Origin of the sequence: Streptomyces lunaelactis (assembly GCF_003054555.1) — a bacterium.
Taxonomy (GTDB): Bacteria; Actinomycetota; Actinomycetes; order Streptomycetales; family Streptomycetaceae; genus Streptomyces; species Streptomyces lunaelactis.
In genome coordinates this window covers 4497817-4721899 of record NZ_CP026304.1, presented here as the reverse complement: position 1 = coordinate 4721899, position 224083 = coordinate 4497817, and the positions used below count along the sequence as shown (strand labels likewise).

General features: G+C 70.0%; 216 protein-coding genes, 1 tRNA gene and 13 pseudogenes (2 of these 230 running past the window's edge). 98 read left to right on the top strand and 132 right to left on the bottom strand.

The genetic code is table 11. The features are described 5' to 3' along the window. Both SLUN_RS21795 and SLUN_RS21790 read right to left on the bottom strand, forming a co-directional pair. Window positions 1–193, bottom strand: partial view of a heavy metal translocating P-type ATPase gene (locus SLUN_RS21795; protein WP_108150813.1) — the 5' portion only. The gene continues 2138 nt to the left of window position 1, outside the view; only the first 193 of its 2331 coding nucleotides appear in the window; its start codon is at window positions 191–193; the stop codon falls past the left edge of the window. Further along, entirely contained in the window at window positions 190–468 is a 279-nt protein-coding gene (locus SLUN_RS21790) for a hypothetical protein (RefSeq protein WP_108150811.1), read from the bottom strand. Before SLUN_RS21790 ends, SLUN_RS21795 begins: the two co-directional genes overlap by 4 nt. Before the next feature lie 288 nt (window positions 469–756). Here SLUN_RS21790 and SLUN_RS21785 point away from each other — a divergent pair, with 288 nt between their 5' ends. From SLUN_RS21785 to SLUN_RS21770, 4 genes are all read left to right on the top strand, one after another. Beyond that, window positions 757–2178: an MFS transporter gene (locus tag SLUN_RS21785; protein WP_108150809.1), complete on the top strand. Its 1422-nt coding sequence runs from the start codon at window positions 757–759 to the stop codon at window positions 2176–2178. Window positions 2179–2195: 17 nt separating this feature from the next. After that, window positions 2196–4046, top strand: a complete 1851-nt coding sequence (gene asnB, locus SLUN_RS21780) for an asparagine synthase (glutamine-hydrolyzing) (RefSeq protein WP_108150806.1) — start codon at window positions 2196–2198, stop codon at window positions 4044–4046. Window positions 4047–4063: 17 nt separating this feature from the next. Beyond that, window positions 4064–5344, top strand: a complete 1281-nt coding sequence (locus SLUN_RS21775) for a cytochrome P450 family protein (RefSeq protein ID WP_108150804.1) — start codon at window positions 4064–4066, stop codon at window positions 5342–5344. Window positions 5345–5454: 110 nt separating this feature from the next. Then, on the top strand, window positions 5455–6426 hold the full coding sequence (locus tag SLUN_RS21770) for an L-tyrosine/L-tryptophan isonitrile synthase family protein (RefSeq protein WP_108150802.1): 972 nt from the start codon (window positions 5455–5457) through the stop codon (window positions 6424–6426). A gap of 43 nt (window positions 6427–6469) precedes the next feature. On the opposite strand, the gene SLUN_RS21765 is transcribed toward SLUN_RS21770, so the two are convergent. The 3 genes from SLUN_RS21765 to SLUN_RS21755 are packed head-to-tail and all read right to left on the bottom strand — an operon-like array spanning window position 6470 to window position 9606. Further along, the gene (locus SLUN_RS21765) at window positions 6470–7321 is read right to left on the bottom strand and encodes an ABC transporter ATP-binding protein (protein WP_108150800.1); all 852 of its coding nucleotides are present in this window, start codon (window positions 7319–7321) and stop codon (window positions 6470–6472) included. A gap of 38 nt (window positions 7322–7359) precedes the next feature. Further along, complete coding sequence (locus SLUN_RS21760) at window positions 7360–8511, bottom strand: FecCD family ABC transporter permease (RefSeq protein ID WP_108150798.1); 1152 nt, start codon at window positions 8509–8511, stop codon at window positions 7360–7362. Continuing rightward, window positions 8512–9606, bottom strand: coding sequence for an ABC transporter substrate-binding protein (locus tag SLUN_RS21755; protein WP_254710320.1), 1095 nt, complete (start codon window positions 9604–9606; stop codon window positions 8512–8514). 581 nt (window positions 9607–10187) lie between these two features. Between SLUN_RS21755 and SLUN_RS21750 the strand changes: the two genes are divergently transcribed. Both SLUN_RS21750 and SLUN_RS21745 read left to right on the top strand, forming a co-directional pair. Further along, window positions 10188–10763 (top strand): TerD family protein, encoded by a 576-nt coding sequence (locus tag SLUN_RS21750; RefSeq protein ID WP_108150797.1) that lies wholly within the window; start codon window positions 10188–10190, stop codon window positions 10761–10763. 216 nt (window positions 10764–10979) lie between these two features. Continuing rightward, window positions 10980–11726 (top strand): 4'-phosphopantetheinyl transferase family protein, encoded by a 747-nt coding sequence (locus SLUN_RS21745; protein ID WP_254708749.1) that lies wholly within the window; start codon window positions 10980–10982, stop codon window positions 11724–11726. Between the two features lie 10 nt (window positions 11727–11736). On the opposite strand, the gene SLUN_RS21740 is transcribed toward SLUN_RS21745, so the two are convergent. Then, window positions 11737–12129, bottom strand: coding sequence for a nuclear transport factor 2 family protein (locus tag SLUN_RS21740; RefSeq protein ID WP_108150795.1), 393 nt, complete (start codon window positions 12127–12129; stop codon window positions 11737–11739). 199 nt (window positions 12130–12328) lie between these two features. Here SLUN_RS21740 and SLUN_RS21735 point away from each other — a divergent pair, with 199 nt between their 5' ends. Then, entirely contained in the window at window positions 12329–14113 is a 1785-nt protein-coding gene (locus SLUN_RS21735) for a S9 family peptidase (protein ID WP_254710321.1), read from the top strand. 58 nt (window positions 14114–14171) lie between these two features. Next, window positions 14172–14921: an SURF1 family protein gene (locus tag SLUN_RS21730; RefSeq protein ID WP_108150791.1), complete on the top strand. Its 750-nt coding sequence runs from the start codon at window positions 14172–14174 to the stop codon at window positions 14919–14921. A 172-nt stretch (window positions 14922–15093) separates the two neighbouring features. Here the strand turns inward: SLUN_RS21730 and SLUN_RS21725 are convergent, their stop codons facing one another. From SLUN_RS21725 to SLUN_RS21680, 10 genes are all read right to left on the bottom strand, one after another. Further along, window positions 15094–16197, bottom strand: a complete 1104-nt coding sequence (locus SLUN_RS21725; RefSeq protein ID WP_306610708.1) for a hypothetical protein — start codon at window positions 16195–16197, stop codon at window positions 15094–15096. 71 nt (window positions 16198–16268) lie between these two features. After that, complete coding sequence (locus tag SLUN_RS21720) at window positions 16269–16844, bottom strand: SigE family RNA polymerase sigma factor (protein WP_108150788.1); 576 nt, start codon at window positions 16842–16844, stop codon at window positions 16269–16271. Window positions 16845–17214: 370 nt separating this feature from the next. Further along, on the bottom strand, window positions 17215–18321 hold the full coding sequence (locus SLUN_RS21715; RefSeq protein WP_108150786.1) for an aspartate-semialdehyde dehydrogenase: 1107 nt from the start codon (window positions 18319–18321) through the stop codon (window positions 17215–17217). Continuing rightward, the gene (locus tag SLUN_RS21710) at window positions 18318–19589 is read right to left on the bottom strand and encodes an aspartate kinase (protein ID WP_108150784.1); all 1272 of its coding nucleotides are present in this window, start codon (window positions 19587–19589) and stop codon (window positions 18318–18320) included. Before SLUN_RS21710 ends, SLUN_RS21715 begins: the two co-directional genes overlap by 4 nt. Before the next feature lie 106 nt (window positions 19590–19695). Then, window positions 19696–19926, bottom strand: a complete 231-nt coding sequence (locus SLUN_RS21705; protein ID WP_108150782.1) for a hypothetical protein — start codon at window positions 19924–19926, stop codon at window positions 19696–19698. A gap of 1 nt (window position 19927) precedes the next feature. After that, window positions 19928–20866: a hypothetical protein gene (locus tag SLUN_RS40060; protein WP_170146597.1), complete on the bottom strand. Its 939-nt coding sequence runs from the start codon at window positions 20864–20866 to the stop codon at window positions 19928–19930. A gap of 379 nt (window positions 20867–21245) precedes the next feature. After that, window positions 21246–21488 carry a type II toxin-antitoxin system Phd/YefM family antitoxin gene (locus SLUN_RS21695; RefSeq protein ID WP_108150779.1) on the bottom strand — a complete coding sequence of 81 codons (243 nt, stop codon included), beginning with the start codon at window positions 21486–21488 and terminating at the stop codon, window positions 21246–21248. Window positions 21489–21625: 137 nt separating this feature from the next. After that, window positions 21626–22285 carry a DUF5063 domain-containing protein gene (locus tag SLUN_RS21690; protein ID WP_108150777.1) on the bottom strand — a complete coding sequence of 220 codons (660 nt, stop codon included), beginning with the start codon at window positions 22283–22285 and terminating at the stop codon, window positions 21626–21628. Next, window positions 22278–22877, bottom strand: a complete 600-nt coding sequence (recR, locus tag SLUN_RS21685) for a recombination mediator RecR (protein WP_108150775.1) — start codon at window positions 22875–22877, stop codon at window positions 22278–22280. The genes SLUN_RS21690 and recR overlap by 8 nt, the downstream gene beginning before the upstream one ends. A gap of 55 nt (window positions 22878–22932) precedes the next feature. Continuing rightward, a complete protein-coding gene (locus SLUN_RS21680; protein ID WP_108150773.1) occupies window positions 22933–23268 on the bottom strand; it encodes a YbaB/EbfC family nucleoid-associated protein in 336 nt (111 codons plus the stop codon). A gap of 348 nt (window positions 23269–23616) precedes the next feature. Between SLUN_RS21680 and SLUN_RS21675 the strand changes: the two genes are divergently transcribed. Beyond that, complete coding sequence (locus SLUN_RS21675) at window positions 23617–24360, top strand: SLATT domain-containing protein (protein ID WP_179955296.1); 744 nt, start codon at window positions 23617–23619, stop codon at window positions 24358–24360. A gap of 80 nt (window positions 24361–24440) precedes the next feature. Here SLUN_RS21675 and SLUN_RS21670 read toward each other — a convergent pair whose 3' ends face one another. The 4 genes from SLUN_RS21670 to SLUN_RS21655 form a co-directional block, all read right to left on the bottom strand. Further along, window positions 24441–25415 (bottom strand): class I SAM-dependent methyltransferase, encoded by a 975-nt coding sequence (locus SLUN_RS21670; RefSeq protein ID WP_108150771.1) that lies wholly within the window; start codon window positions 25413–25415, stop codon window positions 24441–24443. Between the two features lie 62 nt (window positions 25416–25477). Next, the gene (locus SLUN_RS21665; protein ID WP_108150769.1) at window positions 25478–26128 is read right to left on the bottom strand and encodes a putative DNA-mimic protein; all 651 of its coding nucleotides are present in this window, start codon (window positions 26126–26128) and stop codon (window positions 25478–25480) included. Between the two features lie 183 nt (window positions 26129–26311). Next, complete coding sequence (locus tag SLUN_RS21660; RefSeq protein WP_108150767.1) at window positions 26312–28798, bottom strand: dolichyl-phosphate beta-glucosyltransferase; 2487 nt, start codon at window positions 28796–28798, stop codon at window positions 26312–26314. Continuing rightward, window positions 28795–29484, bottom strand: a complete 690-nt coding sequence (locus SLUN_RS21655; RefSeq protein WP_108150766.1) for a GntR family transcriptional regulator — start codon at window positions 29482–29484, stop codon at window positions 28795–28797. The genes SLUN_RS21660 and SLUN_RS21655 overlap by 4 nt, the downstream gene beginning before the upstream one ends. 114 nt (window positions 29485–29598) lie before the next feature. Here SLUN_RS21655 and SLUN_RS21650 point away from each other — a divergent pair, with 114 nt between their 5' ends. Continuing rightward, window positions 29599–30072 (top strand): hypothetical protein, encoded by a 474-nt coding sequence (locus SLUN_RS21650; RefSeq protein ID WP_108150764.1) that lies wholly within the window; start codon window positions 29599–29601, stop codon window positions 30070–30072. 91 nt (window positions 30073–30163) lie between these two features. Here SLUN_RS21650 and SLUN_RS21645 read toward each other — a convergent pair whose 3' ends face one another. After that, entirely contained in the window at window positions 30164–31519 is a 1356-nt protein-coding gene (locus tag SLUN_RS21645; RefSeq protein WP_108150762.1) for an aspartate aminotransferase family protein, read from the bottom strand. 231 nt (window positions 31520–31750) lie between these two features. Between SLUN_RS21645 and SLUN_RS21640 the strand changes: the two genes are divergently transcribed. The 3 genes and pseudogenes from SLUN_RS21640 (at window position 31751) to SLUN_RS21630 (ending at window position 34622) form a co-directional block, all read left to right on the top strand. Beyond that, window positions 31751–32344, top strand: a complete 594-nt coding sequence (locus SLUN_RS21640; RefSeq protein ID WP_108150760.1) for a type 1 glutamine amidotransferase family protein — start codon at window positions 31751–31753, stop codon at window positions 32342–32344. Further along, window positions 32341–32832, top strand: a complete 492-nt coding sequence (locus SLUN_RS21635; RefSeq protein ID WP_108150758.1) for a MarR family winged helix-turn-helix transcriptional regulator — start codon at window positions 32341–32343, stop codon at window positions 32830–32832. Before SLUN_RS21640 ends, SLUN_RS21635 begins: the two co-directional genes overlap by 4 nt. Window positions 32833–32974: 142 nt before the next feature. Further along, window positions 32975–34622: pseudogene (locus SLUN_RS21630) on the top strand (serine/threonine-protein kinase). A 34-nt stretch (window positions 34623–34656) separates the two neighbouring features. Here SLUN_RS21630 and SLUN_RS21625 read toward each other — a convergent pair. Both SLUN_RS21625 and SLUN_RS21620 read right to left on the bottom strand, forming a co-directional pair. Next, window positions 34657–36018 (bottom strand): S1 family peptidase, encoded by a 1362-nt coding sequence (locus tag SLUN_RS21625; protein WP_108150757.1) that lies wholly within the window; start codon window positions 36016–36018, stop codon window positions 34657–34659. Between the two features lie 32 nt (window positions 36019–36050). Beyond that, entirely contained in the window at window positions 36051–36458 is a 408-nt protein-coding gene (locus tag SLUN_RS21620; RefSeq protein ID WP_108150755.1) for a hypothetical protein, read from the bottom strand. Window positions 36459–36616: 158 nt separating this feature from the next. On the opposite strand from SLUN_RS21620, the gene SLUN_RS21615 reads away from it, so the two are divergent. Then, window positions 36617–37453 carry a helix-turn-helix domain-containing protein gene (locus tag SLUN_RS21615; protein WP_108150753.1) on the top strand — a complete coding sequence of 279 codons (837 nt, stop codon included), beginning with the start codon at window positions 36617–36619 and terminating at the stop codon, window positions 37451–37453. Further along, window positions 37450–37704, top strand: a complete 255-nt coding sequence (locus SLUN_RS21610; protein WP_108150752.1) for a DUF397 domain-containing protein — start codon at window positions 37450–37452, stop codon at window positions 37702–37704. The genes SLUN_RS21615 and SLUN_RS21610 overlap by 4 nt, the downstream gene beginning before the upstream one ends. A gap of 937 nt (window positions 37705–38641) precedes the next feature. On the opposite strand, the gene SLUN_RS21605 is transcribed toward SLUN_RS21610, so the two are convergent. Both SLUN_RS21605 and SLUN_RS21600 read right to left on the bottom strand, forming a co-directional pair. Next, a complete protein-coding gene (locus tag SLUN_RS21605; protein WP_108150750.1) occupies window positions 38642–39079 on the bottom strand; it encodes a PIN domain-containing protein in 438 nt (145 codons plus the stop codon). Beyond that, window positions 39076–39342: a hypothetical protein gene (locus SLUN_RS21600; protein WP_175335338.1), complete on the bottom strand. Its 267-nt coding sequence runs from the start codon at window positions 39340–39342 to the stop codon at window positions 39076–39078. Before SLUN_RS21600 ends, SLUN_RS21605 begins: the two co-directional genes overlap by 4 nt. 278 nt (window positions 39343–39620) lie before the next feature. Here SLUN_RS21600 and SLUN_RS21595 point away from each other — a divergent pair, with 278 nt between their 5' ends. Beyond that, complete coding sequence (locus SLUN_RS21595; RefSeq protein WP_108150745.1) at window positions 39621–41147, top strand: substrate-binding domain-containing protein; 1527 nt, start codon at window positions 39621–39623, stop codon at window positions 41145–41147. A gap of 15 nt (window positions 41148–41162) precedes the next feature. Here the strand turns inward: SLUN_RS21595 and SLUN_RS21590 are convergent, their stop codons facing one another. Both SLUN_RS21590 and SLUN_RS21585 read right to left on the bottom strand, forming a co-directional pair. Then, complete coding sequence (locus tag SLUN_RS21590) at window positions 41163–42887, bottom strand: serine/threonine-protein kinase (protein WP_108150743.1); 1725 nt, start codon at window positions 42885–42887, stop codon at window positions 41163–41165. Between the two features lie 208 nt (window positions 42888–43095). Beyond that, the gene (locus SLUN_RS21585; RefSeq protein WP_108150742.1) at window positions 43096–44379 is read right to left on the bottom strand and encodes an adenylosuccinate synthase; all 1284 of its coding nucleotides are present in this window, start codon (window positions 44377–44379) and stop codon (window positions 43096–43098) included. A 120-nt stretch (window positions 44380–44499) separates the two neighbouring features. Between SLUN_RS21585 and SLUN_RS21580 the strand changes: the two are divergent. Beyond that, window positions 44500–45371, top strand: a pseudogene (locus SLUN_RS21580) (diacylglycerol kinase family protein). A gap of 51 nt (window positions 45372–45422) precedes the next feature. Here the strand turns inward: SLUN_RS21580 and SLUN_RS21575 are convergent. From SLUN_RS21575 to SLUN_RS21490, 18 genes are all read right to left on the bottom strand, one after another. After that, a complete protein-coding gene (locus SLUN_RS21575; RefSeq protein ID WP_108150740.1) occupies window positions 45423–46628 on the bottom strand; it encodes a cytochrome P450 in 1206 nt (401 codons plus the stop codon). Window positions 46629–46689: 61 nt separating this feature from the next. Then, entirely contained in the window at window positions 46690–47349 is a 660-nt protein-coding gene (locus SLUN_RS21570; RefSeq protein ID WP_108150739.1) for a response regulator, read from the bottom strand. Then, a complete protein-coding gene (locus SLUN_RS21565) occupies window positions 47346–48695 on the bottom strand; it encodes a sensor histidine kinase (RefSeq protein ID WP_108150737.1) in 1350 nt (449 codons plus the stop codon). The genes SLUN_RS21570 and SLUN_RS21565 overlap by 4 nt, the downstream gene beginning before the upstream one ends. Before the next feature lie 79 nt (window positions 48696–48774). Beyond that, window positions 48775–49596 (bottom strand): NAD(P)H-binding protein, encoded by an 822-nt coding sequence (locus SLUN_RS21560; RefSeq protein ID WP_108150736.1) that lies wholly within the window; start codon window positions 49594–49596, stop codon window positions 48775–48777. 54 nt (window positions 49597–49650) lie between these two features. Continuing rightward, window positions 49651–50520, bottom strand: coding sequence for an alpha/beta hydrolase family protein (locus SLUN_RS21555; RefSeq protein ID WP_108150735.1), 870 nt, complete (start codon window positions 50518–50520; stop codon window positions 49651–49653). Between the two features lie 326 nt (window positions 50521–50846). Further along, window positions 50847–52040 carry a kynureninase gene (gene kynU, locus SLUN_RS21550; protein WP_108150734.1) on the bottom strand — a complete coding sequence of 398 codons (1194 nt, stop codon included), beginning with the start codon at window positions 52038–52040 and terminating at the stop codon, window positions 50847–50849. Then, entirely contained in the window at window positions 52033–52872 is an 840-nt protein-coding gene (locus SLUN_RS21545; protein WP_108150732.1) for a tryptophan 2,3-dioxygenase family protein, read from the bottom strand. The genes kynU and SLUN_RS21545 overlap by 8 nt, the downstream gene beginning before the upstream one ends. 100 nt (window positions 52873–52972) lie before the next feature. After that, window positions 52973–53932 carry a DUF3152 domain-containing protein gene (locus SLUN_RS21540; RefSeq protein ID WP_257153774.1) on the bottom strand — a complete coding sequence of 320 codons (960 nt, stop codon included), beginning with the start codon at window positions 53930–53932 and terminating at the stop codon, window positions 52973–52975. 148 nt (window positions 53933–54080) lie between these two features. Then, on the bottom strand, window positions 54081–54494 hold the full coding sequence (locus SLUN_RS21535) for a DUF3151 domain-containing protein (protein ID WP_108154871.1): 414 nt from the start codon (window positions 54492–54494) through the stop codon (window positions 54081–54083). A gap of 156 nt (window positions 54495–54650) precedes the next feature. Then, complete coding sequence (locus tag SLUN_RS21530) at window positions 54651–56150, bottom strand: MFS transporter (RefSeq protein WP_108150729.1); 1500 nt, start codon at window positions 56148–56150, stop codon at window positions 54651–54653. Between the two features lie 27 nt (window positions 56151–56177). After that, window positions 56178–57338: a MalY/PatB family protein gene (locus tag SLUN_RS21525; protein WP_175314177.1), complete on the bottom strand. Its 1161-nt coding sequence runs from the start codon at window positions 57336–57338 to the stop codon at window positions 56178–56180. Between the two features lie 74 nt (window positions 57339–57412). Further along, window positions 57413–58435: a class II fructose-bisphosphate aldolase gene (fbaA, locus tag SLUN_RS21520; RefSeq protein WP_108150727.1), complete on the bottom strand. Its 1023-nt coding sequence runs from the start codon at window positions 58433–58435 to the stop codon at window positions 57413–57415. A 226-nt stretch (window positions 58436–58661) separates the two neighbouring features. Further along, a complete protein-coding gene (gene pyrE / locus SLUN_RS21515; RefSeq protein WP_108154870.1) occupies window positions 58662–59201 on the bottom strand; it encodes an orotate phosphoribosyltransferase in 540 nt (179 codons plus the stop codon). Window positions 59202–59225: 24 nt separating this feature from the next. Further along, on the bottom strand, window positions 59226–60023 hold the full coding sequence (locus SLUN_RS21510; RefSeq protein WP_108150725.1) for an aldose epimerase family protein: 798 nt from the start codon (window positions 60021–60023) through the stop codon (window positions 59226–59228). Between the two features lie 23 nt (window positions 60024–60046). Then, the gene (locus SLUN_RS21505) at window positions 60047–60985 is read right to left on the bottom strand and encodes an SRPBCC domain-containing protein (protein WP_108150723.1); all 939 of its coding nucleotides are present in this window, start codon (window positions 60983–60985) and stop codon (window positions 60047–60049) included. Between the two features lie 111 nt (window positions 60986–61096). Continuing rightward, complete coding sequence (locus SLUN_RS21500; protein WP_108150721.1) at window positions 61097–62671, bottom strand: polyamine aminopropyltransferase; 1575 nt, start codon at window positions 62669–62671, stop codon at window positions 61097–61099. A gap of 10 nt (window positions 62672–62681) precedes the next feature. Then, window positions 62682–63248, bottom strand: a complete 567-nt coding sequence (locus SLUN_RS21495; protein WP_108150720.1) for a DUF2617 family protein — start codon at window positions 63246–63248, stop codon at window positions 62682–62684. A gap of 363 nt (window positions 63249–63611) precedes the next feature. Continuing rightward, window positions 63612–63854 (bottom strand): hypothetical protein, encoded by a 243-nt coding sequence (locus SLUN_RS21490; protein WP_108150718.1) that lies wholly within the window; start codon window positions 63852–63854, stop codon window positions 63612–63614. A gap of 307 nt (window positions 63855–64161) precedes the next feature. Here SLUN_RS21490 and SLUN_RS21485 point away from each other — a divergent pair, with 307 nt between their 5' ends. Then, window positions 64162–64611 carry an SRPBCC family protein gene (locus SLUN_RS21485; RefSeq protein WP_108150716.1) on the top strand — a complete coding sequence of 150 codons (450 nt, stop codon included), beginning with the start codon at window positions 64162–64164 and terminating at the stop codon, window positions 64609–64611. A 296-nt stretch (window positions 64612–64907) separates the two neighbouring features. Further along, entirely contained in the window at window positions 64908–65240 is a 333-nt protein-coding gene (locus SLUN_RS21480; RefSeq protein ID WP_108150714.1) for a carboxymuconolactone decarboxylase family protein, read from the top strand. A 102-nt stretch (window positions 65241–65342) separates the two neighbouring features. Here SLUN_RS21480 and bagY read toward each other — a convergent pair whose 3' ends face one another. From bagY to bagB, 4 genes are all read right to left on the bottom strand, one after another. Beyond that, window positions 65343–66446, bottom strand: a complete 1104-nt coding sequence (bagY, locus tag SLUN_RS21475; protein ID WP_108150712.1) for a LuxR family transcriptional regulator BagY/FevT — start codon at window positions 66444–66446, stop codon at window positions 65343–65345. Between the two features lie 134 nt (window positions 66447–66580). Continuing rightward, window positions 66581–66916, bottom strand: a complete 336-nt coding sequence (locus SLUN_RS21470; protein WP_108150710.1) for an SAV_915 family protein — start codon at window positions 66914–66916, stop codon at window positions 66581–66583. A gap of 4 nt (window positions 66917–66920) precedes the next feature. Further along, window positions 66921–68027 carry a bagremycin/ferroverdin biosynthesis 3,4-AHBA synthase BagC/FevH gene (gene bagC / locus SLUN_RS21465; RefSeq protein ID WP_108150708.1) on the bottom strand — a complete coding sequence of 369 codons (1107 nt, stop codon included), beginning with the start codon at window positions 68025–68027 and terminating at the stop codon, window positions 66921–66923. 19 nt (window positions 68028–68046) lie between these two features. Beyond that, window positions 68047–68820 (bottom strand): bagremycin/ferroverdin biosynthesis DhnA-type aldolase BagB/FevI, encoded by a 774-nt coding sequence (gene bagB / locus SLUN_RS21460; protein ID WP_108150706.1) that lies wholly within the window; start codon window positions 68818–68820, stop codon window positions 68047–68049. 180 nt (window positions 68821–69000) lie between these two features. On the opposite strand from bagB, the gene bagA reads away from it, so the two are divergent. From bagA to bagI, 7 genes are all read left to right on the top strand, one after another. Then, the gene (bagA, locus tag SLUN_RS21455; protein WP_108154869.1) at window positions 69001–70590 is read left to right on the top strand and encodes a bagremycin/ferroverdin biosynthesis tyrosine ammonia-lyase BagA/FevW; all 1590 of its coding nucleotides are present in this window, start codon (window positions 69001–69003) and stop codon (window positions 70588–70590) included. Continuing rightward, window positions 70587–71915, top strand: coding sequence for a bagremycin/ferroverdin synthetase BagE/FevW (gene bagE / locus SLUN_RS21450; protein ID WP_108150704.1), 1329 nt, complete (start codon window positions 70587–70589; stop codon window positions 71913–71915). The genes bagA and bagE overlap by 4 nt, the downstream gene beginning before the upstream one ends. Window positions 71916–71930: 15 nt before the next feature. Continuing rightward, window positions 71931–72953 carry a phospho-2-dehydro-3-deoxyheptonate aldolase BagF/FevY gene (bagF, locus tag SLUN_RS21445; protein WP_254709999.1) on the top strand — a complete coding sequence of 341 codons (1023 nt, stop codon included), beginning with the start codon at window positions 71931–71933 and terminating at the stop codon, window positions 72951–72953. A 222-nt stretch (window positions 72954–73175) separates the two neighbouring features. Next, a complete protein-coding gene (gene bagG, locus SLUN_RS21440) occupies window positions 73176–74552 on the top strand; it encodes a bagremycin/ferroverdin biosynthesis FAD-dependent oxygenase BagG/FevA2 (protein ID WP_108150701.1) in 1377 nt (458 codons plus the stop codon). Window positions 74553–75081: 529 nt separating this feature from the next. Then, entirely contained in the window at window positions 75082–75459 is a 378-nt protein-coding gene (gene bagZ / locus SLUN_RS21435; protein WP_246340247.1) for a bagremycin/ferroverdin biosynthesis copper chaperon BagZ/FevE, read from the top strand. Between the two features lie 35 nt (window positions 75460–75494). Further along, on the top strand, window positions 75495–76418 hold the full coding sequence (bagH, locus tag SLUN_RS21430) for a bagremycin/ferroverdin biosynthesis o-aminophenol oxidase BagH/FevF (RefSeq protein ID WP_108150699.1): 924 nt from the start codon (window positions 75495–75497) through the stop codon (window positions 76416–76418). A 159-nt stretch (window positions 76419–76577) separates the two neighbouring features. Next, complete coding sequence (gene bagI, locus SLUN_RS21425) at window positions 76578–77570, top strand: AfsR/SARP family transcriptional regulator BagI/FevR (RefSeq protein ID WP_108150697.1); 993 nt, start codon at window positions 76578–76580, stop codon at window positions 77568–77570. A gap of 406 nt (window positions 77571–77976) precedes the next feature. Here bagI and bagJ read toward each other — a convergent pair whose 3' ends face one another. From bagJ to bagL, 3 genes are all read right to left on the bottom strand, one after another. Next, window positions 77977–79338 carry a bagremycin/ferroverdin transporter BagJ/FevB gene (gene bagJ / locus SLUN_RS21420; RefSeq protein WP_108150695.1) on the bottom strand — a complete coding sequence of 454 codons (1362 nt, stop codon included), beginning with the start codon at window positions 79336–79338 and terminating at the stop codon, window positions 77977–77979. Window positions 79339–79392: 54 nt separating this feature from the next. Beyond that, window positions 79393–80757 (bottom strand): bagremycin/ferroverdin biosynthesis FAD-dependent oxygenase BagK/FevA1, encoded by a 1365-nt coding sequence (bagK, locus tag SLUN_RS21415; protein ID WP_108150693.1) that lies wholly within the window; start codon window positions 80755–80757, stop codon window positions 79393–79395. Between the two features lie 94 nt (window positions 80758–80851). Continuing rightward, a complete protein-coding gene (gene bagL, locus SLUN_RS21410) occupies window positions 80852–81349 on the bottom strand; it encodes a MarR family transcriptional regulator BagL/FevM (protein ID WP_108150691.1) in 498 nt (165 codons plus the stop codon). A 53-nt stretch (window positions 81350–81402) separates the two neighbouring features. On the opposite strand from bagL, the gene bagM reads away from it, so the two are divergent. From bagM to SLUN_RS21395, 3 genes are all read left to right on the top strand, one after another. Next, window positions 81403–82050: a bagremycin/ferroverdin biosynthesis UbiX family decarboxylase BagM/FevK gene (bagM, locus tag SLUN_RS21405; protein ID WP_108150689.1), complete on the top strand. Its 648-nt coding sequence runs from the start codon at window positions 81403–81405 to the stop codon at window positions 82048–82050. Continuing rightward, the gene (gene bagN, locus SLUN_RS21400) at window positions 82047–83528 is read left to right on the top strand and encodes a bagremycin/ferroverdin biosynthesis UbiD family decarboxylase BagN/FevL (RefSeq protein WP_217505297.1); all 1482 of its coding nucleotides are present in this window, start codon (window positions 82047–82049) and stop codon (window positions 83526–83528) included. Before bagM ends, bagN begins: the two co-directional genes overlap by 4 nt. 248 nt (window positions 83529–83776) lie before the next feature. After that, the gene (locus SLUN_RS21395) at window positions 83777–84862 is read left to right on the top strand and encodes a prephenate dehydrogenase (RefSeq protein WP_108150687.1); all 1086 of its coding nucleotides are present in this window, start codon (window positions 83777–83779) and stop codon (window positions 84860–84862) included. Window positions 84863–85111: 249 nt separating this feature from the next. On the opposite strand, the gene SLUN_RS21390 is transcribed toward SLUN_RS21395, so the two are convergent. Further along, on the bottom strand, window positions 85112–86245 hold the full coding sequence (locus SLUN_RS21390; RefSeq protein WP_175299055.1) for an aminotransferase class I/II-fold pyridoxal phosphate-dependent enzyme: 1134 nt from the start codon (window positions 86243–86245) through the stop codon (window positions 85112–85114). Between the two features lie 389 nt (window positions 86246–86634). On the opposite strand from SLUN_RS21390, the gene SLUN_RS21385 reads away from it, so the two are divergent. Continuing rightward, window positions 86635–87837: a glycosyltransferase family 39 protein gene (locus SLUN_RS21385; RefSeq protein ID WP_108150683.1), complete on the top strand. Its 1203-nt coding sequence runs from the start codon at window positions 86635–86637 to the stop codon at window positions 87835–87837. A gap of 30 nt (window positions 87838–87867) precedes the next feature. Here SLUN_RS21385 and SLUN_RS21380 read toward each other — a convergent pair whose 3' ends face one another. Together SLUN_RS21380 and clpB are read right to left on the bottom strand one after the other, a co-directional pair. After that, window positions 87868–88407, bottom strand: coding sequence for a YbjN domain-containing protein (locus SLUN_RS21380; RefSeq protein ID WP_108150681.1), 540 nt, complete (start codon window positions 88405–88407; stop codon window positions 87868–87870). 142 nt (window positions 88408–88549) lie between these two features. Beyond that, a complete protein-coding gene (clpB, locus tag SLUN_RS21375; RefSeq protein WP_108150679.1) occupies window positions 88550–91135 on the bottom strand; it encodes an ATP-dependent chaperone ClpB in 2586 nt (861 codons plus the stop codon). A gap of 179 nt (window positions 91136–91314) precedes the next feature. Between clpB and SLUN_RS21370 the strand changes: the two genes are divergently transcribed. Beyond that, the gene (locus SLUN_RS21370; protein ID WP_108150677.1) at window positions 91315–91722 is read left to right on the top strand and encodes a pyridoxamine 5'-phosphate oxidase family protein; all 408 of its coding nucleotides are present in this window, start codon (window positions 91315–91317) and stop codon (window positions 91720–91722) included. Between the two features lie 175 nt (window positions 91723–91897). Here the strand turns inward: SLUN_RS21370 and SLUN_RS21365 are convergent, their stop codons facing one another. Then, the gene (locus SLUN_RS21365) at window positions 91898–92218 is read right to left on the bottom strand and encodes a Rieske (2Fe-2S) protein (RefSeq protein ID WP_108150675.1); all 321 of its coding nucleotides are present in this window, start codon (window positions 92216–92218) and stop codon (window positions 91898–91900) included. 389 nt (window positions 92219–92607) lie between these two features. On the opposite strand from SLUN_RS21365, the gene SLUN_RS21360 reads away from it, so the two are divergent. Next, window positions 92608–93591 (top strand): helix-turn-helix transcriptional regulator, encoded by a 984-nt coding sequence (locus tag SLUN_RS21360; RefSeq protein ID WP_108150673.1) that lies wholly within the window; start codon window positions 92608–92610, stop codon window positions 93589–93591. Between the two features lie 257 nt (window positions 93592–93848). Here the strand turns inward: SLUN_RS21360 and SLUN_RS21355 are convergent, their stop codons facing one another. Genes SLUN_RS21355 through dnaK form a run of 4 tightly spaced genes read right to left on the bottom strand, consistent with a single transcriptional unit; the run spans window position 93849 to window position 98009 of the window. Then, the gene (locus SLUN_RS21355) at window positions 93849–94292 is read right to left on the bottom strand and encodes a heat shock protein transcriptional repressor HspR (protein WP_108150671.1); all 444 of its coding nucleotides are present in this window, start codon (window positions 94290–94292) and stop codon (window positions 93849–93851) included. Between the two features lies 1 nt (window position 94293). Next, window positions 94294–95481, bottom strand: a complete 1188-nt coding sequence (gene dnaJ / locus SLUN_RS21350) for a molecular chaperone DnaJ (RefSeq protein WP_108150669.1) — start codon at window positions 95479–95481, stop codon at window positions 94294–94296. Window positions 95482–95511: 30 nt separating this feature from the next. Then, the gene (gene grpE / locus SLUN_RS21345) at window positions 95512–96159 is read right to left on the bottom strand and encodes a nucleotide exchange factor GrpE (protein WP_108150667.1); all 648 of its coding nucleotides are present in this window, start codon (window positions 96157–96159) and stop codon (window positions 95512–95514) included. Continuing rightward, entirely contained in the window at window positions 96156–98009 is a 1854-nt protein-coding gene (gene dnaK, locus SLUN_RS21340; protein WP_108150665.1) for a molecular chaperone DnaK, read from the bottom strand. The genes grpE and dnaK overlap by 4 nt, the downstream gene beginning before the upstream one ends. A gap of 260 nt (window positions 98010–98269) precedes the next feature. On the opposite strand from dnaK, the gene SLUN_RS21335 reads away from it, so the two are divergent. The 3 genes from SLUN_RS21335 (at window position 98270) to SLUN_RS21325 (ending at window position 102379) form a co-directional block, all read left to right on the top strand. After that, window positions 98270–98830 carry a sugar transferase gene (locus SLUN_RS21335; protein ID WP_108150664.1) on the top strand — a complete coding sequence of 187 codons (561 nt, stop codon included), beginning with the start codon at window positions 98270–98272 and terminating at the stop codon, window positions 98828–98830. A gap of 128 nt (window positions 98831–98958) precedes the next feature. Continuing rightward, the gene (locus SLUN_RS21330) at window positions 98959–101229 is read left to right on the top strand and encodes a (Fe-S)-binding protein (RefSeq protein WP_108150662.1); all 2271 of its coding nucleotides are present in this window, start codon (window positions 98959–98961) and stop codon (window positions 101227–101229) included. Between the two features lie 259 nt (window positions 101230–101488). Continuing rightward, window positions 101489–102379 (top strand): Yip1 family protein, encoded by an 891-nt coding sequence (locus tag SLUN_RS21325; protein WP_108150661.1) that lies wholly within the window; start codon window positions 101489–101491, stop codon window positions 102377–102379. 70 nt (window positions 102380–102449) lie between these two features. On the opposite strand, the gene SLUN_RS21320 is transcribed toward SLUN_RS21325, so the two are convergent. From SLUN_RS21320 to SLUN_RS41410, 3 genes are all read right to left on the bottom strand, one after another. Then, window positions 102450–102947, bottom strand: a complete 498-nt coding sequence (locus tag SLUN_RS21320; RefSeq protein WP_108150659.1) for a phosphoribosyltransferase — start codon at window positions 102945–102947, stop codon at window positions 102450–102452. Between the two features lie 4 nt (window positions 102948–102951). Further along, the gene (dcd, locus tag SLUN_RS21315; RefSeq protein ID WP_108150657.1) at window positions 102952–103527 is read right to left on the bottom strand and encodes a dCTP deaminase; all 576 of its coding nucleotides are present in this window, start codon (window positions 103525–103527) and stop codon (window positions 102952–102954) included. 82 nt (window positions 103528–103609) lie between these two features. Beyond that, window positions 103610–103792 (bottom strand): hypothetical protein, encoded by a 183-nt coding sequence (locus SLUN_RS41410; protein WP_108150655.1) that lies wholly within the window; start codon window positions 103790–103792, stop codon window positions 103610–103612. 222 nt (window positions 103793–104014) lie between these two features. Between SLUN_RS41410 and SLUN_RS21305 the strand changes: the two genes are divergently transcribed. Continuing rightward, window positions 104015–104088, top strand: a tRNA-Gly gene (locus SLUN_RS21305). Between the two features lie 63 nt (window positions 104089–104151). Here the strand turns inward: SLUN_RS21305 and SLUN_RS21300 are convergent. From SLUN_RS21300 to SLUN_RS21245, 12 genes and pseudogenes are all read right to left on the bottom strand, one after another. After that, the gene (locus tag SLUN_RS21300) at window positions 104152–105333 is read right to left on the bottom strand and encodes a tyrosine-type recombinase/integrase (RefSeq protein WP_108150653.1); all 1182 of its coding nucleotides are present in this window, start codon (window positions 105331–105333) and stop codon (window positions 104152–104154) included. Further along, window positions 105334–105540 carry a helix-turn-helix domain-containing protein gene (locus tag SLUN_RS21295; RefSeq protein WP_108150651.1) on the bottom strand — a complete coding sequence of 69 codons (207 nt, stop codon included), beginning with the start codon at window positions 105538–105540 and terminating at the stop codon, window positions 105334–105336. It lies immediately after the preceding gene. Then, a complete protein-coding gene (locus SLUN_RS21290; RefSeq protein WP_108150649.1) occupies window positions 105533–106702 on the bottom strand; it encodes an AAA family ATPase in 1170 nt (389 codons plus the stop codon). The genes SLUN_RS21295 and SLUN_RS21290 overlap by 8 nt, the downstream gene beginning before the upstream one ends. Next, window positions 106699–107598 carry a bifunctional DNA primase/polymerase gene (locus SLUN_RS21285; protein WP_108150647.1) on the bottom strand — a complete coding sequence of 300 codons (900 nt, stop codon included), beginning with the start codon at window positions 107596–107598 and terminating at the stop codon, window positions 106699–106701. The genes SLUN_RS21290 and SLUN_RS21285 overlap by 4 nt, the downstream gene beginning before the upstream one ends. A gap of 90 nt (window positions 107599–107688) precedes the next feature. Further along, window positions 107689–108159: a hypothetical protein gene (locus SLUN_RS21280; protein WP_108150645.1), complete on the bottom strand. Its 471-nt coding sequence runs from the start codon at window positions 108157–108159 to the stop codon at window positions 107689–107691. Between the two features lies 1 nt (window position 108160). Then, a complete protein-coding gene (locus SLUN_RS21275; RefSeq protein WP_108150643.1) occupies window positions 108161–108772 on the bottom strand; it encodes a hypothetical protein in 612 nt (203 codons plus the stop codon). Between the two features lie 10 nt (window positions 108773–108782). Further along, entirely contained in the window at window positions 108783–108971 is a 189-nt protein-coding gene (locus tag SLUN_RS21270; RefSeq protein ID WP_108150641.1) for a hypothetical protein, read from the bottom strand. A 36-nt stretch (window positions 108972–109007) separates the two neighbouring features. Continuing rightward, a complete protein-coding gene (locus SLUN_RS21265; protein WP_108150640.1) occupies window positions 109008–109259 on the bottom strand; it encodes a hypothetical protein in 252 nt (83 codons plus the stop codon). Window positions 109260–109399: 140 nt separating this feature from the next. After that, window positions 109400–111643 (bottom strand): FtsK/SpoIIIE domain-containing protein, encoded by a 2244-nt coding sequence (locus tag SLUN_RS21260; protein WP_108150638.1) that lies wholly within the window; start codon window positions 111641–111643, stop codon window positions 109400–109402. 82 nt (window positions 111644–111725) lie between these two features. Beyond that, a pseudogene (locus SLUN_RS21255) lies at window positions 111726–112109 on the bottom strand (RRQRL motif-containing zinc-binding protein); the annotation flags it as partial. Continuing rightward, window positions 112109–113080 carry a DUF2637 domain-containing protein gene (locus SLUN_RS21250; RefSeq protein WP_108150636.1) on the bottom strand — a complete coding sequence of 324 codons (972 nt, stop codon included), beginning with the start codon at window positions 113078–113080 and terminating at the stop codon, window positions 112109–112111. The pseudogene SLUN_RS21255 and the gene SLUN_RS21250, both read right to left, overlap by 1 nt. Further along, window positions 113077–113373, bottom strand: a complete 297-nt coding sequence (locus tag SLUN_RS21245; RefSeq protein ID WP_108150635.1) for a hypothetical protein — start codon at window positions 113371–113373, stop codon at window positions 113077–113079. The genes SLUN_RS21250 and SLUN_RS21245 overlap by 4 nt, the downstream gene beginning before the upstream one ends. Window positions 113374–113827: 454 nt before the next feature. Between SLUN_RS21245 and SLUN_RS21240 the strand changes: the two genes are divergently transcribed. Together SLUN_RS21240 and SLUN_RS21235 are read left to right on the top strand one after the other, a co-directional pair. Further along, window positions 113828–114586, top strand: coding sequence for a helix-turn-helix domain-containing protein (locus tag SLUN_RS21240; protein WP_108150633.1), 759 nt, complete (start codon window positions 113828–113830; stop codon window positions 114584–114586). A 2-nt stretch (window positions 114587–114588) separates the two neighbouring features. Next, window positions 114589–115062, top strand: coding sequence for an NUDIX domain-containing protein (locus SLUN_RS21235; protein ID WP_108150632.1), 474 nt, complete (start codon window positions 114589–114591; stop codon window positions 115060–115062). On the opposite strand, the pseudogene SLUN_RS21230 reads toward SLUN_RS21235, so the two are convergent. From SLUN_RS21230 to SLUN_RS21200, 7 genes and pseudogenes are all read right to left on the bottom strand, one after another. Then, window positions 115050–115623 (bottom strand): annotated as a pseudogene (locus SLUN_RS21230) (HD domain-containing protein). The gene SLUN_RS21235 and the pseudogene SLUN_RS21230 overlap by 13 nt on opposite strands. Next, entirely contained in the window at window positions 115624–116115 is a 492-nt protein-coding gene (locus SLUN_RS21225) for a GntR family transcriptional regulator (RefSeq protein ID WP_254710004.1), read from the bottom strand. A 255-nt stretch (window positions 116116–116370) separates the two neighbouring features. Continuing rightward, window positions 116371–116592: a hypothetical protein gene (locus SLUN_RS21220; protein WP_108150626.1), complete on the bottom strand. Its 222-nt coding sequence runs from the start codon at window positions 116590–116592 to the stop codon at window positions 116371–116373. A gap of 43 nt (window positions 116593–116635) precedes the next feature. After that, entirely contained in the window at window positions 116636–116884 is a 249-nt protein-coding gene (locus tag SLUN_RS21215; protein WP_108154866.1) for a hypothetical protein, read from the bottom strand. Window positions 116885–116910: 26 nt separating this feature from the next. Then, window positions 116911–117246, bottom strand: coding sequence for a DUF6233 domain-containing protein (locus SLUN_RS21210; RefSeq protein WP_108150624.1), 336 nt, complete (start codon window positions 117244–117246; stop codon window positions 116911–116913). A 76-nt stretch (window positions 117247–117322) separates the two neighbouring features. After that, on the bottom strand, window positions 117323–117718 hold the full coding sequence (locus SLUN_RS21205) for a hypothetical protein (RefSeq protein ID WP_108150622.1): 396 nt from the start codon (window positions 117716–117718) through the stop codon (window positions 117323–117325). Beyond that, window positions 117684–117866 (bottom strand): annotated as a pseudogene (locus SLUN_RS21200) (transposase); the annotation flags it as partial. The pseudogene SLUN_RS21200 and the gene SLUN_RS21205, both read right to left, overlap by 35 nt. Before the next feature lie 136 nt (window positions 117867–118002). Between SLUN_RS21200 and SLUN_RS39530 the strand changes: the two are divergent. Together SLUN_RS39530 and SLUN_RS21195 are read left to right on the top strand one after the other, a co-directional pair. Next, window positions 118003–118512 carry a hypothetical protein gene (locus tag SLUN_RS39530; RefSeq protein ID WP_159100298.1) on the top strand — a complete coding sequence of 170 codons (510 nt, stop codon included), beginning with the start codon at window positions 118003–118005 and terminating at the stop codon, window positions 118510–118512. A 662-nt stretch (window positions 118513–119174) separates the two neighbouring features. Continuing rightward, entirely contained in the window at window positions 119175–119405 is a 231-nt protein-coding gene (locus SLUN_RS21195; protein ID WP_108150620.1) for a hypothetical protein, read from the top strand. Window positions 119406–120018: 613 nt separating this feature from the next. On the opposite strand, the gene SLUN_RS21190 is transcribed toward SLUN_RS21195, so the two are convergent. Next, window positions 120019–120996, bottom strand: a complete 978-nt coding sequence (locus SLUN_RS21190; protein WP_108150618.1) for a GlxA family transcriptional regulator — start codon at window positions 120994–120996, stop codon at window positions 120019–120021. A gap of 126 nt (window positions 120997–121122) precedes the next feature. On the opposite strand from SLUN_RS21190, the gene SLUN_RS21185 reads away from it, so the two are divergent. From SLUN_RS21185 to SLUN_RS40055, 4 genes are all read left to right on the top strand, one after another. Further along, on the top strand, window positions 121123–122085 hold the full coding sequence (locus SLUN_RS21185; RefSeq protein ID WP_108154865.1) for an NADP-dependent oxidoreductase: 963 nt from the start codon (window positions 121123–121125) through the stop codon (window positions 122083–122085). Window positions 122086–122175: 90 nt separating this feature from the next. Then, entirely contained in the window at window positions 122176–122595 is a 420-nt protein-coding gene (locus SLUN_RS21180; RefSeq protein ID WP_108150616.1) for a nuclear transport factor 2 family protein, read from the top strand. A gap of 227 nt (window positions 122596–122822) precedes the next feature. Further along, window positions 122823–123710 carry an NmrA family NAD(P)-binding protein gene (locus SLUN_RS21175; protein WP_217505314.1) on the top strand — a complete coding sequence of 296 codons (888 nt, stop codon included), beginning with the start codon at window positions 122823–122825 and terminating at the stop codon, window positions 123708–123710. After that, the gene (locus SLUN_RS40055) at window positions 123676–123876 is read left to right on the top strand and encodes a hypothetical protein (protein ID WP_170146524.1); all 201 of its coding nucleotides are present in this window, start codon (window positions 123676–123678) and stop codon (window positions 123874–123876) included. Before SLUN_RS21175 ends, SLUN_RS40055 begins: the two co-directional genes overlap by 35 nt. A gap of 178 nt (window positions 123877–124054) precedes the next feature. On the opposite strand, the gene acs is transcribed toward SLUN_RS40055, so the two are convergent. Both acs and SLUN_RS21165 read right to left on the bottom strand, forming a co-directional pair. After that, window positions 124055–126169, bottom strand: coding sequence for an acetate--CoA ligase (acs, locus tag SLUN_RS21170; protein WP_108150614.1), 2115 nt, complete (start codon window positions 126167–126169; stop codon window positions 124055–124057). 52 nt (window positions 126170–126221) lie between these two features. Continuing rightward, on the bottom strand, window positions 126222–126509 hold the full coding sequence (locus tag SLUN_RS21165; RefSeq protein WP_159100297.1) for a hypothetical protein: 288 nt from the start codon (window positions 126507–126509) through the stop codon (window positions 126222–126224). Between the two features lie 229 nt (window positions 126510–126738). Here SLUN_RS21165 and SLUN_RS21160 point away from each other — a divergent pair, with 229 nt between their 5' ends. From SLUN_RS21160 to SLUN_RS21130, 7 genes are all read left to right on the top strand, one after another. Further along, window positions 126739–126972, top strand: coding sequence for an Lrp/AsnC family transcriptional regulator (locus tag SLUN_RS21160; protein WP_108150610.1), 234 nt, complete (start codon window positions 126739–126741; stop codon window positions 126970–126972). A 438-nt stretch (window positions 126973–127410) separates the two neighbouring features. Then, entirely contained in the window at window positions 127411–127752 is a 342-nt protein-coding gene (locus SLUN_RS21155; protein WP_108150609.1) for an ArsR/SmtB family transcription factor, read from the top strand. A gap of 68 nt (window positions 127753–127820) precedes the next feature. Continuing rightward, window positions 127821–129482: a SulP family inorganic anion transporter gene (locus tag SLUN_RS21150; RefSeq protein ID WP_254710007.1), complete on the top strand. Its 1662-nt coding sequence runs from the start codon at window positions 127821–127823 to the stop codon at window positions 129480–129482. Continuing rightward, window positions 129479–129889, top strand: a complete 411-nt coding sequence (locus SLUN_RS21145) for a pyridoxamine 5'-phosphate oxidase family protein (RefSeq protein WP_254708566.1) — start codon at window positions 129479–129481, stop codon at window positions 129887–129889. The genes SLUN_RS21150 and SLUN_RS21145 overlap by 4 nt, the downstream gene beginning before the upstream one ends. Then, window positions 129889–130314 carry an ATP-binding protein gene (locus SLUN_RS21140; RefSeq protein ID WP_108150606.1) on the top strand — a complete coding sequence of 142 codons (426 nt, stop codon included), beginning with the start codon at window positions 129889–129891 and terminating at the stop codon, window positions 130312–130314. The genes SLUN_RS21145 and SLUN_RS21140 overlap by 1 nt, the downstream gene beginning before the upstream one ends. 16 nt (window positions 130315–130330) lie before the next feature. After that, entirely contained in the window at window positions 130331–130744 is a 414-nt protein-coding gene (locus SLUN_RS21135) for an STAS domain-containing protein (protein WP_108150604.1), read from the top strand. Window positions 130745–130779: 35 nt separating this feature from the next. Then, entirely contained in the window at window positions 130780–131001 is a 222-nt protein-coding gene (locus tag SLUN_RS21130; RefSeq protein WP_108150602.1) for an alkylphosphonate utilization protein, read from the top strand. 98 nt (window positions 131002–131099) lie between these two features. Here SLUN_RS21130 and SLUN_RS21125 read toward each other — a convergent pair whose 3' ends face one another. Beyond that, on the bottom strand, window positions 131100–131450 hold the full coding sequence (locus SLUN_RS21125) for a hypothetical protein (protein WP_108150601.1): 351 nt from the start codon (window positions 131448–131450) through the stop codon (window positions 131100–131102). Between the two features lie 404 nt (window positions 131451–131854). Here SLUN_RS21125 and SLUN_RS21115 point away from each other — a divergent pair, with 404 nt between their 5' ends. From SLUN_RS21115 to SLUN_RS21085, 7 genes are all read left to right on the top strand, one after another. Continuing rightward, entirely contained in the window at window positions 131855–132205 is a 351-nt protein-coding gene (locus SLUN_RS21115) for an ArsR/SmtB family transcription factor (protein ID WP_108154863.1), read from the top strand. Window positions 132206–132414: 209 nt separating this feature from the next. Next, entirely contained in the window at window positions 132415–132897 is a 483-nt protein-coding gene (locus SLUN_RS21110; RefSeq protein ID WP_108150597.1) for an NADH-quinone oxidoreductase subunit B family protein, read from the top strand. A gap of 206 nt (window positions 132898–133103) precedes the next feature. Beyond that, window positions 133104–134930 carry a proton-conducting transporter transmembrane domain-containing protein gene (locus SLUN_RS21105; protein ID WP_257153773.1) on the top strand — a complete coding sequence of 609 codons (1827 nt, stop codon included), beginning with the start codon at window positions 133104–133106 and terminating at the stop codon, window positions 134928–134930. Then, a complete protein-coding gene (locus tag SLUN_RS21100) occupies window positions 134927–135880 on the top strand; it encodes a respiratory chain complex I subunit 1 family protein (protein ID WP_108150595.1) in 954 nt (317 codons plus the stop codon). Before SLUN_RS21105 ends, SLUN_RS21100 begins: the two co-directional genes overlap by 4 nt. 7 nt (window positions 135881–135887) lie before the next feature. Next, window positions 135888–136580, top strand: coding sequence for a hypothetical protein (locus SLUN_RS21095; RefSeq protein WP_108150593.1), 693 nt, complete (start codon window positions 135888–135890; stop codon window positions 136578–136580). Then, window positions 136580–138184 (top strand): proton-conducting transporter transmembrane domain-containing protein, encoded by a 1605-nt coding sequence (locus SLUN_RS21090; protein ID WP_108150591.1) that lies wholly within the window; start codon window positions 136580–136582, stop codon window positions 138182–138184. Before SLUN_RS21095 ends, SLUN_RS21090 begins: the two co-directional genes overlap by 1 nt. 4 nt (window positions 138185–138188) lie before the next feature. Next, a complete protein-coding gene (locus SLUN_RS21085; RefSeq protein WP_108150589.1) occupies window positions 138189–139670 on the top strand; it encodes a hydrogenase large subunit in 1482 nt (493 codons plus the stop codon). A 9-nt stretch (window positions 139671–139679) separates the two neighbouring features. On the opposite strand, the gene SLUN_RS40050 is transcribed toward SLUN_RS21085, so the two are convergent. Genes SLUN_RS40050 through SLUN_RS21075 form a run of 3 tightly spaced genes read right to left on the bottom strand, consistent with a single transcriptional unit; the run spans window position 139680 to window position 140679 of the window. Continuing rightward, complete coding sequence (locus SLUN_RS40050; RefSeq protein ID WP_170146596.1) at window positions 139680–139832, bottom strand: DUF6126 family protein; 153 nt, start codon at window positions 139830–139832, stop codon at window positions 139680–139682. Window positions 139833–139840: 8 nt separating this feature from the next. Beyond that, the gene (locus SLUN_RS21080; protein ID WP_254710283.1) at window positions 139841–140338 is read right to left on the bottom strand and encodes an ATP-binding protein; all 498 of its coding nucleotides are present in this window, start codon (window positions 140336–140338) and stop codon (window positions 139841–139843) included. Further along, window positions 140335–140679 (bottom strand): ArsR/SmtB family transcription factor, encoded by a 345-nt coding sequence (locus SLUN_RS21075; RefSeq protein ID WP_108150587.1) that lies wholly within the window; start codon window positions 140677–140679, stop codon window positions 140335–140337. Before SLUN_RS21075 ends, SLUN_RS21080 begins: the two co-directional genes overlap by 4 nt. A 34-nt stretch (window positions 140680–140713) precedes the next feature. On the opposite strand from SLUN_RS21075, the gene SLUN_RS42635 reads away from it, so the two are divergent. After that, on the top strand, window positions 140714–140902 hold the full coding sequence (locus SLUN_RS42635; protein ID WP_442759040.1) for a hypothetical protein: 189 nt from the start codon (window positions 140714–140716) through the stop codon (window positions 140900–140902). A gap of 264 nt (window positions 140903–141166) precedes the next feature. Continuing rightward, complete coding sequence (locus tag SLUN_RS42630) at window positions 141167–141514, top strand: zinc finger domain-containing protein (RefSeq protein ID WP_442759039.1); 348 nt, start codon at window positions 141167–141169, stop codon at window positions 141512–141514. Window positions 141515–141604: 90 nt separating this feature from the next. Here SLUN_RS42630 and SLUN_RS21060 read toward each other — a convergent pair. Beyond that, window positions 141605–142188, bottom strand: a pseudogene (locus tag SLUN_RS21060) (tyrosine-type recombinase/integrase); the annotation flags it as partial. Window positions 142189–142250: 62 nt separating this feature from the next. Beyond that, entirely contained in the window at window positions 142251–142469 is a 219-nt protein-coding gene (locus SLUN_RS21055; protein ID WP_257153772.1) for an excisionase family DNA-binding protein, read from the bottom strand. A gap of 24 nt (window positions 142470–142493) precedes the next feature. Between SLUN_RS21055 and SLUN_RS21050 the strand changes: the two are divergent. Then, window positions 142494–143159 (top strand): annotated as a pseudogene (locus SLUN_RS21050) (ISL3 family transposase); the annotation flags it as partial. A 488-nt stretch (window positions 143160–143647) separates the two neighbouring features. On the opposite strand, the gene SLUN_RS21040 reads toward SLUN_RS21050, so the two are convergent. Next, window positions 143648–144622, bottom strand: coding sequence for an aldo/keto reductase (locus SLUN_RS21040; RefSeq protein WP_108150583.1), 975 nt, complete (start codon window positions 144620–144622; stop codon window positions 143648–143650). Window positions 144623–145111: 489 nt separating this feature from the next. On the opposite strand from SLUN_RS21040, the gene SLUN_RS21035 reads away from it, so the two are divergent. Continuing rightward, window positions 145112–145459 carry a diaminopimelate epimerase gene (locus SLUN_RS21035; protein WP_175314198.1) on the top strand — a complete coding sequence of 116 codons (348 nt, stop codon included), beginning with the start codon at window positions 145112–145114 and terminating at the stop codon, window positions 145457–145459. Window positions 145460–145530: 71 nt separating this feature from the next. Here the strand turns inward: SLUN_RS21035 and SLUN_RS21030 are convergent, their stop codons facing one another. From SLUN_RS21030 to dhaM, 3 genes are all read right to left on the bottom strand, one after another. Continuing rightward, a complete protein-coding gene (locus SLUN_RS21030) occupies window positions 145531–146019 on the bottom strand; it encodes an ATP-binding protein (RefSeq protein ID WP_254708779.1) in 489 nt (162 codons plus the stop codon). Window positions 146020–146095: 76 nt separating this feature from the next. Next, window positions 146096–146389, bottom strand: coding sequence for an HPr family phosphocarrier protein (locus SLUN_RS21025; protein WP_108150580.1), 294 nt, complete (start codon window positions 146387–146389; stop codon window positions 146096–146098). Next, on the bottom strand, window positions 146373–146765 hold the full coding sequence (gene dhaM, locus SLUN_RS21020; protein ID WP_108150578.1) for a dihydroxyacetone kinase phosphoryl donor subunit DhaM: 393 nt from the start codon (window positions 146763–146765) through the stop codon (window positions 146373–146375). Before dhaM ends, SLUN_RS21025 begins: the two co-directional genes overlap by 17 nt. Before the next feature lie 60 nt (window positions 146766–146825). Between dhaM and SLUN_RS21015 the strand changes: the two genes are divergently transcribed. The 14 genes from SLUN_RS21015 to SLUN_RS20950 all read left to right on the top strand — a co-directional run bounded on the left by SLUN_RS21015 (window position 146826) and on the right by SLUN_RS20950 (window position 160447). Then, window positions 146826–147602, top strand: a complete 777-nt coding sequence (locus tag SLUN_RS21015; RefSeq protein ID WP_108150576.1) for an IclR family transcriptional regulator — start codon at window positions 146826–146828, stop codon at window positions 147600–147602. Between the two features lie 380 nt (window positions 147603–147982). Further along, window positions 147983–148759: an MIP/aquaporin family protein gene (locus tag SLUN_RS21010; protein ID WP_108150574.1), complete on the top strand. Its 777-nt coding sequence runs from the start codon at window positions 147983–147985 to the stop codon at window positions 148757–148759. Then, window positions 148756–149754, top strand: coding sequence for a dihydroxyacetone kinase subunit DhaK (dhaK, locus tag SLUN_RS21005; RefSeq protein WP_108150572.1), 999 nt, complete (start codon window positions 148756–148758; stop codon window positions 149752–149754). The genes SLUN_RS21010 and dhaK (SLUN_RS21005) overlap by 4 nt, the downstream gene beginning before the upstream one ends. A 134-nt stretch (window positions 149755–149888) precedes the next feature. Continuing rightward, a complete protein-coding gene (dhaL, locus tag SLUN_RS21000; protein WP_175314196.1) occupies window positions 149889–150530 on the top strand; it encodes a dihydroxyacetone kinase subunit DhaL in 642 nt (213 codons plus the stop codon). After that, window positions 150527–152377 carry a putative PEP-binding protein gene (locus SLUN_RS20995; protein ID WP_108150568.1) on the top strand — a complete coding sequence of 617 codons (1851 nt, stop codon included), beginning with the start codon at window positions 150527–150529 and terminating at the stop codon, window positions 152375–152377. The genes dhaL (SLUN_RS21000) and SLUN_RS20995 overlap by 4 nt, the downstream gene beginning before the upstream one ends. 3 nt (window positions 152378–152380) lie before the next feature. Beyond that, on the top strand, window positions 152381–153373 hold the full coding sequence (gene dhaK / locus SLUN_RS20990; RefSeq protein ID WP_108150566.1) for a dihydroxyacetone kinase subunit DhaK: 993 nt from the start codon (window positions 152381–152383) through the stop codon (window positions 153371–153373). Between the two features lie 47 nt (window positions 153374–153420). Then, window positions 153421–154089 (top strand): dihydroxyacetone kinase subunit DhaL, encoded by a 669-nt coding sequence (gene dhaL, locus SLUN_RS20985; RefSeq protein ID WP_108150564.1) that lies wholly within the window; start codon window positions 153421–153423, stop codon window positions 154087–154089. 441 nt (window positions 154090–154530) lie between these two features. Further along, complete coding sequence (locus SLUN_RS20980; protein WP_159100296.1) at window positions 154531–156564, top strand: sensor histidine kinase; 2034 nt, start codon at window positions 154531–154533, stop codon at window positions 156562–156564. Between the two features lie 1006 nt (window positions 156565–157570). Then, window positions 157571–157843, top strand: a complete 273-nt coding sequence (locus tag SLUN_RS20970; protein ID WP_108150560.1) for a hypothetical protein — start codon at window positions 157571–157573, stop codon at window positions 157841–157843. A gap of 474 nt (window positions 157844–158317) precedes the next feature. After that, a complete protein-coding gene (locus SLUN_RS20965) occupies window positions 158318–158674 on the top strand; it encodes a PRC-barrel domain-containing protein (protein WP_108150558.1) in 357 nt (118 codons plus the stop codon). Between the two features lie 42 nt (window positions 158675–158716). Further along, window positions 158717–158890 (top strand): hypothetical protein, encoded by a 174-nt coding sequence (locus tag SLUN_RS39525; RefSeq protein WP_159100295.1) that lies wholly within the window; start codon window positions 158717–158719, stop codon window positions 158888–158890. Between the two features lie 173 nt (window positions 158891–159063). Beyond that, window positions 159064–159660, top strand: coding sequence for a DUF5994 family protein (locus SLUN_RS20960; RefSeq protein ID WP_108150556.1), 597 nt, complete (start codon window positions 159064–159066; stop codon window positions 159658–159660). Between the two features lie 5 nt (window positions 159661–159665). After that, window positions 159666–159926, top strand: a complete 261-nt coding sequence (locus SLUN_RS20955; protein ID WP_108154857.1) for a hypothetical protein — start codon at window positions 159666–159668, stop codon at window positions 159924–159926. Between the two features lie 53 nt (window positions 159927–159979). Beyond that, window positions 159980–160447, top strand: a complete 468-nt coding sequence (locus SLUN_RS20950) for a DUF5994 family protein (protein ID WP_108150554.1) — start codon at window positions 159980–159982, stop codon at window positions 160445–160447. A gap of 680 nt (window positions 160448–161127) precedes the next feature. Here the strand turns inward: SLUN_RS20950 and SLUN_RS20945 are convergent. After that, window positions 161128–162081 carry a cysteine--tRNA ligase gene (locus SLUN_RS20945; protein ID WP_108150552.1) on the bottom strand — a complete coding sequence of 318 codons (954 nt, stop codon included), beginning with the start codon at window positions 162079–162081 and terminating at the stop codon, window positions 161128–161130. 88 nt (window positions 162082–162169) lie between these two features. Beyond that, a pseudogene (locus tag SLUN_RS20940) lies at window positions 162170–162837 on the bottom strand (NAD-dependent epimerase/dehydratase family protein). A gap of 71 nt (window positions 162838–162908) precedes the next feature. On the opposite strand from SLUN_RS20940, the pseudogene SLUN_RS20935 reads away from it, so the two are divergent. Further along, a pseudogene (locus tag SLUN_RS20935) lies at window positions 162909–163217 on the top strand (DUF1152 domain-containing protein); the annotation flags it as partial. A 453-nt stretch (window positions 163218–163670) separates the two neighbouring features. Here the strand turns inward: SLUN_RS20935 and SLUN_RS20930 are convergent. The 10 genes and pseudogenes from SLUN_RS20930 to pgfA all read right to left on the bottom strand — a co-directional run bounded on the left by SLUN_RS20930 (window position 163671) and on the right by pgfA (window position 177143). Further along, the gene (locus tag SLUN_RS20930) at window positions 163671–164888 is read right to left on the bottom strand and encodes an ice-binding family protein (protein ID WP_254710314.1); all 1218 of its coding nucleotides are present in this window, start codon (window positions 164886–164888) and stop codon (window positions 163671–163673) included. Window positions 164889–165834: 946 nt separating this feature from the next. Then, window positions 165835–166637, bottom strand: a pseudogene (locus tag SLUN_RS20925) (FkbM family methyltransferase). Further along, window positions 166634–166843: a Trm112 family protein gene (locus SLUN_RS20920; protein ID WP_108150550.1), complete on the bottom strand. Its 210-nt coding sequence runs from the start codon at window positions 166841–166843 to the stop codon at window positions 166634–166636. The pseudogene SLUN_RS20925 and the gene SLUN_RS20920 overlap by 4 nt, the downstream one beginning before the upstream one ends. Continuing rightward, entirely contained in the window at window positions 166833–167741 is a 909-nt protein-coding gene (locus SLUN_RS20915) for a DMT family protein (RefSeq protein ID WP_175314331.1), read from the bottom strand. The genes SLUN_RS20920 and SLUN_RS20915 overlap by 11 nt, the downstream gene beginning before the upstream one ends. A 4-nt stretch (window positions 167742–167745) precedes the next feature. Continuing rightward, on the bottom strand, window positions 167746–168465 hold the full coding sequence (locus SLUN_RS20910) for a class I SAM-dependent methyltransferase (RefSeq protein ID WP_108150546.1): 720 nt from the start codon (window positions 168463–168465) through the stop codon (window positions 167746–167748). Continuing rightward, window positions 168462–169817, bottom strand: a complete 1356-nt coding sequence (locus SLUN_RS20905; protein ID WP_108150544.1) for a condensation domain-containing protein — start codon at window positions 169815–169817, stop codon at window positions 168462–168464. The genes SLUN_RS20910 and SLUN_RS20905 overlap by 4 nt, the downstream gene beginning before the upstream one ends. Next, window positions 169814–174100 (bottom strand): alpha-(1->3)-arabinofuranosyltransferase domain-containing protein, encoded by a 4287-nt coding sequence (locus SLUN_RS20900; RefSeq protein WP_108150542.1) that lies wholly within the window; start codon window positions 174098–174100, stop codon window positions 169814–169816. The genes SLUN_RS20905 and SLUN_RS20900 overlap by 4 nt, the downstream gene beginning before the upstream one ends. Further along, entirely contained in the window at window positions 174093–174863 is a 771-nt protein-coding gene (locus SLUN_RS20895) for a class I SAM-dependent methyltransferase (protein WP_108150540.1), read from the bottom strand. The genes SLUN_RS20900 and SLUN_RS20895 overlap by 8 nt, the downstream gene beginning before the upstream one ends. Next, window positions 174860–176026, bottom strand: coding sequence for a glycosyltransferase family 4 protein (locus tag SLUN_RS20890; RefSeq protein ID WP_108150538.1), 1167 nt, complete (start codon window positions 176024–176026; stop codon window positions 174860–174862). The genes SLUN_RS20895 and SLUN_RS20890 overlap by 4 nt, the downstream gene beginning before the upstream one ends. 166 nt (window positions 176027–176192) lie before the next feature. Then, window positions 176193–177143, bottom strand: coding sequence for a cell envelope lipid trafficking protein PgfA (pgfA, locus tag SLUN_RS20885; RefSeq protein WP_108150536.1), 951 nt, complete (start codon window positions 177141–177143; stop codon window positions 176193–176195). Window positions 177144–177309: 166 nt separating this feature from the next. On the opposite strand from pgfA, the gene SLUN_RS40040 reads away from it, so the two are divergent. Together SLUN_RS40040 and SLUN_RS20880 are read left to right on the top strand one after the other, a co-directional pair. After that, window positions 177310–177474 carry a hypothetical protein gene (locus SLUN_RS40040; protein WP_170146595.1) on the top strand — a complete coding sequence of 55 codons (165 nt, stop codon included), beginning with the start codon at window positions 177310–177312 and terminating at the stop codon, window positions 177472–177474. 32 nt (window positions 177475–177506) lie between these two features. Beyond that, complete coding sequence (locus tag SLUN_RS20880; RefSeq protein WP_108150534.1) at window positions 177507–178733, top strand: PucR family transcriptional regulator; 1227 nt, start codon at window positions 177507–177509, stop codon at window positions 178731–178733. A 484-nt stretch (window positions 178734–179217) separates the two neighbouring features. Here SLUN_RS20880 and SLUN_RS20875 read toward each other — a convergent pair whose 3' ends face one another. The 4 genes from SLUN_RS20875 to SLUN_RS20860 all read right to left on the bottom strand — a co-directional run bounded on the left by SLUN_RS20875 (window position 179218) and on the right by SLUN_RS20860 (window position 186348). Beyond that, complete coding sequence (locus SLUN_RS20875) at window positions 179218–179853, bottom strand: hypothetical protein (protein ID WP_108150532.1); 636 nt, start codon at window positions 179851–179853, stop codon at window positions 179218–179220. Between the two features lie 191 nt (window positions 179854–180044). Next, the gene (locus SLUN_RS20870; RefSeq protein WP_108150529.1) at window positions 180045–181025 is read right to left on the bottom strand and encodes a tetratricopeptide repeat protein; all 981 of its coding nucleotides are present in this window, start codon (window positions 181023–181025) and stop codon (window positions 180045–180047) included. Next, window positions 181022–185371 (bottom strand): P-loop NTPase family protein, encoded by a 4350-nt coding sequence (locus SLUN_RS20865; RefSeq protein ID WP_159100294.1) that lies wholly within the window; start codon window positions 185369–185371, stop codon window positions 181022–181024. Before SLUN_RS20865 ends, SLUN_RS20870 begins: the two co-directional genes overlap by 4 nt. Window positions 185372–185409: 38 nt before the next feature. Continuing rightward, the gene (locus tag SLUN_RS20860) at window positions 185410–186348 is read right to left on the bottom strand and encodes a hypothetical protein (RefSeq protein WP_175313412.1); all 939 of its coding nucleotides are present in this window, start codon (window positions 186346–186348) and stop codon (window positions 185410–185412) included. Between the two features lie 329 nt (window positions 186349–186677). Between SLUN_RS20860 and SLUN_RS20855 the strand changes: the two genes are divergently transcribed. Beyond that, a complete protein-coding gene (locus SLUN_RS20855) occupies window positions 186678–187196 on the top strand; it encodes a Pycsar system effector family protein (RefSeq protein WP_108150525.1) in 519 nt (172 codons plus the stop codon). An 11-nt stretch (window positions 187197–187207) separates the two neighbouring features. Here the strand turns inward: SLUN_RS20855 and SLUN_RS20850 are convergent, their stop codons facing one another. The 5 genes from SLUN_RS20850 to SLUN_RS20830 form a co-directional block, all read right to left on the bottom strand. Continuing rightward, window positions 187208–187915, bottom strand: a complete 708-nt coding sequence (locus SLUN_RS20850; protein ID WP_108150523.1) for a Crp/Fnr family transcriptional regulator — start codon at window positions 187913–187915, stop codon at window positions 187208–187210. 292 nt (window positions 187916–188207) lie between these two features. After that, a complete protein-coding gene (locus SLUN_RS20845; protein ID WP_108150521.1) occupies window positions 188208–189266 on the bottom strand; it encodes a hypothetical protein in 1059 nt (352 codons plus the stop codon). A 118-nt stretch (window positions 189267–189384) separates the two neighbouring features. Beyond that, a complete protein-coding gene (locus tag SLUN_RS20840; protein ID WP_108150519.1) occupies window positions 189385–189969 on the bottom strand; it encodes a TIGR03086 family metal-binding protein in 585 nt (194 codons plus the stop codon). A 320-nt stretch (window positions 189970–190289) separates the two neighbouring features. Further along, the gene (locus SLUN_RS20835) at window positions 190290–191210 is read right to left on the bottom strand and encodes a helix-turn-helix transcriptional regulator (protein ID WP_108150517.1); all 921 of its coding nucleotides are present in this window, start codon (window positions 191208–191210) and stop codon (window positions 190290–190292) included. Window positions 191211–191390: 180 nt separating this feature from the next. Beyond that, on the bottom strand, window positions 191391–191888 hold the full coding sequence (locus SLUN_RS20830; RefSeq protein WP_108150514.1) for a hypothetical protein: 498 nt from the start codon (window positions 191886–191888) through the stop codon (window positions 191391–191393). Between the two features lie 335 nt (window positions 191889–192223). Between SLUN_RS20830 and SLUN_RS20825 the strand changes: the two genes are divergently transcribed. From SLUN_RS20825 to SLUN_RS20800, 5 genes are all read left to right on the top strand, one after another. Then, window positions 192224–192577, top strand: a complete 354-nt coding sequence (locus SLUN_RS20825) for a PadR family transcriptional regulator (protein WP_108150512.1) — start codon at window positions 192224–192226, stop codon at window positions 192575–192577. A gap of 12 nt (window positions 192578–192589) precedes the next feature. Further along, entirely contained in the window at window positions 192590–193153 is a 564-nt protein-coding gene (locus tag SLUN_RS20820; protein WP_108150510.1) for an HAAS signaling domain-containing protein, read from the top strand. A 547-nt stretch (window positions 193154–193700) separates the two neighbouring features. Then, window positions 193701–194186 (top strand): sortase, encoded by a 486-nt coding sequence (locus tag SLUN_RS20810; protein WP_108150508.1) that lies wholly within the window; start codon window positions 193701–193703, stop codon window positions 194184–194186. A 97-nt stretch (window positions 194187–194283) separates the two neighbouring features. Further along, window positions 194284–194955: a class F sortase gene (locus SLUN_RS20805; protein WP_108150506.1), complete on the top strand. Its 672-nt coding sequence runs from the start codon at window positions 194284–194286 to the stop codon at window positions 194953–194955. 135 nt (window positions 194956–195090) lie between these two features. After that, the gene (locus tag SLUN_RS20800) at window positions 195091–195876 is read left to right on the top strand and encodes a DUF72 domain-containing protein (protein ID WP_108150504.1); all 786 of its coding nucleotides are present in this window, start codon (window positions 195091–195093) and stop codon (window positions 195874–195876) included. Window positions 195877–195946: 70 nt separating this feature from the next. Here the strand turns inward: SLUN_RS20800 and SLUN_RS20795 are convergent, their stop codons facing one another. The 5 genes from SLUN_RS20795 to SLUN_RS20775 form a co-directional block, all read right to left on the bottom strand. Then, a complete protein-coding gene (locus SLUN_RS20795) occupies window positions 195947–196687 on the bottom strand; it encodes a hypothetical protein (RefSeq protein ID WP_108150502.1) in 741 nt (246 codons plus the stop codon). Beyond that, window positions 196684–197283, bottom strand: a complete 600-nt coding sequence (locus tag SLUN_RS20790; protein ID WP_108150500.1) for an RNA polymerase sigma factor — start codon at window positions 197281–197283, stop codon at window positions 196684–196686. The genes SLUN_RS20795 and SLUN_RS20790 overlap by 4 nt, the downstream gene beginning before the upstream one ends. Window positions 197284–197369: 86 nt before the next feature. Beyond that, window positions 197370–197840 (bottom strand): hypothetical protein, encoded by a 471-nt coding sequence (locus SLUN_RS20785; protein ID WP_108150498.1) that lies wholly within the window; start codon window positions 197838–197840, stop codon window positions 197370–197372. A gap of 217 nt (window positions 197841–198057) precedes the next feature. Next, complete coding sequence (locus SLUN_RS20780; RefSeq protein ID WP_257153771.1) at window positions 198058–198840, bottom strand: hypothetical protein; 783 nt, start codon at window positions 198838–198840, stop codon at window positions 198058–198060. 113 nt (window positions 198841–198953) lie between these two features. Then, a complete protein-coding gene (locus tag SLUN_RS20775) occupies window positions 198954–199532 on the bottom strand; it encodes a L,D-transpeptidase family protein (protein ID WP_257153770.1) in 579 nt (192 codons plus the stop codon). Between the two features lie 67 nt (window positions 199533–199599). On the opposite strand from SLUN_RS20775, the gene SLUN_RS41400 reads away from it, so the two are divergent. From SLUN_RS41400 to SLUN_RS20750, 6 genes are all read left to right on the top strand, one after another. Further along, on the top strand, window positions 199600–199866 hold the full coding sequence (locus SLUN_RS41400; RefSeq protein WP_254709963.1) for a hypothetical protein: 267 nt from the start codon (window positions 199600–199602) through the stop codon (window positions 199864–199866). 257 nt (window positions 199867–200123) lie between these two features. Continuing rightward, the gene (locus tag SLUN_RS20770; RefSeq protein ID WP_108150494.1) at window positions 200124–200531 is read left to right on the top strand and encodes a YciI family protein; all 408 of its coding nucleotides are present in this window, start codon (window positions 200124–200126) and stop codon (window positions 200529–200531) included. 8 nt (window positions 200532–200539) lie between these two features. Then, window positions 200540–201685 (top strand): RNA polymerase sigma factor, encoded by a 1146-nt coding sequence (locus SLUN_RS20765; protein WP_108150492.1) that lies wholly within the window; start codon window positions 200540–200542, stop codon window positions 201683–201685. 312 nt (window positions 201686–201997) lie between these two features. Beyond that, window positions 201998–204718 carry an FG-GAP-like repeat-containing protein gene (locus SLUN_RS20760; protein ID WP_254709962.1) on the top strand — a complete coding sequence of 907 codons (2721 nt, stop codon included), beginning with the start codon at window positions 201998–202000 and terminating at the stop codon, window positions 204716–204718. 173 nt (window positions 204719–204891) lie between these two features. Further along, a complete protein-coding gene (locus SLUN_RS20755) occupies window positions 204892–205713 on the top strand; it encodes a maleylpyruvate isomerase family mycothiol-dependent enzyme (protein ID WP_257153769.1) in 822 nt (273 codons plus the stop codon). 302 nt (window positions 205714–206015) lie between these two features. Then, complete coding sequence (locus tag SLUN_RS20750; protein WP_108150486.1) at window positions 206016–206558, top strand: GNAT family N-acetyltransferase; 543 nt, start codon at window positions 206016–206018, stop codon at window positions 206556–206558. A gap of 143 nt (window positions 206559–206701) precedes the next feature. Here the strand turns inward: SLUN_RS20750 and SLUN_RS20745 are convergent, their stop codons facing one another. After that, window positions 206702–207043 (bottom strand): HD domain-containing protein, encoded by a 342-nt coding sequence (locus SLUN_RS20745; protein ID WP_108150484.1) that lies wholly within the window; start codon window positions 207041–207043, stop codon window positions 206702–206704. Window positions 207044–207080: 37 nt separating this feature from the next. On the opposite strand from SLUN_RS20745, the gene SLUN_RS20740 reads away from it, so the two are divergent. Then, window positions 207081–207416, top strand: a complete 336-nt coding sequence (locus tag SLUN_RS20740) for a DUF8825 domain-containing protein (RefSeq protein WP_108150482.1) — start codon at window positions 207081–207083, stop codon at window positions 207414–207416. A 41-nt stretch (window positions 207417–207457) separates the two neighbouring features. Here SLUN_RS20740 and SLUN_RS20735 read toward each other — a convergent pair whose 3' ends face one another. Continuing rightward, window positions 207458–208654 carry an aminotransferase class V-fold PLP-dependent enzyme gene (locus SLUN_RS20735; protein WP_108150480.1) on the bottom strand — a complete coding sequence of 399 codons (1197 nt, stop codon included), beginning with the start codon at window positions 208652–208654 and terminating at the stop codon, window positions 207458–207460. 154 nt (window positions 208655–208808) lie between these two features. On the opposite strand from SLUN_RS20735, the gene SLUN_RS20730 reads away from it, so the two are divergent. Further along, on the top strand, window positions 208809–209549 hold the full coding sequence (locus SLUN_RS20730; protein WP_108150479.1) for a PP2C family protein-serine/threonine phosphatase: 741 nt from the start codon (window positions 208809–208811) through the stop codon (window positions 209547–209549). 249 nt (window positions 209550–209798) lie between these two features. On the opposite strand, the gene SLUN_RS41395 is transcribed toward SLUN_RS20730, so the two are convergent. Beyond that, complete coding sequence (locus tag SLUN_RS41395; RefSeq protein WP_257153768.1) at window positions 209799–209933, bottom strand: hypothetical protein; 135 nt, start codon at window positions 209931–209933, stop codon at window positions 209799–209801. A gap of 186 nt (window positions 209934–210119) precedes the next feature. Between SLUN_RS41395 and SLUN_RS20725 the strand changes: the two genes are divergently transcribed. Next, complete coding sequence (locus tag SLUN_RS20725) at window positions 210120–212039, top strand: protein-arginine deiminase domain-containing protein (RefSeq protein ID WP_254709961.1); 1920 nt, start codon at window positions 210120–210122, stop codon at window positions 212037–212039. Between the two features lie 106 nt (window positions 212040–212145). Here the strand turns inward: SLUN_RS20725 and SLUN_RS20720 are convergent, their stop codons facing one another. Further along, window positions 212146–214575, bottom strand: a complete 2430-nt coding sequence (locus tag SLUN_RS20720) for a SpoIIE family protein phosphatase (protein WP_257153767.1) — start codon at window positions 214573–214575, stop codon at window positions 212146–212148. A gap of 415 nt (window positions 214576–214990) precedes the next feature. Then, window positions 214991–215488, bottom strand: a complete 498-nt coding sequence (locus SLUN_RS20715; protein WP_108150473.1) for a phospholipase — start codon at window positions 215486–215488, stop codon at window positions 214991–214993. Window positions 215489–215880: 392 nt separating this feature from the next. Between SLUN_RS20715 and SLUN_RS20710 the strand changes: the two genes are divergently transcribed. From SLUN_RS20710 to SLUN_RS42395, 3 genes and pseudogenes are all read left to right on the top strand, one after another. After that, window positions 215881–216798, top strand: coding sequence for a hypothetical protein (locus SLUN_RS20710; protein ID WP_254709960.1), 918 nt, complete (start codon window positions 215881–215883; stop codon window positions 216796–216798). Between the two features lie 241 nt (window positions 216799–217039). Next, window positions 217040–218740: pseudogene (locus tag SLUN_RS20705) on the top strand (NPCBM/NEW2 domain-containing protein); the annotation flags it as partial. A gap of 33 nt (window positions 218741–218773) precedes the next feature. Beyond that, window positions 218774–219199 (top strand): annotated as a pseudogene (locus tag SLUN_RS42395) (NPCBM/NEW2 domain-containing protein); the annotation flags it as partial. 24 nt (window positions 219200–219223) lie between these two features. On the opposite strand, the gene SLUN_RS20700 reads toward SLUN_RS42395, so the two are convergent. Further along, window positions 219224–220126, bottom strand: a complete 903-nt coding sequence (locus SLUN_RS20700; RefSeq protein WP_257153933.1) for an HAD-IIA family hydrolase — start codon at window positions 220124–220126, stop codon at window positions 219224–219226. Between the two features lie 63 nt (window positions 220127–220189). Here SLUN_RS20700 and SLUN_RS20695 point away from each other — a divergent pair. Then, window positions 220190–220816 (top strand): annotated as a pseudogene (locus SLUN_RS20695) (phosphoribosyltransferase); the annotation flags it as partial. 12 nt (window positions 220817–220828) lie between these two features. Here SLUN_RS20695 and SLUN_RS20690 read toward each other — a convergent pair. The 5 genes from SLUN_RS20690 to SLUN_RS20670 form a co-directional block, all read right to left on the bottom strand. Further along, on the bottom strand, window positions 220829–221011 hold the full coding sequence (locus SLUN_RS20690) for a hypothetical protein (protein ID WP_108150464.1): 183 nt from the start codon (window positions 221009–221011) through the stop codon (window positions 220829–220831). A gap of 112 nt (window positions 221012–221123) precedes the next feature. Beyond that, the gene (locus SLUN_RS20685) at window positions 221124–221852 is read right to left on the bottom strand and encodes a cation efflux transmembrane domain-containing protein (RefSeq protein ID WP_108150462.1); all 729 of its coding nucleotides are present in this window, start codon (window positions 221850–221852) and stop codon (window positions 221124–221126) included. Continuing rightward, window positions 221852–222187 carry an ArsR/SmtB family transcription factor gene (locus tag SLUN_RS20680; RefSeq protein WP_108150460.1) on the bottom strand — a complete coding sequence of 112 codons (336 nt, stop codon included), beginning with the start codon at window positions 222185–222187 and terminating at the stop codon, window positions 221852–221854. Before SLUN_RS20680 ends, SLUN_RS20685 begins: the two co-directional genes overlap by 1 nt. A 50-nt stretch (window positions 222188–222237) precedes the next feature. Next, window positions 222238–222777, bottom strand: coding sequence for a PadR family transcriptional regulator (locus SLUN_RS20675; RefSeq protein WP_108150458.1), 540 nt, complete (start codon window positions 222775–222777; stop codon window positions 222238–222240). Between the two features lie 64 nt (window positions 222778–222841). Then, window positions 222842–224083, bottom strand: the 3' portion of a protein-coding gene (locus SLUN_RS20670; RefSeq protein WP_108150456.1) for an NADPH-dependent 2,4-dienoyl-CoA reductase. 810 nt of this gene lie beyond the right edge of the window; only the last 1242 of its 2052 coding nucleotides appear in the window; its start codon lies beyond the right edge, outside the window; it ends in the stop codon at window positions 222842–222844.

The following is a 224083-nucleotide window of genomic DNA, read 5'->3' as shown; positions in this document are numbered from 1 at the left end:
CCGCGACGAGATCCGAGGGGTCGAGCTCCGGCGGATGGCTCACCCGCGCCCGTCCGGTGGCCAGGTTGACCGTCGCGCTCACCCCGTCGAGCCTGGCGAGCCGCTTCTCGACCCGGTTCACGCAGGCTCCGCAGGTCATGCCGCCGACGATCAGGTCGGTCGTGGCCACGGCACCGGCCGGTCCGGCGGTCATCGTCCACCGCCCGCGCGGCGCTGCGTGAACGTCATGGAGTGCATGTCGTCCCCCATGCCGTCCCTGCCGTCCTCCGTGCCGCCTTCCGTCCCGCCGTCACCGCCGGTCGGCACGGTCGGCCCGGTCCGCCCGGGATGCATCCCCGGCGCGACAGGACCGGCCGCCGACCCCACGGCGTACGCCGCCGCGAAGAGCACCACGAGCAGGACCAGAAAGCCGGCCGGGCCGGAGAAGGAAGCGGCCGGACTGGGGGGTCGCTGGTGATGGTCCGTCATCGTCGCTCCTGCACATGAGGCCGCCGGGGGCGCCATGCTGGCACGCCGGTGCGTCCCTGTACCCCCGTACCGCAGGGTTACGAGATGTGAGGTTTCTCCCGGTCCGGTACGGGAACCACCGGGCTCCGCCACCCGACTCATCGGCAGAGCACCGCGTCCTTCCGGCCCGTCTCCGGTCGCTCAATTCGCCTGCACTCCGCGGGAACTCACCCCCCTGCCCGGCCGACTCATGGGACGGAGGCTGCCGTCCGGCACGCCCGCACCCGGACGGCTTCGGAGGGACGAACGATGCCGCAGCACAAACAGGAACCCCCGGGTCGAATACCGGCCGGAGGCGGCCGCCGGCTTCTGCTGGCCGTCTCCGGTGTGCTCTCTTTCGTGGCCATGCTCGACATGAGCATCGTCAACATCGCGCTGGCGGACATCGCGCGGGACCTGGACGTGTCCGCCTCGACAGCGCAGTGGGCCGTACTCGGCTACCAGCTTCCGGTGGTGGCCCTGCTGCTGCCCGCCGGGCGCTGGCTGGACGGCGCCGGGCTGCGGTCGGCCGTACTCGTGTCGACCGCCGGATTCGCCGTGTGCGGGGTCGTGGCCGCTCTGGCGCCCTGGGCGGCCTGGCTGATCGGCGCACGGATCGCCCAAGGAGCCTTCGGCGCGGCGCTGTTCGTCCTGATGCCGGTGCTGGCCTTCCGCGCCGTGCCGCCGGAGCTGCGCGCCAGGGCGATGAGCGTGCCCGCGACCCTGGGGCCGCTCGGAGCGGTGACCGGACCCGCCGTGGGCGGCGTACTGCTGGACCAGTTCGGCTGGCGCGCGGTCTTCCTCGTCAAACTCCCGTTGTGTGTCGCGGCGTTCGTCGTCGCCTACCGGGTCATGCCACGGGACGGCCGGCTGCCCGCCCCCGACCGCCGTTCCCTCTCCGACGCGGGACTCGTCGGCACCGCGGTCGCCTTCCTGTTGCTGGCCCTGACCTTCGCACCCGGCGCCCCGGCCTGGCTGCTGCTCGGTCTCGCGGCACCCCCGCTGCTGGTGTGGTGGCTGCGCGGCCCGGGAGGCAGGCCGGTCGCCGCCGTACTGCGCGCATCCGGGACGTACGCCGTGAACGCGGCGGTGCTCGCGCTCGCGGCGGGCTTCGCCGCCATGCACTACGTCGTGGCCCTGCGTCTCCAGCGGGACAACGGATTCAGCGCCACGGCGACCGGGCTGACCGTGCTGGCCTTCCCGCTCGCCATGGGGCTCATGGGCCCGCTGGGCGGCCGGCTCGCCGACCGTTACGGAGCCAGGGTCACCGCCGTCGCGGGCGCCGCGCTCACCACGGCCGGCCTGTCGCTGCTCGTCCCCCTCGGCGCGGGTGACGGCTGGTCGACGGCCGATGTCGCCTGGCGGCTCGCCCTCGCCGGGGCGGGGATGGGCCTGTACGGAGGGCCCGCACAGGCCCTCGTCATGGGCGCGGCCCCGCCCGGCGCGACGGCGACCGCGGGCTCCGTGGTGCAGCTGGCCCGCAGCCTCGGCTTCGCACTCGGACCGGCTCTCGCCTCCGCCACCTGGGGCTTCGCGGGTCCGGCCGCGGACGGCGCCGGCGCGGGGGCCGCGCTCACGCTCGCCGCCACGGCCGCCGGTCTGGCCGTGGTCCTGCTCGCCCTTCGACGCACCCCGCCTGTGCCCGCACCGCCCGGCACCACCGCCGATACGGCCCCGGCCGCCCGCAACTGACCCCCAGGAGAGTCCGTATGTGCGGAATCACCGGCTGGGTGTCCTTCCACCAGGACGCCCGCGCCAACACCCCCGTCATCGAAGCGATGACCGCCACCCTCACCCGGCGCGGCCCCGACGCCTCCGGGATCTGGCTCGGCGCACATGCCGCCATCGGCCACCGCCGCCTCGCCGTCATCGACCTCGACGGCGGCACCCAGCCCATGACCGACCGGTCGCAGCAGACCGTCCTCAGCTACAGCGGCGAGATCTACAACCACCACGAGCTGCGCGCCGAACTCCGCGGCCGGGGCCATGAGTTCCGCACCCGGAGCGACACCGAGGTGGTGCTGCGCGCCTACGCCGAGTGGGGCCGGGACATGGCCACGCACCTGGACGGCATGTTCGCCTTCGCCGTCTGGGACGAGCACGAGCAGCGGCTGCTGCTGGTCCGCGACCGGCTCGGCGTCAAGCCGCTGTACTGGGCGGCCGTCGACGGCGGCCTCGCCTTCGGCTCCGAGCCCAAGGCACTCTTCGCCCACCCGGAGATCACCCCGCGTGTGGACGCCGACGGGCTGCGCGAGGCGTACAGCCTGCTGTTCAACACCGGGCCGACGGTGTGGTCCGGCATCCACGAGATCCCGCCCGGTGGTCTGCTGACGCTCGGCAGGGAAGGCATCACCGAGCGCCTGTACTGGGAGCTGGAGGCCCGCCCGTCGTACGACGACCAGGAGTCGTACAACGACCGGGACGCCGCCATCGAGCGGGTCCGCGCACTGGTCGACCGGGCCGCGCGCACCCAGCTGGAGGCCGACGTCCCCCGCTGCTCACTGCTGTCCGGCGGCCTCGACTCGACCGTGCTCACGGCCCTCCTCGCGGACGAACTCCGGCTGCGCGAAGGCTCGGACGCCCGCATCCGTTCGTACGCGGTCGACTACAGCGACCAGGCCGAACAGTTCACCGGCGACGTACTGCGAACCGGCCACGACACCCCTTTCGCCGCCGAGGCGGGAGCCTTCATCGGCACCGACCACAGCACCGTCGTACTCGATCCGCACACGCTGCTCGACCCCGGACACCGGCAGGCCGTGGTCGTCGCCCGCGACTCGCCCATCGGCGTCGGCGACATGGACACCTCGCTCTACCTCCTCTTCGGGGAGATACGGCGGCACTCCACCGTCGCCCTGTCCGGGGAGGCGGCCGACGAGGTCTTCGGCGGCTACCCCTGGTTCCACAACCCCAAGGCACTGGCCGCGTCCACGTTCCCCTGGCTGCTGGTCACGGGCGACGAGGCGGCCATGCCGCTGCATCCGGACCTCGCCGCGAGGCTCCGCATCGGTGAGTTCCGCGACGATACGTACCGGGACGCGCTCGCCGCCGTACCGCACGCGGACGGCGAGGACGTCGTCGAGCACCGGCAGCGGGAGATGCAGCACCTGTCCCTGACCCGCTGGCTGCGCCAGCTGCTGCACCGCAAGGACCGTCTCAGCATGGCGCAGGGGCTCGAGGTGCGAGTGCCGTACTGCGACCACCGCCTGGTCGAGTACGCCTTCAACACACCCTGGGCGCTGAAGAGTTACGACGGGCGCGAGAAGAGTCTGCTGCGTGCTGTCGGTACGGGCCTCGCGCCCGAATCCGTCCTGTGGCGGCCCAAGAACCACTACCCCGCCACACACCACCCGGACTACAACCGGGGGCTCCAGGAGATGGCCCGCGACGCCCTCGCCGCCCATGGCGGACAGGTGCGCGACCTGGCCGACGAGACCCGGATCAAGCCCTGCCTCGACACCCCGCCCGAAGAGCTGGAGTGGGGCCACCGGCTGCGCCTGGAACGCGTCGTCGACCTCGCCCTGTGGCTCGACCACTACCGGCCCGCGCTCACCCTCTGACCACCCAAGGACCTGATATGACGCCGCAGGAACCGCTCCCCGACCCCGTCCCCCTCCACGGCCAGGACTACAAACGCTGCCCGTACCCCCTGTACGAGAAGCTCCGCGACGAAGGGCCCGTCCACCGGGTGCGCTTCCCCAGCGGCGTGGCCGCCTGGCTCATCACCGGGTACCAGGCCGCCCACGAGGCGCTGAACGACTCCCGCCTGGGCAAGAACCACGCCCTGGGCAATGACACCTGGCGGGCCCGCGCCTCGATCATGCCCGAGCCGCAGCACTCCCAGCTCCAGGTCCACCTGCTGCACCAGGACCCGCCCAAGCACACGGCCATGCGCAAGCTGGTCCTGGACGCCTTCGCCCCGCGCCGCGTCGAGGAACTGCGGCCGCGCTTCCAGAAGCTCGCCGACACACTCGTCGACGCGATGCCGTCGGGCGTGGGCACGGGCGCCGGTGCCGGTCCCGATGTCGATGTCGATGTCGATGTCGATGTCGTGTCCTGCTTCGCCGCCCGCTTTCCCTTCCAGGTCCTCGCCGAGGTCATCGGACTGCCGGCCGAACTCGCCGACCGCTTCGACCGCGACTGGGGCAAGGTCGTCCAGCCGGTCGGCCCGACGGACCCCGGACGGCCGCGGTACGAGGCCCGGTTGCGCGGCCTCCAGACGTACATCGCCGAAGTCGTCACCCACAAACGGCAGCACCCGCAGGACGACCTCCTCGGCCGACTCGTCACCGCCCGCGACACCGGTGAACTCGGCCAGGAGGAGCTGGACTCCATGATCTTCCAGCTCCTCGTCGCCGGGCAGGAGCCGGTCACCAACCAGATCACCACCGCCCTGATGGCCCTGGTGCGCCACCCCGGACACCTCGAACGGCTCCGCGCCGAGCCGGAATTGCTTCCACAGGCTGTGGAGGAACTCCTCCGCTACGACGGCGCCTTCGAGCTCACCACCTGGCGGTTCTTCGCCGAGGACACCGAGCTGCACGGCACCCGCATCCCGGCCGGCGACTCGGTGATCGTCTCGCTGTGCGCCGCCAACCGCGACCCCGAACGCTTCGACGACCCGGACGCCCTCGACTTCGACCGCAGCCCCAATCCGCACCTCTCCTTCGGCCACGGCATCCACTTCTGCCCGGGTGCGGCGCTGGCACGCGCGGAACTCCAGGTCGCACTCGGGACCTTGATCTCCCGGCTGCCGGGCCTGCGCCTCGCCGTACCCGACGAGGAGATCGAGTGGATCCCCGCGGTCCTCGCGCGGGGCGTCAACCAACTGCCCGTCGCCTACGACAGGCGCGACTGACCGAAGACCACCCCGTGGGCGCCCGGCGTCAACCGCCACGGCGCCATGCCGCCACGCCGTCATGCCGCCACGCCGTCATGCCTTGCCGCCTTGCCTCAGTGGAGAACCGTATGCCGACCGCCGACGCCCGGATCACTGCCCCATCCCCTGCCCCGACGCCGTCCGTGGCCCGCACCTGCGGTGCGATCCTGGAACTCCTGCTTCCCCACCGCCGTGCCTCCGAACCGAACGCGGCCGCCCCCGCCTCCGCCTTCCCCCACCAACTGCGCCGGCTCGCCGCCTTCGTGGCCCACGACGAACCCATCGTCCTCACGCTGCCCGGCTTCCCGTGCAAGTCACCCAACCCCGCCAAGGTTCTCGGCCACCTCCCCGACGAGGGCGAACGCCTCTCCCTCACCTTTCTCGACGCCCTGTGCGCCGAGATCCAGAAGGTCCACGCACCCGGCGCACGCCTCGTCATCTGCTCCGACGGACATGTCTTCGGCGACCTCATCGGCGTACCGGATGAGCACATCGACGCCTACTCCGACGCCCTGAGCGCGATGATCCGCCGCGAGGAGCTGGACCGGCTGGGCACCTTCGACCTCCGCGACGTACTCGGCGATCTGCCGTACGACGTGAAGCGGGCGCGGGTCCATGAGGAGTACGCGCCCACCCTCGACGCCCTGCGCGCCGAGGTCCACGCCGACGAGCACACCCTGCGGCTCTACCGGGGCATCACGCGCTTCCTCGTCGACGACGCGACCGGCTTCCCCGGCACCAGATCGGCGCTCCAGCGCGAGTGCCGGCGCCGGGCGTACGGAGTGATCCAGCGAAGCCGCGCCTGGGGCGAACTCATCGCGGCCCACCACCCGCGCTCGGTACGGCTGTCCATCCACCCACAGCCGGCGGGCGCCGCCAAGTTCGGCATACGGCTGCTGGACAGCCGGGATGTATGGACGACGCCATGGCACGCGTCGGCGCTGCGCCAGGGGGACGGCTCCTGGGAACTGATGCCGAGGTCGAGGGCGGAGGGCCTGGGACGGCTGGTGCGGAGGGACGGCGCCCCAAGCCACTTCGAGTCGGACCCGACCTCGAATTGAGCCCCGCCGGCGATTGAGGCGCGGGTCCGGGGCAGCGCCCCGGTTACGGGAATGGGCGGGCAGGGGAACCGGCCCGCGCAACGGCACCCGCACCCGGCGACCCCACCCCACCCCGGGCGTCGAACACGCCACCCCGGTGGTCGAACGCGATCAGCGGATCCCCCGTCAGCGGATGCTCCACCACCGCCGCCCGCACCCCGAACACCTCCGCCAGCAGCCCAGGCGTCAGCACCTCGCGCGGCGCGCCCGATGCCACCACCGCGCCCTCGTACAGCACATGCAGCCGGTCGCACACCGACGCCGCCGCGTTGAGGTCGTGCAGCGAGATCAGAGTCGTACGGCGCTGGGCCCGCAGCAGGGCCAGCAGCTCCACCTGGTGCTGCACGTCCAGGTGGTTCGTCGGCTCGTCCAGGACGAGGACGTCCGGGTCCTGCGCCAGCGCGCGAGCCAGCAGCACCCGCTGGCGCTCGCCACCCGACAGCGCCGAGAACCCGCGCCCCGCCTGCCCGGCCATCCCCACCCGTTCCAGCGCCTGCGTCACCATCTCCCGGTCGCCCCGGTCCTCCCCGGCGAACGCCCGCTTGTAAGGCGTACGCCCCATGGCGACGACCTCCCGCACGGTCAGCTCGAAGTCCCCGCCGCGCTCCTGCGGCAGCGCGGCCACCCGCCGCGCCGCCTGTACGGGCGTCAGCTCCCGGATGTCGGACCCGGCGAGCAGCACCCGGCCGGCCGCCGGTCGCAAATGCCGGTACACGGTCCGCAGGACGGTCGACTTGCCGCTGCCGTTCGGCCCGACCAGGCCCGCGATCTCACCGTCGTCAGCGATCAGGTGGACCCCGGCGACCACTGTGCGGCCCGCGTACGCGACATGAAGGTCCTCGATGTCGATCCTCAACGCTCGCTCCTCAACGGTCTCTCCTCAAGAGTCGCGCCTCAACTGCCGCTGCCCAAGCGTCGGTCCAGCAGATACAGCAGCGCAGGCGCGCCGATCAGCGACGTGACGACACCGACAGGAAGTTCCTGGTTGTCCATGGCCGTACGGCAGATGATGTCCACGACCACCAGCAGCAGCGCGCCGAACAGGGCGGAGACCGGCAGCAGCCTGCGGTGATCGCCGCCGACGATCAGACGGCAGGCGTGCGGGACCATCAGACCGACGAAGGCGATCGCCCCGGAGACCGCGACCAGAATGCCGGTCAGCACGCTGGTCAGCACGAACAGCTCCCGGCGCAGCCGCGTCACGTCCACGCCGAGACCGGCCGCCGTCTCGTCGCCCATCATCACGGCGTTGAGTGCGCGAGCCCGCGCCTGGAGAAGGAGCAGTCCGGCCGGTACGGCGATGGCAGGCACGGCCAGCAGATCCCAACTCGCGCCACTCAGACTCCCCATGAGCCAGAACAGGACGCTCTGCGTCTGCTGCTCGTCTCCCGCCTGGAGTACGAGATAGCTGGTGAACCCGGACAGGAACTGCCCGATCCCGACCCCGGCCAGCACCAGCCGCAGCGGCGAGAACCCGCCCCCGCGACGGGCGATCGCCCACACCAGGCCGAAGGTCGCCAGCGCCCCCGCGAAGGCCGCCCCGGACAGCCCCAGGCCCAGCACACCCCCCGCTCCCGCGCCGAGCACGATCGCGGCGACGGCGCCGAGCGAGGCCCCATTGGAGATGCCCAGCAGATAGGGATCGGCGAGTGGGTTGCGTACGAGGGCCTGTACCGCCGTACCGACGAGGCCGAGCCCCGCGCCGACGATCGCGGCGAGGAGGGCGCGCGGCACCCGCAACTGCCACACGATCAGGTCGTTCGTGCCCGGCCGCGGCGCCTCGCCGGCCAGCCGCCGCCCTACGACGGACCACACCTGGCCGGGCGGGATGTCGGTGGAACCCCATGAGACGGCGGCGGTCAGTGCGACCAGCAGGGCCGCCCCGAGGACGACGGCCACCACCCCCGCCGGGACGGATCGGCGCTCCGGACTCCCTTGTGAAGAAGCCCTCCCGGCCCTCTCGTCAGCCTTCTTGCCGGACTTGTTGCCGGCCGTCCTGCCGGCCTTCCTGCTGACCCTTTTGCTCACCCCGGCCAGTACCGGCATCTACTGCGCCGCCTTGACCCGGTCGGGATACAGGGCCTCGGCGATCGCGCGTACGGTGTCGGCGTTGCTCACCCCCGCGATGGTGGTCTCCTCCGAGCCGATACGCAGGAAACGACCGTCCTTGACGGCCTTGAGTCCCTTGGTCGCGGCGTAGGTCTCCAGGAACTTCTGGGCCTCGCCGAACGCCTTGTCATTGGCGGCCTTGCTGCCCCGGTCGCGGACGGCGAGCTGGATCCACTGCGGGTTCGCGCTCACCACGTCCTCCCAGCCGACCGGCTTGAAGTCCCCTTCGCAGTCGCGGAAGATGTTCCGTCCGCCACCCAGGGTGATCACCGCGTTGGCGATCTGCTTGTCGCACACGGCGATGGGCTGCTTGGTGCCGGCGTCGTAGTCGAAGAGGAAGTACGTCGGCCGCTCGCCCTCGGCGACACCGCCGATCGCTTCCTGGACACCGGCCACCGTCTTCTTCATTCCGGTGACGATCTCCTCGGCCTTGGCGGCGGTACCGGTGAGCGTGCCGAGCGAGGTGATGTCCTCCTGGACCCCGGACAGGTCCTTGAGCGGCTCCTTGGACATCACCGCGCAGGCCGTGGACTTGAGGAAGATGTGCTTGATCCCGGCGGCCTTGTACTCCTCGTCCGTGGGGGCGTCTCCCATCCCGCCGCCCATGTTCTGCATCGACGCGAAGGTGTCGATGTAGAGGTCGGCCCCGGAGCCGAGGAGCTTCTCCTTGGGGATCACCGATTCCCCGAGCACCGGGACCTTCTGGGCCTGCGCGCCCAGATCACCGGGCAGCGTGCCCTTGCCGGGCGGGAAGCCGGTGCCGATCGCCTTGTCCCCCGCGCCGAGCCGCAGCAGCAGTTCGAGGCTGGAGGCGTTGCTGGTGACGATCTTCTTCGGCGCGGAGTCGAACGTTGTGACCGCGCCCTTGCAGTCCGTCACCTCGACGGGGAAGGCCGACGTGCCGTCCGCCGCCTTGCCCGGGTCCGCCGCCTTGCCACCGGCAGCGGCGCCGTTGTCGCCATCGCCGCTGCCGCAGCCTGTCGCGAGCAGGGCCAGCATGGCCGTGGTACCGCACCACACGCGAGGACGCATCGGAGTCTCCCGGAGATCTGTTTGCCAAGAGGAACCCGCCTCTGGGCCCCCGGACAGTTAGTCGGGACGACCGCACGGCCAGTTCCCGCGTCTTCCGGGACGTCGCACGGGGCACGGGGGCACAGGGCACGGGGCACGGGGCACAGGCGAACCAGGGTGAATCCGGACGGGAAAAGAGTCAGGGCCGGTTTCCCGTGCGGGAAACCGGCCCTGCTTCGTTTCTCCCCGACTCCCAGGGAGAAACACCCCGGTTGGCCTCGTTATAGAGGCGATTCTCCGGGAATGGCTGGTTCCACCCTCCCACAGAATCGAGAAAGCTCATGCTCCTGGACCCGTTCAGCCCCGACAGCCTCATGTCTTTCATCCTCGGCGTCGACGCTTTCATCCTCGACGCCGTCGGATCGCTGCTGGGGATCCTGCTGTAACGGCCCCGGAGTCGGGGCCTGGCCCTCACCGGGGACCAGGCCCTTGTCGGGTTCCTGATGACATAGGGGAACCACAGCCCGGGGTCACTCGTTGCCCCCGTGGGCAAAGGAATCGTCAAGAGGCGCGGCCCGCGCCGGATTGCGCAGGGGATTTCCATGGGTGTCAGCCTTTCCAAGGGCGGCAACGTCTCGCTCAGCAAGGAGGCCCCGGGCCTGACCGCGGTCGTCGTAGGTCTGGGCTGGGATGTACGCAGCACCACCGGGACCGACTTCGACCTCGACGCCAGCGCCCTGCTGGTCGATGCGAGCGGCAAGGTCGTCTCCGACCAGCACTTCGTGTTCTTCAACAACCTCAAGAGCCCGGAAGGCTCCGTCGAGCACACCGGCGACAACCTCACGGGTGAGGGCGAGGGCGACGACGAGCAGATCAAGGTCAGCCTGGTGGGCGTGCCTGCCGAGGTCGACAAGATCGTGTTCCCCGTCTCGATCCACGAGGGCGAGAGCCGTTCGCAGTCCTTCGGCCAGGTGCGCAACGCGTTCATCCGCGTCGTCAACCAGGCCGGCGGCGCCGAGCTCGCGCGCTACGACCTGAGCGAGGACGCCTCGACCGAGACCGCGATGGTCTTCGGTGAGCTGTACCGCAATGCCGCGGAGTGGAAGTTCCGCGCCGTCGGTCAGGGTTACGCCTCCGGTCTGCGCGGCATCGCGCAGGACTTCGGCGTCAACATCTGATCCCGCGTGCAGCAGCTCAAGGGCCCGATCCTCGGCGAGGGTCGGGCCCTTGGCGCATTGCGAGGCCGCCCGCCCCCGTCATGGTCACCGCGGGCGCCGACGCCCAGGAAGTGATCCGCGCCGTTAGTCTGATCTTGCGGTGTGATCACGGCTCCGAGGCAGAATATGTCCAGGTGGGGGAGAGCTCGCCGGCCGTCAACAGGGGTGGAGATCGAGATGCGGGACGACATGGTGGCCGACGTACCCGCCGGATCCGGTCCGGCGACCACCCTGCCGGGCGTGGAGCTGCTGTGGTCCGGCCGGGTCCCCGACCTCGCCGAGGACGCCGCCGCACACCGGCACCTCCTCGACGCCGAGGAGTCCGTGCGCCTCGAAGCCTTCCGCCTGGCCGTGGACCGGGACGCCTACACGGTCGCGCATGTCGCGCTGCGCCGGATGCTCGGCGAGCGGCTCGGCCAGGCGCCGGAAGCGGTCACCATGACGCGCCGGCCGTGCACCCACTGCGGCGGCCCGCACGGTCGTCCCGTCGTCCCCGGCAACGCCGTGCACTTCTCGCTCTCGCACACCAGCGGCCTGGTGCTGATCGCCCTGGCTTCGGTGCCCGTCGGCGTCGATGTCGAGGCCGTGCCCGAGCCCGGCATGATCACCGAGGTCGCCGCCCAGCTGCACCCCAGGGAGCGCACGGAACTGGCGGCATCGCCCGCCGAGCAGCACCCCGCCGCGTTCGCCCGCTGCTGGACCCGCAAGGAAGCCCTGCTGAAGGCGACCGGAGTCGGCCTGAACGAAGACCTGTCCCACACCTATGTGGGAGCCGGGGCCCAACCGGCCGCCGGCGCCGACTGGTTGCTGGCCGATCTGCCCACGGACCCCGGCTACGCGGCGGCCGTCGCCGTACATCTGCGGCAGGCGCCCGCGAGCGGGGTCGAGCAGCCGCGCGCGCCCAGGGCTCAGAACACCCAGTAGCGCAGGACGCTCAGTAGCGCTCGACCAGGTGCTCACGGCCCGCCGGGGGCTCGTACGCCTCGGGCCAGAAGTCCGTGATTGCCGTGATCCGGCCTTCCTCGTCGGCGGTGAAGAAGGTGACCGCATACATCTCTTCAAGGCCCACGGTGAAGTGGATCCAGGTGACGGCCTGGTCGGAGTCGGCCACGATCCGCTGGATGCGCAGGTGCCAGTCGCCCGGGTACTCCTTGTTGAACCGGACGTACGCCTCCTTGCCGCGGATCCGCTCGCGGGTCTGCGGCAGGTCGTAGACCACGTCCTCGGCCAGGGTCGCCGCGAAGCCCGTCCAGTCGCGGGATTCGGCCGAGGACCAGTACGTCTCAACTGTGGTGTGCAGCTCGGTCGCTGAGGTCGGTGAGGTCATACGGCGAGTGTGCACCCGGCCACTGACAATCGGGCTCGGACGGTATGGGGCCTGGGCAGGCAGGTTTTCCACAGGCTGCGGACGACGCGAACGGATTGTCGGCGGTTCGACGCAGAATGGGGTCATGACTGAGATCACCGACTCCAAGCCGGAGCAGCCCGGCGCGCCCGAGCAGCCCGCCACGCCGGACCTGTCGGCCATGCCCGACTGGGAGAAGCGCTTCCGGGCGCCGCGCGTCTCCCTGCCCGACTGGGCGGAGGACGCGCCGGACCGCTCGCTGTTCGTGTCGAACGCCACGGGGACGTACGAGCTGTACGCATGGGACCGGGCGACCGGCGAGCAGCGGCAGGCAACGGACCGGCCGAACGGCACGACGGACGGCGTCCTCCCGCCCGACGGCGCGTCGATCTGGTGGTTCTCGGACACCGACGGGGACGAGTTCGGGATCTGGATGCGGCAGCCCTTCGGCGGCGGGGACGACGAGCCCGCGGCGCCCGGACTCGAGCCGTCGTACCCGGCGGGCCTGGCGATCGGCCGGGACGGCACCTCGGTGGTCGGCCGGTCGACCGACGAGGACGGCACGACGATTCATGTCGTACGGACGGACGCGGAGCCGGTCGAGATCTACCGGCACCGGGAGTCGGCCGGGGTCGGCGATCTGTCGCACGACGGGACGCTGATAGCGGTCGAGCACACCGAGCACGGGGATGCGATGCACTCGGCGCTGCGGGTGGTGCGTCTCGACGGCGAGCCGGTGGCCGACCTCGACGACACGAAGGGCGGCACGCAGGAGCTGGGCCTCGAGGTCCTCGGTTTCGCTCCGGTGGACGGGGACACCCGGCTGCTCATCGGGCATCAGCGGCGCGGCCGCTGGGAGCCGATGATCTGGGACGTCGCCTCGGGCACGGAGACCGATCTCGCGATCGACCTGCCGGGCGATGTGAACGCCGAGTGGTATCCCGACGGCTCCGGGCTGCTGGTGGCGCACAGCTTCGAGGCGCGGGGCGAGCTGTTCCGGTACGACCTGGCGAAGCGCGAGCTGGTACGGATCGAGACGCCGACAGGTTCCGTCTCGGGCGCGACGGCCCGGCCGGACGGTGCGGTGGAGTATCTGTGGTCGTCCGCGGCGCAGCCGCCGCGGGTGCGCTCGACGGCCGGCGGCGTCGTGCTCGATCCGCCGGGGATGAAGGCGCCGGGGTCGGTGGCGGTGGAGGACGCCTGGGTGGCGGGACCCGGGGGCCGTATCCATGCGCTGGTGCAGAAGCCGGCGGGCGCGAGCGGCCCGCTGCCGACCGTGTTCGAGATCCATGGCGGCCCGACCTGGCACGACAGCGACGCCTTCGCGGCGGGCCCGGCTGCGTGGATCGACCATGGGTACGCGGTCGTACGGGTCAATTACCGTGGTTCGACGGGGTACGGGCGGGAGTGGACGGACGCACTCAAGCACCGGGTCGGCCTGATCGAGCTGGAGGACATCGCGGCGGTCCGCGAGTGGGCGGTGACGTCGGGCCTTGCGGACCCGGCGAAGCTGGTTCTGGCGGGCGGCTCGTGGGGCGGGTATCTGACCCTGCTCGGCCTCGGCACGCAGCCCGAGGCGTGGGCGCTGGGGCTGGCCGCGGTGCCGGTCGCGGACTACGTCACGGCGTACCACGACGAGATGGAGGCCCTGAAGGCGATGGACCGCACGCTGCTCGGCGGCACCCCGGAGGAGGTCCCGGAGCGCTTCGAGGCCTCGTCCCCGCTGACGTACGTGGACGCCGTGCGGGCTCCGGTCTACATCTCGGCCGGCGTCAACGACCCGCGCTGCCCGATCCGCCAGGTCGAGAACTATGTGGACCGACTGGCGGCGCGCGGCGCGGTGCACGAGGTGTACCGGTACGACGCGGGGCACGGCTCGCTGGTGGTGGAGGAGCGGATCAAGCAGGTGCGGCTGGAGATCACCTTCGCCACCGCGCACCTGGGTGAGGGGCCGAGCCTGGGATAGGGAGCGGAGCCAGGGGGGCGGGCCGAGAGATCGCGGGACCGTTCCGTACCGTGGGGGTGTGTACCGGTTCCTGCTGACACCCCGCTGGTGGGGGATCAATATCTTCGTCGTGCTGGCGATCCCCTTCTGTGTCTTCATGGGCTCCTGGCAGCTCGGCAAGTTCGAGGACCGTGTCGACACACACCAGGAGGCCCAGCAGAAGCCCGACCCGGGTGAGCAGAAGGCCGCGCCGCTCGACGAGCTGCTGCCCGTCGACTCGGAGACCTCGGGACGGCAGGCCATGGCGACCGGGCAGTACGGCAGGCAATTCCTGGTCCCGGACCGGCAGTTGGACGAGAAGCGCGGCGCCTATGTGCTGACGATGCTCAAGACCGACGGCGGCCGGACACTGCCGGTGGTCCGCGGCTGGCTGGCCGAGGGCGACCGGGTCCCGGCTGCTCCGGCCGGGCCGGTCACGGTCACCGGCGCCCTGCAGGCCTCCGAGACCTCGGGCACCGACGGGGTCCACGCGGCCGGCGGGCTCCCGAACGGTCAGCTCGGGATGATCAGCGCGGCGTCGCTGGTGAACCTCGTGCCGGACGATGTGTACGACGCGTGGGTCACCCTGTCGGACGCGGACAGCGGCCTGAAGCCGGTGCCGGCGACGGCCCCGGCGGGCAGCGGCCTGGACCTCAAGGCGTTCCAGAACCTGGGCTACACCGGGGAGTGGTTCGTCTTCGCGGGCTTCGTACTGTTCATGTGGTTCCGCCTGCTGCGCCGCGAGACGGAAGCGGCGCGGGACGTCGCACTGGGCCTGGACCCCGCGTAACGGGTCGGCGAGGCTTATCGAGCCCGTCCGGCGATTGAGGACACGGCCGAAGGCCGTACGGGGTCCGGGGCTTGCCCCGGTTCGGGAAGCGGCGGGTAGGGGCTGCATCCGAAATGCGGCTCCGCCGCGTGGGCCCGCCGCAGGCGCACCCGCCCTGGGCCACCCGCACCGCTCACTGCGCGCTCAGCACACCCGTCCGGTAAATCGTCCCCGCGCATGCGTTCGGGATCGTCGTCTCCGCACTCGGCGCCCCCGGCTCCGCCGTGTGCGTCACCGCGACGCTGCCGTCCGTCGTCCCGCCACCGTCCTCGGTGACCAGCTGCGTCTCGGTGTTCTCCGCCGTGCCCGTGCCATTGCTCGCGCCCGACGAACCGCCCTCCGAGGGCGTGGGGTCCGGCGAGGTACCGGTGGTCGGGCAGCTGTCCGTCGGCACCCAGGCGAACCGGACCTCGTACGCCGTGTCCGGCTTCAGCAGCACCGCGCCCGCCTCCTGCGAGGGGTCGGGCAGTCCGCTCGCCGCGTCGCCCGCCGTGTGCGCGACCACCGTGATCTTGGCGGGGTCGGCAGCGCCCATCGTCTGGAAGCCGACCGAGCCCGAACCGCTCACCGCGCAGTCGTTCTTGGAGACATTGGCGATGCGGAAGGTGCCGTACACCTTGCCGTCGGCATCCGGCTTGGCCGCCTGGGCCGAGCTCACACCGAGCTGGCTCGCGTCACATACCGGCGAGGTCGCGGCCACGCTGCCCGTCGGGTTGGCCACGCCGCCCGTTGTGCCGTCCGACGTTCCGTCGCCGAGCTGGTCGCCCGGCGACCGGCTCGCGGCGCCCGAGTCCTGCTCGGTGCCCTCGCCGCCGGCGGACGGATTGTCCGTCCCCTTGTCGCCGCCCGCCGCGCCCGTCTCGGCCCCGGTGCCGCCCTGCGCCTCTTCGCCGTGTCCGGCGTTGACGGGGCGGGCGTCGTCGCCGCTCCCGGAGTTCGCCACATGGACGAAGGCCGGGACCGCGGTGCCGATCAGCAGCGCCGCGGCGGCCACACCGACAAGTGCCTGCCTTTTGCGGGCGCGCCGCGCGGGCACCGCCCTTCGCAGATGGTCGAGGGCGCCGTCGGAGGGCTCGAGGTCCTGCACGGCGCCTTGCAGCAACCGGCGCAGCGCCACTTCGTCCCCGGCACATCCCTGCCCGAGTCCCTGCTCGAGTCCCTGCCCGAGTCCCTGACCAGGTCCCTGATCGGGCTCCTGCCCGAGGCCGCCCAGCTCATTTTCCGGCCCGTTGTTCACAATTCCGTTTCCAGTCCGGTCGTCAAACGGCCCGTCCGGCCCGTACCGCTCAAACCTGTGCCTGTGCCCGCTCATGCGTTGGCCTCCATGGCGACGCGCAGCGCCGCGATGCCCCGCGAGCCGTACGCCTTCACCGAGCCGAGCGATATGCCCAGCGTCCCGGCGACTTGAGCCTCGGTCATGTCGGCGAAGTACCGCAGCACCAGCACTTCGCGCTGGCGCCGTTGCAGCCCGCGCATCGCCTTGATCAGCGCGTCCCGCTCCAGCTGGTCATAGGCCCCCTCCTCGGCGCTCGCCATGTCCGGCATCGGCTTGGAGAGCAGCTTCAGCCCGAGGATGCGGCGACGCAGCGCGGAGCGGGAGAGGTTGACCACGGTCTGGCGCAGATACGCCAGGGTCTTCTCGGGGTCCCGCACCCGGTTGCGCGCCGAGTGGACGCGTATGAACGCCTCCTGGACGACGTCCTCGCAGGAGGCGGTGTCGTCCAGCAGCAGGGCGGCGAGACCCAGCAGCGACCGGTAGTGGGCGCGGTAGGTCTCGGTAAGGTGATCGACTGTGGTGCCCGCAGCCATGGTGCCCTCAGCGCCCTCGCGCCGGGACGGTATGCGGGTGGTGCGGGGCGCGGGCATAGGGGCGATCACCGGCATGCCGCCGGACGGGCGGGGTCTGCGGAGCGGGCGCACTGTTGCGCCGCGGACCGGGAGCACCCCTGCGATGTCGAGAACCTCTGCCACGCCTGTTGGACACGCTTCCCCCCGTCAGGGTTGTACGCGTACGCCACCGTTCTTGACGGTGAACCAAATGCCCTCATGCGTACCCGCTCTTCCCCAATGCCCCATTCTTCACGGCACCGCGAAGGGGCGACCGCAAAGACGCTTCCCGCCCAACTACCGGTTGCAGCAAGGGGGAAGCGAATCGTCGAACATCCTTGCACCCCAGTTCAAGTGGTACAGACATTCGACTTGCTCACAGGGCGTACACAGATCCTACAAAGTCCTCCGTTTACCCCACCACGAGTTAAGCGGACCCCGGCCCCTGCCCCGACCCGAGCCCCCGCCGGTCCCCGGCGCCCGGCCCGATCTCGAGGGCAACCGCCTCCGCGATCTGCGCCGAGTTCAGCGCCGCCCCCTTGCGCAGATTGTCGCCGCAGACGAACAGGTCCAGCGCACACTCGTCGTCCGGCGCCCGCCGCACGCGCCCCACCCACGTCGGATCCGTCCCCACCACATCGGCCGGCGTCGGGAAGTCGCCCGCCTCGGGATCGTCGTAGAGCACCACCCCGGGCGAGGTCGCCAGGATCTCGTGCGCCCGCTCCACCGTGACCTCGTTCTCGAAGCGCGCGTGCACCGCGAGCGAGTGCGTGGTGATCACCGGTACGCGGACGAACGTCGCCGCCACCCGCAGCCCCGGCAGACCCAGGATCTTGCGTGTCTCGGCCCGCAGCCCGAGCTCCTCGGAGGACCAGCCGCCCTCCTCGAGCGTGCCGGACCAGGGCACGACATTGAGCGCGAGCGGTGCCGCGAAGGGCCCGAGATCGTCACCCACGGCACGGCGTACGTCTCCGGGGCCCGCGCCCAGTTCCGTACCGGCGACCACGGACAGCTGCGCGCGCAGCAGTGCGACGGCGTCGCGGCCCGCGCCGCTGACGGCCTGGTAGGAGGAGACGACCAGTTCGCGCAGCCCGAACTCGGCGTGCAGGGCGCCAACGGCCGGGAGCATGGCGAGCGTCGTGCAGTGGGGGCTCGCGACGATGCCGCGCGGACGGACCCGTACGGCATGCGGATTGACCTCGGGCACCACCAGCGGCACCTCCGGATCCATCCGGAAAGCGGCCGAATTGTCCACGACCACCGCGCCCTTGGCGGCGGCGATCGGCGCCCAGCGCGCGGACACCTCGTCCGGTACGAGGAAGAGCGCGACGTCGACACCCGTCAGGGCGTCCTCGCTCAGCGCGACGACCTCGGTCTCCTCGCCGCGCACGGCCAGCTTGCGGCCGGCCGAGCGCCGCGAGGCGACGAGTCGTATGTCGCCCCAGACGTCGGCGTGCTGCGACAGGATCTGGAGCATCACAGCGCCGACGGCTCCGGTCGCTCCGACGACCGCGAGTGCCGGCTTGCGGGTCATCGCCCGGTGCCCCCGTAGACGACCGCCTCGTCGGAGTCGGAGTCGAGACCGAAGGCGGTGTGAACGGCGCGCACGGCCTCGTTGACGTCGTCGGCACGGGTGACCACCGAGATACGGATCTCCGAGGTGGAGATCAGCTCGATGTTCACGCCCGCGTCGGAGAGCGCCTCGAAGAAGGAGGCCGTGACCCCGGGGTTGGTCTTCATCCCGGCGCCGACGAGCGAGATCTTGCCGATCTGGTCGTCGTAGCGCAGCGATTCGAAGCCGACGGCGGCCTTCGCCTTCTCCAGGGCGTCGATGGCCTTGCGGCCCTCGGCCTTGGGGAGGGTGAAGGAGATGTCCGTCAGCGCGGTGGTCGCCGCCGAGACGTTCTGCACGATCATGTCGATGTTGATCTCGGCGTCCGCGATCGCACGGAAGATGGCCGCGGCCTCGCCCGGCTTGTCCGGCACTCCGACGACCGTGACCTTGGCCTCGGAGACGTCGTGGGCGACTCCGGAGATGATGGCGTGCTCCACCTGCTGGTCCCCTTGCGGCTCGTTGCTGACCCAGGTGCCGCGCAGCCCGGAGAAGGACGAGCGGACGTGGATCGGGATGTTGTATCGGCGTGCGTACTCGACGCAGCGGTGCAGCAGCACCTTGGAGCCGGAGGCGGCGAGCTCCAGCATGTCCTCGAAGGAGATCCAGTCGATCTTCTGGGCCTTCGTGACGACCCGCGGGTCGGCGGTGAAGACGCCGTCGACGTCGGTGTAGATCTCACAGACCTCGGCGTCCAGCGCGGCGGCGAGGGCGACGGCGGTGGTGTCGGAGCCGCCGCGGCCGAGGGTGGTGATGTCCTTCTTGTCCTGGGACACACCCTGGAAGCCGGCGACGATGGCGATATTGCCCTCGTCGAGCGCTGTACGGATCCGGCCCGGCGTCACATCGATGATGCGCGCTTTGTTGTGGACCGAGTCGGTGATGACGCCTGCCTGGCTGCCGGTGAACGACTGGGCCTCGTGGCCCAGGTTCTTGATCGCCATCGCCAGCAGGGCCATGGAGATCCGCTCTCCCGCGGTCAGCAGCATGTCGAACTCACGCCCGGCAGGGATCGGGGATACCTGCTCGGCGAGATCGATCAGCTCGTCCGTCGTGTCGCCCATCGCGGATACCACGACGACCACTTGGTGGCCGTTCTTCTTGGCATCGACGATCCGCTTGGCGACGCGCTTGATGCCTTCGGCATCGGCAACGGAGGAGCCTCCGTACTTCTGCACGACAAGGCCCACGTGCGCTCCTCGCTCAAATCCATTACGGCAGTCATTACTGCGGTCGGCTCAGTCTAACGAGCGGGCCGGTTCCGCCCGACTGATACCACATTGTGAGATGTCCCGCTCACTCCGTGATCACCGGGCGGCCGTGCCCGCTCTTGGGCTTCACCTGCCCGCTGAGGTGCGGGGCACGCGGAAAGTGGGGTGGCTCACACATGCGGCCCGACTGCCGGCCACGGGGCCCGTACGACCTGCCGAACGGGAACCCGGAGATCGACGGCCGCGCCGCCGTCGGCTCCTCGAGGTCGGCGTCAAGCGGCAGGGACAGGAAGGCGACCTCATCCGTCCCGCTCATCTCAGCCCCGGCCTCGTGGCGGGAGCCCGGCCGCGATGCGGGCCTCGTCAGCGCGGAAGTGGTGGTTCACGACGCACTCGACCGGGTCCGCGCGGAAGGTGTCTGGGATGTAGCCGACGGGGGGCCAGGTGTCGTCGCTCTCGGGTTCCCGGTCCAGCTCTTCGCGGCAGGCAGCGCACAGGCCGTTCGTCAGCTTCGTGGTCGTCTCGTCGGCCTCGCAGCCCCCGCACATCATCACGATCTTGTTGACGCGGGCGCGGACGGTGCCGGTCGTGGACGTGGGTGGCATCTTGTTCTCCAGTCGGGTACGGGCGATGGCAGCCGGGCTGTGTACGGGTGACGGCAGTCCCGCGGTCAACGCCTGGGTGAGGTGGTTGTGGGTTGCCCCACGCGCCAGCCACTCGGCGGCCAGCGGTTCGAGTGCGGCGCAGTCGGCGGCGGACAGGGTCATACGGGGTTCGGTGCGGCCGAGCCGGGCGAGTACGCCGTACGCCTCCGACGAGGAGGGCGCGGGGGCGGGTGCCGGTTCGTCTGCCTCGTCTGCTTCGCCTACGCGGGCCAGGCCCGCCCGGCCCAGCACCGTGACGTCGACCCCGTGCACCCGACGGACGAACTCCGCCCACCATGCGTCCGACCTGCGGATACGGGACCAGTACGTCCTCGTTACCCAGCGCTTCGAGGAGTCCTCCAACGTCAGGTGCTCCTTGACCAGCCGCAGGTGTCCGGCGTCCGTGAGCTCCCTGAGGGCGCTGCGGCAGGCCTGTTGGCCGTGGACGGGGTGTGTGGCGGCGAGAACTTTGTAGCCCATCGCGGAGCCCTCGGGCAGCCGGTCGATGAGCGATGCGAGTTCCGCCGCCCGCGGGGGCAGGTGTGCGAAGTCCGCCTCTCCGCGCGGGTTTTCGTCAGCCGTGAGGCGCTTTCCGTACCCCGGATTGGCCATGGGGTGTGCGGACACAGGCAGGGCAGGGCTAGTGTGTGCGTAAGCCACGATCGAGTCCTCTTCGATCCGTAGGTGAGGCCCCGACCTGGTGTTGCTAGCACCGGCCGGGGCCGTTTCTTTGCCGCGAACGTAGGCCGTAATTACGTTCCGATGCAAGCTGATCACACAATGTCACCTGTGCGGGTGATGTGGCATCAACTCGCCTACAGGGGTGGGCGGTGGGTTCAATTCAACCCACCCATTCCTTGGAAAGAGGGCTCGGGGCCCGAGGCTCAAGCTCCGGGCCGACCTGGGACGTTGGGTCGGCTCTCGCCCAGGCCTGCCGCCGACGGGCTTGTCTCCCTGCGCAAGATCACATGGGTGTCGAGCAAGAGTCGCATCAGCGCATCCCGAAGGCGCCGGCGATGTCGTCGGGCAGCTTGCCGAAGTCATCGGGAATGTGGATCCGACCCCGAAGCGAGCCCCTGCCTGTACGCATCACCTTGGGGCGCAGCGGCACGACCTTGGCGACCGGCTCTCCCGCCTTGCTGATGACGACTTCCTCGCCGGTTGCCACCTGCTCCAGGATGCGCGAGAAATGCGTCTTGGCCTCGTGCACGCTGTACTGACGGGCTGCTTCCACGGCTGCATCACAGGGACTGTCGCTGGGTGGACCAAGCGCTGGACTAAGTCCAGCCCCAGGACACCCGTGGCGGGCCAGGGGCAGCTCCTGGCTCACGTTGCGCTTCGTACCCCGGGCGCGGCCCGGCGCGGAGAAGCTCAGGTGGCCGTACGCAGGCCCAGCGGGCCGGCGATCTCCTCCGCCATGACCTTGCCGGCCTCCTCGGCCAGCGCGTCCTCGGTGATGTCCTCGTCCGTGTCCAGGCCCTCCAGCTCCTGCAGCGGCTGGTCGAGGCGGACATGGGCGACCAGGGACTGCAGGGCGCGCAGCGTCGCGGACGCGGTCGGGCCCCAGTTGGAGAAGTACGAGAACTGCCACCACCACAGCGCCTCGCTGGTGCGGCCCGACCGGTAGTGGGCCAGGCCGTGGCGCAGGTCGGTGACGATGTCCGCGAGGTTGTCGGAGATCCGGGAGGCGACCGGCAGCTTGCGCGGCTCGTACGGGTCGAAGACCTCGGAGAAGATGTCCACCGGGTCGAGGAGCACCGCGAAGCGCTCGCGCAGATCGTCGACGTCCAGGTCCGGACCGGTGTCCGGTTCGTACCGCTCGTCCGGGATGATGTCCTCGTGTGCGCCCAGCCGACCGCCGGTGAGCAGGAGTTGAGAGATCTCCAGGAGCAGGAACGGCACAGCGCTGTCGGGCTCGTCGCCCTTCGCGACTTCCGTGGTCGCCACGATGAAGGACTCGATCGAGTCGGCGATCTGGACCGCGAAGCTGTCCGGATCCTGGCTTACGGCGTGCAGGTTGGCGTCAGACATCGAGAAGTCGTCTCCCCTCGAAGGCACGCCCCAGCGTGACCTCGTCGGCGTATTCCAAGTCTCCCCCCACAGGGAGACCGCTGGCCAGCCGTGTGACCTTCAGTCCCATCGGCTTGACCATGCGTGCCAGGTACGTGGCGGTGGCCTCGCCCTCAAGATTGGGATCCGTGGCCAGGATCAGCTCGGTGATCGAGCCGTCGGCGAGCCTGGCGAGCAGCTCACGAATCCGCAGGTCGTCGGGGCCGACGCCCTCGATGGGGCTGATGGCCCCGCCGAGTACGTGATAGCGGCCCCGGAACTCACGGGTCCGCTCGATGGCCACGACGTCCTTCGACTCCTCCACCACGCAGATGACCGACTGGTCACGGCGTGGATCACGGCAGATTCCGCACTGCTCCTGCTGCGCGACATTGCCGCACACCGCGCAGAAGCGGACCTTGTCCTTGGCCTCGAGGAGGGCGTGCGCGAGGCGGCGGACGTCGGTGGGCTCGGCCTGGAGGATGTGGAAGGCGATCCGCTGCGCGCTCTTGGGACCGACGCCGGGCAGCCTGCCCAGTTCGTCGATGAGGTCCTGAACCACGCCTTCGTACAACGGAACGCCTCTCCTGGAGTGCTGTGGTGCTTACGGTAGTTGGTGCGCCGCAGCCTTAGAAGGGCAGGCCCGGCATGCCGCCCAGGCCCTGGGCGAGCGGACCCAGCTTCTCCTGCTGCAACTGCTGTGCGTTCTCGGTCGCGGCCTGGACGGCGGCGACGACGAGGTCCGCGAGGGTCTCGGTGTCCTCGGGGTCGACGGCCTTGGGGTCGATGACGAGCCCACGCAGCTCCCCGGAGCCGGTGACGGTGGCCTTCACCAGGCCGCCGCCCGCTTGGCCCTCGACCGCGGTCTGTGCCAGTTCTTCCTGGGCCTGTGCGAGATCCTGCTGCATCTTCTGGGCCTGCTGCAGAAGCTGCTGCATATTGGGCTGGCCACCACCGGGAATCACGGTCACTCCAGCATTTCGACGACGGTTGTTCGGTATGCCGAGCCTACGTGGTCACCGGGCGCCACGCCCCACCCGGCGATGACCAACTCTTTCGAGTGAGTGGGCCGGAACACCCCTACCTGATCAAGAGCCTCTTACGGGCGGAAATACCCGGATTTCCGGAGCACAGCCCACCCTCCGGCGGTAGGAAGGGCATGGGCATCAGGATGCACGCGGTACACCCGCTGCACGCGCGCACCGCATGTCACGCAGTGTCACGCCAGCTGTCACGTCAGTTGCCAGGTCGGTTGCCACGCAGTTGCCACGCCAGTTGTCACGTCAGTTGTCACGTCGTAGAGGAGTGCCCCGGTGAGCCAGCCGGAGATGCAGCCCGGGGGGCCGGCCCGGGAGGAGCGGGGCGAGGCGCCGCACGGTGACCTGACCGGAAGGCCGTTTCCGCTCGGCGACTGGGGAGAGCCCGCGGACCGCCTCGACGAGCTGTACAGGTGGGTCGAGGCGAGCGGGCTGCGTACCGCGGAGTGGTACCTGGCGGACCGCGTGGGGAAGCGGCGCCTGGCGCGGGTGCTGCGCGTCGGTACGGCGCTGGGGGTGATCGCCGGGGCGGCCCTCACCCTCCTCGACCTGACGGGCGCGCTGGACCGGACGGCGGGGTGGGGGTATCTGTCGCTGCTGCTGGCGGCGGCGTGCCTGGCCTGCGACCGGTATTTCGGGCTGACCTCGGGCTGGATAAGGAACGTCGCGACGGCACAGGCGGTGCAGCGCAGGCTGCAGGCGCTGCAGTTCGACTGGGCGTCGGAGAGCGTACGAGAGGTGCTGGGCCCGACGGAGGGCACGGCGAGCGAGGCGGCGGAGCGTTGCCTGGGGGTGCTGCGGCGGTTCTCGGAGGACCTCACGGAGCTGATGCGGTCGGAGACGGCGGACTGGATGGTGGAGTTCCGCGCGGGGCCTTCGGCGTCGGGGGCGCGGTGGGCGGGGCGGGGCCGGGTGGCGGCGCCCCGCCCGGAGCCGGGCGGGGCGGCGGGACGGGCCCCGCTGCCGCCGGGCACACGCCCGAACATGCCCCGCCAACGCCCACCGGAGCCGCCGCGCTGAGGTGGGGGCCCGCTGACCGGGGGCTGCGCCCCCAGGCCCCCGTACGGCCTTCGGCCGTGTCCGGGGCGGAGCCCCGAAAGTCAGGCCGTCCGGCGGCGCACAATCGCCCGCGCCACGATCGGCGGCAGCAGGTCCTTCGCCAGCCGCCGCGTGCGCGACCGGCGGCGCGGCCGCGGCGGGGCGGCCGGTGCCGACGCCGGCACCACCCGCGGCTCCGGGTCCGGCTCCGGCTGCGCCTCCGGCTCGTGCCGCGAAGCCGGATGCGCCGGCACCTTCGCCTTCGTGCCCTTGATACGGATCAGCGGCAGACCCGCCACCTCCTCCACCCCGTGCCAGAGATCCTCCCGCTTCTCCAGCCACCCCAGCAGCGCCTCCCGCGCCGGCGCCGGGTCGCCCCACGTCCCGTACAGCTTCGTGCCCGTGATGACGATCGGCTTCAGGCCCGTCGTGGCCACCGCGCCCCACACCGCCGCCGAAACACCCGGGCAGTGCTCCGCGCGGAAGTCGTCGAAGGACACGATGCCCTCCGGCTGCAGCAGCTCCTGCGCCGCCTCGATGTCGCCGTGCACGTGCTCGTACAGGTGCGACGCGTCCACGTGGACGAAGCGGCAGCTGTGCGGGCGGACCCGGGAGGTGATCACCGAGGTCGGCGCCTGCACCATCGTCGGCAGCTCGTCGTGGAACGACAGATAGTTCGCCTCGAACGCGCGGCGCGTGAGCGTCGAGTACGAGCGGTCCATCTCCGCGCTGTTGGAGTCGTCCGGCGCCGGGGAGTCCCACAGGTCGCAGACCGTGAACTCCTCCCCGTCCCGCAGATACACGCCCGTGAAGATCGCGCTCTTGCCCAGGTACGCGCCGAGCTCGAGCAGGTCACCTCGGCCCTCCGGATCGGTGTCCCGCTGGTAGCTCAGGAACCAGTCGAAGAGCAGTTGATCGGCGGGCCAGAACCATCCCTTGACGTCCGCGAATCGCGTCGGCCTGGGCAGTAGCTCGTCCGCGCCTTCCCCCGCGGTCGCCGCCGCGGGGGACTGTGCCGGGGTACTCGTCTGTGACATGCCCCGGTCCTACCGGACCGAGATGTCGCGGAGTTTAAGGCCGCGCGTTCAGTGGATGTGCGTCAGCTGAAAATGATCATTGAGCCCTGGCCAAGGCTCCGCGTCGCCGCCGCGTGCAGCCCCAGCCACACATGCCGCTCCCGCGCGAAGGGGCTCTCGTCGTACGGAATCGGGCCGGCCGGCTCCTCCAGCGAGGTGGGACGGTCCGGCGGACGCGGCGCCTCCGGCGGGTTCGCCGCGTCGATGCCGATCGCCGGCGCCACGAACTCCAGCTCCCGCAGCAGGCCCTGCGTGGAGCCCAACGGGCCGCCGCCCGCGAGCAGTTCGTCGTTCGACAGCGGCGAGCCGAAGTCCACCGGGACGTACGCCCCGGCGTGGTCGTAGTGCCAGACCAGGTGCGACCCCTGCGCGGTCGTGTCGAACATCTCCAGCAACTGCTCGTAGTCACCGCCCAGTTCGTCCACCGGCGTCACCGCGAGCCCGCACAGCTGCAGCAGATACGCGCGGCGCAGGAAGTGCAGCGCGTCGTAGTCGAAGCCCGCGACCGGCGCCACATCGCCCGAGAGGCCCGGCATGTAGGCGAAGACGGGGACCGTGGGCAGGCCGGCATCGGTGAGGGCCTTGTCGTAGGACGCGATCTCTTCGGCGAAGGGGTTGTCGGGGCTGTGGCACAGCACATCGACGAGGGGGACCAGCCACAGGTCACAGGCCAAGGGAAGGCTCGCTCTCCAACAGGATCGGGCACGGTCGGCGCGAGGGTCGCGCGATGGTCGGGACAGCGTAGTGCCACGGATACATTCGGCGAAGGGGGCGGGTCAACTGCCGGCGCAACTGTCCCCGCGACAGCCCGCGCACCTGTCGCAGTTGTCCCCGCGACGGCCCGCGCACCTGCCCGTTCAACCGGAACTCCTCGGCTCTCCTACATCCCATACCCACACACCGCCCACCGGCTTACCCGGCCGCCCGAGCAGTTTCTCCACGGTCGTATACAGCGCCCGGTCGTTGTACTGCGGTGCCAGCACCACCACGCCCGCCTTCCACGCCGCGAGGTCGGACCGCGCCTGCGCCTGCCAGTTCGGGCCGATCACCGGGACGCGTCCGCTGTTGCGGACATCGTTGAGGAGGTTGGAGGTGTGGCGGGGGGTCGCGCCGTAGATGCCCATGCGCTCCGGACCCCACGGGCCGTTGAAATAGCCGCCGGCGACCGGGAAGCCGAGCCCCGTGGACGACTGCCAGTGCAGGGCCTCCGCGCTGCCCGGATACGGCAGCGGCACCGTGACCACGGACTCGCCCTCGGCGAGGTAACCGCGGTACATCCCCTCCGTGACGAAGGCGGGGACCTCCGACCGTTCCCGTACCGGATAGGGCGTCGGCAGCACCGGCAGCACGGCCGCGGCCACCGCCGCGAGGCCCACCACCTGGTTCACGCGCCGCCGTGTGAGCAGCAGCCGGTCCGCCGCCAGCGCGAGCAGCACGCCGAGCACCGGCGCGCAGATCATCGCCACCCGCGACTCGATGACCGACTCGAAGAGCGGCTGATGGGCCAGCGCCCGCCACGGTCCCGTCAGCACGGTGTCCGTGTACGGGATACGGAACTTCGGGCCGAGCGAGAGGAGCGCCGCCGCGAGCGCGGTGAACGCCAGCGCCTTGACCAGGGCCGACCGCCACAGCCGCACCACGATCGCCGCGGCCAGCGCGATCAGCGGCCAGCCGTAGAAGGCGTTCTGCTCGGTGCGGTTGAACGCGAGCGGGTCCGCGCCCTCGTCGGAGCCCGCGAGCGAGCGGCCCGCGAACTCCAGGAAGGCGAGGGGGCTGTTGCCCATGTTGTCGCCGTGCAGCACGCTCTTGTAGCTCTGCGGGCCGAAGAACTGCCAGCCCAGCGGGAAGGCGACCAGCGGCAGACAGACCACGGCCGCGACACCGAGCCCGCGCAGCAGCGGCCGCCAGGCCGCCCGTGCCACATCGGGGCGCGCGAGCGCGTACGAGAGCGCGAAGAGCAGCATGCCCATCGCCGCGAGCAGCAACGGTTCCTCGCCGAGGAAGATCTGGTACGTCGCGAACAGGCCGAGCAGCACCCCGTCGCGCACGACAGTGCGCCCCCCGCGCCCGGCCTCGCACAGCCGCAGCGCCCGGTCGATGATCACCGGGATCATGAACAGCACAAGGAAGTTGGGGTGGGCGTTGCCGTGCGAGATCATCGGCGGCGCGAAGGCGGCGAAGGCTCCGCCGAGCGCGGCCGCCCACCGGTTGCGCACCAGCCGCCGCGCGATCAGCCAGTACCAGGCGGTCGCGGTCGCGGCGAGCCCGAGCGTGAGCACCAGCGCCCAGGTGACGCTCGGCCCGAACAGCAGGGTGACCGGGGTGAGCGGGACGGAGAGCCCGAGCATGACGGTGTTCGCCATCAGGTTCACGCCGTCGGGATAGCCCTGCAGGGTCGTGAACAGGGGATTGCGCAGATGCGCGACATTGTCGGCGGTGACAGCGAAGAACCACTGCCACTGGTTCTGGTCCTGCCCCGCGTCGACGAGATAGGAGCCGTCGAGGTCCGCCCACAGCCCCTTGTAGAGCAGTACGGACGCGAGCAGGACGAGCCCGGTGACGGCGAGGTCCACCCGCCGTACGGCACGCGCCCGGAGTCTGACGAGCTCCAGCAGCACCCGGCCGTAGTCCAGCGGCCGGACCTTGGAGCCCGCGCGGTGCGACCAGCGCACCGGGACCTCCGTGACCGGCCAGCCCTCGCGCCGGAAGAAGCGCAGAATTTCGACGTCGATGCCCCACCCATCGAGCCGGGAGTCGGCGAAGGCGGCACGCGCCTTGTCGCCGTCGAAGAGTTTGAAGCCGCACTGGGTGTCGAGGATGCCGGGTACGGCGACGGCCCGTATGAGGTGGTTACCCATCCGGCCGAGCCATTCGCGGGTACGCCGCTGGTGCACCTCGATACGGGAGTCGGGGTGCGCGCGCGAGCCGATCGCCGCCGCGCTGTCCTCGGCCGCGAGCTGCTTGTCGAGGCGGTCGAGTTCCTCGATGGGGGTCGCGAGGTCCGCGTCGGTGATCAGGACGCGACGGCCGTACGAGGCGAGCACGCCGAGCCGCAGGGCGCTGCCCTTGCCGCGGTTGCCGTCACCGGCGACCACGTGGATGCGCGGCTCCTCGGCGGCGGCCTCCCGGGCGATCTTCGCCGTGGCGTCGGTGGAGCCGTCGTCGACGACGATCAGCTCCCAGCTGCCCCAGCGGCCCGGTTCCGCGCGCAGATGCGCGCAGATCGCGTCCAGGGTGGGGCGCAGCCGCGCCTCCTCGTTGTACGCCGGGACGACGACGGTCAGATCCACGTCGGCGTGCGGGTACGCGCCCGCGTACACGGGCGCCTGTGCCTGCGCGCTCACCGCTCCAGCCGATCGGCCCACGCGAGCGCGTGGGCGTTGTACGCGCCGATGACCGCGCGCGCGGCAGCGGCGTCGCCGAGGGCGACGGCGTCCACCAGCTCCTCGTGCCCGCTCCACAGCCACTGCGCCCGGTCCGCGTCGGCGCGCAAATGCGGGACGGCGAAGACCCAGGCCTGGACGCGCAGCCGGTGCAGAAAGTCTGATATGTAGCGATTTGCGACGAGTGAGGCGAGCTCGCGCCAGAAGCGCAGGTCGTAGCCGATGAGGATGTCCAGGTCCCCGCCGCGGGCCGCGCGGGCGGCTTCCTCGCCCCGGCGGCGTACGGACACGAGCGCCTGGCCGCGCACGCCGTGCGAACCGCGCGCCTGGAGATGGCGGAAGATGCCGTCCACGATCAGCGAACGCGCCTCGACCATGCCCCGGTAGTCCTCGACCGAGAACTGGTGCACCTTGAAACCCCGGTGCTGGTCGGAGTCGAGCAGGCCCTGGGCGGCGAGGTCGACGAGGGCTTCCCGCACGGGCGTCGCGGAAACGCCGTACTGCTCGGCGATCTGCTTGACGGTGAATTCCTGTCCGGGCTGCAGACGCCCCGCCAGCACCTCGTCACGCAGCGCGTCCGCGATCTGCTGCCGCAGGGTGTTGCGGGTGACAGCGGTACTGCTGGTACTGCTGCCGGAACCGCGCATCGTGGCCTTCTCCTTCGCCGGGGGGTTCCGGACACGATAGGCCAGTGGTTACGAACCCGGGGCGGGGCGTACGGTCCTGACGATGTCGGGCAGGTTCCGGGAGGGGAGGCTGAGATGGCAGGTGTCTTCCAGGCGGCGACCGGCGACGGGCCGCCGTCCGCGCTGCCCGAGCGGGAAAGGACCGCCGAGGTGCGGGTCGCTTTCGAGGGGCTGCTGCAGATCCGCCGCGTGACGAACACGACAGTGCCGGACCCCGCCGGCGCACCCGCGGCCTGGGAGCTGAACCAGATGGTGCGCGCAGTCGCCCTGGCTCTGGAGGCCTCGGGCTTCCAAGCCTCCGCGCTCGACGCCTCGGGTGCCCGTACCGCGACGGGCTACCGCGTACGCCCCTTCGACCGCGCGCGCACGGTCTGCGTGGACTGGCTGGGCCCGCCGGGGAGCGGGGCGCCCCAGGAGGAGGAGAGCCGGCTGACCGAGTGCGCTGCGGCGCTCGGCCGGCTGGGCTGGGAGGCCCTGCTGTACCGCGGCCCGCGTCGCCGCCGCTTCCTGGAGGTCGAGCCGGCGAGATCGAGCGCGTCCGGCGCTTGAACGGCACGCCGCACCCGGAGCTCTGAACTCCGGGTGCGGCACCGCGTATTGACCGCGCAGGACTCGGCGTACGGCCGGCCTACGGCTCCGCTCAGACGGTGTGCTCGTCGGCGAGCGACAGCGCCACGTCCAGCGCCGCCAGGCCCTCCTTCGCCTCAGCCTCGGTGACATTGCAGGGCGGAACCGCGTGCGTACGGTTCATGTTCACGAAGGGCCACAGGCCGTTCTTCTTGCAGGCGGCGGCGAACGCGGCCATCGGGGCGTTCGCCGCGCCCGACGCGTTGTACGGCACCAGCGGCTCGCGCGTCTCCCGGTCCTTGACCAGGTCCAGCGCCCAGAACACGCCCGTGCCGCGCACCTCGCCGACGCTCGGGTGCCGCTCGGCGAGCTCCCGCAGCCCCGGGCCGAGGACCGTCTCGCCGATGTGGGCCGCGTGCTCGACGACCTTCTCCTGCGCCATCACGTTGATCGTGGCGACGGCGGCGGCGCAGGCGAGGGGGTGGCCGGAGTAGGTGAGTCCGCCGGGGTACGGGCGGTTCTCGAAGGTCGCCGCGACGGCGCCCGATATCGCGACGCCGCCGAGCGGTACGTAGCCGGAGTTGACGCCCTTGGCGAAGGTCAGCAGGTCGGGGACGACGCCGAAGTGGTCGGCGGCGAACCAGGCGCCGGTGCGGCCGAAGCCGGCCATGACCTCGTCGAGGACGAACACGATCCCGTACCGGTCGCAGATCTCGCGGACGCCCGCGAGGTAGCCGGGCGGCGGGGTCATGATGCCGGCGGTCCCGGGGATCGTCTCGAGGATGATCGCGGCGATGGTCGCCGGACCCTCGAAGGCGATGGTGTCCTCCAGGTGCTGGAGCGCGCGCTCGCACTCCTGCTGCTCGGTCTCGGAGTAGAACGGCGAGCGGTAGAGGAACGGACCCCAGAAGTGCACGACGCCGGAGGTGCCGTTGTCGGAGGCCCAGCGGCGGGGGTCGCCGGTCAGGTTGACGGCCGTGGCGGTGCCGCCGTGGTACGAGCGGTAGGTGCTCAGAACCTTCGGGCGGCCGGTGTGCAGCCGGGCCATCCGGATGGCGTTCTCGACGGCCTCGGCGCCACCGTTGGTGAAGAAGATCTTGTCCAGGTCCCCGGGCGTCCGCTCGGCGATGAGGCGTGCGGCCTCGGAGCGTGCCTCGACGGCGAAGGCGGGAGCGAAGGTGGTGAGCTTGCCGGCCTGCTCCTGGATCGCGGCGACGACCTTGGGGTGCTGGTAGCCGATGTTGGTGTAGACGAGGCCGCTGGTGAAGTCGAGGTAGCGGTTCCCGTCGTAGTCCCAGAAGTACGAGCCCTCGGCACCGGCGACGGCGAGCGGGTCGATCAGGCCCTGGGCGGACCAGGAGTGAAACACATGCGCACGGTCTGCGGCCTTCACGGCAGCGCCGGCCCGGGGGTCGGGATGAGGGGTCATGGCCCCCAGGGTAGAGACGCGCGGGCGGGGGCGGACATGGCCATCCTGTATGCCCTGAGCCACTTTGGTGGGCGTTGTGTCGGGTGGGGGCCCGCTCAGCCCCTCCGGCGATTGAGGAGCGGGGTCCGGGGCGGAGCCCCGACAAGGGCCCGGGCCTGCCCAGCCCGCACCCCCCATTGACAGCATGCTGTCCACATGACAGGCTACTGTCATCAGCAACGGGAGGACACCATGACCAACCGCACCGTTCACCTCGGCGTCTACAACACCTTCGCCGACTGGGAAACCGGCCACACCACCGCCCACCTCGCCCAGAACGGCTTCACCGTGAAGACCGTCGGCCCCACCACCGCCCCCGTCACCACCATGGGCGGCGTCCGGATTCAGCCCGACCTCGCCCTCGGCGACCTCGACCCCCAGGACAGCGCCCTCCTCATCCTCACCGGCGCCCACCTCTGGGACACCGGTGACGACCTCGCACCCTTCGCCGCCAAGGCGCGCGAGTTCCTCGACGCCGGCGTACCCGTCGCCGCCATCTGCGGGGCCACCGCCGGGCTCGCCCGCGAAGGGCTCCTCGACGACCGCGCCCACACCAGCGCCGTCTCCTTCTACCTCGGCGCCACCGGCTACAAGGGCGGCGAGCACTACCGCGAGGCCGACGCCGTCACCGACGGCGACCTGATCACCGCCGGTCCCACCGAGCCGGTCGCCTTCGCCCGCGAGGTCTTCGACAGGCTCGGTGTGTACGAGGGCGAGAAGCTGGACGCCTGGTACCGCCTGTTCCACGACTCCGACGCCTCCGCCTTCGAAATCCTCGAGTCGTGAGCCGCGAGGAGCAGGACCTGCTCAGCCGCACAGCTCTCGGCGTCTTCCGGCTGAACGGCCAATTCCTCGCCGTCTCCGAGGAGTTGGCCAAGCCCGCCGGGCTGACCGCGGCCTGGTGGCAGGTCCTCGGAGCCGTACTGCGCCATCCGCTGCCCGTCGCCGGGATCGCCCGCGACATGGGCATCACCCGCCAGAGCGTGCAGCGGATCGCCGATCTGCTCGTCGAGCGGGGCCTCGCGGCGTACGAGCCCAACCCCGCCCACCGCCGCGCCAAACTCCTCCGCCCCACCGACGAGGGCCGGGCGGCGATCGCAAAGATCAACCCTGGTCACGCCGAGCTCGCGGCCCGCCTCGCCGCGATCGTGGGCAAGGACCAGTTCGCCGAGACGGCACGCATCCTCGAGCAGCTCTCCAGGGCCCTCGACGGCCTCAGGCCAGCCCCGGACGACAGCCTCAGGCCCGCCCCGGAAGGAACTCCGCACTCCTGACGTAGTCCATCGCCTCCGTGCACACCGGATCGCCGATCGGCCGGATAGGGCCAAGGTCAGTTCTGGCCTACAAGGCCCAACTGATCGCGCACTATCCTCGGTCCGTCACAACGCAAGCGGTACGGGGGAAGGGCACACGGCGATGGAGCCTCTGGCACCAGAAGATCCACGGCACATCGGCGAGTACCGGCTGCTGGCCCGCCTCGGCGCGGGCGGCATGGGCCAGGTCTATCTCGCCCGCAACGACCGCGGCCGTACCGTCGCCGTCAAGCTCGTACGGAACGAACTCGCCGAACAGGAGGAGTTCCGCAGCCGCTTCCGCCAGGAAGTCCGCTCCGCCCTGCGCGTCGGCGGCGAATGGACCGCGCCCGTCCTCGACGCCGACACCGAGGCCCCCGTCCCCTGGGTCGCCACCGGCTATGTCGCGGGACCCTCGCTCCACAGCGTCGTCTCCGGCGACGGCCCGCTCCCCGCGCGCTCCGTCCGCATCCTCGCCTCCGGCCTCGCGCACGCCCTGCGGAACATCCACGCGGCCGACCTCATCCACCGCGACCTCAAGCCCTCCAACATCCTGATCACGATCGACGGCCCCCGCGTCATCGACTTCGGCATCGCGCGCGCCCTGGAAACGGTCACCGACGGCGGCCTCACCCGCACCGGCGCGCTCGTCGGCTCGCCCGGCTTCATGGCACCCGAGCAGGTACGCGGCGACCGGGTCACCGCCGCCTGCGACATCTTCTGCCTCGGCTCGGTCCTCGCGTACGCGGCGACGGGCCGGCTCACGTTCGGCTCGGCCGACAGCGGTGTGCACGCGCAGATGTTCCGCATCGCGCAGGAGGAGCCGGACCTGGAGGGCCTCCCGGAGGGCCTGCTCGATCTCGTGCGCGACTGTCTGCACAAGGACCCCCAGGCCCGTCCTTCGCTTGAGCAGATCCTGGAGCGTACGACGTCCGACGCGGACGGCGAGCCGTGGCTGCCGGGCACGCTGATAGCTCAACTCGGCCGCCATGCGGTGCAGCTGCTGGAGGTGGAGCAGCCGCCGGAGCGGCCTCCGGTGCAGGCGCAACCGCAGACGCAGCCACAGCCACAGCCACAGCCGCCGACGATGACCGCCCAGGCGCCGAAGCCGTACGCCCCGCCGCCCACGCCACCACCGACCCGCCCCGGCGTACCAGCACGCCTACCCGTCCTTCCAGCAGCCGATGCCGGCCCCGTACTACCCGGCGCCCGAGCCCACGCCCCACAGGAAGGGCGGCACGGTCGCGTTGATCGCGGTTGCCCTGGTCGTCGCGGTCGGCGCGGGCGGCTCGGTGTACGCCTTCATGGGCAACGACGGCCACAAGAAGCCCGGGGCCGACCCGAAGCCGACGACCACCGAATCGGCGCCGCCGACCCCCGGCACCCCTACGGGCACGGACACCCCCTCCACGACGCCGTCGACCACCCCCGCCGACGGCGGAGTCCCGACGGAGTACGTCGGCACCTGGCGCGCCTCCTTCGACACCGCCGGCGGCGCGAACACCCGCGTCATGACGATCACCCAGGGCGGGACGGGCACCCAGGTCATGACCCTGACCGGAATCGGCCCGAACTACGACTGCGCCTGGTCGGCCACCCTCCGCGCCTCGGGCCCACCACTCGAACTCGGCCCCACGCAGGTCACCTCGGGCGACCCGACGCAGTGCGCGCCGGGCCAGTGGAGCCGCCTGGACATGCCGGACGGCACCACGATCGTCCGGGAGTTGGTCGGCTCGGGCGGTGCTCCGCTCACGTACACGAAGCAGAGCTGAGCTGGGCTGGGCTGGGCTGGGCTGGGCTGGGGGGTCAGCCCCAGCTCGCCAGGGAGAAGCTCCGGAACTCCCTGCGCTCCTGGGCCGACAGGATCCAGCGCGCGCCCAACAGTCCGGCCAGGCTCGCGCCGATGACCACCAGCCCCGGACCGAGACTCCCGAAGTCGAAGTCCACGATCCCGGTGACCCTCCTCAAACCGTCCGCCGACCCCGAAGACCCCGGTGACCCCGGCGGAACGGCTCCGGCGGCCGCCGACGGGGCGGTGTCGGCCGGGCCACCCGCGCCGTTGGCCCCGGAAGCCGGAGCCCCGGCCGCCAGGCGCACCCCCAGGGCCTCCATCGCCTTGGTCGCAGGCTGGAAGAACGTCACGCCCCCGGTCGTGCAGTCCCCGCTGCCGCCCGAGGTCACTCCGAGCGCCAGCCCCTCCGAGAACAACGGCCCCCCGCTGTCCCCGGACTCGGCGCAGACCGTGGTCTCGATCAGGCCCGTGACGGTGCCCTCGGGGTAGTTCACCGTCGCGTTCACCGCGGTCACCTTCCCGGAGCGGAACCCCGAGGTGCTGCCGCTGCGGAAGACCCGCTGACCGACGGCAGGATCGGCCGCGCCGATGATCTGCACCTGGCGGCCGTCGCCGATGTCCACGACGTTGGTTCGGTCGACGGAGTCGCCGGTCTCGTACCGCACGAGGGAGAAGTCATTGCCCGGGAAGCTGCCGGCCGTCGTGGTACCGACCAGTTCGGCGCCCTGGCGGTCCCGGAACCAGCTGGTGCCGACGGGGCCGCAGTGCCCGGCCGTCAGGATGAAGGTGTTCCGGCCGTCGGTCACGTTGAAGCCCGCGGAGCAGCGGCCGGTGGGGGAGAAGATCGGGACGGCGCCGTTCACCCTGGTGGTGAAGGTCCCCGTGGTCCGTTCCATGTGGACGGACTCGCCGATGTCCTCGGCGACGTCGGACATGCGCGACCAGTCGGCGGTGGAGACGGTGCTGTCGGCGTGCACCATGACCCGGTTGGACGCGTAGTCCACCGCCCAGGCGGTACCGGCCACCCGAGGGGCCTCACCCAAGGTCGCGGCGGCGTCGCGGAGCCGGCGCATGCTGTAGCGCACGACTTCGGCGCGTGCCCCCGCGTCCCGTACCTCGGCCGCCGCATCCTCGTCGGTCACCGCGACGACCGGTCGCCCGTCGGCCCCCGTCCAGCTGCCCGCGGTACGGGAGGCCCCGAGTCTCGTGACGAGGCCCGCGACCGGATCGGCGGCCTGGGACATGCCGTTCGCGTACGTCCCCGGGGCCGACGGTTCGCTCGCCATGGCGCTCGACACCATCAGCCCGCCGCAGACCAGTCCGCCGACTGCCGCCAGCCGCACGATCCGCTGAATGTTCCGTCGTCGGTGCCTCATTCCTCTCCATACGTGAGGCACCGCCGACCCGTTCAACTCAAGAGCGCGCAGGCGGCGTTACGGAGGAGGAGCGGGTGTACGAACCGGTCCGCGGCGACCGGCGGAAAGCGCCAGGACAGGGGCCAGGTGCGGCCCCGGAGCGCGGGGACGGGGATGTAACTCACGTGCGCCGGACCCGAGTTGAGCCGGATGACGCCGCGCGGCCAGGGGCGGTGGGCGGTGCTGCCGGGCGGCACGAGGAAGTAGACCGACCGTCGCCCGTACGCCTCTATGACGACGGGGCCGGGATCGCCACCGGTCATCCGCTCCAGGAGATCGGCAAGGCGGCGGCCGTCTTCGTCGTCGACGCGGACGGCGTCGAATTGCACGCCTGCCTTACGGAGCTGGAATCCGGAAGCCGGAATCCAATCGAGGTTTACTTCGCGACTTTGCGTATCCACAAGGACAGTCTGGGTGACCTTGGCTAGCGTTTTCCATGACTGCGAGGAGGGGGTCGGGCATAGGTTGACCTGCCCGAACTCCCTTTAGGGCGAGTCGAATTCGGCGGGTACTGGTTGTGACCGGTTGAGTCCGGTTGAGTCGGAGCGGTGATCGCAAAATGGCACGTGCGGAGAACAAGGAAACGGCGGGTCCGGCGACGCGTCTGGTGGCGAATGTCGCGCGCAATATGCGCGTCCAGAAAGGATGGACACAAGAACAGCTGGGGTCCGAGATCGGCTTCACGGGAGCGGCGGTGAGCGCGATGGAGACGTGCGCGCAGCCCGCGAGCGACCAGATGCTGGTGGAGCTGGAGAGGGTGCTTGGGGGCGGGACGGGGATCTTCGAGGAGGCGAGGACGCACGTACGGCTGGACAAGTACCCGGCGCAGTTCAAGAACTACGCGTTACTTGAGCAGAAGGCGGTGGGGTTGTCGCTGTACGCGACGCTCGTCGTGCACGGGCTGTTCCAGACGGAGGAGTACGCGCGGGCGCTGATCGGCGGGGGGGACCCGCCGCTGCCGGAGGAGCGGGTGGAGGAGCTGGTCGAGGCCAGGATGTCCCGCCGGGTGCTCTTCAACCGGGAGCCAGTCGCCCTGATCGAACTAATCCTGGAGGAGTCCGTACTGCGCCGGACGATCGGGAGCGAGGAGGTCATGCGCGCCCAACTGCTGTACCTCGTCGAGTGCGGGCGGCGGCGCAACGTCACGCTCCAGGCGCTGCCCCTGGACTGCGGACTCATGGGCGAACACGCGGGCGCGTATGGCGAGATGAACCTGGTGGAGACTCCGGAGCACGACCACCTGGTCTACCTGGAGCCCCAAGAGGAAGCCCTGTTGATCAAGGACCCCGCAAAGGTGAGTACATACGCCCAGCGATATGCGAAGATCCGGGCACAGGCCCTGGGTCCTCGTGAATCGCTGGGCCTCATCGAGCGGTTGGCAGGAGACCAGCAATGAGCGACACCCTGCGATGGTTCAAGTCGAGCTACAGCAACCCCAGCGGCGGCGACTGCGTCGAGGTCGCCTTCGACTGGCGCAAGTCCTCGCACAGCAGCTCCAGCGGCGGCGAGTGCGTCGAGGTCGCCACCTGCCCCCAGGCCATCCACGTCCGCGACTCCAAGAACCCCGACGGCCCCCAGCTCGCCGTCACCCCGGCCGCCTGGTCGACCTTCGTCACGTACGCACTCCACCGACCCGGCCTCGCATAGTCACCCAAGGGCCGCCCTCTGGTTCTTGATGGTCGCGGCTCCGGACCGGGCGTCAAGGGCGCTCCTGCGTCGCGTCGCTGCGCGATGGGCTCCGCCCACCCCTGACCCCCGCCCTGCGCCGCTGAAAGGGACCTTGGGAGGGCGGCCGGGGAAGGGTCGGCGCAAGGGGTGGTCGGGCGCGATTCGCCGTCGGCGACTGCGGCCGGGTTCGCCCTGCGGGGCTGCGCAGCAGTGGAATGGGGTGGTGGCGACCCGGCTCAGCGACCGCCCGCCGGAGGGCAGTTGGCGTTCAGACCCTCGCTACCGTGGGCGGGTGGCGCCCCTCCGGTACCGGACGAGGCCGGTCGGCGGGGCATCAGGACAGCCGGCGGGGCCACCGGGACCCCGCCAGAACAGATCCCGTACACGGATTCCGGTGGAGCCGGAATCCGTGTACAGGATCAGGTCCAGGGCCACCACACCCGCCCCAACACCCCACCCGTCACATCCCCACCGGCCCGACAGCCGCCGACAGCCCCTTCGCCGGGACCGGAGGGCTCCACCCGCCCACCGAAGCGAGGGTCTGAACGCCAACTGCTCCCCGACGGACGGCCGCTAAGCCAGCCCGCGTCACCCCACTCCACTACCGCGCAGCCCCGCAGGGCGAACCGCGCCGCAGACGGCCACGGCGCCGCACCGCGCGCGAGCAGCGGACCGCCCCGCTCCCCGGCCGCCCTCCCAAGGCCCCTTCAGCGGCGCAGGGACGGGAGTCAAGGGTGAAGCGCAGCGCAATCGGCGCAGCCGACGCGACGCAGGAGCGCCCTTGACACCCGGCCCGAAGTCGCAACCATCAAGACCCAGAGGGCGGCCCCACCAGAACCCCGACAAGACCGGCCCGCCCAGGAACCCAGGACGCCGCCCAACCGGCCCGGCCACGAACCGGGCCCCGCGACCCGTACTACTCGACGATCCTGATCGTCCGGATGCCTGTGCCCCGGTACCGCGAAGGCGCCCGGGTCAGCACCGGACGGCCGCGAGGCCACTCGACGGACGGCCGCGCCAGGTGCAGCGCGTGCGCGCCGCTCCAGTCGTTCTCCGCCTTCTCGGGGTCGCCCGTGTCCGCGTCGGCGCGCAGTTGCTTGCCGACCGCCATGGCCCCGGCGAAGTCCAGCGCCGCGATGTCCACGGACGGCAGCGCTCCGATGTGCTCGGCGACGCCCGCGCGTTCGGCCTCTGCGGCAGTCAGGCACAGAGCCGGGATGTAGACGCGCTGCGCGGGGTTCTTCTCGGCCTCGGTGACGAGGCGCGAGGCCATGCTGTTGCCCGCGCCGAGTGCGAGGGCGGCGGTGTCGTCGAAGACGACGGCGCTGGGCAGCGGGTACTTGTCCGGCTTCACTGGACCTCCCCGATGCGCCCGGCCTCCAGGTCGGCCCAGAGCTGCTCGCCGGCCTTCTCGTCCTCTTCCGTGTACGGCCTGCCGAGGAAGTGCTCCTCGACGTACGACTTGGTCTCCTCGTACCGCTTCTGGAGCTCTTCCTCGGTGGGCGTGGCGCCCGCGAGCTGCGCGACCAGATCGCGCATGGTCATCCCGCGCTCGCGAGCGAGCTCCAGCAGACGGTCCCGGACGGCGGGGTCGACCTTGATCGTGGTGTCAGCCATGGTCACAGTATACCGGCGGTATACCGTGTCCGGGCGTTCGAGTGTGATGGTCACGGAGCTCCGTTCCTGCAAGGGATCCGCCCCGATGAGGGCATGTGCCAACGGACTATGCCAGCACTGGAGTTGGGCCGGGCGCTCCATCGAGACCCCATTCACCCGTCAGAGTGACGCCCTGAACGACCGGCGAACATCCGGCGTCCGAACCGGTAAACCGCACCCCCGCCACCCGCCCCCTCCATACCGTGGCTCCCCGCCGAGGAGTGCGAGGAGAAGACCCCGTGGAGTGGCTCAGCGCCGAGAACGTCGTTGCCGTGCTCACCGCCGTGCTCGGCATCCTGGCTTCCGCCGCCGTGCTCTATTACGAGCGCCGCGTGCCCCGCCGCAAGCGCATCGGGTACCGCGTCCAGTTGGACACCCCGATCGGGAGCGACGTCCGCGCCGGGCGGCCCAACTTCCGGCTCGGGCTGTTCAATGAGGCCCCGGAGATGTCCGACGCCACGCTCGTACTGCTGCGCATCGAGAACGACGGCTCGCAGAGCATCGCGGGCGACGACTACACCGGGCGTGAAATCCACGGCCTGACCGCCGAGTTCGTCGGCCGGACCGTGCGGGCCATCGCCGTCACCCAGCCGCCCGGCGCCGAGCATCTGATGGACCACTTCACGCCCGCGGCGGGCATGCGGCACAGCGGCAGCACGATCCACATCCCCCGCGTCCCGCTCAATCGCGGCCATCACTTCAAGCTGCTGGTGCTGCTCACCGGCGGCCCCATCGGCTGCGAGGTCAAGGTCACCGGCGGCATCCGGGACGGCGATGTGATGCCCAACCGCAGTACGACGCCCGACGACAAGGCCCCGCTGTTCAGCCGGGCGGCCCGCTGGATCACCGTGCTGCTGACCGCCTGTGTGGTCACGCTCGCCGCGATCATCGTCGTACGGGACGACACCCGGCCGCCGATCGGCTGCGCCAAGGGCACGCTGACACTGACCGGTTCGACCGCTTTCGCCCCCGTGGTGAAGGAGCTGGCGAAGAAGTACGAGAAGGACTGCGACGGCTCCACCGTCATCGTCGACGCCCATGGCAGCACCGCCGGGATAAGAGCGCTCGCGGAGGCCGGCGCACAGGCCAAGAACGGCTCCCCCGCGCTGATCGCCCTCGCCGACGGGCCCAAGCCCGGCGGCTATCCGCAGCTGCGCGAGAACCGCGTCGCCGTCTCCGTCTTCGCACTCGTCGTCAACGACAAGGTGCCGGTGCGGAATCTGTCGACGGAGGACGTACGCAGGCTTTACCGCGGGGAGATCAACAACTGGAAGCAGCTGGGCGGGCCCGAGATGCCCGTACTGCTGGTGAGCAGGGACGCCAACTCGGGTACCCGCGAGGTGTTCCAGCGCCGGGTGCTGCTGCGGAACGAGCCCGCGAACTCCTCGCGCGACTGCGAGAGCAAGGACGACGGCGAGGCCAAGGTCGTACGGTGCGAACTGGACAGCACGGAGCAGGTGCTGAACACCGTGGCCCGGCTGCCGGGAGCGATCGGCTACAGCGAACTGCGCGCCGGGAGCGGGCTCAAGGGCCTGCACCGGCTGGACATCGACGGGGAGCCGCCGTCCGTGGACGACATCGGCGAGAGCGGGTACCCGTACCGGGAGATCGAGTACGCGTACACCTACGGCCAGCCGCCCGCCGACTCACTCGCCTCGAGCTTCCTCGGCTATATGAGCCGGGGCAACGGACAGGACATCATCACCACGCACGGCCATCTGCCCTGTGCGACGCCGAAGGGACTGCGGATCTGCGGCGAGGGCTGAGCCCGGGCCCCGAGGTCAGCCCCCCTCGGCAGGCACCACCCGGGTCACCTTGCCCTTGGGGTCGGCCTCGAGGAAGCCGCTCTCGTAGTCGTCGGACAGGTAGACGGCGAGGTTCGTCGGCGTGTCGAACGTTTCGCTGGCCGCGTTGACCAGCAGGTAGCGTGAGGTCGGATTCTTCACGTTCAGGTCCTTCTCGGCCCTGGTCAGCAGAGCAGGGACGACGTCCCAGTCGAAGTCGTCCAGGCTGAACGGGAGATCGCCGCCGGAGAGCGTGCTGCTGATGATGCCCTTGGTCGCCCCCTCGCCGACGCGGTAGGTCCAGCTGTCGTAACGCTTGTCGCTCCCCTTGACCATGACGGACACGGAGATGTGCTCCGGGTAGACGGTGAAGTCACCCGCCCTGTTGGTGCCTGTCTTCGCCTTGATCTCCTTGATCGCCATCCGGATGCCGGCGGGCGTGAGCAGGTCGACCTTCTCCGTCTTCTCCGGCTCCTTCTCCTCCGGCGAGGCGGAGGATGCCGAGGTCGGTGTCGGGGTCCGCGAGCTGGTGGTCGAGGAGTCACCCAGTGGGTTCGAGCCCGTGTCATCGCCCTGCCCGCCGCCGTCCGGCAGCAGGGACCACACCAGGACGCCGGCCAGCACGGTCCCGACGACGGACGACGCGATCGCGATCCGGCGCTTCGCACGGGCGCCCGTCCGGGGCGGTGTCTGCCGTGTAGGGCCCACCGGGTAGGGGGTCGGCGGCCCCATGGGGCCCCGCACGGCATCATGCGGAGTCGCGGGTCCGAAGCCCATCGGCGGCCCGAACCCGTGCGGTGCGGGCGGCGGGGTCGCCGGTCCCGGCGGGGGCGTCAGCCGGTACGACGTGGTCCCGCCGGTCCCGCTCGGAGTGCTTGCCTCACCCTGAGCCGCCTCCGCGAGCATCCGGTCGAGGGTCTCCGGGTCCGGCCGCGCGGCCGGATCCTTGACGAGAACGGCGGCCAGTACCCCGGTCAGCGCACCCGCCCGGCGAGGAGGCGGAAGCTCCTCCTTGAGCACGGCGGCCAAGGTCGCCAGAGTCGACCCCCTGCGCAGCGGATGGTTCCCCTCGACGGCGACGTACAGCATCATCGCCAGTGACCACAGGTCCGAGCCCGGGCCGCCGTCGTCGCCGGAGATACGCTCGGGCGCCATGTAGTCGGGCGTTCCGATGATCGACCCGGTCATGGTCAGCGAGGTCGACTCCCGGATCGCCGCGATGCCGAAGTCGGTGAGGACGGGGCGCCCGTCGGGCCGCATCAGGACATTGGCGGGCTTCACGTCACGGTGCTGGATGCCGACGTCGTGCGCGGCCCGCAGTGCGGCCAGCACGTCGCGCCCCATCCTGGCCGCCTCGACCGGCGTCATCGGCCCCTTGGCCAGCCGGTCCTGGAGCGATCCGCCGGTCACCAGCTCCATGACGAGCCACGGGTAGGTGTGCTCGGCGCCGTCCACCACGTGGTAAATGGTCACCACATGGGGATGGTTGACCCGGGCGAGCGCCCGCGCCTCCCGCAGCACTCTCTCCCGCAGCATCGCCGCGGCCTCGGGGTCGGCTTCGGCGAGCCCGGGATCGGGCGGCCGCACCTCCTTGAGGGCCACGGCCCGGTCCAGCGCCAGATCACGCGCTCGCCACACCATGCCCATACCGCCGCCACCGAGCCGCGCCTCCAGCTCGAAGCGCCCGTCGATGACCCGTCTGCCGGATTCCCCGTCGCTCATGGGCGGGAGCCTACGAGGTGCCGGTGACACGACCCTGCGCAGGTGCCTCCATCGTTGCCCGGCCGACGCACTCGACGCCGGCGTGCGTGGGTCGCACCGAGGAACCCGCCGAAGGCGCAGGGACGTTCATCACCAAGCTGACCTGGCGCAACGCGGAAGCGACAGGGGCGCCCCGCACCATGCGGGGCGCCCCTGTCCGTAAGCCGTACTAGAGGAACGAGTTGATCTCGATCGTCTCCGTGCGGCCCGGGCCCACACCGATCGCCGAGATCGGCGCGCCCGACATCTCCTCCAGCGCCTTCACATAGTCCTGCGCGTTCTTCGGCAGGTCCTCGAAGGTCTTCGCCTTGGTGATGTCCTCGGACCAGCCCGGCAGCATCTCGTAGACGGGCTTCGCGTGGTGGAAGTCGGTCTGGCTGTACGGGAGTTCCTCGACGCGCTTGCCGTCGATCTCGTACGCCACACAGACGGGGATCTGCTCCCAGCCGGTGAGGACGTCCAGCTTGGTGAGGAAGAAGTCGGTCAGACCGTTGACCCGGGTCGCGTACCGCGCGATGACCGCGTCGAACCAGCCGCAGCGGCGGTCGCGGCCGGTGGTCACGCCCCGCTCGGCGCCGATGCGGCGCAGCGCCTCGCCGTCCTCGTCGAAGAGCTCCGTCGGGAACGGTCCCGCACCCACGCGGGTCGTGTACGCCTTGAGGATGCCGATGACCCGGCTGATCTTCGTCGGGCCCACACCCGCACCCGTGCAGGCGCCGCCCGCGGTCGGGTTGCTCGATGTCACGAACGGATAGGTGCCGTGGTCGACGTCCAGCAGCGTGCCCTGGCCGCCCTCGAAGAGGACGACCTTGCCCTCGTCGATGGCGTTGTTCAGGATCAGCGTGGTGTCGGCGACGAACGGCTTGATCTGCTCCGCGTACTGGAGCATCTCCTCGACGATCTTGCCGGCCTCGATCGCGCGCCGGTTGTAGACCTTGGCGAGCAGCTGGTTCTTGGACTCCAGCGCCGCCTCGACCTTCTGCTGCAGGATCGACTCGTCGTAGAGGTCCTGGACGCGGATGCCGGTGCGGTTGATCTTGTCGGCGTAGGTCGGGCCGATGCCGCGGCCGGTCGTGCCGATCTTCCGCTTCCCGAGGAACCGTTCCGTCACCTTGTCGACAGTGACGTTGTACGGAGTGATCAGGTGGGCGTTACCGCTGATCAGGAGCTTGGACGTGTCGACGCCGCGGTCGTTGAGCCCGCTCAGCTCGGAGAGCAGAACCGCCGGGTCCACGACGACGCCGTTACCAATGACCGGGGTACACCCCGGCGAGAGGATCCCGGAAGGGAGGAGATGCAGCGCGTACTTCTGGTCGCCTACGACAACCGTGTGGCCGGCGTTGTTGCCGCCCTGGTAACGGACTACATAATCCACGGATCCACCGAGCAGGTCGGTGGCCTTTCCCTTGCCCTCGTCACCCCACTGAGCACCGAGCAGCACAAGTGCGGGCACAGGCGTACACCCCTTCCGGGCGGGGCATGTCCAAGGTCAGGGGGCCTGAGCCGTGCCTGAGTCTTCGGACCGGATGCCCCGGAATAGACCAAGCCCCTGGCGCAATAGCGCAAGGGGCTCTTGCACAAAGATGCTACCCGAGGAAGGACCGAGGTGTCGGCTCACGACCAGCTACTGGTGGTCATCGACCCGGTCGCCCGCCGAAGTGACGGCGAGTCCGTGCGGATCGCGAAAGATGTGCTGTGTGGCGGTTCGGAGGCGAGGATCTGCCTTCCTGAGGGTCCGGAGGAATTCGCGCGGGCACTGGCCCGCAGGGGGTCGCGACGGCCCGTGGTGGTGGGTGACGACCGGGCGCTGCTGCGGGCGGTGGCCCTGCTGCACCGCGACCGCTGGCTGGGCGACGGGGCGCTGTCGCTCGTTCCGGTGGGGACATCCGTGGAACTCGCGCACTCGCTGGGCGTGCCGCGCGGGGCGGTGGCGGCGGCTCGGGCGGTGCTGGACGGGTCCGTACGGCGGCTCGATCTGCTGGAGGACGAGAGCGACGGCGTGGTGCTGGGGGATCTGTCGATCCCGGCGGGAGCGGCGCGTGCGGCGCGGCCGGGGCGGGGCGGGGCTCCGCGGCGAACGGGGTGTCGGTGTGGGACACCTGCCGCTCGCTGGTCCGCACCCTGGTCCGCCCGCCGCCGGCGCAGCCGCTGCGCACGCACCGGCTGCGGGTCGAGGTGGACGGGGAGCTGCTGACGGATCTGGACCGGCTGGTGGAGGGCGTGACGGTGCGCGCGGGTGACGGCCGGGCGGAGGTGACGGTCCACCACGCGGACCACGCCGAGCCGGTCACGGCCCGGGCCCTGACGGTGACGGTGTCGGGCGCGGACTTCCGCTACCGGGCGGACGCGCTGGTCACGGGGCCGGTGCGGACACGGACGTGGACGCTGCGGGCGGGGGCGGGGGGGCTGACGCTGCCGTCCCCGACCAGCCCGTCCGGCGACTGAGGACGGCCCGCACCGGGGGTGCGCAGCGGGAAGGGGTGGGGTGGGGAACAGTCACACCTCGACCCGGAGTTCCTTGAGCCCACGGATGACGTAGCCCGGCTTCCACTCCGGCTCCGCCGCGAGGCGCAGGGCCGGGGCCCGGTCCAGCAACGCCTCCAGGGACGCGGCCAGCTCGATACGCGCGAGCGGGGCGCCGATGCAGTAGTGGATGCCCGCGCTGAACGAGATGTGCGGATTGTCCTTGCGGGAAAGGTCCAGGGTGTCCGGGTGGGCGAAGACGTCCGCGTCGCGGTTGGCGGAGCCGAAGAGCAGGGCGACCTCCGAGCCGCGTGGGATCGTCGTGCCGTCGATCTCGATGTCGTCCAGGACCCAGCGCTCGAAGAGCTGGAGCGGGGTGTCGTACCGCATCAGCTCCTCCACAGCTGTGGACAGCAGCGAGCGGTCGGCGCGCAGGGCCGCCAGCTGCTCGGGGTGACGGAAGAGCGTCCACCAGCCGTTGACGGTGGCGTTCACCGTCGCCTCGTGGCCCGCGTTCAGAAGCAGGACGCAGGTGGAGATCATCTCCTGTTCGGAGAGCCGGTCGCCCTCGTCGAGCGCGGCGATGAGGCCCGAGATCAGGTCATCGCCCGGCTCCTTGCGGCGAGCGGCGATCAACTCCCGTAGACAGGAGGAGAATTCGACCGAGGCGCGGACCGCCTTCTGCGCCGTCTCCTCGGACGGGCTCAGCTCGTACATCCCGCAGATGTCGGCCGACCACGGCCGCAGCTGCCCCCGATCGCCCTCCGAGATGCCCAGCATCTCCGCGATGACGGCGACCGGCAGCGGCTCGGCGACCGCCGTGAGGAGATCGCCGCCGCCGTCCGCGACCAGCGCGCCCACCAGCTCGGACGCCAGACCATGGACGTACGGACGCAGCCGCTCGACCGTGCGCGGGGTGAACGCCTTCGAGACCAGCCGCCGGATGCGGGTGTGGTCCGGGGGCTCCAGATCCAGCATCCCGTTGTCGTTGAGGGTGTGGAACGGCTCGTGCTCGGCGCGCGGCGGGGTCCGCCCGAACTCCTCGTGCGTGAAGCGGTGCTGGTAGGTACGGCCGAGCCGCCGGTCGCGGAGGAGGGCGGAGACGTCGGCGTGGCGGGGGATGAGCCACTGGCGGGTGGGCTCGAAGTAGTGGACCCGCCCCCGGGCGCGGAGCTCGGCGTACGCGGGGTAGGGGTCGGCGACGAAAGCGGGTGACCAGGGGTCGAACGTCTCTGCCATGACCCGACGCTACCGGAGCCCCACATGGGGCCTCACCCCCGCGCCCCAAGCACCCGCACCCCTACCCCGGCGTCACCAGCCTCGCCTCGTACGCGAAGACCGCCGCCTGCGTCCGGTCCCGCAGCCCCAGCTTCACCAGCACCCGGCTCACATGCGTCTTGATCGTCGACTCCGCCACCACCAGGCGCGAGGCGATCTCCGCGTTGGACAGGCCCTGGGCGATCAGGACCAGGACCTCCGTCTCGCGCTCCGTCAGCTCCCCCACCTGGGCGAGAGCCGGCGGCCGCGGGGTCTGGGAGAGCTTCGAGAACTCCGTGATCAGGCGGCGCGTCACCGTCGGCGCCAGCAGCGCCTCGCCCGCCGCCACCACCCGTACGCCGTCCGCCAGTTGGCGGGCTGACGCGTCCTTCAGCAGGAAGCCCGACGCGCCCGCCCGCAGCGCCTGGTACACGTACTCGTCCAGGTCGAACGTCGTCAGCACCAGCACCTTGGACTCGCTGTGCGCGGCGACGATCTCGCGGGTCGCCTCGATGCCGTTCAGCTCCGGCATACGGATGTCCATCAGCACCACGTCGGGCGCCAGTTCGGCGACCTTCGTGACCGCCTCCCGGCCGTTCACCGCCTCGCCGATGACCTCGATGTCCGGCATCGCGTTCAGCAGGACCGAGAAGCCCTCGCGGACCATCATCTGGTCGTCGACAATGAGGACGCGGATCGTCATGAGGTCTCCTCGGAGGCGGTCGCGGGCTCGGCCGCGGCGACAGGAATGAAGGCGGTCACCTCGTACCCGCCCTCCTCCGTCGGCTCCGCGGTTATCTCGCCGTTCAGCATGGTCACACGCTCCCGCATGCCCGTGATGCCGTGCCCCGCGCCCGGTGACGGCTTGACCAGACCCCGCGGCGGCGTGTTCACGATCCGCAGCCCGAGCCCGCCGAGCACGTACGAGATCTCGACCTTCGCCGACGCGCCCGGCGCATGGCGCAGTGCGTTGCTGAGCGCCTCCTGGACGATCCGGTACGCGGAGAGCTCGACGCCCTGCGGCAGCGGCCGGACCGCGCCGGTGATCGTCTTCTCCGCCTCCAGGCCCGCGTCGCGCACATTGTCGAGCAGGCTGTCGAGGTCGCCGAGCACCGGCTGCGGAGCGTCCGGGGCCTGGTAGTCCTCCGCCCGGACGACGCCGAGGATGCGGCGCAGCTCCGTCAGCGCGGCCACCGCGTTCTCCCGGATCGTGACGAACGCCCGCTCCAGCTCCGGCGGCGGGTTCTCGACCCGGTACGGCGCGGCCTCCGCCTGGATCGCCACCACCGACATGTGGTGGGCCACCACGTCGTGGAGTTCACGGGCGATGGTGGTGCGCTCCTCCAGCAGCGTGCGCTTGTCGCGCTCGACGGCCGTGACGGTCTGCTGGGCCGCGACCTCCTCCTTGGCCTCGCGGCGCACCTGCCTCACGGTCACCACCAGCAGCAGCAGCGCGGCGACGAAGAGCATCTCCGGAGTGTTGGACATGTAGCCCCCGGAGAGCACGACCCCGGCGAACAGGCCGTACGCGGCGGTGAGCACCCACATCCAGGCCGCGGTGCGCGGCCGGGTGCGCAGCGCCACCAGGGTCATCACCGCCAGATGCGACAGAAATCCGCTGGGCGTCCACGGCCAGTCGCCGGCGTAGTCGGCGACGACGCCGAAGGGCGTCGACGCCAGCGAGAGCCACCACGCGCCGACCGGCCTGAGCAGCGTCATCACCACGGCGGCCGCCGGGATGAGCCCGGTGGCGACGAACGCCGGTCCCAAGCCCTCGCCGCCGTACGCCAGGAGCAGCGTGAACAGCGCCAGGGCGACGACAGCGGCGTGCGGCGTCCAGGCCGCGTAGTCGCGTATCCGGCCCGGCAGCCGCCGGGTGAGCGGCCCGTCCGTACGCCTCCGCGGCAGCGGCCGGTAGGCGAAGGCGTCGTGGAACAGGTCCTCGCGGAGGCCGCTCAAGGCGCCCGCGGCCAGGCGGTACTCGGGGGTGCGGTTCATCTCGGTCACGTACAGAACGGTAAGCGGAAGGACAGACGCAGTCGTCAGCATCGCTATGGATCCTGCCGCGTCCGTCCTGAGTACTACCTACGCACCCAGGGCCCAATTGCCCGCCGAACGCGTCCGCGTGCTACCCACCGAAGGCGTCCGCGTGCTCCGCCGACCACTCCGCGAACGTCCTCGCCGGGCGGCCGGTGACCTTCTCGACGGTGTCGGCGACGGTGCGGCCGACGGCCGGGGTGTTCCCGTACGCCTCGAGCAGGAAGCCGATCACGTCCTCGGGGAGACCGCCCGCCCGCCACTGGGCGACGGCCTCCTCCTCGGTCAGCTCGACGAGCCGGATCTTGCGGCCGCTCGCCGCCGCGAGGGCGTCGACCTTGTCCTGGAGGGTCAGCACCTCCGGCCCGGTGATCACGTACTCCTGGCCCCCGTGGCCGTCCTCGGTGAGCGCGACCGCCGCGACGGCGCCGATGTCGCCCTCGTGGACCATGGCGCTGAGCCGGCCGACGAAGGGCTCGCGCACCTCGCCGCCCGCCGTGATCCTCTCCGCCCACTCCAGGGCGTTCGCCATGAACTCAACCGGCATGACCACGGTCCATGCGAGGCCGCTCGCGCGCACCGCGTCCTCCAGCGGGCTCGGGCCGCCGCCGTGCAGGACCGTGACCCGGCGTACGCCTGCCTCGCGGGCCAGTTCCATGATCCGGGGGCCGGTCTCCAGCGGGGCGAGGTAGGGCCCGCCGAAGGTGATCAGATGCAGTCCGGTCACGCCCTCCAGGGCGGCGGCGAGCGATGCGGGGTCGGTGAGGTCGCCCCGTACGACCTCGACGCCGGCGGGGAACTCCGTTTTTGCCGGGTCGCGGGTCAGGGCACGGACGGATTGTCCACGGGCCAGGAGCTCGGCGACTACCTGGCGGCCAACGGTTCCGGTTGCTCCGGTTACGAGATTCGTCATGGGAGCAACGTAGAAAGGCTTGCGGTCAGTTTGTGTCCGCAAGCGTGGACGTCTCTACCAGGCGAGCTGGGCGATCTCCTCGGCGACGACGGCGCACGCGTCGGCGGCCGGGTCGATCAGCGGGAAGTGCCCGACGTCCTCGAGGAGGGTCAGCCCGACGGTCTCACCGGCCTTGGCCGCGGCGTCGATGAACGCGTCCGCGACGGCGTACGGCACGGTGATGTCGCTCCGGCCCTGGACGAGGGCGGTGGCGATGCCGGTGGGCAGCAGGGCGGACGGATCGGCGTGCGCGCTCCGTACGTCGAACTCCTTCTCCCCACCGAGGAGTTGGGTCACGGCTCCGCCGCACACCTCGAGCTCGACGGCCTGCGCGAAGTCGGCGATCGGCGCGAGCGCGACGACGCCGCGCAGCGCGGGCGGCACGGCCAGCCGCCACGGCGACCCGACGGGCAGCACATGCCGGGCGGCGGCCCACAGCGCGAGATGCCCGCCGGCGGAGTGCCCGGTGACGACGGTGCGCCGGGCGTCGGCCTGCGGCAGAACGTCCTTCACCATGCCCGGCAGGGCGTCCATCGCGGCGGCCACATCGTCGAAGGTCTCCGGCCACCGCCCGGCCACGGGCCCGCTCCCGCCCTGCTGCGGAATCCCGCGCCCACGCCGGTACTCGACGTTGGCGACGGCCAGCCCGCGGCGGGCGAGGAAGCCGGCGAAGGGGGTGACATGCTGCCGGTCGTACGCCGCGCGCCAGGCCCCGCCGTGCAGCACCACGACCAGCGGCACACTGGCCTGCCCGCCGCGCGGCGCGTAGAAGTCAACGACCTGGTCGGGGTGCTCGCCGTACGCGACGGAGGCATCCGGCGCGACGACGGGATGCGAGAACAAGGACTCGCTCTCGGCGGCGTCACGGGCGACGGGGTCCGGCATTGCTGCTCCAACCTTCCGATGGGCTGGCGGAATTGACCTGACCAGCGGGGACGCTACCAGTCCGGCAGGGTGCGCCCGCGCACGCGGCGGAGCCGCCCATCGGATACAGCGGGAAGGGGCGGGCGGGGGACTAGGCCGTGTCTCACGAATGGCGGCGTCCGCCCGCAGGGCGGGGTGCGCGGCGTCCGGTGCGTGCAATCGCAAGGCGGAGGATCATCCTCGTACTGGACGTACTTGGATGACTCCGACAACGCAGCGAGTGTGCGTGCCGGGCGTCGCGCACCAGGCGGGATTCGTCAGACACGGCCTAGCCCCCGCCCGCACCGTCACGCGCCCAGCACCTCCGCCAGTGCCGACGCCGCCCTCTCCGCGTCGCCGAAGCCCACATACAGCGGCGTGAACCCGAACCGCAGCACATCCGGCCTGCGCAGATCCCCGACCACGCCCCGCGCGATCAGCTTCTCCATCACCGCGGGGGCCTCCTCGCACCGCAGCGCGACCTGGCTGCCCCGCGACGCGTGATCCGACGGCGTCAGGGACGTCACCCTGCCCGGAGGGACATACGCCGCGACGCACTCCAGGAAGAAGTCCGTCAGCGCCAGGCTCTTGGCCCGTACGGCGTCGATCGAGACGCCGTCCCATACCTCCAGCGCCGCCTCCAGCGCCAGCATCGACAGGATGTCCGGCGTACCGACCCGGCCCCGGGTCGCGCCCGGCGCCGCCTCGAAGGACGGCGTCATCGCGAACGGGTCCGTGTGCGAGTTCCAGCCCGGCAGCGGGGAGTCGAAGGCCGCCTGGTGGCGCTCGGCGACGTACAGATACGCCGGTGACCCCGGACCGCCGTTCAGGTACTTGTAGGTGCAGCCGACCGCCAGGTCCACCTCGTGCGCGTCCAGGCCGACCGGCAGCGCGCCCGCGCTGTGGCACAGGTCCCAGACCGCCAGCGCGCCCGCCTCATGGATCGCCGACGTCAGGGACGGCAGGTCGTGGAGGCGGCCCGTGCGGTAGTCGACGTGGTTGACCAGCGCGACGGCCGTGTTCGGGCCGAGCGCCGCCGGGAGGTCCGACGGCGCGACCGGGACCAGACGCTTGCCCGTCATCCGGGCCGCCGACTCCGCGATGTAGCCGTCCGTCGGGAACGTCGTCGCGTCGACCACGATGTCCGTACGAGTGGGGTCGGAGCACAGCCGCACCGCGCCCACAACCGCCTTGAACACGTTGACACTTGTGGAGTCACCGACCACCACCTGGCCGGGCCCCGCGCCCACCAGCGGCGCTATCCGGTCGCCGATCCGCTCCGGCGCCGTCCACCAGCCGCTCTCGTCCCACGAGCGGATCCGCAGCTCGCCCCACTGCCGGGTCACCACATCCGCGACCCGCTCCGGGACGTGCGCCGGCAGTGCGCCCAGCGAGTTGCCGTCCAGGTACACGCCCTCGCCCAGCGCGAACAGCTTGCGCAGCCCTGCCAGTTCATCTGCGGCGTCCAGCGCCGCGGCCTTCCCGGCCGGGGACTCAGACATGGCTGCGCGCCGTCCACAGCTCGGGGAAGACGTTCTTCCGGGCCCGCTTCTCCAGCCAGGCCACCCCCGCCGAACCACCCGTGCCGACCTTCGAGCCCATGGCGCGCCGCGTCGCCACCAGATGGTCGTTGCGCCAGCGCCAGACCAGCTCGCCGACATCGGTCAGCGCCTCGGCGAGCCGAAGCAGCTCGGTGTCCTGGTCCCCGGCGCCGTACACCGCGGCCCAGACCTCCTCGATCTCCGCCGAGGGCTCGTACTTCTGCGAGAGGTCCCGGTCGAGTACTGCGGCCGGCACCGCGAGCCCGCGCCGCGCGAGCAGCCGCAGCACCTCGTCGTACAGGCTCGGCTCCTGCAGCGCCTTCTCCAGCTCCGCGTACACCCGCGGCGCGCCCCGGTGCGGCACCAGCATCGACGCCGACTTCTCGCCGAGGAGGAATTCCAGCCTCCGGTACATCGCCGACTGGAAGCCGGAGCCTTCGCCCAAGGCGCTGCGGTACGCGTTGAACTGGGCGGGTGTGAGGTGGGCGAGCGGCTTCCAGGAGGCGTTGAGCGACTCCAGCTCGTACGTGCTGCGCTTCAGCGCGGCGAGCGCGACGGGCAGGTCGTCCTCCCGCAGGGCCCCGGCCGCCGTCTCCCACTCATGGACGATGACGGTGAACCACAGCTCCATCACCTGGGTGGTGACCAGGAAGACCATCTCGCCGGGGTCGTCCGAGAGCGGATGCTGAAGGTGGGTGAGAACGTCCGCCTGGACATAGTCCTCGTACGGCGTTGTGCCCGCGAAATCAAGATTCGGGGCCGCGTCAACCGCGTCAGGCGCGTCATGTGACATCGCTGTCTCCTCGACGTGTCCGGGTAGCGGTCCGCTCCTTCCTGTTGGCTCGGGAGCCCCGGTCCCCACCGGCATCATAAGCCGAGCGTCATATTTCGGGTCAGAGCGTCGGGCCTGTGATGTACGTCCCGTCCTCGTCGTACGGCCAGGCATTGGAACGACAGCCGTCCAGGCCCTTGATCTGCTGCATCATCACCGGTGCGGGCTCTCCGGGGCCCCCGCAGCCCAGGTGCTCGCGAAGGCCGATCTCGTGGCCGACCTCGTGGTTGATGATCAGATGCCGGTACTCGGCGGCCGGCCCGTCGAAGGTCGGCGAGCCCAGCATCCAGCGGCGCAGATTCACCACGACGCCGTCGACGGTCTCGCAGTTCAGCTGGCCGTGGGTGTCGAGGCCCTGCTCCAGACAGAGCCGGTCGGCAGTGTCAGGGGTGGCGATCCTGATCACGAAGTCGGAGTCCGATGCCACCAGCTGGAAGGAGCCCTTGCCATGTGCGCTCCAGCCGCGCGGGTGGGCGAGGATCTGCTGGATCTCGGCGGCGGCGTCCTTCACGGAGAGGGCGACGCCGTCCTCGACCTGGACGCGGTAGCGGCGCAGCGGGCCCGAGCCGGTCGCCGTGCCGGAGGCCTGCGCGGTGGTGAAGGTGCCCTTGCCGGAGGCGGGGACCTCGGCGGGCGGCGTCTTCTTCGCCGCGCCGGGCTTGACGGGTTCGGTGGGCCTGGATGGCTTGGTGGGCTTGGTGGGCTTGGTGGGCTTGGTGGGCTTGGTGGACGGGGCCGTACCGCGTCTCGCGGGCGCCGAGGGGGTGGCGGCAGGGTCCGCGCCGCCGTCCGGGGTCATCAGCGGGTCGGTGTCGGGGGGCGCGCTGCGGTCGGCCGCGCCGGCCACGGTCTCGGGGCCGGTGTGCCGGTGCGCGAGGGCCGCGCCGACGCCGAGTGACGCCACGGCCAGGCCCACACCGAGCAGGAGTATCCGGACGAGCGGGCGGCGGGTGGCACTGCGACGGCTGTTTATTCGGCTTGTTCGGCTGCGCCCTCGACGGGTGGTGGCACGCTTGCCCACGGCAGATCTCTCCCCAGCAATCGTCAGCATGCTCGATCGTGCGCGCCGAAGGCCCGCACCCCCTGTAGCTAGACAGGAGGTACGGGCCTTCGGTTCCGATCTTGGGGCTCGGACTCCGGCTCGCGTCAGCTCGGGCTCAGGCTCGGGCTCAGCTCAGCGTGTCCGCCGCCGTCTGGGAGGAGTCGCGCAGGAACGTCGAGCAGCGCTCGTACTCCTCCTCCTCGCCGATCGCCTGCGCGGCACGGGCCAGCGCGTGCAGCGCGCGCAGGAAACCACGGTTCGGCTCGTGCTCCCACGGCACCGGGCCGTGGCCCTTCCAGCCGCTGCGCCGCAGCGAGTCGAGGCCTCGGTGGTAGCCGGTACGCGCGTAGGCGTACGACTCGACGACGCTGCCGTTCTCGAAAGCGTCGTCGGCGAGCCGGGCCCAGGCCAGCGAGGACGTCGGGTACTTGGCGGCGACGTCGGCAGGATCCGTCCCGGCCGCGAGGAGCTCTCGCGGCTCGGGATCGTCGGGCAGGTAGGTCGGGGGAGGTCCCCCCAGCAGGTTTTCATGGTTGGCCATGGGATCCAGTGTCACAGGTCGGTGGGGAATCCGTGGAAGCGGTGCGGGAGGTGTGCGGCGGAGGCGAACATCGCTGACAGCGCGTCCGCGGGCTCACCGGCAACGGGCCGTCCGGGTGCCACCACTACCAGACCGGCCCCGAGCCGGTGTGGATCCTCAACCGGATCGATCCTGCCCAGTACTGACCGGAGCGAGCTGCTCCAGTGGCGGCGACGACAACCCGCAGTTGACGCGGCACTCGGGCCTTGTCCGCTCCGCCTCGACCGCCGGCTTCCGCACCGTGAAAAAGGCGATCAGCGACCCCAGCACCAGCACCCCCGCGCACATCGGCATCGCCCGCCGGAAGGTCTCCCCGAACTCCGTCGCCGAGCGGTACGCCTCCGGGCCCATCCCGGCCAGCAGCGGCAGCGCGGCCACCGCGAGCAGACCGGCCGCGCGGGCCGCCGCGTTGTTGATGCCGCTGGCGAGCCCCGCCTTCCCGGCGTCCACCGAGGCCAGCACGGTCGAGGTCAGCGGGGCGACGAGGGTCACCATCCCCATGCCCATCACCACCAGCGCGGGCAGCACATCACGTACGTACGAGGCGTTCTCGCCCACGCGCAGCATCAGCAGCATGCCCGTCGCGCAGAGCAGCGGCCCGACGGTGAGCGGGATGCGCGGGCCGATCCGCTCCCCCAACTCGCCCGATTTCGCGGACAGCAGCAGCATCAGCACGGTGGTGGGCAGCAGTGCTGTACCGGCCCCGAGCGCCGAATAGCCCACCACCACCTGGAGTTGCAGGGCGACCAGGAAGAAGAATCCGGCGAAGGCCGCGTACACACACAGGGTCACCAGATTGACCGCGGTGAACTGCCGCGACTTGAAGATCGACGGCGGAAGCATCGGATCGGGCCGCTGCCGCTCGACGAGGACGAAGGCCACCGCGACGACCACGCCCGCGACCGCCACCCAGGCCTGCGGGGCGATGAGCCCGTACGTCACCAGCGCCAGCGCCGCCGCGCCCAGCACCGCGCCCAGCACATCGAAGCTGCCGTGGTGCTCCGGGTCGCGCGATTCCGGTACGTGCTTCAGCGCCACGGGTACGCACAGCGCGGCCAGCGGCACGTTGATCAGGAACACCCAGCGCCAGCCGGGGCCGTCGACCAGCCAGCCGCCGACGAAGGGGCCGATCGCCGCGCCGACGCCGCCGAGCCCCGACCACAGGCCGACCGCGCGGGCCCGGTCGTCCGGGTGGAAGCTCGCCTGGATCAGGGCGAGCGACCCCGGCGTGAGCAGCGCCGCGCCGACGCCCTGCAGGGCGCGGGCGGCCACCAGGAGGATGTCGTTGGGTGCGAGGCCGCAGAGCAGCGAGCCGACGGCGAACCAGACCGCCCCCAGGACGAAGATCTTCCGGCGCCCGTAGCGGTCGCCGAGCGCCCCGCCGAGCAGGATCAGCCCGGCCAGGGTGAGCGTGTAGGCGTTGACGGTCCACTGGAGGACCGCCAGGTCGGCGTTGAGGTCCTCTCCGATGCGGGGCAGTGCGACATTGACGACGGTCGAGTCCAGCAGCGCCATGCTGGACCCGAGGACGGTCGTCAGAACCACCCAGCGGCCGGTGGCGGAGGACAGCCTGATGCTGCCAGGCCCGCCGTCCGAGCCCTTCGGCCTGTTGTCCATACCCGGATCATCCCCGGGCCCGGCGGCTCAGGCCAGCCGATGGAGCGCACGGATCAACGCGTCCACACCCTGCTCCGCCTTGGCGCGCGGACAGCCGACGTTGAACCGTACGAATCCGTCGCAGCCGTAGGTCGTGCCCGGCATGATCGCGACCTTCTCACGCTCGATCAGCTCCCGCTGCAGCTCGTTGTCGTCGACGCCGAGCGGCCGCAGATCGATCCAGGCGAGGTAGCCCGCCTGCGGCGGCTGCCAGCCGAGCTCCGGGAAGGCCGAGTTGAGCCGCTCGGCGACCAGACGCAGATTCCCCGCCACATAGACGTTGAGCTGGTCCAGCCAGGGCCCGCCGTCCCGGTAGGCGGCGATGTGCGCGGTCAGCGACAGTACGGCGGGCGAGGCGAGCCCCTCCCCCGTCCGCATCCGCCGCAGGAACGCCGCATGGTCGTCCGGGTCGCCGATGATCCCGTAGGAGCCGCTCAGCGCCGGGAAGTTGAAGGCCTTGGTGGCGGAGGTGATCAGGGCCCAGCGGCCGGTGCCGAACCGCGTCCACGGCAGATGACGCGCCCCTTCGGGGACAAAGTCGGTGTGTACGAAGTCGGCGTGGATCTCGTCGCTGACGACGGCGACGTCGTACGCGGCGGCCAGCCGGGCCAGCTCCGTCAGCTCGGCCTCCGTCCACACCCTGCCGGTGGGGTTGTGGGGCGAGCAGAGGACGAGCACCTTGCTGTCGGGGCGGGCGAGCTGCCGCTCCAGAGCCGCCATGTCTCCGACCGGCGCCCCGCGCAGCTCCCGCCCGAGGCCGGACACCGCCTTCAGGAAGCCGTCGTACGTCGGTGTGTGGACGACCACACCGTCGCCCGGCTCCGTCCACATCCGCAGCAGCTGCGAGAGCTGGTTGAGCACGGACGGCGCGTACACGATCCGGTCGGTGTCGATGCCGGTGCCGTACCGGCCGGCGAACCAGTGGCGTATCGCGGAGAGGAAGTCCTCGTGCCGCCAGTCGGTGTAGCCGAAGACCCCGTGCGCGATACGACGCTGGAGCGCGTCGAGTACCTCCGGCGGGGACGCGAAGTCCATGTCGGAGATGGTGAAGGGCAGCAGCCCGTCCGCGCCGAACCGGTCAGCGACCCCGTCCCACTGCACGCACCAGGTGCCGCGCCTGTCGACGGGGGTGTCGAAGTCATAGCTCACGGTGAGTCCTCCCCGGACATGCCGCGGGCCCGGCACCCCGTGAGGGGATGCCGGGCCCGGCGTACGAATGGCGCTTACTTGAGCCTCGTGCCCGTGGAGCGCAGGGCCGCACAGGCCTCGGTGACACGCTTGGCCATACCGGCCTCGGCCGCCTTGCCCCAGGTGCGCGGGTCGTAGGTCTTCTTCGAGCCGACCTCGCCGTCGACCTTCAGCACGCCGTCGTAGTTCTTGAACATGTGGTCCGCGACGGGGCGGGTGAAGGCGTACTGGGTGTCGGTGTCGAGGTTCATCTTCACGACGCCGTTCTCCAGCGCGGTGGCGATCTCCTCGGCGGTGGAGCCGGAGCCGCCGTGGAAGACGAAGTCGAACGGCGAGGACTTGCCGTACTTCTCGCTGACACCCTGCTGCAGGTCCTTCAGCAGCTCGGGGCGGAGTACGACGTTGCCCGGCTTGTAGACGCCGTGGACGTTGCCGAACGAGGCGGCCAGCAGGTAGCGGCCCTTCTCGCCCAGGCCGAGCGCCTCGGCGGTGCGCAGCGCGTCGTCGACCGTGGTGTACAGCTCATCGTTGATCTCGTGGGTGACGCCGTCCTCCTCGCCGCCGGTCGGGGTGATCTCGACCTCGAGGATGATCCTGGCGGCGGCGGCCTGCGCGAGCAGCTCCTGGCCGATGGCCAGGTTGTCGGCGAGGGTCTCGGCCGAGCCGTCCCACATGTGCGACTGGAACAGCGGGTCCTGGCCCCTGGCCACACGCTCGGCGGAGACGGCGAGCAGCGGGCGGACATAGCCGTCCAGCTTGTCCTTCGGGCAGTGGTCGGTGTGCAGCGCGACGGTGACGTCGTACTTGGCGGCGACGATGTGCGCGAACTCGGCGAGCGCGACCGCGCCGGTGACCATGTCCTTGCTGTGCTGGCCGCCCAGGAACTCGGCACCGCCGGTGGAGATCTGGATGATGCCGTCGCTCTCGGCCTCCGCGAAGCCGCGCAGCGCAGCGTGCAGGGTCTGGGACGAGGTCACGTTGATGGCCGGGTAGGCGAACTTGCCTGCCTTCGCCCGGTCGAGCATCTCGTTGTAGACCTCGGGAGTCGCGATGGGCATATGTCCGCTCCTTGTGATGTGCGGGTGTGTGGTGCCGGCCCTGACCTGGGGGGCGACGTCATCGTCGGCGCCTATCTTTCCAGACTCTGGCGCGGGCTCCATACGGCGTGCGGCGCGGACATGCGTGAGGGGCCGGCTGTTTCACGTGAAACAACCGGCCCCTCATCATCACCGCAGGTCAGAGCCTGTCCCGGGACCCAGGTCACGAGTTGCTCGCGGGGAGGTCTCAGGCGAGACCGAGCTCGTCGAGCGAGTACGCGCTGACGTACGGCAGCCCTGCCTCCGCGATGGCCGGCGCAGCGCCCCGCTCCACGATCACGGCGACCGCGACAACCTCGCCGCCCGCCTCCCGTACCGCCTCGACGGCGGTCAGCGGGGAGCCGCCGGTGGTGGAGACGTCCTCGACGACCAGGCAGCGGCGGTCCTTGACGTCGGTGCCCTCGATCCGGCGCTGCATGCCGTGCGCCTTGCCCGTCTTGCGTACGACAAAGGCGTCGAGCCGCTGCCCGCGCGCCGACGAGGCGTGCAGCATCGACGTGGCCACCGGGTCGGCGCCCAGGGTGAGACCGCCGACGCAGTCGTAGTCCAGTTCGGCGGTGGCATCGAGCATCACCTGGCCGACCAGCGGCGCGGCCTCGCCGTCCAGCGTGATCCGGCGCAGGTCGATGTACCAGTCGGCCTCAAGACCCGAGGAGAGGGTCACTTTGCCGTGCACCACGGCCTTGTCCTTGATCTGCTCGAGCAGCTCAGCACGTACGTCAGTCATGCCCATGAGCTTAGAGGTGGTGCCTCAGAGCCTGCGCCAGGCCCACGTGGTCGCGATCTCCAGCGGCTCGATCGGGGTGACCAGCTGCGGGTGGGTGTTGAGGCCGTTCGGCGGGCCCGACTGCGGTTCCACGCAGACCGCTTCGTCCTCCTCGTCGTAGATCACGACCCACTCGGCGCGGCTGCTGACCGTGAGCTCCAGCTGCTCCGGCCAGGTGAGCGTGACCGCGACCCCGTCGGGCATTGCGAAGCAGTCGTCCCAGGGACCGGCGAGAGGAGTGATGCGCTGCCCGGTCGGCAGATGATCGTCCCCTCGCCGCTCCTGCCACTGGGCGCTGTAGTCGATCCGTACGTCATCGCCGCTGCCGAGGTTGCGCAGGAACCACGGGTGCCAGCCCGCCTGGGCCGGGAAGGACGTGCCGTACGTCTCGACCGTCATGGTCAGGGTCAGCGCGTCCTCGGCCAGAGCGAAGGCCTGGGTAACGCGCCCGGTGTACGGCCAGGGGTCGGCCAGGTCGTACGTGAGGGCCGCCTCGCTCTTGTTGGCGCGGGCGGTGCGCCAGGCGGTGTCGCGGCCCGTGCCGTGGATGGCGTGCGGCGGGGAGTTGAGCGGCAGTTGATGGTGTACGTCCCCGTTGCTGAACTCGCCGTTCCTGACACGGCCGCACCACGGGACCATCGGGAAACAGCCGTACCGATCGCCCTGGCGCAGCACCTCGGTGCCGCCGATGATCAGGCTCGCGATGCGGCAGCCGTTCTGCGGGTGCACGGTCAACTCGACGTCACCGGCGGCCAGCCGGATGCTCTCTTCGCTGCTACTCACACCCCGACATTACTGGCGGGGGGTTACTTGCGGCGGCGCAGCGCCCGTCCGACGACCACGGCGGACGCGAGCGCGAGAGCCGCGGCCGGCGCGATCCAGCGCAGGGTGGCACTGGCGCCTCCCGCGTCGGGCGCGGGCATCGGGGCATAACGCCCGCGCGGCGGGGCGTGGTCGACCTCTTCGGCGCTGCGCCCGATCATGGTGCGGCGGGCGTGCGCGGCCTCGGCGGGCGGCTCGTCGGGGACGACGGGGAGCTCATCCAGGCCGTCCAGCTCGGGTGCGTCGGAGGGCTCCGGCAGGCGGGGCGCATCGGCTCCGTCCGCGTCGTCCGCCTCGTCCGCGTCGTAGGGCTCTTCCGGTACGTCGAAGTGCTGCTCGGCAACCGGGTCGAGCGGCGGCGGCACGGGCGCGTCGAACACGGACGGCTTCGGGGCTTCATCGACGGGCCGGTTGGGCGCTTCCGGCTGGTCCGGCTCCGACGGCTCTTCCGAAGCTCCCGGTGCTTCCGGAGCTCCCGGTGCTTCCGGCGCCGGGTCCTCCGCCGTCACCGCGAGCCGGTCGGCGAAGCGGTCCAGCAGCCGGTGCGCGGCCGATTCGGTGGTCGAGTCCGCCAGCTCCGCCAGCCGGCCCTCCGCGCGGGACGTCCCCGTGAAGGTGAGCGTCGTACCGCCCTCGGCCGGTTCCGGACGGATCGTCAGAGTCACCTTGGCGGAGCCCGTACCGCGCACCTCCACACCGTCGCCCTCGACCGTGAAGGTGTCGCCGTGCTCCACGATGCGCAGGGCACCGCGGTAGGTGATCGTGTGCCCGCCGATCCGGACCTTCAGCCGCCCGGCGAGCGGGCCTGCCGACTCGTCCGCGTCCTGTTGGATCCCCGGGATGCAGCGGGCGACCCGCGCGGGGTCCCGCAGGGCCTGTCGTAGAGTCTCGGCCGGAAGCGGAACGAACACCTCATGCTCCATGGGAGTCGAGCCTACTCAGGCAGGCCCGCCACGTCATCGTTTCCGCCTGTGCGCGTACTGCTCAGCCCCGTACGTGCTCAGTCGCCGGACCTGCTCAGTCGCCGTACGTACTCAGTCGCCGTACCGCGGGTGCACCAGGGTCGACGGCGGCAGCTCCGGCAGCCGGATGCCCTCCGCGCCTGCCCCGTGCGCACCCGCGGTGAGGGCGGAGGGGGCCGGCGCCCGCAGCCGCGGCGCTCCGCGGTCCAGGCCGAGTCGCGGAGGCGGTCCGGCCGTGGCGAGCAGGAAGCCCCAGTCGTGCGGAGCGGCCGCGCCGCCGGTCGCGCGGTACGGGCGGGCACCGAACCCGGCCGCGCGCAGGGTCGCGTCGACCGTCCAGAACGTACGCGGGCGGGAGGCCACGGGCCCGGCGTGGACGACGAGTCGCCCGCCGTCCGCGAGCACCCGCGCGGCGAGCCCGTAGAACTCCAGGGAGTAGAGCTTGGCGCTCGGGGTGATGTGCGGGTCGGGGAGGTCCGAGATCACCACGTCGTACGTCCCCCGGGGCGCGCGCAGCCAGGAGAAGGCGTCCGCGGTCACGACCCGCACCCGCGGATCCCGGTAGGCGTACTCGTTGAGCGGGGCGAGCGCCGGGTCGGAACGCGCCAGCCGGACGACGCCCGGGTCGACCTCGACGACGGTCACCGACCGGACATCCGGGTAGCGCAGCACCTCGCGCGCCGCCAGCCCGTCGCCCCCGCCCAGGATCAGTACCCCCGTGTGCCGCCCTCGCATCGCCGGGTGGACCAGCGCCTCGTGGTACCGGTACTCGTCGCGCCCGCTGACCCGCAGCCGCCCGTCGAGGAAGAGATCCGGCGGCCCCGAACGACCGCCGGTGAGCACGACTTCCTGTACTCCGGTGTGGACGGCGACCCGCACCTGCTGCCCGTAGACCGCGCTGCGCGCTGCCCGCTCGAAGTCGTCGACCAGGACCGTCGCGGTCGCCAGCACGGCCAGCACCGTCACATTGGCGACGAGCAGCCACCACCGCGAACGGGCCGTCAGATCGCGGCGGAAGAGCCACAGCACGAGCGCCCCGCCCGCCACGGCGTTGACGGCTCCCGTCAACAGCGCACCCGTGAGTGGACCGAGCCACGGCAGAAGCAGAAACGGAAAGGCGAGCCCGCCGACGAGGGCGCCCACATAGTCGGCGGCGAACAGATCGGCGACCGTGCCTTCCGCGTCGCGCCGCGAGATGCGCTGGATCAGGGACATCAGCAGCGGGATCTCGGCGCCGATCAGCACCCCGATGGCGAGGGAGAACCCCACCAGCACGAGGCGGGACTCGCCGACCCAGGCGAAGAAGGCGTACAGCACCATCGCCGAGCAGCCGCCGATCAGCGCCAGCGCCGCCTCCAGCAGACCGAAGCCGACGGCAGCCCGGCAGCGCAGCCGCTTGGCGAGGAGCGAGCCGATGCCCATCGCGAAGACCATCACGGACAGGACGACGGACGCCTGGGTGACGGACGCCTGGGTGACGGAGTCGCCGATCAAGTACGAGGCGAGGGCGACCAGTTCGAGCTCGTACACCAGTCCGCAGGCGGCGCAGACGAACACTGCCGCCAGTACCAGATACCGGCCGGCGTCGGGGCGCACGGGCAGCCGCACCACGCCCTGGGGCGGTGAGGACACGTGCCGGTCGATCATGTTCGTAACGCTACGTCACAGTTTGCGTGTGGCCTGTCACCCACAAGGGTTCATCTCGGCCCTGTCCGGCAGGCACCCGAGCACCGACCCGCGTACGAGTGACGACGAGGCGACCCTCCTGCGGATAGGCGTGCCACGTGCGCCACCGCACCTGACCCTCGATCCGCTGCGCGAGCATCGCGGTGAACGCGTTCGGGGAGCCGGGAAACGTACCCGCCAGGCCGTTCGGATGGTCGGCGACCAGGGCGAGCAGCTCCTGCGCGCGCCCCGCGAACGAGCCCTGCGAGAGCGTCTCGACGCGGGCCGCGAACTCGTACTCCCATTCGCCGAGGCGCTTGGCCACGCCGAGAGGCAGCGGGGTACTGCTGCCGGCCATGCAGGCGACGGTCTCGGAGCAACTGCCGCGCTCCTCCTCCAGCAGCACCTGGTGGGAGGCGCCCAAGAGTCTCAACTGCAGCTTTGCTCCGCCCAGTTCGAGGTCGAGGACGGCCAGGGCCGCGAGCGGCTCCCGGCCCAGCGCCCAGGCGAGGTCGTCGGCACGGGTGTCGGTATAGGCGGTCTTCAGGGTCGTGAGCATGGGTCGGCTCCGCAAACATGCTTCGGCGGGTGACACGTGGACCGGGTGTGCCCGCAGGGGGGGAGATCAAGACAAGGGGGGGGAACGCCTGCTCGGGTCCACATGAGGTCCGAGGGCTGGAAGGCTCCAACACGCTCCAACAGGGAGGGAATCATGAAGGGCGCTGCGCCCACAGCGCTTTTACCCAACTTGACTGGGTTTCCATCCCCCCGGGGGCCCTACGGTTCAACTGTTCAACAAAAAACCCGCGGGAGGTCAACCCGACGGCCCGTTGGAACGCTCACCGAGTCGATCAACAAGGAAGCACCCGACGGGAGTTCGCCCCGCCGGGTGCCTCACTGGTCGCGGACCGGCTGCCCCGTGTCAGCTGCCTCCGCCACAACCGCCCCGCCACCACCTCCACCGCAGGAGGAGCCGCCGCCACCACAGGACGAACCGCCGCCACAGGACGAACCGCCGCCCCGCTGTCCCCGCCCACCAGCTGCCCCGCGCCCCGGCCGCGCTGCGCTTGCGGCCCTTGCGGCTGTGGCTCCCGCTCCCCCTGACCGCCGCGATGATCACGAAGACCACGAACCCGACCAGCAGAATCCCGAAGAAAGCGTTCATTGCCCTCACCGTCCTTCCGTTCCCCCGAAGCAGGTCCCCCGCATCTTCGCGTGACCGCTTCTTGCGTGTGAGGGGGATGCCCCCCGCCTCGCAGACCCAAAGCAGAGTTGAGCAACTCCAGAGCTTCGGCACAGGACGGCGACCATGACCGGACGCGAACCGGGACCACGACCGCCGCTCGCCGTCCCTGACCACCCCGGGTGGGAAACCGGCCGGACGGCGGTCAGTGGGCCCGCAGCACACGCGTTCTGCCGAGGCGGTCACTCAGTGGGATCATTGATGTCAGAACCCTACAAAAGGGGGCGAAATGTCCGCCATCAAAGAGAGCGTAGACATCTCCCGCCGACCCGAGGACATCTACTCCTACGTGACCGACCCCTCCCACCTCACCGAGTGGCAGGAGAGCGCCGTAGCCGTACGACCCCTCGGCGAGACCCCGATCGGCGTGGGGTCACGGATGGTCGTGACTCGGCGTATCGGCCGCCGGGAGTTCCCGATGACCATGGAAGTGGTCGAGCTCGACCCTCCGCGCAGCTGGCACATGCGCGGCGTCGACGGTCCCGTCAGAGGCGACGTCCACGGCACGATCGAGCCGCTCGGTGACGGCGAACGGTCACGCCTGACGATCGACCTCGACTTCGAGGCCCACGGAATGGGCAAGCTGCTCGTTCCCCTGATCGTCCGTCCACACGCACGGAAGGAGGTGCCGAAGAACGAGCTGAAGCTCAAGGGCCTGCTCGAAAGCGGTGCCGCCTAGCGCTCATGGGCCTGCCGGGACGCCGTGCCACGTCGGACTCGGAGAGGCCAACAGCCGGACCTCCCTCATGCCGTCCAGGCTCAGGGGCGGTCCGGTCTCAGTTGTGTATGAGCCGCGGCTCGCGGCGAAGTCCCGGCCATCCGCCACGGGTAGCGGTGCACCGCGGGGACGATCCCCTCGACAGGCAATCCGCGGGAAACGGACTTACCGTCGAGCCGTGGACTCTGCACCGAGATGCGGAGCCCTTGCTTCCGCCCGCTGATCCTCGTCACGACACCAACAGGAGACGACCCGCCATGGCCACAGCATCTGAAACCCCGGTACTGGACACCCTCGCCGCGATGACGGTCGACTCGATTGAGCGGTGCGGACTGGCCCCGGACATGTTCATGCTCACCCGCATCGCGGCCCTGGCCGCCTCGGACGCTCCGCCGATCTCCTACGTCGCCAACATCGACCCGGCCCTCCAGGCCGGCCTGACCGCCGACCAGCTGCAGGATGTCCTGGTCGCCATCGCCCCCATCGTGGGCACGGCGCGCGTCATGACGGCAGCCGGCAACATCACCAAAGCACTCGGCATCGCGATTGCCGTCGCCGATGCCGACGCCGAGGCCAAGGGCCGAGCGTAGAGACGTCGCACGAGGTCTGGAGCCACCAGCCGCGCCCGGCATCGATGATCGGCGCGGCCGACAGCTGAGCAGGACATATCGCCATCCCGCACCGCGTCAACTTCACTGTCGACCGGTGGAGCCCGGGGCGAGCGGCTCGTAGTACTCGGTGAACAGCTTGCCCACCAGCTCCCCCCGGCTGGACACGCCGAGCTTCTCGAAGATTGCCTTGATGTGGTCGCGTACCGTGTGCGGCGACAGATGGAGTTCCTCGGAGATCCGGCCGGTGGACAGGCCGCGCGCCACCAACTGCGTGACCTCCAGCTCCCGTTCGGACAGCTCGTAGGCCTGCACGATGAGCGGCGTGACGTCGGAGACCGGGGCGCGTTCGATGATCACCGCAGAGACGCCCAGCCTCCCGTCGGCTTCACGCAGGCAGGAGGCGTGGCAGACCAGCCAGCGGCCCGTCCGGCTGCGCATCCTGATCCGCGCGGTGTCGCGCCCGTGCTCCTCCGCGATCGCCCTGGCCCGCATCGCGGTGCCGTGCACCCACAGCGGGATGCGGATGCCGAGCGCGGTGACCGAGGTGGGGCCCTCGGGCATCTCCTCCAGATAGCGCCGCGCGTCGTCGTTCGCCGAGATGAGGGCACCACCGGCGTCGAAGAGCAGGAGCCCGGTGCCGATCAGACCGTCGGCAGAGGGTTCGGGAAGCTGTTTGGCATACGATCTCAGCTTGCGGGCCATCGGCTTGACCAGGCCCTCGATGAACCTGCGCTCCACGGTGCTGAAAGTGGCCCCGCCCTCGGCGCGGAACAGGCTGACGTAGCCGTGCGGCCGCCCGTCCACCCGCAGGACGGCACGCAACTCGTCGTGCACCCCGCGCGGCGCCAGAAAGCCCCTGTAGAGAGAGCTGCGGCTCGGCTCGCCACCGGTGCTCTCCCACAGGCTCGCCACCGGCACCGGCGCCTGCGCGAGGTCGCGGAACAGGTTGATCTTCTCCGTGAACAGCTCGTACTGCCAGTAGACGGCGCAGCTGTGATCCTCGATGTTCTCCGCGAGGATCGGCGACGTGATCATCCCGGTCTCCGGATCCGTGGCACGCCAGACGGCCGCGTCGTACGGGACCGCCCTGCGTAACTCCGTCGCGAGCGTGGCGAACATCGTGTGCGGGGTCTCGGCGCGGCTGGCACGTGAGATGAGTTTTTCGCGGCCGATCACAGTGGGCATGCTCCGGCGCTCCGTTCCGGGGTCGCCTGCGGATATTGAAGCCTTTTCTGCTCCCAACCAAGCCTCACCGTACGCCACTTGGCAGATCCTGCTCTGTGACCGTCACCACACGTGCCCGTCACCACACCTGCCCGTCACCACACCTCGTCCGGCAGCCACTGCGCGTGCCGCCGCACTCCGGCCAGGACGGGCCCGTCCTCGAGGAGGTCCACCGCCGGCACCTCCGGTCCGACGTAGAGCGGGTCGATCCGGACATCCTTGATCCCCAGCGGCCGGAGCAGCGCCAGGAGGGCGGGCCGGGACAACCGGATCCACCGCTGGGTGGAGCCCAGCGCCGCGTGGAGCCGTTCCTCGCCGGTGAAGGCGAGGCCGACCCGCTCCTGCCCGGGGCCCGGCCGGGCCGTCCGGACGGCGGCGAATGCACCGCCGAGGGCGTTGACTCGTACCGGGACGAACAGGAGCGCGTCCACTACGTCACGTCTCGAGGCAGAACTCGTCGAGCGGGTAGCCGACGTGCCGGTCCTCCGTCGGCAGGAAGCCGAGAACCTTGTCGCCGGGCTTGAGTTCGGTGCTGTTGAGCACCGCGCCGCCCGGGCCGAGCACCCGTACGTGCCAGTCGTCCTGCAGGATCAGGTTGACCTCGCGGCCGTCCGGGGAGACGGCGTTCACCGAGATCAGCGGCCTGGTCTCGATCTTGACCCGGCCGACGGTGACGAGCCGGGTACGGCCCTCGACGTCGGCGGCCACGATCTTGCTGCCCGCCTTCAGCTCGCTGAGGTAGTTGGTGCGCCCGTCCTTGGACAGCGTGTAGGAGTGGATGGCGCCGGCGTTCACCCGGAACGGACGGGTCGGCATGTACGGCAGTGGATGCGTCTCGCTGACGCACAGGATCATGCCCTTGGAATGCGACCCGACCAGGATGCCCTCGTCCTTGCGGAAGTAGGTGCAGGTGTCGACGCAGGCTCGCTCGCCCATGCCGACGTGCTCGGTGGTGACGACCTCGAGTTCGACCAGGGCCAGGTCGGGGGTCTCGGCGTTCACCACGGTCTTCAGGGCCGTCGCGTCGCCGACCTTGCGCGGCGCCATCATGACGCCGTCGGAGCCGTGTTCGAGCACCCCGAAGAGGATCTCGGCTTCCTCGACGTCGGCCGCCACCGTGATCAGGCTGCCCCGGGACGCAGCGGACGCCGCGATGACGATCTCCAGCGGAATCTTGGTGGGGTCGCGGAACAGCAGCAGGCTCCACCGCTCGGTGCGCGCCGACTGGCAGGCATCCTCCAGCGTCTCCGCGTCGACGATCTCCACGAACCGGCCGAACTCCAGCTCCGGATGTTCGAGCGCCAGCTCGGCGGGGGTCGTTCCGTGGAACGCGGGGTCCACGATGACCACGGTGGCCTCGCCGAAGTCCTCCGGGAGGGACTTGCCGCGGGGGAACAGCACCTTGGTAACGGTCGGGGGCAGGCCCTCGAGGGCGGCCGGGTCCGCGGCGACGATGCCGTCGAGCCGCTGATGCAGCGCCTCCTGGACGATGGCGTTCTTGGCCTCGGTGAGGTCCCGGATGTCCAGCCAACTGAGCTTCATTGCGTAGGGCTCCTAGAGGTCACTCACTGTGGATGAGGTTGGCCAGTTTCGCGGCCATGACGCCGGGGTCGGGCGCCTCGAAGACGTTTCGGCCCATGGCCACGCCCGCGACGCCCGCGCTCAGCGCTTCGGTCACGTAGGCCAGGACCTGGCCCTCGTCGTCGTTGCGCGGGCCACCGACGGTGATGACCGGGATGGGCGCGCGGGCGGTGATCTCTTTCATCTCCGCGACCGAGCCGACGTACGGGGTCTTCACCAGGTCGGCGCCGAGATCGGCGGCCAGTGTCACCGCGTGCGCCACCAGCGCCGGGTCGCGCGGATCGCTGATCTTGGGACCGCGGGGGTACATCATCGCCAGCAGCGGGACGTTCCACCGGTCGCAGGCGTCGGCGACCGCGGCCAGATCGGAGATCTGCTGCTGCTCGCCGTCCGATCCCAGGTTGACGTGCACGCTCACCGCGTCCGCGCCCAGCCGCAGGCTCTCCTCGACGCCGGCCACGAGGTACTTGGCGTCCGGGTCGGGGGCGTGCACGGTGCTGGCGCTCAGGTGGACGATGAGCGCGGTGCTGCCGAACCAGGCGGGATCGACGTGCCGGAGGCTGCCCTTGTGCAGGACGATCGCGTCCACCCTGTTGGTGGCCAACTGGCCCACGAGCGCGTCGATTCCCTCGCCGCCGGTTATCGGTCCCTGGCTCACCGAATGGTCCAGCGGCACGATCAGCAGCCGTTCGGAATCGTTTCGGTAGAGGCGCCGCAGGCGGAGTTGCCTGCCGAACGCGCCGTTGGAGATCATGGGGTTTCCTCTTTCTCCGTGCCGGTCTTGAAATCAACCCTGAAGAGGGCGGGTATCTTCGGGATCTCGTCCGCATATCACGCGGGATATCACGCGCGGCGCGTTCGGATATCGACGGGAAACATCAGCGGTCAAGACTCGTGGGCAACCGGGTGAGAAAGGTGTCCACAAGTGACGACCATGAAGATTGACGGGCACGACCTGAGCATTGGCCAGGCCGTGGCCGCCGCGTCCCGCGAAGGTTCGGAATTCTCGGTCTCCGAGGACGCGTTGCAGGCGATGAACGCTTCACGGAACCTGAAGCTGGAGATCCTGAAGACCGGCAAGCCCATTTACGGGGTGACGACGGGATTCGGTGACAGCGTCAACCGGCAGATCTCGCCGGAGAAGACCGCGCGGCTGCAGAACGAACTGATCCGCTACCACCTGAACGGAACCGGCCCGCTGGCCTCCGACGAGGTCGTGCGAGCCACCTTGCTGATCCGCGCCAATTGCCTCGCCCGAGGCAACTCCGGTGTCAGCACCCCCGTCGTGGAACGACTCCTCGACTTCCTCCGGCACGACGTCCTGCCGACCATCCCCGAGCGCGGTTCGGTCGGCGCCAGCGGAGACCTCGTCCCGCTCTGCTACCTCGCCTACGCGCTGACGGGCGAGGGAAAGGTGCGCCACCGCGGCGAGATACGCCAGGCCGCGGACGTGCTGTCCGAGCTGGGGCTGGAGCCCGTGATGCTGGAGGCCAAGGACGGGCTCGCCCTGATCAACGGCACCTCCTTCAGCTCCGCGTTCGCCGTCCTGAACACCGAGGCGGCGGCCGAACTCGCCGAGGTGGCCGACATCTGCACCGCGCTGGCCAGTGAGGGCATGCTCGGCAACCGGGGCCACTACGCGCCGTTCATCCACAACGAGAAGCCGCACGACGGCCAGCGCGCCAGCGCCGCGCTCATCCACGAGCTGCTCGAGGGTTCCGCTCTCGCGATGACGTACGACCAGGTCGTCGACCTCAACGGCCCCCTGGACGGCCGGCACTACCAGAAGCTCACGCGCAGCATCCAGGACCGCTACTCGCTGCGCTGCGCCCCGCACGTCACCGGAGTGCTGCGGGACATGCTCGACTGGGTCCGCACGTGGATGACGGTGGAGATCAACTCCTCCAGCGACAACCCGCTCTTCGATCCGTCCACGGGCGCCGTGTACAGCGGTGGCAACTTCTACGGCGGGCATGTCGTCACCGCGATGGACTCGCTGAAGACGGCCGTCGCCGGGATCGCCGACCTGCTCGACCGGCAGCTCGCGCTCCTGGTCGACGAGAAGTTCAACAACGGCCTCACCCCGAATCTGATCGCCCGGGTGGACGACGACGACACCGAGGCCGGGCTCCAGCACGGTTTCAAGGGCATGCAGATCGCGTGCTCGGCGCTCACCGCAGAGGCGCTCAAGCAGTCGGGCCCGGCCAGCACGTTCTCCCGCTCCACCGAGGCGCACAACCAGGACAAGGTCAGCATGGCCCCGATCGCGGCACGCGACGCCCGCACCGTCATCGAGCTGACCCGTGAGGTTGCGGCCATCCACCTCCTCGCCGCCTGCCAGGCCGTCGAGCTGCGCGGCGTCGACGAGATGAGCCCCCGTACCAAGGCCGTGTACACGCGCATCCGCAAGGAGGTTCCCTTCGCCGCCAAGGACCGGCAGATGGACGGCGACATCACCGCGGTCGTCGAGATGATCTCCTCCGGCGCGCTCACCGAGGCCGCACAGGTCGGAGGCGCCCTATGACCGTCTCCCTGAACACCGAGCTGACCGGCTCCGGGCCGGCCGGCAGCGGGCTGCCGGCCATCGGTGACTGGACGACCTTCGACGAACTGCGGGCGGCCCAGGACGAGCGGATCGCACCGGCGCTCCACCACGCCCGCAACTCGCCCTTCTACGAGAAGCGTCTGGAGTCCGGGCAGACCCTGTCCGCGGTCGGCCTCACCGGGAAGTCGGACCTGCGCGACAGCTACCCCTTCGGCATGCTCGCCGTGCCCAGGGAGCGCCTGGCCACGTACCACGAGTCCAGCGGCAGCACCGGCAACCCCACCCCCGCCTACTTCACCGAGGCGGAGTGGACCGATCTGGCCGACCGGTTCGTCCGCAAGACCGTCCCGATCGGTCCCGAGGACACCATGCTCGTGCGCATCCCCTACGGGCTGGTGCTCGCCGGGCACATGGCCCACTGGGCCGCCATGCGCAGCGGCGCGACCGTCGTCCCCGGCGACTGCCGCTCACTCGCGGTCCCCTACTCGCGGGTGGTGCGCCTGCTGCACGATCTGGAGGTGACGCTGACCTGGTCCACGCCGAGCGAGAGCCTGCTCTGGGTCGCGGCGGCCAAGGCCGCCGGCTACCCCGCCGGCTCCTTCCCCGCGCTGCGGGCGCTGTACGTGGCGGGCGAGCCGATCAGCAGCGCGCGCCGCCGCCGCATCGAGGAGATCTGGGGCGCCCTGGTCATCGAGGAGTACGGCTGCACCGAGGTCGGCCCGCTGGCCAGCGACTGCCCGTACGGCCGGATGCACTTCTGGGCCGACCGGGTGCTGCCGGAGATCTACGACCCGCAGACCGGCGACATCACCGCCGAGGGCACCGGGCAGCTGGTCATCACCCCGCTGTACCGCGAGGCGATGCCGCTGCTGCGCTACAACCTCGAGGATCTGGTGGACCTGCGGTACGAGGACTGCCCGTGCGACTGGAAACTTCCGACCGTGCGGGTCCTGGGCCGGCTCGGCCAGGGCTACACGGTCGGCGGGAAGCGTCTCGGGCAGATCCAGGTGGAGGAGCTCGTCTACCGGCTTCCGGCGTCGTGGGGCGTGCTGTTCTGGCGGGCCAGGGCCGAGCAGGATCGTCTGGTCGTCGAGATCGAGGTGCCCGGCCCGGACGGCGGGGACGCCGCCGCGTTGCTCGCCGCGTCCGTCAATGAGGAACTGGGGGTGCGCTGCGCGGTGAGCGCGGTCCCCGAAGGCACGCTCGTGCCGAGCGCGTTGCTGGCGGAACAGCTGGACGCCATGAAGCCGCGCAAGCTATTCGGGCCCGACGAAGACTGGGGGCAGGCCATTGTCCGGGGGTAAAGCATGGTGATCGTGATGTCGCCGCAGGCTACGGCGTCGGACCTCGCCACCATCGTCGCGCTGGTCGAGACGGCGGGCGGCGAGGCGTTCGTCAGCCGCGGCATGAGCCGTACCGTCGTCGGGCTGGTCGGCGATCTCGACCAGTTCGGCACGCTGAACCTCGGCGCCATGCGCGGGGTCGCCCAGGTGGTGCGGATCTCGGTGCCGTACAAGCTGATCAGCAGGCAGAGCCACCCGGACCGCTCGATCGTCCGGGTGGGCGGGGTGTCAATCGGCCCCGGCACCACGACGCTGATCGCGGGGCCCTGTGCGGTGGAGACACCGCAGCAGACGCTGCGGGCGGCACAGATGGCCCGGGCGGCGGGCGCGACCCTCCTGCGGGGAGGCGCCTTCAAACCCCGGACCTCTCCTTACGCCTTCCAGGGCCTGGGAGAGGCGGGGCTGAAGATCCTCGCCGACGTGCGCGGCGAGACCGGGCTCCCCGTCGTCACCGAGGTGGTCGACGCCCACGACGTCGAACTGGTCGCCTCCTACGCCGACATGCTGCAGATCGGCACCCGCAACGCGCAGAACTTCGCGCTGCTGCAGGCCGTCGGCGACGCGGGCAAGCCCGTCATGCTCAAACGGGGGATGTCCGGGACCATCGAGGAGTGGCTCATGGCCGCCGAATACGTCGCGCAGCGCGGCAACCTCGACATCGTGCTGTGCGAGCGCGGGATCCGGACGTTCGAGACCGCCACGCGCAACACCCTGGACATCGCCGCCGTGCCCATCGTCCAACGGCTGTCGCACCTTCCCGTCATCGTCGACCCGTCCCACTCGGGCGGGCGGCGTGACCTCGTCCTGCCACTCACCCGGGCGGCGCTGGCCGTCGGCGCCGACGGGGTGATCATCGACGTGCATCCCGACCCCACGACCGCTCTGTGCGACGGACCCCAGGCGCTCGTCCACGAGGACATGGAAGAACTCGGGGCGGTGATGCGCGGCAAATCGTTGTGGCAGGGCCAGGTCCTCGACGGCTTCGTCCCCTCGCAGTGACGGGAGCACACCGCGAAAGCCGTCCCGTACACAGTTCGGGCAGCCGGCGGCCGTCGAGGACGGACGGATCCGGCAGGCGGTGACGGTCACCGCCGGGAGGCCGCCCGCTCCTTTTGGCCCCTGCCGCCGGGGTACGGCCCTCAAACGAGGGATGTGCTTCGGCGCCCGCCGTTGGCAGAGTCCTCGCATCCCGACAAACAACCGGGTCCGGGAGGACTGAGGATGACGACAGGCAAGAGCATCGCGAGGCCGGCGGCGGCCGAACTCGCCGAACGGCTCCGCGGACGGGTCCTGCGACCGGGAGACGACGATTTCGCCCTGGAGCTGGAGGGGTTCAATCCGATCACCGAACACGACCCGGATCTGATCGCGATCGTGACCGGAGCCGCGGACGTGCGCGAGGCCGTGGCCTTCGCTGCCGGCCGGCAACTGCCGATCTCGATCCAGGCCACCGGCCACGGCCCGTCCACCCCCGCGGACGGCGGGTTGCTGATCAGCACCCGCCGGCTGCGGGGTGTGAGCATCGACCCCGTCACGAGGATCGCCAGGGTCGAGGGCGGCACCCAGTGGTTCGAGGTGATCCAGGCGGCCGCGGAGTACGGCCTCGCCCCGCTCAGCGGATCCTCCCCGCTCACCGGGGTGATCGGATACACCCTCGGCGGCGGGCTCGGGCTGATGGCCCGCAGGTACGGCTACGCCGCGGACCGGGTCACCGCCCTCGAGATCGTCACCGCCGACGGACAGTCGCACCGGGCCACTCCGGAGCACGACACCGACCTGTTCTGGGCCGTGCGCGGCGGCAAGGGCAACTTCGGCGTCGTCACCGCCGTCGAGTTCGAGCTGGTACCGGTGTCGCGGCTCTACGGGGGCGGACTGTTCTTCGCGGGCGAGGCGTCCGCGGACGTGCTGCACGCCTGGCGCGAGTGGACCGCGTCCGTGCCGGAGGAACTGACCTCCTCGCTGGCGCTGCTGCGGATGCCGGACATCGAGGCGATCCCGCCCTTCCTGCGCGGCCGGCTGACCGTGCACATCCGGATCGCCTACCTGGGCTCCGCCGAGGACGGGGACCGGCTGGTCGCGCCGCTGCGCGCGGCGGGCCCGCTGGTCGTCGACACCCTGGCCGAGATCCCGTACACGAGGTCCGGGGAGATCCACAACGACCCGACCGAGCCGATTCCGTACAGCGAGCGATCGATGATGCTCCGCGTGCTGGACGAGGCGGCGGTGGACGGGCTGCTCGAGCTGGCCGGGCCGGGGGCCGACTGCATCGATCTGGTCGTCGAGCTGCGGCAGCTGGGCGGCGCGGCCGGCCGGTCGCCGAAGGTGCCCAACGCCGTCGACCACCGGGACGCGGCGTTCGCGCTGTCGACCCTTTCGCTCCCCGACGACCGCCCCCCGCTGGTGGTGGACGGCATGGCGCCGTGGGGCACGGGGCTCCGCTACCTCAACTTCCTGGCCAGCCCCGACACCGCTGTTCTCGCCGAGAGCGGCTACGAGCCGGCCACCTTCGCCCGGCTGGCCGAGATCAAGGCCCGGGCCGACCCGGACAACCTCTTCCGGTTCAACCACAACATCGTGCCGCGTCCGCTGCGGGCCTGACGTCGGGAAAGCCGCGAATACGCCGCGCGGAGGTCCTGGGCGGTGCTGATGACGCGGCGCGCTCGACCGCATCGCGCGGGGCGGTGCACTCCCGCGCGGTCGTGCCCGTCGTGCCGGACCCGTCTGCCGGAAGGCCGTCGGCAGGACCGTGAGGCGCTCCAGCCCTTCGTCTCGTTCCTACCGTTCGTCTCGTTCCGGCCGTTCGTCTCGTTCCGGCCGTTCCGCTGCCGAGGTTCATCCGGCCCCTGCCCGCCGCTGTCGCCGGGCAGTCCGGACGGCCGGCCAGGTCTTCGCACAGAGATATATCGCCGCGCTCGGCCCCGGCAGTCGTCCTGCCGCTCTCCCGCGCGTGGCGGGCCGCAGGGCCGTGACCAGGTCGGGGGCGCCCGGCTGTCACAGGATCGCCGCGGGACGAGCAGAGGCGAGCAGCCGCACCGCCACCCTCGCGATATCCCGCCGATAGGCCCAGTTGGAAAGCTGGGCGGGGTCTTAGCCACTGACCCATCAGTTGTCAATCAGGAGGACGTCAATGAAACGACGTGACGTGATGAAGGGCATAGCGGGCGCCGCCGCCGTCGCGGCGGTGCCGGTCGCTGTCATACACGCGGGCAACAGCTGGGTCGCCGCGGACGACGGCGTGCACGACGCGGCCCAGGGCCAGGCGGCCGAGGGGCCGCAGGATCTGTACACCGAGAAGTACAAGGGCCGCACGATCACCGTGTCCAGGACCGCCGGAACGGTGCACATCGACGACAAGCCGTTGCACCTCATGAAGCTGGGCGACGACGCCTACCTCAGCGCGATGTGCCACTACCGGATCGAGCCCACCCCGCTGGCCGCCGGCCGCCAGGCCGTCGACGAGCTGCGCGGGGCGAACCTGCTCCCGTCCGGCACCCACCACGCCTGATCCGGCTCCGAGAGACCCGAGAGAGAAGAGACCTCATGGTTCCCGTCCGGAAGAACCATCTCAACATGACCGCCGGGGAGAAGAGACGTTTCATCCGCGCGGTCCGCAGGGTGAAGCAACTCGGCATCTACGACGAGCTGGTCCGAATCCACATCCAGATCAACTCGGGCGACTACCTGGACAAGGACGGGGGCGTCGGCAAACGCTGGGGCCACATGAGCCCGGGCCTGTTCCCGTGGCACCGCCAGTACCTGCTGGTCCTCGAAAGGGCGCTCCAGCAGGTCGACCCCACCGTCACCATCCCTTACTGGGACTGGACCAAGGACCAGAGCCTGGACTCGCCGCTGTGGGCCGACACCTTCATGGGCGGGAACGGCCGGCCCGGCGACCGGAAGGTCATGACCGGCCCGTTCGCCCGCTGCAACGGGTGGAAGCTCAACGTCAGCGTGGTGCCGGTCGGCGATGAGCACCCGGCGTTCAACGGTCACTACACGGCGGACGACCGGGACTACCTCGTCCGCGACATAGGCACCGTGAATCCGGCCCTGCCGACGGTCAAGGAGCTGGAGGACACTCTCGCGCTCACGACCTACGACACTCCGCCTTACAACTACACCTCCGGCTACGGAACTGAGACGCAGTCCCTGCGCAACCACCTGGAGGGATACGCAAAGTTCCCCTGGGAGGAGAACCTCGGCAAGCTGCACGGCGCCGGCCACACGTGGATGGGCGGCCACATGCTGTACATCGGATCGCCGAACGACCCCATATTCTTCATGCACCACTGCTTCATCGACAAGCTCTGGTCGATCTGGCAGAAGACGCATCCGGACGTCCCGCACTACCTCCCGCTGACCGAACACCCGGATGTCCCGTCACTGGGTACGAAGCTCGCGCCCTGGTACTCGATGTCACCCGCCGATCTGCTGGATCACTCGAATTTCTACAGCTACGCGTAAGAACCTGCGGAACCAGAGGATAATTTATTGTCCGGCAGTCCTTTCGTGACACCAATATAGTTGCCATCGACATTTCCATAATGTCGATGGCAACTATATTGACGTAGTAAGTGTGTTCGTTATTACGTCATTCCGCACATCATTACCGGGGGTAGAGATATGCGCAATGAACACGTTTTCCGAATACTCGGACCGCTGCTCGTAACGAGCGGCGACGAACAGATTGAAATCAGCGGGATCCGCAGGCAGAAGTTACTGGCGGCGCTGCTTCTCCAGACGAACCAGGTGGTCAGCCTCGGCCGGCTGGTCGACGCGATGTGGGACGACCACCCGCCCGCGTCCGCCCATGGACAGATTCGCATCTGCGTGTCCGGCCTTCGCCGCCTGCTCAGGGGGCCAGAACGCGACAGCGTGATCGAGACGCACCCCTCCTGCTACCGCATCAGGGTGCGTGACGACGACGCACTGGACCTCTTCACGTTCGAGAAGCTGGTCACCCAGGGGCGGGCCATGGTCCGCGACAACCAGCTGGAGCGCGCCGAAGGGCTGCTGAAGTCCGCGCTCGCACTGTGGCGCGGCCCGGTCGCGGCCGGCCTCGACAGCAGGGCGCTGGCCCCTCTCGTCGTCAGGCTCAACGAGGACCGGCTGACGGTGAAAGAGGAGCACTTCGACGTGACGCTGAAACTGGGCCGCCATCAGCAGATCATCGGCGATCTGACCGGTTTCGTCGCCGAGAACCCCTTTCGGGAGCGCGCCCTGGCCCAGCTGATGCTGGCGCTGTACCACTCAGGCCGCCAGGCCGATGCCCTGGAGACCTTCCGCACCGCCAGAATGCGGTTCTCCGAGGATCTCGGCATCGAACCGGCGCGGGATCTGCACGTCCTGCACCAGTCGATCCTGGTCGGGCGACTCTCCTCGGTGGCGTCGCTTCCCAGGGACATCCTCGCGCCGCCGCCCCCTAGCTCACACGGTCAGCAGGGCCGTCCGTCCTGCGTCGCGCTGCTCGCACGGACCTCGCCGAACCCCGTCACGCCCGACTCGCTGGAGCAACTGCGCCTGGAGAACGACCTGCTCCGCGTCGAACGCGACGGGCTCCGGAACATCCTGTCGTCGTTATGGCTGAACTCGAACGAGAGCAATCCGGGAGCCTGAGCCTCCTCGTGAACCAACCGGTGGACGGCGAAGGCCGCCGTTCACGGCGCCGGGCATCGCGGGGGTGAACACCGGGTACGGCGTCCTGTCTCGACCACCGGACACACGACATGTTCCCTGTCGTCGTCGTTCGCTGGTCGAGCAGGCGCCATCCGGCGATCCGACCCCGCCTCGCCCCTCGGCCCACCTCTGCCGGTCCTCACGGAGTGAGCCGGCCCCGAGGTCAACTGACCTAGGCCATTGACCGAGGGACAACTGGACCGGCCGGCCCCGGCGGTGGATCGACCGCGCCGCCGATGTGCCTTACTCGCCACGGCGTTCAAGGACGCCCCTCCCCTGGATGTCTCACTGGACAGAGCCAGGGGAGCTGCGTCTCAACACCTGCCCGGACCCGGTGGAGCCCGGGTCAGGCTTCCTGCTGCGCCCGGGCAGGCGGGAGCAGCAGGGCGATCAGACCCGCGAGCAGCGGGAGCGCCGCGACGACGGCGAGCGCGCTGGTGAGGTCCATGTGCTCGGAGAGCGTTCCGGCGGTGGCGGAGCCGATGCCGCCACCGACGAAGAAGAGAAGGTTGAGCACCCCCATGGCACCGCCGCGCTGAGCGGGTTCGAGGCGGCTGGACAGCACGGCGGTGGTGAGCACCTGAGTGGCCGCGAACGTGGCCATGCCCATGGACGTGCCGATCAGCATGACGACGATGCCGCCCTCGACGAGGCCGACGATCCCGAGGAAGACCGCGGAGCTCACGGCAGCCCCGGCCAGCAGCAGGCTGCCGCCCTTGCTGGCGGTGAGCTTGCTGGCCAACCGTGCGAACACCGCGCCGACGACCGCACCCGGCAGGAGCCAGGCCCCGATTTCGAACACATCCCAGCCGTACTTCACGGTGAGGATCTGCGGCACCGCGTACATTGCGGCGAACAGCCCGGCGTAACCGCCCAGCCCGACCAGAGCCGCGGTCAGGAAGGTGCGGTCGGTGGCCAGTTGACGCGGTACGAACCCGTCGGGCCGCTTGCCGATGTGCATCACGAGGCCCACCGCCGACAGCACCAGAAGCGCCGCCAGTGCGATCACCAGCGGGGTGGCGAGGTCGAGTGAGGATGCCTGGATGAGCAGGAGCAGCGAGGTCGCGCCCGTGCCCAGCAGGATCCCGCCGACCAGGTCGACGGCCTTGCCGAAGCCGGGGCGGGTGGCCGCGAGCTCCAGGCAGAAGGGCACCACCAGCAGCGAGAGCGCCGGCAGCACGAGGGTGAGCCGCCAGTGCATCCAGTCCGTCACCATCCCTCCCATGAGGGTGGCGGTGGAGGAGAAGAGCGCCATGGACGCCCCGAAGATCCCGAGGATCTTGGTGCGTTGTGCGGGGGCCGCCGCGGAGGCGAGCGTGAGTGCGCTGGAGGTGATGGCGCCGGAGCCCGCTGCCTGGACGAACCGGCCCGCGATCAGGGTGCCGAAGTTGGGGGCGATCAGGCACAGCACCGCGCCGACGGCCAGGAACAGTGACCCCACCAGGAGCGTGTTGCGCACACCCCACTTCTCCGAGAGCCGCCCGAAGAAGGCGGTGCCGACGCCGAGCGCCAGGGCGTGCGCTGTCAGCACCCAGCCCGCGACGGCCGGACGGACCTCCATCGCCTGGGCGACATCGGGCAACGCCACGCCCGCGGCCGTCACTCCGAAGATCACGGGGCCGAAGAGAGCTCCGAGTCTGAGCCCGGTCAGACCCGCACCGGGTGCGTTCTGCTGCGGCGGGGCCTGGACCGCGCTGTTGGTCGTCATCGAGACTTTTCCCTTCCAGATTCTGGTGTGCGCCGGATCTGCTTCTTCGGGTGGTCAGAAGCTCTTCGCGCGCGGCGGAATGTTGTGGTTGAACCGGAAAAGGTTCTCCGGGTCGTACCGGGCCTTGATCTCGCCCAGCCGCGCGTAGGTGGCGGGGCCGTAGCCCCGCTCGGCCAGTTGGGCCGTCTCAGGACCGGCGAGGAAGTTGAGATAGCTGCGGCCCGTCCCCCAGTGCGCCATCCCGTCCACGACGTGCGCCGGGCGTGCGCCGGGCAGCCCGAGAGTGGACAGGCAGAACGCGGCCTCCCGGTGGTCGACCGCGCTCGGCGCCGAAGGCGGCCGACTGAGCGCACCGCCCATGTGCCGCAGCTCGACCATGATGTCCGTGCAGTCGCTGCCGGGGCCCGCTAGGGAGAGCAGGTCATCGGCGGCGCCCTGGCCCAACTCGCGCAGCATGGTGGAGCGTTCGTCGTAAGGGATCGGGAAGGTCGGGTCGTTGTGGATTTCCGCGAAGCGTTTGTAGGGCATCTCCGCGAGCGTGTCCACGAGCGCCGGCGCGATCTTCCGCAGCGGCCCTACCAGCCGTTCCCCTTCGTCGCCCGGTCCCAGGTGAGCGATGCGGATGTGCACCACGAGCTTGCCCCGCAGAAATTCCGGGATCGGCTCCAGTTCCGGCATCCGCAGCAGCGCCAGTGAGGAGGCCATCTCCTGCGGAACGGACTCGGTCCACAACCGCCAGGCGTGCAGGACCTCGGCGGCCGTTTCGCCGGGGAAGAACAGCCCGCCGCCGTAGAACCGGGGCACCGGAACGAGCCCGAACTCGATGGCGGTCACCACCCCGAAGTTGCCCTTGCCGCCGCGCAGCGCCCAGAAGAGGTCCGTGTTCTGCTGCGCGGTCGCGGTGCGCGGCCGTCCGTCGGGGGTGACGACTTCCACCGTGGTGACGTGGTCGGCGGCGAAGCCGTACGCGCGGGACAGCAGCGCCAGCCCGCCGCCCAGGGTGTAGCCGACGACCCCCACCAGCGGCGAGGAGCCGTTGAGCGGGGCGAGCCCGTGGCCGGCGGCCGCTTCGACGACCTGGTGCCACTGCGTGCCGGCCTCTGCCCGGGCGACCCTGGCGACGGGGTCGATCGTTACTTTGGTCATCCGGCGGGTGTTGATGAGCAGTCCGGCCCCCTCGGCAGCGCGCGAGGGGCCGTGGCCGGTCGCCTGGACCGCCGTCGGCGTTCCGGTCTCGGCCGCGAAGGTGACGGCTTTGCGCACCTCCTCGGCGTCCCGGACGCCGACGACTATCGCGGGCCGGTGCTGCACGACCAGGTTGAACCCCGCGACCTCGGCTGCGTATCCGTCGTCCCCGGGCCCCAGTGCCGGGCCGGAGAGGCGTCCGGCGAGCTTCTGCACCGTTGCGGATCTGTACATGCGTCAGCCCTCCAAGGCGGACCCACTCGGGTCGCTGATCACAGTTCCAGCTGCGGCCTTGGGCGCCCATCCCTCTATTGAGGGGAGGTGGGAGTCAGCGGTTCGGACTCCCGGATTCCGGCCGGCCGGGGCCGGTCCCACCGGGGGAGGGCTGCACCGGCATGTCGCCCAGGACGCGGAGCATCTCGACCAGTTGCCTCAGTCGGTGCTCGCCCAGCAGGTCCTCCACCCGCGCGTGCAGCTGACCGGCCTCCTCGACCGCCGCGGTCAGATGCCGGCGGCCGGTATCGGTGAGTGCGACGATGCGGCGCCTGCGATTCGCCGGGTCCATCTCCTTGGTCACCAGGCCACGCGCCTCCAGGCGGTCCAGCAGCACCGTGAGCGTGGAACGGTCGACCGCGGCCAGGGCTCCCAGCGCGGACTGGTCCAGGCTGCCGTGGTCGTCCAGGGCGAGCAGCACGGCGAACTGAGGACTGGTCAGGTCGGGCAGGCGCTGCTGCCACAGCGCCGTCCACGCCTGCCCGGCCCGGCGCAGCTGATGTGGCAGCGCCTCTTCCAGTTGTGGCCGTGGACGGGGGCTTGTGTTCGTCATGACGGGCAGTATATTCAGTACAAGGATATTCCGTACACGGAAGGTTAGGCACGATGCGACTGATCGTGGGAATGACCGGCGCCACAGGCGCGGTGCTGGGCGTTCGACTGCTCACCGAGCTGCGCAGGAACCCGCAGGTGGAGACGCACCTGGTGCTCAGCCGCTGGGCGCGCGCCACGGTGGAGCTGGAGACCGGGCTCAGTGCGCGCGAGGTGGCCGCGCTGGCGGATGTCACCTACTCGCCCGACGATCAGGGAGCGGCGATCTCCTCCGGTTCCTTCCGCACCGACGGCATGGTGGTCGTCCCGTGCAGCATGAAGACACTGGCCGGCATCCGGGCCGGGTACGCCGAAGGGCTGGTAGCCCGCGCCGCCGACGTCACGCTCAAGGAGCGGCGCCGGTTGGTCCTGGTGCCACGGGAGACCCCGCTCCATGAAATCCATTTGGAGAACATGCTCGCGTTGGCCCGTATGGGCACCGTGATCGTGCCGCCGATGCCCGCCTTCTACAACCGGCCCGGCACGGTGGACGACATCGTCGACCACATCGTCGCCCGAGTTCTCGATCAGTTCGGGATCGAGGTTGCCGGAGCCCGGCGCTGGGAGGGCTTTCCGCAGGCCGCAGCCGGCCGGCCACGGCCCGCAACCGACATCTCCCCGGTACATCACAACGGCATGGAACAAAGGAGCGTCCGTTCATGACCCGTCCCGTGACTCGGTTCAGCGACCTTCGCAGCTACATCAACGCGCTGGAAGCTCTCGGCGACCTCAAGCGCATCAATCGGACAGTGAGCGCCGACCTGGAGGCCGCCGCGATCAGCCGCCTCTCCTACGAACGCCAGTCGGCCGCCCCGCTGTTCGAGAACGTGGCGGGCGTCGCGCCCGGCTTCCGGCTGCTCGGCGCACCCGCCGCGCTGAGTGCCGCTGCCGGCAAGCCGCTGGCCCGGGTCGCCCTGTCCGTCGGGTTACCCGCTGAGACCACTGCCGCCGAGTTGGTCGACCACCTGGCGCGGACCCGCCACTTGGCGCCCGTGCCACCCAAACTCATCGGCCGTGAGGATGCGGCCTGCAAGCAGAATGTGCTGCTCGGCGACGACGCCACCCTCGACCGTTTCCCGGTGCCCCGGGTCCACGAATTCGACGGTGGACGCTATCCCAACACCTGGGGGATCATTGTCGCGAAGACCCCGGACGGCCGGTGGACCAACTGGTCCATCGCCCGGATCATGCTGGTCGACGGCAAGCACATGACCGGCCTGGTGATACCGGCGCAGCACATCGGCATGATCTGGCAGGAGTGGGTCCAGCTCGGCGAGCCCATGCCCTACGCGCTGGTACAGGGTGGAGACCCGGCGATCCCGTTCGTCGGGGGCATTCCACTTCCGAAGGGAGTCGACGAGGCCGGGTACATCGGGGCGCTGTACGGCGAGCCGATCGAGGTCGTCCCGTGCGAGACGGTGGACCTGGAGGTGCCGGCAAGCGCAGAGATCGTCATAGAGGGGCACCTGTCCGTCGGCCGCGACGCGCGGGAGGGACCATTCGGCGAGTTCGCCGGCTACGCCTCCACCGAGACCTCGATGCAGCCGGTGTACACGGTCGAAGCCATCACCCACCGGGACGACCCGATCTGGCCGCTGGTGGCCGAGGGCCGACCGGTGGATGAGTTCCACACTGTCACCGGTGTCGGCCAGGCGGCCGAGGTACTGGCCGAACTGCGCGCTGCCGATCTGCCGGTCACCACTGCCTGGTCACCGCTGCGCGCGGCATCACACTGGATGGTGGTCACCGTCCCGGAGGACTGGCGGGACCGGCTGCCCGGTGTCGACTCGGCCGAGCTCACTCACCGGATCGGCGAAGTGCTCTCCGAATCCCACTCGGGTCGTGCCACGGCGGCCACCTTCGTCCTGGACGATGACATCAACCCGGCCGACGATACGGACCTGTTGTGGGCTCTGGCCACCCGAATCCACCCCCTCGACCGTGCGGAGGCGTGGAACGGCTTCGTCCACCCCCTGCTGAACTGCTACACCGAAGAAGAACGCGCCACCCAAACCGGCCCCATCGTGTTCCACGACGGGCTCCTGCCCGCCCCGGGCGAAAGCCGCCTCCCGCACAGCTCCTTCGCCCAAGCGTACCCAGCGCGGATCCGCCGCCAGGTCCTCGATCATTGGGACGACTGACGGAACACCTGGCCCGGGGCTTTGCCAACGGCCCGACCGGGAGCGCATCCGGATCCGGGCGGTGCCGTGATTCGATCTTCGGCGATCACCCGTGCCTTCACGGCCGTGCCGTGCACCCGCACCGGGACCCCGGGCCCGGCGCGGTAACGGTGGAGGGCCCATCCGACCTGAACGGACCACGCGATCACTGAGCAGCAGCACAAGGAGCACGACGTGTCGGTACGAACTGTCCGCAAGGCCATCTCCCAGTGAGAACCGCCCTCGTCATCGGAGCCGGTCTGATCGGCACATCGGCCGCCCTGACCCTCGCCGGGCGCGGTGTCACCGTCCATCTGGCCGACCACGACCCGGACAGGGCCCGGACGGCGGCGGCCCTCGGCGCCGGCAGTGACGAGCCGCCGCCCGGCCGCGTCGACCTCGCGATCATCGCCGTACCGCCCGCGCACACCGCCACCGCGCTCGCCGAGGCCATGCGCACGGGCACCGCGCGCGGCTATCTCGACGTCGCCAGCGTCAAGGGCGGCCCCCGGCGCGAGCTGGAGGCTCTGGGCATCGATCTCAGCGCGTACATCGGTACGCACCCGATGGCCGGCAAGGAGAGTTCGGGCCCGCTCGCGGCGACCGCCGATCTCTTCGAGGGCCGCCCCTGGGTGCTCACCCCGACGCCGGGCACCGACACCGAGGTGCTGAATCTCGCCCTCGAACTGGTCGCGCTCTGCCGCGCCGTGCCCGTGGTCATGGACGCCGATGCCCACGACCGGGCCGTCGCCCTCGTCTCGCACACCCCCCAGCTCATCTCCTCGATGGTCGCCGCGCGGCTGGAAGCGGCGGACGAGACGGTCGTACGGCTCTGTGGCCAGGGCATCCGCGACGTCACCCGGATCGCGGCCTCCGACCCCCGGATGTGGGTGGAGATCCTGTCGGCCAATCCGGGCCCCGTCGCCGACGCACTCGCGGGCGTGGCCGCCGACCTCGGCGAGACCGTCGAGTCGCTGCGCGCCCTCCAGTCCGCCGACGACGCCAAGCGGCGCGGCGGCGCCGCAGGCATCGAGGACGTCCTGCGCCGGGGCAACGCGGGCCGCGTGCGGGTGCCCGGCAAGCACGGCGAGGCCCCCGCCGCGTACGAGACGGTGGCGGTCCTCATCAGCGACCAGCCGGGCGAGCTGGCGCGGATATTCGCGGACGCCGGACGTGCCGGGGTCAACATCGAGGACGTCCGGATCGACCACTCGACCGGGCAGCAGGCGGGTCTCGTGCAGCTCATGGTGGGGCCCGAGGCGGCTACCGCCGTGAGCGCCGCCCTGAGCGAACGCGGCTGGTCGATCCGCCGGTAACGGCGGGCCGCGACGAGGGCCGGGGGCTGGTGGAGCCAGGCGGTTGGGTGGGCCGCGCGGCGAGGTGTTCGCCGGCTGATCGGTTCGGAGTCTGCCGTCCGTGGCTTCTGCCGATTCCGGAGTGTCGCGCAACGGCACCGCCCCCGATGCCCGTCGGGCTGACAGGCTCGCAGCCGCGATCGGCATCCGTTCCCCACGCGCCCCCGGTTCACCGAGAGCCGGGGGCGTCGCCATGCCGGCCGGCTTCCGTCAGCGAGCTGCGATCAGCTGGTCAACAGCCTGCCGGATCGAGTCCCCGCTCTTGCAGACCGAGAAGCGCACCAGCCAGGCCGGAGCGTCCGCGCTCACGTAGAACGCCGAGGTGGGGATCGCCACCACGCCCGCGCGTTCCGGAAGGTCCCGGCAGAACCGGACGCCGTCCGAGTACCCCCACGGCCGTACGTCCGCCTGCACGAAGTAGCCGGCGTCCGCGCGGAAGGGCCGCAGCCCGGCTTCCGTCAGGCCGTCGCTCAGGAGATCCCGATTCCCGCGCAGAGTGCCCCGCAGGCCCGCCGCCCATTCCTCCACCGATCCGAGCGCCCGCGCCAGCGCTTCCTGATACGGAGTACCCGAGGCGTACGTCAGGAACTGCTTCGCAGCGCCCACCGCGGCGACGAGCGGCGCCGGCCCGCAGACCCAACCAACCTTCCAGCCCGTTGTGTTGAAGGTCTTTCCCGCCGAGGAGATGACCACCGTCCGTTCTCTCATCTCCGGCAGGGCGGCGAAGGGGAGATGGCGCGCACCGTCGTTGTAGACGAGGTGTTCGTAGACCTCATCCGTGATCACCGTCAGCGAGTGCTCGCGGCACACATCAGCGACGGCCTCCAGCTCTTCGGCCTTGAAGACCATGCCCGTGGGGTTGTGCGGAGTGTTCAGGATCAGCACCCGGGTACGTGGGGAAACGGCCGCACGCAGCGCGTCGGCGTCGAGGGCGAACCCGTCGCCGTCGAGGACCAGCGGGACAGCGACCAACCGTGCCCCTGCAAGCCGGGCATCCGCCGCGTACGCGTCGTAGCAGGGGTCGAAGGCGATGACCTCGTCACCGGGGTCGCAGAGAGCCAGGAGGGCCGCCGCGAGGGCTTCCGTCGCCCCCGTGGTGACCAGCACCTCGCCCTGAGGCTGGTAGTCGAGGCCGTACCGGCGCAGCTGATGAGCGGCGACAGCCTCACGCAGCGCCGGGAACCCATGAGCCGGCGGGTACTGGTTGCTGCCCGCGAGCACCGCATCCGCCACGTCCTTGAGCAGCGCGGCCGGGCTGTCCAGCTCCGGCACTCCCTGCCCGAGGTTCACGGCTCCAGTGCGCCGCGCCAGCTCCGTCATCTCCGTGAAGATCGACGTACCCATGCCCCGCACCCGCGCCGCAGGGCTCCAGCCTGCCGAGCCCACTACGCCGCGCGCGTCAGCCGTCCCCGCCGTGTTCATACGATCCCGCTTTCCCGAGTCCACCAACCAGGAGATTCGGCCCTCACGATAGGCATCACGGGGAACACCGGCCTACCGGTGAGCATGTTCAGGCCTTCACCGGAGCCGCTGACGCGAGTCGGCGCTCCAGGAGGCCGTGACCGGCCTCAAGGGTCTCCAAGCGGCCCCGGGGACACCGCTTAGCGGCTGAGGGGCCCGCTGTCACGGGCGACACGCGCCACTTCAGCCGACCGGGTAGGAACCGGCCCGGTCGGCTGCGCAGCGCTCGCATCCGCGCCTTGCGCCGCACATGGTCAGGTTGACCGACCCATGTGCGCGCCCGGAGGTGCACCCTGTCCGCCGAGACTTTCGACAGCGCAGCGGCGGCGGGTGCCCGGCCCGTACCCCGCTGGCGCGCCGCACTGCTTCGGGCCGTCCCCGCGCTGGGGCTGTTCGCGGCGGCGCGGCTGACCGGGCTGCTGGTGATGGCCGGCTGGGCCTGGCACATCGGGCGCTCGCCCCGGATGATCATCGCCCGCGCCTGGGACTCCGACTGGTACATGCTGATCGCCGAGCACGGCTACGGCCGCGTCCTGCGCTGGCCGGACGGCTCGGTCCAGAGCGATCTGGCGTTCTTCCCGCTGTACCCGGGGCTGGTGCGGGCGGTGACGACCGTGCTGCCGGTGACGAGCGGTACGGCGGGGCTGCTGCTCTCCTGGTCCGCGGCGGGCGCGGCGGCCTGGGGCATCTACGCGATCGTCGAGCGGCTGCACGGGCGCCGCACGGCGACGCTGGTGGTCCTGCTGTGGGGGCTGCTGCCGCACTCGATCGTGCTGTCCATGGCGTACACCGAGCCGGTGCTCACGGCCTTCGCCGCCTGGTCGCTGTACTCGGTGCTCACCCGGCGCTGGCTGTGGGCCGGCACGCTGGCGACGCTCGCCGGGCTCTCCCGGCCCAACGGGATCGCGGTGGCCGCGGCGGTGGTCGCGGTGGCGGCGTACGAGGTGTTCACGGCGCACCGGCGGGGCGAGCGCGCGGGGTGGCGGATCTGGACGGGGGCGGTGGTGGCACCGGTGGGCTGGTGCGGCTTCGTGCTCTCCGTCGGCTTCCGTACGGGCGATCCGCTGGGCGGGTACTTCGCGGTGCAGCGCGGCTGGACCTCGCAGTTCGACTTCGGGATCGGGGCGCTGAGGATGGTGCGGGACATCGTGCTGCGGCCGACGATGTTCTCGCTCGTACTGGCGCTGCTGATCGTCGCGGCGGCGCTGCTGCTGTTCGCGCTGTTCGCGCTGGAGAGGCCACCGGTGGCGCTGCTCGTGTACACCGCGGTGCTGGTGCTGATCACGGTCGGCGGCTCGGGCTTCTTCGAGTCCAAGCCGCGGTTTCTGCTGCCGGCGTTCCCGCTGCTGCTGCCCCTGGCCCGCGTCATGACGAAAGCCCGGCCGGGGGCGACGGTCGCGGTGACCGTCGCCCTGGCCGGGCTTTCGTTCGCCTACGGGACGTATCTGCTGACACTGTCCCCGCTGGCGCTGTAGCGGGTGGTGCTCAGGCTGCCGGCCGGCTGCTCAGGCCTCGTCGTCTTCGGGCTTCTCGTCCGCGTCCGCCGTCTCCAGGCCGAACTGCTCCACGAGCCACTTGTCGAACTCGATCGAGGCGCGCACCCAGCTGACGGTCGACGACACGAAGTGCTCCAGGTTGACGCCGGTGCCGATCAGCATCTGGGCCTCGCCGATGAGGCGGACCGTGGTGGGGCCGTCCTCCTCGTCGTGGATGTGCGTGTAGACCTTCGGCCACAGGGTGCGGCGGTTCCAGTCGTCGATCGCGTCGAGGATCTTGGCTTTGTCCTCGAGCGCGTGCGGACGGTCGTAGAAGGTGCGCACCGAGAAGACCTGCTGGTCGTCCTCGCCGCGGAACATGAAGTACGTGCGGAACTCTTCCCACGGCGCCGCGAGGTCGCCCTCGTCGTCGACGACGTACTTCAGCTCCATCTGGTCGAGGAGCTGCTTGACCAGGTCCTGGTCGGGAACGACGGGGCCCGCCGGTCCTGCGGCCTGAGGCTGGGGCTGGCCCCCGAAATGAGGAATCGAGGACGGATCGATGGTCACCGTGTATTTCCCTTCGTACGGTTCCCTCCATCCTCTCCCATCCCCGCCGGGGCATGGCAACCCCGGCCGCCCCCGATCCGCTGCGAGCTGACAAGTTCCGGCCGCGGGGTTCTCCGTAACCGGGGGGGCAGACCCCGCACCCTCACTCGGCGCGGCCCACGATCAGGCCGTCCTCGAAGCGGTCCACCCGCACCACGTCGCCGTCCGTCACCTCGCCCGCCAGGATCTCCTTCGCCAGGCGGTCGCCGATCGCCGTCTGGATCAGGCGGCGCAGCGGCCGCGCCCCGTACGCCGGGTCGTTGCCCTCGTCCGCCAGCCACTCCAGCGCCGCCGGGGTGACATCCAGCGTGAGCCTGCGCTCGGCCAGGCGCTGGGCGAGGCGCTCGATCTGGAGCTCCGCGATGTGTGCCAGTTCGTCCTTCGACAGGGACGAGAAGACCACCAGGTCGTCGAGCCTGTTCAGGAACTCCGGCTTGAACGACGCCCGGACCACTTCCAGAACCTGTTCGCGTTTCTCGGCCTCCGAGGTGAGCGGCTCGACCAGATATTGGCTGCCCAGGTTCGACGTCAGCACCAGGATCGTGTTGCGGAAGTCCACCGTCCGGCCCTGGCCGTCCGTCAGCCGGCCGTCGTCGAGGACCTGGAGCAGAATGTCGAAGACCTCCGGATGCGCCTTCTCCACCTCGTCCAGCAGGACGACCGAGTACGGGCGACGGCGCACCGCCTCCGTCAGCTGGCCGCCCTCCTCGTAGCCGACGTACCCCGGCGGCGCACCCACCAGCCGGGCGACCGTGTGCTTCTCGCCGTACTCGCTCATGTCGATGCGGACCATCGCCCGCTCGTCGTCGAAGAGGAAGTCCGCGAGTGCCTTGGCCAGTTCGGTCTTGCCGACGCCGGTCGGGCCGAGGAAGAGGAACGATCCGGTCGGCCGGTCGGGGTCGGCGATACCGGCACGAGTACGGCGTACCGCGTCGGACACCGCCCCCACGGCCTCCTCCTGCCCGATCAGGCGCTTGCCCAGTTCGGCCTCCATACGGAGCAGCTTCTGGGTCTCGCCCTCGAGCAGCCGGCCCGCCGGGATCCCGGTCCAGGAGCCGACCACGTCCGCGATGTCGTCCGGGCCGACCTCCTCCTTGACCATCGTGTCCTTCGCCGCCTCCTGCTCCGCCTCCGCGGCCTCCTCCAGCTCCCGCTCCAGGCCCGGGATTTCCCCGTACAGCAGCTTGGAAGCGGTGTCGAAGTCGCCGTCGCGCTGCGCCCGCTCCGCCTGGCCGCGCAGTTCGTCGAGCTTCTCCTTCAGCTCACCGACGCGGTTGAGACCCTGCTTCTCCTTCTCCCAGCGGGCGGTGAGTCCGCGCAGCTCCTCCTCCTTGTCGGCGAGGTCGCGGCGCAGCTTCTCCAGGCGCTGCCTGGAGGCCGGATCGGACTCGTTCTTGAGGGCGAGCTCCTCCATGCGCAGCCGGTCGACGGCACGCTGCAGCTCGTCGATCTCCAGGGGGGAGGAGTCGATCTCCATACGGAGCCGGGACGCGGCCTCGTCGACGAGGTCGATGGCCTTGTCGGGCAGGAAGCGCGAGGTGATGTACCGGTCGGAGAGCGTCGCCGCGGCGACCAGCGCCGAGTCCGCGATCTGCACCTTGTGGTGCGCCTCGTAGCGGCCCTTGAGCCCGCGCAGGATCGCGATCGTGTCCTCGACGGACGGCTCGGCCACCATCACCTGCTGGAAGCGCCGCTCCAGCGCCGCGTCCTTCTCGATCCGCTCGCGGTACTCGTCGAGCGTCGTCGCACCCACCATGCGCAGCTCACCGCGCGCCAGCATGGGCTTGAGCATGTTGCCCGCGTCCATGGCCGAATCGCCGCCTGCGCCGGCGCCCACGACGGTGTGCAGCTCGTCGATGAAGGTGATGATCTGGCCGTCGCTCGCCTTGATCTCGGACAGGACGGTCTTCAGCCGCTCCTCGAACTCACCGCGGTACTTCGCACCCGCAACCATTGCGCCGAGGTCCAGCGAGACCAGTCGCTTGTTCCGCAGCGACTCGGGCACATCGCCCTTCACGATCCGCTGCGCGAGCCCCTCGACGACGGCGGTCTTGCCGACGCCGGGCTCACCGATGAGGACCGGGTTGTTCTTCGTGCGCCGCGACAGCACCTGCACGACGCGGCGGATCTCCTGGTCCCGGCCGATGACCGGGTCGAGCTTGCCCTCGCGGGCCGCGGCGGTGAAGTCCGTACCGAACTTCTCCAGCGCCTTGTACTGCCCCTCAGGGTCGGGTGTGGTCACCCGGCGCCCTCCCCTTACCGTCTCGAACGCGTCCAGCAGCTTCTTCGCCGTGGCTCCCTGCTGGGCCAGCACCTCGCCGGCCTGCCCGCCCTTCGCGGCGGTGCCGACGAGCAGATGCTCGGTGGAGATGTAGTCGTCCCCGAGCTCCTTGGCCCGCTGCGCGGCGTCGGCGATGACGGCGAGCAGCTCGCGGTTGGGCTGCGGCGGCGCGACGGTCGACCCGGCCACGCTGGGCTGGGCGGTCAGCACGCGCTCCGCCCCGGACCGTACCGCGACCTGGTCGGCCTCGACGGCGGCCAGCAGATCAGTGATGTTCTCGTTGTCCGCGCCCGCGAGCAGCGCGAGCAGCAGATGCGCGGGGGTCAGGTCGGGATGCCCCTCGGACACGGCCCGGCTGGTGGCGGCGTTGATCGCATCCCGGCTCTTGTTGGTCAGCTCGGCGTCCACGTGCGCTCTCTCCTCCTTGCTGATGGCCTGCGCTGATGCGGCTCTTCCTTCAATACTGACTCATTCAACCTGCACAAAGTTGAGTGTATTCCACTCAACTATTCCTCTCAACCAGCCGCCTCGAACGAGAAGACGGGGATGGCGGGACGGACGATCGCCGCCACATCTACCCTCTGACCATGGCCATCGACGTACGCGACCCCAGCCCCGAATACCTGGCGTTCTGGCGTGAATACCATCTGTGCACCCTCACTACACAGCGCCCGGACGGCAGTCCGCATGTCGTGCCGGTGGGAGTGACGTACGACCCCGAGGCCGGGCTGGCCCGCGTCATCACGAACAAGAGCAGCACGAAGGTGGCCAACATCCTGGCCGCGCAGCGGCAGGGCGGGGCACGCGTGGCCGTGTGCCAGGTCCACAGAGGCCGCTGGGCGACGCTGGAGGGGCGGGCGACCGTACGCACGGAGAGGGAAGCCGTCGAGGACGCGGTACGGCGTTACGCGGAGCGCTACGAGCGCATGCCGGCGCCCAACCCGGACCGGGTGCTCATCGAGATCGCCCTGGACCGGGCGCTCGGGCGGGGCTGACGCGGCGGCCCCTTACCGGCGTGCGGAGTCGGCGACCCCTTACCGGCGCGCGGAGTTCACGTGCGGTCGGCCTCGCGTACGGAAAAAGCACAGCGGCGCCATCGCGTTTCAGGTCCACGATGGCGCCGCTGTGTGGGGGAAGCGCCCGAGCGATTTACAACGACGGGGGAACCGCTCAGGCACTGCGGGGGGTGGCGGTGGTGGCGTCGGGCTCGGCCAGCTGGTGATCGCGCTGGTCGAGATTGACGAAAATCATGCCGTACCGGATGGCACAGCGGACGGGCTGCGGAGCTCCACGGGGCCGGCGAAGGCACCGATAGGCACGGACGTCCTCGTCCTCCTCGCGCGCCACGACTATCGGCTCTCCGAACAGGGTGACCATCAACGAGTCGCCACGGTGGGGGATTGCCGTGACGAGGTCGATGAAATGCCACCCCGATCTGTAAGCCGTAGCCATCTCGCGCCGGAAGGTCCGGTCGTCCGGTGGAACGGTCATGCGTCAGTGCGGGCCGGAGCGACACCCCAAGAGGGCTCACCGGACTTACCCGCCACAACGTCCGCGGGAGCAACGCCCCACGAAGGCTCACCGGGCTTACCCGCCACAACGTGCGCGGGAGCAACGCCCCACGAAGGCTCGCCGGGGGTCGCCGTCACCGCGTGGGCGGGAGAGCTACCCCAGGAGGGCTCACCGGAGGCCACCGCACCGAGCGCGGCCGCCGCTATGGCAAGAGCACAAAGAGCACGAAGCGTCCTAGACATGGGTGATCTCCACCTCTATTGATCATTCCTCCTCCCCCGCGCATAAGACGATGTCTCACTCCGAACGCTTGCACCAGCGACGGCAGGCATCATGTTCCTGTAATGCAGGAGCCTGAGGGGGTACATATGCCATCAAGAGAGGGTGAAACGGGACACCCTCATGCAGACGGCGAGCTGTGCGAAGCGGGGAAGGTTCTCTACATCACCGCTCTGCGGACCGGGCGAATAGCCCGGTCAGAGGCGGAATCCACACCCTGCCTCTTCGATCTCGCCCTGCTGCACCCGGATCCCGACGACGCTCAGTGGCTCCGCCCGGTTCCGCCGACCACTGCGCTGACACAGCTGATACACCCCATTGAGCGGGAGATCCAAGAGCGCCGACGCCGAACTGTCGCTCTGACCGACGCTCTTGAGCCATTCATGGCGTTCAGCGCTCAGAACTCCACCGTCCCACAAGGGATCACCGTCCTCGAGGGTCTCAACCGCATCAACACAACCCTCGACCAGGTCACCGCAGACTGCACCGAGGAGCTTCTCACGGTCCAGCCCGGCAGTGGGCGACAGCCGCACATCCTGGAGAAGGCGCTGCGCCGCGTGGAGCCGCTCATCCACCGCGGCGTACGGATGCGCACCCTCTACCAGCACACGGCCCGCCACCACCCGGCGACTTTGTCCTACATGGAGGCGGTAGGTCCGGCCGGGGTCGAGGTGCGGACGCTCGAGGAGATCATCGACCGCCTGATCATTGTCGACCGGAAAGTGGCCTTCATACCGGCAAGTAGCGATCGCCTCTCGGCACTTGAGCTACGGCACAAAGGCATCGTCGAGTATCTCGTCGGCGTCTTCGAGCAGTTCTGGCTGCACGGCATCCCGTGGGAGGAACAGGTCTCGTACGGGCCCCAGCTGGACGGCGTCACGGGCGTCCAGCGCTCGATCGCCAAACTGCTGGTCGAGGGCCATGTCGACGAGGCCATCGCCCGGCGCCTGGGGATGAACGTCCGCACCTGCCGCGCACACATCGCCAAGCTGGGCTCGGCGCTGGGCAGCGGCAGCCGCACCCAACTCGGCTATCTCATCGCGCAGTCGGGGATTCTGGAGCACGAGGGCTGACCGCGAGCGCCCCGGCGTCCGCCGACCCGCCGGCGCGCGCCCCGGACCCGTGCCGCCGGTGCGCCGGCCGACGGTCCCGCCGCGCCGTGACGCCCGGCGCGGCTGTGCGAGCGCGAACGCGGCGAACCGGAGCGTGTCCAGGCCACCCTCATCCTCTCCTGAGGCTGACCGGTCCTCGGCCGGGCCGCGAGCCGCATACGCCGAAGGGGCGGGAGAGCGACTCGCTCTCCCGCCCCTTCGGCCGTACAACTCTTGTCCTACTCAGGCCGCTTGGGGCGCCAGACCACCAGCGCGCTCGCCTGCTGCGCATCCTGGTACGGCACGAGATCGCGCCGGTAGGAGGCGTGCACCTGGGCTTCGCGCTGCTGCATCGCCGCCGCCGCGCCCTCGACGGCCGTCGACAGCTCGGCGACCCGCTGCTGGAGCGCCGCGACCTGGTTCTCCAGTTCGATGATGCGCTTGATGCCGGCCAGGTTGATGCCCTCGTCCTGCGACAACTGCTGGACGGTGCGCAGCAGTTCGATGTCGCGGGCGGAGTAGCGCCGGCCCCGGCCCGCGGTGCGGTCCGGGGAGACCAGACCGAGCCGGTCGTACTGACGAAGGGTCTGCGGATGCAGGCCCGAGAGCTGCGCCGCCACCGAGATGACGTACACCGGCGACTCTTCGGTCAGTTCGTAGGGATTGCGACGGCGTCCGTCCATCTCATGCTCCCTTCGCGGCCTGGAACAGCTCGGCCCGCGGGTCATCCGCCGCGGTGGCTTCGCGGTAGGCCTCCAGCGCTTCCTTCGCCTTGTCGCTCAGCTCCTTGGGGACCACGACCTCGACGGTGACCAACAGGTCGCCGCGGGAGCCGTCCTTGCGGACAGCGCCCTTGCCGCGGGCACGCATCGTACGGCCGTTGGGTGTCCCCGCGGGCAGCTTCAGCGTGACAGGGGAACCGCCGAGGGTCGGCACCTTCACCTCGCCGCCGAGCGCCGCCTCCGTGTATGTGACGGGCACGGTGACCGTGAGGTTGTCGCCCTTGCGGCCGAAGACGGGGTGGGCGCCGACATGCACGACGACGTACAAGTCGCCGGCCGGGCCGCCCCGTTCACCGGGAGCGCCCTTGCCGCGCAGCCGGATCCGCTGGTCGTCAAAGACGCCGGCGGGGATACGGACCTGCATGGTGCGCGAGGAGCGGGCGCGCCCGCTCCCCTTGCAGACCTCGCAGGGGTCCTGCGCGATCAGCCCACGGCCCTTGCAGTCCACGCACGGGTCGGTGAGCGAGAAGGAGCCGCTGCCGCCGCGCGAGACCTGGCCGGTGCCGACACAGGTCGGGCAGACCCTGGGCGTGCCGTTCTTGTCGCCGGTGCCCGCACACGCCTTGCAGGGCGCCTGGCTGGACATCCGCAGCGGGACCGTGGCTCCGTCGACCGCCTCGGTGAAGCTGAGCGTCACCTCGGACTCGATGTCCTGGCCGCGGCGCGGCTGCGTACGCGTACCGGTGCCGGCGGCGCCGCGGTTGAACAGGCCGCCGAACACATCGCCGAGACCGCCGCCGAAGCCTCCGGCGCCGCCACCCTGCGGTCCGCCCTGGGCACCCCCGAAGAGGTCGCCCAGGTCGAAGTTGAAGGAGCCACCGGGGCCGCCGGGACCCGCCCGGAAGCCGCCGTTGCCGAAGAGCGAGCGCGCCTCGTCGTACTCCTTGCGCCGCTTGGGGTCGCCGAGGATGTCGTTGGCCTCGGAGATCTCCTTGAAGCGCTCCTCGGCCTTGGCGTCACCCTTGTTGGCGTCCGGGTGGAACTCGCGAGCGAGCTTCCGGTACGCCTTCTTGATCTCGGCCTCGGTGGCGTCCTTCGGGACGCCGAGAACCTTGTAGTAGTCCTTCTCGACGAAGTCCTTCGTACTCATCGACGTCCCTCCTCTCGGACGATCATGGCGTCAGCCCTCTTCCGGGCCACCGCTCTCCTCGTCGTTTACCGACTCTTCCTTCGCGAGGGTCGCGCCCGGCTGGGGCTCGGCCACCGCGACCCGCGCGGGACGTATGATCCGCTCGCCGATGCGATACCCCGGCTGCAGGACCGCGACGCACGTGGTCTCGGTGACATCCGGCGCGTAACTGTGCATCAGCGCTTCGTGGATCGTCGGGTCGAAGGGCTCGCCCTCCTTGCCGAACTGCTGCAGGCCCATCTTGGCGGCCGCCGTCTCCAGAGACTCGGCAACCGACTTGAACCCGCCCACCAGCTCCCCGTGCTCGCGGGCACGGCCGATGTCGTCGAGCACCGGCAGGAACTCGGTCAGCAGGCTCGCCGTGGCGATCTCCTTGACCGTGACCCTGTCGCGCTCCACACGACGGCGGTAGTTCTGGTACTCGGCCTGGAGCCGCTGGAGGTCCGCCGTGCGCTCGTTGAGCGCCATCCGGACCTGGTCCAGCTGAGCCGTCAGGCCTGCGATCTTTGCTGCGTCCCCTGCCGGGGCCGCCGGGCCCTCCTTCTCGGAGGACTCGGCGGTTTCGGCGGCGTCGTCAGGTGTAACGCCGGAGGGGACGTCGGGCTTCTCGTCGAAGTTGCCCGGGGTCTCCTCCGTCACGCTGCACCGTCCTTCTTCGGCTTCTCGTCGTCCACGATCTCGGCGTCGACGACATCGTCCTCGGCCTGGGGCTGCTCAGCGCCGCCCTCGGCGCCGGCGGCCGCGCCACCCTCGGGGGCGGCGTTGGCGTACATCGCCTGGCCGAGCTTCTGGCTGACCGCGGCGACCTTCTCGGTGGCCGTACGGATCTCGGCCGTGTCCTCGCCCTTGAGCTTCTCCTTCAGCTCGGTGAGCGCGGTCTCGACCTCGGCCTTGACGTCACCCGGGACCTTGTCCTCGTTGTCCTTGAGGAACTTCTCGGTCTGGTAGACGAGCTGCTCGCCCTGGTTGCGGGATTCGGCGGCCTCGCGGCGACGGTGGTCCTCGTCCGCGTACTGCTCGGCCTCCTGGCGCATGCGGTCGACCTCGTCCTTCGGCAGCGAGGAGCCGCCGGTGACGGTCATCTTCTGCTCCTTGCCCGTGCCCAGGTCCTTCGCGGTCACGTGCATGATGCCGTTGGCGTCGATGTCGAAGGCGACCTCGATCTGCGGCACCCCGCGCGGGGCCGGCGGCAGACCGGTCAGCTCGAACATCCCGAGCTTCTTGTTGTACGCCGCGATCTCGCGCTCGCCCTGGTAGACCTGGATCTGCACGGACGGCTGGTTGTCCTCGGCCGTCGTGAAGATCTCGGACCGCTTGGTCGGGATCGTGGTGTTGCGCTCGATGAGCTTGGTCATGATGCCGCCCTTGGTCTCGATACCGAGGGACAGCGGGGTCACGTCGAGGAGCAGGACGTCCTTGACCTCACCCTTGAGGACACCGGCCTGGAGGGCGGCGCCGATGGCGACGACCTCGTCGGGGTTCACACCCTTGTTGGCGTCCTGGCCGCCGGTGAGCTCCTTGACGAGCTCGGCGACGGCGGGCATCCGGGTCGAGCCGCCGACCAGGACCACGTGGTCGATCTCGGACAGCTGGATGCCAGCGTCCTTGATGACGTTGTGGAACGGGGTCTTGCAGCGGTCGAGCAGGTCCGCGGTGAGCTGCTGGAACTGAGCCCGGGTGAGCTTCTCGTCCAGGTGCAGCGGGCCCTCGGCGGACGCCGTGATGTACGGGAGGTTGATGGTCGTCTCGGTCGAGGACGACAGCTCGATCTTCGCCTTCTCCGCGGCCTCGCGGAGACGCTGGAGAGCCATCTTGTCCTTCGACAGGTCCACGCCGTGACCATTGGCGAACTGCTTCACCAGGTAGTCGACGACGCGCTGGTCCCAGTCGTCACCACCGAGGTGGTTGTCACCGTTGGTGGCCTTCACCTCGACGACGCCGTCACCGATCTCGAGCAGCGAGACGTCGAAGGTGCCGCCACCGAGGTCGAAGACGAGAATGGTCTGGTCGTCCTTGTCCAGGCCGTAGGCCAGGGCGGCCGCAGTCGGCTCGTTGACGATACGCAGGACGTTCAGGCCCGCGATCTCGCCGGCTTCCTTGGTCGCCTGGCGCTCGGAGTCGTTGAAGTACGCCGGGACGGTGATCACCGCGTCGGTGACCTTCTCGCCGAGGTAGGACTCCGCGTCGCGCTTCAGCTTCTGCAGGATGAAGGCGCTCATCTGCTGCGGGTTGAAGTTCTTCCCGTCGAGCTCGATCTTCCAGTCGGTGCCCATGTGGCGCTTGACCGACCGGATGGTCCTGTCGACGTTGGTGACCGCCTGACGCTTCGCAACCTCGCCGACCAGCACCTCACCGTTCTTCGCGAAGGCGACGACGGACGGCGTGGTCCTGGCACCCTCGGCGTTGGTGATGACGGTGGGCTCGCCGCCCTCCAGAACGCTGACGACGGAGTTAGTTGTGCCCAGGTCGATGCCGACCGCACGTGCCATTTCAAACCTCCAGCTGACTTGAGTGAATCTGGCTCAAGGATGCACGACCGAGTTGGATGAGTCAACAGACCTGAGTCGCCCCCACTCAACTTTTATCCCGCGCTTACGTGCACCCTTGCCGCACCCGGGCTCCGCCGGGGGCCTGTTGGGGTTCTCGGCGACCGCGCGCGTGGCGCACCGGTTCGCATGACCTTCATCTGCGAGAGTCATAGCCGCAAAAAGCGGCTGATAACTGTCAATCGTGATGAAGGGCGCGCACCATGCCTGCAAAGCGAGCCGTCGACCTGACGGGCAGTCTGATCCTGCTGCTGCTCCTGCTCCCCGCACTGCTGGCCCTCGCCGCGGCGGTCGCTGTGACCTCGCCGGGCCCGGTCCTGACCCGCCGGGACCGGACCGGGCTCGGCGGCCGGCCGTTTGCGATGCTGACGTTCCGTACGCGGCGGAACGATCAGGTCGACGACACCCGTGACACCCCCGTGGGACGACCGCTCCGCCGCCACTTCCTCGACGAGCTGCCCCAGCTGATCAACGTGCTACGCGGCGAGATGTCGCTGGTCGGACCGCGGCCGCTGGCGCCCGAGGACTCGGAGCCGGCCACCGGCGCGGGCCGCGCCCGCCTCGGCGTACGCCCCGGCATCACCGGACTCTGGCAGATCAGCGGCCGCTCCGAGCTCCCCTGGGAGGAGATGGCCGTGCTCGATCTGCACTATGTGGAGCAGTATTGGCTGGGACTGGACCTGCTGATCCTCGCCCGCACCCTCCCGGCGGCCGTTGCCGGACGCCGTCCGGTGCCCGCGGGTGCGCCGGTCAGGCTTGCCTGAGCGACACAGATCACCGCGTGCGCGGCTACAGTGCGGCGGAATAAGTGGGTACTCTCAGCACGGACTGAATAAGTTACCGCTTAGTAGAAGTCGCTGATTCCCACCTCGCAGGCCCGAGGAGCCCCGAAATGCAACTCGCCGCGATCATCGTGTCGCTGGTCCTGACCGTGGTCGGCGTTGCGCTCATCGCCCGAGCCGTCGCGCAGATCTACCGCTTCGTGAAGCTCGGTCAGCCGGTACCGGCAGGCAGTCGCACCGACGATCCGAAGCAGCGCACGATCACCCTGGTCAAGGAGTTCCTCGGCCACACCCGGATGAACCGGTGGGGGATCGTGGGCTTCGCCCACTGGTTCGTCGCGATCGGCTTCCTCACCCTGCCGCCGACCCTCCTGCAGGCGTACGGCCAGCTCTTCGAGGCCGACTGGGTGCTGCCGATCATCGGCGGCTGGCTGCCCTTCGAGCTGTACATCGAGTTCATCGGGCTGATGACCGTCGTCGGCATCGTCATCCTGATGGCGATCCGGCTGCTGAACCTGCCGTCCCGGGCCGGCCGCAAGTCGCGCTTCGCGGGCTCCAAGGCCTGGCAGGCGTACTTCGTCGAGTACGTCATCCTCACCATCGGCCTGGCGATCCTGACCCTGCGCGGGCTCGAGGGCGCGATCCACCACGTCGAGGGCTACGAGCCCGCGTACTTCGTCTCGTACCCCCTGGTCCTCGCCTTCGAGGGGCTCGGCCTCGGGACCCTCCAGAACCTCATCTACTTCACCGCGATGATCAAGATCGGCACCTCGCTGATCTGGATGATCACGGTCTCGCTCAACACCAACATGGGTGTCGCCTGGCACCGCTTCCTCGGCTTCCCGAACATCTGGTTCAAGCGGAACGCCGACGGCTCGACCGCGCTCGGCGCGCTGCTGCCGATGACGAGCGGCGGCAAGGAGATCGACTTCGAGGACCCGGGCGAGGACGATGTCTTCGGCGTCTCCCAGGTCGAGCAGTTCTCCTGGAAGGGCATCCTCGACTTCTCCACGTGTACGGAGTGCGGCCGCTGCCAGTCGCAGTGCCCCGCCTGGAACACCGGAAAGCCGCTCTCGCCCAAGCTCCTGATCATGTCGCTGCGCGACCACGCGCACGCCAAGGCCCCGTATCTGCTGGCCGGCGGCGGCAAGGACATGGAGGGCAACGAGAAGGCCTCCGAGGAGCAGCTGGCCGGTGTGCCGGCCGCGGCTCTGGCGGAGGCCGAGCGCCCGCTGATCGGGACGCTCGAAGAGAACGGCGTCATCGACCCGGACGTGCTGTGGTCCTGCACCACCTGCGGTGCGTGCGTCGAGCAGTGCCCCGTCGACATCGAGCACATCGACCACATCGTCGACATGCGCCGCTACCAGGTAATGATCGAGTCCGCGTTCCCGTCCGAGGCGGGCACGATGCTCAAGAACCTGGAGAAGAAGGGCAACCCCTGGGGTCTCGCCAAGAAGCAGCGCGTGGAGTGGACCAAGGAGGTCGACTTCGAGGTCCCGGTCGTCGGCAAGGACATCGAGGATCTGTCCGAGGTCGACTATCTGTACTGGGTCGGCTGCGCGGGCGCGCTGGAGGACCGGGCGAAGAAGACCACCAAGGCCTTCGCCGAACTGCTGCACATCGCGGGCGTGAAGTTCGCGATCATGGGCGGCGACGAGAAGTGCACGGGCGACTCGGCCCGCCGCCTTGGCAACGAGCCGCTGTTCCAGCAGCTCGGCCAGGAGAACGTGGCCATGCTGAACATGGCGTACGGCGAGGACGACGAAGACCCGTCGACGAAGAAGCCCACGTCGTCGAAGAAGATCGTCGCGACCTGCCCGCACTGCTTCAACACGATCGCGAACGAGTACCCGCAGCTGGGCGGCGAGTTCGAGGTCATCCACCACACGCAGCTGCTGCAGCACCTCATCGACGAGGGCAAGTTGATCCCGGTGACGCCGGTCGAGGGTCTGATCACGTATCACGACCCCTGCTACCTGGGCCGTCACAACAAGATCTACACGCCGCCGCGCGAGATCATGTCGGCCGTGCCGGGGCTGCGGCAGCAGGAGATGCACCGCCACAAGGAACGCGGCTTCTGCTGCGGCGCCGGTGGCGCGCGGATGTGGATGGAGGAGCGGATCGGCAAGCGCATCAACAACGAGCGTGTCGACGAGGCTCTTTCGCTGAACCCGGACATCGTGTCGACGGCGTGCCCGTTCTGCCTCGTGATGCTCACGGACTCCGTGAACGGCAAGAAGAACGACGGCAAGGCCAAGGAGTCGATCCAGGTCGTGGACGTGGCGCAGCTGCTGCTCGACTCGGTGAGGACGCCGCCGGCCGACCCGGCCCCGTCCGAGGAGTCCGAGGACGCGCCGGAGCCGGAGCCGGTGACGTAGTCGTCGGTGACGTAGTTCCTACGTAACGCGGAAGCGGCCGGATCTGCCTCGGGGGCAGACCCGGCCGCTTCTGTGTGCCGGTCGCGGACGCCCGCGGCACCGGCCTTCACGCCGCCCGTGGGGACGACGGTGGAGCACACCCGGCCGGCCCCCCTCCCCCCCGGGATTCCCCTAGGGGATGTCACAGCTCAGCAGCAAAGCCGGGTGCGTTCCCGCTCCCCTCCCACCCGGCTGATCAGGACCAGGTACGTTCGATTACGTGGCTGGATTCAGGATCGGACGCGGCCGGGACAACCGCGGCAGGCAGCAGCAACAACCGCAGCAGGCACCGCCGCCGCCCTACGGGGCCGGGGGCGGCCATGCGGGGCCGCCGCATGCGCAACAGCATCAGCAGCCGCCCCAGTGGCCCCAGGCCGGCGGCGGTCATCAGCAGCGGCCCCAGGGCCCGTACGGCGAGCCGGAGTACTTCGGCGACCCGTACCAACAGCCCCCGCACGGCGACCCGTACGCCAACAACCCTGGCCACACCCAGGCGTTCAGCGTGAACGAGGACCCGTACGGCGACGGCGCGACCTACCGCGCGGGCGCCACCCCCGCGGCCCCCAGCGGCCCGCGACTGCCCTGGAAGCAGTTGCTGAGAGGCATCGTGCTGCGCCCGGGCCCGACGTTCTGGCAGATGCGCGACTACCCGGTGTGGGGCCCCGCGCTGATCGTCACGTTCCTCTACGGCCTGCTCGCGCTGTTCGGCTTCGACAAGGCGCGCGAGGAGACCATCAACGCGACGATCTCCTCGGCGATCCCGTACGTACTGACGACGGGGGTCGCGTTCGTCATCGGCGGTCTGATCCTGGGCGCGGTGACCCACACCCTCGCCCGTCAGCTGGGCGGCGACGGCGCCTGGCAGCCGACGGTCGGCCTCTCCATGCTGATCATGTCGATCACGGACGCCCCGCGCCTGGTCTTCGCCCTCTTCCTGGGCGGCGAGAACTCCCTGGTCCAGGTCCTGGGCTGGGCGACCTGGCTGGCGGCGGGCGCGCTGTTCACCTCGATGGTGAGCAAGTCGCACGATCTGCCGTGGCCGAAGGCGCTGGGGGCGTCGGCGATCCAGCTGATCGCGCTGCTGTCGATCATCAAGCTGGGCACGATCTGACCCGTACGGACGCCGAGGAGGGCCCCTGCCGCGTCGGCAGGGGCCCTCTCACGTCTCTTCGCAGGTCAGGTCAAGCGTCCAGGACCTGCCCGCTCCGCTGTACGACGGGCTTCTCAACGCTCCAGGGGAAGTTGATCCACTCATCGGTGCGCTTCCACACGTACTCGCACTTGACCAGCGAGTGCGACTTCTCGTAGATGACGGCGCTGCGCACCTCGGCGACATGATCGACACAGAAGTCGTGCACCAGCTTCAGCGTCTTGCCGGTGTCGGCGACGTCGTCGGCGATGAGGACCTTCTTGTCGGAGAAGTCGATGGCGTTGGGCACCGGTGCGAGCATGACCGGCATCGCCAAGGTGGTCCCGACGCCCGTGTAGAACTCCACGTTCACGAGATGGATGTTCTTGCAGTCGAGTGCGTACGCCAGCCCACCGGCAACGAAGACCCCGCCCCTGGCGATGCTGAGCACGACGTCGGGCTCGTAGCCGTCGTCCGCGATGCTCTGCGCGAGGTCGCGGATCGCGCCGCCGAACTTCTCGTACGTCAGGTTCTCCCGCACACCGCTCATCTGCTCACACCTGCGTCCGATGGAAGTTCATGAACGACCGCGAGGCCGTGGGCCCGCGCTGCCCCTGGTAGCGGGAGCCGTACCGCTCGCTCCCGTACGGGAATTCGGCCGGAGTGCTCAGCCGGAACATGCAGAGCTGACCGATCTTCATCCCCGGCCAGAGCTTGATGGGGAGCGTCGCGAGATTCGACAGCTCGAGGGTGACGTGACCCGAGAAGCCGGGATCGATGAAGCCGGCGGTCGAGTGCGTGACCAGCCCAAGCCGCCCCAGACTGGACTTGCCCTCCAGTCGCGAGGCGAGATCGTCCGGCAGCGAGATGACCTCGTACGTCGAGGCCAGGACGAACTCCCCGGGGTGCAGGATGAACGGCTCGTCGCCCTCCGGCTCGACCTTGCGCGTCAGATCCGCCTGCTCGACAGCCGGATCGATGTGCGGATAGCGGTGGTTCTCGAACACCCTGAAGTAGCGGTCCAGCCGCACATCGATGCTCGAGGGCTGCACCATGGATTCGTCGTACGGGTCGATGCGCACCCGTCCGGCGTCGATCTCGGCCCGGATGTCCTTGTCTGAGAGAAGCACGCCCCGAGGATACGCAGAGCGCACGGGCCCACCCCAATCGGAGAGCCCCGTGCGCCCCCTTCGACCGTCGCTACGGCTGCCGCTACCGCTCGGCCGCCCGCGCCGACTCCACAGGCACGACGCTGCGAAGCCGCGCACAACGCGGACACCGGATGAGCCGCCCGGGCCCGATCCGATCGACGCCGAGCTGCTGCATCGGGAACGAAGCGGTACTGAAGACGTGCCCCTCGGCACAGCGGACGACGGTGCGCTCCATCAAGTCCATCGGGTCCCTTCCCCAACGAAATGCGGACGAACGACCACATTAGGGGATGAACTGGGCGCGACTCCAGGCGGCACTCCGAACACCCACGGTACGCCTCAACTCCCGTGCGCCGCAGCGACATCCGTCGCCTGGACAGCACGAAGGCCCCGCGGCGAAATACACCGGGGGGCCTGCAATGAGGTACAGTGTGCGACGATGCGATGCCGGTCGACGGCTCGCCGCGCGGGTGTAGTTTAATGGTAGAACATGAGCTTCCCAAGCTCAGAGCGCGGGTTCGATTCCCGTCACCCGCTCCAATGAATAAGGCCCAGGTCAGGGACATGGTCCCCAACCCGGGCCTTCGTGTTGTCTAGACCGATTCAGGCGTCGCGCACCACTTCCGCACCACTTGGACCCTGTTCAGGCTGGTCAGAACCCTTCTTCCGCGCGGCTCGGACCATCTTGTCCAACCCGCTCGCCACCTCCTTCTGACGCTCGCGGTCTGAGTGCTGGTAGATCAGCGCCGCTTTCTCCGACGACTGTCCGGCGCGCACCATCGTGTCCTTGAGCGTGGCTCCGGACCGCGTGGACAGCGTGTGACCGGTGTGGCGAAGGTCGTAGAAGCGGAAGCCTTCCGGCATCCCGACGTTGGCTCGTGCATTCCGCCACTTCCGTCCGAAGGAGGAGCGTCGGAAGGGAGCGCCCTTCTCCCCTACGAACAGCAGTCCGTCCGGCTCCTTCTCCGCGTACCAGTCGAGATGTCTCCTCAGGTCCGTGTGCAGAAAGGCCGGCAGAACGACGTAGCGCCTGCCCGCCGCGGACTTGGTGTCGCCCACGGCTCGCCGACCAGTGCTCAGCTCAGGCGCGGCCTGGCGGACTCGGATCGTCATGCTGTCCAGGTCCACATCCCTACGGCGCAGCTCGGCCTGCTCCTCCGGCCGCATCGGGCCGTACGCACCGAGGTAAACCATGAGCCGCCACCGGGGCCCGACCGCGTCCGCGAGCGCGTCTACCTGCTCCACTGTGGCGATCTCGCGTTCAATCGCGGACTCCTTGCCTCCTCCTCTGATCCGACAGGGGTTCCGGCGGATCAACTCGTCAGCAGCGGCGGTCTCGAGTACGGCCTTCAGGAGTCGGTACGACTTGGCCACTGTCGTGGCACCGGTCGATGTGAGCCGTTCGGCCCTCCACTCGCGGACCCGCGGTGGGGTTATCTGATCCAGGTCATATCGCCCGAACGCCGGGAGGATGTGCAGCCGCAGGAGTCGCCGGTAAAGCTCATCCGTGGTGGGCGCGATACCGCGCTCCACGACCCACTTCAGGGCGTACTCCTCGAAGTTGACCGCCCCCGCGTCTGGGTCTCGCCAGTCTCCGCGTGTGAGGTCCGCTTCAACCTGACTCAGCCAGACCTCAGCATCGGTCTTGGTTGCGAAGGTGTCCGGTGCACGTCGACGCTCCCCGAGCAGATCAAGATAGGTAGCCGTCCAGCGGCCGGAGCGGTACTGACGTACCGCTCCGAAGCGCCGGAAGTTCTTGCCCTTCTTCGGTCCTTTCTTTGCCACTTAGGCAGCCCTCCGACGACGCGTGCGGGACACAAGCGCCGGGACCGTGCGAGCAGCCAGGAACTCGATCACGGCGCTCTCGGGGATGAGCACACGACGCTGATCCTTGATGTAAGTGATGCGCCGCTCGGCGATAAGGCGCCGCACAAAGCGCTCACCACCCAGGAACACTGCTGCCTCGCGAACCGACAGATGGGGTTCAAGCACGGCGCTCTCCCGTCTCCTCAGGACCGAAGTCGGACAGCCCGGACAGCTCCAGTTCTGACTGTCCGGGTCGTTCTTGCAGGTCAGATGGGTTAACCGGACAGTCGGACAGCTGGGACACCTCTTGGGTGGCCTGGGTCCGGGTGTCGGTGTCCGGGTAGTAGCGGCCGCCCGCGTCCTTGGCGAGCTGGCCGTCTGCGGCCATGCGGGAGCAGGTGCGGCGCACGGTGTCCGCGTCGGCGTCCGGGAGTGCTTCGGCGATGTCCTTGGGTCGGGCGCCGGGGTTGGCGCGTACGTAGCGCAGGATGGCTGCGCGGGTGTCGCCGACGGTGTGATCCGAGACCGGCCCATCGAGCAAGTGCCAGGCTCCGGATGCGTCCTGGAACTGGAGCGCGTACTCGGCCTCGTTCACGTCGCGTCCGGTGACGTGCAGGATGCCGTCGGCCTGCCCGCGGGCCCGCTTGAGCACCAGGGTCGCGTCCGCCGCGCCCGCGATGCCGTTGGTGCCGGAGACCTCGGTAAGGAAGTCCTCCGATGCCATCTTGCGGACGTGATGGACCAGCACGACGGCGATGCCGTAGTGGTCCGCGAGCCGCTTCGCGTAGGTGACGGCGACGTAGTCCGCGTCATAGGCCGACACGCCTTGCGGGGCTTGTCCGCGCATCTTGGCGAACACGTCGATGACGACCATGCGCGCGTCCGGGTTGCGCTCCAGCCACTGGGCGATGGCCTCGCTGCCGCCCTGGGGGAAGGGCGGGCACTCGGTCACCAGGGTCAGACCGGCCGGTGCCTTCTGCCCGCCCAGCAGCTTGCCCATCCGGGTCTGAAGACGGCGGGGGGTGTCCTCCAGCGCGAGGTAGAGCACCGGGCCACCCTGGACCGGTACCGAGTCGAAGGCCTGGCCCCCAGCGGCGACCGCGAGGCCAAGTCCGAGGGAGAGCCAGGACTTGCCGACCTTGGGCGGTCCGGCCAGCAGGCTGACGCCTTCGGCGAGGATGCCGGGCACGGCCCACTTCGGCTCCGGGAACTCCGCGGCCATGAGCTGGTCCGCGGTCCACGAAGTCCGGGGCCGCTCCCGCTTCACGGCTGCCGCGGCAGGAGTCTGCGGGTCGCTGGGAACGGAGTACAGGTGCAGGGGCGGAATCGGGTTCGGACTGGTGCTCATGCCGCCACCGTCCTCGGACGCCTGACCCCGGCCCGCAGCCCGGACGCGATGGTGCGGCGCGCTTCCCGCTCGCCCTGGCCCACTTGGAGCGCGGCGGTCAGCAGCCAGCCGGTCACGTCGGCCTCGGTCAGCTCTCCCCCGGCAACGAGCTGTCCAAGGGCGACTGAGGCGATATAGAGCGCGTTGTTGTGCTGATCATCACCAGACCTCGTGACGCGCTCCAACTCCCCGTTGACCGCCGACCGCAGGAACGCGGTGCGCCGGTCCCGGGCGGTGAGGGCGATCGTGATGGGTTTCTGCGGCGGCAGCGGGGCGGGGCGCAGCAGCTCCAGCAGCCAGCCCGGCAGCGCACGCACGGGCGAGTTGTCGAGGACCGTGTAGGGGCGGCCGCCGAAGGTGCTGCCCGCGGCGACGACGAGTCCGCCGACGGCCCGGGTGTCCACCTTCCAGCCGAGCCCTTTACTGCTGTCGCCGGTGGTGTTGCGCAGCTCCTCACCCTCGGGCGCGGCGAAGTACAAGTGCGTGCCGCCGCTCCACGTCCCGACCGTGTAGGTGGCGCTGGGGTACGGCTGTCCGTGCCGGTCGCACAACACCTTCAGCACGTCGGCGCCGTTGGCGACACCGCGGGCAGACCAATCGGCCGGCGGGGTGTCGTCGGGGCTCTTGGGCCTGTCCAGGTCGACGACGACCAGCCGGGACGGGCCGGTGGCGATGCCGATGTTGTACGGCGCATGGGCCCAGCACCGGGCGATGCGCTCGGGGGCCGTGGTGGCGCGCGTCTCCCAGTTACGGATAGCGGGCCGCTTGTCGCCAGGGATGAGGGGGAAGACGTGCCAGCCGCGGGCGGCGGCATCCTGCGCGGCCTGGTGCAGCGCGGAGCGTTCGGGTTGAGGCATTCTCGGTGTCTCCTGTTCTGTCTTTGGACGGAGCGGGGAGAACCGCGGCGGCGGGCGACCTTGCTGGGGAGTCCCGCCGCCGCGGCGTTGCTACTGGTTCTTGGCCCACAGGGCGTACTGCTGACGGACGTAGCCGCGCGGGTCGGTGATGCCCTCGGCGTGGTCGATGTCGAGCAGGTGGCGGGCCGCGTCGGTGGCGGCCTCGCATGCATCGCCGAACACCTCCCTGGCCTCGTCCTTGAGGGCGACGCGGTCCAGGACCGCGGCCTTGCGGAGCCAGAACTCCCGCCCGAGCAGGGCGCCGGTGGGACGCCCGACGGAGTGGTAGGCGGTCCATCCGATCTCGCTGGGGATGCACGGCGCGGTGGCGTACGCTTCTTCCGGCGTCGGCCAAGGGAGCGGCTGCGGCGCGGGGTCGGCGTTGTCGGTCGCGTCGCTCATGTCATCGAGCTGCAGGAGCAGTTCCCCGAGTTGGCGGCGGGTGATGTCACGTGCGTACGGCTCGGTCCAGCCCTCGCAGTCCAGCTCTACGGTCACGACCTCGTCGGGGTTGATGTCCATGTCAGTGCTCCTTGGTGGTCTCGACGGTGGGGGTGAGTTCGGGCAGTCCGGCCTTCGCGAGCGCTGCCGGGTCGAAGCCGGGCAGCGCCGCGCGGGTGATGAGTGCGGTGGCGAGGGATTCGGCGTAGGCGGCACCGGAGCGGGCGACCTCGATCTGTGCTCCGGCGCGCAGGGCTTCCACCCGCTCGACGTGCGCGTGCTCCTCACGCCGCTCGGTGGTCCGCCGCTCGTGCGCGAGGCTGTCGCGGCGGTCGGTGCGCCAGTAGCGGGCCGCGAGTCCGTACGCGATGGCGGTGGCCAGGACCCACAGCAGCAGCGGCAGCGAGATGCCGTCGGCGTATCCGGCGACCCCGGCGAGCGCGAGCCCGCCGGACGCGGCGAACGCGGTCCCGGCAATCACACTGTCTCCGGCGCGACCGGCGGATGCGAACGCGCCGGCCGTCGCGGCTCCGGTGGCGAGCACGACAATCAACGCGGCGTTGCCGACGGAGTGTTCGGCGCCGTTCGCGTTCCAGATCCGGCCGAGGATGAGCACGGTGGACGTAGCCACGGCAGGTGCCACTTTGGGGGCGGCAAGGGCGAGCCAGTGGCGGGCGACGATGGGTTCGTTCACGGTCGCTCCTCTACAGGTCGCCGACGGCGCTGATGACGGCCGTGGCCAGTTGGTTGATGGGTCCGGCTGCGCCGGTGGAGGCGAGGAAGAAGCCGAACATCGCGGCGACGAATGCGGCGCCGTAGCCGAGGGTCTTGGAGCGGAGCAGGAAGAACAGGACCAGTCCGAACAGGGCCACGAGGGAGACGGTGACGGCCATGCGCGGAACCTCCTTTCGGGATGTGGGGCGGGGTGGTCAGCGGGTGCCTTCGCGGTAGATCCGCTGGGCGCGGTTGAAGAGCCAGCGGCCGATGCGTATGCGGCGGCCGGTGGCCTTGCAGCGGCGGCAGTCCTTGCCACGCTTGAGCGCTCCCTTGCGGTCGGTCTTCATCTCAAAGCCCCAGCCGTTGCACTTGCGGCAGCGGCCGAAGGGGCTGCCCGCGCACATCGCCGCGTAACAGAGCGTGACGGCGAGTAGGCAGGCGATAGCAGCAGCGATGGGGGTCATCAGGGCCCTCCCAGGCCGGTTTTCGGGGTTTGCGCTGGTGGGGTGCTATGCGCTAGATCGCTGGTGGGGTGCGGTTTGGGGTGCTAGCGGGGGTGCTACCGGTAGCAGGTCAGCCTGCTACCGGTAGCGGCCCTGTGGGGCTAGGCGGAGCCCCGGTTTTCGTCACGCTCCGCGATTGCCTTGGTGAGGTCGGCGCGGACGATGCCGCGCCGGGTGGTGCGGTCCCCGTCGTCGGTCATTCCGGCGATGCCGGTGGTCTTGATGCCGTGCGGCTTGAGGGCGCTGGTGACGTTCTCGCCCTTCCAGCCGCCGTAGACCTCCGGCCGCAGCTCCGCGAGACGGGATGCGATCCGCTCGTTCCACACCCGCTCTTCCGTGGTGGGCACGACGGCAGCGACGTCGGCGAGCAGGTCGTACGACGGACCCGGGGCGGTCTGGGATTCTTCTCCGAGCGCAACCCCGGACAGCGTGCCCTCCGCCTTGCGCAGCGCGTGCGCGCGCTGGGCGATGACGTCGGTGGCGATGTCGTCCAGGTAGGCGGTGCGCACCACTACCGGGAGGCTGGTGGCGCCCTTGAGGATGCCGTTACCGGCGTCGTCCTCGGGCCGGAACTGGGTGGCGCGCACCCCGTTCTTGTACGAGCTGGTGCCCAGGATCATGTCGTTCTCGGTCTGGCCTGCGACCTTGAGGCAGAACCGGATGGAGACGTTGCCGCTGATCCCGGTGGGGAGCGAGTCCTTGTCCGGCCGCTGGGTGGCCAGGATCAGCATCACGCCGAGCGCACGCCCCAGTTTGATGATGAACTCGGCATCCTCGCCTGCCTGCTTGCCGTACTTGGGGTGAGCGAACAGGTTCTGGCACTCGTCGAAGACGGCCACGAGGGGCCACAGCTTCAGTGAGCGAATGTCGGCGATCTGTCGGGTGATGCGCTTGTCCGGGCACAGGTCCCGCGGCAGCTGCTTGATGGCCTTGGCGCGGCGCATGACCTCCTCGCGCAGCAGCTTGAGGGAGTCGGCCGCGTACTTGATCGAGTCGTCATCGATGCCGGAGATGAACCGGTGCGAGACGCATTCGAGGGCGTCCAGGTCGCCGGTGCCCTTGTTCTCGTGCAGCCACAGCTCCACCGACGGATCCAGGGCCGCCCCGCATACGAGCACCCGAACGGCGCTGGTCTTGCCCTGTCCGGGCAGGGAGCCGACGAGCGCGTTGTGCTGGATCATCGGCACCGACTGGTCACGGCCGCGCGGGTCGATGCCGAACGGGTTGCGCTTGAAGATGTCGTGCCGCTTGGCGTTGGCGAGCTGCCACTTGACGATGCCGGTCTTGGACAGGTCCCGGTCGCCGACCCACAGGATCAGGCGTCCCTCGTGCTCATTCGGGTCGGCGTCCGGCCACACGCACCCCAGCGGGCGGCGCAGCCCGGAGGCGAGGCGGGCGCGGCGGTCGGCGACGTCGGCGACCGTGACGCCCAGGGGGAGGTCGATGTCGGCGCGCCAGCCCGGTCCCTCGCGGGTGATCGGGGCGGCGAACCGGATGCCGTCCTGTCCCTTGGCGACCGCGGAGGCGATCTGGCCGATGCCGATGGACGCCATGGCCTTGACCACGATGTCGCTGGTCAGCTTCTGCACCTCGGTCTTGATGACCGCCCGCGTCGCGAGCGGTGCATCGGCCGGCGCACCCAGCATGCCCAGTCCCAGCACGCCGGCCGTGGCGGCGATGACTTGGGTCATCGGCTCCGCTCCGTAGACCAGGAACAGGCCCAGCCCCAGGGCGAACAGGGCACCGAGGATGGCGAGGAGCATGCGCAGGCGTACCCGGCGGTCGCGCTGCTTGGACAGCTTGAGATACAGCTCGGAGTTCTCGCGGCGTGCTTCGGCCTGCCGCAGCGGCTCGCCCTCGGCATCCACGGCCCAACGGCCGATCCGGCCGACCCCGTTGGCCAGGCCGCGCGGGGAGCGCCAGATCAGCTTCGGCACGTACAGCATCGGCACCCGCACTGCGTGGAATGCGACCGTGTGCCCGGCATGCCCGGCCAGCCACTTCATTGCGTCCTTGAACTCTGCGACCGACTTCATCCACACCGGGATGACGTCGAGGCGCTTCGAGCTCTTGATCCGGTCGATCAGACCCGGACCCGACGCGGTCGGCTCGGTGCGGTCGACCAGGGTCGGGCGGGAGTCGTCCGACTGGTCGGGGTCCCAGTCGGCCGACTCGGTCGGCTGCGAGTCGGTACCGGCATCGGGCGACCGGTCGGGCCCGGCGTCGGCCGACCCGCCACGGGCCGACCGCGCCTTGTCCAGGTCGACCACGTGGCCCGCCGGGTCGGCGTCCATCTCGGCTTCCAGCCGGTTGAAGAGTTCGTTCTCGTCATCGGGGTGATTCACTGAACTTCCTTCCAGAGGTGAGGGATGACGGGCCCGGCCGACGCTGTGAGAGGTGAGCGGTCGGGCCCTGTCGTGTACTTACGGCGGCGCGCTGTTCGTCGGGGTAGGCGCAGGTGACGCACATGCCGAGCGAGGTCGGGATGCAGTACCCGGCATCGTTCCGGCAGGCGGGGCACCAGCGGCGGGCGGCCATCGCTCGGTCGAGCGCTGCCCGCCTCGCGGGGGTCATCGGCCGTACCGGCTTGGCGCGGTCGATGCGGTAGAGGTAGGCGACCAGGGCGCCCGACTTGCGGCCGCGGCAGCGGCGCATCACCTGCGCGGCGACCGGCTGCCCGCCGGGCCGTAACCCGTGGGCCCGCAGCTGGCGACGGGTGGCGTAGCCGTCCGGGGCAAACCGCCAGGGGTATGTCGGTATCCCGTACGTCGTGCCGTTGGGGTCGTAGCACTTGCCGAACGTCGGCGACATCAGGCGGCCGCCTCATCCGACTCGTCGTCGTCCACCGGGTGCAGGCGCCTGCCGTCGGCCCGCTCGCCCAGCAACGCATCCCGCAGGATGCGGGAGTTGGCTGCCGAGCAGTGCAGCGTCGTACGGATCGCCTCAGCGTTGATCGCGTCGTCAGCCCAATCGGCGGTGGCCTCGCGGGCCTCGGCCAGCAGCTCAGTCGGGGTTCGCTGTGCCTTCGGCTTGGCCTTTGCCGTGCGCTTGCGCGGCGCCTTGGGCGCCTCATCCTCCGGCGGCACCGGTGTCTTGGGATCGATGGGCGGCAGGTCCTCGCTCGCGGGGCTCAGCTCCCCGAGCTTGAGGAGTACCCGCTCCGGCCGCGGCGTCTTGGAGCGCCAGCGCCGTCCGTGGCGCTCGCGCAGTTCGGCACGAGCGAGCTGCCGCTCACGCTCACGCCCGAGTGCGTCGGAGTAGGAGGTGATCTCCCACAGCGTCATCCGGCGCCACAGCGCAAAGGTGGACAGCGGCGCGAGCAGCCAGCGGGAGCGGCGGATCTTCTCCATCCGCCGACCCGTGACCGCGCCGATCCGCGCGGCATAGACGTGCGCGGCGACCTCGGAGAGGACCACCCACAGCAGCGGCATCGTGCCGTGCGCGAGCTTCGCGGACAGCGAGTGCCCCGCCGCGACGTTCAGCCAGCACGTCACCCCGGTCAGCGCCCACGGCACGAACCGCACCCAGCCCAACGGCATATCGGTGCGGATCAGCAGCAGGAACGCCGCCGTGAACACCGGGATCGCCACGTCGATGCCGACCGGCAGCATCCACGGGGAAGCAAAGCCCCAGCGCGCCCCGGCAGTCGAGACTGCCTCGAACGAGGAAGCCAGCCCCAGACCGCCCACCCCGGCCGCGAACACGGCGACCGCGCCCAACAGCCACAGCTCGGGCCGGGTCAGCGGCGGCACCGCGGGCCGCGTCTCGGTTGCCGTGGTCATGCCGCCAACCCGTTCCGGCGCGGCTGCCGACGGCGGACCTTGGCCCCAGCCAGCGGGGCCACGTTGAATAGCTCTGGGGCGAACGCCTCGATCGCCTCGGCAGCGATCTGGCTCACGCGGTCGGGAAGGTCGGGGTTGTCGGCGAGGATGTCGCGGGCCGCGTCCAGACGGGCCGCCCGCTCCATCTCGCTCTCGCCCTCCACCCCGAGCCACAGCTCAACAGGGGTACCCAGGGCCAGTTCGACGAAATCCGTATCGCTGACGACCTCATGGCCGCCGATGTAGGTACGCATAGAGCTCTCCTGAGTCGGAGGAACAGGGAGAACCGCGGCGGCAGGCGACCTTGCTGGGGAGTCCCGCCGCCGCGGCAGGGGTCTTCGTGCGGGTTCGTGCATCCGGCAGCGGCACGTTCGGCCGCTGAGCCCGTCGGTTTCGAGCAGTGCGCGGATCGGTGTCCGCGCGAGCCGCCTTTTCTGTGGAGGCGGTGGCCATATGGAGTTCTCAAAGATCAGTCGCTTCCGTCGAGTCCGTTTCAGGGACCCTTCGAGCGATGCAGTACCTGTATTACAGGTACTGCATAGGGGTGGCGTCAAGTAGAGCGGCGAAACTTCTCGGGCCTGCGCCGGAACTTCTTGGCGCACCATCAGAATCAGTGCAGGTGGGGGGCGTTGGTCACCCCACCCGTGGACAGCTCAGGTTGATCTGGCTACCGTCAAGAGCTCCCAAGACGTCCCATCGGGGGTGGAGATGTCCAACGAGCGTTTGCGATCAGCTCTCTTGGCGCAGGGCATGACCGTGCAGGATCTGGCTGACGCGATCGACGTCAACCCGAAGACGGTCGAACGCTGGATCACGCAAGGCAAAGTTCCGTACCGACGGCACCAGTACGCCACTGCGTCACTGCTCAAAGTCGACGTGACGACCCTGTGGGACGACTCCCGAGCCGTCGAAAGCGCAACGGACCTGAGCAAGGCCGAGATCGTCACCGTCTACCCGCATCGGCACACGGTGCCGCCCGGCCTCTGGCGCGACATCTACGGGCGGGCCGAAAGGCACCTCGACGTTCTCGTGTATGCCGGTCTGTGGCTGTCGGAAGACCCGCAGTTCATCGACATCTTGAAGGCGAAGGTCCAGGGAAGCGCGCAAGTTCGCATCCTGCTTGGCGATCCGGGCTGTGCCGCGGTCCAGCAACGTGGCATAGACGAGGGGCACGAGATCATGGATGGCAAGATCCGCAACGCGCTCATGAACTACCGGCCGCTCTTCACCAGCCACCCGGACATCGGCTTTCGGCTGCACGATGCGACGCTCTACAACTCGTTGTTCCGGGCGGATGACGAGATGCTGGTGAACACCCACGTCTACGGCATCGGCGCGTTCATGGCTCCCGTGCTCCACCTGCGGCGGCTCCCTGGGGGAGGGCTCTTCGACACGTATGCGAATAGCATCGAGCAGACCTGGGGAGGCGCGCGCCAGATCAGTGACCACGACATCACGGGAGCCTGAACATGGGACGCATCGATTACCTCCACGACCCTGACGCCCCGCCGGCCAACTCCGTTGTGCCGTCCGTCGTGGCTTTCATGCAGAACGATGCGGGGCAGGTCCTGATGATCCAGCGCTCAGACAACGGGCGGTGGGCGCTTCCCGGTGGCGGTCACGACGTTGGCGAGTCCATCAGCGACACCGTGGTGCGCGAGGTCTGGGAAGAGACCGGCATCAAGGCTGAAGTCATCGACATGTCCGGGATCTACACCGACCCCGGCCACGTGATGCTGTACGACGATGGCGAGGCCCGGCAGCAGTTCAGCATCTGTTTCCGCGCCCGGCCGATCGGCGGTGAGATCCGAACAAGCAATGAGACGACGCAGGTCCGCTGGGTCGACCCAGCGGACCTGTCGGAGTATGACGTTCACGCGACCATGCGACTCCGGATCGAGCACGCCATAGATCGGACGCGGACGGCGCCCTACATCGGTTGACGGTCAGCGGTTGGCGAGTCGTTCGAGTACGCGCGCTGTGCTCGCCAGGATCTCCGGCTCGGCGCGGCGGATGAACGTGCCGATCAGGCTGTCTGGCCCGTAGCGCCCGGCGATCTCGTTTACGCGATCCAGTGGATTTGTCGGGGTGCCATCTGGCGTGGTGTTCATGTCGCAGTAGCAGAGCGCGTCATTGAGGTGAGGATGCTCGCGAGGGAACTCGCTCTCCAACTCCTCGCGGAGCCCGCGCGCTTCCGCTTCCATCCACGCGCATGAGTGATGCGCCACCAGGCGTACAACCCGCTCGTCTGCTCCAGCGACGTCGCGCAGGTAGCGGGCTCCGTCGAGCGGGTGGAAACCGGTTTTGGCGAGGTCTGGCGAATAACCGATGTCATGGAGCACCGCGGCCGTCTCCATCAGTTCAGCGTCCGCGCCAAGGATCGGGGCAATCGTTCGCGCCCGCTCCGCAACACCCAACGAGTGCTTCCACCTCCGGGGCAGCGGTTCAGCAAGCAGCGATTCGGCGAGAGGGTAAGCCCACTCAATCAGTCCCGTGGTGCTCAACTAGGAACGCTCCTCTCCACTCGGCAGAGCCCGCACCTTCCGAACTTTGCCCTGCCCGCCCTCGGACAGCAGCCCGGCAGCTTCCAACTTGTCGAGAGCCTTGCCCACGGTCGGGCGCGAGACTCCGAACCTCGCGCTCAACACAGACGCACTCGGGAACTCTGCCCCTACGTCAAACCTTTCAGTTCTGATCAAGTCGGCGATCCTCTCGTCCAACGGTCGGCGGTCCAGACCCTCCCTGACCACTTGCCACCTGCCGCCAGGCCGTGGCTCTGCGAACCCATCCTTTTGAAGCGCTGCGAAGGTCCGGAGCGCGACTCCACGAGACACCCCGTGCTCCTGCATGAGCTCCGCTGCTGACGGGAGCTCCGTCATATTCGGATCAGCCTCAATCCGCGCCTTCACCGCGTCAGCGATCTTCAAGAAGGTCCCCCGAGGGCTGGCCTCTTGCGACACACGCTCTCCCTCTCGTTGTGCCGTCGTCTCAGTCAAGGCTCCCATGCTCAACTTCATGTGATGGTGTCCCAGCTGTCCGACTGTCCGGTTAAGGCGCTGACCTGGATAAACGGACCGGACAGCGGAGGTAGGTGCTGTCCGGGCTGTCCGGTTACGGAGCGCATCGGGTTGTCGGCCAGTGCGGGCGGCACCATCGAGGACGGCGGGGCAGGCGCCACCCTGTGCGCCCGCTGTCAGGACTGCGGGGCTCTGTGGACCCGAGCAAGGCATCATCGCCGCGGCGTAGCGGACTCAGGGCGTCGGCTCGCCCCACGTCTCCGGGCCGCCACCCCGCCACTCGATCAGCTCCGGATCGTCGATCGCAGTGTCAGCCTCTGGCAGATCCGCACGGCGCAGGAACTCCAGCAGGTCGAACAGGTTGGAGGCCACGCCCACAGCCTCACCGCGGATCGTCACCCGCCTGCCGCCGTCCGGCGACACCGGATGCACGATCACGGGCGCGTCCTCGGCCATGGTCCCAGCGTCCATCCGTACGAGGCCGGACGCATCCGGACCGTCACGGGATATCGGTGTCGGACGGCTCCGCTGCGTACCTCCCCGGCTCGCCACCCACCCAGTCGATCAACTTCGAGCCACCGAGGACCAGCTCGTCCGGATCCGGCACACCAGCCCGGCGGAGGAACTCGATCACGTCAGCGTCCGACCGGGCGAGGCCGAGGATCCGCTCATCCCCCTCGACACGGACAGTGACCCGCCGCCCGCCCGACGGGGATATCCGGTGCACGACGATCGGGGCGTGTTCCATACCTTCAGGCTGCGCCGGGGCCCCGATCACAGCACTCCGAGCGCCGTATCCGGCCGACAGAACGCGCAGGCCTCGACACCCTCCTCCGTCATCGCCCTGCGCGCCTGCTCCTGGCTCACCGGCTTCCTGTGCTTGGCCATGCCGCAGTCCCCGACGTGGACCTCCAGCGGCTTGCGGTCACCGCCGATCCCGAACGACACGCACCAGCCCGGATCGACGGGCGGCCGGGTGCGCGCTGCGCGGGCTGCTGCCGCCTCGCGCTGCTCCTCCTGCGCGATCCACCGGTCGGTCTGCTGGAGCTGCTGCTCCTGGACACGACGAAGGAACCGGAGCAGCTCCAGACGCGGCACATTTTCGGACACATATTCGATTCTAGATCCGGGCCCGATAACAGAGAGCCCCCGACCTTCAGAGAGGCGGGGGCTCACCGAAGAGCACCTAGACCCAATGCCACTGACTTAACAGGGCTAGCGAGTCGATGACCTGCAACGATGCCGCGATCGGCATGCCCTGAAAGCCCGCAAAGTTCATTGCCGCCGCGCCAGCGGTGGCAATGGCATGGATCAGTCGGAAAGCGACGAGATCGTCGGGCGTGCCCGCACCGGCTTCGACGGTGATCGCGTCCTTGCGGACCGCCGTGCGAATTGTCCGCAGCCACTGCTCCCATTCCTGGGAGCTTTGCGGCTGATGGGTCGGGCTGACCGTGGGCAGGGCTGGGCCCCGGCTGTCACGCCGGGTGAGCGCCGGGTTCCACGGCTCCGGTGTGTGGTGCGGGGTCGCAGGGGCGGGAAGGTGCTGGTCAGCCGGGGTTCGGGAGAGCCTGGAGCCGGTCAAGGGCGTCTGTGATCACACCGGTCCAGAACCAGTGCGCCGCGAGGCGGAGGATGCGGCGACGTCCGGTGGTGACGAGTTGGGCGGCCGTGGAGAACAGCCGCAGTCGTAGGCGGCGGGGCTCCCACCGGCGGGCTTGGCCGGTCAGCGCACGGTTCTTCCAGCGCCATGGCCAGACGCTTGACGACTGGGACGTTCACCTGTTCTGCCGAACCTATGCTGCGCCGTCCTGTGATCCGATCCATCATGAATCGACATGACTAAATCCACACAGCAGGGGTGACCTTGTGAGAATTTCGAGAATTCGAGCGAATCGAGATCTCAGTGTCAGGTCAAAAGAAGGCAAAGTTATTGGGAAGTTGTCAGCCATTCATGCACTCTATGAGAGCGACATAGCAGGTATTTTGCAGGTTCGCCTCGACCTAGAGGACGAGGACGAGGAGCTCATTGTTCCTGCCGTGAAAGCTGAATTCACCGATGACGAGATTCAGCTGCCGTACACAGTTCAAAGGATTGCCAAGGGCCCGAGAGTTCCTCCAGGAACTGTCCTTACTACCGGTGAAACGAAATCTGTCATCCAACACTACAGCGAGTCGGGACTGGCCATCGCGGACCGGCACCGTGCGCAAGGGAGGAGAGGCAGTCGCACGGAAGACAATGCCCTCCCAATCGGCATTTTGAACCTTCCTCCACGGGTTCTTCTAAGGCCAAGTTATGTGGAAGAAGACCTTGATGTCGATAACCTCCCTCCCCGCCTTCCCATCCGGCCGGGATACGCCGATGAGGATGAAGTCTGATGCCCGCAGAAGCGAGTCAAAATGACAAAAAGTCCAGCGAAGAAGGCGCTCTGCAAGCCGCGAACGACAGGATTCGCGACGCCGCAAAGTGGCTGATCGCCAGCTCGGCAGCTGTGGGTGCAGCCCTTAGCCTCAATGCCGGTGACTTTGCGGGCTTTCAGGGCATGCCGATCGCGGCTGGGACACCCTTGGATAGCGTGTCCGGGGCGTGGTCGGGTCTAGGTGCAATGCCACTGACTTAACAGGGCTAGCGAGTCGATGACCTGCAACGATGCTGTCCGACTGTCCGGTTAAGGCGCTGACCTGGAGAAACGGACCGGACAGCTGAAAAATGGGCGCTGTCCGGGCTGTCCGGTTACGAAGCGCACCAGGTTGTCGCGACCCGCCGGGGGCGTGGCATGCTGCCCGATCACGTACTGAACAGCCCAGGGGGGCAATGCACACCCGCACCACAAGTACCACCCTCGTTGTCACTGCGATTCTGGCGCTCGCCGCTTGTACAACAGGAGGCGGAACGGAGAAGGCCGCCGCTACGGCCAGCCCCAGCGCCAGCCAGCCGCTGGAGAGTCAGGACAAGGCAAGCAACGCCATCGCACTCGAGAAGGCCGTCCGCTCCTTACGTCACCGCCCTCTACCAGCCAGACGCAAAGACTGCGCGCGGGTTGCTGTCGGAGCGCTGCGGGGCAATTGCCGACAAGCGCCTGTTCAGCAACATCGTGGAAGGCTACGCAGAAGACTTCGGACATCTCTCTGTGAAGACCTTCGCCGTCGACCAGATGTCGAGCGGTGAAGCGCGCGTCTCCTACACGGTGGGCCTCCCCAACCGTGACATCACAGACGAGCGCTGGACTCGGGAGAGCGGAAAGTGGCTGAACGACGGCTGCTTGACCTGACCTGCTGCTCTGACCTGGAGAAACGAGCCGGACAGCGGAAAGGGGCACTGTCCGGGCTGTCCGGTCACAGACGGCTGCAACACGCGCGCATGTTGCAGCCCGTCGGCGAAGCCGACCCTGGAAGTCGTAGGAGCCGGAGGCGACTTCCTTCTCAAAGTGCCGCTCCACTCCGCACCACTTAAGCACCACTCACCGCGGTCAACCACGGTCAACGTCGGCGAGCCCGGGCGCCTGAATTCACCATCACCTGAGGGCGTCTGTGCAGGTCAGGCCCACTTCTTAGCAACATCATTCTCAGGATTCCCAAGCTCAGAGCGCGGGTTCGATTCCCGTCACCCGCTCCATAGAAAAGCCCCAGGCCAGCGACCTGGGGCTTGTTTATTGTCTAGACCTCTAACGGCTCTTGCCGGGATTGACCTGCGCCACACCCGCGCCCCCGTGCTGTGCGGGCTGCTGTCTTGTGCCACCCCAGCCTAAGTGCACAGATGCTCAGCAGCCGATCGACGGGCCCCCGTACGGGCAGGCCGATTCGCTTGGACCATCGGATCGTTGATCGGATGTGTCGCTGACTCACGCGCATAGGCGATCGACGGCACGTGGGAGCGGGTAACCCCTACGGTCGGACGTCCGGGCCCACGGCGCGGAACGTGCGGCGGTATGCCTGGGGAGCGACGCCGATGGCGGCGTGGAGGTGCTGGCGCAGCGAGGTTCCGCTGCCGAGGCCCGCGCGGTCGGCCACTGTGTCGATCGGCCAGTCGGTGGTCTCCAGCAGGTGCCGCGCCCGCTCGATCCGCTGCCGCACGAGCCACTGACCGGGGCTCGCGCCGACTTCGTCACGGAAGCGGCGGGTGAAGGTACGTACGCTGACCTTGGCGTGGGCGGCCATGTCGGCCAGCGTTACAGGTTCGGCGAGCCGCTCCAGGACCCAGGACCGGGTGGGGGCGGTGCCGCTGTCGGTGGGGGCAGGTACGGGCCGCCGGATGTACTGTGCCTGACCGCCGTCGCGCCAGGGCGGGACGACGCAGGCGCGCGCCACTTCGTTGGCGACCTCGCTGCCGTGGTCGCGTCGGACGATGTGAAGGCACAGGTCGACGCCGGCGGCCACGCCGGCCGAGGTCAGGACGTCGCCGTCGTCGACGAACAGCACGTCGGGGTCGACTCGGACCTGGGTGAACATCCGCTGCAGCCGCTCGGCCTCGCGCCAGTGCGTGGTGGCCGGACGGTGATCGAGGAGACCTGCGGCGGCCAGAACGTAGGTGCCGGTGCAGATCGCCACCATCCGGGTACCGGGGCGCACGGCGGCCAGAGCCTTCCGCAGCTTGTCCGGGAGGCGGCCTTCCTCTCGGATCGGCCCCAGGCTGTGGGAGGGCGGGATGACCACCGTGTCGACGGTGGCCAGCACGGACGCATCGTGTGCGACGGAGAGTTCGTAGTCGGCCTCTGCCCGTACCGGACGGCCGTCCAGGCTGCAGGTGGTCACGGAGTAGAGGGCGTTCCCCGTCAGGTCGCGGGCCGCTCCGAAGATACGGGCGGGGATGCCCAGTTCGAAGGGTACGACCCCGTCGAGGGCCAGAACTCCGATGCGGTGCATGACCCGATCCTTTCAGATGTTGACCATCGGGCCACTACCTGGGCCTTCCCGTGCCCGGCAGCCTTGGACTGTGCCCAGATGAACCGGCATGAACCATCTGATCCCACTCCTGTGAAGGCCATCACCATGACCCACGAAGCGCCCTTGAAGATGCGGGCCATCAGCCAGGACCGGCCCGGTGGCCCGGAGGTACTCAAGGTCGTCGAGACCGAGAGGCCCAGTCCCGGCCCGACCGAGATCCTGGTCCGCGTCCACGCGGCCGGAGTCAACCCGACGGACTGGAAGACCCGGTCCCGGGGCGTGTTCTCCACGGGGGCCAAGACCCCGTTCACCCTGGGTTTCGACGTCTCCGGTGTCGTCGAGGCCGTCGGGCTCGGCGTCACCGTCTTCCAGCCCGGTGATCAAGTGTTCGGGATGCCGCGGTTCCCGCACCCCGCCGGCGCCTACGCCGAGTACGTCACTGCCCCGGCCCGGCACTTCGTCCACCGCCCCGAACACCTGGACCACGTCCAGGCGGCGGCCATTCCGCTGGCCGCCCTCACCGCTTGGCAGGCCCTGGTCGACACCGCCGACATCCAGCCCGGCCAGTGCGTACTGATCCACGCCGCAGCCGGCGGGGTCGGCCATCTCGCTGTGCAGATCGCGAAGTCACGCGGCGCGCACGTCATCGGCACCGCGCGCGAGGCCAAGCACGCGTTCCTGCGCGGTCTCGGAACCGACGAACTCGTCGACTACACCCGCCAGGACTTCGCGGAGGTCGTGCGCGACGTCGACATCGTCCTCGACACCATCGGCGGCGCCTACTGGGCCCGCTCCCTGCGCACCCTGCGGCCCGGCGGCACGCTGGTCTCGATCCTGCCGCTGGACGCGACGTTCCCCGCCGAACAGGCCCGAGCGGCCGGAGTGCGCGCCGTGTTCCTGCTCGTCGAGCCCGACCAGGCCGGACTGCGTCAGATCGCGTCCCTGGTCGACAGCGGCCGGCTGAAGGTCGAAGTCGAGGCGGTGCTTCCCCTGGAGGACGTGGCCAGGGCCCACGCGCTCGGAGAAACCGGTCGCACCACAGGAAAGATCGTCCTGACCGTGGCGTGACGCCGAGTCCCGCCATCGCCCGTTCGCCTTCATCTTTATCGAACGCATCCCATCGCAACGCATCGCAACGCAGAGAACGGATTACCCGCCATGAGCAGCACCACCGACGCCTCGACCGCGACCCGCGAGGTCGTCGACACCTTCTTCGCGCGGTTCGGTTCCGGCGATATGAACGGTGTTCTCGACCTGTTCGCCGGTGACGTGTCCTTCCACGTCGGAGGAGCCGACAACGTGCCCTGGGCCGGTTCGCGCAACTCGAGGGACGAGATCGCCGCCTTCTTCGCGACGTTCCCCGCGGTACTGACGCCCCCACAGGAGTACGTCATCCACACGACCGTGGTCGAGGGCGCGGAAGCCATCGTCATCGGCCACAACCGCTTCGGCGTCCTGGCCACTGGCAAGACCTTCACGAACCACTTCGCACTGCACTTCACCGTGGCCGACGGAAAGATCCGCAACTACCGCATGTACGAGGACAGCCACGCCATCGGCGCCGCCTTCACCCACTGACAGTGATGATGTTCGTGGTGATGCCACTGGCGGGTCTGACCCACCCACTGACTGACGTCTCGACTGTCCTGTTTGGGATTTGTCGGCTCGCCAGGTGTCGCTATGCACGCGGCCGGACGGGCGTTTGTGACTTCATAGGAGCTTGGTCCAGAAGCCCCGTCACTGTCTTGTCCACCCGCCCGACCGGCGCGTGCCGCCCTCGGCTCGGACAAGCGGCAAGGACGGACATGACCAGCATGACGCACGATGGCCCGGAGATCGCCGACGGAGTCGACACCCATGGCTTGACCCATCACGCCGCGGTGATCGATCCTGTCGGCCGGGCCGCCCACGCACTCGCCTCGGCCGGCGCCGAGATCGTGACGGGTGACCTGGACGACAGGGCGTCACTCGATGCCGCCGTCAAGGGTGCTTACGGCGTCTTCAGCGTGCAGCAGGGCGGGCTCGGGGTGCAACCGGTCGGCTTCGAGGATGAGGTCCGGCGGGGCAGGAGCGTGACAGATGCGGCGCTGGCCGGAGGAGTGGAGCACCTGGTCTACACGTCGGTCGCGGGCGCCGAACGCAGCGCCGGGGTCCGCGCCTTCGAGAGCAAGTGGGAGATCGAAGAGCGTATCCGCGCGATCGGCATCCCGGCGACGATCCTGCGGCCGGCCTCGTTCATGGAGAACGTCGCGGACCCGGCCTTCGGCCTCCAAACCGGGCAGTTGGCGACCGCGTTCGCCCCGGACGTGGCCGAGCAGCTGATCGCGGTGGAGGACATCGGCACCTTCGTCGCGCTCGCGTTCGGCGACCCGACGCAGTATCTGGGCAAGGCCCGTCGCGATCGCCGGAGATGCCCTCACACCCTCCCAGACGGCCGCGGTCCTCACCCGGGCAACGGGCCGTCACATCCCCTGCGTCCACATACCGGTCGAGGCTGTCCGTGCGGAGAGCGGGGACTTTGCCGAGTTCTTCGATCTGGTCGGCCAGGTGAGGATCGGGCTGAAGAACACCTCCGAATTCGTCTTCGCCGACGGTCAGACGCTTCACGGCCGCGCGCAGGGCCGGACTGGGAGTGTGGCGATAGGTGTACGTCGTGGCGTGGCGGATGCGCTCAACCTGGCCGGTTGCCGTGAGGCTGCCCAGTTCTGGTGGCAGTTCGCAGCGGGCGCCGGAAACCCCACCGCCGCCTACTGCCTCTACCTGCTACATCTGGGCCGTGGCGAGCGCCGCGACGCTGAACACTGGGCCGACCAGGCAGCCAACCTCGACTCCGGCGTCGATGTCCTGCAGGCCGGCTGAAAGCAGGCGAACTGCAGGGCCCCGTCAGGGTCGATCCGACGGGAATTGCCCAGGTGAGCGGACTAGTTCGAAGCACATTTCGACACCGGAGGTTAAGGAACAGCTTGCATCCTTGGGGACGTACGACCGGCCATCGCCCGGCCCCCGTGGGACCACCGGTGACGTTCTTCAGGTGCTGCTATTCGGCCTTGCCGAAGTCCCGGATCTCCTGGGCCTGCTGCGGTGAGAGTTCGCGGGGAGCGTCGCCACGGGCGAGTTTCGCGCTTTGGACGTGGTGGCGGATGTCGTCGACGATCTCGGGGTTGGCCAGGGTGGTGACGTCGCCGACGTCGGCGAAATTAGAGATCCCGGCGATCACCCGGCGCATGATCTTCCCCGAGCGGGTCTTGGGCATGTCGGGGACGATCCACACGTTCCGCGGCCGGGCGATCTTCCCGATCTCCCGCTCGATGGCGGCGGCCACCTTCTGTTCGATCTCCGGGCTGGAGGCGAGGCCGGGGTTGAGGGCGACGTACATCTCCACGGCCCGGCCACGCAGTTCGTCCATCACCGGGACGGCGGCGGCCTCGGCCACCTCCTCGACGGTGAGGGTCGCCGATTCGAGCTCCTTGGTGCCGAGCCGGTGGCCGGCGACGTTGATCACGTCGTCGATCCGGCCGAGGATCCGGAAGTAGCCGTCGGCCGCCTGGACGGCGCCGTCCCCGCACAGGAACGGCCAGTCGCGCCAGTCCGTGCTGTCCGGGTCCTTGCAGTAGCGGCGGTAGTAGATGTCCACGAAACGGTCGGGCTGGCCCCAGACGGTCTGCAGGACGCCGGGCCACGGGTTGCGGATGCAGATGTTGCCGGCCTTGCCGCTGCCGCCCTCGACGACGTTGCCGTCCTCGTCGTAGATCACCGGATAGATCCCCAGCACCCCCGGGCCGCAGCTGCCGGGCTTCATCGGCTGCAGGGCGGGCAGCGTGCTGCCGAGGAAGCCGCCGGTCTCGGTCATCCACCAGGTGTCGACGACGGCTGCCTCGCCCTTGCCGACCTCGTCGTGGTACCAGCGCCACACCTCCGGCTCGATGGGTTCGCCCACCGTGGTCATGTGCTTGAGGTGGTAGTCGTACCTCGAGGGCTCGTGCGGGCCGACCTTGCGCAGCATCCGGATGGTGGTGGGTGCGGTGTGGAAGATGTTCACCCCGAGCCGTTCGGCGATGCGCCAGCAGCGGCCGGCGTCCGGGTAGGTGGGCACGCCCTCGTACAGCACGCTGGTCGTGCCGAGCAGCAGCGGGCCGTAGACGATGTACGAGTGCCCGGTGATCCATCCGATGTCGGCGGCGCACCAGTAGGTGTCCTCGGGGTGGATGTCCTGGTAGTACTTCGAAGTGCCGGCGACGTAGGCGAGGTAGCCGCCGGTGGAGTGCTGGCAGCCCTTGGGGCGGCCGGTGGTGCCGCTGGTGTACATCAGGAACAGCGGCGCCTCGGCGGGCATCGAGACGGGCTCGATGCTGTGGCCGCCGTAGTCGGCCAGGATCTCGTCGACGAAGAAGTCGCGGCCTTCGACCATGGGGCTCTTCGACGCGTACTGGCCGGGGTGGCGACGCCAGACCAGCACCTTGTCGACCTCCTGGCCGAGCTTGCGGGCGGCTGCCACCGCCTCGTCCGCCTTGGCCTTGTGGTCGACCAGGGTGCCGCCGCGGTAGTAGCCGTCCATGGTCACCAGGACCCGGCTGCCGGAGTCGGCGATCCGGTCGCCGCAGGCCGTGCCGCTGAACCCGCCGAACACCTCGGAGTGGATGGCGCCCAGCCGGGCGCAGGCCAGCATGGAGACCGGCAGCTCCGGGACCATCGGCAGGTGGAAGGTGACCCGGTCGCCGGTGTCCACGCCGCCGAAGCCGCGCAGGAGGGCGGCGAATTCGTTGACCCGCCTGTACAGCTCCTGGTAGGTGATCGCCCGGGTGTCCTGCTCCTCTGGCTCGGGCACACAGATGAAGGCGGCCTTGTTCCGGCTGGTGGCCAGGTGCCGGTCGACGCAGTTGTAGCAGCCGTTCAGGCGGCCGCCGACGAACCACTTCCAGAACGGCGGTCGGCTGGATTCCAGCGTTGTGTGCCAGTACGTGTCCCAGGTGAGCAGGTCGGCGTACTCCCTGAAGCACTCGGGGAAGTGCTCCTCGCCGAACCGCTCGATGATGGCCGGGTCGCCCGCGTTCGCCTGGGCGACGAACTTGGCCGACGGCCGGTAGTAATCCTCTTCGCGCCAGTGGACGGCGATCTGTGCCTCGGAGAGCTGCGGCTGTGGTTCTGCTGCCATGGGTTCGACCTCCCACTGGAATGGCCGCGGCGGCGGGGCGCCGTCCCGGCCGCTAACCGTCCGCGAGCAGCCCGGCGCAGACGCAGAATTCGCGCAGTTCGGCCCCGCAGGCGCACTGGTGGACAAACGCCGCGACATCGCCCCGGTCCAGGGAGTCCCAGCACAGCTCGTCGGTCAGCGCCATCGCGCGCACCAGTACCGGTCCAAGTGCCGGAGGCGGCGTAGCCTCGGCTTCGTGGCGCAGCCGCGCGGCCTCGCGCAAATGCGTCTGATCGGTGGCTGCACCCTGCAACTGCGCAAGGAGTACCGATGTCTCGCCGATGAGGTACTGCTGCGTCATCGCGACCGCCACCCCGCGAATCACCCTGCGTGCACCGGCTCCGATGCACCTCCGAGGAGCCTTCAGCGTATCGCCGGGGGCACTCCTGGGCCATGACAGCAGAACCCCGCGCGTGCCTGCCCGTGGTCACGCGTCGCACGACGGCGCACACTGGCCCTGACCGCGAGGGCACAGCGGCGCCGCGCCGCCCCGCGGGAGATACCTGCTCCGAGGCGCAGGGAGGTCCGTCATGATCGAGGCCTACATCCTGATCCAGACCCGAGCGGGCACAGCACGTGATGTGGCCGCGGAGGTCTCGGCCGTCCCCGGCGTGCTGCGAGCCAAGGCGGTGGCCGGCCCCTATGACGTGATCGCACAGGCCGAGGGCAAGACCGTGGATGACCTGGGCCGCCTGGTGATCGCACGGATCCAGCAGGTCGAAGGCATCTCCCGCACCCTGACCTGTCCGGTGGTCGAGCTCTAGCCACTTGCCCAGGTCGTCCAGCTGAGAGGGGATGGCGAGGGCGGATTGTGGTCGTGTCCCCCCTGTAGGTGGTGACGCATGTCGTTCATAATCCGGTCCCGCGCACACGGCGGGACCTGACGCCCAGTACGCCTCCTGGACGCCGGCGGCCCGCGAGGCGGGCGGCCGGCCGCGACGGCCAGCGCCCCTTGCCGTACCTCACCGACAGGCCAGTTGGTGCGCAAGGGGCAGTGCCAAGATCGACCCGCCGGCATGGATTTCCCCTCCCTCGCACAATGTCGCAGCCCAGCGGGCGACGCCTTCAGCCTTGAGCAACCCTCCACGAATTGCGAAATTCTGCAATTCAATACATGCTGTGTTGGCTGTGTCCGTAGGTAGCCGCGGGCACAGCGCCAAGCGATACCCCGGTGCCCGGGGTGATGAGGAGAGTCCGAGATCGTGCCGGTTCCGCTGTATCAGGCCAAGGCCGAGTTCTTCCGGATGCTGGGGCACCCGGTGCGCATCCGGGTCCTGGAGCTGCTGCAGGGCGGGCCCATGCCGGTACGCGACCTGCTTACAGCGATCGAGGTGGAGCCGTCGGCGCTGTCCCAGCAGCTGGCGGTTCTGCGCCGCTCAGGGATCGTCACGGCCACCCGGGAGGGCTCGACCGTCGTCTACGAGCTCGCCGGCGGGGACGTCGCGGATCTGATGCGGGCCGCGCGCCGGATCCTCACCGAGATGCTGACCGGGCAGAACGAGCTGCTGGTCGAGCTACGGGAAGCCGAGGTCACCGCGCGGTGAGTACGGTCTTCACCCAGGCCCTGGGCCGGGTGCGTTCTCTGCTGCCTGTCCGCGCCGACTTCGCGCTCATGGCGCGAAACCCGCGCCGCGATCTGCTGGCGGGCCTGACGGTGGCGATCGTGGCGCTGCCGCTCGCTCTCGGCTTCGGGGTGTCCTCCGGGCTCGGCGCGGAGGCGGGGCTTGCCACCGCGGTGGTCGCCGGTGCGCTGGCCGCGCTGTTCGGCGGCTCCAATCTCCAGGTCTCCGGCCCCACCGGAGCCATGACGGTGGTGCTGGTCCCGATCGTCGCCGAGTACGGCCCCGGCGGGGTACTGACCGTCGGACTGCTGGCCGGGCTGATGCTGATCGCACTCGCCCTACTGAGGGCCGGGCGGTACATGCGATACATCCCGGCCCCGGTGGTGGAGGGCTTCACCCTCGGCATCGCCTGCGTGATCGGCCTGCAGCAGATCCCGAACGCGCTCGGCGTGGCCAAGCCGGACGGCGACCGGGTCCTGATGGTGACCTGGCGGGCCGTCGAGGCGTTCGTCCGTGCTCCGAACTGGACCGCCGTCGCTCTCGCGGCCGGTGTGGCCGCGGTGATGCTGGCCGGTGCGCGGTGGCGGCCGACGGTCCCGTTCTCGATCGTCGCGGTGATCGTCGCGACCGTCGTCGCCCAGGTCTTCCACCTGGACGCGGCGGCCCCGATCGGCGATCTGCCGTCCGGGCTGCCCGCCCCCTCCCTGGGTTTCCTCGACGTCAGCGCACTCGGTTCTCTGCTTGCACCTGCGGTCGCGGTGGCCGCGCTCGCGGCGCTGGAGTCGCTGCTGTCCGCGACCGTCGCGGATGGTATGACGGTCGGTCAGAAGCATGATCCGGACAAGGAGTTGTTCGGTCAGGGCGTCGCGAACCTGGCTGCCCCGCTGTTCGGGGGCGTTCCGGCGACGGCGGCTATCGCCCGTACTGCGGTCAACGTCCGCACCGGCGCAGGCTCCCGGCTCGCCGCCCTCACCCACGCCGCCGTCCTGGCCGTCATCGTCTTCGCCGCAGCCCCGCTGGTCTCCAAGATCCCGCTGGCCGCGCTCGCGGGCGTACTGCTCGCGACCGCGATCCGTATGGTCGAGGTCAGCTCACTGCGCGCCATGGCCCGCGCGACCCGCTCCGACGGTCTCGTACTCGTACTGACCGCCGTGGCCACCCTCGCCCTCGACCTCGTCTACGCGGTCATCATCGGCCTCGTCGTGGCCGGGGCACTGGCACTGCGGGCGGTGGCTCAGCAGGCCCGGATGGATCAGGTGGACTTCCGGCCCGACCTGCCCGGTGAGCACAGCGACGAAGAGCATGCGCTGCTGGCCGAGCACATCGTCGCGTACCGCATCGACGGGCCGCTGTTCTTCGCCGGCGCGCACCGCTTCCTGCTGGAGCTGAGTGAGGTCGCCGACGTCCGGGTCGTCATCCTGCGCATGTCGCGCATCACGACCATGGACGCCACCGGCGCGCTCGTCCTCAAGGACGCCGTGGAGAAGCTCAACCGGCGCAGCATAGCCGTCATGACGTCCGGGATACGGCCCGGACAGCGCCAGGTCCTCGATTCGGTCGGGGCGCTGGACCTGCTGCGGCTGGAGGGCCGTGAGTACGCCACCACCCCGGAGGCTATCGCCGGAGCCCGCGAACATCTGCAGGGCGCCGGGGTCCTGCCCGTCGTTCCCGCGCAGTCCCCCGCCCCCGTCACTGAGGAAGCTGCTCGATGACCACCCCCGTCTCCCGTCGCATGGTCGAGGTCTCCGGAACCGAGGCCCTGTGGCTGCTCGAAGGCGCCGCCCAGGGACGGCTGGTGTACATCCAGCGCGAAAGCTCCGTGATCCGTCCGGCCGTGCATCTTCTTCAGTACGGCCGCCTGATCGTCCGCACCCCCGCGCAGGCAACAGCCCTGTCCGACAGGGCCACGCTCACCTACCACGCGGATGAGATCCGCGTGGCCGGCGGCACCGGCTGGACCGTCACCGCCACCGGCCCGGCCGAGGTCATCACCGACGCCGACGAGGCCGCCCACTACCGCCGCACGCTGCCCGGCTGGGTCCACGGCCCGCACGACACCCTCCTACGGATCCGCCCGCAGACCGTGACCGGCTTCCGCCTCGCCCACGAGGAAGCCTGATGAGCGCTCGGCTCGAGACCCTGCCGCACCGGCATGTGCTGACGATGCCCGCCGTGGGGTCCGCCGTCCGGAGTGCGCGTGAGACCACCGAGCAGGTGCTGGTGGAGTGGGGCATCAGCCGGCGGCACCCCACCGTGGACCCCGCGTTGCTGATCCTGGGCGAACTGGTCACCAACAGTGTGCGGCACGCTGCCGTGCTCTCGCCGAATGTGACAGTGATCTATGCGGCAGGCCCGGACACCTTCGCGTTCGCCGTCCACGACCGACACCCCTACCTGCCTTCCCTGTACGCATCGTCCACCGCACAGGGCAGCGGTGGCCTGGCCACGGTGGTCGAACTCACCCTCAGTCTCGGCGGCACCGCGGTGGTTCGCGCGGACGCGGACGGCCGCGGCAAAAGCATCTGGATCACCCTTCCCCTGTGAGAACGAGAGACCAACGATGACCATCGAGTGGCGTTACACCACCCAGCGGGACTTCTGTGTCCTCTCGCTGTCCGGGTTTCTCGGCGCCGACGCGGTGGACCGGTTCGCCGGTGCCGTGGGCTGGGCTCTGGCCCGCGGCACCGGGCCGGTCATCCTCGACCTCACCGAGCTGCGCGGCTGGTCCGCAGGGGGCCAGCTCGCCGTGACTCAGGCAGCCCGCCGACTAGCAGACGAAGGGCGGAGTCTGGAGCTCGCCGCGATCCCCGCGGACGGCTCGCTCGTGCCCGACGGAACGCATCCGCCGATCCCCGTCCACTGCGACCTGGCCGCTGCCCTCGCGGCACACCACGGCGTGAGCGGCCACACGCGTGAATGGCACAGCGACGACTGGCCCGGCGTGCGGACTCCCACGCCCCAGGGCCAGATGTAAGAGAAGAACTGGAACGAAAGCAGGCAAGGAAGACCATGAGCGATGTCGTAGTCAAGGACAGCAACGGAACCCCGCTAGAAGACGGCGACTCCGTGACTCTCATCAAGGACCTGAAGGTGAAGGGCACCTCCGAGACCCTCAAGCGCGGCACCCTGGTGAAGAACATCCGCCTCACCGGCAAGGCCGGCGAGATCGAGTGCAACACCAAGAAGGTCAAGGGCCTGGTCCTGAAGACCGAGTTCCTGAAGAAGGCGTGACCTTCTGACCTGCTGCACAGCGCCCTACCGGTTCTGACCGGTCAGGGCGCTTCGGCTTTCTCGGTCGCATGAGCGGTGGGCGTGGACGGCAGGGGCCATCAGCCGGAGGATGGCGCCTCGGCGCTGAGGGCGGCGTCCAGATCCGCGTAAACGGTCATCGAGTGCACCTGGTCGGTCCAGAGACGGGTTGCCTCAAGATGACCCGGACCGCACACGGCGAGGGAACGCTCCCTTTCCTTGAGAGCGGCGGCTGCCTGAAGGACTGCCGCCTCGCCCTCGGCGCTCCATCCCAGCAGTTCGGACACCTCCAGGAGCACGGTGCCGGTGCTGCGCGCTGCCACCCAGCCGAACCCTTCCGAGAAGCGGTCGACCGCGTTGCTGCCGAGATATCCGGCTACCCGCATGACCGCCACACCGCGCGGTTCTTCGAAACTCCAGCTGATGCTCACGGGCGGCGCCGTTCTCAACGCTTGCCGTCGGACGTCTTCGGGCTGTTGGCCCGAGGGGCGGAATGGCGGATCCAGCCACGGTCGATGTCCATGCTCAGCAGGCGCTGATGCCCGCAGCGGGGGCATGAGCCGTCCTGGGCGACGGCCGCGGGCAGGCACTTGAGACGGCATGCAGGGCACTTGAGCAGAGCGCTGCCGCCACGCAGTCGTGGGATTCTCACCCGAACCTCCCTCTCTCGACCTTCGGAATTGCTAATCTTAGCAATTCCCGAGGTCGTCACATTGGTGTGAGGGCACGAGGATGGCCCCATGGCGAAGAGTTCTGGGTGGATGCGATGCACGGTGCAGGCACGGCCACGATCATCCGGCCGCACGGCGGCATGCACGGGCGCGGGGCAGGTTCGGTGAGCGCGCCGCTGTACCAACTGAAGGCGGAGTTCTTCAAGACGCTGGGGCATCCGGTGCGCATTCGGGTGCTGGAGCTGCTGAGCGAGCGCGAGCACGCGGTCTCCGAAATGCTGCCCGAGGTGGGCGTCGAACCCGCCCACCTCTCACAGCAACTGGCCGTCCTGCGCAGGGCCAATCTGGTCATAACCCGCAGGGAAGGATCCGCCGTCTACTACTCGCTGACCAACCCTCAGGTGGCCGAGCTGCTGCGCGTGGCGCGGTCGATCCTGTCCGGAGTGCTGGCGGGCCAGGCAGAGCTGCTCGCCGACCTGCGGGCGGCGGCTCCGGAGGGCCAACCGCCGACCTAGAACACCCCAGACCGGCGGCCGCCCTTCGGCGCACATGGACAGCGCTCTGCGCGGCGAGGGGCGGCCGCCTTCACCTCATCGGCGAGTACGGCGCCCACAAAGTCTCAACAAAAGAAGCAAAGCCCGAGAAAAGGGTCGTAACTCCGGCTGCGGAGGGGTCCGTTAGCCGCCTGCGGAAGAGTCCTCACCAGCATCAGGGAGGGGCGTTCATGGGCCTGCTGCGCAAGATCCGCGACACCGGGCAGGTGGCCGAAGCGGCTCCGCCGCCGCCGGACGGGGAACCGCTGCCGGCGGTGCACGGGCTGGGCGGGTCGGTGCAGGTTCGCTGTGTGGATGCGGGTTCGTGCAACGGGTGCGAGATCGAGATCGCGGCGGCGTTCGGCCCGGTGTATGACGCGGATCGCTACGGGGCGCGGCTGGTGGCCTCGCCGCGGCATGCGGATGTGGCGCTGGTGACCGGCCCGGTGACGCGGAACATGGCCACCCCGCTGCGGCGCACGGTGGCGGCCATGCCCGAGCCGCGTCTGGTGGTCGCGGTCGGGGACTGTGCGATCAACTGCGGTGAGTTCGCGGGAGGGTACGGGGTCGAGGGCGCGGTCGCCGATGTCGTACCGGTCGATCTTCAGGTGCCGGGGTGTCCGCCGACGCCGGACGACATCGTGGCGGCGCTGCGGCGGGTGACCGGCCGGTGAACCTGGTCTCGGCTGCCCTCGGTGCCGCCGTCGCCGCGGGTGGGGCAGGGGCGGCTGCAGGGGCCGGTCTGCCGGTCCGGTGGCGCATCGTGACAGCCGGAGTGTGCACAGCTGGAGTGGGGGTGGCCGGTGGTGCGGCGGGTGTGGCTCTACTCGGCGGAAGGCGATGGTCGGCCGAACTGCCGGGGCTCTTGCCACTGGCCGGGGTGCGTGTGGAAACGGATGCGCTGTCGGGCCTGTTCATGGCAGTGGCGGGGGCCGTGGTGGCGGCGGTCGCGGTGTACGGCATCGGCTACGCCGCCGGGCACGGCCCGCACGGTCTTGGCTCGCGCACAGCGCAGACGGTGCTGCCGCTGTTCGCCTTGTCGCTGGTGCTGGTGCCTGCGGCGGGATCGGTGTCCACGTTCCTGGTGCTGTGGGAGCTGATGGCGCTCGCGTCGCTGCTGCTGGTCCTGGCCGAGCACCGGGAGCGCCCGGCGGTACGGGTGGCGGGCATCTGGTACGCGGTGATGACGCATCTCGGATTCGTCCTGCTGTTGATCGCCTTCGCCTTGTTCGCGGCTCAGGCCGGCGGTGAGTCCTTCGCGGCACTGAGGGCGGGTGCGAGCGGCATGTCGCCGACCGTGAAGGGCCTGATCTTCGTGCTGACCGCGGCCGCGTTCGGCTCCAAGGCCGGAGCGGTGCCGCTGCACGCCTGGCTGCCGCGCGCCCACCCCGAAGCGCCCAGCCCCGTCTCGGCGTTGATGAGCGCGGCCATGGTCAACCTCGGCATCTACGGCCTCGTGCGCACCGGCTTCGACTTGCTGGGCGGCGGGCCGTCCTGGTGGTGGCTGGGGCTGATCGCGCTGGGCGGACTGTCAGCCGTGTACGGGATCCTGCAGGCCGCGATGGCCTCGGACCTGAAACGCCTGCTGGCGTACTCGACGTCGGAGAACATGGGCCTGGTCCTGATCGGGGCCGGGGCCGCCGGTCTGTTCGCCGCCTCCGGGGATGGTCCGCTGGCTGCGCTCGCGCTGGCTGCCGCCCTGCTGCATGTGGTCAACCATGCCGCTTTCAAGGCCCTGTTGTTCTGCGCGGCCGGCTCCGTCCTGCGCGCCACCGCCGTCCGGGATCTGGACCGGCTCGGCGGTCTGCGGACCCGGATGCCGGTGACGGCCGCCCTGTTCACGCTGGCCGCGCTCGGGGCGGTCGCGCTGCCGCCCGGCAATGGGTTCATCAGCGAGTGGCTGCTGCTGCAGTCACTGATCCACGGCCTTCAGGTGCCGGGCATCTCTGTGGCCGTGATGCTGCCGCTGGCGGTAGCAATGATCGCGCTGTCGGCCGGCATCGCCGCCGCGGTGTTCGTCAAGGCACTCGGCGTCGGCTTCTTCGCCCGGCCACGCGGCCAACAGGCCGCCGACGCACGGGAGTCGCCGCCGCTGATGCTCGCCGGCATGGGGCTGCTCGCGACCGGATGCGCGGGGCTGGCGCTGGTCCCGGGACTTTTGGGCAGCGGACTCGACCGGGCCGTCCTCGCCGCCGGCCTTCCGGGGACGCAGGCCGTGTCGGGCGGCGGCCTGAAGCTCCGCCTGCAGGACGTTTCCGCCTCGCTGTCGCCGCTGTGGGTGGTGGCCGCACTGACCGCGGCGCTCGCTCTCGCCGCCGCACTGCCCGCGCTGTCCACGAAACGCCGACGACGCCGCAAAGACGCCAAGGTGTGGGACTGCGGCGGAGGAGCGCCCACGGCGCGCATGGCCTACACGGCAACCTCGTTCGCCGAACCCCTGCAGCGCGTCTTCGACGACGTCCTCGCCCCCGAGCAGGACGTCAACGTCACGCACACGAGGGAGTCCACGTATCTGGTGGAGCGGGTCCGCTTCCAGCACCGGGTGCCGGACCGGATCGAGCACCGCATGTACGAACCGCTGCTCGCCCTCCTCGCGAGGGTGGGGCAGGCCGCGCGGCGGCTGGCGGGCGGCAGCGTCCATCTCTACCTCGGCTACGGCTTCTTCAGCCTGGTCGCCCTCCTCCTGGTGCTGGCGGTGGGCTGGTGAGCACCGCCGGATACGTGGCGGTGGTGGGCCAGGTCGCCGTGGTCGCCGGGGGCGCGCCGCTGCTCACCGGGCTGATGCGGCAGGTGCGTGCGCGCATGGAGGGGCGGGTAGGGGCCGGGGTGCTCCAGCCGTGGCGGGATACCCGCAAGCTGCTGCGCAAGGAGCCGATCAGCGCGATCGGGACCGGGCCGGCGTTCCGTATCGCTCCCGCGCTGCTGGTGGCCACCACCGTGGTGGTCGCCGCGCTGGTGCCGCTGCTCTCCACGGACACGCCGGTCGCCGGGCGGGCGGATCTGATCCTGGTGGTGGCACTCCTCGCGCTCGGGACGGTCGCGCTGGCGCTGGCCGGTCTGGACACCGGCACCGCGTTCGGCGGCATGGGCGCATCGCGGGAAATGACGATCGCGGCCCTGGTGGAGCCAACGCTGCTGATGGCGGTGTTCGCGCTGTCGATACCGGCAGGGTCTACCAATCTGCCCGCGATCGTCTCCGGCGCCGTCCACGATCCGGCGCGGCTGGCCTCGCCGGCGGGGCTACTGGCCACCGCCGCGCTCGCCGTCGCCGTGCTCGCCGAGACCGGGCGGCTCCCGGTGGACAATCCGTCCACGCATCTGGAACTGACGATGGTGCACGAGGCGATGGTGCTTGAGTACGCCGGGCCCGATCTGGCGCTGGTCGAACTCGGCGCGCAGATGCGGCTCACCGTGCTGCTGGGACTGCTCGCCTCGCTGTTCGCCCCCTGGGGCATCGCCACCACCGCCTCGGCGGCCGGGCTCGCCCTCGCCCTCGTCCTGTTCGTGGTCAAGGTCGCGCTGCTGGGGACCGTCCTGGCCGCCGCCGAGGTGTTCTGGGCCAAACTGCGCCTGTTCCGCGTTCCCGAGCTGCTCGCCGGGTCGTTCCTGCTGGCGCTGCTCGCGGTGACCGCCTCCTACTTCCTGAGCGGAGCGTGAACGCGCGGTGAGCGAGAGTCTGTATACGCAGCTGCTGGACCTGGCCTGCGGAGCGTTCCTGCTGGCGGCAGTGGTAATCCTGTGGCGGCGTGAACTCGCCGCGATCGTACGGATCTTCGCCCTCCAGGGCATTGCCCTGGCCGCCGTCGCCGCCCTGCTGGGGGTGCACGAGGAACGCTGGGACCTGGTCGTGGTGGCGGTCGGAATCGGCGTCATGCGGGCCGGCGTGCTTCCGTATCTGATGCACCGGGCACTAGCCGCCCAGGAGGCCGGCCGCGACCCCTACGAGACGGGCAGCGCCGAGACCCGGGAAACCCAGCCCCTGGTGAACGTGGCGGCGTCCCTGCTCACCGCGGCGGCACTGACCCTGCTCGCCTATGCCGTCGCCCAGCCTCTGACCGAGCTCGACCCCACGCCCGCGACACAGGCCCTGCCGGTGGGCCTGGCCGTCGTCCTGATCGGCTTCTTCGTCCTGGTCACCCGGCGCCGCGCGCTCGCCCAGGTAGTGGGCTTCCTCCTGCTGGACAACGGCATCACCGCCACCGCCTTCCTCGCCACCACAGGAGTACCACTGATCGTCGAACTCGGCGTCTCCTTCGACGTCCTGCTCGCCGTGCTGGTACTGCAACTCCTCACCACCCGCATGCGAGCCGCGTTCGGCACCACCGACATCGACGACCTGCGGGAGCTGCACGACTGATGACCTCCCTCACCACCGTCGTGCTGCTGACCACGCCCGTCGCCGTACCCCTCGCCGCCGCCGGCGGCTATATGCTCACCAGCCTGAGCCAGGCTGCCGCGGACGTACGAGAGCCGGCCAGATCTCCTGTCCGTCAGCCGGCTCTGGTCGGCGCCGCCGGCGGCCGGGTGGACAGGGCCGCGGCTGCTCCCCCACCGGGGGGCGACGGGACTCGCCGGGCCGACTGGTTCGGGCTGGTCTCGCCGTTGGCGGTCATCGCGTGCGGCGCGGTACTGGCCGCCACGCGCGGTGACGACGAAGCCGTGACCGCCTGCGGCGGACTGCTGCGCGCTGATGCCCTGACGGTGTGGATGCTGCTGGTCGTCGGTGCCGTCGCGCTGATCGCGTGCGCCACCGCTCCCTCCTACTTGGCGGGCGAGCGCGCCGCCGCACGGGCGGATGCCCGGAGCACCGCGCTCTTCCATGCCCTGGTGCAGGCGTTCCTTGCCGCCATGTGCCTGGCCGTGCTCACCGCGAATCTCGGGGTGCTGTGGGTGGCCATCGAGGCCACCACCATCGTGACCGCGTTCCTCGTCGGCCACCGCCGCACCCGTACGTCCGTCGAGGCCGCGTGGAAGTACGTGGTGATCTGCTCGGCCGGGATCGCCCTGGCCTTCCTGGGCACGGTCCTCATCTACTACGCCGCCCGGCAGGCGGGCATCAGTGAGGCGTCCGCCCTGAACTGGCCGACCCTCGTGGACCGGGCCGGCCAACTCGACCCGGATGTCACCCGGCTCGGCATGACGCTCGTGATCCTCGGCTTCGGCGCCAAGGCCGGTCTCGTGCCCCTGCACGCCTGGCTGCCCGACGCCCACAGCCAGGCCCCCGCCCCCGTCTCTGCCCTGATGTCCGGGGTCCTGCTGTCCGTCGCGTTCACTGCGATCCTGCGCTACCAGGTCATCGCCGACGCGGCCCTCGGGACCGGCTACACCCGCACCCTGCTGACCGGCATCGCCCTGCTCACCCTCGCCCTCGCCGCGGCCCTGCTGCTGGCGCAGCGGGACTACAAGCGGATGCTCGCCTATTCGAGCATGGAGCACATGAGCCTGATCGCCCTCGGCGCCGCGATCGGCAGCCCGCTCGCCCGCACGGCCCTGCTCCTGCACATCGCCGGACACGGCCTGGCCAAAGCAGTAGCCTTCTGCGCCTCCGGACACATCCTCCACCTCACCCGGACCACCCGCATCGGGCGGGTACGCGGCCTGCTCGCACGAGCACCCGGGGTCGGTGGGGTCTTCGGACTCGCGGTCGTCGCGCTGCTCGCCTTCCCGCCGTTCAGCCTGTTCGCGTCCGAACTGGGCATCGTTCGCGCCGGATTCGCCGCCCGCATGGGCTGGGCCGCAGCGGTCGCCCTGGTGCTGGTGCTGATCGCTTTCGCCGCGCTCGCCGCCCGCACCGCCCGGATGCTGCTCGGCCCCGGACCTGCAGCCTGTACGGACGAATCGCCTGCAACGAGCCTGTGGCCGCTCGCCCTGGGACTGGTGGCCTGCGCGGCCCTGGGCATCGCGACCGGACCACTCACCGACCTGCTGCAAGACGCCGCCCAGGCGATCGGAGCCCGCTGAAACCATGCGCACCGTGCACGAGATCAGTACGTCCGAACTCCCGCACCGGGCTGCCGAGCTGCTTCGCGACGGTCACCGCCTCGCCCTGGTCGCCGCACACCACGACGAGGACCGGATCCGCGTCGTGTATCTCTTCGTCGCCGGACCGCCCGATGTCCGTACCGAACTGCACGTACACCTGGATGCCGGCCAGCCCGAGGTGCCGACACTGGCCCATCTCTCCTTCCCCGCAGGCCGCTTCGAACGCGAAATGCGGGACCTCTTCGGCATCGTCCCCCTCGATCACCCCATGCCGCGCCGCCTGGTGCGCCACTTCCACTGGCCCCGCGGCTGGTACCCCATGCTCCCCGACGCCGGGCCCCCGCCCCCCTTCGCCGAACAGGAAGGCCCCTACCCCTTCCTGGAAGTCGAAGGCGACGGCGTCTACGAAATCCCCGTCGGGCCGGTGCACGCCGGACTCATCGAACCCGGCCACTTCCGCTTCTCCGTCGTCGGCGAGACCATCCTCAAACTCAAGGCCCGCCTCTGGTTCGTCCACAAAGGCATCGAAAAACTCTTCCAGGGCCGCTCGATCGCCGCCGGCCTGCCGCTCGCCGAACGCATCAGCGGCGACACCGCCGTCGGCCACGCCCTCGCCTACTGCCTCGCCGTCGAAGAAGCCACCGGCATGCAGGTGCCAGCCGCCGCCCAGCGCGCCCGCGCCATGCTCCTGGAGCTGGAACGCCTGCACAACCACGTCGCCGACCTGGGCATGCTCTGCAACGACGTCGGCCACTCCATCCTCAATGCCCACGCCCAACGCGTACGGGAACAACTCCTTCGCCTCAACGCCGAGATCACCGGTCACCGCCTGCTGCGCGGCGGCGTCGTACCCGGCGGCGCAGCCCTGCACGCCCTGCCCGACCCCGGGCGCCTTCACGCGATCGGGGCGGACATCCGCGAGATCGCCCACCTCGCGCTCGACCAGTCAACCGTCCGCGACCGCTTCACCGGCACCGCCGTCCTCACCGCCGACGCCGCCCGCGACATCGGCTGCCTCGGCTACGTGGCCCGCGCCAGCGGCCTGCCCGGCACCGACGCCCGCATCAGCCACCCCTTCACCATGTACGACACGGAGATCGCTGTTCCCGTCCGCGACACCGGCGACGTGCTGGCCCGCTTCCTCGTCCGCGCCGAGGAAATCGACATCTCCCTCGCCCTGATCGAGCACCTCACCGATGGCCTCGCCCCAGGTGCCGTCCTCGCGCCCACGCCCCCGCCCGGAGCGGGCCCCGGCACCGGCGTCGGCATCGCCGAGGGCTGGCGCGGCACCATCACCACCCGCATCGAACTCGGCCCCGACCGCAAGCTGTCCCGCGCCAAACCCGTCGACCCGTCCTTCTTCAACTGGCCCGCCCTGCCCGTCGCCCTCACCGACACGATCGTCCCGGACTTCCCCCTGACGAATAAGAGCTTCAACCTCTCCTACGCCGGCAACGACCTATGACGCCGCCCGCTACTTCTGCGCGTGCTCGCCCACGTAGAAGAGCAGCCAGACGAAGCCGGCGAACAGATGGGTCGCGAAGACGTACACGAAGACGCGCAGCATCACGCCGCGCTCCTTCCACCTCTCTTCGTCCCGCTCTTCGCGCGCCGTCTTCCCACTCATGTCATCAGTCACAGCCTCGAAACTCCACTGGGCCTCTCCGCTGGAATGCGGAACCGGACGAACACGACCTTGCCTTCGTGGTCAACGGCCGGCTCCGCACTGACCTCGCCGTCGTACTCGGCTGCCAGCTCGGCCACCGTGCGCAGCCCCTCGCCCATGGCGTCCCGCGTCAGGCCGGGAAGGCGCGGGTCGCAGTCGGCGACCGCAATGACCAGTTGTCCGCCACCCACCGTTATCCCGACATCCGCCACGGGAGTGTGCACGGCGTGCCGGATCACGTTGGCGACCAGTTCGCTGGCGACGAGCAGCACAGCTCCGGCGAATGCGGAGTTCGGGGCGATGCCGACCTTCGGCAGGTGCTCGGCCACTGCCTGCCGCGCTTCCCGCACCGCCTCCGGCGCCACCTCGACGGACACGAGATGCCGCTGGACCGGTGGCAGCGTGTGCTCGACTGCCGCAGCGGGCAAGTGCTTGCGCCACGGCCTGAACCTATCCATGCCCATCATGGAGCCGCTTCCTTCTCCGCCTCGCGCAACTCGGCCAGCAACTCCTGCTGCCCGGTCAGCAGGACAGCCAGAATGCGCCGCGCAGCAGCGAGCAACTCCGCCACGTCCCCGCCCGCGAGCTCGTACACCACCGTCGAGCTCTCCCGGGTCGCGGTCACGATCCCGGAGCGGCGCAGCACCGCCAGCTGCTGCGACAAGTTGGAGGGCTCGATCTCGATCGCCGCGAGAAGATCCCGGACCGGCATCGGGCCGTCCTGCAGCAGCTCCAGCACCCGTATCCGCACCGGATGCCCCAGCATCCGGAAGAACTCCGCCTTCGCCTCATACAGCGGAACCGGCACCTCGCTCACCCTCCTCCGCCCTCACGTCGATCCCGTGGTCGCTCGCGAGCCGAAGGGCATCGTCCAGCTCTTCCTGCGCTACCGCCACGCCGTAGGCGTCCTCCGCCTCCAACGCGGCCTGCACAGCAGCCCGCGCATCCCGGACGCGCTCGAGCACCGCCTCGACGAACCCGCCCACGACCACCCTTCCCACCTCAGCACCCTTGCCCGACTCGGCAACTAGCAAATTGAAGAACTCTTCAATTCTACGCCTGAGTGGCGCCAGCACTTCACTCCTGGCGGGCGGCGCCCACGGTGACAGAGGCGAAGCGATCCTTCGGCTCCAACAGCAGATCCGCCTCGCATCAGCAAAGCGGCCGACAGGGGGCACTCTCCACCCAGCCGCCTGCTGCGCATCCTCCACATCGAGACCCTCAACTTCGCCACGACGTACCCGGACGCGACCCTTGCCGACTTTGAACAGCACCTGCGCGAACGAGTGGACGGCATGGAAGAGGAGATAGAGGAAGGAGAACGAGCCGCCCAGGTGGCTGTCACGACCAGGCCCCTGTCCGGCCCACTCGCCGACTCCGAACGGCAAGAAGCTTTCCGTGAAACCCAGGCATCCCAGCCGTACGACAACGGGCAGCGAGAGGCGTGGTGGAAGCAGCGGACGGCCGTACTCGACGAGATCAAGGCCCAGGGCATCAAGGAAGCCCTGGACTGGGACTGCCGGGACTGCGGCGCTGACGTCGGCCAGCCCTGCCACACTGCGGGCGGGCGGAGACGGGATCCTCACTTCCTCAGAGCCACCGACGCTGAACTGCCATACCACCGCGCGTACGGGCTGGGATAGAAACACCTACGAAGTGCCGCCTTCCCTACGCCGCGGCAGCGTGGAGGAGGCGACGGAAGGGGCCGGGACGCTGGCCCCAGCCCCCTTCCATCAGCCTTCTCGGGCCAGCCTCTGCCGAGTGACCGCCGCCTTCTGGCGTGCGGCGCGCACGGTGACGTCGAGGCCCTCGGCAACCTCCTTCTGACGTTCGTCATCGGAGTGCTGGTAGATCAGCGCCGCCTTCTCCGAGGACTGACCGGCGCGGACCATCATGTCCTTGAGCGTGGCTCCGGACCGCGTGGACAGGGTGTGTCCGGTGTGACGCAGGTCGTAGAAGCGGAAATCGTCTGGCAGGCCGACCTTCGCGCGGGCCCGGCGGAACCTGCGCCCAAAGGTGGGCCGCCGGAACGGTGCCCCTTCTCACCAACGAACAGCAGACCGTCGGGGCCCTTCTCGGCGAACCAGTCGAGGTGCCGCTTCACCTCCATGCAGAGGAACGCGGGCAGGTGGACGGTGCGCTCCCCGGCGGCCGACTTCGTGTCGCCCTCGACCCGGCGGCCGGTGGTCAACTCGGGTGCGGCGTTTGCGACCTTGACCGCGAGCGGTTCGAGAGTGAAGCCCGGGCGGCGAAGGGCGAACGTCTCCGTGGCCTTCCGGCGACTGCCGTCCAGTGCCCAGTAGCGCGCCTGCCACCGGCCCGAGGGCAGCTGGCGCACGGTGCCGAACTCGCGCCGCCGCTGCGGCTTACGCCCCGCCATCAGGCCGTCTTCCCGTAGAGAGCGGCCAGCGCCTCCTGGGCGGTCGGGACCGTCCGCTCCTCGACGTAGGCAGCCACGGCGCTCTCGGGGATGCGGACGGGCTTGCCGAGCTTCACATACCGGATGCGGCGTTCGGCGATGAGGCGCCGGACGAAGCGCACGCCGGTGCCGAGGCGTTCAGCTCGTCCGGGTCTGTCCAGTGAACGGCCCTGTCTCACATTCGGTGGTGACGGAGGGTTGTGATGGGTCGTTGGCATGGCGTGCGTGATGTCAACGAGCTTGTAGATGTGGTGTTTTCGGGTCTGTCGCCGCTGGCCATCGAGGATGTGACCGACGAGGCCGAGCGGATTCTGGTGCGGGCACGGACGCCGGAGGAACCGGTGCCGTGTCCGGGTTGCGGGGCGCCGTCCGATCGTGTGCACGGCTTTCACCTGCGGACGGTGGCCGACGTGCCGGTGGACGGGCGGCGGGTGGTGGTCCGTGTGCGGGTGCGGCGCCTGGTGTGTCCCACGCGCGGCTGCCGTCACACCTTCCGCGAGCAGGTGCCCGGTGTGCTGGAGCGATACCAGCGACGCACAGCCCGTCTGACCAGGCAAGTCAAGGCCGTGGTCAAAGAGTTAGCGGGCCGGGCGGGGGCACGTTTGCTGGCGCTACTCGCGGTGGGCTTGTCGCGTCACACTGCCCTGCGCGCCCTGATGCGCATCCCGTTGACCGCCGGGCGGGTTCCCCGCGTGATCGGCGTCGACGATTTCGCTCTGCGCCGGCGGCATTGCTACGCCACCGTGGTGATCGACGCCGAGACCCATAGGCGGATCGACGTACTGCCCGACCGCACGGCCGACACCCTCGAATCGTGGCTGCGCGCCCATCCGGGCGTCGAGATCGTGTCTGGCACCCTCGCCCGCGCAGCTCCTCCACCACGGCATCGAACACAGCGTGGTTGAAGCTCCCCGGCCTCGGGTGTGCGAGGTACACCCCTATACGCATTTGGTCGTCCCCCAGTTGTCACGAGCCGTCGTCTGCCACCGATCCGTATGGGCTGTGCATCCGCTCCGCCACACAGCTGATCGTCATTATCGGTGAACCACTGTTGACGGGAGCCGCTTTCGCGATCACGGCGGAACCAGAGGCCGTCTCGCAGCCGACCCACCACGGTCCGAACCGCGGCCGGGATGGCGGCATGAGCGAGAGCTTGGGGAGCTGTTCTGGCGGGGGTAGTCGGCGGTTTTGGGTCTCAGCGGCAGCGTGGCTGCCACCTCGGGCACGTGCTGCTGACAACGATCCATCCGGCGATCGGGCCGACCCGCGCGGACTTCGACGCCCTGACTGGGCTGCCGACAGCCGGCAGGGTCCGAGCGCCGCCCGGACCTCCCGCGGGCCGCAGCGGGTGTGGCGCTCAGGTCCAGGGGAGTGCGGCTCGCTCACGCCAGTAGTCGGACGGTTTCTCCGCCATGTCGGCGAGGCGGCCCAGTTGTTCGTCATCGAGGTCGACGACCGCCGCGTGCAGGTTCGAGGACAGGTGCACGGCCGTCGCGGCGCCCGAGAGGACCATCGATACCCAGGGTTTGCGCAGGACCATGGCCAGCGCGACCGCGTCACAGCCCAGGCCGGTCTGTTCGGCGATATCCCGGAGCGCGGCCGGGGCGTGCGGCGCGGCAAGGCGTCCGTTGGCCATGGCCTCCTTGACGATGACGCAGACGCCCGAGTCGTGGGCCTCGGCGAGCGCGGGCCCGGCCGAGGTCTCGAGCACGTTGTAGGTGCTCTGCACCGTACGGAACAGCGGCTTGTCGTCGACCGTGACGGCGAGGGCCGCCCGGATCGTCTCCGCCTGGGAGGGGCCGCTGGTGGTGAAGCCCACGCTCACTCCGCTCTCGGTGGCGAACTCGGCAAGTCTGGTGTGGAGTTCCTTGTCGGAGAGGGCAAGGCTGTCGGGCGTGACGGAGTGGATCTGGTACAGGTCGAGCCGGTCCTCCAGTAGCGCGGCCGTCTCGGCGCGCTGCTCCTCGAAGGTGCTGACGCTGTGGTCCTTGACCTCGTGGACGTCGGCGTCGGTGCGCCAGTCCGCCGTGTACCGGTATCCCCACTTGCTGCCGACGACCAGGTCGTCGATGTCGGGTCGCCGGGCCAGCCAATCGGCGAGGAACTCTTCGGAGCGGCCGTAGGAGCGGGCCACGTCCACGTAGCGGACGCCCTGGGCATAGGCGGCGTCCAGCAGTTCGTGCGTCCGTCGGCGCAGGGCCTCGACACTGCGCTCGGCCGGCAGATCGGCGTCCCTCCCGAGGTTGATGTACCCGGGGCGGCCTACAGCCGCAAGGCCGAGGCCGATGTGGGCGGTGGGGGTCGTCGCGGCTGCTAGGCGGGCGAAGGGCATCGCTCACTCCCGGGCTTCTGGGTGCTCGTCGGCTGTGGGTGGGCGGTCTGGGGGTTGAGGTCAGGGGTTGAGTGTCTCGGCTCCTGAGTTGTCGGGGTACCGGGGGGAACCGGTTCAACCACCGTACTCGCGCGCTTCACCGGTATCGCTCCATGCTGGGCGGCACAGCTCGGCTGCCACCTCCTCGGTGTACAGGCGGCGGCCGGCCAGGCCCTGGCGAAAGACCCGGTGTCGGTGACCAGCAGTCTGCCGAAGGTGTCCCGGCCCCGCTCGGCGGCGGTGCGGAGGAGCTCGTCCAGCAGCTCCGCGGCGGTGGTGAGACCGGCGCGGCGCAGCGGTGCGGCGCCCAGGGTGCCTTCGGCGCCCGCCAGCCCCAGGGCGCGACGGCCCGCGGCGCGGAGGCCTGCCCGTGCGGCGCGTCAGGACGTGCAGGGGTACCGAGCACGTCGTGGCGGTCGTCGAGGACGTCGACAGCATCGACGCCGAAGTATGCGTCGCCTGGCCCGCCACGACCCCGATCTCGCGCCGCTCGGGACGAACGTCAACTTCGTCCGGCTCGTCGGCGTACAGGAACTGGAAATCCGCACCTACGAACGCGGCGTAGAAGCAGAAACGCTGTCCTGCCGCAGTGAATCCGTCGCCGCCGTGGTGATCGCGACCATGCGCGGTCTCGTCGCCGACAAGCAGGTCATCGTCCATAACCTGTCCGGGACGCACCTCATCGTGCGCCCGCACGCGGAACGCCGAGGCAAAGCCTTCTGGGTGTCGGCACTCACGACGACGCATCCGAGGCTGCCCGCAAGGAAGTTGAGGCGGCCCTGGAAAAGCGGCGGCTGACCAGTCGTCCACGAGCCCGGCGCCGCAAGACAGCATGAGGTCCGGCCGTTCCTGTCCGCGCCGGGAGGTCCTCAAGGGCTTGCAGCCGCAGCACATCCGGTGTGGCCGGACGCCACGTGGAGGTCCGCCCATCGGGTGACTCTGTGGAGGTGATGGGATACGCCGTGCCGCACGGAGAGGGCGGCGATGATGCCGGTCCCGCGGCCGTGTTCCTCATATTCCGCAGAGTGCGGGCTGTCGGGTGATGGGCGCGGCCGGGGCAGGGGCCCAGCGTCTGTGACCTCGATGCGGAGGCCGCGACGGCCGCCGACCACGAGCATCGACAGCCGCAGCACTGCTGGGGGCAGTGCGTGGGCGATCGCGTTGGTGATCAGTTCGGAGATCACCAGGAGGGCGTCGTCGGCTGTCTCCGTGGGCAGGGCCCAGTAGGCCAGGACTGTGCGTGCGCGGCGGCGCACGGCGGAGACGCTCTCAGGGATGTGCGGCAGCGGGCAGATGTGCTCGGTCCGCGCGGGCAGGTCCACGTCGATGTCGGACGTGGGCATGGCCGGGGTGGTCATCCTCGGCCACCTCCACTCGTCTGGGATCCTCATGGCGGAATCGGCGGCTCGTTCGGTGCGGTGGCTGGGCGCCGGGTTATTCGGCGGTGGCGAGGATGTCGGTCAGTGCCGTGACGGCCTGTTCTGCGTCGGGGCCTTCGGCGCGGACGGTCACGGTGCTGCCGGCGGTGGCGCCCAGCGCCATCACGGCGAGGACGCCAGTCGGGTTGACGGTCCGGCCACTGTGCTCCAGCTGTATGGCACTGGTGAATCCGGCTGCGGCGCGGGCGAGTTGGCCTGCTGGGCGGGCGTGCAGGTTGGCGGGTAGGACAACGGCGATTTCGTGACTCGCCGTGGTCGTGGTGGTGGTGGTCTCAGAGCTTGAGGACATTGCGGGCCTCCTTGGCGGCGGTGACGACGGTCTGCAGGTCAGCGCCGGATGCGGCGGTGACGACGGCTGCGACGGCTCCTTCGACGAAGGGCGCGTCGACGATCGTGACGTCGGTGCGGGGATGGTCTTCCATGACGGTGCGGGCGGTCAGGACGGAGCTGCCGAGGTCGGGAAGGACGACGACGCCGGCCCCGCGGTCGGCTTGCTGGATGGCGGCGAGGACGAGGTCGTAGCTGGTGCCGATCCGGCCGTCGTCGGTTCCTCCGGCGGTGGCGAGGGGGACTGTGTCGGAGCCGATCTGCTCTACCAGCAGGCGAAGGCCCGCGGCGAGCTCGGCGCTGTGGGACACGAGTACGATGCCGACAGGGTTGTTCATGAACAACCACGCTATATCCCAGAACGCTGTTCATCAATACTGAACGAGGAGAATTCTTCGATGGTGCAAGCGGTGCATCGGGCGGTGCAGATCTTGCGGGAGCTCGCATCCACTGGGCCCCGACTGGGTGTGACCGAGCTGGCCGACCGCTTGGGCGTGGCCAAACCCACCGTCCATGCGCTGCTGCGAACGCTGGAGCGCGAGGGGTTGGTGGTGCAGGACCGTGACAGCTCCAAGTACCAGCTCGGCCCGCACCTGGTGCAGCTGGGCAACGCCTACTTGGACACCCAGGAGCTCCGGACCCGCTCGCTGACCTGGGCGGACCAGCTCGCCACCCGGGCGAACGAGGCGGTGTGGGTGGCCGTGCTCACCGGCGACCACGTCCTGGTGGTGCACCACGCCTTCCGGCCGGAGGGTGCCGTGCAGATCCTCGAGGTGGGCGCCAGCATCCCGTGGAGCACCTGCGCCCTGGGCAAAGCCATCGTGGCCTTCGCCCCGACCTCCGAGCGGGAGCGGCTGCTCGCGGGCGACCCGGCAGTGCTCACCGGCGCCAGCATCACCGACCCGGAGGAGCTCGCCGGCCAGCTGAAGGAGATCCCCAGGACGGGGTACGCGATCGAGGACCAGGAGTCCGCCATCGGTGACGCGGGTATCGCGTCGCCCGTCTTCGACCGCTCCGGCGAGGTGGTGGGCGCCATCGGCATTGTCGGCCCCGTCGAGCGGCTGCTGGCCGAATCGGCACGTCAGGAGCTCGCGGTCGCGGTCCGGGAGACCGCCCGCAACCTCTCCCGCGATCTGGGTGCTCCTCGGGGGACCGCCCGCATGCCCGGCCCCTGACCCGCCCGCCCCGCAATCCCCAGCCTCGCGGGCACCTGACCTGCACACTCCGCATCCACCTGCAGCTCGGCGGCGGCGCCTCCGACCCCGCCACCTGCCGCTCTGCCCAGGCCCCTCGGCGCATCGCCGTGGGGCCTTCTCCGTGTCCGCGGTGCCCGATAAGTCGCCGAACCTCTTGACAGGCGTGAAACGCGGGCTTAACTTCCGGAACAACGTTCATCCATAGTGAACGACTTCCCGGATTCCATTGGTTATCCGGTTCCCCTGAGCCGGCCGCCAGGTGCCCGACCCCTGACCACCTGGCGGCCACCTCCCTTCATAGCCCGCTCCACGCGGAGGAGGTGAGACGCCCAAGCTGCCGCTCGGCACTGGGCGCCATCATGGAAGAAAACACCTACCCACAGAAGCTTCTCGCCGAGATGCTGGGCACCGCGGTGCTTGTGTTCATCGGTGTCGGTTCGGTCCCCGCCACGCTCATCGTCGGCGGCGACGCCCCCTTCACCATGGCGCAGCTGGGAATGATCTCGCTGGCCTTCGCCACCGCCGTCATCGCCATGGTCTACGCGATCGGCCATATCTCCGGCTGCCAGATCAACCCGGCCATCACCCTGGCGCTCGCCGCCACCAAGAAGATGCCCTGGCGGGATGTCCCCGGCTACATCGCGGCCCAGGTGGCCGGGGCGGTGCTGGGCGCGCTTGCGATCGTCGGAGTGCTGGGGAAGAAGGCGGTCGACGTCGGCCTCGGTATCGCCGCCTACGGCACCGGTGTCGGCGCCGGCCAGGCCTTCTTTGCCGAAGCCATCGGCACGTTCATCCTCGCGTTCATCGTCTTCGGGGCCATCGACCGGCGCGCGGCCGGCGGCTTCGCGGGCCTGGCCATCGGCCTCGGCGTGTTCGCGATCATCATTCCTGTGGCCCCCGCTACCGCGGCGTCCATCAACCCGGCCAGGACGCTCGGCCCGATGATCACCGGCGAGCTCTTCAACGGCACGGTCCACTGGGACCAGTTGCCCGTCTACCTGGCCGCCGAGGTGATCGGCGCCATCGCCGCCGGCGTCCTCTACACCGCTCTCAACGCCCACCGCAAGGCAGCCGCCGCAACCGCAGCCGAGAACCGGGCCGCCCAGCCCGCCTCTGCCGAAGGAGCCCTGTCATGAAGAAGCTCATCAACGCCCCCGAGGCGGTGCTGGACGAGGCCCTGGCCGGCATCGCCGCCGCCCACCCCGAACTGAAAGTCGACGCGGAGAACAAGGTGATCGCCCGCGCGGACGGCACCAGGACGGGCAAGGTGGCCCTGATCTCAGGCGGTGGTTCCGGGCACGAGCCCCTGCACGGCGGCTTCGTGGGACTGGGCATGCTGGACGCGGCCTGTCCCGGGGAGGTTTTCACCTCGCCCGTACCCGGCCAGATGCTGTCCGCCGCGCAGGCCGTCAACGGCGGCGCGGGCGTGCTGTTCATCGTGAAGAACTACACCGGCGACGTCCTCAACTTCCAGATGGCCGCCGAACTGGCCGCCGAGGAGGGCATCACGGTGGAGACCGTCCTGGTCGACGACGACGTCGCCGTCCAGGACTCCACCTGGACCGCCGGGCGCCGGGGCACCGGAGCCACCGTCTTCGTCGAGAAGATCGCCGGCGCTCTCGCCGAGAAGGGCGCCGACCTCGCCGGGGTGGCGGAGATGGGCAAGCGGGTCAACGCCGCATCCCGGTCTTTCGCTGTGGCGCTGACCAGCTGTACCACCCCCGCCTCCGGCAAGCCCGGCTTCGACCTGCCCGAGGACGAAATGGAAGTCGGCGTCGGCATCCACGGCGAACCCGGACGCGCCAGGGAAAAGCTCCGGCCGGCCAAGGAGATCGTGGCCACTGCCCTGGACGCGATCCTGGCCGACCAGCCGCTGGCCGCCGGGGACGAGACCATCGTCTTGGTCAACGGCCTGGGCGGCACACCCCTTATCGAGTTGTACGTGGTCTTCAACGAGGTCGCGGCCGCCCTGGCGGACAAGGGCATCGTCATCGCCCGCAACCTCGTCGGCAACTATGTGACCAGCCTGGACATGGCCGGTGTTTCCATCACCGTGTGCAAGGCCGACGCCGACATGCTGTCCCTGTGGGACGCACCCGTGAACACCCCAGCCCTGCGCTGGGGCGCCTGAACCGAGCCGGGGGCGGGGCCGCGCGATACGCGAGGGCCGGGCGGGAGCCTTCCCGCGCCATCTCGCCCGGACCGCACCCCCGCATCCGCCCCCGCCCCCGGCTCACCCAACCGTGAACCTGCCACGCACCGACCATGAACGGAGATTCCGTGGACACCGACCTCGCCCGCACGTGGGTGCAGGCCATTGCCGCCGCCGTGGACAAGCACAAGGACCACCTCACTCAGCTCGACTCGGCCATCGGCGACGCCGACCACGGCGTCAACATGAAACGCGGCTTCTCCGCCGTCACCACGGCCCTGGCCGATTACAAGCCGGACACCGTCGGGGCCGTGCTGGTCAAGACGGGCACCACCCTGATCTCCAGCGTCGGGGGCGCCTCCGGCCCGCTCTACGGCGGCGCCTTCCGCGCCATGGGCAAGGCCCTTGACGCACCCACCGCCGACACGCAGCAGTTCGCCACCGCACTCGCCGCCGGCCTGGAGAGCGTCCAGAAGCTCGGCGCGGCCGCACCCGGCGACAAGACCATGATCGACGCATACGCTCCCGCCCTGGCCGCCTTCCAGCAACACGTCGGCGCCGGAGCCGACTTCGCCGCCGCGGCCCTGGCCGCCGCCGACGCTGCCGAGGAGGGCATGCGCGCGACCACCCCCATGCAGGCACGCAAGGGCCGAGCCTCCTACCTCGGCGCCCGCAGCATCGGCCACCAGGACCCCGGCGCCACCTCCACCGCCCTCATCTTCCGCGCACTCGCCGAAGTGGTGGCTACCCGATGATCCGCCACACCTACGCCGGGCACACCGCCGCACCCGGCATAGCCCTGGGGTTCCTCCACCGCACCGACCGCCCGCTCACCCGAGCCGTGCTCCCCCACCGCACCGGTGGCGACGCCGCACAGCAGATCACCGACGCCTTCGACGCCGTCGCCGCCCGCCTGCTCAAGCTGTCCACCTCGCTGCGTGAACGGGGCAACGACGAAGAGGCCGACATCATGGAGGTCAACAGCTACATCGCGCAGGACCACGATCTGCGCGAACAGTCCATCAAGCGAGCGCACCAAGGCCAGCCGGTACCCGTCGCCGTCCGGCAGGCCATCGACACCTATGCCCGGACCATCGCCGGCCTTGACGACCCGACCCTGGCCGAACGCGCCGCCGACGTACGGCAAGTCGGCCGCCGCGTCCTGGCCCACCTGCACGGCGACACCGGCCCCGCACCCGACCAGCCCCTCGTCCTGGTCGCCCACGAGATCGGCGCGGCAGACCTGCTGGAACCCGGCCAAACGGTCACCGCCGCCATCTCCGTCACCGGCGGCCCCAACTCCCACGCCGCGATCGTCGCCCGCTCACAGGGCATCCCCCTCCTCCTGGCCGTCGACCCCGCCCTGCTCGACCTGCCGGACGGGCAGGAAATCCTCCTCGACACCGACCAGGCCACCGCCGTCGCCCACCCCGACGACGACGAACGCGCGAGCGCGCTGCACGCCATGGACGCCGCCCGCACCCGCCGCCTCGCCCTCGCCGAAGAGCGCCACCTGCCCGCCCACACACTGGACCACCACCCCATGGTGCTCCGGGCCAACGTGGCGACCCCGGCCGACGCCCGCGCAGCCCTCGCGGCCAACGCCGAGGGTGTCGGCCTGCTCCGCACCGAGCTGCCCTTCCTCAACCACCCCGCCTGGCCCACCCGCAACCAGCACGCGGCCACCCTCGTCCCCGTCCTGCGCGCACTCGCCGGACAGACCGTCACCGCCCGCACCCTGGACTTCGCCGACGACAAACTGCCGCCGTTCCTGTCCAGCCTCCAAGGCGCGCGGATCGGCCGCGGTCTGCCGCTCATGCTGGCCCAACCGGACGCCTTCGCCGATCAGTTCCGCAGCCTGCTCGGCGCGGGAGCAGAGACCGATCTGCGCATCATGATCCCGATGGTCGCGAGCATCGACGAACTCCGTGCCTGCCGACGCCTTCTCCAGGCCGCAGCCGACGAAGTCGGCGTCCCGCCCCCGCCGCTGGGAATCATGGTGGAGCTTCCCGAAGCCGTCGCCGCGGCCGACGACCTCGCCCGCGAGGCCGCCTTCCTCTCCATCGGCAGCAATGACCTCACCTGCCAGATCCTGGGCCTGGACCGGCGCGACCCCACCGCCACCCCGCCATGGCCGCCCACCCCGCCGTACCCCACGCCATCGCCCAGGTCGTCACCGCCGCCCACCGCCACAATCGTCAGGTCTCCGTCTGCGGCGACGCCGCAGCCGACCCCCTCGTCATCCCGCTCCTCATTGGCCTCGGCTGCGACATTCTCTCCGTTGCCCCCGCTGCCCTCGACGAGGTCCGCGCCCGCATCCGCCGCCTGCGCCGTGACACCTGCGCCTCCCTGGCGGCCATCGCACTCACCCGCGAAACCCCCGAAGAGGTCTGGCGACTCGTCGAGCAGTGCTGCCTGCCGTCGCTGCCCTGACCCGAGCCGCGCACATGGCGCGATCAGTCGAGCGTGGGCAGGTCCGACCGGACCCGGCCCATCAAAGGACCTGTGTGACGCACAAGGTGACGCCCTGACAAATCCCGCTGATCCACACCATTTTGATGGATTTCTGCTGATGTTCTTATCCAGTCGAGAAGGGGCCTGAACCGTGAAGAAGCTCATCAACTCGCCCGATGAGGTGCTTGCCGATGCTCTCGTCGGCGTGGCCGCCGCGCACCCCTCGCTGACGGTCAACATGTCCGACCGCTACATCGCCCGCGCGGGCGGGCCGACTGCTGGGAAGGTCGGCCTGGTGTCAGGTGGCGGGTCCGGGCACGAGCCGCTGCACGGCGGGTTCGTCGGGTACGGGATGCTGGATGCGGCCTGTCCCGGTGAGGTGTTCACATCTCCCGTGCCGGACCAGATCCTCGCCGCCACGCGAGCCGTTGACGGCGGGTCGGGGGTGCTGCACATCGTGAAAAACTACACCGGCGACGTGCTGAACTTCCAGATGGCCGCCGAGCTGGCCACCGACGAAGGCGTGCGGGTGGAGGGCGTCGTGGTCAATGACGATGTCGCCGTGGAGAACAGCACGTGGACGGCGGGCCGGCGGGGCACCGGGGCGACCGTGTTCATGGAGAAGATCGTCGGTGCGGCTGCCGAGCTTGGCGCGGACCTGGCCTCGGCCGCGGCTTGGGGCCGGGAGGTCAACGACCGGTCCCGTTCCTTCGGGGTGGCGCTCACGCCGTGCACGGTGCCCGCGTCGGGCAAGCCCGGCTTCGAGCTGGGCGAGGACGAGATCGAGCTGGGCGTGGGCATCCACGGCGAGCCCGGTCGCGCCCGCGGCAGGCTCGTCTCCGCCAGGGAGATCGTCGGTATCGCATTGGACGCCATCCACACCGACATGCCGCTCTCAGGCGAAGTGCTCGTGATGGTCAACGGCCTGGGTGGCACCCCGCTGATCGAGCTGTACGTGGTGTATGCCGCGGTTGCCGAGTGGCTCGCAGGCCATGGCGTGTGGATCACCCGCAACCTGGTCGGCAACTACATCACCAGCCTGGACATGGCCGGTTGCACGATCACGGTGTGCCGGCTCACGCCGCAGCTCACCTATCTGTGGGATGCCCCCGTCGAGACCCCCGCGCTGCGCTGGGGACGCTGAACGGCCTCGGACACCGACGACAGACCGTACGAGGGAGAAGGACGACAATGGACGCGAGCATGTTCCGGGCCTGGATCCAGGAGGCGGCCCGACTGGTGGTCGACAACGCCGATCATCTGACCCGCCTCGACTCCGCTGTCGGCGACGCCGACCACGGCATCAACATGCGCCGTGGCCTGCAGGCGGCGGTGGCGATGCTGGACGAAACCGACCCGTCCACGCCCGGTGCGGTGCTCGCCACCGTCGGCCGGGCATTGATCAGCAAGACCGGCGGGGCCTCGGGACCGCTGTACGGCACCGGGTTCCGGCAGGCCGCGGGGGCCCTGGGCGAGGATCCCGATGTGTCTGCGGCACAACTTGGGGAGGCGTTGGCGGCTGCCCTCACCGGCATCCAGCGGATCGGCGCGGCACTCGAGGGCGACAAGACGATGATCGACGCCCTCAGCCCGGCCGTGACCGCCTACCAGGCCGTCATCGACACCGGCGGCGACCTGACCAACGCCACCCGCGCGGCGTCCGACGCCGCCGTGCGGGGCCTGAAGCAGACCGCCGGCATGCAGGCCCGGAAGGGCCGCGCGAGCTATCTCGGCGCCCGCACCATCGGTCACGAGGACCCCGGCGCGGCGTCGACCGTGCTCATTCTGTCTGCCCTCGCGACCGTCACCGCGGCGAGCGGGCGGAGGAGCGAGCGGCCAGGCACAGGGGCGGCGTCATGAACGTGGTGTCCGGCCGGTGGGCCAGTACGGGGGTGGCTCCCGACACCGCCGACGAAGTGGTTGCGATCTTGAACAGCTCCGAGACCGACGCGTAGTTCGCTGCCCCAGGCACCTGCCAGGGGACGCACGAGGCATGGCCTCATTCAGCGACGTCACGACAAGCGCACTCGCGCGATGAGAGCAGCGTCCGCGATGCGTGCACGCGCCCCCGAATCGCGCACGTTCAATGGCGGGAAGAAGGTGCGAGGGCAAGTGCAAACACAACCCGCGGTGCATCGCCACGGCACGGAACCGGTGCAGACGCCCCAGGCGAGAGGCAACGGTTCCGACAACGGCAGTACCGAGCCGGGCAATACCGATCCGGGCCCCGCGCGTGCAGGTGGAGGGCGTCGCCCGTACAGGGGCAGCAACCACGCGGAGTTCGCCCCGAGTAACTGGAGTGTGCGTACCCAGCTGGTGGCTGTGGTGCTCATCCCGATCATCACCACGCTCGTACTCGGCGGTCTGCGGATCGGCTCGGCCGTGCAGAACGCACAGGACGTCAACAACGTCCGCCAGCTCGTTCGTACCGTCGACAAGGGCACGGGGCTGTTGGAGGAGCTTGAGGACGAACGCGATCTCACCGCGCTCCACGTTGCGGCCGGGCGTACGGGCGACACGAGCCGGCTGGACACTCAGCGCTCCCAGGTCGACGCGGCGCTCGCCCGGGTCCGTGCCGAGGCCGCCCATGTCCACCGCGGGACGAACCCCGTCCTGGCCACCCGGCTCGCGGTGCTCAACGCCTTTGGCGGCAAGGTGGCGTCACTGCGCCACACGGTAGCCCACTCGAAAATGCGCTTGCTGCCCGTGGTCAACGCACACACGGCGTTGATCACCGAGCTCACCGACGCCCTTGACCTTCTCACGCCGGCCATCGCCCACCAGACCCTTGCCGTGAGGGCCGGCGCGCTCGAGAACTTCACACAGGCCACGGAGGCAGCCTCCCGGCAACGCGCGCTGCTCGGCGGGGTGCTGACCCAGGGACACTTCGATTCGAACGAGGCCCAGGGCCTGACCCTCGCCAGCCGGCAGCAACAGGCGTTGATCGGCGAGTTCCGGTCCGCTGCGCCGCCGGCCCAGCGTCAGTTCTACGAGCGCACCGTCACCGGAAGGGACGTCAACAAGACTGAGGTGCTCCAGAAACAGGTGCTCGCACGGCAGGGCACCAGCCGCCTCCGCCTCGACGCCGACGAGTGGTTCGACACCATGACGAGCAAGCTCGAGCTGATGCGTCTGGTCGAGAAGCGGCTCGTCGGATCGGTCGAAGACGAGAGCTCGCGCGAACAGCACCAGGCCGAGCGCTCAGTGTTCATCACCTCGCTCGTCGTGCTGTTGATCCTCCTGCTCACCTTCGGTGTGACGCACGTCGTCATGCAGTCCATTGTCGGCCCGCTGCACACCCTGCACGCCTCCGCGCTCGATATCACGGAACGCCGCCTGCCCGAGGTGGTCCGGCTGTTGCGGGGCTCCAGCGACACGCAACTGGAGCCCATCAAGGTCGAGCCCGCGGGCATCAACTCAGTCGACGAGATCGGCCGTGTCGCCCAGGCGTTCGACGAAGTCCATCGCGACTCCGTACGGCTGACCTTCGAGCAAGCGCAACTGCGAGGCCGCATCAACGCGATGTTCGTCAACCTCTCGCAGCGCAGCCAGTACCTCGTGGAACGGCAGCTGGAGCTGATCGACCATCTGGAGAACGGCGAGCAGGACCCCGACCTGCTCGCCAGCCTCTTCAAGCTCGACCACCTGGCCACCCGCATGCGCCGCAATGGGGAGAACCTACTCGTCCTCGCGGGCGAGGAGGCGGGCCGCCGCTGGAGCGCCCCGGTCCGGCTCGTGGATGTCCTCCGGGCCGCCTCCAGTGAGGTCGAGCAGTACCAGCGTGTGCAGCTACGCGGACTGGTAACCGCGGACGTCGACGGCCGGGCAGTGAACGACATCGTTCACCTCATCGCGGAGCTGCTGGAGAACGCGACCACGTTCTCCTCTCCGGACACCGAGGTGCTCGTCACGAGCCAGCTGCTGTCCGGCGGCGGCGCGAAAATCGAAATCCAGGACAGCGGCATCGGCATGACCGCAAAGGACCTTGAGGAGGCCAACGACAGGCTCCTGAACCCGCCAGTCGTCGACGTCTCGGTGGCGCGGCGCATGGGTGTGTTCGTCGTCGGCCAGCTCTCCGGCCGCCACGGCATACGCGTCCAGCTCCGCAGTTCATCACCTAGCGGCATCACAGCAGTGGTCATGCTGCCCCAGAACCTGGTCCGGGACCACGGAAATCACATGGATCCCCCCGGACTGTCAGCCAGGTACAACCCCGAAGGACGCCTCACCGGCTGGCGCAACTACGACACAATCGAGCAAATCGACGAGAGCACGTCAACCAAACGTGCGCACCGGGCACGCCGTCACGGCGCCCGCTCGGCCAGCAAGGAGTAACCGCTATCGCGACCCTCGCCCAGCCATGGAGGTCCCTCGGGACGGAGTCCGGGGGGAGGCTGGGGCGGGGTCCCACCGCCGAAGGCAGGGGGCGTACCTCCAGGCCCCGCACGCCGGAACGGAGGTCGAAACACGGCGCCGCGTCCTGGACACGTCCATGTCCAGGGACAGTCTCAACATCGAGGACGGGTTGCTCCACTCCGAGGCCGTCGGGTCCAAGCAGTCCCGGTGGCGGACGGGACGACACGCCGGCCGAAGGCGCCTCGCACCGCCCCCGCTGAGGAGGCAACACCGTCGCGGTCGCCGCGCGGCCCTGGGCGGATATCGTCCTCTCCGGAGCGGCCACGGCCGAGCAACTCACCAGCAACCTCACGGCGGCGGACCTGCGCCTCAATCCCGATCGGCTCGAATGGCTTGCCGGGCTGGCCGAGCCCGCCGAAGCGTAATGGGCGCAGAGAGCGGGGCTGGCCTGGGCGTGAGAGGCCCGGGCCGGAACCCGCCATCCCCCGCGTACGCTCACATCTGGAGAGCTGCCGTATCCGCACAGTCCGCCCGGAGCGCCACTCAGCCCAGTAGTCAGTCTCGTCCCCTTCGAAGGGGACCTCCGTGAGGTAGCGCAGCGTCGCGCGGTGTAGGTCGGCGATGGCCGCAGGGTAGTGCTCGTGCACATAGCCAGCCGGGTGCAGCTGCTTCTCTTCGGCAGTGATCCGGCCAGCCAGTGCTATGGCCTGTCGGTAATCACCCGAGCTGCGGCCCATCGCTATGTCAGCCAGGAGCGGCAATGCCGCGAAGCTGGCCGGGTACACCGTCCCTTGGTGGCACAGGCACGACCAGAGCTCGAACCACGCGTCTTCCTCAAGGTGATACACCGAGCGCGGAGTGGCTGACCGTGGCGTCCGCGAGTGAACGGGAGCAGGCTGGATAGGCGGAGGGTTACCGGTGCGAGTACGGCTGCCCCGGGGACGGCTTGCGCCGGTCGCGCACCGCTCAGGAGGAAGAGGGCGTCATGGCATCACTAGCCGAGCGGAAGGCGTACCGCGAGAAGATCATGCAGGCTCTGTACGAGACCACGGAAGGCAACCGCCTTCTGGGTGTCACCGGGGCGCAGCTGCTTCTCGATCTCGGGATCCGCGAAGAGGATCTGGCTGCTGCCTGCACTTATCTGGTGGGCGAGGACCTGATCGTGGTCGACTGGGCCACGGGCAATACGCCCGCCATGGTCACGCTGACACACCAAGGCATTCGACGCATGGAGGCTCAAGAAGAAGAGCGCGGTTGATGCGACGCCCGGGGCCGTGTCCGAGCCGCTCGAGGGCCACACTGCCCGTAAATCCCGTTACGCCGGAAATGGTGCAGTAGGGCGGTAAAATTGGCTCTGGGTTGGTGCACTCTCACGTGCAACCACCCGGAAGGGCGACCCCGGCGTGTATACGCCGGGGCCGTTGTACAGCGGTCGGCGCGGCAACACAGCCGACGCCACGGCTCGCCTGCGGGGCGAGCTCGGATGGGGACTGAGGCCACAGTGGCGCTCTGCGGAGGCGATCGAGGAGCCCGGTCTTGCGTCAGCCCACGCCCGCCATGCGGTCGCACGGGACTGGGACACCCAGGCACGGATCCGACTGGGTGAGTGGGCGTGGCGTCAGGGGCTGGCGGGGCAGGCCGTAAAGGCGGAGGGCAACCGTCCAGGTGCTCAGCCGCGACATTCGGTGGGACGGCCGGCACCGACTGGCGCCCCGCTCAGGAGGGAGAGGGCATGATCCAGGCAGCCGACATCCGAGAGTGGCGCAACCACGATGTCGTCGACCCGAAGCAGCGCAAGATCGGCCTGCTCGAAGCGATCTATGTGGACACCACCACCGACGAACCGGCCATGGCCACCGTCCGGACCGGTCTCCTCACCCGCCAGCGCCTGGTCTTCGTTCCCCTCGACGACGCCATCCTCGGGCCGACCTACCTCAAGGTCTCCTACGCCAAGGGACTCGTGAAGAAGGCCCCTTCGATCGGCACGGACGACGTACTGCCCGCCGAGCAGGAGGAAGCGATCTTCCAGCACTACGGCCTGACCTACCAGCCGGGCGCCAAGGGCGAACGGCAACTCGCGCGCCGCTGACCGCCCGCGCTCAGTACAGCTCAGTACAAAGGAGGTGCTCGGATGATGGCGCTCTTCCTGCTTCTCGTCCTGGTGTCCGTCGCACTTGGGCTCATCGGCGTCGCGGCAGAGGGCCTGGGCTATCTGCTGATCATCGGCATCGTGCTCCTTGTGGCCGATGTCGCCTTCATCGGCGTGCGACGGTCCCGGCGCGCTCGGCGGCGTCCCATCCGCTGACGGGGCTCCCGCACACCGTTCAACCCATCGCTCCGCATCAGTCCGTCGGACCCTGTCCAGAAGTATCCTGAAGTTACCGAGGACACTTCGCACACCAGCTTTCACGCTCGTGTCGTCTCCGGCGATTCACAACACCGGGTCGACCTGCACCGGCCCGGGGCAGGGTCCGCGTCATGACCGCGACCATTTTGTATACATCCGCGGTCGAAGACCGGACCCCTTCGCCGCCCCTCCGACTCATGCTGGCGCCGGCCGGCACGGCTCCGGCTCTGATTGACGGTGCGTGGTGGCCCCGGTCCCGCGACATCGCGGCGGAACTTCCCGCGCTGACGGCCGTACTGGACCCCATGTGGGGGCGGATCACTCGCGTCACTGTGAACCCCACGTTCTGGCCAGTCATCCCACGCAAGGTGCCCGTCCACGGGCATGTGGTCCACGTGGGCTGGTTCAAGGCCGAGCAGGACCCGCACAAACTGCTGCTGCTCTCCTACACCGCCGGCCGCTGGGACCTGCTCGTGATCCCACCCGAGACCAGCCCCGGCACAGCGGCCCGTCTGATGGCCGCGCCCACTGATCCGTTGCGCAGTCTCACCGCGAGCGGCTTGATCCAGGAGGCCGAGCTCTACCGGATCGCCGCCGAGGCCGACTGGGACGCGACCCGGGAGAGGGTCTGGGACTCCGAAGGCGGCCACGGAGCGCGCCAACCGACATCACTTTTGCCTGCCCCGGCAGACATTGCTCAGGTACAGGATCCGACAGAAGGGATGTGACGATCATGGACACCTTCGTCACCGTGCTCGTGCTCCTGGCGATGACAGCTCTGGGCACGCTCGCGATTCACATGCTCAACTCCCAACACTACGAACGCATCGCGGCCTTCCCCTACGGCCGCGCCAGGTCGAACCTTCGCACTCGGCCCACGGCGGATCCGCCCGATTCCCGCGGACACGCGGCTTCGAGTACCACTGGCGTTCACCGCGACCATCGCATCGCAGGCTTCGGGCGGTTCTGGCCGCGCCGTCGCGCCCGGAAGTGAGACACCATGCGCAGTCCGCCCGTGCAGGAAAGTCCTGAGAGGGGCGGCAGATCATGACCGCCGACACCCCGGCTCCTCTCCTGCTCCTCTCGGACACAAGCGACCAGCCGGTTGTTCCCGGCGCGGCCGTTCTGAGGATGGAGACAACCTCCAGCCGTGTCGGGCTGTTCGACGGCGCGTGGTGGCCACGCACCCGTGACCTCAAAACCCAACTGCCGGGCCTGATCACCGCCCTGACCGCCCGGCTTGGCCCCGTCGCACGCGTCGGTCTGGACGCGAGCGCCTGGGACGACGCTCCGGGCCACCTCGTCATCGACGACCGCATGGTCCGCGTCGACTGGTCCGCCGTCGACGACGACACAATGATCATCACTCGCGGACCTCGGGACCACTTCTCCTTCCTGGTGATCCCGCCAGAGGCTCCCGCGTCGGCCGCGCGCGCCGCGATGATCATGGCCGTACAGGACGGCAACTGCACATCGGCAGAACAGATCCTCACCGACACCGGCATCAGGCCCTAGGGCCTCTCGTTTGGATCTTGCCGGGCTCGCATGCCCTGGCACGCACGCTCGCCGCGTTGTCGACGGTCGGCATGGCTCCGCCATGCCTCCCTCCTCCGCCTTGCGATCGCACGCACCAGACCCCGCTCACTCATCCGGCCTGATCCAAACGAAAGACCCTGCGGACTCCGGCCGCCACAGCGGTCGCACACTGCGCTGGAGTCATGCGCACGCCGCCCTCGTCTGCGAGGCACCTGGGCCTGCCGTCCGCACGTGCTCCGAGTCCCCAGGCAACAATCGAGACATGCCATCACCGCCCAGCATCCTGGAACTCCGCCGCGCCAAGTTCGCCCGGCGTCTGCCGAGCGAACTCGCGGCGTTCGTCGGCCTCATCCAGGCTGAGGGCAAAACCCCAGCTTGTAAGGTTTCTTCATCTGCTTCCGGTACCAGCCGTGCGTGCTCCGCCCGCGTGAGCAGTTCGGGATCATGCGGGCATGGCGTCGATGAAACGAAATGCGTACCCGCGGTTCAAGCGCACGATCACTGCCTGCGAGCTCCATGAGGCGTTCACGCCGGGGCCGGCCGAGCAGGACTTGGCAAGGGCCGCACGGCGGACGGTCAAGCCGTCCTGCGACTGCAGGATGTCCTCCGAATCCGCATGGCGTGCCGCAGAGCGGCCAGGCGCCGGGGGTTGCCCGACGTCATGGCGTCGCCCAGGGCTGGTGGCCCACTTGGCGCGCGAGGTCCAGCCCGAGGACGCGGTCGAGAAAGGCGAACGTCTCGAACTTGGCACCGGCCGGCACGTCGGCGCGCGTCGCCATACCGTCCAGCATCTCCAGGACAGCGGGGACGCCGAGATCATCGGCGAGCGCGGCATGAGCCTGTCGCAGCACGTCTGCGGGGATCGGCCTGGACGGCTCCTGCGCCCAATCGGCCACCTGCTCCCGCCAGTGCCTCAGCATCCGCCGGGCCTCGGCGAGCGCGGTGCTGGTGACCGTGACCGGCGTACGCAAGTCGTGGCCGAGCAACAGCATCCTCACAGCCAGCGGATCGGTTCCCGCTGGGGCGAATGCGTCAAGGAGACCCGAGGCGAGGAGGTGGCCACGGTCCGGGACACCCCCGTCCGGGGGTGCTGGGCTGACCTGGCCCACGTCGATCCAGACCCCGCCGACGGCGTCCCGTCCGGGGGCGCCGTGAGCGAGCAGGTGCACATCGGCAGCGGTGCAAAGGGCCTCGGTCACATCGTGAACACCGACGGTGGCGGGCGGGTGGATGCCGAGAAGGGCCATGGCGCGATCGAGCGCCTGGGCTTGCTCATGCGGCAGGTCCGGCACGGTGAGGACCGTGAGGGACTGCAGGCCATGCAGCTCCACGGTGCGCGCCAGTACGTCACCGGTCAAGGGCGCCCGCAGGTGCACCGCGCCGATCCCGGTGTCGATGACCGGCAGATGGACGCAGATGCGCAGCAGGTGGCGGTGTGCGGAAGGAATCTCCACGATGCGGCCGGTGCGGGTGTCGGCGATACGCAGCATGATGCCGAGGCTAGTCGTGAAGACCTCCGGTACTGCGGAGGACCTGACCAGGATGCCGACGTGGTGGAATACCGCGCGTCGGGCGGTCGCGAGGTCGATCAGCAGCCGGTGCTGAGGATCCATCGACCTGGCCCGCAAACGTTCACACTGCGCTCCCGCTGAACCCACTATGGAATCTTCGCTGTCACAGACGTCACCCGGTGGTGGCCAGTCACTCACGCCACCAGTCCACCGTCGCTTTGACCTGCTCATCGACGGAGGTGGCTCGTACCGCGAATTCGGCTTCGTAAGCGCTCGAATCCGCTACAAACGGACGGTCGAACTGATACCGGATCTCCTTCAGTTCGCGGATCAGCGGCGAGAAAACCGACACGACACCCAGCACGGCCGACGGCAGCCTGCGCACCGCGACCGGCCCTGTTTCCGTCTGAGCGGCAAGGCGGTCGACCATCTCCCGGGTGGACAGCGCAGGCTCCATCGGGACGTGCCAGGCCCGTTCCTCGCCCGCGACCTCGACCAGGGCCCTGGCCACATCGGGGAGATAGCTCCAGCTGTGCGGGGTGTCCGGGTCCCCGAGTGTGGAGACCGGCTTGCCGCGCAGCAGTCGTGGCATGACCCGCGCGGCCAGGTGCCCGCCGTCGGTCACGCCGGGCCCGAAGAAGTCCGAGGCTCGCACCTCGACCACCTTGATACGACCCTGCTCATGCAGCTTTTGCGCCTGCTCCCAAACGGCGGCGCGCACCCGCCCCTTGGGGCCGGTCGCCGCGAGCGGCAGCTCCTCGGTCATGGGACCGTCCACCGGACCGTAGCCGTAGAGGTGCCCAGCATGACCAGGACGGCCCCGGTCGCCTCGGCGGCCGCGCAGACCGAGGCGACCAGCGGCGGCCATTCACTCGCTCAGCGGTGGTAGGGCGGTGCGGCACAGCTGTAGATCGCGGCCGCGCCCTGAAACCCTCGACGAGGTCGAGCGGCACAGCCGCGAAATCTGCGGCTACTCCGAGATCGACTACGAACGCAACAAGGCCAGTTGGCTCGGCACCCAGCGTGAGCAGAAGCTCGACCCCGAGACGACGCTCGGTCGACTCGACCAGTTCGAGGCCCAGGCCCGCGCCCGCGGAGTCACCCACACAACGTTCCGCCGCCTCACAGAAGCCCTCGACCTCAACGGCAAACAGCGCCAGGACCTCCGAGCCCTCCTGCTCAGCCGCCGCCCCGAGCAGTACCAAGCCCCACTCTGGCACATCCCAGCGGAAGCCTGAGTAACAACTTTCTCTACGGGTTCAAGGCGGCTCGCTCCGCTCGCCGCGCGCTCACCGGCTCACCGCCGGGGACCGACGCTCCTGTCTCCGCCCCGCTCCGTCCCCGGCTACGCCGGTCGCGCGGCTAGACCGAAACGACTAGGCCCAGACGAACGGCCGACACAGGGCTGGGGTGGTCGGCTCCACGGCTTTACGCAGCCACCATGGGGCGAGCCTCGAAGATCGGGGCCCACATCGGGCTATTGAGGGCAGGTCCAGATACTGCCCGAGTCGCGGGAAGCTTACGGGCCCCGATCTCTCGCCCCATGGCAGCTCCCGCCCAAAGCCGCTACGCCGCCCGCGCGTTCCGCCTAACCTGTTGACGACAGCGCCCCCGTCCACGGGCGAACTTGTCCGTGGACGGGGGCGGACAGCAGTGATGTCCACTACCGGTTGGTTCCTTGGGCTGCCTTGCTACCCGTCGTAACCGTCTGATCGCGCGCCGGCCGCCCGCCTCTTGATGACGACCATGGCCACGCCGCCCGCGATGAGCAGCGCTGCCCCGAGGCTGGCCAATGGAGCGAATAGGTCGTTTGAGCCGGTGTCCGCCAGATGATGGGGACGCTTCGGGGCGTGGGGACCTGTCGTCTCGTGCGGTCCACCCGGTTTGTTGTGGCCGTTGTGCGGACGGCCCGTAGTTCCGGGCGGGCCGGTAGGTCCGGTGGGACCAGTCGGACCGGGTACTCCAGGCGCGCCACTGGGTCCGGCAGGGCCGCTCGGTCCGGCAGAGCCACTGGGTCCGGCAGGGCCGCTCGGTCCGGCAGAGCCGCTCGGTCCGGCAGAGCCACTGGGTCCGGCAGGGCCGCTCGGTCCGGCAGAGCCACTGGGTCCGGCAGGGCCGCTCGGTCCACTAGGTCCGGGCGGTCCTGACGGCCCGACGATGCAGCTCGGCCTGGTGATCACGTTGGAGTCGAGCGTCACCGAGCCGTTCCGCGCGAGTAGCCGGCCCTCGATCCTGGCGCTGGTGGTCGCCGTGATCGAGGTCAGCGCCATGATCGTGCCCTCGAAGAACGAACCTGTCCCCAGGGTGGCCGATTCGGCGGTCTGCCAGAAGACGTTGCACGGCTGAGCGCCGTTGATGAGCGAGACGGTGCTGGCGGAACTAGTGATCAGCGTGGACGCGAGCTGGAAGATGAAGACCGCGTTGGGATCACCCTGGGCGTCGAGCGTAAGCGTCCCGCTGAGGCCGATCGGGCCCGTGGCGTTGTAGACGCCCGGGGGCAGGGTCTGACCCACGAGGTCTCCTGCAATGCTCGCGTCCGGGGCCTGCCCCGCTGCGTCGTTGTATGCGGTGGTCAGGTCGAGCTGCGCCTGGGCCGCGGCCGCGTCGCCCGCGTGGGTCGCGCCGCTCACGATTCCGGGTGGGAAGCCCACGATCGCGCTTCCCGGGCTGACGCCCAGATCCCCTTGGAGGACACTGGGACCGGTGTTGGTGACGGTCTGGCCGCCCAGCACCGCGTAGCTGTCGGCGGTTCCCAGGCCCGGTGCGGTAGCCGCGCGTGCGCTGGTCGCCATCGCCAGGAATGCGGCCGAACAGAGCAGGACCAGCCCGAGAACGAACGCGATCGTCGCCGTCAGTCGTTGACGCTGCGGCCTTCGGAGATCGGTGGTACAGGCACTATTGATTGCCATGCACATTGCCTTCCGCTTACTCGGTGTCGTCGCGAACCCAGGCGTACGAACGCAGCGCTGCGCTTCGAGGGTGCATTCGCCGATCAGTTCGGAGACGACATGGGGGACGAACGGCCACGGAAATCCACGAAGGCAGGTGAGGATGCGGCCGTCCTCGGTGCAAGGACATGGACCAGGCACGCGACCCGGTCCGGCTCAGCACTCACCATGAGATCACCCGGTAACAGCGCTTCTTGGGAGGCAAACGGGTGGTTTTGCCGGTGAGCGTTGGCGACCCCCACTCGCGTGGGTGTGTCATGCGGGCTGGTGCGCGGCGAAGCTTGCGGAATCCACCCCTACATTTTGAGGTGTCCATGTCGCAATGGCGTTGTCGCCGACTGCCCCGTCAGGAGATGAGCCGCGGGTCGGACGCGGTGGCTGGTGACGCCAAATCCGTAACCCCCACAACGAAAGCGGGATAGTGCCCATTTGCATGCGCTGACATCTACGGGAGACATCAACGACGCAGGACAGACGCGCACGGGAGCGTCCCTATCCAGTCGTCGTGACGGCAGGAGCGCGGTCTAGCGCTAGCACCCGAGCGAACTTACAAGGCAAGTGTCGGCGGGGGCGCGTGCCAGGTCGAACACTCATCCGCAGGCAATGGATGCGTGGAGGCGTCGGCGAACGTCGTAGGGTTCAGCATCGCTGGACGCCTTTGACTAGCCAAGACCGGGTCGGGGTCGGTGCCAGGCAGCTCGGAACGGCCGGTGATTCCCAAGCTCAGAGCGCGGTTCGATTCCCGTCACCCGCTCCACACAAAAGCCCCAGGCCAGCGGCCCGGGGCTTTACTGTTGTCTAGACCTGCCACCGCCTGCCCTCCGCGTGCCCCAACTCGGCGAAAACCGCTGCTCGAACGGCTATCGCCGCACCACTTCGAGTGGTGCGGCGATAGGCCGTCTCGAGGTCAGCCTCGCCGGCCGCGTAGGGGAGCCGCTGCCTGCGCGCCGCCGGGGTGCCGGGAGCCGTGGAGGAAGAGTACGGAATTGACGTACCGCAGCCGGAACGGGTTGAGGCTGAGGCGCAGGAGTCCGTGCTCGGCGACGTGCGCCGTCAGGGACTGGTGGCCCGACAGATCGAAATCGGACAGCGGCAGCCAGTCTCGGCCCGGCAGCACCCAGCCCCGGTAGCCATGGTGGGCGAGCAGGTCCAGTACCGGTTCCAGGAGCCCGATCCGGGCCTCCAGCTCGATGAAGAGCGCGGGGCGGTCACCGGCCAGGGCCTCCTCGGCACCGCGCAGCGCGTTCAGCTCGCTTCCGTCGACATCGATCTTGATCAGGGTGATGCCGCGCAGACCGAGACTATCGATCCGGACGCAGGGCACCGGTATCGATCTGCTGTGGATGTCCCTGCGGACGAGCGACGAGACACCACGGTTGCCGCGGTCGCCCGGCGGCAGCCACAGCGCGGCCGTGCCGCCGTCGTGGTCCGTGGCAGCCGCGTTCACCACCTCGACATTGGCGGGGGTGGTGGCGGCCAGCAGCCTGGCCAGGTGGGGCACCGGCTCGACTGTCACCACCCGGCCCGCCCGCCCGGCCAGCCGCCGGGACCACGGGCCGTACCAGCCGCCGACGTCCACTGCCCAGCCGCCTTGCGGGCAGAAGTCGGCCGCCGGCGCAGCTCCGGCTCGTACCGCGGATACAGCAGACCGGCGCCTGTGGCGATCAGCGCGGGCGGCATAGGAGGGGCGATCCGGGCGGCGAGTGTCATGGGCCGATCCGCCTGAGGATCCGCTCGTGTTCCTCGTCCGGTACCCGGGTGCCGGACGAGGGAAGCAGCTGGGGGATCCCGTCGATGATCGGATAGCGACGGTGCAGCCGCGGGTTGTAGAGGACCTCCTCGGGCAGGAGCAGCGTCAGCTGCCCCTTGTCGATCGGGCAGGCGATGATCCGGAGCAGGGGATCGTCAGGCTTCATGGGCCAACTCCTTTGCCGGGGTGGGGGGTTCGTCATGACGCGGAAGCATCAGCAGGACCGAGACGGCGAGTGCGGTGCCGCCGAGCCGCAGCGCGAGCCGCAGTGGGTCGTGCGGCAGGGACTCGCCGAAGACGAAGGTGCCGAGCGCGGCAGTGAACAGGCAGGTGACGGTGGTGCACACCGGCACGATCAGTGATGCCCGGCAGCGCTGCAGCGCGGTCTGGGACAGGATCAGACCGGTGGCTCCGGTGAAGATCAGGATGTACGGATAGGGGGACCTCAGCAGAGCGAAGGCCGCGTCCCCGATGCCACGTGTCGTCAGATGACCGGAGACGCCCTTGATGGCGAGGGAGCTGACGCCGTACAACAGGCCGACGGCGACGCCGTATTCGACGCCCGCCGTCGGCAGCCGGTGACGGCGGCGGGTCCGGCGTTCCACGGACCGGTACAGCCACAGCCCCGCCGCAAGTGCGGGCAGGCAGACCAGCAGGACGCGGCCGGCCGAGGCGTGCCCGCCCACGGCGTCGGAGTCCTGGAGTGAGGCCACGACCATCAGCAGGGCGAGCGTGATCACGACCACGCCACGGCGTTCCCGGCCGCTGGGGCGCTCTCCCAGTACGACCGAGGAGAGCAGCAGAAGCAGCACGAGGCCGGAGACGAAGATGCCCTGCGCGGCTGCGATGGGAAGGGTGCGGTAGACGGCGAGCTGTGCCGCGAATCCGGCGGCGAGCGCGAGCGAACCGCCGAGCCACAAGGGGCTGCCGATGAGCAACCGTACGACTCGGGCCGGGTCTCCCGTGCTCAGTCTCGGCAGGCCGGACAGCGCCCGCTTCTCGAGTACGAAGCCCGTGCTGTAGAAGACGTTGGCCAAGAGGGCCGATGCCACCCCCCACCACATGGCGCTACACCCGCTTGGCGTGCACCAGGAGAATGGAGGCCACGGATGGCGCGGCACAGGCGGCCCGGTCCACAAGGCGCAGCGGGCGCGGGACGCCGTGGAAGGGCGCACCGGCCAGGGTGACCACCTCGAATCCCGCTGCGGCGAGGAACTCCCGCAGGGCGCGGGCGGTGAACAGGCGCAGATGGCCCACCACTTGGGATCCCGGACGGCCGTGAATGGTGCGCAGGCTGACCTCCGAGAAGACGGGCTGCACCCCGGCGGCCAGGAGCACCCGGTTGTACCAGGCGGCCAGGTTCGGGGTGGAGAGCATCAGATGGCCGCCCGGTTTGAGAATGCGGCGCAGCTCGTCCATGGCACTGTCGGGATCCACCAGATGCTCGATCACCTCGCTGAAGAGCACCGCGTCGGCGCTCGCGTCGGCCAACGGAAGGCCGCCCGGCGTCAGTTCACCGCGCACGACATGGTTCATCCGGGTGGCGGCCCGGCGCAGCGCGTCCTGGGACCAGTCGATACCGACGATCCGGTGATCGCTCAGGAGCGGGCCCGCGATGGCCGCCGCGGAGCCGTCGCCGCAGCCGACGTCGACGACGAGACAGGGCTCACTGGGCAGTACTCGGGCCAGCATCAGTGCCTGACGGCGGCTGCGCTCGTCTCCGGAGGCGACGGGGACGGCCGGGTTCTCGTAGAACTCGCGCAGTCCGGCGGGGAGAGTACCCGTCATGGTCCGTCACCTCCTGAAATGGCCGGCAGGGCAGCCATGGCCTCCAGACAGTCCGTGAAGAAGTCGCACAGGCGTCGGCCCGCCGCGTCGTCGAGGAGGGCGCGTGACCAGCGCAGCGCCAGGTGCAGGCGTCCCCCCGTGCTGGCGGTGGTCACGGTCAGCCCGCGCGGCATCGAGGCGGGAGCCGAGAACCAGACGGCTTCCGCCCGGCCCGCCTCCGCGAAGTCCAGCGGGTACGGAATGCGCCCGATGTTGCTGAGCAGCGTTGTCGACGTCCAGGGAGCGGCAGCCCGTCGCAGTCCTCGGGTCAGGGCGGCCCGCATCCCGACCGGCAGGGCGGGTGCGGTGAGGAGGGCGGCGGCGTGGCCGAGTTGAGGGCGGGGTGCCGACTTCAGGGCGCGGGTGCGCTCAGCCGTACGGTGCAGCAGGTCGGCAACAGCCTCGGGGCCGGGCGCCCGCGCGCACTCCTGCGCCCCGAATCCCACCTCCACGAGACGGGTGCCGTTTCCGATGGGCATCTCGGCGCCGCGTGGACGGTCGTCGATGGGCATGGTGATACGCACCGGGCGGGGCGGGGCATCGTGCAGCCGGTTCCAGCGGGCGATCATCAGGCAGGTGGCGACGAGGAGTTGATCGTTGACCGTGTAACGGGCCCCGGCCGGTCGGCGCGGCACCGGCAGGGCGGCCAGCAGCAGGCCGTTTCCACCGGCCGCCCGGACATCGGCCGCGGGTGCCACACGGGCGGGCCGGGCCGGGCCGCCCGTGCGGGCGGGCGGCCGCTGCCCCGGCCGCCCCGGCCCCCCGACCGGAGTGCGCACCGGTGATGCGGTGGAGGTGGCGGTGCCGCTGTACAACTCGGCGGCCGTGGCCAGCACACGCAGACAGGCGGGCCCGTCCAGGGCGGTGTGGTTGAGCGTCAGCACCAGCACGCACGAGCTGCCCGTCGACGACGGCCTCACCACTTCCAGCCGTACGGGTGGGGAAACGGACAGCGGAGGAGCCTCGGCCAGCGCTCTGGCCCTGGCCCGCTCCAGCGCACCCGGCCCCGGCTCCGGGAAGCCGACCGGATCAGCGTCCGGGGTCCCCGTCAGCTCCCATTCGTAGCGCCGTCGGTACCAGGGGCCGGGTGCCTCGCGCACCAGAATCCGCGGGTGCCGGCGCAATGCCTCGCCGAACGCGGCCCGAAGCCGGTCGGGATCCGGCTGCCGTGGCAGGTGCACCTCTATGTGTACGGTCTCGGGCTCCTCCTCCCGGAGACAGTGCCGGGAGATCTCGTCGACGACCGGAAACGGAATCCGGTCGTGAGCGGGCTCGGGCAATGGCCCGGACCGGGCCGGTTGCAGGGCGGTCATTGCGGCGGTGCCTCCCTCGGGTCGATCGGTGCGATGCCGGGAGGATCAGGGGCGGGCGCCGGGTCCGGAACGGGGAGCCCGGCAGGGCCGCTTGCCGACCGCACCCGCTGGGGCAGGGGCGGTGTCGCAGACGGGGGTGTCGCGGGGGCCGGCGCGCCGCTCGCTGCCCGTGGGGCCACAGTGACCACGGCCGCGCACAGTGCGATGAGCGCCAGCAGTTGGGCCGCCGGGCCGAACGCGCCCCTGCCAACGGAGACCGGATCGCCTGCCCCCGTCGCCGCCGCGATTCCGGCGCCGGCCATCGCCACCAGCGCGATCGGCACCAGCAGGGAGTGCCGCATGCGGGCAACCACGGCCAGCGCGGGGACGATCAGCGCGAAGGGGCCCGCCACGACCGCGACCACCAGGGTCAGCGCGACGCAGCCCAGCACCCATCCCGGCGCGGGCGGGGCCGTCGCCGAGGAGTCCGGGTCCGAGCCCCGGCGGCGTACCAGCGCGAGACCCGCCAGCAGCGCCACCGCCACCGCGCCGCCGATCAGCCCGATGTCGTAGAGCAGCACAGGTTCGTACTCGAGTTCGACCGTGCCGCCGGTGCCCGCGGGGATCAGCCAGGCCTGCTGCCAGCCGTCGATCCGCAACGGGATCAGCTTCTTGCCGTCAAGCGTCGCCTTCCAGCCGTCGTTGGCGTTCTCGTACATCTGGAGATAGCTCGCCTCGCCCGCGCCGACGGTCACGGACCGGCGGTCGCCGCGCCAGTCGACCGCTGTCGCCTTCCGCTGTTCGGTCGCGGCGGGCGGCCGGACCTCGCCTCGGGTCAGCGTGATGTCGGTGAGCGCGAGGGGCCCTTCGTCGCCCGCCTCCACCTGGTGAAGCCCTCGGCCCAGCGGCAGAGTGCCGTCCGGTGTCCGGCAGAGCGTGACCTCGACGGGCCTGCGCTCGGTCAGATCGCGTACCGTTCCCGACGCGCTCGTCGCGTGCAGCGTGCCGTCCACTGCGACGGGCGGACCCTCACCGCAGGGCACGGAGAACTTCAGCTCGGGGGCGGGCGGCCGTGTGCGCAGGTCGGCGAGTGCCGGAACGTAGACCTCGCTGAGGCCGACCGGCAACTGCATCCGGTTGTCGGCAACGGGGTTGTGGACGGTCAGCGGTGCGGCCCGGCTGATGGTGATGTCCAGCCGGTCCGTGGTGATGGGTTCGAAGCGGGCCAGGCCGTTCTCGTCGACGGCGGCCGTCACGCTGCCGTTCGGGGTGCTGATCAGTATCTGCTCGGGCCGGGTGGAGAGTCCGCCCGCGGCTGCGAGGACAATCTCGTCGATGGTCTTCCGGCCTGGCCAGCTCAGATGGATGACCGGCCGGTCGCCGGCGATCCATGCGGTGGTCAGATCCTGATCGACGAGATTGCGCGGGCTGAGGCCGTTTCCGAGCCGGCTGGTCGATTCGGCGGTCGCCGTGATCCGCCGCCCCTGCCGCGGATCGGCGCCGGTGACGAGCCGGTCCAGCGCTTCGCCCGGCACCGGCAGTGCCCGTGCTGTGACGGCGAAATCTCCGCCCCGGCCGACGCTGAGCCGACGGTGCAGGCCCTCCTCGGCCGAGACCGGCGACAGGCCGCCCGGGTCGCTGCCGCGATGGAGCGAGAAGACCTCGGCCCGGGCCTCGTTGTCGTGCGCGTCGGTGGGAAGCCGCAGCAGACGGGTGACCTGGACACCGGGGACGGACACCTCGCTGAAGCCCGCGCCGCCCAGTCCGGCCTTGGGCGACTGGGCCGCCAGGACGGTGACCTTCAGCCACGTGGCCTGCCCGGCGGGCGCCTTGACCTGCTGCGGATTTCCGGTCGGTGCCAGCGGGCTGTCCGCAAAGCCCTGATCGGTCTCGATCCGGACAAGTGTGGGGGCGGCCCGCATCCCGTCACCGGGCAGCGGAGTGAGCTGCAGTGAGGCGGGGATGCCGGTGGGCGAGGAGAAGCCGATACGGAGCCACTGCCCCGCTGCGTTTGTGGCACTGCCTTCGGCCCACGCCGTCCCCGGATTGCCGTCGAAGGCGTTCACCGGGTCGTACTGCGGCAGATGGAACAGCCAGTTGCCGCTGCTGGATGCGGTCACGGATTCGGCGCCGCGCAGGACGGCCGTCGTCTGGTGCCCGGTGCCCTTCGTCGGCAGGATCTGCCGCGGTCGCTCACCCGGGTCCTGCAGGCTCCCGGTGGGGTTCCGTTCGTCCGCGGTGTAGGTGTACGAGGTGTTGCTGTTGACCAGCCCGAAGCGGGTGTCGGCGCGGCGCAGCCCGTCCGCGACGTACTGCGCCGCGGGCGTGCCGAGCCCCGGGTGGTTGTCCCCGGTGAGCACGGTGGGCCGCATCCGCAGGCTTGGATCGGCGGACAGTTGCAGCAGTGCCTCGGGGCCGCCGCTGACCACCGCGGTGTCGGCGACTGCCCGCAGGCCGACCTGGCCGGGCCGCCGGGTGTTGCCGGCCGGCTCGTAGATCTCGACGGCCTGCATGCGCGGGAAGATCCCCTGGACCTGTAACGGCGTGTCGCTGGGGATCCGGCCCCCGGTGAGTACCGGGGCGAATCCCGCGACCCTTCGGTAGCCGGACGCCTCCAGGGTGCGCTTCACCGTGATCGGCGGGACGTATCCGATCTGGTCCGGGTCGAGGTCGTTGCGTACGACGACGAAGTGGATGCCGGCGCGGGACAAGTAGTCGCGCAGGCCCGGCACTTCGCTGCCGCTCATGAGCACCTGCTCCACTGCGTCCATCGCTCGTCGCGAGCCGGGCGTCCCGAAGGGCACGAAGTCGCGCTGCGCCCAGCGGGAGTCGGCGAGCACGTCGAGGGGCTCGTCGATGGGCGAGCCCCAGGTGTAGAGGCCGTGGGCGGTGGCGGGGACGACGAGGGCACGGCTGTCGGGCGAGTTCTTCTCCAGCCAGTCGGCGGCCTGTGTCCACTGGCCGGGCAGTTTCTTGAAGGCCCCCGGCTGCAGGATGGTCCCGTTCACGTACGGCCAGGCCAGACCGGGCAGTACCACCAGCGCGGCGATGAGGGGCGCGTACCGGCGCGCGGGGAGCGGCCGGGCCCCTCGGCTCTCCCTCGCCGTCGCGACCAGGTGCATGAGCCCGAAGGCGAGAGCGAGAGCGAGCCCGGGCTGGAACTTGTAGACGCTCCTGAAGGGCCGCAGCGGCCCGTTCAGCCAGTCCTGGACCGCCTCGTGGAAGGGTGCTCCGAAGGAACCGGCGTATCCGGCCAGGGTGATCAGGACGACGGCCAGCACGGTGAGCAACAGCCAGCGGCGCTCGGGCAGATCGCGCCGGGCCAGGCCGGCGAGCCCCAGGGCGGCGGCGAACGCCGACCCGAGGATGGTGAGCGTCGCGGTCGCCACGGTCCAGCCGGCGGGCAGCCAGGCCTCGCCGAAGTGGAGGTAGGCGACCCAGTTGCCGGCGCCGCGGAGCAGTTCGGTCGCCGACATGGTGCCGGTGGTGGTGTCGGCCTGTTCGACGTACGGCATGAAGTCCTCGCCGTAGACGCCGAGCAGCAGCAGCGGGATCACCCACCAGGCGGTGGCGAGCACGACACCGGGAGCCCACCAGGCGATCAGGGCACGCTTGCGGGGACCCGCCGGGCGGCTGAGCAGATAGAGCCCCACGGGCAGCAGCGCGGCGAGCGTCGATGCCGCGTTGACCCCGCCCATGAAGGGGATCAGCAGCGCGGACGTGGCCGCTGCCACCCGGGGGGTGGTGCGGGTGCCGGTGAGCGGCAGCAGCACCCACGGCAGCAGCGCGCCGGGGAGCGCGGCCGCCGAGGTGGAGCCGACGACGATGGTGAAGGTGGGCCACAAGGCGTAGCTGGTGGCGCCCAGCAGCCGGGTCCGTGCGCTGCCGACGTCCAGGCGTTCGGCGAGCCGCAGGGCGCCCCAGAACGCGGTGGCCACGATCAGCGAGAGCCACAGCCGCTCGGCCAGCCACACCGGGATGTGCGCGAGGTCGGTGAGCGCGTAGTACGGGAGGGTCGGGAAGGCGTACCCGGCGTACTGGTTGAAGAGCCCGCCGAATCCGGCGCGGCTCTGCCACAGCTCCCCGAGGTCGCCGATGAACTTCCATGGGTCGGCGACAACGGAGAGTTTGGTCTCGAAGGTCATCCTGCCCGGCGACACGGAGAGAAACGCGACGAAGACCGCGGCCCAGAAGGCCAGCAGCCACGATCTGCGGCGCGGCCGGCCGGCCGGCGGCGGGGGCGGCGCGGTGGGCCCAGGGCGGCCGGGCCGGCTCGGGGGGAGGGTCAACGTCGTCTCAGCCACGGGTGGCTCGCAGGGGGCTGTCCATCTCTGCTGCCGTTTCTGTTCGGCGCCGGAGGATGAGGAGGAGGTTCCAGGTGGCGATCTCGCGCAGGCCCGGGACGCGGGTGACAGCCCGCGCGAGGAACGGCCAGTACCGCGAGCGGGCCGTTACGAGGGACACGTCCTCGCGGGCGCGTACCTGACGCAGGGTCGGGCCGATGTGGATCGCGAAGAGGTTCTCGCCGAGGGCGTGCTTGGCGGGGCGTCCGGTCCGTCTCAGGTACCGGGCGCGGGCGCGGTCCGCACCCAGGTAGTGCCAGGGCGCCCACTCGTGACCGCCCCAGGGGGAGAGCCAGTTGGTGAACGAAACGTAGATCAGCCCGCCCGGCCGGGTGACGCGGATCAGTTCGCTGAGGAAGGTCTGCGGGTCGGCGACGTGTTCCAGAACGTTGGAGGAGAAGCAGACGTCGGCGACGCCGTCGGCCAGGGGCAGCAGATAACCGTCGGCGACCACCGAGCCCGCGGGGACGGTGCCGCGCGCGCTCAGTTCCCGCAGATCGGGCTCGAAGAGGTAACTCTGCGCGCCACGCCGCCGGAACTCCTCGGTGAAGTGGCCCGGCCCGCCTCCCACGTCCACCACCAGCCGGTCGCTCAGGGTCATCTGCCGCTCCAGTTGGTCGGCCGCATCATGGGCGAGCAGGGTGTAACACCGGTCCGGGTCGGTCTGCTCACCCATGAACGCCCGGAAGAGAGCGACGGACCTGCGGATGGAGGGGTCCTTCACAGCCGGTCACTCCGCTGCGGCGCGGCCTCCGCGGCCGCGGCCCGGAACTGCCGGACCGTGGCTCCCCAGCGGAAGTGCTCAGCCCGCTGCCCGGCCGCCCGGCCGAGCGCCTCGCGCCGCTCGGGGCTGAGCGCAAGGGTGCACCAGGCCGCGGCGAACGAGCTCTCGCCGCGGGCCAGAACGCCTGTGACGCCGTCGTCGATCGAGTCCCTGAGACCGGGCACATCGAAGCCGATGGCAGGCGTGGACCGGGCCGCCGCCTCGGTCACCACCAGCCCCCAGCCCTCGACGAGCGAGGGGTGGAGCAACACCCAGGCCGCGCACAGCAGCCGGTGCTTCTCGGCCTCCGAGACCCGGCCGGTGAAGGTCACGCCGGGCCCGGCGAGAGCCTCGAGCCGGGCTCGTTCCGGCCCGTCACCCACGATGACGAGACGGCCTCCGGTGACCGGTCTGACCCTCTCCCACAGACGCAGGAGCAGCTCGATCCGCTTGTACTCGACAAGGCGTCCCACGGCGAGGAACAGCGGCTCCGCCGAGGTGGGGGCGAGCTGCCCCGGCTCCTCGACACCGTTGTGGACGATCCGGATCCGCTCGCGCGGGACACCGAGGCCGTGGAGCGCGTCGGCCGTGGAAGGGGAGACGGCGACCAGCAGGTTGCCGCTGTGGGCGCGGGTCAGTGCCCAACGCTCGAGCCGTTTGCCCAGCCGGGCGGCGGGGCCGGGGAAACGCTCTTCCCAGATGTCGGTGTGGACATGGTTGACCAGGCAGAGCGTCGGTCCGCGGTGCCAGAGGGGGGCGAGGTACGGCATGCCGTTGCACACCTCGACGAACAGGTCGCAGTCGCCGACCTGCCGTTCGAAGGCGCGGCGGGCGCGCAGGAAATGTCCGGCGTCGCCGCCGGCCGAGACCACGCGGTAGTCGCGATAGGCGGCGGGACCGCCGCACAGGAGCGTGACCTGGTGTCCGTGGGCGGTGAGCCCCTCGGCGATTTTGTCGATGAGCAGTTCGGAGCCACCGGCGGCCGGGTTGCCGAGGTCGCGGCGGGCGAGGAAGACGATCCGGCGGGGATGCGGCGGAGAGCCTGAAGGAAGGTCGTGCAGCGGGGACTTCGGAGGGTGGTGGGGTAGTGGCGCGCGCAACATGGGGGGTACGTGCTGGGGCATGTGAGCTCCAACTCGCCTCGGGGTGCGGGACGGTGGGGGATGCTGAAGGCGCGAGCGGTCTGGCGGGGTGGGGTTGGTAGTCTCCGCCCAGCTGTTCGAGGCCGCTACTCACCGGGGTGACAAATTTGACCCTCTGTGGAGCTGACGCTGCATCATATTGTGCGCGTTACTGGGGATTCGGGCGTTCCCTGCCGCGCACGACGAGCACGACACCCACGGCCCCCAGCACGAGCCCGGCCGCTCCCGCTCCGATCGGAACAGTCTCACCCAGCGCCCGCAGCTGTGCGCTGTCCGCCTTCGCCAGCGCCACCTGCTCCCGCTGGGTCTCCTGGGTGAATTCCAGTCCCGCGCTGTCCAGCAGGACCACCTTCGCCTCATCGGCACCGGGTGCGCGCAGCGTCTTGCGGGGAGCGGTCCTCGCGTTCATGACGCGCCCGGTCCGCCGGTCGACGACGAGTTCGATGCCGTCGTTGGCGTACCACTCCTCGGCATGCACCTGGCTCTGCTTGGGCAGGCCGACCAGCCGCCCCGGTACCTGCCGGGTGCCCGTCCGGGTGTCGTTCACGGATCCGGTGAACCGGTAACCCTCGTAGCCCGCGACCTTCTTGGTGCCCTTGAACTCCAGCCGGAGGGTGGCCCCCAGCGTGCTGTCCCACCAGGTGTAACCCCGCTTCTGCACGTCGAAGGGGAACTTGAGGTAGGCCTCGCCCTGATACTCCGGCGTCTCCCCGCAGCAGTGCACAGGAGCGTTGGTCCGGCGGTCGGTCACCCAGCGCTCCAGCGTCCACTGGTAGGACCTGCGCGGGTCGCGGAGGGCCAGCGTGTCCGGGGTGTCGATGGCCGTCGACACGTCCCAGACCGCCCGCCCGCTGCGCTCGCTCGCGGCGACATCGCCCAGCACCCGCCGGGTGACGGTGATCGGTTTCGCCTGGACGGTTCTGAGGCTACTGGTGTCGAAATACTCGCCGGTGCCGGTGAACACCGTGGTGACATCGACATCGGTCGGGGTGCGTTCCGCACGTGGCTCCACGTACCACGAGAGCATCGGAGCCAGTACGAGCAGAAAGACGCCCACACCCAACAGGACCAGCGACAACGGCGAAGCGGTACGACGCATGCGGGCACTCCCGGGAGCGAGGGGCGGGTTCAGGTCGGTGCGCGTCCGTACGGCCCCGGACCGTATGCGTGCTCTTGACGGAGTGTCAATGACACTCGCAGACTGGGCAATTGCCGAGCCGGTGCCGTGGGGCGGGGTGCCTACCGACCGAGAGGCTCGCTGAACCATGCACAGACTGACCGCTGCCGTGCTGACCACCATGGCCGCCGCTGTCCTCGCCGTGGGCGCGGCCTTCGGCATCGTCGCCGCACTGAACGTCACGCCCGAGCAGCCCAATGTGCCGCTCGTCTCCTTCGAGACGGGCGGGCCGTCGGCATCCCCGCAGCCGTAGCCGTAGCCGGACCAGCGGGGAGGGAGGAACCCATGCCCGTGCGTACGGCCTGGCGCGATGTACCCCGCCCGCGGGCACGCCGATTCGCGTCCCTGGCCATGGCAGAGGTGCCGGCACTCGCCCAGGCCATCCTGGCCGAGATTCGCAGGGAGTACCCCGGCCTGCCGCTCGCTGTCGACGACTCGGGCGAGCCCATGGCCCTGATCGGCATCCGCAGGGCCCTGGAGGACTTCGTGGACCACCTCGTGGTGGAGGAGGGCCGACCGCACGGGCGTCAGCTGGAGGTCTTCCAGGAGTTCGGCCGCGGTGAAGTGCTGCAGGGCCGCAGCCTGGACTCGCTGCAGGCCATCTACCGGCTCGGCGTGCGGCTTGCGTGGCGCCGCTTCGCCGAGATCGGCCAACAGGTCGAGATCCCGCCGCCGGCCATGTACGAGCTGGTGGAGTCCGGCTTCGAGTATCTCGACGGGCTCGTCGCGCAGTCCGTACGCGGCTACGTCGAAGCCGCCGCCCGCCAGGCCGGCGAACGGCTCCGGCTCCAGCGGCGGTTGATCAGCCTGATGCTCAGCGAGCACCGCACGGATCCCACCGACGCTCTTGCCGAACATGCCGAGCGCATCGGCTGGCCGCTGCCCGAGCAGGTCGCCGTCGGTGTACTTCTGCGACCTGCCCCGGAGTCCGTCGCTCCGGCAGTGGGTCAGGACGTGCTGCTGGACATGGAGTACGAGCAGCCGCGCATGGTCGTCCCCGAGCCGAGCGCGGCCGGCCGGCCGGAACTCCTGGAGCGCGCGCTGACAGGCTGGTCCGGCGCGATGGGACCGCCGGTTCCGCTCGCCGAGGCGGCCAAGTCACTGCACTGGGCCTTCGCCGCCGTACGCCTGATGGAACGCGGGCTGCTCCCGGCCGGCCAGGTCCTGAAGTGCACGGAGCACACCGAGGCGCTGGTCCTGCTGCCGCCCGAGGAACTGATCGAGGACCTCGCCCGCCGTTGCCTGGCGCCGCTCGACCAGTGCGCGCCCTCGCACAGCCGACGACTCGTCGAGACGCTGCTCGCCTGGCTGGAGACACGTGGCGGCGCCCCCGAGGTCGCGGCACGACTCGGCGTCCATCCGCAGACCGTGCGCTACCGATTGCGCCAGATCCGCGAACTGCTGGGCGACGAGGTGGACGATCCGGACCGGCGCTTCAAGCTGGAGCTGGTGTTACGGGCCCGCCGCCTGCGCGATGCGGGGGTGGCGGGGGACATCGCGGGCATCCCGTAGTGCCCACCGGCTAGGTCCTGTCCGGTCGATCAGGCCGGATCAGGGAGCGGGGTCTGGCGTGGTGCATCGCAAGGCGGAGGAAGAAGTCCACGCGGAGCGTAGGCGACTGACGACAACGCGGCGAGGTGCCGTGCCAGGGCACGCGAGCCCGGCAAGATCGGCCGGACAGGGCCTGGGTGCCGGAGCGCCCGGAGCGCCGACGAAGACCGGCAGCCGGGTCATGGTGGTCCTCGGCCTGCTGGTGAGCGCGGCCGGGTTCGGCGGTGTAGGTGCTCGACAGGCGGGGGCAGTGCGCTGCTTCCTCCGGGATCTCAGCCAACTCCACCCCACGCAACAAACGAACCCATCCCTGAACACGACGACGGCCTGCACACCCCCAACGGGGTCGTACAGGCCGTCGTCACGCAGGCCCCGAAATTAACCAACAGCGTCCGATACCGGTCGGGGCCTTCACCAACTACTCAAGATCAACACACCGTCTGAGTCAGCAGCCGACTGCGGGCCCAGCCAGACCCTGCTGCCGCTCGACCCATATGCTCCCGTCCCACACATAGAGGGTGACACCAATACCGTCCGTGTATCCCTGCCAGCAGGGCAGCTGAACCGTGGGCGCGTAGCAGCCGCGCGTGTACCCAGGATGCAGCGTTGTGTCAGCACACCAAACGTCGCCCCCACCCTCTGACTCGAAGAGCACCCGCCCCTTCATCCGGATCGTGTGGGTCGAGGCATTCTGCACAACGAGGACCCCCTGTGCACCACCGCTGGAGTTGGTGACGATGCACGACTTGAAGTTGACGTTGTTGTAGATCCAGTGCTGCTTCCACTCCGAGTTGCACGTCCAGTTCGAGTTCGTGTTCACCTCCTTCCAGTTGACAGTGGGGCTCGCGACGGCCGCCTGCGTTCCGAACAGCATCGTGCTCGCGGCAACGGCCGCGACGGTGAAGAAACGACGCATGAACTCCCCCTCCACTTTGGTCCGCGCACCTGCCCGAACCAGAACCAGAAGATGGTAAGGGATCACGAACAGGGCGTCAGCAGCGCCCCTCCATCGCTCCCTCGTCACGCGGACACCGCTCATGAACGCCCCGATCACCCCCCTCCGGAGGTGGCCTTCGGCCACGCCTGTGAGGCTTGCGGCGGCGAGGCGGCGGATCTCCTGGCGCCGGCGTTCAGGGCCCGCACTGGCGCACACTGCTCGCCCTGTTCGGTTATCCGTAGTGGCCGTCTCCCCGGCGACCGGCCGCGTCCACGGGCGCGCAGGCAGCCGCCCGGGCCGTGCTCGATACGCACGGAGCCCGCTCACCGAGACCGTCAGAACCGCGGAATTCCTCCGTGGACTTCATCGGCCTCCTCGTCACGCCCGAGTGCCCGCAGGTTCATCACCAGACGGCTGCGCGTGAGTGTGGTGCCCGAGTGGTCCTTTCCGGCCGCGCGCTCGAATCTCGGCAGCAGGTCCGCGTTGATGGCGCGTGCCTCCTCGTAGTCCCCGAGCTTGTGGAGGGTGATGGCGATGTTCGCCTCCGCGTGGAGCGTCACCAGAGTGTTCTCTCCTGACGCCCGTCGGCGCCGCCGGTGCACGTCCTGGTAAAGAGTCAGCGCCGCTCGGTACTCGCCAAGTCCGAACAGGCTGCCGGCGAGGTTCCCCGTGGCCAGGACCGTCGTTCCGTCCTCCTTGCCGAGTCGTTGCTCACACAGTCGTGCGGTGATTTTGTTCAGCCGGAACGCCGCGCTGTAGTCCGCGAGTTGGTTGAGGCAGGCACCCAGATTGCAGGACGCGAGAAGGGTGGAGGGATCGGTGTTACCGAACGTCTTCGACCGCAGTAGAAGAACTCTCTCGAACAGTGGCCGAGCCCGTGTCGAGTCACCCAGTGCATGCAGGCATGCGGCAAGTCGTTCAGCGGCCTTGAGTGTGTCGGCGTGCGACTCTCCGATCCGCACCTCCCAGTCGCCGTGGACGATCTCCGCCAGCAGGACACCTGGTTCAGCGCGGTCGGCTTCGTAGAGGTAGTAGAGGACGCGGATCAGCACGGCACGGAAGTGCTCCGGTTCGCTGCTCGGGACACCGGCCTCGCGCAGACAGCCGAGGAGTGTCTGGACGTCCCTCGTGATCAGGTCGTACGAGCTCCAGGTCTGCGGATCGTGCGGATCGAGGGCCGGCAGCACCGCGAGCCGGTCCCGGGCCGCACGGCACACTGCTTCCAGTCCGGCGGGGTCCGCGGCGGGATTGCTGCGGAACAGGTCCACGACGTCCGTGTGCGCCTGTTCCACCGCGGGGTCGACGGGATGCGTCATGATGCCCGCCCGTTGTCCGCGGTGCCGGTGGCGACGAGTTGCGCCAGTCGGACGCCGTCCACCGCATCGGGTGCCGTGCCCTCGGGAGAGGTGCAGGCGAGCCCGCGGGCCATGGCCGAGCCGAGGGTGGCGGCCAGGTCGGTGTCCATTGCGTCGATCAGGGCGTCCGCCGCGTGTTCCAGCAGCGACATGGCGAAGGACCAGTTCGCCGAGGCGACCTCGTAGAACCTGCGCAGTGCGACCGCCGGTGCGCGCTCCAACAGGACGGGGAACAGGCGGGCCACGACATCGCCGGGGATCCAATGCTCGCCCGGCCAGCCGAACGTGCAGCGTTCGGCTTCGTTCACGAGGCCGACAGGATCCACCAGGTCGCCGAGGGCGGGCGATGCCGCCAGGACGGCCAGAGCGTCCACGCCGATCGCGGAACCGTCGCGGGCTCTCGCGATGATCTCCACGGCCAGCTCACGGAGTTCGTGCCGGTTCTCCGGCCTGGCTTCCGCGGCGAAGGCGACCAGTTCGGCCGCCGCGGGCAGCGGGCCGGTGTCCAGCAGCCCCCGGAGCCGTCGCGTGAACGAGGGACTGAGGGGGGCGCCGGGGGCGGGAGTCACGAGGTCCACGGCTGCCGCGTAGATCGGGTCGTCGATGTGCACCTTCGGCGCCTGGAAGGTGTAGCCGGGCACCTCGCGTGCGATCCGGTACTCGTGGTACGCGGCTGCGGCCACCCTGCTCATGCTCATTTCGTCGCCCTGGTCCAGGCCTTGGGTGAGGTTCTCCAGATGGGTCTGCGTGAAGATCTGATGGGGCTGCTTCCGCTGGATCATGTCGGCGGCGAACACCGCGGACGCCCACGTGAGCATGGAGTGCCGTTGTGCGTGGGCCAGGAAGGTCAGCCCTTGGAGCCCCTGCATGTCCGCCTTCCGGCATCCCAGCGCACGCACGGCCAGTTCGAAGCGGACCCGGAGGTCGGGGCGCGCGTATGCCCAGGCTTTGTGCTCATCCGAGTCGTCGCCGGGGCCGGCAGTCCACCGGTGACGCGGCAGTTCGCCGAGTGAGCGATCGATCTCCTTGGAGAACGTGTCCGCCTCGGGGCCGTGATGAGAGTCGCTGCTGTCAGGGCCGTGGGCGGCCCTGTGCAGCTCCGCGAAGCCGATGGCTCGCTCTCCGGGATCCGCGATCGAGTGCATGAGAGTGCCCGCCTGGGAGAGGTCCCTGTGCGCCAGCCGCACCGCGAACCGGCGTATCACTCTGGCCGTGTTGCTGGACGGCCCCAGCTCGACGGCGCGGACCACGTCCGCCGGTTCACGAAAGAAGTGTCCTCGCGCGCGGGCGGCCCAATGGTGGCTCAGGTTGAACATGCCCATGACCGCGCCGATGTTCACCTGTTCCAGGTGATTCCTGGCGGGTGGCGCACTCGACTCGGGCGACGCGGTAGTGAAGCCCGTACCGGCACCGCCGGCACCGCGGAGCGGGGCGGGCCGCTCCACTCTCTGCAACACCTCCTCCAGGAGGGCGGCGGCCGGGGAAGCCTCGCCCCGGTCGAGGTGGAGGTGGGCGATGTCGGCGAGAAGCACGTACCGGTCACTGGGACCGGCGACATCCCTGGCCATCTGCGCCGCCCTGGCGAGGTCGTATTCGGCCATGCGCCGGACCACGCCGGCCAGGTCGTCATCCCTCTGCCGCGCAGCCCACCCGTACGCCGTCGGATCGGCCGGCGGCTCGGGGATGTCGGCATGGACCTTTTCGACGAGCTGCCGCTCCTCCGCTCGGTCCGACTGCCCGAGGGCTTTCCTGGCGGACAGCTGCGCCCATGGACTGCTGGTCCATGCGAGGTACCGGTCGACGAGAGTCCGCGCGCGCTCGGGCGCCCCCCAACGGGTCCAGAGCCCCGCGGCGTCGAGGAGGGCGCGTTCCGTATAGCCGTTGACGACGATCGTGTCCAGACGGGCCAGCAGAATGCGAGCCGCAGCCGGAGCTACGTCCCTCAACGCGACAGCGGCCTTGGTCAGTTGGGGAGCAAGTTTCTCCTCCTCGCCCGCAGCGAATACCTGCGCGAGCACCTCGGCGAGGAACCGCCGGCTGGTGTCCGGATCGTACGTCGCCCACGCGGAGGCCAGTCTCGACAGGGCCACGACACGGACTGCCGGCCCGACGGTGTCCAAGGACCTCTCGGCCGCCCACAGCAGCTCGGTGGACCGTCCGGAGTCGGCGCGCTCCGCCAGATCCAGGTAGTCCGTCCAGCGCTCCCCGCTGATCCTGCCGATGAGGACGCGGGCCCTGTCCACATCCTGCTCGGCGACGGCGGCGGCGCGATACACCGCATCCGGCTCCGCCTCCGGGCGGGGCGCTCGCTCCGACAGCTCCTGGCCGTGCCGCCACAGTCGCAGTGCGCGTTCGAGATCATGCGGTGCGAGCAGTTGTGCGGCCGACTCTGCCGCGCTCTGTGCACCCGCGTCCCGGTAGTAGTCGGTGCCGTGCCTGGGAATGGTCAGCACGGACTCGACCAGGAGGTCCAGCAGTTCCTCGTACGAGGTCTCGTCGGGCCTGGGACGCGCGTACGCCAGGATCTCCGTGACGGCCGTGAACCGCTGGGACGAGGGCGTCATCCCGGCCACGTACTCCAGGGCCTCCTGGCGGCGGCCCGTCCGGGCGAGCAGGCCGATCACCCGTGTCGGCAGTGCGTTGCCGGGCTGCGCGGCCTGGTGGCGTACGACGCCGAGGTACATCAGCGCGGGCAGTCCGGAGCCCACGGGTGCGCTGTCCGCGACGTGGTGGGCGATGCTGTCCACGAGTTCGAGAAACCTGCCCTGGGCTCCGAACTCGGTCCTGACAGCCCGGCGCAAACCGGGGCATACCAGGTCGACGGCCTCGTCTAAGCTGCGCGGCCGGGCCCTCAGGAGGTGGGTGACGAGGTGGACCAAGCCGTAGCGATCCACCTGTGACCAGTCCACCTCCGCCCAGCTCACCGCGGCGCCGCGGTAGTGCCGCACGATCTGTTCGTGCCACTCGGTCTCGTCGACCCAGCATTCCGGGTGCTTCTTCCGGGCCTCCTCCCCCGCGAGAAATTCACTGATCGAGGTGTGGAAGAAAGCGATCCGGTCGTCTCGCCGGTCCAGCAGCCAGCGCAGGCTTTCGAGGACCTTCCGTGCGGGTTCCTCCCGTACAGGTGTGCCGGACAGCGCGGTGAGCTGGTCCTCCGTCAACGCCTCCCTCGCCACAGTCAGCACACCGATGACCGGCAGGCCCACCCCCTCCCAGCCGGCCGGCTCACCTGTCCTGCTCGTCGGCCACGGCGTGAGTTCCTCGCGGGCCAGCTCCACGAAGAACCCGTACAGCCCGGCCAGATTGCCCGGTATGCCGCTGAAAACGAGCAGTCTGTCGACCATCTCGTCGTCCTGTCCCGCGACGGCGTCGTTCAGCGCCCGTGCGTAAGTCGCCAGATACAGGAAGTTTCCGGCGGCGCTCCTGACCGCGTACCGCTTCGCACTGCCCGGGAGGTGGCCTCTGGCGCGTTCCATGGCGATGACGGCGTCCGTCTCCAGGACGCGGTCCGCGTAGATACGCAGGTCGTTGACGACTTGGGGTGAGCCCGCGTCGACGACCATCTCGGTGAGCCGCTCCTCCCGGGCCGACCGGAACAGCCGGAGACCGGAGTGCGGCCGGGAGGTCATGACCACTTTGACATTGGCGGGCAGTTCGGGAGAGCGGGCCAGCCAGCGCAGGAGCCCTTTCCGGGGCTCGGTCGTGTCGTCGGCTATCTCGTCCAGCGCGTCGAGCAGGATGACGATCCTGGCCTCGGGATCCTGTGCGGCCAGCACCTGTGCGGGCCCGATCAGCGCCAGGTGCGCCAGGTTGTCGGGGTCCAGCAGGCGGGGCTCCAGTTGGGCCGTGCCGATCTCGACACCCGTGGCCGTGCCGGCCACGACGCCGAGGCGCTGGTCGACTTCCAGGGTGGCGGTGCGCTGGAACGGCGACACCCTCAGGTCCTCGATCCTGATCCCGACCACGCGGCCCTCGGCCTCGACGGAGTCGATGTGCTGCTGGACCACCACCGTGAGGCTTTCCAGTTCGAAGAGCTCCGGGTGCACCCGTGCGAGCTGATGCCCGATGCTCAGCAGGAAGGACTGGATGTCCCCCCCGGTGAGCGCGGTCCGGCTGTCCCGTCTGAAGAAGTAGCGAAGCCGGTCGGGACGGGCCCGTGCCATACCGGCGAGCAGGCTGGTCTTGCCCGCTCCGGGCTCGCCCGTCACCAGGACGTACTGGCCCCGTTCCGATTCCAGGGCCCGCTCGATCTCGTCGTACAGCCAGTCGCGCTCGACGAAGTCCTCCTCCGTCCGGGCTCGGACCACGTCCTCGAAGGCTCGGCCCCTCCGGGCCCGGTCGGCGCTCACTTCTCGCCGCCGGCGGCACGGACGTCCACCCCGAGCACTGTTCCGCCCGCCTCCACGCGAACGGCCTTGACGGTGCCCTCGAAGCTGCCCGCCATCCGGTCCGTGCGCACCCCGACCGCGTCCCCCGCCACTTCGTCCACGTCCACGTTGCCCCGCACCACGGTCGCGTGGCGCTGCCCGCCCTCGAACACCTCGTCCGTGAGGACGGCAGGGCCCTCCGGCCGCCGTGGCCCTTCCACGGCACCGCGGTACTCCCCGTCGGCCTCGAGGCCGTCGGCGCCCGTCGTGGTCGCCTGCCGGTCCGGTTCCAGGTCCAACTGCCGTGCACCGGCACCCGGGACCCAGATCCAGGCCTCCCCCTGATACTCCTTCTCCTCGACCCACGCCTGCCGGAACTCGTCCGTGCGGAGGGTGGTGTACACCTCCCCCCGCACGACGTCACGGAAGACGGTCGCCGACACCCCGACGGCCAGGCAGGCCTCCGATGCCTCCTTCAGAGCAGTGCGCAGGGCCGCGGAGTCGCGGATGCGGCCGATCTCGACCGGAGCCGGGCCGACGAAACCGTTGGCGCCCAGCGAGGCCGGGCCGAAGTGGACGGCTGCCCTGAGCCGGAGCCGTGCCTGCCGGTTCCGGTTGTGGTTGAAGACCCGCAGACCGGCATCCAGGCTGCGCATGAACGCGTCGACCAGGACAGGCTCGGAGGCCTCCGCGGGCAGGACCGCGAACACCGAGTCCCCGCCCTCCTGCGTCTTCCATCCCTTGCGGTCCAACCGGGCGGCGTCGGCCGCTTCGCCCAACAGCCGCGTGATCGCCTCCTGGAACTCGCCCTGCGTCACCACGTCGGCGCGGCCGTAACCCTCAGCATCGACTGCCAGCAGCAGTCTGCGCTCGAACTCTCCCATGCCACCCCGCCCATCGAGACCGTTCCTTGCCATGACACCTCTCGGGCTACACGTGCTTCACGGGGGAAGTTGTCGTTTCACTCAAACTCCCTGAAAATCAACGGAGTTACCACATACCAGCAGGCATGCCCGGCATCCCCCCGCAGCCTCCCGCGGAAGGAACCGGCGCCCGCTCCCCCGAATACGGACGCCGGCACTGAAGTCGTACACCCGCGCACCGGTGTGAACCCCGTGGAAATACGGATTGCCGAGATCTGTGACCTCTCCTGAAGTCCCGAGAACCCACAGAAGTGACTGGTTCGGTCGGGGCGTTCGCCCCCTTACTGGACGGAACACACCCTCGTCGACCGGAGGAGACTTCCATGGCACCAACCGGGCAGGTCACCGACAGCCGCCCTGCGCAGTACATGTTCACCGCGCTGCACACGACCCACCAGCACGCGGACACGAAGGCAGGCATCCTGGCGGCGGCGCAGGCGGCGCTGGCCGGCACGGCGGGAACGTGGAGTCGCCAAGCCGTGCTCGCCTGCGAACAGGGTGGCGCGGACGGCGCGTTCGCCGGAACACTGCTGGCTCTGTTCGTCTGCGGCCTGATCGGTGGCGCGGTGAGCCTGGCAGCGACGCTGAGCCCCCGCATGCTGCGGGCTCCAGCCGTCAATCGGTACAGCTTCGTTCATCTGGCATCGGGCCCCGACATCCTGCCCGCGGAAGGCGCGCACCCGGACGAGGCCGCGGATCGCCGGGAGTTGTCGCACACCGTACGGTTCCTCGCCCGCGTCGCCGTAAGCAAGTACCGCTGGCTGGCGAGGGCGGTGGTGTGCACGGCCGTCATGGGCGTGAGCGCGGGGCTGGGAGTGATCCTGCTGCCGGTAGTGGCCTGACGTCGACTCAGCTACGGCCCTTCGCCTGCCAGGTCCGCGAGCTGTCTGAGCCGTGGCAGGTCCCGGATGGTGGTGGAACGGTAGCCGGTCACCAACAGGCCCTCGTCGCGGAGTTCACGCAGCACCTTGTGGACGGTCGTCTCGGCAGCGCCGACCAGGGTGGCCAGCTCAGGCTGTGTCAGTCGGCAGCCGATCACCACGCCGCCGGGCCCGGACGATCCGTAGGACACGGCGAGTTCCACCAGCAGCCGGGCCAGCCGCACCTTCGCCGGATACCCGCGGAAGTCCAACCGCCGCCGATTCGCCCAGCGCAGCCGGTCGGCGACGATGGCGGTCAGGGCCAGGGAGACCTCGGGGCGGCGCAACAGCAAGCCCCGCAGTGCGCCGCCCTGCAGCACCCGGGCGGTCAGCGGGCGGCAGGCAGTGACCGTCGCGGAGCGCGGGGCGCCGGTCATCGGGGCCATCTCGCCCACCGTGTCCCCGGCGGCCCGGACCGCGAGGAGCGAACCCTCACCGTTCTCCACGGTCGCCGTGACCTTGGCGAAGCCGGACAGCAGCAGCAACACGTGCTGGTCGTCCGCTCCCTCTCTGAGCAGCACGGCACCCGCCTCGAACCGCGCCCGGGTACCCAGGCCGAGCAGTTCCCGCCGGGCCGGTGGCGACAACATCCCCAGCAGACTGCGCGCGGGCCACTCCTCGGACCCGATGGGCACATCCATGTGTATCCCCCGTATCCATCTGTGTTCGGGCGTGGCTACCGAGACGTCGTCCGGTTCGAACGAAGTCCAACACGATCTGCTCGTGCCGACCCGAACCTCAGTGTGATCGATGCCGAGCCGTGCCGTCGCGGTGTGCACTCCGGCCGGGTGAGCCCCGACCAGAGTCAGGGCCCCGCCCGGCAGATGAGTCGAGCTGTACGCCGGGGCCTGCCGACGTGAGCTCCTCGGCGTGATCCGGAACCGGCGCCGGCTCGTGGATGTGCCTTGCGGCACCCACACGGTTGTGCTGGTGTCAGTCGACCGCGACGGAGGTCAGGGTGAATCCGTTGTTGGGCTTGCCCATGAGCAGGGCGGGCAGCCCGCCGCTGAGAGCGAAGGTCGACCCCTTGGGGCCGGCGGCGATGCCGCTGGTCACGGGGTCGGTGACGGTGTCGGTGACCGTCACCGTGGCGGTCTTCCACTGACTGCAGGGGCGCACCCGCTGGATCTGGGCGGGCTTGCCGGACAGGAGGCCGCTGCTGACCGCCGCGATGGAGCCGTCCGGCAGCACCCGGATGCCGGCGGTGAGGGCGGCCAGCGGCTTGGAGAGTTCGACCTTCCGCGCCCGCTCGGGGTGGTTGACCGGTACCCGGACCAGAGAGCCGTCGGCCTTGGCGATGATGAGGTGGTTCTGCGGCGTCCACGCCACCGCGGTCATCCCGATGCCGGAGAGGAAGTTGGGAACGTCGACCGTTCCCTTCAGGAGGTCGCTGCGCAGGAGGACCGAGGCGCGGCCCTTGCGGTCGATGCGGAACACCGTCGGGGTGAGCTGGTCGACGGCGTACGCGGTGCCGTCGGGCGCCACCGTCACGTCGGCGATCAGGTGCTGCTTGCCGTCGGCGGCGACCGCGGCGAGATCGGCGTACCAGCGACGCTTTCCGCTGGTCAGGTCGTAGCTGCCGACTCCGGCGACACGGAACGTGGTGTCCTTGGCCGAGCGGTCGGCAAGGCCGTAGTCCACGTTGCCGGCCAGTACGCGGTGCCTGTCGCGGTCGACGCGGACCGCCTGGACGGACACCAGGCTCGGGTCGTCGACGAGGGTGCGCACCGTTCCGTCGAGACCGACGGTGGAAATCGTGCTGTGCTTCAGCGAGCCGACGACGAAGTTCTTCGACTGCCGGTTGTAGTCAACCGAGTGAGGGAAGACCTGCGGACCCTTGGCGTTGATGATGGCGCGCGCGGTTTCCTGGGTCTGCTCGATCCTGTGTCCGTCCCGGCCGGATTCCGTGGAGGCTGCGGCCGTCATGACGGCCGCACCAGTGGTGAGCACTGCGGTGAAAGCGGCGGCAGCGAGCACGAGCTTGAGCTTCATGGAAATCTTCCTCCGTCTGTTGATGCGTTCTTCGCGAAAAGCTGTGAGTGACTGAGCGCGGCGTCGACGCTGCCGCGGACGGCGTTGGAGTACGGGCGGACCGGCTGCGCGGGGGAGGTCAGCCGGTGATCTCGCGTCCGAGCAGGGCTGCCAGGTGGTCGATCGTGGGGGCATCCGCCGGGGCGGTGCGGGACTGTGCGAACGGGCCGTCCGGGGCGGGCGGCAGCTGCGCCACCAGGCCGCGGGCGAACTCGGTCTCCCGCTCGACCGCGGTGTCGTCGAACAGGGCCTTCCGGCCGGTGGCCTGGGCCAGGTCGAAGCCGTGCACCAGGTGCTCGATGGTCTGCAGGTGCAGTGCCACAGCGCCGGGCACCGCCCCGATCGGGGCCTGCACGGTGCGCTCCAGAGCTCCGGGTTGCGCGAAGGCGGTCACCAGAGCACCGGCCGACTCGCGGAACGCCGCCTTCAGCGAGGCCGGCGTGGGCTCGGTGCCGTCCGGCTGCTCAGAGCCCTCCGAGGTGGACTGTTCGGCCATCACCCCGATGAACACCCCCTGTCCCGTAACCAGGTGGTCGACCAACTGCTGGACGTTCCACTCGGAGCAGGGCGTGGGCGCGGTCCACTGGTCATCGGCGACGGTCTCGACCAGGTGGGCAACGGTGTCGACGATGTCGGTGAAAGCCGTCACGGGCGTGTTGGACATGGGAGATCTCCATTCATGGTCAAAAGGTGGCAGGACGGGGTGTTCCGGCGGCTCGCCGAGCGCGGGCACCGGCCTGGTGGGACATGTCCGTCAAGGGCACGTCGGTGCCCCTGCTGCGGAGGTGGGACGAGCGGCAGCGTCGTCGGCGACGGCGACGGCGAGGTAGCCGTGACACGCGCGGCTCAGGTCACTCGCGGCCCGGTTACCGGCAGTGGGCAACCGCCGGGGCGCCCGTCCGGGCGTGACGCATGGTCCGGCAGGCTGCGGTTCGGTTCGGTTCGGTTCGTCAGCCGGGCGGTTGGATCAGGTATGCGATCGGGTCAGGCGTGCGAGGAGGTGCGGGTGATGGGGCTGTCGGCCGTCTCCACCTCCCCGGTGGGGTGGAGGGTCCGGGTGAGCAACTGCAGCGCCGCTTCGGAGGCCGATCCGGGCGCCGCCGTCGTCACGACCAACCGGACCCCCTGTCCCCGCGGCACCGGCATCGACTGCTGCAGAACGTCCATCTCCCCGACCAGCGGATGCCGCATCCGGTACTCGGCCAGATCCCAGGCCCGCACCCGATGCTCGGCCCACAGGTCGGCGAACTGCGGACTCTGCATAGTCAGTTCACCGATCAGGGACGCCAGACGTGGGTCGTCCGGGTATTCGCCGACCGCCTGCCGCAACTTGCCCACCACATCCCTGGCCTTCCTCGGCCAGTCCACATAAAGGTCCCGCGTGTGGGCGTCCAGGAACACCAGCCGGGCCGTGTTGGGCCGTTCTGCCACCCGGTCCGGACCGGCGGCGTCCAGGTGCCCCGCGAACAGAGCGTGCCCGGTACGGTTCCAAGCCAGCACGTCCGAGCGCCGGCCAAGGACAACCACGGGTGCGTCCCCGAACGCGTCCATCAACTGGCGCACCGCCGGGGTGACCCGCTCGGCGGGCAGCCGACGCCGGCGAGTCTGCTGCCGGCCATCACCAGCCAGGTCGTGCAGGTGACGCCGCTCCGCGTCGTCCAGCCCCAAAGCCGTGGCCAGTGCATCAAGGACCTGCGGCGACGCGCGTCGCGACAATCCCTGCTCCAACCGGATGTAGTAAGCCACGCTGACCCCCGCCAGCTGGGCCAGCTCCTCGCGCCGCAGACCCGGCACCCGCCGCCGGTCGCCGTACTCCGGCAACCCCACGTCCGCAGGCTTCAACTGCGCCCGGCGCGTGGACAAGAACTCGCCGAGGAGGGACTTGCCGTGCCTTGTGTCGTTCATGCGACCGAGTATGGTCCGGCCTCCATCTCCTAGCCTGCCCCTGGAAGTAACAGGCACGACGCCCGCCGAGACCGCGCCGCAATCGTGGTGATGGTCTTTCCTGGGCGGCCGCAGGGGAGCGGCGGGAGCGAGGACGGGAACACGCATGGGCAGGGGACTACCGTCCCGGTCCGGCTGCGGTCACGTGCGGCGGCGCTGCTCCTGGACGGCCTTCATGAGGTCCTCGATGGCGGACCGGGTGTCGCGGTCACGCGCGTCATCGATCGCTTCGAGAGCGGCGGCCGCGGCCTCACGAATGTGGTGGGGAAGCCCGTCGGCGGCCGTGAGGTGGTAGGCGGCCTTACGGCGCGCCCTGCGCTCGGCGGGGTCTACTGCGTCGGGGCCGGACAGCGGAAAGACGGAGGCCCTGTACGCGGATATCCCCAGCACCACCATGTCCCCGATTCCGTCGGCGTACCCGAGCGCGGCGGCCTTCCCGTGGCCTTCCCGAATGGTTGCGATCATTCGACGGCGGGACAGGATCGTGCCCAGGGCGGCGCCGCCTCCCAGGGAGAGGGCGCAGGCGACGGCGAGGAACGGCCCGTCCCAGACGAAGCCGGTGACTGCTCCGAGGCCCGCGAGCGCGACGGTCCATCCGGCCGCTGTCCGGGAGCCTATGTGCTCGGGTGTGGTGTCCATGGTGGGAGTGTCCCAGCCGGTACCGACGCCACCGGTGTGGGGTGGACCGCCGGCCCCAGAACTCGGGCAGCCACTCCCAGAGGGCCGGCCACACAGACCGTTGCCGGTCGAGTTTCAGTGGCAATCGGTCAAGGTTCAGCGTCACGGCCTCGCTGCCCAGGGACGTGAACTCGACATTCAGCCCTGGGTACTTGTCCCTGATCCTCCGGCATTCATCCAGCGCCGCCGCTCTACTTCGGTACTGCCGGGGGCCGCGACGCGGGCCCAGGCGCCGCTCGGTAGACGTGCCAACATCACCTTGGACCTGCTGGAGATAACCAGGTACTATGCAATGCATGGAACCTGACATCACAGGTAAGCCCGTCGCAGGCAAGGCGGAGAGCCAGCTCCGTAAGGGGGTGCTGGAGTACTGCGTGCTTGCGATCTTGCGGGATGGCCCGTGCTACGGCGTGGAGTTGCTCGAAACCCTCGGCGCGGTGAACGTCATGGTCACGAGCCAAGGGACCATCTACCCCCTGCTGTCGCGGCTGCGCCGTGACGGACTGGTGGAGACCCACTGGGAGGAGTCCCCCAGCGGGCCGCCCCGGCGCTACTACGAACTGACGCCATCGGGGCACACGGCGCTGAAGGAGTTCACCGCCATCTGGCCGCACTTCCGTGACGCGGTCGACCACTTCATCACCGACTGACAGGAGACCGCCATGACAATCACCGAGCACCCGCTGGTGAAGAACTACCTGTCCGCCGTGACTCGTGAAACGGCCGGACTCAGCCCGGAAAGCAGGAACGAGCTGCTGGCCGACCTGGAAGAACACATCACCGTGGCACTCGCGAAGGAGTCCGCCTCCGGCCACGACGGGATCCGCGCCGTGCTCGCACGCCTCGGCGACCCGCGCGCGATAGCGGCGACCGCGCTCGGCGAGGAGCCCCCTGCTCCGCAAGTGAGCCGAGGACGCACCCTCGCCATGCTGGGCCTGCTGGCGGTGTCCGGCCCTCTGACGATCTTCACCCCGCCGCTGGGCCTCCTGGTCCTGATCGGCGCGATCTGGTGGCTGTGGACCGCGCCGCAGTGGCGCCACCGGGACAAGGTGATCGGGACGGCGGCCGCCCTCGTGCCGCTGCTGTTCGTGGTGGCGCAGTTCGTGGTCGCCGCGGGCACGCTGAACTTCGGCCTCGGAGCATTCATCCCGGTCCTCCTGGCCGTCCTGGCGCTCCCGGCCGCCGCCGGCGTCTATCTGCTGCGGTCCGCGGGGCGCCCGGCATGACAGGGGTTCCAGCGGCACGGCCGCTTGTTCCTGCCGACGATCCCGCGTCTGTGTCTATTCGCTGTCTGGGCCGTGGCGGGGGCACTCTTCGCGTGGGAACCGGTACGGGCGTCCCGTTTTTGAGCCGTACGTCCCTGTGCCGCAAGGGACTTCATCAGATCGCGGACCCAGCGGATGCCCTCGGTGCCGAGGCCGCTGACCGTTCACGGCAGGCGGCTGCTGGTCGAACGTGTCTGCTCGGCGGCCCGTCGCTCACGTGGCCGGTGCTGGGCAATCCGCCTTTCGACCGAGAGACCTACCAGCAACGCAACACGAAGGAACATCCCTAGCCCGTTCGCCGTCCCTCTGGTGATTCCTCCACCGTGACGGTCTCAGCTCCTGTGACCTGCGTAAACGATCAAGGGCGAGGAGACGCTACGCCTGCCCGGGTGACACATATGCCGATGCGTCAGGTTGCGGTGCTGACGGACTGTCGGTTGCCTCATGAACGGAGCACAGCAGAGGCGCCGCGCAGACAGGCCGGACACTGCTCCGTTGGAGGATCCGCATGCTCAGCACACGCGTTGGTGTAGGTATCGGCCTGGTTGTCGGTGCCCTTGTTCTGTCGGTCCCGGCCGCTGTCGCCGCCGATGACTCAGGCATCCGCATCCGCCCGGGGAACGCCTCCCCGGGCTCCACGGTCACCGTCAGTACGACCGCCTGCGGCAAGGAGACCTACGGCAAGGGCGAGTCGGAGGCGGGAGGAGCGTTCCACCTGTTCGCAGGTGACAGGGCGGGGGTGCTCACCGGGCAGTTCCAGGTCCCGGAAGAGACCGGGCCCGGCATCCACGCAGTCACCGTGAAGTGCCCACCGCGGGTCAAGGTCACCGATACGCACGAGATCACCGCCCGCACCCCGAGCGGCGCGGTCGACGCCGGTTTCGGGACCGACGGCAAGGGTACGCAGCTCGCCCTGGGCGGTGCGCTCCTCGCTGGAGCTGCCGCCGGGGCTGTGGTCAGGATGCGCCGCCGCCCGAGCGGTGTCCGAACCTGACCGCCCAACTCCCGCCACGGCGGCCCCCGGACACCGCGTCGATCCGGGGGCCGCGAGGGCCCCACCCCACCCGCTGCGAAGCAGAGGCTCAACCGCGATGGAAACCGGGCACCAGACCAGCGCTTCCCCACACTCCTTCATCCCTTCGGCCAAGTTTCTGGCCTGTGCCCTGGTGGCGGGCACCGTGCTGGTGATCAACGTGGCACGCGACGAACAGCCACCGCAGCCTTCGGCTGCCCAGGCCTTCTCCACCTCTGTACGGCCCGCTCCCAGCGGCACCGCCTCAGCCGCGCTCCCCGCCGTCCAGCCGCTGCCCCCCTCGGATCCGGTCCGGTTTCAGGTCCCCGCCATCGGCGTCGACGCCCCCATGGCACGACTGGACCTCGACGCGGCGGGGGCGCTACGGCCCCCGCCTGCCGACAACCCCAGCCTTGCCGGCTGGTACGGCGACGGCACGGCTCCCGGCTCAGCAGGGACAGCCGTCACCGCCGGACACGTGGACACGCGCACCGGCCCCGCCGTCTTCCACGACCTCGGTGCCCTGGCCAAGGGCGACACCATCGAGATCAGTCGCGCAGACGGGCGCACGGCGGTGTTCGCCGTTGACGCCGTGGAGGTCTACGACAAGAAGGAATTCCCGGACGAGAAGGTCTACGGCAGCTCCGACCTGCCCGAACTGCGGGTGATCACCTGCGGCGGCGGTTACTCCGAGCACACCGGCTACCAGGGCAACGTCGTGGTCTACGCGACGCTGGCCGCGGTGAAATAGCCAGTTCATCCTTGATGGCCATGCCAAAAGCCTGCTCCCACGGCGCCCGGAGCACCGGCGGGCAGGGGACGACCAGGGAGGGGAGCATCCCGAATAAGGCGATATATCCCATGCCTCATGGGCAGGGATCGGACCATGCCCATGCTCGTCGGAACTTCAGGCTGGCAGTACAAGGACTGGCGCGGCGTTCTCTACCCGCCCGGGCAACCGCAGCGGCTGTGGTTGGAGGAGTACGCCCGGCACTTCGCCACCGTCGAGAACAACAATGCCTTCTATCGGCTTCCCACCACAGAGATCTTCGCCTCCTGGCGGGAGCGGACGCCCGAGGGGTTCGTCATGGCGGTCAAGGCCAGCCGCTATCTGACCCATCTGAAGCGGCTGCGCGACCCCGAGGAGCCGGTGCGCCGGCTGACGGATCGTGCCGAGGGCCTCGGCGACCGGCTCGGGCCCGTCCTGCTGCAACTGCCGCCCAACTTCCGGGAGGACATCGCGGCTCTGGACGCCTGCCTGAGCTGCTTCCCCGACACGGTTCGGGTGGCCGTTGAATTCCGCCACACCTCATGGTGGGGAGCGGAGCGGGAGCTCCGGGCGGTGCTGGAACGGCACGGCAGCGCCCTGTGCTGGGCGGATCGAGGGTCCCGCCCGGTGACGCCACTGTGGCGTACCGCGTCATGGGGGTACGTGCGGTTTCACGGCGGCATCGCCGGGCCGCCGCCGCGCTACGGCCGTCAAGCGCTGAAATCCTGGGCCCGACGCATCGCCGACGCCTGGCCGGACGAGGACGAAGTGTATGTGTACTTCAACAACGACCTGGGTGGTGCGGCCGTGGTGGACGCCGCCAAGTTCGCGCGGGCCGCGGCCGCGTTGGGCCGGACGGTGAGCCGTACGCCTCCGGCCTCGGCGGCACAGTCCATGTCCTGAGCGCCATAGCCGCCGGCCACTCGATCCCGCGTGCGGACTTGAAAGACGATGCGGACAGCCGAGGTGGGCGTCACCCTGTTTCGAAGTCTGGCGCTGCGCCTGGGCCGGCCGATCCCGGAGCGTCCTTCTTCCCCGGCTTTTCGGGCTGTTCCGGACTTTTCTCCGCCGGGCTCGAGCCGGTACTCCCCTGCTGCTCGCCCGCCAACAGCTGCTCACAGTAGGCCGGTACGGCCTCCCGGCTGCCCGCCGCCTCCTCAAGGCGGGTCATGGCCGCGTCCCCAGGCGCCTTGCCCTGCCGCTCCACTGCCAACAGGTAGACGCGGCAGTGCGCGACGATGTCCTGCGCCGTGCCCGATCGCTCCGCCGGGGAGTCGTGCGAGTCCGACGGGATGGGCCTCGCCGAACGCTGTGGCGCCCGCTCCCCGCCCCCGTCACCAGCCGTTTCCTCGCCCGCGCCGGGTACCGTGGGCGCGTTCCGCCCCGGCTTCGGCTCCGCGTCGCCACCGAACGGCGACGAGATGGCACCCTCTCCCGCTGCAACCGCGACCCCGCCGAGCGCCGCCGCCGCGACGACACCCGCCAGCAGCGCCTTGAGTGACCGTGCCCGGCGACGCTCCCCGGCGGGCCGCCAGTCGTCCCGTCTGCGCCGCCACCGCAGCGGCGCCGCGTGCACGCCCTTCTCATGGGCCGTACGGAAGGCCTGGAGCGCCTGCTCCTCGGCAGCCGGAAAAATGAGGGCGCCGGGGCGGCTCGCCGCTTCGAGCAGCGCCTCCAGCTCGGGGGGACGGGGATCTTCCCGTTCGGGTTTCATGTCTCATCCTTCAGCGTGCGCTGTGCCCCAGGCGTCACACCGCCCGCTCCAGCCCCGGTGAGTCGCCCCGCCAGTCCCTTCAGTCCCCGGTGTGCCGCGGTGCGTACGGCCCCGGGGCGCTTGCCCAGCACCCGCGCGGTCGCCGGCCCGTCGAGCCCGACGACAACGCGCAGCAGGACGGCCTCCGCCTGGTCGCGCGGCAGACTGCCGATCAGTTCGAGAGCCTGCTCCGTGGAGATCGTTTCCAGGGCCGCGGCGGCCGTGTCGTGTCCGCCCGGCAGTTCCAGCATGTCCTGTTCCAGCAGTGAGGTGCGCGGACGCCGCTTCTGCCGGCGCAGATGGTCCAGGGCACGGTGACGGGCGATCGTCGCCGTCCAGCCCCGGAAACCCGCACCGTCGCCACGGAAGCGGCCCAGGTCGCGGGAGATCTCCAGCCAGGCGTCGGAGGCCACGTCCTCGGCGTCGTCGCCGACCAGGCCTCGGACGTAGGCGATCAGGCCCGGCTGCACCAGCCGGTACGCGATCGTGAACCCTTCCTCGTCCCCCTGCTGAGCCCGCTCAACGGCAGCGCCGAGCTCCGCGTCGTACGCCCCCACACTTCCCTCTCCGTACCAACTACGCACCGCCCTGGCGCACGCCCCCTTACTTCTGCGCACGAAGGCCGGGAAGTGTCACACCGCCCTCACCCGATCCGCCCGCCGCAGACGGCCGTCTGGTCGATCGGCGCGGCAGCCTTGCGCCTCCGCCCGTGCAGCAACAGATAAAGGCGCTGCACCGACTCCTCCGGGCCGCCCCGCTCGAAGCGGTTGACCACCTTGCCGAGCGGATTCCACACGCGCTCATCGGGCATCCGAATCCCCACCGGCTGCCCGAACAGCTCCCGCTGCTCCGCCCCGAAGTCCACCCACCCGGCCCCGGCCCGCCGGACGATCACCTCACCCGTGTACGCCCCGAGGCCTTGGAGAAGCCCGGCGATCTGCCCGCGCTCCGGACGGCCGCGCCGTAGCCCGTCCACCATGAAGTCGACGAGCCGCAGACTGGCCACGGAGTAGTCGAACGGCAGCCGGTTGCGCTCGGTCAGCCGGTCCACGACCCCGGTGACGTACACGCGCATGCCGGCAGCACCGGGCAGCACTCCAAAGTCCCTATCCATGTATGACCAAGCGTCAGGCGCGCGGAGAACATCACAGGGTGGGGGAAGTGATGGTTCTCATGTACGAGTTCGAGCCGGCCGTGCAACCATCGACCCGGTTCGGGCGTCGTGCACGATCACCGCCGCCGACGGATGCGTTGTCGGTGCCCCGGGATACGTTCCCCTTCGGGGCCCGGCCTACGGGCCGACCGACAGGGGGTCCGAGGGCCTTCTGGTACTAGGCATTCGCGTCTGCTGGAAGCTCGATGTCCCCTTCGAACACTCCCCGGTTCTCCTCGTTCACATCCTGGCCAAACGTGATGTCCTGCCCCCCATAGGGGATCAGAAAGCCGAAACGGAATCGGTGGGACTCGACTCTGTACGTCTCAGGGTCGAGGATCAGCGTCTCCTCCAGCTGGGACAGGGTGAGTTGATCCTCGGTCGCTGAAACCCCGGCCTTCTGGAGTTGCTTCAGTGTCGGACTGAACTCGCGTACCGCCTTCTCGACAAAGGCCCGGTCCCGCACTTCCGGCAACTTCCGTGGACCAGAGCGGACTTGGAGTCGAATCCTCCCTCCCGCCTTCGTCAGCGTGACGCCATCCCCCGACTCCCGCACATACTTCCTGAACTCCACTATGGCAGCCATGGGGTCTTCCACTTTGTTCTTCATGTCCGGATCGGAGACCGGTCCGTGCTTCCAGGCGTCCCCGCCTTCTTTGACGTACGCCGTACCATCGATCACAAAGATCTCTTCAGGCTTACGTTTCCCTTTGCCGACGACCGTCCCTGAAGAATGGAGAGCGGCAGGGTCCTGGGTCCGCCTGAGCGCGGCCTCATAGGAAGCGGTGCTCGTCTGCCCCTGCAAGACGAGTTTCTCACTGCCCTTCACCGCGAAGGTCCAGCCGCCCTCGGCCGCCATCGCCTCTTGCGCTCGGTCAAGGAAGTCCTCTGCGGTGACGGGCTTCGCGGGCTCCGTCTTCTCTGCTTCGGGACTCGCCGACACAGCCGACTCGACCGACACCGCCGGCTCCCCTTCCGCAGAGCAACCGATCAACGAAAGGGAGAGCGGGACACTCAGCGCGGCACATCTGTAACTCACTCGCATGTTCAGGCTCCTTCGGCCGGTGGTTCGGGTCAGCCGATGGCGATGCGCGGGTGCGCGCCGGGCTGGATCCAGGCCATGATCCGGTCCATCGTGGAGCGCGGCACGGAGACGCAACCCGCCGTGGCCCCACTGCCGTTGACGTGCAGGAAGATCCCGGCCCCGCGGCCCGGCGTGGCCGGCCAACGGTTGAAGTTGATGACCAGCGCCTTGGCGTACTGGGTCGGGTAGTTGATGAGGTGCTCACTGCCCCGCTCGCCGCTCTCGGTGAGCGGGAAGTCGGCCCCGGCCTCGGTGTGCATCGAGTTGTAGAACTTCGACTCGGGGTCCTGGACCCACCAGTGGCTGGAGTTGACCCGGGTGTACGGCATGGCGGTACCACTCGACTCGACGCCGAAGCCCTCGGTGATGGTGTACGTGCCCGAGGGCGTGGTGTAGGTGCTCTGCCTGCGGGCGGCCCCGTCGACGACACCGTTCGATCCGACCCGGCCGCTGTCGGAGATGACCGCCTTCCAGCCGGACGGCCCCTTCGCCCAGGCCGTGACCGTGGCGTACGAACCGCTGGCCTTCACAGTGATGAGCTGGGTGGAGTTGCCCACGTTGACCGGCACAGGGAAGTCCGGGGCAGAGGCGGGTGCCGGGGCTGCCTGAGTCTTCTCCGTACCGCCGGCCGCTGCGGTGCTGGAGCCACTGACCGACGGCGACGCGCTGCCGGACGGCGCCGCGGACGCGGAGGATGATGCAGACGCCGAGGCGGAGGCAGAACTGCTGGGCGAGGCGGACGAGGTGGGCGCGTCCGACGTGACGCTGCTGTCGCTGGGCGCGGCTTCTGCGGCGGCCGGGGCGTCCTGGCCCCCCTGGTGCCCGCATGCCGACACCAGGAGTATCGCGCCGGTGGCGGCCAGTGCGGCGGAGAAGTTACGGGACGAGGGCAGCACGAAGTAACCCTTCGGGTCGATGGGGGAACGTGACGGCCGAGGACGGCACGGGGAAGTCGGGCCGGTTCTATACCAGGCCGACGCCGGAATGCGAACCAGCGGACCTTTCGTACCAATCCCCTGAAATTGTCGCCGGAGGGCCAGAATTAACCCCGCACTTGACGCCCAAGGAGATTCGGACGCGATGTCGAGAATTCGTGGCCGGCTCCGTCCCCGTAGTGAACGCGACCACAATGGGTCGCACCAGCACCGAGGAGAAACACCATGGCCAAGTATTTGCTGCTCAAGCACTACCGCGGCGCCCCGGCTTGCGTCAACGACGTGCCCATGGACCAGTGGACGCCGGAGGAGATCTCGGCGCACATGCAGTACATGCACGACTTCGCGGCCCGGCTAGAGGGGACCGGCGAGTTCGTCGACGGTCAGGCGCTCGCCCCCGAGGGGACGTTCGTCCGGTACGACGGCGAGGGTCGCCCGCCGGTCACCGACGGACCGTTCGCCGAGACCAAGGACCTCATCGCCGGCTGGATGGTGATCGACGTCGACAGCTACGAGCGCGCCGTCGAGCTGGCCGGGGAACTGTCGGCCGCCCCTGGGGCGGGCGGGAAGCCGATCCACGAGTGGCTGGAGCTGCGCCCGTTCCTGGCCGCGCCGCCCACCATCACGGAGTGACCTCAGAGGTGAACGAGGTCCTGCTCCGGAGCCTCACGCCGAGCGTGCTCGGGATCCTCGTCCGCCGCGGAGCCGACTTCGCGGCGGCCGAGGACGCCGTGCAGGACGCGCTGGTCGAGGCGGTCCGCGTCTGGCCGGCCGACCCGCCGCGGGACCCGAAGGGCTGGCTGGTCACCGTGGCCTGGCGCCGGTTCCTCGACGCGACCCGGGCGGACGCCGCGCGCCGCCGGCGTGAGGACCTCGTCGACGAGGAGCCGGCGCCCGGGCCCGCGCCCGCGGTGGAGGACACGCTTCAGCTCTACTTCCTGTGCGCCCACCCGTCGCTGACGCCGTCGTCCGCGGTCGCGCTCACGCTGCGCGCCGTCGGCGGGCTGACCACCCGCCAGATCGCCCAGGCCTACCTGGTGCCCGAGGCGACCATGGCGCAGCGCATCAGCCGGGCCAAGCGCACCGTCTCCGGCGTACGGTTCGACCAGCCCGGCGACGTCGCCACCGTGCTGCGCGTCCTCTACTTGGTCTTCAACGAGGGCTACTCCGGCGACGTCGACCTCGCCGCCGAGGCCATCCGGCTCACCAGGCAGCTCACGGCCGCGATCGACCACCCCGAGGTGGCGGGGCTGCTCGCCCTCATGCTGCTCCACCACGCCCGGCGCGCCGCCCGGACCGCGCCCGACGGCAGTCTGGTGCCGCTCGCCGAGCAGGACCGCGGCCGGTGGGACACCGAGTCGATCGCCGAGGGCGTCGAGATCCTGCAGGCGGCCCTCGCCCGCGACCGGCTGGGCGAGTTCCAGGCCCAGGCCGCCATCGCGGCACTCCACGCTGACGCGCCCACCGCCGAGGAGACCGACTGGGTGCAGATCGTCGAGTGGTACGACGAGCTCGCGCGCCTGACCGACAGCCCGGTCGTCCGGCTCAACCGCGCGGTGGCCGTCGGCGAGGCCGACGGACCGCGCGCCGGCCTGGCGGCGCTCATGGCGCTGGACGACTCACTGCCCCGCCACGCCGCGGTGGCGGCGTACCTCCACGAGCGCGACGGCGACCTGGCGACGGCGGCACGGCTGTACGCCGAGGCGGCCCAAAAGGCACCCAACCTCGCCGAGCGCGACCACCTGACGCGCCAGGCCGCCCGGCTCAACGCCCGCCGGTGCCGCTGACGGGCCGCGCTCGGATTTCCCCGCAGCACGTGGAGCGGCCCCGTGGCCGGAGCGGTCGCCTCGAAGTGTCCCGATGAGGCCGGTGGGGTTGCCTCCGCTGAAGGAGTACCGGTTCCCCGTGAGGGATCGGTGCCAAGACCCGTGTCGGAGAGCGCGCCCCGGGTGACTCCGGATCCGTGGCCCTGTGACGTTTCGCAGATGGGATGCGCTGGGTACAGCAGGACACCCATGTGACGGGTGCGCCGCAAGTGAACTTCCAGAGGGGTGGGGCATTTGAGCCCGCGTACGTCGCATGCGTACCGAACACTGAGCATGAAGCGCCGGGTGTGGCTGACCCTGGGCGCTGTCGTCCTGGGCGGGGCCGGCGTCGTTACCGTCGCCATAGCCAATCCGCCCGAGGACCGTGGCCCTTCCGGTCCCGAGAAGCGCCCGGCGAAGGTCCGGACGTTCGAGCTCGCCAAGGGCGGGTCCAACGAGAGGGAGCTGCCGGCCACGGGCACCGAGCCGTTCTCGCTCGTCGGCATCGGCTGGGACAGCGCCACGGCCGAGGTCGCGGGCACGGCTCAGGTGCGTACCCGCGAGGCGGGCACCGGAAAGTGGTCCGGCTGGCAGGCGCTGGAGCTGGACTCGCACGGGCCGGACGATTCCGAGGGCGCGACGCGCGGAGCGTCCGAGCCGCTGTGGGTCGGCCCGTCCACCGCGGTGCAGGTACGGGTCAAGGCGGCCAAGGCGCTGCCCAAGAACCTGAAGCTGCACATGGTCGACCCGGGCGTGAGCGCCGCCGAGGCCGGGAACCCGGCCGCCACGGTCATGGACAACGCCGCGTTCGCGGTGGACGAGACGCCGGGCGCGACCCCGACGGACCCGGTCACGCCGACGGACACCGTGACACCGACCGAGACCGTCACACCGACCGAGACGGCACCGACGGAGACCGTGACGCCCTCCGAGTCCGTACCGCCGCCGTCCCCGAGCAGCACCGCGACCGACACTCCGAGCGGGTCGCCCACCCCGACGGACACCGTCACGCCGTCGCCCACTCCCACCAAGCCGACCGCGCCGCCGTCGACGGTGAAGCGGCCGCCGATCATCGACCGCGCCCAGTGGGGCGCGGACGAGTCCATGGTCGACGACCCCGCCGAGTACATCGACAAGGTCCAGGCCGTCTACATCCACCACACCGTCGGCTCGAACAACTACAGCTGCACCGAATCGGCCGCTCTGGTCCGCGGCATCATGACGTACCACGTCAAGACGGAAGGCTGGAACGACCTCGGTTACAACTTCCTGGTCGACAAGTGCGGCCGGATCTTCGAGGGCCGCGCCGGCGGCGCCGACCTGCCGGTCAAGGGCGCGCACACCTACGGCTTCAACAGCTACTCCACCGGCATCGCACTGCTCGGTGACTTCGAGGGCGACACCGCCACCGGCAAGCCCGCCGGCCGGCCGACCACCGCGGCTCAGCAGTCCGCCGCCCGCGTCGCCGCCTGGAAGCTGGGCCAGTACGGCGGCAGTCCCAAGGGCTCCGTGACCCTCACCTCCATGGGCAACACCGGCAAGTACACCGAGGGCCAGCAGGCCACGATGAGCGTGATCTCCGGCCACCGCGACGCCTTCGCCACCGCCTGCCCGGGCAAGAACCTCTACGGCAAGCTCTCCGCGATCCGCGACTTCGCGGCCGGCCCCGGCCGCAACTCCGCCATTGCGACCTCGGACTTCAACCGGGACGGCATCACCGACCTGGTCGCCGGTCTGCCCCGGATCGCGAGCAGCGACGGCAGCGTCACGGTCCTGCCCGGCACCACCAACGGCCCCGGTTCCGCGGCCCGCAAGACCCTCAACCAGAACAGCGCCGGAGTCCCCGGCACCTCCGAGGCAGGTGACCTCTTCGGCTCCGACAACGCCTGGGCCGATGTCAACGGCGACGGCTACGCCGACCTCGTCATCGGCGCACCGGGCGAGAACGGCACCTCGACGCAGGCAGACACCGGCCAGGTGTCGGTGCTGTACGGCCCCGGCCTGGCCGGCGGGAAGAGCTACTGGACCAACGAGGCCACCCGCGTCGCCGGCGAGAAGCTCGGCGCCACCGTCACCTCCGGCGACTTCAACGCCGACGGCAATGCGGACATCCTCTCCGTCGCCCCGGGCAAGCCCGGCCGCTGGTGGGCGTGGGACGGCAAGTCCGGCGCGGCGACGGCCGGTTACCTGAACACCTCGGCATACACCGCGGCCGCCGGCTACGCGAGCGCCGCGACCGGCGACTTCAACAAGGACGGCTACGCCGACGCCGCGATCAGCTTCCGCGACCCGGGCGGCATCGGCCGCCTGCTCTGGCTCAAGGGCTCGGCGACCGGACTCCAGCGCGTCGGCATCCTTGACGCGCGCGGTGGCCGCTCGCTCGCGGCGGGCGACCTCAACGGCGACGGCTACACCGACCTCGCTGTCGGCCAGCCGAGCACCACGGAGTCCGGTCACACCCTCACTGGCGGCGCGGTGACGGCCGTCTTCGGCTCGTCGACCGGACTGACCTCGACCGGCCGCAAGACGTTCGGCCAGGACACCACCGGCGTCCCGGACACCGGCGAGACCGGCGACGACATGGGCGCCTCCGTCTCCATCGGCGACGTCAACCTCGATGGATACGACGACATCCTCACGGGCCTGCCGGGCGAGGACATCACCCGCGGCGGCGTCTCGCAGACGAACGCCGGTCAGGTCATCCTGCTGCGCGGTTCGGCCACCGGCCCCACGGCCACCGGCTCGGTCGCGTACCACCAGGACACCACCGGGATGCCGGGCACCACGGAGCCCAACGACCGCCTCGGCTCGTCGGTCTCACTCACCGACCTGTCCGGCTACGGCAGGGCCGACCTGGCCATCGGGGCCGACGGCGAGGACGCGAACAACGGCACGATCCTCCAGTTGGACAACAGCAGCACCAGCGGGATCGTGACCAGCTCGGGCGTCTTCTACGGCACCACAGCACTGGGCGCACCCGCAGGCATCCGCATCGGCGAGATCCTGACGCCCTAGCAACCACTGTGCTCGAAGGCCGGGGTCCCAGGAGTCGGGACCCCGGCCATCGAGCACGGTGCAGCTCTTGTCGCAGCCCTCGTTGCCTGGTTGTGTACGCGGGCGATCCCGAACAGGTTCGCCTGCGGGCTGCGCGATCCGCTGTGGGTACGAGGGTGATGGTGGGAGAAGGCGTGGCACCAGTGGCTGGGCAGGACGTACGAGGCACTCTGCCCGAGGGACTTGGTGACGCTGTACGCGGCACCGCCGAGGAGATCGCCGCGCTGCTGCGCGAGGTTGCCGACACGGGTGTTCCGGTGCCCGGGTCGCACTGGAGCGTCGGGGCGGCGGCAGCACATCTGGCGCAGGCCAATGAGCTGATGGCCGACATCGCGGCAGGACATGAGCGCAGCCACGGGGACGGCACCCCGCAGAGCCTGGCAGCGGCCAATGAGCGCGCGCTCGCCGCGTTCGGCGAGCGCGCGGCCGAACCGCTGGCCGCGATGATCGAGGCGCAGGCTGTCGCCTTCCTCAAGGCGGTGGACCAGCACGCGGTGGACGGGACTGTGGTCACCCCGCTGGGCCCGATGAGCCAGGCCGTACTGGGCTCGTACCTGCTGGCGCACATGCTGGGCCACGGCTACGACCTCGCCCGCGCGCTGGACCGCCCGCACATGATCGACCGGGCCCGGGTCGAGCTGACCCTGCCGTTCCTGATCACGGCCATGCCACGCGTGGCCGACGCCGCCGCCACCGCTGAGCTGACCGCCCGCTACACGATCCGCCTGTGGGGCGGCGCCCGCTTCGGCGTCACCTTCACCAACGGCGCTGTGGCCGTGAGCCCGCAGCCGCCGAGCCGCCCGGACTGCACCATCCTCACCGAGCCGGTCACCTTCCTGCTCATGGCGCTCGGCCGCTGCGACCCGTGGAGCGCCATCGCCCGGGGACGCGTCCTCGCCTGGGGCCGCAAGCCCTGGCTCGCCCCCCGCTTCCCGACACTCTTCACGGCGCCCTGATCTCACCGGGCGACCTGGATGCCGCTGCTGATCCCGCCGCCCGGGGTGGGGCGGGCCACCTCCTCGAAGCCCGCGGCGAGGAAGAGCGGAAGCGTGCCCGTGCAGGAGGCCTGGGAACCCATACGGCCGTACGCCGCCGGCTCCTACGCGAACGTCGAGAGCGGCACAGGGAGCGACACCTTCGACCGTGCCTACCCTGGAACGACCGGCACCCGTGTCAAGGAGACCTGGCGGCGCTACGACCCCGACGGGATCTTCTGCCCGGTGCGGATCCGACGCGGAGGACCCACCAAGGAGGACGGATGGTTGGTCAGCTTGAGACCGAGAGGTTGATGCTGCGGCCCTGGCGCATCCAGGATGCGGAACAGGCGCTCGGCATCTTCAGCGCTTCCAGCGTCGCGCGGTGGCTGAGTCCGGCCATGGACCGTGTCGGGGACGTCAACGCCATGCGGCTGGTCCTGCAGCAGTGGATCGGCGAGGACGGCCGGCTGGTCCCGCCGGCGGGCCGCTGGGCGATCGAACGGCGAGAGGATCAGCGCCTCGTCGGCGGCGGGATCCTGTTGCCGCTTCCTCCGCGCGGGGACGACATCGAGATGGGGTGGCAGTTGCACCCCGAAATGTGGGGCCAGGGCTACGCCTCCGAGGCGGGGCGCGCGCTGGCTCGCTGGGCCTTTGACAAGGGGTTCGACGAACTCCTCGCGGTGGTCCGGCCGGCGAACAAGCGCGCTGCGGCGACCGCTCGCCGGATCGGCATGGAGTGGGTCGGCGAGACCGAGAAGTACTACGACATGCGGCTCCAGGTGTTCCGGCTTCGCCCAGGAGACTTCGAAGCGCAGGTGTCATGACCGAGAGGGTGCCGTGACGCACCAGGTGCCGTGACCCGCGCGGGCCTCAGGCCGTGGCCGCAGCGCCGCCTGACTGGTCGTCGGGAAGTGGCAGACACGGCCTAGGACGCCGGGGCAACCCTCCCGCGGACATAGGGCGTGTCTCAGGGCGCGAACGTCCCGGCGTGAGAGGCGGCCACGCGCTCCACCCGGGGCCGCCAGTGCTCCAGGCCCGCCACCCTGAGGCCCACGACCTTCCCCGCGTCGTCGGCGCGGCGCAGCGCGACCGCCGCCGGAGAGTCGGGGTCCGCCTCGAACGCGTTCTGCTCCTGCGGAGTGATCGGCCCGCCCTGGAGCGCGAGCGTACGCGTGCTCTCCGGGGACAGCCCGGCCGCGCACTCCGGATCGGCCGCCGCGAGATACCGCTTGGCGGGGATGTGGAGCGCGACCAGCCGTGCGACCCGTGGTCCCAGCAGCCCGGAGACCGCCGCGGCTGCTCTCGGCATCGCCCAACTATAAATCGAACAGGCGTACCATTCCCATGTGGCTGAAACGTACGACTTCCCCGACGACCTCCGCACCGCGCAGCTCGACCTGCACCGGACGCGCGCCGAGTACGCGGCGCTGTGCCGGACCCTGCCGTGGTCGGTGGCTCCGGAGCCGGGCTGGACGAGCGAGAAGCACGTACTGGGCGATCGCGTCGTGTCGTTCCCGGCCAGCCCGGGCTATACCGCCGAACAGCTGGCCGAGGAGCAGCGGCTGCGTCGGCGGCTGCTCGAACTGTCGGTCACGGTGAGCACGCATCCGTACTGGGCAACGCTCGCAGGGGACGTCGTCGACGCGCGGTCGGCACTGAAACACGCTGACGAGGCGCCGTAGGACCACGCGCCGCAGCACCGGGCACCGTGGACCGACAGGCCTCACCGCCGCTCGCCCGCGCCCCGCGCCACGTCGGCGATCACTTCGACGGCACGGTCGATCTCCGCCTCGGTGTTGTAGTAGTGCGGCGAGAGCCTCACCAACGGATGCACCCCACGCTCCTCGGTGTCGAACTGCGTGTGCGCCGGCGTGGTCGTCGTGACGTTGATGTGGTGCAGCGCCAGGGTGGCGGCGACGTCCTCGGTCGCGACGCCGTCGACCTTCGCGGTCACGATCGCGCACTTCTCGCGGCCCAGGTCGTACGTGGTGACACCGGGCAGGGCCTCGAGCCGGTCCCGCAGCCGGCCGCCGAGTGTGACGGCCCGCTTGCCGATCTCCTCCATCCCCAGATCGAGCGCCTGTCGTACGGCCGCGCTCAGCCCCAGGACATTCGAGTAGCTCATCTCCCACGTGGCGAAGCGCCGCGCCCCCGGCTGCCAGGTGAAGCCGCGCCCGCCGTCCCAGGTGGCCGCCTCGATGTCAATGACGTGCGGGTCGAGGTGTTCCAGCGCTTCGCCGCGCACCCACAGGAACCCTGTTCCGCGCGGCCCGCGCAGGAACTTGCGGCCGGTGGCGCTGAGCATGTCGCAGCCGATCTCGCGTACGTCGACGGGGAACTGACCGACCGACTGGGTGGCGTCCAGCAGGAAGGGCACCCCGGCGGCCCGGGCGATCCGGCCGATCTCGGCGGCCGGGTTGACCAGACCGCCGCTGGTGGGGATGTGGCTGACCCCGACCAGCCTGGTGCGCTCGTCGATGAGCGCGGCAAGGGCGGTCGTGTCCAGTTGTCCCGACGCGTCATTGGGGACCACGACAACCTCGGCGCCGGTGCGCTCGGCGATCTGGAGGTAGGCCAGGACGTTGCTGCCGTACTCGGCCCGGCCGGTCAGGATGCGGTCGCCGGGCCGGAAGGCCGGGGCCAGCGAGTAGAACGCGGCATTCCAGGCGTGCGTGGAGTTGCCGAAGAGCGCCACCTCATCGGCCCGGCCGCCCACGAGCTCGGCGATATGCGTGTACGTCGCGTCGACGCGCTCCTTTTCCTGGTCGGCCGCCTCGTAGCCGCCGATGGCGGCCTCGAGCTCCAGGTGGGAGGTCATCGCCCGCAGTGTCCGCCGGGACAGCAGGCCGGCCCCCGCACTGTTGAGATGCACGCGGTTGGCGCAGCCCGGGGTGTCACGGCGGAGCGCGTCGATGTCCATGCGGATGCCTTCCCATCGGTCCGATTCGTTTCATCTCTCACGTTCCCGAACGGCGGAGTTCGATCACCACCGCTGTACGAGGAGCGCGTCACAATGGTGGGGAGGGACAGTGGAGAGGGACACACCTGCCGTTACGGAAAGGCGGGACCTTTCGGTGCCGTACATAGCTGTGACCGCCTTGAGCCACGTCGGGCTGATCCGCGAGCACAACGAGGACAGCCTCGTCGTAGGGCCGTGGACGCTGTGCGGCACGGTGACCGAGAACCCCCAGACGCTGCTGTTCCCCCTTGGCACACCGCTCGTCGTCGCGGTCGCCGACGGGCTCGGCGGGCAGCCGGGCGGTGAGGTGGCCAGTGCTCTGGTCGCCCGGCAGCTCGCTTCCCTCGGCCCTTCGCTGGACGGCGAGGAAGCCGTCCGGGACGCCCTGGACGTCTGCAACCAGGCGGTGTACTCGGCCGCTCGCGGCCGTCCTGAACTGGTCACCATGGGGACCACCATCGCGGGCACCCTCGTCCTGGCGGATTCGCTGCTGACGTTCAATGTCGGCGACAGCAAGGTGTTCGACGCGGCCCAGGACGGACTTCGCCAGGTGAGCGTGGACGACAGCCCACCGCTGGCTCCCGGACAGCGCACCACGTCGGCCGTCACGCAGACGCTCGGCGGCAGCTCCGTTTTCATGGGCGTCACGGCCCATGTCACGGTCTCCGCGCTGTCCACGGGCGATCGCTACCTGGTGTGCACCGACGGGCTCACGGACCCGGTGCCGGACGATGCGCTCGACGGCCTGCTGCGGGTGTACGACGACGGCCGGGCCGCCTTCGAGTTGTGGAAGGCGGCCATCGAGGCGGGTGGCCCCGACAACATCACGCTCGCGATGGTGCGCATCGGCGAGTAGCGCCTTCCCCGGGTGCCGCACGGGGCGCTCGCCCGGAGGGCGGGTGCCTGCCCTGTCCCTCGGACGCCAGGGGCTACGGGCCGAGGCAGGGGCCACGGTCGCCTCAGGGCGCCGCTCCCCCTGTCCACATCCGTGGCGACGGGCGAGGCCCTTCGACCGGTAGACCCGGTAGACCCGGTGACGGCAGACGTCGTCGCTCGCCGAAGCGGTCCACTCCGGCTCGATGCCTTCCCTCGCCTCGTAGAGCCGTCAGGACCATGGGCGCGGCGCGCGCATAGTCGCCCGGGCGACGAGGGCCGCTGTGGACCCGGCCGACGCATTGCGGGCCGCGTCGATGCCGAAGACCCGGTAGGTGGCGGTCGGCCTGCCCACCAGCCTTTTCATTCCGCCGCACCAGACGCCCCCATACCCCGGCACGCCTGATTCCTCGTCATGCCCGGGTCTGACACCGCCTCCTCCACCAGTCGCGCCCCACCCGCCCCCGGGATGATCCCGGCGCCCGCAGGCAACGGACCGCTCGTCCCCGCCCTCTTCCGGTTCGGTAACCGAACCTCAGGAAGGGACAGCATCTTGGGTACGAGCCATGCGAGACACGCGGCACTGGCCATCACCGTGATCGGGGCCGTACTGGCGCCCGCGTCACCGGCGTTCGCCGCCGAGCCGCCCACGATCGACCTCCGGGCGGATGTGAACCGGGACGGGCGCGTCGATGTCACCGGTGCGACGGACACCGAGGGGGAGGACAGTTGGTCCCCCGGGAGAGGAGCTGTCTTCCTGCCCAACATCGACGACGACACCAAACGGTGCGCGGTCAAGGGCCCGGGCGGCAAGCCCCTGCCGGATGCCAAACTCGCCGCCTGCAATGACGCCACCGACGCCAAGGTGAACGGCGCCGACGACCTGGCCGACCTGGCCCGGGTGCGTTCCGTGCCGATGGCGAAGCTGCCCGCGGACGCGACGGGTGCGCTGAGGGTCGTGACCGGCGGCAAGAACACCCGGGTTTTCTTCAAGCGCTCCACCGGCTGGGCCCTGGTCACGGCCAAGACCCGGCTGTCCGCCGCCGAGCTCCGCTCCGGTGTGGAGCTCGGAGTCGAGAGCACCGACGTCATACGCGACAGCGCGGTCTGGGACGGCCGCGCCGTGATCCGCCTGACCGTGACATCCGGCGGGAAGAGCAATTCGGACGATGTCACCCTGCGCGTCGCCCCGCTCCTGACCCACCACCACCTGCAGAACGCGCAGCAGTTGCTGGTCACCAGGCTGCCGGGGAAGGACGACTACGCGCGTCGGCAGCAGGCGTTCGTCAAGGGCCTTGCGGCAGGGGTCAAGGCGGCCGGGATCAGCAAGCCGCTGGTCACCTTCGACAAGTACCAGGACGTCTGGGCACAGGACTTCGTCGAACCTGGCTATGTGAGCATGGCCGGTCCCGGTGGGCGGCAGCAGGTGATGCGCGTGATGCTGCGGTCGGCGCAGGCCGACCGTGAGGCCGGCCGGGAGCTGTTCGAGAAGCTGCGCGGCAACGGCGTGGGAGTGGTGCAGGTCTCCGGGGTCCGTGACTCGGAGGAGTGGACGCTCAACTCGATGGGGAACCTGGAGACCATCCCTCCGTACAGCCAGGGCGGCCGGTCCTTCCCGGCCGGGCGCATCATCATGGGCGAGCGCAAGGACAACGGCTCGAAGCCCGCGCAGGCCATGCGTACGCTGCTCAAGTCCCAGGGCTTCCAGGATCCGCTGCTGCTGGACACCTCATGGCTGCACGTGGGCCACGTTGACGAATTCGTCCAGTTCCTCCCTGCTGACACCCCTCGTGGCTGGAAGATCGCGATCGCCGACCCGGACGCGGGACTGCGGTTGCTGCGCGAGGCGAAAGCGGCCGGCCACGGCGGCACACGGATGTTCTCGGTGCCGGGCAGCAAGGACATGCCCGCCCCGAAGGAGACCATCAGCCAGGCGCTCGCCTCGAAGTGGCTGGTGGCCGACAACACCATGGCCGCCAAGCGGATCAAGGCGAATCTTGAGGTGCTCAGGCGCAAGACGGGCGTGACCGACTCCGAGGTCGTGCGGGTGCCCGCCCTGTACACGCGGGGTACGGAGGACTCCGAGCGGGGTGACAGCATGCCGCGGCTGTCGCGGATGGGCGCGGGAGAGGCACCGGACGCCGTCCGGCAGTACGGACAGCAGAAGGAGCTCGCGAGGCACCGCGACCGCGACGGCTTGGCGGCCCCGGAAACCGTCATGACCAGCGCTTACGTCCCGGGAGCTGTCAACGGGATCGTGCTCGGCAGAGACCGCTACCTGGCCCCTCGGCAGTGGGGACCGGTCATCGGCGGCAAGGACATCTTCACCGCCGCCGTGAACGCCGCGTACACGGGCGCGGGCATGAAGGTGTCGTACCTCGACGACTGGTACACATACCACCTCGGCCAGGGCGAGGTGCACTGCGGCACGAACACGCTGCGCGATGCCTCGGCCCCCTGGTGGAAGCCGTAGCGGGCCATTGGTCGACACGGGTGCGCACGTCCGCCACGGCGGCGTGCGCACCACTCGTTCCGGCAGGGCACACGCGTCGCCGCGTCAGGGCTCGCGCGTCGTCGCGTCAGGGCACACGCGTCGTCACGCCCGGCTCACGCGGCTGCAGGGCCACTTCGGCCCACACCTGCTTGCCGCCGCTGAGCGGCACGGAGCCGTACGCCTCCGACACCGCCTCGACGAGCATGATGCCCCGGCCCCCCGTCGCCTCCCAGTTCACGTTCGACGGTTTGACGGGCGCGCGCGGCGACGAGTCGCTCGCCGCCACCCGCAGGCGCTCCCCGGTGAGCGTGAGGTCGAGGCGCACCTGGCCCTGGGTGTGCACCAGGGCATTGGTGACCAGCTCGGAGACGATCAGCAAAATCGCGTCCCTCTCCTCCGTCACCCTCCAGGAGCGCAGCATCCGGGAGGTGAAGCGGCGGGCGTGTGCGACGGCGTCGGGCAGCCGCCACACCGTCCAGCCCGCACGGAGCGGCCGGACCCCTATCCCGTCGTAGCGCAGGAGCAGCAGGGCCACGTCGTCGTCACGCCGGTTGACGCCGCCGAGCAGCTGGTCCGCCATCCGCCCGACGTCGGTCGGGTCGGCGGTGGACAGTGCGTCGCACACGCGCCGCATGCCGTCCTCCAGGTGGAGGCTCGAGGACTCGACCAGGCCGTCCGTCAGCAGGGTGAGCACCGCGCCGGGGGCCAGGGCGACGGTGGTCATCGGGAACTCCGCCTCCGCGAGCACACCCAGCGGCGGCCCGCCCTCGATCACCACCTCCCGGGTGCTGCCGTCCGGGTCGCGCAGCAGCGGTGGCAGGTGTCCCGCCCGTACGCACCAGGCGTCGCCCTCCTCCATGTCGATGGCGACATAGCAGCAGGTGGCGAAGAGGTCGGTCTCCATGCCGACGAGCAGGCGGTTGGCGCGGGAGACGACCACGTCGGGCGGGTGGCCCTCGACGGCGTAGGCCCTGATCGCCGTACGCATCTGGCCCATGATCGTCGCGGCGCCCGCGTTGTGGCCCTGCACGTCCCCGACGACCAGCGCCACATGGTTCTCGGAGAGCGGGATCACGTCGTACCAGTCGCCCCCGACCGCGAGTCCCACCGTCGCGGGCAGATAGCGGGCGACAGCCACTCCGCCCGGCAGATTCGGCAGCTTGCGCGGCAGCAGGCTGCGCTGGAGCATCGTCGCCAGCTCGTGCTCTGCGTCCAGCGAACGGGCCCGCACCAGGGCCTGCCCGACCAGGCCCGCCGTCGCGGTGAGCAGGGACCGTTCCTCGGGGCCGAACTCGTGCGGCTCGTCCCAGCCGATCAGGCAGGAGCCGACCACCCGGCCCTCCGCGGGAAGCGCCAGGACGGCGAGACCGCCGGGGCCGATGCCCGCGAGGCCCGGTTCGAGGGCAGAGCCCGCCGTCCACAGGCTCATGCGGCCTTCGCGCAGCGCGGCCTCCAGCGTGGGCAGGGCACGGGCGGGCGCATCCGGCCACTCGGACCGCCATTCGGACCGCCAGAGCTCCGGCCAGGCCTCGGGTTCCGGTGGGTCGAGGACCGTGACCACCAGCCGGTCGGCCTCGAGTTCGGCGAGGGCCACCCGATCGGCTCCCAACGGGTCGCGCAGAGCGGCGACCACCGCCCGGCTGACGTCCCGGACGGTCATCGCGCCGGCCAGCGCGACGGACAGCCGCTGCACCCGGGAGACCTCGTCGGCGCTGGGCCTCAGATGCGCGGCGTCGGCGACCACGCCGAGCACGCGCTCCGGCTTGCCTCCGCCGTCCGCGAGCCGCCGGGCCCGCAGGCGCAGCCAGCGCAGTTCGCCGGTGGGGCGGCGGATACGGAATTCGAGCTCCCGTCCGCCGGAGGTCATATGGCCCGGCTCGACGATGGACATGAGCGAGGGCAGGTCGTCGGGGACGGTGTGCGCGAGGAGCGTCTCCACGCGTCCGTCGAAGGCGTCCTGCGGGATGTCGACCAGATCGAGCACCCGGGAGTCGGCGTCGATCTGCCCGGTGCTCAGGACCAGGGTGAACGAGCCGACGCAGAAGCGGTCCAGGGTGGGGCCCAGCATCGGGCGGGGTCCGGTACGGCCAATGGCGTGAGTGTTCGGTTCGCCGCCCGCTTCGAGCCATGCGGTGACCTGGTCTGCGTAGAGCTCCAGGAAGTTGCGCCGTTCGGCGTCGAAACCGTCGGCGACGTCGTCCACGACGACGAGACAGCCCACCGGCTGCCCGTTCGCCCCGAGGGGCAGGGCGCCCAGCGAGATCTGGGCGGGCAGGGTCTCGGGGCCGCTCTCGCCGTAGGAGGCGACCCCCACCGCGTTCAACCACAGGGGGCGACCGGTGCGGAAGGCGTCCACGACGGGAGCGTGAGCGGACGGGGGATAGCTGGGCAGCAGCCCGTACCGGGCGCCGGAGCCGCCGGCCGATTCCACCAGCTGCAGAGTGTCGTCGCGCTTGCCCGGCACATAGACGGCGGCCAGCGCCGCCCCACCGAATACCCGGATCCGCTCTCTCACAGTCGACAGCGCCTCCGTGGCCGGGGGTGGGCACGTTCTGCCCGGATCACAGGGCGCACCCGTGACACGGCGGCGCCATCGCCGGACGTCTCATCATCCCTCGCCATCCCTCGCCTCCGACAGGTCCGCGTCGGCAGAGCCGCCCGACGGAGGCGGCCCACCCACCTCGTCACGCGTCCGGGACCAGTCAGGGCCAGCGTAGGCAAGGGGAGCGCCGCGTGCCGGGTTCCGCGATTGTTCCTCGGCTCTGCGTCCCGCGCGGGCAAAGGCCCCAGGCACCCGGTCGTGGGTGACGCGCAGGGCAATCGCTTCTGTGTCATCGACACGAGCCGGGGCTGACGGACACCCCGCGGCCCCCGCAGCACACCGGGTCCTGGCGCATCCGCGTCCGGACCCGGTGCAGCCGCTTCAGCCGTCAGGCGGCCTGCTCCAGCCCGTTGGCGTCGGACATGGCCGCCGAGCGGCCGAAGATGTCGACCGCGTGGTAGTAGGTCCAGGCCGTGGCGTCGCAAGCCGACTTGGTGGCACCGGAGTAGTTGGCGCAGACGCGCTTGAGGTCCGCGTAGAAGGCGGAGTCGACGCGGGACTTGTTGGCGGAGAAGGTACCGGCCGCTTTGTAGTTGCGGTAGCCGAAGTCATGGCGGGCGCACGCGGTTTGGAAGGGGAAGCCGAACGGGTTGTCGGGCGAGGAGCTGCAGTAGTCCGTCGACCAGTCGAAGCCGTACGCGGCCCAGGCGCCCTGGTTGTGACGCGCGGCGTTCCAGGCGTTGTAGCTGGAGGCACTCGTCTGGGTCCAGGAACTGAGCACCTGCGGCTTGTCCGCGGGGGCCGCCGAGGCGGAGGCGGCCGGGATCAGGGCGAGGGGCACCGACAGAACGGCGGCGGCGAGGGGTAAGGCGAAACGGCGGCGCATGCGTGACCTCCGTGGATGGGGGGGCCGTGCACCCCGTGGGATCTCACGGGGTGATTCGAATGTGCCGCCATGTACCTGTCATGCATAGGGGGAACGAGGAAGGCATTGCGGGATTCCCAAAGCTTCCCGGCCTCCACGCCCTCGATTGGCCGGGGGAACCACAGGAGTTCAGGGCAACGGGAGTTTGGACACGTCGGTACGACCGGACGGCGCTTGCGGAGGGGTGGGTTCCGGCGGTGTCAGTGGCGCCTGTTAGCTTCCCGGTGCGTCACTGAGGAGCTTTACGGCCACCCCCCCTGGGTCCAGTTTGACCGGTACCTGACATTCGGTGACTTATGTGGACCGCACCCCGGTCCACCAGAACCGGAACGCTCCCTTGGAGGAGAAGCTTGATGAACAGCAGCGTGCTGGGACGCACCCTGGCCCGTGCGGCGGCCGTCCTCACGACGGCCGTGGCCGTGGCGGTGACGGCGGCCCCGCTGGCGGGCACCGCGCAGGCCCACGAAGCGGTGACGGGATCACTCAGTTTCAGCGGCGAGCCGGGCGAGTTCGTATCGGACGGGCAGTCCCACCAGTACACGGCCGGGGCGGTCGAGATGTTCGACGTCGCGGGGCCCACGAGCGAGGAAGCCGTGGGCATCACGGTCGTCACGACCGAAGGCAAGCGCTGGTCCCTCCACCTGGAGGCTCCAGTCGGCCAGAAGCTGACCGACGGCGCCACCTTCACCAACGCGTCGCGCTGGCCCTACGCCCAGCCGGAGGACCCCAAGCTCCAGTTCGGCGAGACCGATCGCTGGTGCGACACCAGCACCGGCTCCTTCACCATTTCCCACATCGCCTACGGCCCCTACGGCTACATCCGCGAACTCGACGCCACCTTCGAGCAGTACTGCGACGGATCGACGCTGCCCGTGCGGGGCGAGGTCCACGCCCGGACCGCCGAACCGCCGACCGAGCTCGCCGTCGGCCTGAACCTCGACACCACGGGCAAGATCGACAGCCGGACCGGCGAGATCACCGTCGGTGGCACGGTGACCTGCAACAAGCCGGCCCGGATCGCGCTCGCCGGCAACGTCGACCAGACGCAGAAGCGTGCGACGCCCGTCGGCTATTACGAGGAGCAGACCGTCATCTGCACCCCCGGAGCCCCGGTCCCGTGGACCGTCTCCTTCGCCAGCATGGAGCCCGGCACCACCTTCCAGCCCGGCACCGCCACAGTGCGCGGCGTGGGCAGGGCGGATGACCGCGACTACCCGGTGACCGTCAACACCGGCTACCAGACCGCCGAGGTCACTCTCCTCAAGTCCTGACCCCGACGCGGGCCCGGCACGGAGCCGGGCCCGCCCGCCGGTCACAAAGGCCAGGTGGAGCGATCGGGTCAGCACCTCGGGCGGGACGACGGCAGGGCCATCGGCAGCCGTGGCGGCAAACAGGCCGAGGAACCGGGAGCCCGCCCGCGCTCTTGACATGTGCCTGACCCGGCGCTGAGATGTGGTGGCTTTCGTTCGCCCCCGTTGGTTTGTGCGTCAGTCACCCCCACTGGAGCCGCACATGTACACCGAACGACACACCGTCAGAGCGCGCCTCGCCACCTTCGCCGCCACGCTCGGGCTGCTCGCAGGCGGTGGTGCGCTCACCGCCGTCACGGCGCAGGCCGCCCCAGCGCCCCCGGCGGCAGCCCCAACCCCGACCGCGGCCCCAGCCGTCGACAACGGCCTCGCCCGCACCCCCCAGATGGGGTTCAACAACTGGAACTCCACGCACTGCCGCGCGGAGTTCAACGAAGCGATGGTCAAGGGCATCGCCGACACCTTCGTCTCGCAAGGGCTCAAGGACGCCGGCTACACGTACGTCAACATCGACGACTGCTGGGCGCTGCCGCAGCGCGACGCCTCCGGGAACCTCGTCCCCGACCCCGTGCGCTTCCCCAACGGCATCAAGGCCGTTGCCGACTATGTGCACTCCAAGGGGCTCAAGTTCGGGATCTACTCCAGCGCCGGCACCAAGACCTGCGACGTACAGGGCTTTCCCGGCGGCCTCGGGCACGAGCAGCAGGATGCCGGCCTCTGGGCGTCCTGGGGCGTGGACTACCTGAAATACGACAACTGCAACAACACCGGCGCCGACGCCCAGCAGCGCTACACCGCGATGGCCAACGCGCTGAAGGCGACTGGCCGGCCGATCCTCTACAGCATCTGCGAGTGGGGCGAGAACCAGCCGTGGAACTGGGCGGCAAAGACCGGCAACTCATGGCGCACGACGGGGGACATCAGCGACAACTGGTCCAGCATGATCGGCATCGCGCACCGGAACCAGGGACTCGCTCCGTACGCCGGACCCGGCGCCTGGAACGACCCCGACATGCTCGAAGTCGGCAACGGCGGGATGACCGACACCGAGTACCGCACCCACTTCAGCCTCTGGGCACAGATGGCCGCGCCGCTGCTGATCGGCAGTGACCTGCGCAGCGCATCGCCCGCGACCCTCGCGATCCTGAAGAACACCGACGTCATCGCGGTCGACCAGGACAGCCTGGGCAAGCAGGGCACGGTGGTGTCGGGCTCCGGCGGTCTGGTGGTGATGTCCAAACCCCTGGCGGACGGCAGCCGTTCGGTGACCCTGACGAACGAGACCACCTCGGCGAGGACGGTCTCGACGACGGTGGAGGCGATCGGGATAGGCGGCGCCTCCTCTTACGCGCTCAAGGACCTCTGGTCCAAGCAGACCAGCACCACCACGGGCACGATCAGCGCTTCGGTGCCCGCCCACGGGACGGTGATGTACCGGGTGACGCCCGGCGCTCCGGTGCCGCCGCCGGCCGGGGTCAACCAGCTCAGCGAACTGGCGTGGACATCGGCGATCAACGGCTGGGGCCCGGTCGAGCGCGACCGCAGCAACGGCGAACAGGCCACCGGCGACGGACGGACCCTCACCATCGGCGGCACGACCTACGCCAAGGGCCTCGGCACGCACGCCGCGAGCGACATCACCTACCACCTCGGCGGCACCTGCCGGTCGCTGAGAGTCGACGTCGGCGTGGACGACGAGTCGACGGCGGGCGGTTCGGCCGTGTTCAGGATCTACCGCGACGCCGCCCTGGTCGCCGACAGCGGGCCGCGTACGGCGAGCGATCCGCCCACGCGCCTGAGCGCCGACCTCACCGGCGGTACGAAACTGAGGCTGGTCGTCACCGACGGCGGCGACGGCATCGACTACGACCACGCCGACTGGGCGGCACCCACGCTCACCTGCGGCAACGGCCCCGCGGCCGGTACGCACGCACTCAGCGACCTGCAGTGGGCGTCGGCGATCAACGGCTGGGGCCCGGTGGAGCGCGACCGCAGCAACGCCGAACAGGCCACCGACGACGGACGGACCCTCACCATCGGCGGCACGACCTACGCCAAGGGCCTCGGCACGCACGCCGCGAGCAGCATCACGTACTACCTCGGCGGCGGCTGCTCCACGCTCACCACCAGCGTCGGCATCGACGACGAGTCGGGGGGCGCGAACGGGTCGGCGGTCTTCCAGATCTACCGGGACGCCGCCAAGGTCGCCGACAGCGGCAGGCTCACGGGGGCCGAGGCACCCAGAGCGCTCACCGCGGATCTGTCCGGCGGTCTGGAGGTCAGGCTGGTCGTCACCGACAGCGGCGACGGCATCAACTACGACCACGCCGACTGGGCGGCACCCACGCTCACCTGCACCTGAGTCATGTGACCCCGATCCCGACGGCTACTCCTGTCGCTCCAGCAGGCCGGGCAGGCCGGGAAGATCGGCGAAGGAGTCGAGCACGTGGTCCGGTGTGCCGTCGGCCGCCCGGTGCGTCTCGGGCAGGTACTTGCCGGTCCTGACCAGTACGCCGGTGATGCCGACGCGCTGAGCGGCCAGTACATCGGATTCGATGTCGTCACCCACCATCAGCGTCTCGGCCGGGTCGGCGCCGAGGTGGGCGAGCGCGGTGGCGAAGAACGCCTCGGCGGGTTTGCCGGTGACTTCCGCCTCGACGCGGGCGGCCCGCTCCAGCCCCAGGAGGAAAGCCCCGGTGTCGAGGTCGAGTCCCCCGGCCGTACGCCAGTACAGGTTCCGGTGCATGGCGACCAGCCGGGCACCGCGCTGCAGATGACGGAACGCGGCGTTGAGGGCGTCGTAACCGAATGCGCTGCCCGCGCCGCCGAAGACGACGACGTCCGGGGCGACGTCCTCCTCGACGCCCTCGACAAGCGTCACGCCCTCGAGGTCGTCACGGACGTCGCCGGTGTTGATCAGTAGGCAGCGCGCGCCCGGGTAGTGCTCCCGCAGGTATGCCGCGGTGACGGCGGGTGCGGTGAGGATGTCGTCGACACCCACCGGAAAACCGGCCCGGGCCAGCTTCGCGGCGATCGAGGCGCGGCTCCGTGAGGTGTTGTTGGTGACGAGCGCCAGCGGCAGTCCCGCGGCACGCAGCCGCTCCATGGCCTCCGGCGCGCCGGGCAGCGGCTTCCAGGACACCGTGAGCACGCCGTCGATATCGATGAGCACCGCTCCGATTCGTGCCGAACGACCTGACTCCATACGCCCTCGCTCCATAGGACCGCGCTCCATAGAACCTCGCCTCCCTACGACCGACCGTCCCCGAGTTGCGAAACACCCGCAAATGGGATTGCGTCGAAGCAGATACGGGCGTGGTTTCTGTCTCCCCTGAGACGGGGGTGAACCACCGTGTTCTTCACCGACCGCGCGGACGCCGGACGCCGCCTCGCCGAAGCGCTACGGCACATCCAGGGGGAGAACCCCGTCGTCCTCGGCCTGCCCAGGGGCGGGGTCCCGGTGGCCTTCCAAGTGGCCCAGGAACTCGGCGCCCCCCTCGATGTGATCGTGGTCCGCAAGCTCGGCGTCCCGTACCACCGTGAGCTGGCGTTCGGCGCGATCGGCGAGGGCGGTGTCCGGGTGATCAGCGACGACATCGTCCGCCGCGGCCGGATCGGGCGGGAGGACCTCGCCTCGGTCGAGCGGGCCGAGGAGGCGGAACTCGTCCGTCAGGCACGGCGGTTCCGCGACGACCGGCCGCGGCTGTCACTCGAGGGCCGGACGGCGATCGTGGTGGACGACGGGATCGCGACGGGTGCCACCGCATCGGCCGCGTGCGAGGTCGTACGGGCCCAGGGCGCGGCCCGCGTCGTACTGGCGGTTCCGGTGGGGCCCCCGGACGCGGTCGCCTGGCTGCGCACCGAGGTGGACGAGGTGGTCTGCCTCTCCACGCCACGCGCGTTCTCCGCGGTCGGCGAGTGGTACGCGGACTTCTCCCAGACCCCTGACGAGGAGGTCGTCTCCCTGCTGGCACAGGCGGGGTAGGGCCGCTCAGGTCACCGCGATGAACAGGCCCAGCGTGACCACGGCGACGACGCAGCCGTACAGCGCCAGCGTCACGGAGCGCGCCTGGTCGGAGGGGTCGGTACTGCCTTCGCGGCAGAGGCCGCGGGCAGAGCTCAGGAGGAGGGCGAGGGCAGTCGCGGAACAGACGCCGATCAAGGAATCAATCACGCGGCGAGATTCTCACGTGTCGTCAGATGTCGCATTCCGGCGAGGCCGGACAGGTGAGGCCACCGTGCCGCCGCCGGTGCGGCCACCCGTCGGCGGTCGTGCCTCACAGGCCCTACGGCCTGTCCCGCGTCTTCGTCGCGCCGTCGCAGCAGGCGTCCGCGCAACCGCCGTTGGCGGCCGCACGATCCGTGGCATCCCCTGCCACAGGAGCCGCGCAGCAGCCGTCCCCCCGCCAGGCGTCCCGGCCCTCCTTCACCGCGACGGCGGCGATGACCAGCGCGGCGATCGGGTCGGCCCACGCCCAGCCGAGTGCCGCGTTCGCCACCAGGCCCACCAGCAGGACCGCGGACAAGTACGTACAGAGCAGGGTCTGCTTCGAATCGGCCACCGCCGAAGCGGACCCGAGTTCACGGCCGGCTCGGCGCTGCGCCGCCGACAGGAACGGCATGACCGCGAGCGAGGCCGCGGCGAGCACGATCCCGGGGACCGAGGTGCCGGCCTCGCCGCTGCCGGCCAGCGCGCGGACCGAGTCCGCGGTCACATAGGCGGCCAGGGCGAAGAAGGAGACGGCGATGATCCGCAGCGCCGTACGCTCCCGGGCCTCGCGCACCGCATCGTCGCGGGCGGAGAACTGCCAGGCCACCGCCGCCGCGGACGAGACCTCGACGACGGAGTCCAGGCCGAAGCCGATCAGTGCGGAGGAGGATGCGGCGGCGCCCGCGGTGATCGCGACGACCGCCTCGAGCACGTTGTACGTGATGGTGGCGGCGACCAGCAGCCGTATCCGGCGGGTCAGCGCGTCGCGCCGTGCCGGACCCGGGCCGAGGGATGTCGCCGGCATCAGCAGCAGTCCTTCTCGTCGGCGTCCGCACACGTCCGGTCGGCCTCCACGGCCACCACCGCGTCGCGGAGGTCGTCCAGCGCATGCCCGAGCCGCTTGTCCGCGAGCTCGTAGCGGGTGCGGCGTCCCACCGGCACCGCCACGACGAGGCCACAGTCCCGCAGGCACGCCAGGTGGTTCGACAGCCGCGTACGGGAAATGCCCAACTGCTCGGCCAGATCCGACGGATGGGCCGGCGCCTCGCGCAGGGCGAGCAGCAGGCGGCAGCGGATCGGGTCGGCGAGCGCACGGCCGAACCGGGTCAGGACCTCGACCTCGGACGCAAGATTCAGCATTCCCGAATGGTACAGGGAATCCTGAATTCAGGGAATCGTGAATCGGATCCTCAGGGATTCACGTGGAACGCCGCCAGCGCGTCGGTCAGCCACTTCGTCCAGAACGTCTCCAGCTCGATGCCCCCGCGCAGCACCAGATGACGCAGCCTGTCCTGCTCCGTGGTCGTCCTCTCCGGCGGGAAATCGCGCGCCTCGATGGCCGTGTACTCGGCCAACTGCCGCCGGTGCAGGGCCAGATGGCGCACCAGCTCGGCCTCGAGTCCCTCGCTGCCGACCACCCCCGCCGCGCGCAGCCGCAGCAGCAGCGGGTCGCGGACCGGCTTCGGGTCCTCGGCCTTCGTGACCCAGGCGGTCAGCTCCTCGCGGCCCGCGGGCAGGACCTCGTACTCCTTCTTCTGCCCGCGGGTCGGCTGCGCGGCCGGCAGTGCGCGGATATGCCCCGCCTGCTCCAGTTTCCCCAGCTCACGGTAGATCTGCTGATGCGTCGCCGACCAGAAGTAACCGATCGACCTGTCGAAGCGCCGGGTCAGCTCGAGACCCGACGAGGGCTTTTCGAGCAGGGCCGTCAGGATCGCGTGCGGGAGGGACATGACCCGATCCTAAGGACGCCCTTCATGACGGCTGCCCTGCCGGCTCCCACAGCGAGGACCGCCGTCACAGCGCCGCCCCGAGCCGCGTGCCCTGGTCGATGGCGCGCTTCGCGTCCAGCTCGGCCGCCACGTCCGCCCCGCCGATGAGGTGCACGGAGTGCCCGGCGGCGCTCAGCTCCTCGTACAGCGCGCGCTGCGGCTCCTGACCGGTGCACAGGACGACCGTGTCGACGGGGAGGACCCGGGCAGCGCCGTCGACGGTCACATGCAGGCCCTCGTCGTCGATCCGCTCGTACGTCGCACCCGCCGTCATCTGGACCCCGCGGTGCTTGAGTTCGGTGCGGTGGATCCAGCCCGTCGTCTTGCCCAGACCCGCACCGACCTTGCTCGCCTTGCGCTGCAGCAGGTGCACGGACCGTGGCGGCCGCGGGCGCACCGGCGCCGTCAGTCCGCCCGGCGCGCTGTAGTCGGTGTCCACGCCCCACTGACGGAAGTACGTCCCGGCGTCCAGGCTCGCGCCCTCCCCGCCGTCGGTCAGGAACTCGGCGACGTCGAAGCCGATACCGCCCGCGCCGATGACCGCGACGCGCTCGCCGACCGGAGCGCCGTCGCGCAGCACGTCGAGGTAGCTGAGAACGCTTCTGTGGTCGACGCCCTCTATCTCGGGGGTCCTCGGAATGACCCCGGTGGCGACGACGATCTCGTCGTACGCTGCCGACGCGAGATCGCCGGAGGTCACACGGACGCCCAACCGCAGCTCCACACCGTGGAGTTCGAGCTGGGTGCGGAAGTAGCGCAGCGTCTCGCCGAACTCCTCCTTGCCCGGGATCCGCTTGGCGATGTTCAGCTGACCGCCGATCTCGTCGGCCGCGTCGAAGAGCGTCACCTCGTGGCCGCGCTCGGCCGTCGAGACCGCGCAGGCGAGCCCTGCCGGGCCCGCGCCGATCACCGCGACGCGCTTGCGCACGCGGGTCGGGGAGAGGACGAGCTCGGTCTCGTGGCAGGCGCGCGGATTGACCAGGCAGGAGGTGATCTTCCCGCTGAAGGTGTGGTCGAGGCAGGCCTGGTTGCAGCCGATGCAAGTGTTGATGGTCTCCGCGCGGTCCGCCGTCGCCTTGGCGACGAACTCGGGGTCGGCGAGGAAGGGCCGGGCCATCGACACCATGTCCGCGCGCCCCTCGGCGAGCAACTGCTCGGCGACCTCAGGGGTGTTGATGCGGTTGCTGGTGATCAGCGGTACGGAGACGGACCCCATCAGCTTCTTGGTCACCCAGGTGTACGCGCCGCGCGGCACCGAGGTCGCGAT

What these genes read in the sequence shown, in the direction of transcription:
- SLUN_RS21790 (WP_108150811.1), bottom strand. Translation starts at nt 468, where the DNA reads ATGACGGACCATCACCAGCGACCCCCCAGTCCGGCCGCTTCCTTCTCC.
- SLUN_RS21785 (WP_108150809.1), top strand. Translation starts at nt 757, where the DNA reads ATGCCGCAGCACAAACAGGAACCCCCGGGTCGAATACCGGCCGGAGGC.
- asnB (WP_108150806.1), top strand. Translation starts at nt 2,196, where the DNA reads ATGTGCGGAATCACCGGCTGGGTGTCCTTCCACCAGGACGCCCGCGCC.
- SLUN_RS21775 (WP_108150804.1), top strand. Translation starts at nt 4,064, where the DNA reads ATGACGCCGCAGGAACCGCTCCCCGACCCCGTCCCCCTCCACGGCCAG.
- SLUN_RS21770 (WP_108150802.1), top strand. Translation starts at nt 5,455, where the DNA reads ATGCCGACCGCCGACGCCCGGATCACTGCCCCATCCCCTGCCCCGACG.
- SLUN_RS21760 (WP_108150798.1), bottom strand. Translation starts at nt 8,511, where the DNA reads ATGCCGGTACTGGCCGGGGTGAGCAAAAGGGTCAGCAGGAAGGCCGGC.
- SLUN_RS21755 (WP_254710320.1), bottom strand. Translation starts at nt 9,606, where the DNA reads ATGCGTCCTCGCGTGTGGTGCGGTACCACGGCCATGCTGGCCCTGCTC.
- SLUN_RS21750 (WP_108150797.1), top strand. Translation starts at nt 10,188, where the DNA reads ATGGGTGTCAGCCTTTCCAAGGGCGGCAACGTCTCGCTCAGCAAGGAG.
- SLUN_RS21745 (WP_254708749.1), top strand. Translation starts at nt 10,980, where the DNA reads ATGCGGGACGACATGGTGGCCGACGTACCCGCCGGATCCGGTCCGGCG.
- SLUN_RS21740 (WP_108150795.1), bottom strand. Translation starts at nt 12,129, where the DNA reads ATGACCTCACCGACCTCAGCGACCGAGCTGCACACCACAGTTGAGACG.
- SLUN_RS21735 (WP_254710321.1), top strand. Translation starts at nt 12,329, where the DNA reads ATGCCCGACTGGGAGAAGCGCTTCCGGGCGCCGCGCGTCTCCCTGCCC.
- SLUN_RS21720 (WP_108150788.1), bottom strand. Translation starts at nt 16,844, where the DNA reads ATGCCGGTGATCGCCCCTATGCCCGCGCCCCGCACCACCCGCATACCG.
- SLUN_RS21715 (WP_108150786.1), bottom strand. Translation starts at nt 18,321, where the DNA reads ATGACCCGCAAGCCGGCACTCGCGGTCGTCGGAGCGACCGGAGCCGTC.
- SLUN_RS21705 (WP_108150782.1), bottom strand. Translation starts at nt 19,926, where the DNA reads ATGAGCGGGACGGATGAGGTCGCCTTCCTGTCCCTGCCGCTTGACGCC.
- SLUN_RS40060 (WP_170146597.1), bottom strand. Translation starts at nt 20,866, where the DNA reads ATGGCCAATCCGGGGTACGGAAAGCGCCTCACGGCTGACGAAAACCCG.
- SLUN_RS21690 (WP_108150777.1), bottom strand. Translation starts at nt 22,285, where the DNA reads ATGTCTGACGCCAACCTGCACGCCGTAAGCCAGGATCCGGACAGCTTC.
- SLUN_RS21670 (WP_108150771.1), bottom strand. Translation starts at nt 25,415, where the DNA reads ATGTCACAGACGAGTACCCCGGCACAGTCCCCCGCGGCGGCGACCGCG.
- SLUN_RS21655 (WP_108150766.1), bottom strand. Translation starts at nt 29,484, where the DNA reads ATGCGCGGTTCCGGCAGCAGTACCAGCAGTACCGCTGTCACCCGCAAC.
- SLUN_RS21650 (WP_108150764.1), top strand. Translation starts at nt 29,599, where the DNA reads ATGGCAGGTGTCTTCCAGGCGGCGACCGGCGACGGGCCGCCGTCCGCG.
- SLUN_RS21645 (WP_108150762.1), bottom strand. Translation starts at nt 31,519, where the DNA reads ATGACCCCTCATCCCGACCCCCGGGCCGGCGCTGCCGTGAAGGCCGCA.
- SLUN_RS21640 (WP_108150760.1), top strand. Translation starts at nt 31,751, where the DNA reads ATGACCAACCGCACCGTTCACCTCGGCGTCTACAACACCTTCGCCGAC.
- SLUN_RS21625 (WP_108150757.1), bottom strand. Translation starts at nt 36,018, where the DNA reads ATGAGGCACCGACGACGGAACATTCAGCGGATCGTGCGGCTGGCGGCA.
- SLUN_RS21615 (WP_108150753.1), top strand. Translation starts at nt 36,617, where the DNA reads ATGGCACGTGCGGAGAACAAGGAAACGGCGGGTCCGGCGACGCGTCTG.
- SLUN_RS21610 (WP_108150752.1), top strand. Translation starts at nt 37,450, where the DNA reads ATGAGCGACACCCTGCGATGGTTCAAGTCGAGCTACAGCAACCCCAGC.
- SLUN_RS21600 (WP_175335338.1), bottom strand. Translation starts at nt 39,342, where the DNA reads ATGGCTGACACCACGATCAAGGTCGACCCCGCCGTCCGGGACCGTCTG.
- SLUN_RS21590 (WP_108150743.1), bottom strand. Translation starts at nt 42,887, where the DNA reads ATGAGCGACGGGGAATCCGGCAGACGGGTCATCGACGGGCGCTTCGAG.
- SLUN_RS21575 (WP_108150740.1), bottom strand. Translation starts at nt 46,628, where the DNA reads ATGGCAGAGACGTTCGACCCCTGGTCACCCGCTTTCGTCGCCGACCCC.
- SLUN_RS21570 (WP_108150739.1), bottom strand. Translation starts at nt 47,349, where the DNA reads ATGACGATCCGCGTCCTCATTGTCGACGACCAGATGATGGTCCGCGAG.
- SLUN_RS21565 (WP_108150737.1), bottom strand. Translation starts at nt 48,695, where the DNA reads ATGCTGACGACTGCGTCTGTCCTTCCGCTTACCGTTCTGTACGTGACC.
- SLUN_RS21560 (WP_108150736.1), bottom strand. Translation starts at nt 49,596, where the DNA reads ATGACGAATCTCGTAACCGGAGCAACCGGAACCGTTGGCCGCCAGGTA.
- SLUN_RS21555 (WP_108150735.1), bottom strand. Translation starts at nt 50,520, where the DNA reads ATGCCGGACCCCGTCGCCCGTGACGCCGCCGAGAGCGAGTCCTTGTTC.
- kynU (WP_108150734.1), bottom strand. Translation starts at nt 52,040, where the DNA reads ATGTCTGAGTCCCCGGCCGGGAAGGCCGCGGCGCTGGACGCCGCAGAT.
- SLUN_RS21545 (WP_108150732.1), bottom strand. Translation starts at nt 52,872, where the DNA reads ATGTCACATGACGCGCCTGACGCGGTTGACGCGGCCCCGAATCTTGAT.
- SLUN_RS21535 (WP_108154871.1), bottom strand. Translation starts at nt 54,494, where the DNA reads ATGGCCAACCATGAAAACCTGCTGGGGGGACCTCCCCCGACCTACCTG.
- SLUN_RS21530 (WP_108150729.1), bottom strand. Translation starts at nt 56,150, where the DNA reads ATGGACAACAGGCCGAAGGGCTCGGACGGCGGGCCTGGCAGCATCAGG.
- fbaA (WP_108150727.1), bottom strand. Translation starts at nt 58,435, where the DNA reads ATGCCCATCGCGACTCCCGAGGTCTACAACGAGATGCTCGACCGGGCG.
- pyrE (WP_108154870.1), bottom strand. Translation starts at nt 59,201, where the DNA reads ATGACTGACGTACGTGCTGAGCTGCTCGAGCAGATCAAGGACAAGGCC.
- SLUN_RS21505 (WP_108150723.1), bottom strand. Translation starts at nt 60,985, where the DNA reads ATGGAGCATGAGGTGTTCGTTCCGCTTCCGGCCGAGACTCTACGACAG.
- SLUN_RS21500 (WP_108150721.1), bottom strand. Translation starts at nt 62,671, where the DNA reads ATGATCGACCGGCACGTGTCCTCACCGCCCCAGGGCGTGGTGCGGCTG.
- SLUN_RS21495 (WP_108150720.1), bottom strand. Translation starts at nt 63,248, where the DNA reads ATGCTCACGACCCTGAAGACCGCCTATACCGACACCCGTGCCGACGAC.
- SLUN_RS21490 (WP_108150718.1), bottom strand. Translation starts at nt 63,854, where the DNA reads ATGAACGCTTTCTTCGGGATTCTGCTGGTCGGGTTCGTGGTCTTCGTG.
- SLUN_RS21485 (WP_108150716.1), top strand. Translation starts at nt 64,162, where the DNA reads ATGTCCGCCATCAAAGAGAGCGTAGACATCTCCCGCCGACCCGAGGAC.
- SLUN_RS21480 (WP_108150714.1), top strand. Translation starts at nt 64,908, where the DNA reads ATGGCCACAGCATCTGAAACCCCGGTACTGGACACCCTCGCCGCGATG.
- bagY (WP_108150712.1), bottom strand. Translation starts at nt 66,446, where the DNA reads ATGCCCACTGTGATCGGCCGCGAAAAACTCATCTCACGTGCCAGCCGC.
- bagC (WP_108150708.1), bottom strand. Translation starts at nt 68,027, where the DNA reads ATGAAGCTCAGTTGGCTGGACATCCGGGACCTCACCGAGGCCAAGAAC.
- bagB (WP_108150706.1), bottom strand. Translation starts at nt 68,820, where the DNA reads ATGATCTCCAACGGCGCGTTCGGCAGGCAACTCCGCCTGCGGCGCCTC.
- bagA (WP_108154869.1), top strand. Translation starts at nt 69,001, where the DNA reads ATGAAGATTGACGGGCACGACCTGAGCATTGGCCAGGCCGTGGCCGCC.
- bagE (WP_108150704.1), top strand. Translation starts at nt 70,587, where the DNA reads ATGACCGTCTCCCTGAACACCGAGCTGACCGGCTCCGGGCCGGCCGGC.
- bagF (WP_254709999.1), top strand. Translation starts at nt 71,931, where the DNA reads ATGTCGCCGCAGGCTACGGCGTCGGACCTCGCCACCATCGTCGCGCTG.
- bagG (WP_108150701.1), top strand. Translation starts at nt 73,176, where the DNA reads ATGACGACAGGCAAGAGCATCGCGAGGCCGGCGGCGGCCGAACTCGCC.
- bagZ (WP_246340247.1), top strand. Translation starts at nt 75,082, where the DNA reads ATGAAACGACGTGACGTGATGAAGGGCATAGCGGGCGCCGCCGCCGTC.
- bagH (WP_108150699.1), top strand. Translation starts at nt 75,495, where the DNA reads ATGGTTCCCGTCCGGAAGAACCATCTCAACATGACCGCCGGGGAGAAG.
- bagI (WP_108150697.1), top strand. Translation starts at nt 76,578, where the DNA reads ATGCGCAATGAACACGTTTTCCGAATACTCGGACCGCTGCTCGTAACG.
- bagJ (WP_108150695.1), bottom strand. Translation starts at nt 79,338, where the DNA reads ATGACGACCAACAGCGCGGTCCAGGCCCCGCCGCAGCAGAACGCACCC.
- bagK (WP_108150693.1), bottom strand. Translation starts at nt 80,757, where the DNA reads ATGTACAGATCCGCAACGGTGCAGAAGCTCGCCGGACGCCTCTCCGGC.
- bagL (WP_108150691.1), bottom strand. Translation starts at nt 81,349, where the DNA reads ATGACGAACACAAGCCCCCGTCCACGGCCACAACTGGAAGAGGCGCTG.
- bagM (WP_108150689.1), top strand. Translation starts at nt 81,403, where the DNA reads ATGCGACTGATCGTGGGAATGACCGGCGCCACAGGCGCGGTGCTGGGC.
- bagN (WP_217505297.1), top strand. Translation starts at nt 82,047, where the DNA reads ATGACCCGTCCCGTGACTCGGTTCAGCGACCTTCGCAGCTACATCAAC.
- SLUN_RS21390 (WP_175299055.1), bottom strand. Translation starts at nt 86,245, where the DNA reads ATGGGTACGTCGATCTTCACGGAGATGACGGAGCTGGCGCGGCGCACT.
- SLUN_RS21370 (WP_108150677.1), top strand. Translation starts at nt 91,315, where the DNA reads ATGGCCATCGACGTACGCGACCCCAGCCCCGAATACCTGGCGTTCTGG.
- SLUN_RS21365 (WP_108150675.1), bottom strand. Translation starts at nt 92,218, where the DNA reads ATGACCGTTCCACCGGACGACCGGACCTTCCGGCGCGAGATGGCTACG.
- SLUN_RS21360 (WP_108150673.1), top strand. Translation starts at nt 92,608, where the DNA reads ATGCCATCAAGAGAGGGTGAAACGGGACACCCTCATGCAGACGGCGAG.
- SLUN_RS21355 (WP_108150671.1), bottom strand. Translation starts at nt 94,292, where the DNA reads ATGGACGGACGCCGTCGCAATCCCTACGAACTGACCGAAGAGTCGCCG.
- dnaJ (WP_108150669.1), bottom strand. Translation starts at nt 95,481, where the DNA reads ATGAGTACGAAGGACTTCGTCGAGAAGGACTACTACAAGGTTCTCGGC.
- dnaK (WP_108150665.1), bottom strand. Translation starts at nt 98,009, where the DNA reads ATGGCACGTGCGGTCGGCATCGACCTGGGCACAACTAACTCCGTCGTC.
- SLUN_RS21335 (WP_108150664.1), top strand. Translation starts at nt 98,270, where the DNA reads ATGCCTGCAAAGCGAGCCGTCGACCTGACGGGCAGTCTGATCCTGCTG.
- SLUN_RS21330 (WP_108150662.1), top strand. Translation starts at nt 98,959, where the DNA reads ATGCAACTCGCCGCGATCATCGTGTCGCTGGTCCTGACCGTGGTCGGC.
- SLUN_RS21320 (WP_108150659.1), bottom strand. Translation starts at nt 102,947, where the DNA reads ATGAGCGGTGTGCGGGAGAACCTGACGTACGAGAAGTTCGGCGGCGCG.
- SLUN_RS41410 (WP_108150655.1), bottom strand. Translation starts at nt 103,792, where the DNA reads ATGGACTTGATGGAGCGCACCGTCGTCCGCTGTGCCGAGGGGCACGTC.
- SLUN_RS21290 (WP_108150649.1), bottom strand. Translation starts at nt 106,702, where the DNA reads ATGAGCACCAGTCCGAACCCGATTCCGCCCCTGCACCTGTACTCCGTT.
- SLUN_RS21285 (WP_108150647.1), bottom strand. Translation starts at nt 107,598, where the DNA reads ATGCCTCAACCCGAACGCTCCGCGCTGCACCAGGCCGCGCAGGATGCC.
- SLUN_RS21280 (WP_108150645.1), bottom strand. Translation starts at nt 108,159, where the DNA reads ATGGACATCAACCCCGACGAGGTCGTGACCGTAGAGCTGGACTGCGAG.
- SLUN_RS21270 (WP_108150641.1), bottom strand. Translation starts at nt 108,971, where the DNA reads ATGGCCGTCACCGTCTCCCTCGTGGCCCTGTTCGGACTGGTCCTGTTC.
- SLUN_RS21265 (WP_108150640.1), bottom strand. Translation starts at nt 109,259, where the DNA reads ATGACCCCCATCGCTGCTGCTATCGCCTGCCTACTCGCCGTCACGCTC.
- SLUN_RS21250 (WP_108150636.1), bottom strand. Translation starts at nt 113,080, where the DNA reads ATGACCACGGCAACCGAGACGCGGCCCGCGGTGCCGCCGCTGACCCGG.
- SLUN_RS21245 (WP_108150635.1), bottom strand. Translation starts at nt 113,373, where the DNA reads ATGCGTACCTACATCGGCGGCCATGAGGTCGTCAGCGATACGGATTTC.
- SLUN_RS21240 (WP_108150633.1), top strand. Translation starts at nt 113,828, where the DNA reads ATGTCCAACGAGCGTTTGCGATCAGCTCTCTTGGCGCAGGGCATGACC.
- SLUN_RS21235 (WP_108150632.1), top strand. Translation starts at nt 114,589, where the DNA reads ATGGGACGCATCGATTACCTCCACGACCCTGACGCCCCGCCGGCCAAC.
- SLUN_RS21220 (WP_108150626.1), bottom strand. Translation starts at nt 116,592, where the DNA reads ATGGCCGAGGACGCGCCCGTGATCGTGCATCCGGTGTCGCCGGACGGC.
- SLUN_RS21215 (WP_108154866.1), bottom strand. Translation starts at nt 116,884, where the DNA reads ATGGAACACGCCCCGATCGTCGTGCACCGGATATCCCCGTCGGGCGGG.
- SLUN_RS21190 (WP_108150618.1), bottom strand. Translation starts at nt 120,996, where the DNA reads ATGCACCGCATCGGAGTTCTGGCCCTCGACGGGGTCGTACCCTTCGAA.
- SLUN_RS21185 (WP_108154865.1), top strand. Translation starts at nt 121,123, where the DNA reads ATGACCCACGAAGCGCCCTTGAAGATGCGGGCCATCAGCCAGGACCGG.
- SLUN_RS21180 (WP_108150616.1), top strand. Translation starts at nt 122,176, where the DNA reads ATGAGCAGCACCACCGACGCCTCGACCGCGACCCGCGAGGTCGTCGAC.
- SLUN_RS21175 (WP_217505314.1), top strand. Translation starts at nt 122,823, where the DNA reads ATGACCAGCATGACGCACGATGGCCCGGAGATCGCCGACGGAGTCGAC.
- acs (WP_108150614.1), bottom strand. Translation starts at nt 126,169, where the DNA reads ATGGCAGCAGAACCACAGCCGCAGCTCTCCGAGGCACAGATCGCCGTC.
- SLUN_RS21165 (WP_159100297.1), bottom strand. Translation starts at nt 126,509, where the DNA reads ATGACGCAGCAGTACCTCATCGGCGAGACATCGGTACTCCTTGCGCAG.
- SLUN_RS21160 (WP_108150610.1), top strand. Translation starts at nt 126,739, where the DNA reads ATGATCGAGGCCTACATCCTGATCCAGACCCGAGCGGGCACAGCACGT.
- SLUN_RS21150 (WP_254710007.1), top strand. Translation starts at nt 127,821, where the DNA reads ATGGCGCGAAACCCGCGCCGCGATCTGCTGGCGGGCCTGACGGTGGCG.
- SLUN_RS21145 (WP_254708566.1), top strand. Translation starts at nt 129,479, where the DNA reads ATGACCACCCCCGTCTCCCGTCGCATGGTCGAGGTCTCCGGAACCGAG.
- SLUN_RS21140 (WP_108150606.1), top strand. Translation starts at nt 129,889, where the DNA reads ATGAGCGCTCGGCTCGAGACCCTGCCGCACCGGCATGTGCTGACGATG.
- SLUN_RS21135 (WP_108150604.1), top strand. Translation starts at nt 130,331, where the DNA reads ATGACCATCGAGTGGCGTTACACCACCCAGCGGGACTTCTGTGTCCTC.
- SLUN_RS21130 (WP_108150602.1), top strand. Translation starts at nt 130,780, where the DNA reads ATGAGCGATGTCGTAGTCAAGGACAGCAACGGAACCCCGCTAGAAGAC.
- SLUN_RS21110 (WP_108150597.1), top strand. Translation starts at nt 132,415, where the DNA reads ATGGGCCTGCTGCGCAAGATCCGCGACACCGGGCAGGTGGCCGAAGCG.
- SLUN_RS21090 (WP_108150591.1), top strand. Translation starts at nt 136,580, where the DNA reads ATGACCTCCCTCACCACCGTCGTGCTGCTGACCACGCCCGTCGCCGTA.
- SLUN_RS21085 (WP_108150589.1), top strand. Translation starts at nt 138,189, where the DNA reads ATGCGCACCGTGCACGAGATCAGTACGTCCGAACTCCCGCACCGGGCT.
- SLUN_RS40050 (WP_170146596.1), bottom strand. Translation starts at nt 139,832, where the DNA reads ATGAGTGGGAAGACGGCGCGCGAAGAGCGGGACGAAGAGAGGTGGAAG.
- SLUN_RS21080 (WP_254710283.1), bottom strand. Translation starts at nt 140,338, where the DNA reads ATGATGGGCATGGATAGGTTCAGGCCGTGGCGCAAGCACTTGCCCGCT.
- SLUN_RS42630 (WP_442759039.1), top strand. Translation starts at nt 141,167, where the DNA reads ATGGAAGAGGAGATAGAGGAAGGAGAACGAGCCGCCCAGGTGGCTGTC.
- SLUN_RS21040 (WP_108150583.1), bottom strand. Translation starts at nt 144,622, where the DNA reads ATGCCCTTCGCCCGCCTAGCAGCCGCGACGACCCCCACCGCCCACATC.
- SLUN_RS21035 (WP_175314198.1), top strand. Translation starts at nt 145,112, where the DNA reads ATGCGTCGCCTGGCCCGCCACGACCCCGATCTCGCGCCGCTCGGGACG.
- SLUN_RS21030 (WP_254708779.1), bottom strand. Translation starts at nt 146,019, where the DNA reads ATGACCACCCCGGCCATGCCCACGTCCGACATCGACGTGGACCTGCCC.
- SLUN_RS21025 (WP_108150580.1), bottom strand. Translation starts at nt 146,389, where the DNA reads ATGTCCTCAAGCTCTGAGACCACCACCACCACGACCACGGCGAGTCAC.
- dhaM (WP_108150578.1), bottom strand. Translation starts at nt 146,765, where the DNA reads ATGAACAACCCTGTCGGCATCGTACTCGTGTCCCACAGCGCCGAGCTC.
- SLUN_RS21015 (WP_108150576.1), top strand. Translation starts at nt 146,826, where the DNA reads ATGGTGCAAGCGGTGCATCGGGCGGTGCAGATCTTGCGGGAGCTCGCA.
- SLUN_RS21010 (WP_108150574.1), top strand. Translation starts at nt 147,983, where the DNA reads ATGGAAGAAAACACCTACCCACAGAAGCTTCTCGCCGAGATGCTGGGC.
- dhaK (WP_108150572.1), top strand. Translation starts at nt 148,756, where the DNA reads ATGAAGAAGCTCATCAACGCCCCCGAGGCGGTGCTGGACGAGGCCCTG.
- dhaL (WP_175314196.1), top strand. Translation starts at nt 149,889, where the DNA reads ATGAACGGAGATTCCGTGGACACCGACCTCGCCCGCACGTGGGTGCAG.
- SLUN_RS20995 (WP_108150568.1), top strand. Translation starts at nt 150,527, where the DNA reads ATGATCCGCCACACCTACGCCGGGCACACCGCCGCACCCGGCATAGCC.
- dhaL (WP_108150564.1), top strand. Translation starts at nt 153,421, where the DNA reads ATGGACGCGAGCATGTTCCGGGCCTGGATCCAGGAGGCGGCCCGACTG.
- SLUN_RS20970 (WP_108150560.1), top strand. Translation starts at nt 157,571, where the DNA reads ATGGCATCACTAGCCGAGCGGAAGGCGTACCGCGAGAAGATCATGCAG.
- SLUN_RS20965 (WP_108150558.1), top strand. Translation starts at nt 158,318, where the DNA reads ATGATCCAGGCAGCCGACATCCGAGAGTGGCGCAACCACGATGTCGTC.
- SLUN_RS39525 (WP_159100295.1), top strand. Translation starts at nt 158,717, where the DNA reads ATGATGGCGCTCTTCCTGCTTCTCGTCCTGGTGTCCGTCGCACTTGGG.
- SLUN_RS20960 (WP_108150556.1), top strand. Translation starts at nt 159,064, where the DNA reads ATGACCGCGACCATTTTGTATACATCCGCGGTCGAAGACCGGACCCCT.
- SLUN_RS20955 (WP_108154857.1), top strand. Translation starts at nt 159,666, where the DNA reads ATGGACACCTTCGTCACCGTGCTCGTGCTCCTGGCGATGACAGCTCTG.
- SLUN_RS20950 (WP_108150554.1), top strand. Translation starts at nt 159,980, where the DNA reads ATGACCGCCGACACCCCGGCTCCTCTCCTGCTCCTCTCGGACACAAGC.
- SLUN_RS20945 (WP_108150552.1), bottom strand. Translation starts at nt 162,081, where the DNA reads ATGGATCCTCAGCACCGGCTGCTGATCGACCTCGCGACCGCCCGACGC.
- SLUN_RS20930 (WP_254710314.1), bottom strand. Translation starts at nt 164,888, where the DNA reads ATGGCAATCAATAGTGCCTGTACCACCGATCTCCGAAGGCCGCAGCGT.
- SLUN_RS20920 (WP_108150550.1), bottom strand. Translation starts at nt 166,843, where the DNA reads ATGAAGCCTGACGATCCCCTGCTCCGGATCATCGCCTGCCCGATCGAC.
- SLUN_RS20915 (WP_175314331.1), bottom strand. Translation starts at nt 167,741, where the DNA reads ATGTGGTGGGGGGTGGCATCGGCCCTCTTGGCCAACGTCTTCTACAGC.
- SLUN_RS20910 (WP_108150546.1), bottom strand. Translation starts at nt 168,465, where the DNA reads ATGACGGGTACTCTCCCCGCCGGACTGCGCGAGTTCTACGAGAACCCG.
- SLUN_RS20905 (WP_108150544.1), bottom strand. Translation starts at nt 169,817, where the DNA reads ATGACCGCCCTGCAACCGGCCCGGTCCGGGCCATTGCCCGAGCCCGCT.
- SLUN_RS20890 (WP_108150538.1), bottom strand. Translation starts at nt 176,026, where the DNA reads ATGCCCCAGCACGTACCCCCCATGTTGCGCGCGCCACTACCCCACCAC.
- pgfA (WP_108150536.1), bottom strand. Translation starts at nt 177,143, where the DNA reads ATGCGTCGTACCGCTTCGCCGTTGTCGCTGGTCCTGTTGGGTGTGGGC.
- SLUN_RS40040 (WP_170146595.1), top strand. Translation starts at nt 177,310, where the DNA reads ATGCACAGACTGACCGCTGCCGTGCTGACCACCATGGCCGCCGCTGTC.
- SLUN_RS20880 (WP_108150534.1), top strand. Translation starts at nt 177,507, where the DNA reads ATGCCCGTGCGTACGGCCTGGCGCGATGTACCCCGCCCGCGGGCACGC.
- SLUN_RS20870 (WP_108150529.1), bottom strand. Translation starts at nt 181,025, where the DNA reads ATGACGCATCCCGTCGACCCCGCGGTGGAACAGGCGCACACGGACGTC.
- SLUN_RS20860 (WP_175313412.1), bottom strand. Translation starts at nt 186,348, where the DNA reads ATGGCAAGGAACGGTCTCGATGGGCGGGGTGGCATGGGAGAGTTCGAG.
- SLUN_RS20855 (WP_108150525.1), top strand. Translation starts at nt 186,678, where the DNA reads ATGGCACCAACCGGGCAGGTCACCGACAGCCGCCCTGCGCAGTACATG.
- SLUN_RS20850 (WP_108150523.1), bottom strand. Translation starts at nt 187,915, where the DNA reads ATGGATGTGCCCATCGGGTCCGAGGAGTGGCCCGCGCGCAGTCTGCTG.
- SLUN_RS20845 (WP_108150521.1), bottom strand. Translation starts at nt 189,266, where the DNA reads ATGAAGCTCAAGCTCGTGCTCGCTGCCGCCGCTTTCACCGCAGTGCTC.
- SLUN_RS20840 (WP_108150519.1), bottom strand. Translation starts at nt 189,969, where the DNA reads ATGTCCAACACGCCCGTGACGGCTTTCACCGACATCGTCGACACCGTT.
- SLUN_RS20835 (WP_108150517.1), bottom strand. Translation starts at nt 191,210, where the DNA reads ATGAACGACACAAGGCACGGCAAGTCCCTCCTCGGCGAGTTCTTGTCC.
- SLUN_RS20830 (WP_108150514.1), bottom strand. Translation starts at nt 191,888, where the DNA reads ATGGACACCACACCCGAGCACATAGGCTCCCGGACAGCGGCCGGATGG.
- SLUN_RS20825 (WP_108150512.1), top strand. Translation starts at nt 192,224, where the DNA reads ATGGAACCTGACATCACAGGTAAGCCCGTCGCAGGCAAGGCGGAGAGC.
- SLUN_RS20820 (WP_108150510.1), top strand. Translation starts at nt 192,590, where the DNA reads ATGACAATCACCGAGCACCCGCTGGTGAAGAACTACCTGTCCGCCGTG.
- SLUN_RS20810 (WP_108150508.1), top strand. Translation starts at nt 193,701, where the DNA reads ATGCTCAGCACACGCGTTGGTGTAGGTATCGGCCTGGTTGTCGGTGCC.
- SLUN_RS20805 (WP_108150506.1), top strand. Translation starts at nt 194,284, where the DNA reads ATGGAAACCGGGCACCAGACCAGCGCTTCCCCACACTCCTTCATCCCT.
- SLUN_RS20800 (WP_108150504.1), top strand. Translation starts at nt 195,091, where the DNA reads ATGCCCATGCTCGTCGGAACTTCAGGCTGGCAGTACAAGGACTGGCGC.
- SLUN_RS20795 (WP_108150502.1), bottom strand. Translation starts at nt 196,687, where the DNA reads ATGAAACCCGAACGGGAAGATCCCCGTCCCCCCGAGCTGGAGGCGCTG.
- SLUN_RS20785 (WP_108150498.1), bottom strand. Translation starts at nt 197,840, where the DNA reads ATGGATAGGGACTTTGGAGTGCTGCCCGGTGCTGCCGGCATGCGCGTG.
- SLUN_RS20770 (WP_108150494.1), top strand. Translation starts at nt 200,124, where the DNA reads ATGGCCAAGTATTTGCTGCTCAAGCACTACCGCGGCGCCCCGGCTTGC.
- SLUN_RS20760 (WP_254709962.1), top strand. Translation starts at nt 201,998, where the DNA reads ATGAAGCGCCGGGTGTGGCTGACCCTGGGCGCTGTCGTCCTGGGCGGG.
- SLUN_RS20750 (WP_108150486.1), top strand. Translation starts at nt 206,016, where the DNA reads ATGGTTGGTCAGCTTGAGACCGAGAGGTTGATGCTGCGGCCCTGGCGC.
- SLUN_RS20745 (WP_108150484.1), bottom strand. Translation starts at nt 207,043, where the DNA reads ATGCCGAGAGCAGCCGCGGCGGTCTCCGGGCTGCTGGGACCACGGGTC.
- SLUN_RS20735 (WP_108150480.1), bottom strand. Translation starts at nt 208,654, where the DNA reads ATGGACATCGACGCGCTCCGCCGTGACACCCCGGGCTGCGCCAACCGC.
- SLUN_RS41395 (WP_257153768.1), bottom strand. Translation starts at nt 209,933, where the DNA reads ATGAAAAGGCTGGTGGGCAGGCCGACCGCCACCTACCGGGTCTTCGGC.
- SLUN_RS20715 (WP_108150473.1), bottom strand. Translation starts at nt 215,488, where the DNA reads ATGCGCCGCCGTTTCGCCTTACCCCTCGCCGCCGCCGTTCTGTCGGTG.
- SLUN_RS20710 (WP_254709960.1), top strand. Translation starts at nt 215,881, where the DNA reads ATGAACAGCAGCGTGCTGGGACGCACCCTGGCCCGTGCGGCGGCCGTC.
- SLUN_RS20685 (WP_108150462.1), bottom strand. Translation starts at nt 221,852, where the DNA reads ATGCCGGCGACATCCCTCGGCCCGGGTCCGGCACGGCGCGACGCGCTG.
- SLUN_RS20680 (WP_108150460.1), bottom strand. Translation starts at nt 222,187, where the DNA reads ATGCTGAATCTTGCGTCCGAGGTCGAGGTCCTGACCCGGTTCGGCCGT.
- SLUN_RS20675 (WP_108150458.1), bottom strand. Translation starts at nt 222,777, where the DNA reads ATGTCCCTCCCGCACGCGATCCTGACGGCCCTGCTCGAAAAGCCCTCG.